Origin of the sequence: Streptomyces scopuliridis RB72, from assembly GCF_000718095.1 — a bacterium.
In the GTDB taxonomy this organism is placed as follows: domain Bacteria; phylum Actinomycetota; class Actinomycetes; order Streptomycetales; family Streptomycetaceae; genus Streptomyces; species Streptomyces scopuliridis.
In genome coordinates this window covers 115,343-346,028 of sequence record NZ_JOEI01000009.1, presented here as the reverse complement: position 1 = coordinate 346,028, position 230,686 = coordinate 115,343, and the positions used below count along the sequence as shown (strand labels likewise).

Genomic DNA, 230,686 nt, shown 5'->3' with positions numbered 1-230,686 from the left:
CTGGACAGCGAGGAGACTGCCGGACGCTAGACATATCGGTGGTAGAGCTCAGCGAATTCTCATCGTGGGGCGCGGAAGCTGGCGCGGACCTCTTCGACGAACAGCTCGGGCTGTTCCCATGCCGGGAAATGCCCGCCCTTCGGCAGCTCATTGTAGTGGACCAAGGTCGGATAGCGTTCCTCCACCCACCGTCGACTGGCCAGATGGAGATCGCTCGGGAACTGGCTGAAGCCGACGGGGACTGCGATCTCCTGCTCCCGGAAACTGCGCATGCTCTCCCAGTAGATGCGGGCGGACGAGGCGGCGGTCGCGGTAAGCCAGTACAGCGTGATGTTGTCGAGCATATCGTCGCGGCTCAGCGCCTGTTCGGGATCACCGTCATTGTCCGTCCAACGTTCGTACAGTTCGTAGAGCCACGCCGCCTGCCCCACCGGGGAGTCGGTGAGTGCATAGCCAATTGTCTGCGGGCTCTGGATCTGTTCGAGCTGATACCCCGACTTGTTCGCCTGGAAGTCGCGCAGGCGTTCCAGTCCGCGCCGCTCACCCTCGTCCTGGGCCTCCAGCGTCTCGAAAACGGGGAACATATTGAAATGGACTGCCTGCACCGTCGGCGCGCCGATGGCGCCGAGCGCGTTGGTGATGGCATAACCCCAATCGCCGCCCTGCGCGACGAACCGGTCGTACCCGAGCCGCCGCATCAACTCGACCCAGGCGCGCGAGATACGCTCCGCGCCCCAGCCGGTCTCCGTCGGCTTCCCGGAAAGGCTGAACCCGGGCATCGAAGGAACGACGACATGAAAGGCGTCCCGAGGATCGCCACCATGAGCTCGAGGGTCTGCTAGCAGCGGCACCGACTTCGCGATCTCGAACGGCGAGCCGGGCCAGCCATGCGTGATCACCAGCGGCGTTGCGTCCGGTTCCGGCGAACGCACGTGAAGGAAGTGGATGTCGAGCCCGTCTATCCGCGTCGTGGACGGGTTGAGCGCGTTCAGCCGCCCTTCGGCTGCGCGCCAGTCATAGTCATCTCGCCAATAGTCGATCAGCGCCTGCATGCGCGCCAATGGTGCGCCCTGGCTGGAATCGGCCACCGGCTCGCGCTCGGGCCAGCGGGTGCTCAAGAGCCGCCGGCGCAAATCTTCGAGCGCGGAATCGGGGAAGGCGAAGGGGTGAGGATGGATGGTCTCGCTCATGTCACAGCTCCATTGTCGGAGAATGAGGTTCAGGAATTTTCCGCAGTCTCGATGAAGCGGGCGATTTCCTCAAAGCCGTACAGAAGCGCCAGCTCCCTTGGGGTGACGCCCGTATGGCCTCGAAGATCGAGATGCGCTCCGGCCTCGACCAGCGCCTTCACGACCTCAAGATGCCCATGCCATACGCCGTCGTGAAGCGCGCAAAGCCCGTTATAGGGGCCTTGCGCATCGATCTCGGGCACCTCCTTGCCGGCGTTCTGGGAAACCTGTGTCAGCAGCCGGACGATGTCGGCGTGCCCAAAATAGGTTGCGTCGTGGAGGGCGGTGCCGCCCATCAACCCGATGATTCGGTACGGGTCCGCGCCCGCTTCGATAAGCACACGCACAATTTCGGGATGCCCGTCTCGCGCGGCGATTCCGAGCGGCGTGTAATTGTCGTCAGGGCTTCCCACCATCGGGACTTTTTCGTTGAGGGGGGCTCCCGCCGCGATCTGCCGCTCGACCTCGTCCGGGTCACCCGTCTTGACAGCTGCAACCAGCTTCAAGGCGCCGACTTGTTCCTCATTGTGCTCGATCTGCCCCTCGATCAGGCCCGCGATTGCGTCGAGGCCATCAGAACGAGCGATGTCGAGCGCGGTCTGCTGCCAAACGTTGGTAACCGTCGTCTTGGCGCCCCGCTTCAGGAGCAACTCAACGGCTTCCTCCTGCTTGTGCAAGACGGCATCCATCAACGGCGTATTGCCCAGGATCGGCGACTGCTGATCGACAAAGGCGCCATGATCCAGAAGCGACCCGATCACATCGACATTGCCCGACTGCGCCGCCTTGTGCAGCGCTGTTGCGCCCATGCGCCGCTCGACCCCGAACACGTCGGCGCCGGCCGCCAGCAGAAGATCGACCATATAGGGCTGGCCGAGGCCTGCGGCGATCATCAGCGGCGTAAGGCCGTCCGCGCCGCGAAGGTTCGGGTCCGTTCCGGCGTGAAGAAGGCTGGTCGCCACCGGAAGGTCACCGGCCCGGATCGAGGATTCAAGCGTCATTTCAGTTCTCCGTTCGTTGGCTTTTCAGCGGCAACACCCTGCGGGGTCGCGTTCCAGCTGCCGGGGTCGGTCCAGTCGAATTGGGTAGCGCTGGAGCGAGAGGCCGCGTGCACCGGCGTGCCGCGCAGCCTCAACCGGACGGCGACGCGGCGGCCGGTGGCGCCTAGGCCGAGGGTGGTGCTGTTGTTCATGACGTCGATTCTTACGACGCCCAATGGACGAATCCATAGGTGAGAAGCTGGATTGCCTGTGCGAGCGTCTACCATCGCCTCATGGATGCCTTCGGGGAAATGTTCCGCGGGGTGCGAGCCCAGGGGTCGTTGTTCGGCAGTTCGACCCTGACCGCGCCCTGGTCGTTGCTGTTCGTCGACGGCGCGCCGCTGACGCTGTGCACCGTGCTCGAAGGGTCCGGTTGGATCCTTCCTGAGGGGCACCCGCCCGAGTACCTCACCGCCGGTGAGACGCTGATCTTGCGTGGCCCCGCGCCGTTCTCCTTCGTCGACGAGATCGGCACCGCGGCCGAGCCGATCGAGTGCGGGAAGGAGTGCGCGACGCCTGATCAGGGCGGGACCCGTCATCGGCTGGGCTGGCACGACGGCCCTCACGGTGGTCCGGATGGCGCGACGACGCTGGTCACCGGCGCCTACCCGGTCCAGGGCGAGATCGGTGGGCGACTGCTGGACACGGTGCCCGACATCCTGCGCGTCGCACCCGACGGTACGGCCGACGCCGTGCGGACCCTTCTGGCCGCGGAGGTCGCCGTCGACGCCCCGGGCCAGCAGATCGTGCTCGACCGGCTGCTGGACTGGATGCTGGTGTGCTCGCTGCGCGAGTGGTTCGACCGGCCCGGCGGCGAGCCCCCGGCCTGGTACTCCGCACACCGTGACCCGGTCGTCGGCCAAGCGCTGCGGCTGCTGCACGATGACCCGGCCGCACCATGGACGGTCTCCTCCATGGCCGACCGGGCCGGGGTGTCACGCGCCACCCTCGCGAAACGCTTCGCCGACCTGGTGGGCGAACCGCCGCTGACCTACCTCACCCGCTGGCGGATGATGATCGCAGCCGACCTCATGCGGGAACGGGAGGCGGCGACCCTTGCCGAGATCGCCCGCGAGGTCGGCTACTCGGATGCCTTCGGGTTCAGCGCGGCGTTCAAACGCATCCGTGGCGTCAACCCGACGGAGTTCCGGCGTGCCCTCGTCGAACTTCCCGACGCCGACAACCTTCCTGAGCGGGTGGCAGCGAGCTCGGGCCGCTGACCTCTGGACGAACGCTGGTGCGGGCGATGGTCGGCGAAAGAGAATCCGCTTGCGACTCGTGGTCCTGGTCGAGTGTGGCACCCGCGCCGTCCTGGCCCGCGTTCGGCCCCGAGAGTAACGGCGAACTCACCTACGCGGGCCGCCTGTTGAGTGTGCTGGACCGCACGATGCTCCTGCTGGCCGATGCCGGCTTCGATGCGAACGAGTTCGCCCGGGACGTCCAGGCCACCGGCGCCCAGTTCCTGGTCCGCTCCTCCGCCCGCCGGGTACCCATCCCCTTCCGGCACCTGGGCGACGGCTCCTACCTGGCCCGGATCGGCTACGGCGTCCTGCCCGTCCTGCTGACCGTCCGCGTCATCGAGGCGTCCGTCACCGCAACCCTGGCCGATGGCACCGTCCGCACCCGAGGAGTGGCGCTTGCTCACCAGCCTCCTCGGCCCGGCCGCCCACCCAGCCGCCGGGCTCGTGGATCTCTACCCGAGCGGTGGCAGTCGGAGACGACGTACTTCTCGATCAAGGCGACCACGCTGGACGGCCACGTCCTGCGCTCCCGCAGCCTGACCGGCCTCGACCAGGAGGTCCACGCCCTGCTCACCACCTACCACGCCCTGATCCGCACCGCCGCTGACACTGCCCGCACCCGGCCCGGCCTGGACATGGACCGCATCAGCTTCACCGTCCTGCAGACCACCGCCGCCGACACCGTCACCACCGCGACCGGAATCCTGCCCCCGGCCGGACCCGCCGACCTCGCCGGCACCATCGGCCGGGCCGCCCCCGACGCTCTGGGGCGGCACAGTCGGCTTCCCGTAACGAGCCCGGAGGGCCGACGCGCTGGAGTGAACGCTTCGTCAAGTAGTCGTGCACCACGCGTCAAAGACCGCACCGGCGGCGTCGCACATCCTTGTTGCGGCAGGCGACGGTCGCGCTGTCGAGTGCCGGCCTCCGTGGCCGCCGTCCACGGGGGAGGCGGCGGCCACGCGAAAGCCGGCTACGCCGGGGAGGTGAGGGCGCGGTGGCGGTAGTCCCGGGGTGGGAGGTCGTAGGCGGCGCGGAAGGCGCGGGTGAAGGTGGCGTGGTCGGGGAAGCCCCAGCGGGCCGCGATCCGGTGGACGGGTACGGTCCGCAGCGTGCCGTCGGTGAGGTCACGGCGGGCGCGTTCGAGGCGCTGGTCGCGGATCCAGGCCGCGACGGTGCTGTCGCGCGCGCGGAAGAGGCGGTGCAGGTAACTGACGGAGATGTGGTGGGCGGCGGCGATGGCGCCGGGTGACAGCTCGGGATCGTGCAGATGCTGTTGTACGAACGCCTCGATGCGCAGCAGCAGTGCGCGCTGCCGGGAGTCGTCCGGCACCCGTGCGTCGGCGTCGAGATGGTGGGCGAGCACCGCGGTGAGCAGGTCGAGGGCGACCGTACCCAGCCGGGGGGCATCGGCCGGCCGGTAGGCGGCGGAGTCGGTGGTCAGGCTGGTGAGGAACTGCGTGAGCAGCGCCCCCACACCCGCCCGACCGGGAAGCGGCACCGCCATCAGCTCCGCGCTGCGGTCCGCGGGCAGGGGCAGCAGCGCGCGGGGTACGTGGGCGCGTACGAGCGCGGCCGTCCCCCGGTCGGTGGCGATCTTCACGTCGAAGGGGCGCGAGCTGTCGTACAGCGCGAAGTCGAACGGCCCCAACTCCGCCTCGCGGGCGTCCTGGACGACACCGAGCCCGCCGCGCAGTGCGAAGACAACCGAGTACAGCTCGGGGTCGCACAGCCGGATCAGCCGTGGGGTGCGCCGTACGTCCGAAGGCGAGCAGGTCAGCTCGACGACGTTCACGGACGCGAGGTCCAGCGCCCGCGCCGTGGCACTGAACCGCGCCGGCTCACCGCTCTCCACCCGCATCGGGTGCGGACTGTCGACCTGAAACGCGTCGAAGCGGGCCAGCCGCTCCGTCGGCGGAAGGTCATCGCTGTGAAAGACCGTCTCCATCATGGTGCTTCCTCCCCGGCGATACCGTAGCCGCCAGGACCGACAGCGGGCGCGACGAAAGAATCCCTTCCGGCCACCCACCCGCCGACCGGCTCCCCGTCATGGGCGAACCGCGGGACCTGAGCCGCTCTTTGGAGGTGCTCGATGCGATCCTCTATCCGGGGCCCGGACGGTAGCCGGTCCGGCCGAGAGGACCGTCGACGAGCAGAGACGCGGCCACGCCGGGAACGACGTCAGACAAAGTAGTCCTCCGCATCCTCCATTTCACCGCTCATCAAGCTCATCAGTGCCTCGTACTTTTCGCACCCAAGGTGATATGCCCCGGTGTGGTGCGAAAAGAAGAACCGACCGGTTTCGTCCATGAGTAAGGTCGAGCCGTCGTATGTGTCGTATCCGACCGGGAAGAGCTTCGTGCCGAGATCTCCGGCCAGGTCGGAGATCTCCTCGGCGTCTCCCCTGAAGACGAGACGCGGGGTCCCGTCGCTGAATCCCGCCGCCCGCGCCCGGCCGGTACGGATGCGACGATCCGTACCGGCCACCTCGCGTCGCGTCAGCCGAACGGGATCCGGACCACCGACTGGTTGCCGATGCCCAGCGTGCTCGCGCCGGTGCCGATGGCGTTCCAGACCTCGATCCGTACCTTCCCGTTGACCAGATCGCCGTGCGATCCGGTGGCCGACTTCAGGCCCCTGGCCTGGGTGTAGTGCTCATAGCCGGGGACGGGGTCGGTCGCGAAGTACTCGTAGGTCTCCGTACGGTCCCAGGTGCCGTCGCCCGTACGGTCGTAACTCACCCTCACCTGCTGGCCGTTGCCGACCGACGTCCCCGCGTCCACGAACAGGTCGAACTGGGTGGCGCCGCCGTTGTACGTACGGGTGATCCCGCTGGAGGTGAAGACCTGCGGGGTGTGCGGCGTGCCGTCGTAGTTGGCGCCGCCCGCCGTGGCGAGCGTGGCCGACGCGGCCGAGCCGGTGGAGTCACCGAGTCCGGCGCCCGTCCGCGCGTACAGCGTCGAGGAACCCGAGGGCGGCGGGTCGGTCGGGGGCGTGCCGCCACGGGTCCAGACGGCCACGTAGTCGACGAGCATGGAGCGGCCGGGGACGGTCGCGGCGGTCGGGGTCCGGCCACCGAGTGCGTCGGGGAACGCGCCGCCGATCGCCACGTTGAGAAGGATGAAGTACCCGGCGTGGTCGGTCATATTGGCCCAGGTGCCGGCGTCCATCTGGTTCTGCCGCACGGTGTGGAAGAGCTGGTCGTCCACGTACCAGCGCAGCTCGTTGGGGGTGACCGCGCGGTCCCACTCGAAGCGGTAGGTGTGGAACGCGGACTGGCAACTGGCCCCGGGGCAGGCGCGGCTGGCGCCGAGGCCGGTGGTCTCGTTGCAGGGGCCGCCGGGGTTCACTCCGCAGTGCAGCACGCCCCAGACGGAGTTGATCCCGTTGACGTTCTCCATGATGTCGAACTCACCGGTGCCCGGCCAGTTCCAGTAGTTGCCCCGGTACGGCGAGCCGAGGGCCCAGAAGGCGGGCCAGTAGCCGAGCGCGGCGTCGCCCGTCACGTTCGGCATCTGGATACGGCCCTCGATACGGAGGGTGCCGCCCGCCGGAGCCTTGAAGTCGGCGCGCTGGGTCTCGATCCGGGCCGAGGTCCAGTTGCCCGCGCCGTCCCTGAGCGGGGTGATACGGAGGTTTCCATTGCCGTCGAGGCTCAGATTGTCGGGGCTGGCGGTGTAGTTCTGGATCTCGCCGGTGCCCCAGTTACCCGGCCCGCCGGGGTAGCCGTGGCCGGTGTCGGTCTGCCAGTTGGCGGCGGAGGGCGGGGTGCGGTCCGCGCCGTTGAAGTCGTCGCCCCACTGGAGGTTCCAGCCGGGCGCGGGCGGTATCGCGCCCTGGGCGGTGCCGGCGCCGGTGACGCCGATGAAGCCGGCCAGTGCGACGGCCATGGCGAGGATCGCGGCGATGAGGGGCGTGCGCGGAGTGCTGCGGGGAGTGGATCTGATGCGGCTGGTTCTCAAGGAACACCTCCGGTGCGGATGGTGCCTGCGGATGGTGCCGAGGGGAGACTGAGAGCGCTCTCAGTACGTCTTGTAACGGCACCGGGGCGTACCGTCAATGCCTTGCTCCGTGCCTTGCTGCTCGCTCCTTGCCTTGACCTCGGCGTCAAGGATTACGGTCGAGACATGCGAATCGGCGAGCTTGCGGAGCGGGCGGGGACGACCACGCGGACTCTGCGTTACTACGAGTCACGCGGGCTGCTGCCCGCCCGGCGCGCGGTGAACGGCTACCGCACGTACGACGAGAGCGATCTGCGGCTCCTCCGGCAGATCAGGACCCTTCAGGACTTCGGGTTCGATCTGGAGGAGACGCGGCCGTTCGTGGAGTGCCTGCGCGCCGGGCATCCGGCCGGGGACTCCTGTCCCGCCTCGCTCGCCGTCTACCGCCGCAAGCTCGGCGAGCTGGACGGGCTGATCGGTGAGCTTCAGTCGGTACGTGCCCAGGTCGGGGCGCAGCTCGCCCAGGCCGAGGCGGCGCGCGCCGGGCTGGCGGCCGAAGCGGAGGTGCCGGGCGGTCCTGAACCGCGCTGCGAACTGACGCCGCACAAATCGACGCCGCACAAAAACTGATGTCGCACAAGGCTGATGCCGCACAAAAGCGCGCGCGAATTCGGCCGCGTCAATCGAGGAGAGACAGAGAAATGATCGCGATAGAGGGTGTCGACGCCGTGACGGACGCGGACTTCGACAATGAGGTGCTCAAGGCCGGACTCCCGGTCCTCGTGGAATTCACCGCCGACTGGTGCGGGCCCTGCCGGCAACTCGCGCCGGTGCTGAGCGCCGTGGCCGGGGAGCAGGCCGACCGGCTCAAGGTCGTCCAGCTCGATGTGGACAGCAACCCCGAGGTCACGGCGCGGTACGGGGTCCTCGCGATGCCGACGTTGATGGTGTTCCGCGCGGGCGAGCCGGTGAAGTCCATGGTCGGAGCCCGCCCGAAGCGCAAGCTGCTCCAGGAACTGGAAGAGGTGGTCTGACGCGTCGCGCGGAGCGGCGAATTCCGTACAGCCAATGGCGTGGCGATTCCCGAAAACGCCTTAAAAATCTCTCATGTCACCGACAGGTCAAGCACAGCTCATCTCCATTTCGCGCCCAAGGACAGCCACAAGGCGCAGAAGCCGGCCCCTGCGAAGAAGCAGACGTCTACATCGGCGCGGAGCGCGACACGCTCAGCGGCATCACGTTCGCCGCCCGGCCCGGGGAGTTCGTACTGATCACAGGGGCCGGCGGGGCCGGCAAGTCGACCGTGTCCAAGCTGCTGCCGCGCTTCTACGACCCGGCCGAGGGGTCCGTACGCCTCGACGGCGTACCGCTGGACGCCGTCCCCGTGACCTTCCTGCGCGAGCAGATCACCCTGCTGCCGCAGGAGACGCTGATCCTGCACGACACGATCCGCGGGAACATCGCGTGCGGGCGGCCGGGGGCCACCGACGAGGAGGTGGTGCGGGCGGCCACGGACGCCGCCGCGCACACCTTCATCTCCGCGCTGCCCGACGGCTACGACACCCCGATCGACCCGGGCACGGCCCGGCTGTCCGGCGGGCAGCTCCAGCGCGTCGCCATCGCCCGCGCGATGCTGCGCGACGCGCCCGTACTCGTCCTGGACGAGCCCACCACCGGCCTGGACGCGCTCGCCGCCAGGCGGGTCATCGGGCCGCTGTGTGGCGCCGGGTTCCCCTGAGGGGGCAAAGGCCCGGCACCACTCCGCGCAGTCTTACGGCGTCAGGAGGCGATGAGTCCACCGTCGATGACGTGTTCCATCCCGCTGACGTACGACGACTCGTCAGAGGCGAGGAAGAGCACGAGGCTGGCCACCTCGTCCGGGTCGGCCAGGCGTCGCAGCGGGACCGTGTCGGCGACGCCGCCGCCGTTCTCGTCAGTGGCCTCAATCATCATCGGAGTCTTGATGTATCCGGGGTGGACGGAGTTGACCCTGATCTGGTCAGGGCCGAACTGCACAGCCACCTGCTTCGTCATACCGCGGGAGGCGAACTTGCTGCCGACGTAGGCGATACTCGGGGCTCCCACGACGGAGACCATGCCGGCGGTGGAGCTGATGTTGACGATGGATCCGCCACCCGCCTTGCGCATGGAGGGGATGACGGTCTTCATGCCCCAGACCTGGGAGTGCTGGTTGACCGCGACAACCTTGAGGTAGTCGTCCGGCTCGATCTCCACCACATCCGCGATCGGGCCGAGGATGCCGGCGTTGTTGACGAGGATGTTCACGGGTCCGAAGACATCCTCGGTTCGCTCGACCACTGCGAGCCATTCCTCAAGAGAGGAGACGTCATGGCGGATGAACAACACATGGGGACTGAGTTCGGCGGCGATTTTCGCGCCGCGCTCCTCGTTGAGGTCGGTGAGGACGACCTTCGCGCCCTCCTTGACGAAGCGCCGGGCGTGCGCCTCGCCCATGCCTTGCGCTGCTCCGGTGATGATGGCGACTTTGCCGTCAAGCTTGCCCATCTCGGGTCCGTTCTTCTTCGCTGTCCGTGGACCGCGGCTCGCGGTTCAGGGTCGACAGTGTCTCGACGTCAAGACATCTTCGGCGCGGCCCACATTACTGGTACTCAGTACCAAAAACAATCCCTCCCCCAGGTGATTGCTCGCGCCGGCGCATCACACCTCGCCGGATGCGGCGAGCTGAACGTCCATCCACTGCTGCAACGCATCGCAGAGGGGGCGCAGCACCGCGTCGAGTTCCGGCAGCAGGTCCGCCGATGGATTGTCGACCGGTAGCCAGCGGCGCAAAACCGCGAGGAAAGCAGCTTGAACGGCTGCTCCGGCGGTCTGGGGCACGAGGTCCAGGGGTTCCAGGCCGTGCCGCCGTGCGATGTGGTCCGCGACGACCCCAGCCCAGTCGAGCCAGTGCGCCGCCGCCTCGCCACTGAGGTCCGGGGAAGAGTCGAGGATGGCGAACCTCTCCATCCAAAGAGCCGAAGCATCAATGGATCGGGCGAGGTTCGCGACCACCTGTTCGCGGACGGCAGTCATCGTCGCCGCATCGCGGTCCGCCCCCTGAAGCGACTGGGTGAGCCGGTGCGTGTGGGCATCGAACTCCGTCCAGATGATCTCCGACTTCGAACCCCAGTAGCGGAACACACTGGTGCGGCTCACCCCGCTGGCGTGAGCGATCATCGGAATCGTGGTCGCAGCGAACCCGTGTTCGCGAAACAGCCGGATCGCCTCACGCTCAATCGCTTCCCGCGAAGAAACCCGAGGTCGGCCACGCTCTCGTGAGCTGGTTGCCATCATCCGACACACTTTGACACACTCCACCGACACCCCATCCGGCCCAAGCCGAAGAAGAGCGATGGCACCTGGCGGCAGGTGGAGGGAACCCACCCACTCGCCGATCTCGGGTGTCATGACGGCGTGCGGGTCGTTGTCTTCGGAGAGGATGAAGTCGTCGAGTTCGGACTGGCCCGATGGCAGCTCGTCGACGTTGGTGTAGAGGTCGTCCTGGTGGTCCAGGTCGCGGACGGCGACCGCGCTGAACCTGGCCCCGGACGCCGACCGCGTCCTGGTCCTGGACCACGGCCGGATCGTCGAGTCCGGGACCCATCACGAGCTGCTGTCGCGCGGCGGCGCGTACGCCCGGCTGTACGGCTCGCGGAACCCCGAGCGACGGAACCCCGCGCGACCTGACACAACGGCCGGGCCGGAGGCCCCTCAGCCGATGGGCGCCGGCATCCGCACCACGTCGTAGGCCAGCTCGATCACGTCCCCCGTGGCCGGGTCGCCCAGCTCGACCCGCCAGCGGTCGGCGAACTGGTCCACGCCCTCGGCCATCGGGATCGTGCCGGAGATCAGCACCGTACCCGGCACCAGATCGCCGCGCTCCCGCAGCACCTCGGCCCAGTAGCCCGGAGTGAGCAGCTCCGCCAGCGTGCCGTCCTGGATGAGGGTCTCCTCCCCGGAGCCGGCGTCCCCGGCGTCCCCGGCGTGCCCGGCGTGCGCCACCCACGCCCGCAGCGTCAGCGCGTCCAGCCGTTCCTGTACGTCGGCCAGCCGCCAGGCGCGCCGGGCCAGCACGTCCGGGCTCGCGTTCTTGCTCCACGCCACGCCGTGCACCTCCAGCTCACGGTCGGTGTGGTCGCAGGCGGCCGTCAGCAGCAGCTCCCCGTCGGCGTCCACCACCAGGGCCCATTCCGCCTCGCCCGAGGTGCGCCCGTGCTGGACGCTGACCTGATCGGTGTGCTGGGCCAGATACGGGGAGACCGGGTAGAGGGCGGGCGTCACCGACGGCGCCGGCACCCCCAGCTCGGCGAGCTCCGCCACATGCGCGGCGACATCGTCCTGGCTGCGTCCGGCGTAGCCGGCGTTGAGCACCTGGACGACATCGACGCGCCTGGTGGTGCCGTCGGGCAGTTCGAAGGTCAGCAGCGCCATGGGTTTCTCCACATCGATCGCGGTATCGGCGAGGTTAACTTTGCGCGGAAGGCTTGCGCATACGACCTGTATACAAGAAGTATGCCGGAAGGTCGATAGCGCACCTCAGCAAGGACGGACAATCGTGAAGAACACCGCGAACATGGACACGAGCAGAGGCAAGGGCAAGGACAAGGGCATGGAAACGCAATCGTTCGGCGGGTCCGCGGTCCGCCGCGCCTTCTTCGCCAGCCTCACCGGGACCGCCCTGGAGTGGTACGACTTCGCCATCTACTCCGTGGCCGCCGCGCTGGTCTTCGGCGATGTCTTCTTCCCCTCCGAGGACCCCGCCACCGGCACGCTCCTGGCCTTCTCCACCTACGCCGTCGGCTATGTCTCCCGGCCCCTGGGCGGCTTCGTCTTCGGCCGCCTCGGCGACAAGATCGGCCGCAAGAAGGTCCTCATCGCGACCCTCGTACTCATCGGGGCGGCGACCCTCCTGATCGGTCTGCTCCCCTCCTACGCCACGATCGGCGTGGCCGCGCCCATCGCCCTCGTCATCCTCCGCTTCGCCCAGGGCGTCGGTGTCGGCGGCGAGTGGGGCGGGGCCGTACTGCTCTCCAGCGAGTTCGGCGATCCGCGCCGGCGCGGTTTCTTCGCCTCGGCCGCCCAGATCGGCCCGCCCGCGGGCAACCTGATGGCCAATGGCGTACTCGCCGCCCTCGGCGCCATGCTGACGGAGAGTCAGTTCACTTCCTGGGGCTGGCGCGTGGCCTTCCTGCTCTCCGGGGTCCTGGTCGTCTTCGGGCTGTGGATCCGCGCGAAGCTTGAGGAGACCCCGGTTTTCAAGGCGATGGAGGCCGAGCAGACGCGCCCCGAGGCGCCGATCCGTGAGGTCTTCACCACGCATCCGCGCGCGCTCGCGGCGGCGATCCTCAGCCGGGTCGCCCCGGACGTGCTGTACGCGCTGTTCACCGTCTTCGTACTGACCTACGCGACCGGCGAGCTCGGCATGTCGCGCGGCTCGGCGCTGGCCGCCGTCCTGATCGGCTCCTCGCTCCAGGTCTTCCTGATCCCGCTGGCCGGAGCCCTCTCCGACCGGGTCAACCGGCGTCTGCTGTACGGCGTCTCCGCCGTGGCCGCCGGCGTATGGCCGTTCCTGTTCTTCCCGATGACCAGTGGCGGCAACTGGCCGCTGCTCGCGCTCGGAGTCGTGGTGGCGCTGGCCATCCACTCGCTGATGTACGGGCCGCAGGCCGCCTTCATCGCCGAGCAGTTCTCCCCGCGTCTGCGCTACACCGGCTCCTCGCTCGCGTACACGCTGGCCGGGGTCATCGGCGGAGCCGTCGCGCCGCTGCTGTTCACCGCGCTGCTCGACGCGTACGACTCCTGGATCCCGCTGGCCCTCTACGTCGCGGTGACCGCGGTGGTCACGGTCACCGGCCTGTGTCTGGGCCGCGACGGGAACCCGGCCGACGACGAGGAGCTGAGCGGTACGGAACAGCCCGCCCGCGTGGGGGCGTAAGCGGTACGAAGGTACGCACGTACACCCCCCACCTCAGTCCCCACCCCGTACCCCGCACCCGCACCCGCACCCGAGAAGGGAACCACCTCATGCGCATCGCGCTGAGCCAGCTCACCACCGGCCCCGACCCCGAGCGGAACCTCGAACTCCTGAGCGCCGAGGCCCACCGCGCCGCGGCCGAGGGTGCCCGCGTCATCGTCTTCCCCGAGGCCGCGATGGCCTGCTTCGGCACCCCCCTGGCGCCGCTCGCGGAACCGCTCGACGGCCCCTGGGCGACGGCGGTGCGCCGGCTCGCCGAGGAGACCGGACTCGTCGTGGTCGCGGGCATGTTCACGCCCGCCCCGGACGGCAAGGTGGCCAACACCCTGCTCGCCACCGGCCCCGGCGTCGAGGCGGCCTACGACAAGATCCATCTCTACGACGCCTTCGGCTTCGCCGAGTCCGACACCGTGGCGGCCGGCTCCGAGGTCGTCACCATCGAGGTGGACGGTGTCCGGATCGGCCTCGCCACCTGTTACGACGTCCGCTTCCCCGAACTGTTCCGGGCGCACGCCGACGCCGGAGCCGTACTCTCGCTGCTCCCGGCCTCCTGGGGCGCCGGTCCCGGGAAGCGCGAGCAGTGGGAACTGCTCATCCGCGCACGGGCGTTGGACGCCACGCTCTGGCTCGCCGCCGTGGACCAGGCCGATCCGGCGGCGTTGGGCACGCCGGGGGACGAGGCCGCGAAGTCGCCCGCCCCGACCGGGATCGGCCACAGCGCCCTCATCGGACCCGACGGGACCGTACGCCAGAGCCTCGGCGCCGGCCCGGGGCTGCTGCTCGCGGACGTGGACCTGGACGAGGTCGCGGCGGTCCGCCGTGCCGTACCGGTGCTGGCCAACCGCAGGCTGAAGCCAACCGCAGGCTGAGCAAACCGAGTTGACCGACGCGGGTGCGCACGCATCGGCGCTTCGGTGCTCAACTCGGTTGCCGGTAGCCGCACTTCGCCGCGACTTCCCCTCGTCCCGCTTCACTTCGGCGTCCTCTGCCGTCACACTTCACTCAGCGTGTCACTCCGGTTTCCTTCGCCCCCCTCTGTATTGGCTGACCCTTCATCGCTCCGACATCCGGCGATGCTCGACGCGTCAACGAGGGCGGGCGAAGCTGAGCCGGGCATGTCAACCGGACCGCGTACCCCACATCGCGGCCGATCAGGAGGACGCAGTGAAGAAAAGCTCGCGCATCCGCAAGGTCTCGCTCATCTTCGGCAGTGCCATCGCGCTGGTCATCGCCGTGCCGGGCAGCGCGCTCGCCGATCCCCCCAAGGCCCTGCCCGCCAACGCGGACGGACTGGAGCAGACGTTCCAGCCGGCCTATGACTACGACACGGATGGCTGCTACCCCACGCCCGCCATCGGCCCCGACGGGACCATAGCCCCCGGCCTCAACACGACCGGGGCCGTCAACGGTTCGTGCCGCGACTCATGGGACCTCGACAACACCAACGGATACGCGCGGTCCAAGTGCAACAACGGCTGGTGCGCGATCATGTACGGCCTCTACTTCGAGAAGGACCAGGCCGTGGCCGGCAGCGGGCTCGGCGGGCACCGTCACGACTGGGAGCATGTCGTGGTGTGGGTGAAGGACAACGTGGCGCAGTACGTCTCCACCTCCGCCCACGGCAACTTCAACATCCACACCCGTGACCAGATCCGGTGGGACGGGACGCACCCGAAGGTCGTCTACCACAAGGACGGCATCAGCACGCACTGCTTCCGCGCCGCGAACTCGAACGACGAGCCGCCGGAGAACCACTACGGGAGCTGGCAGTTCCCCACGCTGGTCGGCTGGAACGGCTACCCCGCGGGTCTCCGCGACAAGCTGAGCCAGGCCAACTTCGGCAGTGCCGTCTTCGGCCTCAAGGACGGCAACTTCAACTACCACCTGGAGAAGGCGAAGCCGGTCGGCATCCCCTTCGACCCCAACGCCTGACGAACGAGGCCGGTCAGTACGTACGTGTCTAACCGGCGAGCAGGACCTTGAGCGTCGTCTCCAGGTGACTGTCGATCGCGCTGTGCGCGGCCGGCCGGTCACCGGAGGCGATCGCCGCCAGGATCGCGCGATGCTCGGTCAGTACGGACTCCTGCCGCCCCTGCTGGTTGTACAGCGCCACCACCCCGGCCCGGATCTGCCGGCTGCGCAGCCCGTCGTAGTGCCGGTTGAGCAGCGAGTTGCCCGCCGCGGCCACGATCGTGGCGTGGAAGAGATGGTCCACCGCGATGAACTCCCTGGCGTGCTCGGGCCCGCTCAGGGTCCGCTGCCGCTCCAGGAGCCCGGTCAGCTCGGCCACCAGCGCGTCCCGGTCTCCCGGGATGACCTGCTCCGCCGCGTACCGCTCCACGATGCCGCGCAGCTCCATCAGTTCGGTGATCTCCCGCCCCGACAGCGGTACGATCTGCGCCCCGCGCTTGGGAACCAGCCGTACGAGATCCTCGGCGGCGAGCAGTAGTAGCGCCTCGCGGATGGGGGTACGGGAGACCCCGATGCGGTTCGCCAGCTCCTGCTCGGAGAGGAACTCACCCTGTCTGTCCGGGTCGGTGAGCACGTTCTCCTTGAGGAACGCGTACGCCTTCTCCCTGCCCGACGTCATGACTTCCCCCACAGCGAAGGTTGCATACAACGAGTATACAGATGCCCTGGGGGCCCGGGACCCGCGAAAAGGGTGCGGGACGCACAAAAAAACCCCGGAACCGAATTGACGGCCGGGGTGTTCCTCTGCGTATATTAATTGTTTCCATGTCTTGAATTAGTAATGACATGGACCAGGTCACTGGAAAGCAGCGTATCGGACAGGGGCTGAATTGTCAACCGAGGAATTGCAGAATGAGCAGCAATTCGTCTCCCTCCTCTATGAGCGTCTCGATGCCTTGAGGGAGCAGGCCGAGACGGCCGTGGAGGCGTCGATCGGCCAGGTCAACACCGGGCGGCAGGCCCGCGTCGAGCGCGATATCAGCGTCGCGGAACACTCCGGCCGTGTGTCCGCGCTGAATGCGGTGGAGTCCGGTCTGTGTTTCGGCCGGATCGATCTCAGCGAGGGGACGACCCATCACATCGGACGCATCGGAATGCGCCGGGACGACCCGGAACGCACCCCGCTGCTGATCGACTGGCGGGCCCCCGTGGCACGCCCCTTTTATCTCGCCACCGGCCATTCCCCGATGGGGCTGCGCAGACGACGCCATCTCGCCACCGACGGGCGCCGCGTCACCGCGCTCCATGACGAGATCATGGACCTCACCGACACCACCCGCACCGGCTATGAGGACCCGGACGGCGACGCCGTACTGCTCTCCGCGCTGAACTCCGCGCGTACCGGGCGGATGAGCGACATCGTGCAGACCATCCAGGCCGAGCAGGACCGCATCATCCGCGCGCCGCACCGCGGTGTGCTGGTGGTCGAGGGCGGTCCCGGCACCGGTAAGACCGCCGTCGCGCTGCACCGTGCCGCGTATCTGCTCTACGCGTACCGCGAGCAACTGGCCCGCCGCGCCGTGCTGATCGTCGGCCCGAACCCCGCGTTCCTCGGCTATATCGGCGAGGTGCTGCCTTCGCTCGGTGAGACGGGTGTGCTGCTGTCGACCGTGGGGGAGCTGTTCCCGGGCGTACGGGCCACCGGTACGGACACCCCCGAGGCGGCCGAGGTCAAGGGCCGGGCGGACATGGCGCGCATACTGGCCGAGGAGTTGCGCGGCCGGCAGTCGCTGCCCCGCCCCGTCCTGGAGATCGCGCACGCCGAGTACGGCACGCTCGTGCTCGACCGCGACACGGTGTACGAGGCACGGCAGCGCGCCCGGGACACCGGACTGCCGCACAACCAGGCCCGGCCGACCTTCGCCTTCCGGATCATCGACGCGCTCACCGGACAGCTCGCGGACCGGATCGGCGCCGACCCGCTCGGCGGTGCCAACCTCCTCGACCCGGCGGACATCGCCCAGCTCGGCAAGGAGATCGCCGTCAGCCGCGAGGTACAGGCGGCGATCGACTCGCTGTGGCCGACGCTCACCCCGCAGCAGCTCGTCTCCGACTTCCTGGCGGATCCGGGCGCCCTGCTCGGCTCGCGCGACGCCGCCGCCGTACGCCGCTGCGGGCCCCGGACCGGCGCCGACGCCAGGATCGACTGGACCCCCGCCGACGTACCGCTGCTGGACGAGGCGGCCGAACTGCTCGGCGAGGACGACAGCGCGGCCCGCGCCGCCGCCGCGCTGGAGCGCCAGGAGCGGATCGCCTACGCGCAGGGTGTGCTGGAGCTGTCGTACGGCTCCCGTACGCAGGAGTTCGAGGACAGGGACGACGACGAGTCGGAGGTCCTCGCCGCGCACGACATCATCGATGCCGAACGGTTCGCGGAGCGGCACGAGGAGACCGACACCCGCAGCGCCGCCGAGCGGGCCGCCGCCGACCGCACCTGGGCCTTCGGCCATATCGTCGTGGACGAGGCGCAGGAACTCTCCGCGATGGCCTGGCGGTTGCTGATGCGCCGCTGCCCGAGCCGGTCCATGACCCTGGTCGGCGACCCGGCCCAGACCGGGGACGCGGCGGGCTGCGACTCCTGGCAGCAGATCCTGGAGCCGTACGTGCAGCAGCGCTGGGAGCTGTCCAAGCTGGGCGTCAACTACCGTACGCCCGCCGAGATCATGGAGGTCGCGGCGGAGGTACGGCGTATGGCGGACCCGCTCTTCGAGCCGCCGAGGTCCGTGCGCGCGACGGGCGAGGGGCCGCTCGTACGCTCCGCCAAGCCGGGTGATCTGGCCCGTACGGCGGCCGGACTGGCGGTCGAGCACCCGGGCGAGGGCCGGCTCGCGGTGATCGCCCCGGCCGCGCTGCTGCCCGGGCTCGCGGCCGAACTGCCCGACGCCTCCTGGGGCATCGCACCCGATCTGACCCGGCCGGTCGTGCTGCTCAACGCGCGGCAGGCGAAGGGGCTGGAGTTCGACACGGTGATCGTCGTCGACCCGGAGGCGATCATGGACGGCTCGCCGCGCGGCACCAACGATCTGTATGTGGCGCTGACCCGGGCGACCCAGCGGCTCGGGATCGTCCGCGACGCGGAGGTCCCGTCCCGGCTGAAGACGGCCACGCTGTAGGCCCGCCCGGGACGCGGGGCGGACGGCGCGTACCCCTGCGCGCGGTCCGCCCGCGCGTGGTCGTATTCACCGGAGTCCGGCTCCGGTCATCACAGTGATGGCGAGATGAACGGGCTGCTCCTAAAGTGAGCCGGATGAGCACTCGCCCCTATCGTTCGTCCGTACGGGAACAGGCCGCCGGGCTGACCCGGACGGCGATCCTCGACGCCGCCGAGCGGCTGTTCGCGGAGCACGGCTACGCGCGGATCACCATCGTCCGGGTCGCCGAGGCGGCTGACGTGGCCGCCAACACCGTGTACGCGGCCTTCGGCACCAAGGCCGGGCTCGTCGTCGCGCTGATGGAACGCGGCGCGGCCGAGCCGGCCATCGGCCGCGCGCTCGACCGCGTGAGCAAGGCGGCCGACGGCGCCGAGGCCGTGCGGCACGCCGCCAGGGGGACGGGGGAGACGGTCCGCCGCCATGTGCGGGCGATGGAGGTCCTGTACGACAACGAGAGGGCCGATCCGCTGATCGCCGAGGCGGTCCGTTGCGCGGACGACCTGCAACGCGCCCGGCTCGGTGAGATCGCGGACCGGCTGGTGGAGCTCGGCGCGCTCCGGGAAGGCATCGGCCGGGCCGGGGCCGCCGATGTCCTCTGGTACTACCTGGGCCAGTCCTCCTGGCGGCGGCTGCGCCGGATGGGCTGGAGCTGGCAGCGAGCAGAGGAGTGGCTGGCCAGCCAGGTCGCCATGGCACTGCTCCGGCCATGACACCGCTCCGGCCATGAGGGCTCCGGCCGCCCGGCGGAGCGGCCGGCTGTCCGGATTCCGCTCCCTGAATTCAGTGGAGCAATACCCTGATCAATATGCGGATACTCTTCTCAAGCACCCCCGCCCATGGTCATCTGCTCCCGCAACTCCCCCTCGCCCGCGCGTTCCGTGAGCGAGGTGACGACGTGGTGTTCCTGACCGCGGGCGCGCTCGCTCCCGTACTGGCCCGGGAAGGCTTCGACGTACTGCCGGCGGGACCGGCCATCGATGTGCTGGTGGCGGAAGCCGCCCGCAGGACCGGCAAGGACCCGGCGAGCGAACCGACCCCGGAAGTGGCCGCCGAGCTCTTCGCCGGAGCCCGGGTCGACCTCACCGCGGACGAGGCACTGCCCGCCGCCCGCGACTGGCGGCCCGAGCTGATCGTCACCGAACTGTGCGACTTCGTGGGCCCGTTGGTCGCCGCCGCGCTCGATGTGCCGGTGGCGACCCTCGCGTACGGTCCCGCCATGCTGCCCGAGTTCACCGCGGCCATGGACGCGGTGGTCAGCAGCCGCTACACCGACCGCGGTCTGACGCCCCGCCCCGCCGCCCACTACCTGGACACCTGCCCGCCCGCGATGCAGCAGGACGGCTGGCAGCCCCCGACGGGACGGCTGCCGCTGCGCCCGGAGCCCCACGGGCAGTCCGGACAGCGGCCGTCGGAGCCGGCCGCGGCGAAGGCTCCGGCCGATCCGGATCAGCGGCGTCCGCGCGTGCTGGTGACCTTCGGCACCGTCTTCTCCGCGCCCGAGGTCCTCAGCCCGATCCTGCGTGAACTGTCGGCGGGGGACATCGAGTTGCGGGTCACGCTGGGACTCACCGCGTCCGCCGGGGACTTCGACGTCGACCACGACCGGGTGACCTTCGTCGGCTTCACCCCGCTCAGCGAACTGCTGCGTGACACGGACCTGGTGGTGACCCACGGCGGCGCCGGTACCACGCTGGGCACGCTCGCCGCGGGCATCCCGATGGTGATCGCTCCGCAGGGGGCCGACCAGTTCGTCCAGGCCGACCGGGTGGCCGCCGCGGGCGCCGGACTCGGCCTCCCGCGGGGTACGGCCACCCCCGAGGGAGTCGCCAAGGCCGCGTCCGCCGTCCTGGCGGACCAGGGCTTCCGGGCCGCGGCCCGTACGGTCGCCGACCAGATCGCGGCGATGCCGACCGCCGCCGAGGTGGCCGCGACGCTGGCGGCGGAGCCGGTGCCGGCGGTCTGAGGATCAGGCGTCCCGTCCCAGCACAACGAGGTGGCGCCGCCCAGGACTTCGGGCGGCGCCACCTCGTCATGCGGCAGATCCTTCTGTCAGACCGGCCGCAGCCAGACCGTCGCCAGCGGCGGCAGCGTCAGCTGGAGGGACACCGGCCGGCCGTGCGCCGCCACCGGCTCGGGCTTCAGCGGGTCCGCGTTGAGCACATCGCCGCCGCCGTAGCGCGCCGCGTCCGTGTTGAGGACCTCCGTCCAGGCGGAGAACTCCTCGGGCACACCGAGCCGGTACTGATGGCGCACCACCGGCGAGAAGTGCGAGACCGCCAGCAACGGCGAGCCGTCCGCGTCGAACCGCAGGAACGCGAAGACGTTGTCCTCGCCCGCGTCGCCGTCCACCCACGCGAAGCCCTCCGGGACGGTGTCCCGCTGCCAGAGGGCGGGCGTCGCGCCGTACACCGTGTTGAGTTCGCGGACCAGATCGCGCACGCCCCGGTGGTCGGGCTCCGCCTCGTACGACGGATCGAGCAGCCACCAGTCCGGGCCATGGCCCTCCGACCACTCCGCCCCCTGGGCGAACTCCTGCCCCATGAAGAGGAGTTGCTTGCCGGGGTGGGCCCACATGAAGCCGAGATAGGCGCGTTCGTTGGCGCGCTGCTGCCACCAGTCACCGGGCATCTTGGAGACCAGCGCGCGCTTGCCGTGCACCACCTCGTCGTGCGAGATCGGCAGCACGTAGTTCTCGCTGTACGCGTACACCATGGAGAAGGTCATCTCGCCGTGGTGGTACTTGCGGTGGACGGGCTCCTTGGAGACATAGTCCAGGGAGTCGTGCATCCAGCCCATGTTCCACTTCAGGCCGAAACCGAGCCCGCCGAAGCCGTCCGGGCCGACATAGTGGGTGGCGCGCGTGACCCCGTTCCAGGCGGTGGACTCCTCGGCGATGGTCACCACACCCGGACAGCGCCGGTAGACGGTGGCGTTCATCTCCTGGAGGAAGGCGACGGCGTCCGGATTCTCCCGGCCCCCGTGCTCGTTCGGGGTCCACTGGCCCTCCTCGCGCGAGTAGTCGAGGTAGAGCATCGAGGCGACCGCGTCGACCCGCAGTCCGTCGACATGGAACTCCTCGCACCAGTACACGGCGTTGGCGACCAGGAAGTTACGGACCTCCGTGCGGCCGTAGTCGAACTCCAGCGTGCCCCAGTCGGGGTGCTCGGCCCGCTGCGGGTCCGCGTGCTCGTACAGCGGACGGCCGTCGAACTGGGCCAGCGCCCAGTCGTCCTTCGGGAAGTGGGCGGGCACCCAGTCGACGAGCACCCCGATGCCCGCGCGGTGCAGGGCGTCCACGAGATACCGGAAGTCGTCCGGGGTGCCCATCCGGGACGTCGGCGCGTAGAAGCCGGTGACCTGATAGCCCCAGGAGCCGCCGAAGGGATGCTCGGCGATCGGCATCAGCTCGACATGGGTGAAGCCGAGGTCCTTGACGTACGCGGGCAGCTGCGAGGCGAGCTGACGATACGTCAGACCAGGTCGCCAGGACGCCAGATGGACCTCGTACACCGAGAACGGCGCCTCGTGCACGGAACGGTCGGCGCGGTGCGCGAGCCACTCCTCGTCGTGCCAGACGTGGTGGGACTCGGTGACGACGGACGCGGTCGCGGGCGGTACTTCCGTGCGCCGCGCCATCGGGTCGGCGCGCAGGGTGTGCGAACCGTCGGGCCGTGTGATGTCGAACTTGTAGAGCGCGCCGTCACCGATCCCCGGCACGAACAGCTCCCACACCCCGGTGGAGCCGAGCGAGCGCATCGGGAGGCTCGTACCGTCCCAGTAGTTGAAGTCACCGGCGATCCGGACGCCCCGGGCGTTGGGCGCCCAGACGGTGAAGCGGGTGCCGGTGACGCCCTGGTGCGTCATGATCCGGGCGCCGAGGGCTTTCCACAGCTCCTCGTGCCTGCCCTCGCCGATCAGATGCAGATCCAGGTCCCCGAGGGCGGGCAGGAAGCCGTACGGATCGCGCACCTCCAGCTCGTCCAGCTCCTGCGTGGCGTCGCTGTACCGGACGAGGAGCGTGTACGCGGGCACCGCGCGCAGCGGCAGCACGCCCGAGAAGAAGCCGTCGCCGTCGTCGTTCAGCTCGGCTCTGACCTCCAGCCCCTCGGCGACGACGGTGACGGCGCGGGCGTACGGCCGCAGCGTCCGGAACGCGACACCGTTCGGCACGGGATGCGCCCCCAGCAGTCCGTGCGGATCGTGGTGCGCACCGGAGAGCAGCCGCTCCCGGTCGCCGCTGTCCAGCGGTCGCGCGGCCCGCACCCGACGGCCACGGCCCGGTTCCTTGCGCGGGCGGGGCGCCGTGGGAGCCGCCGGGGCCGCGGGCTTCTCAATAGCGGCGGGGGCGGCGGGGGCAGTGGCGGCGGCCGGGGCAGGCGGGGCGGGCGCGGTCTGCGGTGCCTTGCGGCGCGCGGGCTTCTTCGCCTTCTTCCCGGCGGACTTACCCGCCCCCGCACCCGCGCGCGCGGCCCCGGCGGCGGGCGCCGGGACCGGGAGCGAGGCGGTGGGAAGCTCGGGCTGGGGCGAGCTGTCGGACGAACGGTCGGACGGCGTGCGGGCGGTCACGGGGGCTGCCTCCTCGGCTGGGCTTCGCTGCTGGACGGTCGATACGGGTGGGGAGAGCGGGACCACGGGGGACGGTGACGTCAGTAAACGGTCAGAGACGGACAGGGAGGAACGGAGAGGGACGAGGGAGCGGAGGATCGTTTCGGTGGAGGCCGCCGGGCTCAGGCCGGGTGCGTCAGGCGCCCGCGGCCAGCCGGCGGATCGCCGCCATCGGGACCGGCAGCCAGTCGGGGCGGTGCCTCGCCTCGTACAGCACCTCGTAGACCGCCTTGTCGGTCTCGTACGCGCGCAGCAGCTCGGGCTCCGCGCGCGGATCGGTGCCGGCGGCCGTCGCGTACCCCTCGCAGTACGCCTCCCGGCAGCGCGCCGCCCAGTCCGGGCGCCATGGCTCGTGGGAGCGGGCCGCGTAGTCGAAGGAGCGGAGCATGCCCGCCACATCGCGGACCGGCGGCTGCGGGCGGCGGCGTTCGGCGAGCGGTCGGGCGGGCTCGCCCTCGAAGTCGATGACCGACCAGCGGCCGTCCGGCGTCCGCAGGGTCTGGCCCAGATGCAGATCGCCGTGGACGCGCTGCGCGGGCCGGCCGCGTCCGGCCTCGTCGAGCCCGGCGAGCGCGTCGAAGGCGGTCCGCAGCGCGGCGGCGTACGGCATGAGCGCGGGCACCGCGCGCGCCGCCGACTCCAGGCGCTCGGCCATCCCGTCGGCCAGCTGCGCGGTCTGTCTGCGGCCCAGCGTCACGGTTGGCAGCGCGGCGGCGAGCGCGATGTGCACCTCGGCGGTGGCCCGCCCCAGCGCGCGGGCCTCCGCGAGGAACTCCCTGCCGTGGGCGAGCGAGGAGAGCGCCAGCTGCCAGCCGTCCTGCGAGCCGCGCAGATAGGGCTGGAGCACGCCGAGCGTGAGGGAGTCCCCACTGCCCGACGGGTCGGCCGCCTCGAACCAGCCGACCGGCGCGGGCACCCGCTCGCACCCCTCGGCGGCCAGCGCGAGCGGCAGCTCCAGATCGGGGTGCGGGCCGGGGAAGACCCGGCGCAGGATCTTCAGGATGTAGGCGTCCCCGTAGACGAGGGAGGAGTTGGACTGCTCGGCGTCGAGCAGCCGGCCGCTCAGCCCGGCGGGGACGGTGCTCGCCCGGTCGAACCGCAGCGGCCCCAGCGCGCCGGGCGCGCGCAGCCGCTCCAGCAGCAGTTCGGCCAGATGGGGGTCGTGCAGGCCCTCGTAGACGGTACGGCCGGCCAGCGGCCCCTGCGTGGCATGGCCGATCAGCGCGGACGCGAGGCGCGGCGGCAGCGCCTTCCGTACCCCGAGCAGCAGCTGATAGCAGTCACCGGCCGGCGACGGGACCCCGGAGTGGGTGGAGGACGGCGACGAGGGAATCGACCGCGGCGGACCGGAGGTTCCGCGCTGCTCGACCCGTACGAGCAGATGCAGCAGACCCGGACCACCCGCGTCCATCGGCAGCAGTTCGGTGACCGTCACCGGCACGAAGCCGGTGACCGGACGGCCCTTGCCCGCGAACCAGCGCTGACGGGGCAGCCAGTCATGGAGCAGCGGAGCGAGCGAGCCGACCAGCGTTCTCGCGTCGGCGGGAGACAGGGCCGGCGACACGGGCGGTGCGACGGGCGGGGCAACGGGCGAAGCAGTTGCGGGGCGCGGCGTGATCCGGGTGGATGCAGCCTTCGACATGGCATCGCGTCCTTTCCCCGGGCACACCACAGGATGCGCAGAGTGTCCCGGATTGCGGCAATGGCTGTCCGGCTGTGCGGGACGTGTCGGGTGAGGATGATCCGTACGGATCGATTCCGTACGAACTCAATACGAATTTGATCGAATCGATCGAACTGGATGTGGAGGAGCGTGCCCCGTGCGGGGCGGTGGAAACCGCCCGGCACGGGACCGCGGTCAACACCGCGTGAACGAGTGAGCGGTGGTGTTACACCGTGGTGTCCTTGCGCAGCCGGAACCAGTAGAAGCCGTGGCCGGCCAGGGTCAGCAGATAGGGCCACTCCCCGATCGCGGGGAACCGCACCCCGCCGATCAGCTCGACCGGACAGCGCCCGCTGAACTCCTTCAGATCCAGCTCCGTCGGCTGCGCGAAGCGCGAGAAGTTGTGCACACAGAGCACCAGATCGTCGCCCTCGCCCTGCTCGGAGGGCGCCTCACGGAGAAAGGCGAGCACGGCCGGGTTCGACGACGGCAGCTCGGTGTACGAGCCGAGGCCGAAGGCCGGGTTCTGCTTGCGGATCTCGATCATCCGCCGTGTCCAGTGCAGCAGCGAGGAAGGCGACGCCATCGCCGCCTCCACATTGGTGACCTGGTAGCCATAGACCGGGTCCATGATCGTCGGCAGATAGAGTCGGCCGGGGTCGCTGGACGAGAAGCCCGCGTTCCGGTCGGGCGTCCACTGCATCGGGGTCCGTACGGCGTCCCGGTCGCCCAGCCAGATGTTGTCGCCCATCCCGATCTCGTCCCCGTAGTAGAGGATCGGGGATCCCGGCAGCGACAGCAGCAGGGCGGTGAACAGCTCGATCTGGTTGCGGTCGTTGTCCAGCAGCGGGGCGAGCCGGCGCCGGATGCCGATGTTGGCCCGCATCCGCGGATCCTTGGCGTACTCCGCGTACATGTAGTCGCGCTCTTCGTCCGTGACCATTTCGAGCGTCAGCTCGTCGTGGTTGCGCAGGAAGATGCCCCACTGGCAGCCGGTCGGGATCGCCGGGGTCTTCGCCAGGATTTCCGAGACCGGGTAGCGGGACTCGCGCCGTACGGCCATGAAGATCCGCGGCATCACCGGGAAGTGGAACGCCATATGGCATTCGTCGCCGCCCGCCGTGTAGTCGCCGAAGTAGTCGACGACATCCTCCGGCCACTGGTTCGCCTCGGCGAGGATGACCGTGTCCGGGTAGTTGGCGTCGATCTCCTTGCGTACCCGCTTGAGGAACTCGTGGGTGGCCGGGAGGTTCTCGCAGTTGGTGTTCTCCTGCTGGTACAGATACGGCACGGCGTCCAGCCGGAAGCCGTCGATGCCCAGGTCCAGCCAGAAGCGCAGCGCGGAGATGATCTCCTCCTGCACCGCAGGGTTCTCGTAGTTGAGATCCGGCTGGTGGGAGAAGAAGCGGTGCCAGTAGTACTGCTTGCGCACCGGGTCGAAGGTCCAGTTGGACGTCTCCGTGTCGACGAAGATGATCCGGGCGTCCTGGTACTGCTTGTCGTCGTCGGCCCAGACGTAGTAGTCGCCGTACGGCCCCTCGGGGTCCTTGCGGGACTCCTGGAACCAGTCGTGCTGATCACTCGTGTGGTTCATGACGAAGTCGATGATCACGCGCATACCGCGCTGGTGCGCGGCGTCGACGAACTCCACGAAGTCGGCGAGATCCCCGAACTCGGGGAGCACCGCCGTGTAGTCCGAGACGTCGTAGCCGCCGTCGCGCAGCGGCGACTTGAAGAACGGCGGCAGCCAGAGGCAGTCCACTCCGAGCCACTGGAGATAGTCCAGCTTGGCCGTGATGCCCTTGAGGTCGCCGATGCCGTCGCCGTTGCTGTCCTGGAACGAACGCACCAGGACCTCGTAGAAGACAGCACGCTTGAACCAGTCGGGATCGCGGTCCTTGGCCGGGGTGTCCTCGAACGTGTCGTGGACGGGCTCATTGACGATCATGATGTGGGTGACCCTCCGATCGGCGGGGACGGTCGCAGAACCACGACATGCGCGGGCGTGACGCCCGGCTCTAGGCGCACGTAGGTGGCTCTGCCCCAGTGATAGGTCTCGCCGGTGAGCTCGTCGCGCACCGGGACGGTCTCGTGCCGGTCGAGGCCGAGCCGCTCCATGTCCAACGAGACCGTCGCCTCCTGGGTGTGGTGAGGGTCGAGGTTGACGACCACCAGAACGATGTTCGTACCCGACCGTTTGCTGTACGCGACGACCGCGTCGTTGTCGGCGTGGTGGAAGTGGATGTCGCGCAGCTGCTGCAGGGCGGGGTGCCGCCGTCTGATCCGGTTGAGCGCGGTGATCAGCGGGGCGATGGTGCGGCCCTCGCGTTCGGCCGCTTCCCAGTCCCGGGGCCGCAGCTGGTATTTCTCCGAGTCAAGGTACTCCTCGCTGCCGGGCTTCGCGGGGGTGTTCTCGCAGAGTTCGTATCCCGCGTAGACACCCCAGGCGGGCGCCATCGTGGCGGCCAGCACGGCCCGTACCTCGAAGGCCGGCCGCCCGCCCTCCTGAAGATAGGCGTGCAGGATGTCGGGCGTGTTGACGAAGAGATTCGGCCGCATGTACGCGGCGGACTCACCCGACAGCTCCGTCAGATAGTCGGTGAGCTCCTGCTTCGTGTTCCGCCAGGTGAAGTACGTGTACGACTGCTGGAAGCCGATCGCGCCGAGCGTGTGCATCATCGCGGGCCGGGTGAACGCCTCGGCCAGGAAGATGACATCGGGGTCGGTGCGGTTGATGTTCGCGATGACCTTCTCCCAGAAGAGCACCGGCTTCGTGTGCGGATTGTCGACGCGGAAGATCCGTACGCCGTGGGCCATCCAGTAGCGCAGGATCCGGCTGGTCTCCCGGACCAGACCGCGCAGATCGCTGTCGAAGGCGATCGGATAGATGTCCTGGTACTTCTTCGGCGGATTCTCCGCGTAGGCGATGGAGCCGTCCGCGCGGTGGTGGAACCACTCGGGGTGCTTCGTGACCCAGGGGTGGTCGGGGGAGCACTGGAGCGCGAAGTCGAGCGCGACCTCCATCCGCAGCGTGCGGGCCGTCTCCACGAAGTGGTCGAAGTCCTCGATCGTGCCCAGATCGGGGTGGATCGCGTCATGGCCGCCGTCGGCCGAGCCGATCGCCCAGGGCACACCGACATCCCCGGCGGCGGGGGTGAGGGAGTTGTTGGGGCCCTTGCGGTGTGTGGTGCCGATGGGGTGGACCGGCGGGAGATACACGACGTCGAAGCCCATCGCGGCGACGGCGGGCAGCCGTTCGGCCGCCGTCCTGAACGTGCCGCTCACCGGCGGCTCGCCCTTCTTGACGACCGCGCCCTCCGAGCGCGGGAACAGCTCGTACCACGAGCCGAAGAGGGCCCGCCCGCGCTCCACCAGCAGCGGAGCGGGGCGCGAGGAGCTGACCAGATCGCGCAGCGGATGGCGGGAGAGGGCGGCGTCGACCTCGGGGGCGAGCGCGGCGTCGAGCCGGGCCCGCGCGGGCAGCGTCTCGTCACGCAGGGTGTCCGCGGCGGCGAGCACGGCCTCTCGGCCGTCACGTTTCGGTACGCCGTCGGCGGCCCGCTCGTACAGCGCGGCGCCCTCCGCGAGGACCAGGGCGATGTCGTGCTCGTCGGCGGCTGCCGGGATCTTGATGTTCGCGGCGTGGCGCCAGGTGGCGACCGGGTCGCTCCACGCCTCGACGGTGTAGGTCCAGCGGCCTTCCTCGGTGGGCGTGACCTCCGCGCCCCAGCGGTCGGTGCCGGGGGCGAGTTCACGCATTGGGGTCCAGGGGCCGGGGCGGCCACTGGGGTCCATGAGGACGACGTTGGCCGCGACGGCGTCATGACCCTCGCGGAAGACGGTCGCGGTGACCTGGAAGGACTCACCGCTCACCGCCTTCGCGGGGCGTCTGCCGCAGTCGACGAGCGGGCGTACGTCCAGGACGGGAATGCGACCAATCAGCGGTTTCACTGGATCACCTGAGGGCTGTGCGGGCGTGACAGGCAGGGCGGGTGGTGCGGGTTCGGTGGAGCTCGTTCCGTCGAAAGATCTGCTGTCTTTGCGAGGTTTTGATGTTCTTTGTAGCTGCTCGGTAGACGACTGGGAGGCTGCGGGCATGGCCGCTCCTGTCCGCGTTCACTCGAATAGCGCTGGAATCGTCCTCAATTGTGTGGGGACGCGCTCGTGTGCGGTGCGATGAGCATGCGTATGTGCCGGGTGTACCGGGGGAGCCTTCCCACTCTTTTCGGGTGGGCAATCCGGCGGATTGTTAACTACTGCGGCGTACAAGAACCACCCGGGCGCACGATCACTAACGGCAAGGTTCAGGCCATGAATTGGGGGGCAGGGCGCGGACACCCCCGGGTGAGTGCGCGTGTGCGCCGTGGTTGCGGAGGGTGAGGTGGGGCTACCGTCAAAGGGACGGCGGGTCGCACAACGTGGTGCGTCCCCTGTGGCTCGTATGTCCCCTGCGAAGGTGGAACACGTGAAGGCAATCCGTCGGTTCACCGTCCGCCCCGTCCTGCCCGAACCACTTCAACCGCTCAGCGACCTCGCCCGCAATCTGCGCTGGTCCTGGCATACCGAGACCCGTGAGCTCTTCGAATCCGTCGACCCCGCCGGCTGGCGGGCCACCGGCCGCGACCCCGTACGGCTGCTCGGGGCGGTGTCCGCCGCGCGCCTCGCCGAGCTGGCCGGGGACCGTCCCTTCCTGGACCGGCTGACCGCCGCCGCGGCCGGCCTCGACACCTATCTGCGCGGCGAGCGCTGGTACCAGGAGCGCGCGGGCCAGGGCGCCGAGCTGCCCGCGGCCATTGGCTACTTCTCGCCGGAGTTCGGGGTCACCGCGGCCCTGCCGCAGTACTCCGGCGGGCTCGGCATCCTCGCCGGTGACCATCTCAAGGCCGCCAGCGATCTCGGCGTACCGCTGATCGGCGTCGGGCTGCTCTACCGGCACGGCTACTTCCGCCAGTCGCTCTCCCGGGACGGCTGGCAGCAGGAGCAGTATCCGCTCCTCGACCCCAACGAACTCCCGGTCACCCTGCTGCGCGAGCCGGACGGCACCCCCGCGCAGATCGTCCTCACCCTCCCGGGGCAGCGCTCGCTGCGCGCCTGCGTCTGGCAGGCGCAGGTCGGACGGGTCCCGCTGCTGATGCTCGACTCGGACGTCGAGGAGAACGGTCCGGGCGAACGCGAGGTCACCGACCGGCTGTACGGCGGCGGCAGCGAACACCGCCTGCTCCAGGAGATGCTGCTCGGCATCGGCGGGGTCCGGGCGGTCCGTACGTACTGCCGGCTCACCGGCCACCCCGGTCCCGAGGTGTTCCACACCAACGAGGGACATGCCGGATTCCTCGGCCTGGAGCGCATCCGCGAGCTGGTGGCGACCGGCCTCGGATTCGAGGCGTCCCTGGAAGCCGTCCGGGCCGGCACGGTCTTCACCACCCACACCCCGGTGCCCGCCGGGATCGACCGCTTCGACCGCGAACTGGTGGCCCGCCACTTCGGGGAGGACGGCGAACTGCCCGGTGTGCCCGCCGAGCGCGTCCTCGGCCTCGGCATGGAGACCTACCCCGGCGGCGAGCCGAACCTCTTCAACATGGCCGCGATGGGGTTGCGGCTCGCCCAGCGCGCCAACGGCGTCTCCACCCTGCACGGCGCCGTCAGCCGCCAGATGTTCGCCGGGCTCTGGCCCGGCTTCGACCCGTCGGAGGTGCCCATCACCTCCGTGACCAACGGGGTGCACGCACCGACCTGGGTGGCTCCCGAGATGGCCCGTCTCGGCGACCCCGAGCACGTGCCCGACGCCGAGGTCTGGGCCGTACGGCGCGCCCTGCGCGAGCAGTTGGTGACCGAGGTACGCACGCGCCTGCACGCCTCCTGGCGCCAGCGCGGTGCCGAGGCCGCCGAGCTGGGCTGGATCGACGGCGTCCTCGACCCGGACGTCCTCACCATCGGCTTCGCCCGCCGGGTCCCCTCGTACAAACGCCTCACGCTCATGCTGCGCGACCGCGAGCGGCTGACCGAGCTGCTGCTCCACCCCGAGCGGCCGATCCAGATCGTCGTCGCGGGCAAGGCCCATCCGGCGGACGACGGCGGCAAGCGGCTGGTGCGGGAGCTGGTGCGGTTCGCCGACGATCCGCGGGTGCGGCACCGCATCGTCTTCCTGCCCGACTACGGGATGGGCATGGCCCAGAAGCTCTATCCCGGCTGCGACGTCTGGCTGAACAATCCGCTGCGGCCCCTGGAGGCGTGCGGCACCAGCGGAATGAAGGCCGCCCTCAACGGCTGTCTCAACCTGTCGGTCCTGGACGGCTGGTGGGACGAGTGGTTCGAACCGGACTTCGGCTGGGCCATCCCCACCGCCGACGGCTCGTCCGCCGACGAGAACCGCCGGGACGAACTGGAGGCGAACGCCCTCTACGAACTGATCGAGGACCGCGTCGCGCCCCGCTTCTACGACCGAGGCGGAAGCGGACTGCCGGACCGCTGGATCGAGATGGTCCGGCGCACGCTGGTGTCGCTCGGGCCGAAGGTGCTCGCGGGACGGATGGTGCGTGAGTATGTGGAGCGGCTCTACACCCCGGCCGCCGCCGCCCATCGCGCACTGGACGCCGACACCGCCGTGGAGCTGGCGTCCTGGAAGTACCGCACACGCACGCTCTGGCCGTATGTGTCGGTCGACCATGTCGAGGCGGTCGCGGCGACCGGCGTCGGCGGCGGGGCGGGCGGCGGCGCCGAGCTGGGCTCCACGCTCTCGCTGCGGGTGAGTGTCGGCCTCGGCGAACTGCGCCCGGAGGACGTGGAAGTGCAGGCGGTCGCGGGGAGGGTGGGCTCCGACGACACGATCGTGGACGCCCAGACCTTCCCGCTCAAGCCGGCCGGCGGGCCCGATCTGGACGGCCGCTGGGTGTACGAGGGCCCGCTCGCCCTGGACCGTACGGGCCCGTACGGCTATACGGTCCGGGTGCTGCCGGCCCATCCGCTGCTCGCCACCAGCGCGGATCTGGGGCTGGTCGCGCTGCCGACGGAGGCGACGGGGGAGGGCGCGGGCGTGCTGATGCGGTGAGGCAGGTGCGGATGCGCCGAGGGCCGAGCGCGAGGGGCCGGACATCTTCGGGTGTCCGGCCCTTCGCGCTGCCCGTTGGGGGGCCGCTGCCCAACCGCCTCGCACCGCCCCATGGATCCTCATTGGTCCAGACCTTGACGTGTCCATGGGATGGTTCTACGTTCCTCACTCAACAACTGGTTCACAACTCAACCCCGCGTTCATGTGGGTGAATCGAGTTGAGGAACGTCCAGCGACCGGAAGGCACCCCCACATGCGCCCCGGATCCATCCCCCGAGTCCTCGGACTCGCCACCGCCCTCGCCGGCGTACTCGCCGCCGCCTTCATGACCCCCGCCTCCGCCGAGAAGGCGCCGGACGCCGCACCGGCCAGGCCCGCCACCGCCGCGGTCGCCGCCGCGCCGGCCAACTTCACCCACCCCGGGGTGAACCTCAACACCGCCCAACTCGACTTCATCCGCGGCAAGGTGCAGGCCGGGGCGCAGCCCTGGAAGAGCGCCTACGACCAGATGATGGCCGGCAAGTACGCCAGCCTCTCGCGTACGGCCAAGCCACGCGCGATCGTCGAGTGCGGCTCGTACTCCAACCCCAACAACGGCTGTACGGACGAGCGCGAGGACGCGATCGCCGCGTATACGGACGCCCTCGCCTGGTACATCACCCGCGACGACCGCTACGCGCAGAAGGCGATCCAGCTCATGGACGCCTGGTCCGGCTCCATCCAGGACCACACCAACAGCAATGCCCCGCTCCAGACCGGATGGGCCGGATCCTCGTGGCCCAAGGCCGCCGAGATCATCAAGCATGTGTACGGGAACTGGCCGAACGCCGGCCGGTTCAGCACGATGCTGCGCACGGTCTATCTGCCCGAGATCATCAACGGCTCCAACTCCAACGGCAATTGGGAGCTGACGATGATGGAGGCGGCGGTCAGCATCTCCGTCTTCCTCGACGACGGGGCGAGCTACGACAAGGCGATCAGCAAGTACCTCGTCCGCGTGCCCGCCTACATCTATCTCGCCTCCGACGGCGCGCTGCCCAAGACCGTTCCGAGCCAGAACCTCAACACCCGCGACAAGATCGTCAGTTACTGGCAGGGCCAGGGGACCTTCATGACCGGGCTGACCCAGGAGACCTGCCGCGACTTCGTGCACACCGGCTACGGCATCTCGTCCGTCGGCCATGTCTACGAGACCGCGCGGCTCCAGGGCCAGGACCTGTTCCCGCAGGTGGGCGAGCGGCTGCGGCAGGCGCTGGGCTTCCAGGCCAAGTACGAGATCCAGGCCGAGCCCGTACCGTCCTCGCTCTGCGGCGGCAGTGTGACGCGCGGCCTCGGACCGATCACCGAGGTCGGCTACAACGCGCTCAACACGCGGCTGGGCTACGCGATGACCAACACGCAGCGGCTCACGGAGCAGCAGCGGCCGTCGGGGACGAACAATCTGTTCGTGGCCTGGGAGACACTGACGAACGCGAGCAACCCTTCCTGAAGACTGAGTGGGAGCGAGTCCTGTTGCCGGAACTCGTGCTCAGCCGTGTGTCCCGAACGGTTGTGGGCACACTGGTCTCCCGCGTTCGCTCCGCGTCCGGGCCCGTCGCATCGTGTGCGCGGTCCGGGAACGCGGGGCGGGTTCCCTCACGTCCTCGGGCACTCGGTCCGGCCTGGGCGGTCCCATGCCCGCGACGATCGCTCCGGTCGTCGTGGGGCGGTGCCGTCTGTCGCCGGACCGGGTGTCCGAGGGCACGTCGTCCGATCGGCGGGCGATGCGGGGATACGCCGGGATGCGGGCGGCAGGGGACCGCGGATAATAGACGGGTAGGGCGAAGGCAGGAGCGCGGGCGGGGGCAGCCGGGCGGGACCGCCGGTGCAGCCTCGTACTCCGGCGCCACCGCACTCTCGGACGGGAAGTGCACGCCATGACCAAGGCCGGCGGAGTCTCCGATGACAGGCGACCCTTGTCGCCGCGGGAGCGGGCGGACAGGGGCAGGGCGGCCCGCAAGCGAGCGCCGAGATCCAGCCACGCCGGGTACACCCCCGTCGAGAAGCGGCCGGACCCGGTGGACGTGATCGAGGAACAGTCGGCCATGCGCGTACCGGAGCTCATACCCATCCGCTACGGACGCATGACGGAGTCGCCGTTCCGCTTCTACCGGGGCGCTGCCGCGATCATGGCCGGCGATCTGGCTGCCACCCCCACCTCCGGCATCAGGGCGCAGCTGTGCGGAGACGCGCATCTGATGAACTTCCGGCTGCTCGGCTCGCCCGAGCGGCGCTTGGTGTTCGACATCAACGACTTCGACGAGACCCTCCCGGGCCCCTGGGAGTGGGACGTCAAACGGCTGGCCGCGAGCCTGGTGATCGCGGGACGCGAGAACGGCTACTCGGCGAAGCAGCGGGCGGAGATCGTCCGGGCCGCCGTACGGTCCTACCGCGAGCGGATGCGGCTCTACGCGGGCATGGGCAATCTTGCGGTGTGGTACGACAGCGCCGACACGGAGCAGCTCCAGAGAGTGGCGGCCCGGAGGCTGAGCGCGAGGGGCCGGGGGCGGGTGTCGAAGGCCATGGCGAAGGCGCGTACCAAGGACAGCCTCCAGGCATTCGCGAAACTCACCCGGCTCCACGACGGCGAACGCCGGTTCGTGGCCGACCCGCCGTTGGTCGTGCCGATCGACGACTTGCTGGAGAGCGCCGAGCGGGACCGGATCTCCCGTGAACTCCACGCACTCGTCGAACGGTACGGACGGAGCCTGTCCACGGAGCGGGCGCATCTGCTCAGGCAGTACCGGGTGGCCGACATCGCACGCAAGGTGGTCGGGGTGGGCAGTGTGGGAACCCGCTGCTGGATTCTGCTGCTGCTGGGCAAGGACGACGAGGACCCCCTGATCCTCCAGGCCAAGGAGGCCGACCACTCGGTGCTCGCCGCGCATGTCGGCGAGAGCGAGTACGACAACCAGGGACAGCGCGTGGTCGCGGGACAGCGGCTCATGCAGGCCGTCGGCGACGTCTTCTTGGGCTGGGACCGGGTGATGGGGGCCGACGGCCGTCAACGGGACTTCTACGTACGCCAGTTGCACGACTGGAAGGGCATCATGGTGCCGCAGATCATGGTGCCGAGGGGAATGCGGGTATTCGGCGAACTCTGCGGAGAAACCCTGGCCCGCGCCCACGCCCGCTCGGGCGACCGCATCGCCATCGCCGCGTACCTGGGCGCGGGGGAGGCGTTCGACGCCGCGCTGGCGGAGTTCGCGGAGAGCTACGCGGACCAGAACGAACGCGACCACCAGGCGCTGGTGGAGGCGGTGGGGAAGGGGAGAGTGAGGGCGGAGGGGTAGTCGGGGTGCGCCCCGCCCGTGTGCGAACGTTCCGGCCCGCCCCGACCCGACTGCCCCTCGGTCCCGACCCGACTGCCCCTCGGTCCTGCCCCGGTCAGACCTTCGGCTGCGTGAAGCGGATGCTGTTGCCGAAGGGGTCGCGGAGGCCGCAGTCGATTCCGTACGGGCGGTCGGTGGGTTCCTCGGTGAACTCGACGCCCCGCGCCAGCAGCGCCTCGTACGTCTTGCGGCAGTCGTCCGTGCTGAAGATGAGCGAGCCGCCCGTCGCGCCCTTGGTCACCAGCTCACGGACCTGCTGTGCCGTCTCCTCGGACATCGCCGGAGGGCCCGGCTTCTCCAGCAGGATCTGGCGCTCCGGGTGGCCGGGGACGCTTACGGTGAGCCAGCGCATGAAGCCCAGGTCGACATCGGCGTTGACCTCCAGGCCGAGCTTGCCGACGTAGAAGTCGAGGGCCTTGTCCTGGTCGAGTACATAGATCTGTGAGTGCGTGATCGCGTTGAACATGTGCCTCACGCTACCGAGCGAGCCCGATGAAAACTTATCCAAAACTGCTCAGCCGACGGCCGGTGCGAGTAGTGCGGACGATCAGGCGTGCGGCCGCGTCCACGCCATCGTGAAGCACGTCGGTACGTTCCGTACGTTCGTGGCCGTCGCTTCCTTGCGGTACTCCCTCGGTGACCGGCCGACGATGGCGCGGAACGTACGGCTGAAGGTTCCCGGGCTGCCGAAGCCGACCTGGAAGCAGATGTCCGTCACACTGCGGTCGGTCTCCCGCAGCAGGGACATCGCGCGCTCGACACGGCGCCGCTGCAGATAGTGGTGCGGTGTCTCGCCGAACGTGGCCCGGAAAGTGCGTGCGAAGTGCGCCTCCGACACATGGGCGATCCGGGCCAGGGCCGGGACGTCCAGCGGCTGCGCGTAGGCGCGGTCCATCGCGTCCCGTGCCCGGAGCATCCGGCGGTTGGTCTCCTCTGCGGCGCGGCTCACCGTGCCATCACACCACGCCCCTCCACCGGTCACTCACTCACGCTCGTCCGTCCCCGCCAGCGACCCCACATCCGTGTTCGCCCCGCACAGCACCACGCAGATCCGTTCACCCTCCTCGGGCCGGTACCCGTACCCCTCACCCTCCACGGTCAGCGCGGCGAGAGCCGTCGCCGCGGCGTGTTCGACCGCGAGGCGGTGGTCCGTCCACAGCGTGCGGCGGGCGCGGGTGATCTCCCGGTCCGGGACCAGGACGGAGCGCACATCGTCGTGCTGCGCGGCGCGCAGCGCGAGCGCCGAGGCGCGGGAGGCGCCGAGGGAGTCGGAGGCCACGGAGTCGACCGGGACCTCGACCACCCGGCCGGCTTCGAGCGCGGCGTTCAGGGCGCGGCAGTTCTCCGGTTCGACCGCCACCGTCCGGATGCCGTGGTGCCGCGCGGCGGTGGCCACCCCGGCGAAGAGCCCGCCGCCGCCCACCGCGACCACCACCGTGTCCAGCTCCGGGATCCGCTGGTGGATCTCCTCCAGCAACGTGCCCGCGCCCGCGGCGATCAGCGGGTTGTCGTACGCGTGCGAGGCGAGCGCGCCGGTCGTCGCGGCGAAGTCCTGGCACGCGGCCAGCGCCTCGGCGTACGACGCGCCGGTCAGCCGTACCTCGGCGCCGTACGAGCGGAGCCGGGCGACCTTCACCGGCGGCGCGGTCTCCGGGAGGAACACCGTGGCGGTCACGTTCTGCTGCCGGGCGGCCCACGCGCAGGCGAGTCCGGCGTTGCCGCCCGAGGCGATGGTCACGCCCGCGTCGGGGAGGGTGCCCTCCTCGCGATGGGCGCGCAGGAAGTTCTGGGCGCCCCGGGCCTTGAAGCTGCCGGTGTGCTGAAGGTGCTCCAGGGCCAGCCAGAGCTGGGCGGCGCCGGGATCGGCGGGCGCCACCGCCACGGGGCGTACGTGTCCCGCGATGCGGTCGGTGGCCTGCTTGATGTCGTCGTAGCTGAGTTCTCGCACCGGCTGCTCCTCGTTCGATACGGCGTATCGTACGCTGTACCGTACGCTGGCAGGCATGCCCCGGCAATCCGCTTCCCTCGACTCCGCCACCCCCGGCCGTATCGCCGCGACAGCGCTCGCGCTGGTCGACGAGGAGGGTCCGGGAGCCCTGAGTTTCCGTACGCTGGCCGCCCGCCTCGGTGTCGCCCACGCCACCGTTCAGCGCCGCTGCACGGATCTCGCCGGGCTGCTCGACCTCTGCGCCGACCACCTCGCGGCCGATCTGCCGGACATCCCGCCCGGCACCGACTGGGCCCGCGCCACCGAGGCCCGCTTCCGCCGGCTCTACGAGTCGCTGACCGCCCACCCGGGGCTGCTCGCCCTGCGCGGCGGGCGGCCGTGGCTCGGGCCGCAGCTGCTGGGGCGGCTGGTGGAGCCGCAGCTCGCCGACAGCATCCGGGCGGGCATGACGCCCGAGGAGGCGATCAGCGCGTACCGCCGGATGTATCTGCTCACCCTCGGCAGCGCGACCTTCGTCGATCACCGCGATCCGAAGTCCTCGCTGGCGATGACCCGGACCGCGCTGGCGGCGCTGGATCCGGCGGAGTTCCCCGTACTGACCGGGCATCTCGCCGCCATCCTGCCCGCCGTCGTGGACCACGAGGTCTTCTACGGCGCGCTGCGCCAGCTCGTCCGCGCCGCCGATCCAGCCGGTCACGCCCGGCAGCGGACCGAGCCGCGCGCGGACGCGTGACCGACTCCCCTGCGGCCTCATCCGGCTAGTGCCGCGACCGGCAGACGGAACCGCCCGGGGTGTCGTCACACCCCGGGCGGTTCCGCCGATCGTACGGTCTTACGGCAGTACGGCTCAGCTCGTCGGGAAGGTGAGCTTGAAGCTGTTGATACGGCCCGTGTCCTGCGCCGCGACATCCTGGACCTTCAGCTGCCAGGTGCCGTTGGCCACCTTGGACGAGGCGTTCACGGAGAACGTCTCCACGACATCGTCCGCGGAGTCGCTGCCGCTGGCGTTCTTCAGCCGGAACGCGGTGCCGTCCGGGGCGACCAGGTCGATGACCAGGTCACCGCGCCAGGTGTGCGTGATGTCCACGCCGACCAGGAGGTTGGACGGGGCGTTGCCCGTGACTCCGGTGACGGTGACCGACGAGGTCACCGCGGCGCCGTTGTCCGGGATGGCGACCGCTCCGGTGTTCTCGAAGACCGTGCCGCCCCCGCCGCCGCCACCGGGGCGGGTGCCGACCGAGATACCGGCCCAGGCGTTCGCGACGGCCGTGTACTCGGCGCTGGTGGTGCCGTACAGCTCACCGGCGACCGCGAGCGTGCCGGTACGGGCCGCCGCGTAGTTGGTCGTGGAGGTGAACTTCGTGGTGAGCGCCTTGAACCAGATCTGCTCGGCCTTCGCCCGGCCGATGCCGGTCACCGGCAGACCGTCGGAGGTCGGGGAGTCGTACGAGACACCGTTGACGACCTTGGCGCCGCTGCCCTCGGAGAGCAGGTAGAACCAGTGGTTCGCCGGGCCCGAGGAGTAGTGGACATCGACATTGCCGATACCGGAGTACCAGTAGTCCTTGGACGCGCCGTCCTTGCTCGGCTTGTCCATGTACCGCAGCGGGGTGCCGTTGCCGTTGATGTCGATCTTCTCGCCGACCAGGTAGTCACCCGGGTCCTGCGGGCTGTTGGCGTAGAACTCGACCGCCGCGGCGAAGATGTCGGAGGTGGCCTCGTTCAGACCGCCGGACTCGCCGCTGTAGATCAGGCCCGCCGTGTTGGCGGTGACGCCGTGGGACATCTCGTGGGCGGCCACGTCGATGGACGTCAGCGGCTTGGCGTTGCCCGAGCCGTCGCCGTACGTCATGCAGAAGCAGCTGTCCTGCCAGAAGGCGTTGACGTAGCCGCTGCTGTAGTGGACCCGGGAGTACGCGCCGACGCCGTCACCGCGGATGCCGGTGCGGCCGTGCACGTTCTTGAAGTAGTCCCAGGTCTCCCCGGCGCCGTAGGCGGCGTCGGCGCCCGCGGTCTCCAGGTTGGCGGGGGCGCCGTTGCCCCAGGTGTCGGTGGAGTTCGAGAACAGCGTTCCGGTCCCCGACGTACCGCGGTTCAGGTTGTACGTCTTGTGGCTGCCGCGGCCGCCGTCGGTCAGGTTGTACGTCGACCCCGACTGGGTGGAGCCGAGGGTGACCTGGCCGCTGTACTGGGTGTTGCCCACGCCGTTCTGGACGCCCTGCCACTCGTAGAGCTTCTTGCCGGTGGCGGCGTCGGTGACGACATGCAGCTCGTTCGGGGTGCCGTCGTGCTGGAGTCCGCCGACGACGGTCTCGTAGGCGAGGGTCGGGGAACCCTGCGCCATCCAGACGACCTTGCGCGGCGCGCGGTCGGCCTCGGTCTTCTTCGAACCGTCCGCGGCGGCGGCGCCCAGCGCCTGCTTCTCGGCGACGGCCGGCGCGATGTCGGCCGTGGTGGCGACGTTCTTGAGCGCCGACGTGGACGCCTTGCTGACGGACTGGGTCGCGCCCGCCTTCGTCGCCGCGACCACGAGGTCACCGCCGAGGACCGGAAGGCCCTGGTAGGTGCGCTCGTACCGGGTGTGCGTGGTGCCGTCGACGTCCTGGACGACATCGCGGACGACGAGCTTCTCCTGTGCCCCGAGGCCGAGCTCCTTGGCGGTGGCCGCCTTGGTCGCGTCGGCCTCGCGTATCAGCGCGGCGCGCTGGGCGGGGGAGAGGGTACGCGGCAGCGCTCCGGGGTCTGCCTTGCCGGCGACGGGCGCGGCGGGCGCGCTGTCCGGCTGGGCGGTGGCGGTGCCGGCCTGGACGCCGACGGTGAGGAGAGCTGCTGCGGCGATCAGAGCGCCGGTCGCGGTGGCGCGGCGGCTGAGCGTGGGTCTCACGCGAACTCCTTCTGCGAGGGGGGTTCCGGGCAGCTCGGTGGGCCGTCCGGACAGTGCACGCGGAGCAAGGTGGTGCGGAGAACGGGGGAAGAGTGGCAGGCGTGACCGCTCGCTGTCAGGAGCGCGTCAACAAGTTGGCCGGAATTCGTCCGCTGCCTGAAAGGCCTTGTTCGTTAAGCGGACGTTTCGTCGATCATTGCGGTGGTGTTTCCGGGGGTTCGCGGGGGCCGGATCCGGACAGGGTGCGGAGATCCGGCGGGCGATGCGCGACGTTGTGGATTGTGAACGGGTGGGGTGCGAGGGGCCGGTGTGCCGTGACGCGATCGCTTCGGATTGTGGCTCGTTTCGTACCACCGGCGGTACGCGGCGGACGCGATGCGTGGCGCGCCGCCCGGCCCTAGAGGCCGTGGGGCTCAGAGGCCGCGCGCGGGCCGGTACGAGTTGATCAGCCGGGCGAGATGCGTCCCCGCCGTACGCAGCGGCTCGTCGCTCCTGGACACCTGGGCCGCGAACTCGGCGCCCTCCAGCGTGCTGATCACCGTATGGCCCAGGCTCCGGGCGTCCTCGTCGGGGATCCCGGCGCGGCGGAGCGCGTCGGCCACGAGCCCGCGCCAGTTCTCGAAGGCCAGGGCGGCGGCCCGCTGGATGTCGGGTGCGCGGCCGGCCGTCCCGAGGGCGGTGGCCGTGACCGGGCAGCCGTCGATCCAGTCGGAGGCGCGCAGGCCCGTCGCGAGGCTGTCGGCACAGGCGATGACCGCCTGGGCCGGGTCCGGTTCGCCGTCCAGCACCTCGCGCAGGATCGTGGCGAACTCCCGGTCGCCGTGATCGATCGCGGCGACGGCCAACTCCTGCTTCCCGCCGGGGAAGAAGTGGTAGACGGAGCCCAGCGTGGCGTTGGCCTCCTGGGCGATCTGCTTGATCCCGGCCCCGTCGTACCCCTGCCGCTGCATCAGCCGCGAGGCCGCCCTGACGACCCGTTCGCGGGTGCCGAGCGTGGCCTGCGGGTCTCCGTCCGAGTGGTGCCGCGCGGTGGTCTTCACCAGGTCAGGGTATCGGGCAGAGCGTTTGTCCTACCCTGCGGCCGGGGTCAGGCCAGGCTGTCGCGCCAGGCTTGGTGGAGGCCCGCGAAGCGGCCCGTGCCGGCGATCAGGTCCTTCGGGGTGCCGTCCTCGACGATGCGGCCGTGTTCCATCACCAGCACCCGGTCCGCGATCTCGACCGTCGACAGGCGGTGCGCGATGATCACCGCCGTACGGCCGTGCAGGACCGTGTCCATCGCGCGCTGGACCGCGCGTTCGCCCGGGATGTCGAGGGAACTGGTCGCCTCGTCGAGGATCAGGACCGCCGGATTCGCCAGCAGCGCGCGGGCGAAGGCCACCAGTTGGCGCTGGCCCGCGGAGATCCGGCCGCCGCGTTTGCGTACGTCCGTGTCGTAGCCGTCGGGCAGGCCGCTGATGAACTCATGGGCGCCGATGGCCTTCGCGGCGCGCTCGATGTCCTCGCGGGAGGCGTCCGGGCGGCCCAGGGCGATGTTCTCGGCGACCGTGCCGGAGAACAGGAACGCCTCCTGGGTCACCATCACCACCCCGCGCCGCAGCTCGGGGGTGTCCAGCTCCCGCAGATCGACGCCGTCGAGGAGGATCCGGCCCTCCGTCGGGTCGTAGAACCGCGCGAGCAGCTTCGCCAGCGTGGATTTGCCGGCGCCCGTCGAGCCCACGACCGCGACCGTCTGGCCGGCCGGGATCGTCAGTTCGAAGCGCGGGAGGACCTCGCCGCCCGTACGGTACGCGAAGCTCACCCCGTCGAAGACGGCCTCACGGCCCGGGAACTCGCCGGTGAGCGCGGGCAGCGTCCGGGGGTCCGACGCCTCGGGCACCGAGGGCGTCTGGGCCAGCAGACCCGCGATCTTCTCCATCGAGGCCGCCGCCGACTGGTACGAGTTGAGGAACATCCCCAGCCGGTCGATCGGGTCGTACAGCCTGCGCAGATACAGCACGGCCGCGGCCAGCACCCCCAGCGCGAGCGTGCCGTCCGCCACCCGGTAGGCGGCCCACAGGACGATCGCGGCGACGGCGGTATTGGCGACGAACCGGGAGCCGATCACATACCGGGCCATCTCCAGCAGCGCATCGCCGTTGTTGCGTTCATGGCGGTGGTTGAGCGCGTGGAAGTCCGCGTCATTGGCGCGCTCGCGCCGGAACGCCTGCACCGGCCTGATGCCGTTCATCGTCTCCGCGAACTTCACGATCACGGCCGCGATCGCGGTGGAGCGCCGGCCGAAGACCACCCCCGCCCGCCGCTGGTAGACCCGCACCAGCAGATACAGAGGGACGAAGGAGAACACGGCCAACGACCCGATCCCCACATCCAGATAGAGCAGCATCGCCGAGATGTACACAAAGGCCAGCACCACCCCGATGAGTTCCTGAAGACCCTCGCCGAGCAGCTCGCGCAGCGACTCCACATCGGTGGTCGACCGGGAGATCAGCCGCCCGGAGGTATAGCGCTCATGGAAGTCCAGGCTCAGCGCCTGGGCGTGACGGAAGATCCGGCCGCGCAGATCGAGCAGTACGTCCTGGTTGACCCGGGCCGAGACCCGGATGAAGGCGTACTGGAACGCTCCCGAGCCCAGCGCGCAGATCAGATACCCCGCCCCGACGGCGTACAGCGGCCCGTTGTCGCCGTCGCGGAAGGCGGGCACACCGCGGTCGATGGCGTACGCGACGATCAGCGGGCCCGCCTGGGAGGCGGCCTGCTGGAGCAGCAGGAGCAGCGCGGCCAGCGCGACCCTCCCGCGCCGGATCTTCAGCAGGGACCGCAGCAGAGCGCCGGTCGCGCCCGGGGGCGCGGGCAGGGCGTCCTGGCCGAACGGGTCGTCGGCCGCGGTGACGTTGGGAGCGGCGGGTGACGCGAGGGACCCCTTGTCGGCGGGCTCGAACGGGCCATTCGTGTCACGGCCATTCGTGTCACGGCCGTTCGCGTCCGGGCCCGTCGCGTCCTGGCCCGTGGTGGTCGACGTCGTCATCGGATGCTCTCCTCAACAGCCCCGGAAGCGGTCTCGGAACCGGACTCGGAACCGGCCGCTGATCCGGGATCCCGCTCCGCCCCGGACATCAGCCACGCGTACTCCTCGCTGCTCCGCAGCAGCTCCTGATGGGTGCCGACAGCGGCGACCCGGCCCCCCGAGATCAGCGCCACCCGGTCGGCGAGCAGCACCGTCGACGGCCGGTGCGCCACCACCAGCGCCGTGGTCTCCCTGAGCACCTGCCGCAGCGCGGCCTCGACCAGCGCTTCCGTATGCACGTCCAGCGCGGACAGCGGATCGTCGAGCACCAGGAAGCGCGGCCGGCCGACCACCGCCCGTGCCAGCGCGAGCCGTTGGCGCTGGCCGCCGGAGAGGCTGTGCCCCTGCTCGCCGACCTCTGTCCCGGTCCCCTGCGGCAGATCCTCGACGAACCCGGCCTGAGCCACGTCCAGCGCCCTCCGTAGCGCGTCCTCGTCGGCGGCCTCCGCGCCCATCAGCACGTTCTCCCCGACGGTCGCCGAGAACAGCGTCGGCTCCTCGAACGCCACCGACACCAGCTCCCGCAGCCGCTCGCGCGGCATCAGCGCGATGTCCTCGCCGTCCAGCGTGATCCGTCCGGCGGTCACCTCGTGCAGTCGCGGTACGAGCGCGGTCAGCGTGGTCTTGCCCGAGCCGGTGGCCCCGACGACGGCCATCGTCTCGCCGGGTTCGATGTGCAGATCGATACGCTCCAGGACGGGCGTGGAGCCCGCCTCGGCGTCCGGGTACCGGAACGAGACCCCCTCGAAGCGCAGCCCGCCCCCGCCCTCGGGTTCGTGCCCCGAGGCATGCCCCGGCGCGTCCCCCTCCCGTACGTCCTTCTCCTCCTGTACGTCCATCACCTCGAAGAACCGCTCCGTCGCCGTCGCGGACTCCTGGCTCATCGCCAGCAGGAACCCGATCGACTCCACCGGCCACCGCAGCGCCAGCGCCGTCGACAGGAAGGCGACCAGCGTGCCCGTGGAGAGTCCGCCGTCCGCGACCTGGATCGTGCCGAGCACCAGCGCGGCGGCGATGGCCAGTTCGGGAATGGCCATGATCACGGCCCAGATGCCCGCCAGCAGCCGCGCCTTCTCCAGCTCCGTCTCCCGCAGCCGCCGCGTGAGCGCGCGGAAGGCGAGGGACTGGCTGCGGTGGCGGCCGAACCCCTTGATGATCCGGATGCCGAGCACACCCTCCTCGACCACCGTCGTCAGATCGCCCACCTGGTCCTGCGCCCGGCGCGCGACCAGCGCGAACCGCGACTCGAAGAATGAACAGAGGATCACCAGCGGCACCACCGGGATCATCAGCACCAGCCCCAGCGACCAGTCCTGCATCAGCAGAATCAGAAAACCCACCAGGATCGTCGTCGCGTTGACCAGCAGAAACGTCAGCGGGAACGCCAGGAACATCCGCAGCAGCATCAGATCCGTCGTGCCGCGCGAGAGCAGCTGACCCGACGGCCACCGGTCATGGAACGCCACCGGCAGCCGTTGCAGATGCCGGTAGAGATCCGCCCGCATCGCCGCCTCCACACCGGCCAGCGGCCGCGCCACCAGCCAGCGGCGGAAACCGAACAGCACGGCCTCGACGATCCCCAGCACCAGCAGGAGCAGCGCCCCGAGCCAGATGCCCCCGGTGTCCCGGTCCGCGACGGGACCGTCCACCATCCACTTCAGTACGAGGGGGAACACCAGCCCGAGACAGGAGGCGACGATCGCGACAAATGCCGCGCTGAACAGACGTACGCGCACCGGTCGTACGTACGGCCACAGCCGCAGCAGAGAGCGAACGGAGGACCGGTCCTTGGTGGCTGCATGTGTTTCGGACATCAGGGGCGAGCCTACGGTTCGCCACTGACATCGCTCATGTGGTTTTCCCGTCACACCCGCTATGACTGCCACCCGCGGGCGGAGTCCTCACCCCTGCAATCTGAACAGCAGCACCGCGCGCGGCGGGACCGTGACCGTCGTCCCTCCCTCGTACACCGTGCCCGGCGCCTCCGACTGCTCCTCCCGCGTGGTGTCGACCACCAGTTCGTACGCCTGCGCCCAGGGCGGGCCAGGCAGTGCGAATTCCACCGGACGGCCGTCCGCGTGCAGGACCGTCAGGAAGCTGTCGTCCGTGATCTTCTCGCCGCGTGCGTCCCTGCCGGGGATGTCCCGGCCGGACAGGAAGAGTCCGAGCGTCGAGGCGGGCGCGTACCAGTCCTCCTCCGTCATCTCCGCGCCCTGCGGGGTGAACCACGCCAGGTCGCGCAGCCCGTCCGGGGCCTGCGGCCGGCCGGAGAAGAACGCGCGGCGGCGCAGTACGGGATGGGCGTGGCGCAGGGCGAGCAGCCGGGCGGTCAGCGCGTGCAGCCCCTGCCCGCGGGGGCTCTCCAGCAGCGACCAGTCCAGCCAGCTGACCTCGCTGTCCTGGCAGTACGCGTTGTTGTTGCCGCGCTGCGTACGGCCCATCTCGTCGCCCGCGACCAGCATCGGCACGCCCGTCGACACCAGCAGGGTGGTGAGCAGATTGCGCGACTGCCGCCGGCGCAGCGCGTTGACCGCGGCGTCGTCCGTCTCGCCCTCCACCCCGCAGTTCCAGGCGCGGTTGTCGTGCGTCCCGTCCCTGTTGCCCTCGCCGTTGGCCTCGTTGTGCTTCCGCTCGTACGACACCAGATCGCGCAGCGTGAAGCCGTCGTGCGCGGTGACGAAGTTGACGGACGCGTACGGCCGCCGGCCGCCCCACGCGTACAGATCACTCGACCCGGACAGCCGGTAGCCGAGATCCCGCACATCGGGCAGGGCGCCGCGCCAGAAGTCCCGTACGGCGTCGCGGTAGCGGTCGTTCCACTCCGTCCACAGCGGGGGGAACGACCCGACCTGGTAGCCGCCGTTGCCCACGTCCCACGGCTCGGCGATCAGCTTCACCCGGCGCAGCACCGGGTCCTGGGCGATCACCGCGAGGAACGGCGAGAGCATGTCGACGTCATGCATCGAGCGGGCCAGGGCCGCCGCCAGATCGAAGCGGAAGCCGTCGACCCCCATTTCCGTCACCCAGTAGCGCAGCGAATCGGTGATCAGCCGCAGCACCTGGGGCTGGACCACATGGAGGGTGTTGCCGCAGCCGGTGTAGTCCGTGTACCTGCGCGCGTCGGAGGGCAGCCGGTAGTAGCCGCGGTTGTCGATACCGCGCAGGGACAGGGTCGGCCCCAGCTCCCCGCCCTCCGCCGTGTGGTTGTAGACCACATCGAGGATGACCTCTATCCCCGCGGCGTGCAGCGCCCGCACCATGCCCTTGAACTCCGCGACCTGCTGCCCCCGCGTGCCGCTCGCCGCGTAGCCGGCGTGCGGCGCGAAGTAGCCGATGGAGTTGTAGCCCCAGTAGTTGCGCAGCCCGCGCCGCAGCAGATGGTCCTCGTGCGCGAACTGGTGCACGGGCAGCAGCTCCACCGCCGTCACCCCGAGCCGCCGCAGATGGCCGATGGCCGCCGGATGCGCGAGGCCCGCGTACGTACCGCGCAGCTCCTCCGGGATCCCCGGGTGGAGTCTGGTGAAGCCCCGCACATGCAGCTCGTAGATGACCGAATCGGCCCAGGGCGTCTTGGGCCGGCGGTCGTCGGCCCACTCGTCGTCGGGCGCGCCGTCATGGACGACGACCCCCTTGGGGACGTACGGGGCGGAGTCGCGGCCGTCCCGTACGGTGTCGGCCACCTCCCGCTGCGGCCAGTCCCGCACATGGCCGTAGACCTCCGGGGGCAGCCGGCCGTAATCATGCCCCTCGGCCGCGTCGACCGCGCGGGCGTACGGGTCGAGCAGCAGCTTCGCCGGATTCCAGCGGGCGCCCGTCCAGGGGTCCCAGCGGCCGTGGACGCGGTATCCGTACCGCTGTCCGGGCCGGATGCCGGGCACGAAGCCGTGCCAGATCTCATGGGTCAGCTCGGTCAGCGGCAGCCGGGTCTCGGCGCCGCTGTCGTCGAACAGACAGACCTCGACCGCCTCGGCGCCGCCCGCCCAGAGCGCGAAATTGGTGCCCGCGACGCCGTCGGGGCCCACGCGGTAGCGCGCCCCCAGCGGGGTCGGCGCGCCCGGCCAGACCACGGGCCTCGGGGCGCCGGGCCCGGGGCGGTGACCGTTGCCGTCCCGGATCGGCCTTCCCCGGTCCTTCCCCTGCTCCGTGGCCTGCTCCTTGACCTCCTCCTTCCGCTTCTCCTGCACTGCCTTCTGCTCGGCTGCGCTCGCCACTGACCGGCCTCCCGCGGCTCATCGGCCTCGCGGATCGGGCGCACGACGTCCCGGCCGTGGCTCCCCTCGCGTGGTCCTCCCACCTGTTCTGCCCGCAAGAGGGCCCGCCCTCACGTTTCCCCCGGAGGGGCGTGGTCGTTGGGCGGGACGTGAGACACGTACTGAAGCGGACAGAGCCCAAGCGGGCAGGGACGGGCGTGGCCGCCGTCCTGACATGGGCAGGACTGATGACCGGGCTGCTGGCCGGCCTGGCGGGATGCACAGGCGCCGAATCGTTCACGGAGGGCAAGTCGCGCGCCCCCGGGGACACGATCCGGATCACCCCCGAGGACGGTACGAAGGGCATCGGCCGGTCCGACCCGATCGCGGTACGGGTGCCGGACGGCCGGCTGGAGCGCGTCAAGGTCGAACAGGTGGAGGACGCGCAACCCACCGAGCTTCGCGGACGGATCTCCGCGGACGGCCGGTCCTGGACGCCGGAGAGCGGCGCGCGGATCGCGCTGGCCGCCAAGTACAGCGTCGACGCGGTGGCCGTGGACGGCGCGGGCCGTCGCTCGGCGCGCCACACCACCTTCACGACGGCGGTCCCCACCGACCGGTTCATCGGCTACTTCTCCCCGGAGAACCGTGCCACCGTCGGCACCGGCATGATCATCTCGTTCGACTTCAACCGGAGGATCCAGGACCGCGCGGCCGTCGAGCGCGCCATCACCGTGACGGCGGATCCGCCGGCCGAGATCGCCGGGCACTGGTTCGGCCACGACCGTCTCGACTTCCGGCCGCGCGAGTACTGGGAGCCGGGCACGAAAGTCACGGTCGAGCTGGCCCTGCGTGACGTCCAGGCCGCGCCGGGGGTGCTCGGCATCCAGGAGAAGACCGTCGGCTTCACCGTCGGCCGCTCGCAGGTCTCGCTGGTCGACGCCGAGGAGCACACCATGGAGGTACGGCGCGACGGGGAGCTGGTCTCGACCGTGCCGATCACCGCGGGCGCGGCCAAGACCACCACGTACAACGGGAAGATGGTGGTCACCGAGTTGTACGACGTCACCCGCATGAACGGCAGGACGGTCGGCTTCGGCGGTGAGTACGACATCAAGGACGTGCCGCACGCGGTACGGCTCACCACGTCCGGGACGTTTCTGCACGGCAACTACTGGGCGCCCGCCGAGACGTTCGGCTCCGAGAACGTCAGCCATGGCTGTGTCGGGCTGCGAGACGTGAAGGGCGGCGGCCCCGACACCCCGGCCGGCTGGTTCTTCGACCGCACCCTGATCGGTGATGTCGTGGAGGTGGTCAACTCCCGTGACCGTACGGTCGCACCCGACAACGGTCTGGGCGGCTGGAACCTGGACTGGAAGCGGTGGAAGGCGGGTTCGGCCCTCGCCGCGGTCCCGGACTCGGCCGCCGACTGAAGCCCCCACCGGCACCGGCCGGTGCTCCGGCGGGGCCCTCCGGCACGGGCCGTCCCCTCGTACAGCCCGTATGACCTGCACCGTCCCGGCCTGTTGGGACCGAATGGTGACAGACGTGAGATCACCGCACAGCTCGCGGTGTGATTATCTGTCGCGAGCGCGTGCACTCGACGCGCGGGGAGTGCGGGCCGTGGCGGGGCCAGGCCGTGCGAGGGGAGACGACCATAGTGAATGGGCTGCCGATATCGGGGACATCGGCCGGGTCGGGCCGGACGTCGCGGGACGGGAGACCGCGACGGCGAACGGGACGACGGGGACAGAGCGGAACGGGGCTGCTGGCCCTGATACTTGGGGCACTGCTCCTGCTGGTCACGGCGTGCGGCGGGGGCGGGGGCTCCGGCGCGGGCGACGGTGACAATAACGACGGCAAGGGCGCGGGGAAGGTCGAGAACGCCGCGTCGGTCGCCGTCGTGACGATCGCCCCGAAGAACGAGGCGAAGGCGGTCGCGACCACGGGCGCCCTCAAGGTCTCGGCCGACAAGGGCAAGCTGACCACGGTCACCGTCCAGGACGACAAGGGCAACCCGGTCGAGGGCAAGCTGACCGCGGACGGCACGAGCTGGGAGCCGCTCCGGCATCTCGCCGGCGCCACCAAGTACAAGGTGCACGCGATCGCCAAGGACGCCGAGGGCCGCGAGTCCGCCAAGGACACCACCTTCACCACGCTCGTACCGAAGAACACCTTCATCGGCCACTACACGCCCGAGGACGGTTCCACGGTCGGTGTCGGAATGCCGGTCTCGATCAACTTCACCCGGGGCATCACCGAGCCCGAGGCGGTGGAGAAGGCCATCACGGTGACGGCGGAGCCGTCCGTACCGGTCGAGGGCCACTGGTTCGGCAACGACCGCCTCGACTTCCGCCCCGAGAAGTACTGGGCGGCGGGTACGAAGGTGACCGTGAAGCTCAATCTGGACGGCGTCGAGGGCCGCCCCGGGGTGTACGGCGAGCAGGCCAAGTCCGTGACGTTCACGATCGGCCGCAGCCAGGTCTCCACCGTGGACGCGAGCGCCAAGACGATGAAGGTCGTACGGGACGGCAAGCAGATCAGGAACATCCCGATCACCGCGGGCGCCCCCTCGACCACCACGTACAACGGCCAGATGGTCATCAGCGAGAAGTACGCGGTGACCAGGATGAACGGCGCGACGGTGGGCTTCGGCGGTGAGTACGACATCAAGGACGTGCCGCACGCGATGCGGCTGTCCACCTCGGGCACCTTCGTCCACGGCAACTACTGGGCGTCCTCGGGCACGTTCGGCTCCGCGAATGTCAGCCATGGCTGCGTGGGACTGCGGGACATCCGCGGTGGCGGGAACAACGGCACTCCGTCGGCGTGGTTCTACAACTCCTCGCTCATCGGCGACGTGGTGATCGTGAAGAACTCGAAGGACAAGCAGATCGCCCCGGACAACGGCCTGAACGGCTGGAACATGTCCTGGTCGGAGTGGATCAAGTAAAACCTCCGCCGATGTCCCGCACGGAGAGCGGGGATACGGGCCCGGTGCGCTGTGACCAGACGCACCGGGCCCGGCCGCGTATCCGTGCCCCGTACCCGTACCCGTGCCGGAGCCGGTTAGCGCCGGTTAACCTGCACGTATGGCATTCGTGAACCTTGAGGTCTCCGGCGGCGTCGGTACGATCCGGCTCGACCGCCCCCCGATGAACGCACTCGACGCCTCCATCCAGGACCGGCTGCGCGAGCTGGCCGAGGAGGCGGGCCGGCGCGACGACGTACGGTCCGTGATCCTGTACGGCGGCGAGAAGGTCTTCGCGGCCGGCGCCGACATCAAGGAGATGCGCGGGTGGGACCACGCGGCGATGGTCGTACGCTCCCGGGCGCTCCAGGAGTCGTTCACCGCTGTCGCCCGGATCCCCAAGCCCGTCGTCGCGGCGGTCACCGGCTACGCGCTGGGCGGCGGCTGCGAGCTGGCCCTCTGCGCGGACTTCCGCATCGCCGGGGCCAACGCCAAGCTCGGCCAGCCCGAGATCCTGCTCGGTCTGATCCCGGGCGCCGGCGGTACGCAGCGGCTCGCGCGGCTGGTCGGCCCTTCCCGGGCCAAGGACCTCATCTTCACGGGCCGTCAGGTGAAGGCCGACGAGGCGCTGGCGATCGGTCTGGTCGACCGGGTGGTCCCGCCGGAAGAGGTGTACGAGCAGGCGCACGCCTGGGCCGCGAAGCTCGCCCAGGGGCCCGCGCTCGCGCTGCGGGCCGCCAAGGAGTCGGTCGACGCGGGTCTGGAGACGGATCTGGAGACCGGTCTCACGATCGAACGCAATTGGTTCGCGGGCCTGTTCGCCACGGAGGACCGCGAGCGCGGCATGCGGTCGTTTGTGGAGGACGGTCCGGGGAAGGCCAAGTTCCTCTGAACGTACACCTGTTGGCGCCGGGGGAGCGGTGCGCGTCAACCCGGCGCCCGGCTTAGCGCAACCTTAAGAGAGCCTTAAGGTATTTACCGTGATCGCTCTTGGTGATCACTCCATTGCGGGTCGTTATCGCTGGTCAGGGAGTTGTGCAAGCCCGAGTTCTGCCCTTGGCATATGCCGTTCGCGCCCCCTGGAATGACTCATTCCGGGGGGTCGATTCACCCGGAACGGCCCCCGGGAGTGCTCTGGACGGCCATGATGGGGGGCATGGCGGGCCTGGAGGGTGTGGAGCAACCGCGGCAGCGCGGCGACGCGGCCGCAGCGCGGTGGATACCGTCCGTCGACGACGAACAGGCGCACAAGGCGCTGGAATTGTTCGGTAATCCGACGGAAGCGGAAGTCCGTCTGCCCTCCCGCCCGGAATCCGCCCTCGCCGCCCGCCGGATCACCCACTGCGTGGTGCTGGAGCAGTGGGCGCTCTCGCCGCAGACCGCCGAGTACGCCGTCCTGCTCGTCTCGGAACTCGTCGGCAACGCCGTACGGCACACCGGCGCCCGGGTCTTCGGGTTACGCATGCTGCGCCGCCGCGGCTGGATCAGGATCGAGGTACGGGACCCCTCGCGCGGACTGCCCTGCCTGATGCCGGTGCACGAGATGGACACGAGCGGGCGCGGCCTCTTCCTGGTGGACCGGCTCTCCGACCGGTGGGGGGTGGATCTGCTGCCGCGCGGCAAGACCACCTGGTTCGAGATGCGGGTCTCCGACCGTCAGCTGCCTTGAGAGTGACGACCCGTAAGTCCCCTTCAACGGGTCAATCGTCACCTTTCGCCCTCCTTCCCCCTTAAATGGGGGCGTGATCCCGATCGACCGTCGCAGTGCACTGCGCGCAGGAGCCGGCGCGGCCGTGGCGGGCGCCCTCGCCACCGGCTGTACGGACAGCGCCCCCGCCACGCCCGCCGGTTCCGTGTCCGGCCCGCCGCGCGGATCCGCCCCCGGATCGCCGGCCGGGCCGTCCGCGGGAGCCAGCCCGGGGAACGGGCGGCCCGCGGCCCGTACCGCGCCCGCGCCGCGCCGGTTCCCCGGGCAGCCCACCGAGATCGCGCACGGCCCCCGCGACCGCCCGCGCGTCGCCCTCACCTTCCACGGCCAGGGCGATCCCGCCACCGCCAACGCGGTGCTGGCGGAGGCGGAACGCGCCGGGGCCCGGATCACCGTCCTCGCCGTGGGCGGCTGGCTCGACGAGCATCCCGCCCTCGCCCGCCGGATCCTGGACGGCGGCCACGATCTCGGCAACCACACGCTGCACCACATCGACATCTCCGAACTGGACGAGGCCGCGGCGTACGCGGAGATCAACGGCTGCGCCCAGCGGCTGCGCAGGCTCACCGGCTCCATCGGCAGCTGGTTCCGCCCCTCCCGCACCCAGCACGCCACCCCGCTGGTCCAGCGGCTGGCGCGGAAGGCGGGCTATCCGCATGTCCTCTCGTACGACGTCGACTCCCTCGACTTCACCTCGCCCGGCGCCGCGGCCGTCACCCGCACCGTCACCGGACAGATCCGCAACGGCTCCGTGGTGAGCCTGCACTTCGGCTACGCGGACACGGTCGCCGCCCTGCCCGCCCTTCTCGACGCACTGGAACGCCGCGGCCTGCGCGCGGTGACGACCACGGAGCTGCTGACCTGATGCTTCCCCCCACTCCACGGACCACCGAGCGGCCCACCCCGATCACTCCGATCACCTCGCGGAGCACCGAACGGATCACCAGACGGACGATCGCCCTGCTGGGGGCCGCCGCCCTCGCCCTGCTCGCGAGCTGCGCGAGCCAGGACACCGAGCGGGCCGCGCCGAAGGCGACCAAGGCCGCCGCCCGGCCCGTCGTGCCCGAGCGGAGCATGCCGGCCGGACTGCCGGGCATGCCGCCCGTGCTGGACCCCAAGGACATTTACGCCGCCGACCGGCCCGGCATGCTCTCGCCCATCGTGAAGGGCTTCCCGTCGCGGGTGTACGTGCCCAACACGCACTCCGACACGGTCTCGGTGATCGACCCCGCGACGTACAAGGTCATCGAGACCATCGACGTCGGCAGACAGCCGCAGCACGTCGTGCCCTCCTGGGATCTGAAGACCCTCTGGGTCAACAACAACCGCGGCCATACGCTCACCCCGATCGACCCCGCCACCGGCAAGGCGGGCGAGCCGGTCGACGTACACGATCCGTACAACCTCTACTTCACGCCGAACGGCAAGTACGCGATCGTCATGGCCTCGCTCGACCGTCAGCTGGTCTTCCGCGATCCGCGCACCATGAAGGTGAAGAAGACCGAGCCGGTGACCTGCGCGGGCGTCAACCACGCCGACTTCTCGGCGGACGGCCGGTACTTCATCGTCTCGTGCGAGTTCTCCGGTGAACTCCTCAAGGTCGACACGGAGCAGATGAAGGTCATCGCCCAGCAGAAGCTGCCCTTCCAGGGCGCCATGCCGCAGGACGTGAAGATCTCGCCGGACGGCAAGACGTTCTACGTCGCCGACATGATGGCCCACGGCATGTGGGTGCTGAACGGCGAGAAGTTCACCACCCCGAAGCTGCTGCCGACGGGCGAGGGATGCCACGGCCTGTATGTCAGCCGGGATTCCAAGGAGATGTACATCTCCAACCGCGGCGAGGGCACCATCTCCGTCTTCGACTTCGCGAAGAACAAGCTGGCGAAGAAGTGGCATCTGCCGGACGGAGGCAGCCCCGACATGGGCGGTGTCTCGTCGGACGGCAAGGTGCTGTGGCTGGCGGGGCGTTACGACTCCGAGGTGTACGCGATCGACACGCGCAGCGGTAACGAGATCGCCCGGATCCCGGTCGGCGGCGGCCCGCACGGACTCGCGGTCTACCCGCAGCCCGGCCGTTACTCGCTGGGGCACACGGGAGTCTTCCGCTGACGAGAGCTGACGCGGATTTGACGCGGAGTTGACGTCGGGCTGACGTCAACTCGTATCGGCGCAGGCAAGGTTGTGAACGGACACGCCCCCGATCGGGTGACGGTCCACGGCCCGCCGCCGTACAGCGTGGAGGGTGCACCCATGATCACTCCTCGCTTGCGGCGGCGGGCCGCCGCCGTCGCCCTGTCCGTCACCGCCGTCCTGATTCCGGCCTCCGCCACCGAGGCCGCGTCCACGCACTCCCCGGCCGGCTCCGCCCCGGTCACGTCCGCCCCCGCGCAGGCGGCTTCCTTCAAGGCCGCCGAAAAGTGTCCCCGCGTCGAGGACCCGATGTTCGCCGCGGCGGACCGTAGGGTCGAGGCCGACCGGATCACCCCGACGCCCGCCTGGCGCACCGACTGCCGGCAGCTCTACCGCGCCGACAGCCGGAAGCCGGAGGTCATCTTCGAGCAGGGCTTCCACCCGAAGGCGCCGCTGGACGGGCAGTACGACGTGGAGAAGTACGTCCTGGTCAACCAGCCCTCGCCGTATGTCTCCACCAGCTATGACCACGACCTGTACAAGCAGTGGTACAAGAGCGGCTTCAACTACTACATCGACGCCCCCGGCGGTATCGACGTCAACAAGACGATCGGTGACACCCACAAGTGGGCCGACCAGGTGGAGGTCGCCTTCCCCGGCGGGATCTCCCGGGAGCGGATCGTCGGTGTCTGCCCGGTCGACAAGGTGAAGAAGACCGAGATCATGTCGGAGTGCCTGGACAATCCGCACTACCAGCCGTGGCGCGGCTGACGTAGTTGCCCGTCCGGTCCGCCGTCACCGGAACGCCCGCGCACCGCGGGCGTTCCCCCGTCCTGGGCTGCCGCCGTTCGGGTGAACGCGTACGGATAATCTGACCCCGTCAGTACGGCACCACGAAGGGGCGGAACAGTGGCGGACATCGACGAGGCGCGCAAGGCGTTCGAGCGGTTCGACGCGAACGGCGACGGGCTCATCACGGCGGCGGAGTACAAGAGCGTGATGGCGCAGCTCGGTGACTTCCATGTGACCGAGACCGTGGCACAGGCCGTGATCAACGCGCATGACGCGAACGGTGACGGGCTGCTGACGTTCGACGAGTTCCTGGCCTCGCGCAAGGCCTGATCCGGGCGCGCGGTGGTGCGGGGCGGGGGCGGGGCATCCGGGACGGCCCGGACCATCAGCCGCACGCCCCGCTCGCGTTGCCGGAGGACGCGCCGGGCAGACATGATCAAGCGGTGATATATCCGGGTCCGTCCGCTGACGAAGCCACCGGCTCGGCCGGCCGCAGGGCCGCCCTGATAGCCGGCGGCGTCCTGTTCGCCGCGCTGGTCGTCCTGCTCGGCGCGGCCATAGCCTCGCGCGGGACCGGTGAGCTGCGCATACCCGGCGCGGGAGCCACCACCGCGCTGCGGGTCGCCGTCTTCGCCGGGCTCGCCGTCCACCTCGGCGAGCTGGCCGGCGCCCGGCTCGCCCGTACCGGCCCCGCGCCACGCGGCTGGGCGCTCGCCGCCGCGCTGACCGGGGCGGGTGCCTCGGCGGGGCAGATCATCCTGCTCGCGTCCGTGAGCGGCCTCGACATCACCACGGTGTACGGCACCGTCGAGGGCCGCCTGCTGCTCTTCATGGCCAACGGCTTTCTGCTGGCGGCCGGCTGTGTCGCCCTGAACCGCCCCCTGGCGGCCCTCGCGCCCCTGGCCGTGGTCGTCGGCGCGGAGGCCCTGCGGGCGCACCCCGAGCCGTACACCCCGATGCTGGGCACCGCCCTCACCGTCGTCCATCTGACCGCGGCCTCGCTGTGGACCGGCGGGCTGCTGTACGTACTGCGCACGATGTGGCTGCGCCGGGGCGACCCGGCCGGGGCCCGCGAGGTGCTCGCCCGCTACGCCCGGCTCGCCGGCTGGCTCTTCGCCGCCCTCGTCGCCACCGGAACGCTCTCCACCCTCCGCAGGCTTCCGGCCGACGTCGTGTTCAGCACGGCGTACGGCCGGGTGCTCATCGCCAAACTGCTGCTGGTCTCGGTCGTGAGCGGCCTCGCCCTGACGGCCAGACACCGGCTGCGCCGCGGCGCGGACGCCGGGCCCCCGGCACGTGCGGAGCTGGCCGTACTGGCGGTGATCGTCCTGCTGTCGGCGATCCTGACGGTCGTCCCCGACCCGCACTGGCTCAGCACCCGGTGACGGGCTAATTGACGATCTCCAGGACCGCCATCATGCCCCCGTGCTGTACGCGAGGGTCTCCAGCTCCGTCCGTCCGGCCGGTCCTCCGGCCGTCTGTGCCGGACGGTGCGGCATTAGCCCGGTAGCGGGCATCGTTGGTGACGCGCTTGTCCGTGTACGGTCCGAGCATGATGAGGCTGGAGCGGCTCCGGGCCGACCATGCGGATGCCCTGCTGGAGTTCGAGCGGGAAAACCGGGGGTACTTCGCGCGGTCCGTGTCGGATCGCGGGGACGCGTACTTCGCCGGGTTCGCCTCCCGTCACCGTGCACTCCTCGCGGAGCAGGACGCCGGTCTGTGTCATTTCCATGTCCTCGTGGACGACCGGGGGGAGTTGGCCGGCCGCGTCAATCTTGTGGACGTCGAGGAGGGGGTCGCTGAACTCGGCTACCGGATCGGTGAGCGTGCCGCCGGCCGGGGCGTGGCGACGGCCGGGGTCGAGGAAGTGTGCCGGCTGGCTGTCTCGGCGTACCGGCTCTCCGCACTCACCGCGGTCACCACGCTCGACAATCCGGCGTCCCGGGCCGTGCTCGCGCGTAACGGGTTCACTGTGGTGGAGCACATCAGCATCGACGGGCGCCCCGGCGTGCGGCTCCAGCGCCGGCTGGTCGCTACGTGATGATCGCCTGAGCCGCGGGACGGACTCAGCAGACTGCGGCCGTTCTCAGTTCTTCCCGGTGCGCGCGGGCCATGGCCATCAGTCCGTCGAGTGCGTCCCTGGTCTGTACGAGGTCGGCGATATGCGCGGAGAGCCGGTCGCGCTCCTGCGCCATCCGCTCCAGCGCGGAGTCGGAGTTCTCCTCGCTGGGCGCGTCGACGCAGGGCAGCACTTCCGCGATGGTGCGGCTGGACAGGCCCGCCGCGTACAGCCGTTGGATGAACGCGACCCGCTCGACCTCGGCTTCCGTGTAGTGCCGCTGCCCGCTGGGGCTGCGGGTGCTGGTGAGCAGTCCCTGCTCCCCGTAGTAGCGCACGGACCGGACGCTGACCCCGGCCCGTGACGCGAGCTCCCCGATCCGCATGAAGCCTCCTGGTTGTGTCCTGCGCCACAGAGCTTGCCTCTGACGTCAGTGTGAGGTTTTAGCGTAATCGTTGTGCCCGAGGTCCGGGCGCGGCGGATCGCGAAGGAGTCCTGACGTGACGACCCTTTTCACCAGCTACCGGCTCGGCGGGCTGACGCTGCCCAACCGGGTGGTCATGGCCCCGATGACCCGGGTCCGGGCCGCCGCCGGCGGTCTGGCGACGCCGTCGATGGCGGCCTACTACGCCCAGCGGGCCACGGCCGGGCTGATCGTGAGCGAGGGGGTGCAGCCGAGCGTGATCGGGCAGTCCAACCCCGGTACGCCGGGACTGCACACCGACGAGCAGGTCGCCGCGTGGCGTCCCGTGACCGCCGCCGTCCACGCCAACGGGGGACGGATCTTCGCCCAGATCATGCACGGCGGCCGGGTCTCGCATCCCGACACCACCGGTGTGCGGCCGGTCGGGCCCTCGGCCGTCCCCGCCGTCGGCGAGGTGTTCACCCCGACCGGGCCCCAGCCCGCCCCGACGCCGCGCGCCCTGGACACCACCGAAGTGCCCGAGCACGCGCGGTCGTACGCCCTGGCCGCCCGGCGCGCCGTCGACGCGGGTTTCGACGGCGTGGAGCTGCACGGCGCCAACGGCTATCTGATCTCGCAGTTCCTCTCGTCCAACGCCAACCTCCGTACGGACCGCTACGGAGGCCCGGTCGCCCACCGGATCCGGTTCGCCGTGGAGGCCGTCTCCGCCACCGTCGAGGCCGTCGGCGCGGCCAGGACCGGCATCCGGCTCTCGCCGGGCGGGACGTTCTGGGGAGTCGAGGAGAGCGACGTCCGCGAGCTCTACACCGCGCTGCTGACCGAGCTGGCCCGCCTCGACGTGGCCTACGTGCACCTGGAGGCCACCGCGGACGAAGAGACGCTGGTCGCCCTGCGCCGGGCGTGGCCGGGCACTCTCGTCATGAATCCGGTGCTTCCGATGGGGCCGAAGCAGACCGGCCGGGACGACGCCGACCGCTGGCTCGGGATGGGCGCCGACCTCATCAGCTTCGGCCGCGCCTTCATCGCCAACCCCGACCTGGTCGAGCGGTTGCGCGGCAGCCTCCCGATCGCCCCCGTCGACGAGGCCACGTACTACCAGGGCGGTGATGCGGGCTATCTGACGTACTCGGCCCACCAGTACGCGGCTTGATTCTGATCGACGGTGAGCGGACGGGCGAGCGCGCGTGCCTGCGGGACCGGCCCGCGTGCTCGGCCCGTCAGGCGTCGAAGTGGTGGCGGGAGGCCTCGATATGACCGAGGTAGCGGCGGGTCCAGCCGCACATTCCATCGACCGTCTCCCGGAGGCCCTGGCCCGGCTCGGTGAGGGTGTACTCGACCCGCGGCGGCACGGTGGGGTGCACGGTCCGCTCGACCAGGCCGTTGCGCTCCAGCATGCGCAGGTTCTGGGTGAGCATCTTGTGGCTGATGCCCTCGATCTCGTTGCGCAACTCGCTGAAGCGCAGGGTGTGTTCACCGAGGGACTCGATGATCAACAGCGCCCACTTGTTGGCGACGTCCGAGAAGATCTCCCGCGCCAGGGAGTCCGCGCGCGTCAGGTCGGCTTCGTCGGGCGAGCCCGTGTACTGCTTGGTCACCATGAGGTTCCCCAGTCACTGAAAAGTGCGTTCTTCCATGTCAGCGGCCACTCTCTTACAGTTCTTCAGTAACCACAAGAGACCAAGAGCGGTTCGAAGTGAGCCCACAAGGAGGCAGGCAGCATGGCCATCACCCTGGTGAACCCCGGCGGATTGCCGGAAATCGACGTCTACCGGCAGGTGTCGGTCGCGACCGGCTCGAAGCTGGTCTTCATCGCCGGGCAGGTGGCCTGGGACGCCGAGGGGGTCACGGTCGGCGAAGGTGACCTCGCCGCCCAGGTCGAGCAGTGCTACCTCAATATCGGCACCGCCCTGGCCGGGGTCGGTGGCTCCTTCGAGGACGTGGCGAAACTGACCGTCTACGTCGTCGACTGGACCCCGGACAAGATGCCGCTGTTCCTGGAGGGGGTCGCCCGGGCGGCCGCGAAGCTGGGGGTCACCCCGGTACCGCCCGGCACGCTGCTGGGCGTCGCGGCACTGGACGTACCGGACCATCTGGTCGAGGTCGAAGCCACCGCGGTCCTCGACTGAACAGACGTTCCGCGCCCTGAGTCCGGCACTTCACGCGATCAGCACTCGATGATGTTGACCGCGAGCCCGCCGCGCGCCGTCTCCTTGTACTTGACCGACATGTGGACGGCTGTTGATCATGGGACTGACCTGCAGTTTTGGCGTGCCCAGGCTTGTCTTGAATCACGTCAGGGACTTTGTGGGGACTTTTTGTCGAGAGCTGATTACAACGTATCGCGTGTTGCGTGAAAAGCTTGCGGGATTGGGTAGTTGACGATCGGGCGCCACGCGATGGCTTCGGCGAGCCCGCTCTCGTTATGCGGTGCTCATGCACGAGCGCCCTCCCGGGTAGTGGAAGGGCGCTCAACGATGATCGACGTCGACACCGCCGACAGTTCAGCAGCAGGTCAAGACTTTGATCGAAGAGACGGTCGCAGGTCACGGCCGTCGTTGACGAGTTGTGGCTGTGCAGCAGTCGGATCAAAGAGCCAAGGTTCGGTACTCGGACAACAGGGAGGTCAGCCGATCCACGAGCTGCTACGCGAGGCGGAAATGAAAGAGCGCGCTGCGAGGGTGTGAGGAGTCTGAGGGAAGTTGGGAGGTGCATCAGGTTCCGGCTGGCGTCGGTCGGTTCAGCGACCGACATTTCCTGGTGTGCGGGGTGGATCAGACCAGGGTCGACGGTATCGCGCACAGTTCGAAGACTGGTGGCAAGAACTTTATAGCCGAGGCGGGGTCACGGGCGGATCGTGGTGTTGTCTCCGGTGACGGCCGTGCCGATCGTCTGTGCGGCGATAGACCGTTCACCGGACGCGGTGATCGTCACTGAGCCGACTGCGGGAAGTTGGGCGGCCAGTTCGGCAAGCAATTGTGGATTCTCCCTTAGAGTCCGCTTGATCTGCTGACGCAGCGCGGCTGCAGCATCGGTGTCCTCCGGCCCCTTGGCCGCCTCACGCACCGCCGCCTCCAGCTCCTGGCGTCCGGCCGGGCTCCGGCGCCGCCAGACCGCGTGCAAAATACTGCGCCCTGCGTTCGCCGTGGCTCCCACCGCAGCGTCCTCAGCCCGGGCCAGTACCCCCGCACCATAGGCACCCAGGGCTGCGCTTAGATACGGCCCTGCCTGCTCCAAAAACTGCACGATCTCCGCTCCCACAACCCACCCCTGAATTCCTGTCATTGACTGAGACCAGGGCATCAGACTAAGCCGCCCAGCCAGCGCGCACACGGCAATTCTGCATTCACAGATCGTCGACCGGCCTTACTCCACACGAGCTTAGCGAACACCTTCCTGCCCTGGCGCGGCCTGGCTACGCTCCTGACTGCCAGGCCGCTGACCAGGGAAGCGGAGAACTTCAATGGAGTACTAACGGTCAGACCGTGAAGTGGCGTGCTCGGCTGCGTCGATCCTTGCGCGGATCTGAGTGACGAGCGGGTTCTCCGGGCCCAGGGTGGGCTCGATCCGGTCGAGGGCAACGCGATAGACGGCGATCGCTTTTTGGTGTGCGCCGGCTTCCTGGTGGGTGTCCGCCAGGGTGAGTTGGGCGTTCAGGACATTGGGATGGTCGCCGAGGGTCTGCTGCCAATGGGCGAGGTTGGCTTCGTACAGCGGCACAGCCAAGTCGGGTTGGTCGTTGGCCCGGTAGATCTCAGCCAGGTACTGCCGTTGCTTGACTGTGTCCGGGTGGGTGACGCCGAGTTCCTTCTCGGCGAGCGCAACGCTGTGTTCCAGCAGTTCGGTCGCCGGGGGGAGGCCGCCGGACCCGCCAAGCGCACGGGCCAGCATGGCGGTGGAGTGAAGTGTTTGCGGGTGCGCGCGGCCGAGTTCGGCCTCCAACTGGGCGCGGACGTCCTCCAGGACGGTGACTGCCTGTGCCGCGTTGTCGGACTCCATGTGAGCGGCGGCCAGGTTTATCCGGCTGGTGACCGTGTGCGGGTGTGTGTCGCCGAAGATGAGGCTGGCGTTGCACACGGCGGCTTCGAGGAGCTGGACGGCGCGCGGAGCGTCGCCAACTGCGAGATGCGCGAGGGCCAGGTTGCTCCGACACACCACGGTGTGCGGGTGGTCCTCGCCGAGCGAACGGACGCACCGCTCCAGCGTTGACTCAGAGAGAGGGACGGACTGTGCCCGATTGTCCGTCTGGCGTAGTGCGTCGGCCAGGCCGATGTAGTTGGACAGGGTGTCCGGGTGGGACTCGCCGAAGACCTGCTCGCACTGGGTGACGACGGTTTCGAATAGCGGGACGGCGCGATCAGGGTCGCCCGCCGCGAGGTGTGCATTCGCGAGGCCGCTTCGGGTGGCGAGGGTATGGGGGTGGGTCTCGCCGAGCAGCGCGGCACGGTGCTTGAGGATGGTGTCGTACTGGGCGATCGCCTGTCCATCGTGGCCGGCGGCCCGGTATGCCTGCGCTAGCCCGTTCCTAGTGGTCAAGGTCTGAGGATGGCCCTCGCCGAGGAGGTGGGCGCTCTGCGCGGCCGCGGTCTCCAGCAATGGAAGCGAACGGGTGAAGTCTCCGGCGTCTCGGTAGGCGCAGCCGAGATTCGCACGGATGGCAATGGTCTCTGGGTACGCCTCGCCGTACACCTCCTCGCATCGGGCCAGGGCCGTCTTGAGGTGCTGCGCTGCCTGGTCAGGGCGTCCGGCGATCAGATAGGCGTAGGCAAGGTTGTTCCGGCTGGTGATGGTTTCGGATTCGCTGTCGCCGAACGCCTGCTGCCACTGTGTGAAGACGGCGGAGTACATCGGAATGGCGCGGGACAGGTCGCCTGAAGCGAGGTAGACCGCCGCTAGACCGTGCTGGCTGCTCAGCGTGGCAGGGTGAGTTGGTCCTAGGGATCGCTGGTGATGCGTGAGTGTGGCCTCATACAGAGAGATAGCACGACCCAAGTCGCCGGACGCATGGTAGGTGCGGGCCAGTTCCTCGCAGCTGACGAGAGTGTCGGGGTGATCGTTGCCAAGTGCGTGCCTACGCCGGGCCAACGTCTCCTCGTGGAGTGTGATGGCACGGGCCAGATCGCCGGAGTCACGGTACGAGTTGGCAAGGTTGGCGGCGACGGTGAGCGTCCCTAGATGCGAGTCGCCGAGTACCTGCGCGCACTGGTCGACCAACGGTTCGAGGATGGCGATGGACCGTTCGAAGTCCCCGGCTCCGTAGTAGGCGTCGCCCAGGTTCGAACGGACCTTCATGGTGATTTCGTGCTCGGCGCCAGCGAGCGCTTCGCAGCGGGCGAGGGCCGCCGTCAGTAGCGGAACGGCGCGGCCGTCATGGCCGAGGCCCTGGAGGTAGAGTGCAGCGCTCGCGTACCGGCCGGCGGGAAAGGTGTCAGCGTGTCCGTCAGGAGTGGTGGCCGCGAGCGCGACGAGGTGCGGAAGCAGCCGATCCCAGGTGGGGGACCGGCCAGAGTCGGGTGGTTCTCCCAGGGGGGCGACCGCAGCGCTCAGCAGCCGTTCGGCCTCCAACCTGCCGGTTGGCGCGCTGTCACCGATGGGCGACTGGTTCCGGAGTGTGGTCTGGACGAGGCGGTGGATGCTCACCGAGTCCGGAGTGAGGGAGACCATGCAGTAGACAGCAAGCACCCCTAGGGCTTCGTGAAGGTCGTCGCTGTCGTCGGCAATAGGGGTCAGCAGTCCAACTGGGATGTCATCGGGGGCTAGCCACGCCAGTGTGGACAGGACGCGGACCGCCAGGGGGTTGCGCTCCGTGAGGGTGCTAATCGTCTGGCGCCAGATCCGGGCGACCGTGCGCTCTGGGTCTACACCTTCGGGAGCCTTGTCCAACGCGCCTATCAGCCGTCGGCGGTAACGTTCAATGCTGATCGTCGGGTTCTGCGCGAGGTAGGCGCCGGCCTGCATCAGGGCGAGAGGAAGCTGCCCCAGATCGGCTGAGAGGGCCCGGGTCTCCTGTATCTGACGATGGGTCGGCGAAGTCGCGCCGAGCACCTGCCTACAGAGGAGATCACTCGCTGCAGCCAGGTCGAGTACGTCGAGGGCCAGCGTTGCGATGGAGGTCGGCCAGCTAGCTGACCGTCGGCTCGTGGCGACGACGTGACCGTTAGGCGCGCTGACGTAGGGCTGCAGATCGGGCGGATCCTCAACGTTGTCGAAGACCAGCAGCCACCCCGGATGCCACTGCAGCCACAACATCGCCCAGGCGGCGCGCTCTTCGGTAGTCGCGCTGCCGGCCCACACAGGGATCAACCGCAGAGCGAGGTCGGCCAGCGATTGCTCGATGTGGTCGGGTGATGCAGCGGCAATCCACCACATCACGGTGTAGTCGCGACGGTGTCTGTGGGCGTACGCAAGGGCGAGGGTGCTTTTGCCGACTCCGCCGAGGCCTTGGACGACGGCAGTCCCGGCGGCCGGCTGCCCGAGCGTGCCGCGCAGCCAGTCCAGCTCGTTCGTGCGGCCGAAACACAGCGGGAGCGGCGGCAGGTTGGTGAGCCCGGCAGGTGCCTGAACATCGCGCGCCGAGCTCAGCAACTCGGCCGTCAGAACGTTGACCGGGCCGGTGACCGCTGTCCCGATGTGATGGGCGGCGACGGATCCGGCCCCTATTGCCTGGAAAGTGGATTCCGTCACCGCTGGACCCGCCGACTCCCGTGGCGAACGGTGACCGTCGACCTTTCTTTGCCCGACGGCCTACTGCGTGCCCTCATCTCAGTCCCCTCTGCAGGCCGACTGGGTGTCTCGCTCCCCAGCACGGCGCGCACGCGTTTCCCATGTTGGGTCAGTATCGGCTGATAGGCGGCGAGAGTTCCATGGAATCGGGGCTTCGTTGCTGACACGATCGTTGATGTTGAGGTCGGCCACGCGCCCCCCAGGAGCCAGTGGTCTCAAGACTCCTCAGTCTCAGTTGTGGTCTCAGGTGGTGGGAAATCTGGGGTGGTCCAACTTGGTCCATGGTCGTCCGACACCAGCACTGACCAGGTGTTTCGTTCTTGTGGTGGATGCCTATGGAAGCCGGTGGATCAAGATCGGACAATTCGTCATGCGTAGGTTCCGGGGTTGCCCCGAAGGCCTGGTCGGTCGGCCAGGCCTGGTTCATGACCACGTGAGGGTCGCCGCACTCCAACTGAGTGTGACAGCCTCGCCGTTGAGGAGTGTGTCTGCGAAGGCGGTGACCTGCCGGACGACGTCCGTGAAGCGTCCGGGGTAGCTCGTTGCGGCGGTGCCTTGCCGGCGGCGCCAGGCGGTGTAGGAGGTCTGGCGGCGCTCGCCGAGGTCGGTGATGGTGGTGCTGAGGGGTTTCAGAGTGATGCCGCGGTGTGTGGCGGTGGCGGTCAGCGCTGTGGTGAGTTCTTGGCCGTCCAGGTCGTTGAGGGTGAGCAGGCGGTAGAGGTCGCCGTAGTCGCGGTCGCGGGTGTTGAGGTCGCCGAGTGAGATGGCGGTGGAGAGTTTTTCGGCGATGACGGTGGCGAGTGGGTAGCCGAGGAGCTGGAAGCTGTCCGTCGTGAGTTGCTGCGGATAGTCGATGATCCGGGGGCCGGGGGTGACGGGGTCGCCGAAGCTGATATCCAGTTGGAGCTTGAGTCGTGCTCGGGCGATGGAGGCGGCCATAGACAGGCGTAGACCGTGGTACTCGTCCTCCTCACGAATGGGGACGGTCTTGAGTGTCGTGGGATCGAGTACGACGCCGTCGTCGCTCTCGGTGGCGGCGATGGCCGCGATTCTGTGGATGATCTCTGTTTCTGTGCCTGGGAAAGATCGACCGAGGATGTCGACGTCCCGGGTCATTCGACGTGCGCCGAACTGAGCGAGCAGCAGGCCACCTTTGAGGACGAAGTGCTCCCGGCCCAGGGACGATGAGGCCAGGCGGTAGAGGAACCGTTCGAGGATGTACTCGACCATGACCTCGTCCGTGGACCGGCTGTTGCGGCGCGCCAGGTTGCGCAGGTCGTTGTAGACGCGGCCGGCGGTGGTGTCGCGGGTGGGGTTGGCCATCAGGCGAGCACCGCCTCTACGGCGGGGCGGACGACGGAGAGGGCGTCCAACTCGCGTGCGATGTGCTGGAGTTCGCCAACCCCGCCGCGCCCGCTTCGACGCAGGTAGCGGCCGAGCGCGGACAGGGCGAGGGTTTCGCCGAGGCGGCTGCGGTGGCGCATTGCGTCGACGACGCTGCGAGCTGCGTTGTACATGGGGATGGTTTCTCCCGGGGCTGCTTCGAACCGTTCGATACCGAGGTCGAAGGTCTTTGCGGCGTACTGCGCCACCACGGTCGGCGGGTAGGAAATCGTCGGGCGGCGTGAACCGCGCGGCACGGCGATGTGTACTGCTGCGGGGATGTCGTCGATCAGTTCATGCAGGGCCAGGGCGGATTCACCGCACACGACGGCGCGATGGGCCCGTGCGCACACGGCCAGCAAATCCGCGTGCGCCGTTTCCGGGGCGTCTGCCCGCCGGTACACCCCACGGGACAGTTCGTCTATCTCCCCCTCCGTGACCAAGTGCGCCAGATCGCGAGGGGAGAGCAGGGCCTGTCGCGCCTGCGCCGTCGTGAATGTGGGGGAGAGGCCGGCCAGCCGCTGCTCCAAGCGCGGGTTTTCCGCAGCGTTCATGTATCGAATGATACCCCTTGGGTGGGAGTGGGGGAACGATTTGATACATCAGCTGGTGGGTGAGCGGCACATCCGGCGTTGATCACATGCCGCGAACCCGCAGGTCAAAAGCCCCTTCCAGGGGGATATCCCAGGGACTTTTCAGGGACTTTCACGTCTGTCTCAGGGAGGTTCCGGGGACTTTCCGCCAGATAAGCAAGGAAGGCCCTGACAGCGCCGAAAGATGGAAACGCGCTGGTCAGGGCCTACAGCCTCAGCACTCGATGATGTTGACCGCGAGCCCGCCGCGCGCCGTCTCCTTGTACTTGACCGACATGTCCGCGCCCGTCTCCTTCATGGTCTTGATGACCTTGTCCAGGGAGACCTTGTGGCTGCCGTCGCCGCGCAGTGCCATCTTCGCCGCCGTGACCGCCTTCACCGCCGCCATGCCGTTCCGCTCGATGCACGGGATCTGGACCAGGCCGCCGACCGGGTCGCAGGTCAGGCCCAGGTTGTGTTCCATGCCGATCTCGGCCGCGTTCTCGACCTGTTCGGTGCTGCCGCCCAGGACCTCCGCGAGGGCGCCCGCGGCCATGGAGCAGGCCGAGCCGACCTCGCCCTGGCAGCCGACCTCGGCGCCGGAGATGGAGGCGTTCTCCTTGAAGAGCATGCCGATGGCGCCCGCGGCGAGCAGGAAGCGGACGACGTTCTCGTCCTTCTCCTCCGCCGTGGCGCCGCCGGCCGCGAAGTTCATGTAGTAGTGCAGTACGGCCGGGATGATGCCCGCGGCGCCGTTGGTGGGGGCGGTGACGACCCGGCCGCCCGCGGCGTTCTCCTCGTTCACGGCCATCGCGTAGAGCGTGATCCACTCCATGGCGTGCGCCTGCGGATCGCCCTCGGCGCGCAGCTGGCGTGCCGAATGGGCCGCGCGGCGGCGGACCTTGAGGCCGCCGGGGAGGATGCCCTCGCGGGCCATTCCGCGCGAGACGCATGCCTGCATCACCCGCCAGATCTCCAGCAGCCCGGCGCGGATCTCGTCCTCCGTGCGCCAGGCCTTCTCGTTCTCCAGCATCAGCGCGGAGATCGACAGCCCGGTGTCGGCCGACAGTCGCAGCAGCTCGTCGCCGGTGCGGAAGGGGTACTTCAGCACGGTGTCGTCGAGCTTGATCCGGTCCTCGCCGACGGCGTCCTCGTCCACGACGAAGCCGCCGCCCACCGAGTAGTACGTCTTCTCCAGGAGCACGGCGCCGGCCGCGTCGTACGCGAAGACGGTCATGCCGTTGGCGTGGTACGGCAGGGTCTTGCGGCGGTGCAGGACCAGGTCCTTGCCGGCGTCGAAGGCGATCTCGTGCATGCCGAGCACATTGAGCCGGCCACTGGCGCGGATACGTTCCGCCTGATCGTCGGCGCTCTCCACGTCGACGGTGCGCGGCGAGTTGCCCTCCAGGCCGAGGAGCACGGCCTTGGGGGTGCCATGGCCATGGCCGGTCGCGCCCAGCGATCCGTACAGCTCCGCCCGGATCGAGACGGTGTGGGCGATCAGGCCCTCGTTCTTGAGCCGGCGCGCGAACATCCGCGCCGCGCGCATCGGACCGACCGTATGGGAGCTGGACGGGCCGATTCCGATCGAGAACAGGTCGAAGACCGAGATGGCCACGGGGAACTCCTTGGTGGTTGGTAGACGCCGTTGTCTGCCGGGGTGGTGCAGAGTTGACGGTGACACGCGGGGGAACGTGGTGCGGGGCACCGCGCCGCACGGTCCAGTGTGCGCGGTGCCCCGTAACTCAGGCCGTACGGATGACTACAGGCCCGGGTACAGCGGGTGCTTCTGGGCCAGCGCGCTGACCCGGCCGGCCAGCGCCTCGCGGTCGAAGGAGGGCTTCAGAGCCGCCGCGATGATCTCGGCGACCTCGGTGAAGTCCTCGGTGGTGAAGCCGCGGGTGGCCAGCGCGGGCGTGCCGATCCGCAGGCCCGAGGTGACCATCGGGGGGCGCGGGTCGTTCGGGACGGCGTTCCGGTTGACCGTGATGCCGATCTCGTGGAGCCGGTCCTCGGCCTGCTGGCCGTCCAGCTCGGAGTCGCGCAGATCGACGAGAACGAGGTGTACGTCCGTACCGCCGGACAGCACGGAGACGCCCGCCTCGGTGACGTCCGGCTGGATCAGCCGCTCGGCGAGGATCCGGGCGCCGTCCAGGGTGCGCTGCTGGCGCTCCTTGAACTCGTCCGTGGCCGCCACCTTGAACGAGACCGCCTTGCCCGCGATGACATGCTCCAGCGGGCCGCCCTGCTGACCGGGGAAGACCGCGGAGTTGATCTTCTTCGCCAGTTCCTTGGTGGAGAGGATCACACCGCCGCGCGGGCCGCCGAGGGTCTTGTGCGTGGTGGTCGTGACGACATGGGCGTGCGGCACCGGGTTGGGGTGCAGGCCCGCGGCGACCAGACCGGCGAAGTGCGCCATGTCGACCATCAGATACGCGCCGACCTCGTCCGCGATCCGGCGGAAGGCCGCGAAGTCCAGCTGGCGGGGGTACGCCGACCAGCCGGCCACGATCAGCTTCGGACGGGACTCCTTGGCCAGCCGCTCGATCTCGGCCATGTCGACCTGGCCGGTCTTGTCGTCGACGTGGTACGCGACGACGTTGTAGAGCTTGCCGGAGAAGTTGATCTTCATGCCGTGGGTCAGATGCCCGCCGTGGGCGAGGTTCAGACCCATGATCGTGTCGCCGGGGGAGAGCAGCGCGAACATCGCCGCCGCGTTCGCCTGGGCGCCGGAGTGCGGCTGTACGTTCGCGTGCTCGGCGCCGAAGAGCGCCTTCACGCGGTCGATGGCGATCTGCTCGATCACATCGACGTGCTCACAGCCCCCGTAGTAGCGGCGGCCGGGGTAGCCCTCGGCGTACTTGTTGGTCAGCACGGAGCCCTGCGCCTCCATGACCGCGACCGGAGCGAAGTTCTCCGAGGCGATCATTTCCAGCGTGGACTGCTGACGGTGGAGCTCGGCGTCGACGGCGGCGGCGACGTCGGGGTCGAGCTCATGGAGCGAGGCGTTCAGAAGCGACTTCGAAGACATCACGGTCCCTGGGGTCTCAGTTGCCGGAAAACTCTGTGTACTCATCGGCGGTGAGCAGGTCATCGGGCTCCTGCGCGACACGTACCTTGAACAGCCAGCCGCCCTCGAACGGGGCGGAGTTCACCAGTGAGGGGTCGTCCACGACGTCCTGGTTCGTCTCGGTGACCTCACCGGTCACCGGGGCGTACAGATCGCTGACCGACTTGGTGGACTCCAGCTCTCCGCAGGTCTCGCCCGCGGTCACCGTGTCACCGACCTCAGGAAGCTGGGCGAACACGACGTCGCCGAGGGCGTTCGCCGCGAACTCCGTGATGCCGACCGTCGACACACCGTCCTCGGCGGCCGTCAGCCACTCGTGCTCCTTGCTGTAGCGCAGCTGCTGGGGGTTGCTCATGACCTGAATTCTCCTGTACGCGGGGGTGTGGTGCGGAACAGCTGTCTTACGGACCGAGACGGCGCCGGGGGGCGTGATGACGTCCGTATCACTTCTGGCGCTTGTAGAACGGCAGCGCCACGACGTCGTACGGCTCGTGGGAGCCGCGGATGTCGACCCCGACGCCCGCCGTGCCGGGCGCGGCGTGCGCGGCGTCGACGTACGCCATGGCGATCGGCCTGCCCAGGGTCGGGGAGGGGGCGCCCGAGGTGACCTCGCCCACGACGGCGCCGTCCGCGACCACCTGGTACCCGGCGCGCGGGACCCGGCGGCCCTCGGCGATCAGGCCGACGAGCTTGCGGGGCGGGGCGGACGCGGCGCGCTCGGCGGCGGCCTGAAGCGCCTCGCGGCCGACGAAGGCGCCGCCGTTCGAGGTCTTCTCGAACTTCACGACCCGGCCGAGGCCGGCGTCGAACGGGGTCAGGGCGGTGGACAGCTCGTTCCCGTACAGCGGCATGCCGGCCTCCAGACGGAGCGTGTCGCGGCAGGACAGCCCGCAGGGCACCAGACCGACGCCCTCGCCGGCCTCGGTCAGCGCCTGCCACAGCCGCTCGGCGTACCGGGGCTCGACGAACAGCTCGAAGCCGTCCTCGCCGGTGTAGCCGGTGCGCGCGATCAGCGCGGGGACACCGGCGACGGTGCCCGGCAGGCCCGCGTAGTACTTGAGCCCGTCCAGATCGGCGTCGGTCAGCGACTTCAGGATGCCCGGGGACTCGGGGCCCTGGACGGCCAGCAGCGCGTACGCGTCGCGGTCGTCGCGTACCGCCGCGTCGAACCCCTCGGCGCGGGCGGTCAGCGCGTCCAGCACGGTCTGGGCGTTGGAGGCGTTGGCGACGACCATGAAGGTGTCCTCGCCGAGGCGGTAGACGATCAGATCGTCCAGGATCCCGCCGTCCTCCCGGCAGATCATGGTGTAGCGGGCGCGGCCCACGGCGACGGCGCCGATGTTGCCGACCAGCGCGTAGTCGAGGAGATCGCCGGCGGCCGGTCCCGAGACGGTGATCTCACCCATGTGGGAGAGATCGAAGAGACCGGCACGGGTGCGGACGGCGTGGTGCTCGTCGCGCTCGCTCCCGTACCGCAGCGGCATGTCCCAGCCCGCGAAGTCGGTCATGGTCGCGCCCAGCGCGCGGTGCGTGGCGTCGAGGGCGGTGAGACGCGGGGCAGCGGGGGCAGGGGTGCCGGGCGTGCTGGTGCTGCTCGGGGGGACATGGCTCATCGGTGTGACTCCCAGGGCATGACGGCGAGGACGATCCTCCCCATCTGTCATCGGAACCTGAGAGGTTCATCACGGCCACACGTAAGAGCGGTCATGACTTGCACCTTGGGTGGAGCCGCAGAGCTGCGGCCCGCTTTTCAGATCTGCCTCATCCACGCGGTACGGGGCCTGAGAGATTCAAGGGAGGAACTTGCTCCTTCGGCGCCCGGCGCACACGGTGACCGGGACTCTCCCGCGCGGATTCAAACGGCCGGTATGCAGTTGGCGGGCACATCATCGCACGCATCGCCGCCGAGCGGGGAGCCCGGTCCACAACTCGCCGACCTCCGCAAAGAGCTTGTGGCGCATTACCATTTCTTTACACTTCTTGGGCAAGGGTCATGGGCCAGGTCGACTGAGCTGACAGGGGGACGGCGATGATGTCGCAGGGGTCCGGTACGTACGCGACGACCGCGGGGGTGCCGACACAGACGGGCACGGCCGCACAGCCCGGCGCGCCCGCCAGGGACGGCGCGGCTCGCGTCGTGCGGGTCGTCCGGGATCTGCGGAGGCGGGAGCCCGCCACCGCGGGCGGCCGGGCGCGAGGGCGCGGTACGAAGAGCCTTGTCTTCGCCGAAGGCGATCTGGTGGTCGTCTCCGGGCTGCCGGGCAGCGGCAAGTCGACCCTGATCCGGCGGGCCGCCGAGGCCACCGGTATCGACTCCCAGGACACCAGGGACCGCTGGGCGCGCCGGCTGCCGGGCGCCCTGCCGTACGCCGTCTACCGCCCGCTCGTCCGGCTGGCGCACTACGCGGGGCTGTGGCGCGCGCTCGGCTCCGGCGCGAGCGTGGTCGTCCATGACTGCGGTACGCAGACGTGGGTACGGAGCTGGCTGGCCCGTGAGGCCCGCAGGCGCGGCCGGCGGCTCCATCTCGTCCTGCTGGACGTCTCGCCCGAGGTGGCGCGCGAAGGCCAGCGGGAGCGCGGCCGGGGGGTGTCCGGCTACGCGTTCGCCCGGCACCGCCGCGCGGTCCGCCGCCTGCTCGCCGACGCCGAGACCGGCCGCCTCCCCCGGGGCTGCGCCTCGGCGGTCCTCCTGGACCGGGACGCGGCGGCGGCGCTGGAGAGGATCGCGTTCCCGGTCACCCGGGCGGATTGAGCCATGAGTGAGCCAACCGGTGGGCCGGACGGAGCCGTTCGGGGGCGGCGCCGGGGTCCGGCCTCGGTTTAAGGTGCTGGCGCGGGGGCGAGGGTGGCGAAGGAGAGCACGGTGAACACAGCATGGCCGGGCAACGAGCTGGAAGAGGTGCTCATGGCCTCGCTCGGCGCCGACGCGGCGGGCGGACGGCTGGTCGAGGTGCTGGGACGCAGTGAGGTCTGGGTGCCGCTGCCCCAGGGCGGCGGTCCCGACAGCCCCGACCTCGATCTGCCGACGATGGAGATAGAGGGCGTCCCGTATGTCCCGGTCTTCAGCTCCGAGCAGCAGTTCCTCCAGTGCGTCGGCCCCCATATGGCCTTCACCGTCGCCCCGGCCCGTGACTTCGCCCGGGGGCTGCCCCCGCAGCTCGGTATCGCGGTGAACCCGGGCGGCGTCGTCGGAATGCCGCTGCCGCCGCCGGCCGTCGCCGAGCTGTGCCGGGTGGGGCGTACGCCGCTCGACGGCCCGGCGAGCGGGGGCCGGGTGCGGCTCTTCGAGCCGGACTGGCAGGAGGATCCCGTCGAGTTCCTCTCCGCCGCCGGAGCCGAGTTCGAGGCGTCCGGCGTGGTGCTCTCCGCCCGCCGCGCGCTCGCCAGCGTCGAGGGCGAGCCCCCCGCGCTCTTCATCGGCGTCCAGCTCTCCTCCTGGGAAGCCGCCGACCGTAACGCCCCCATGGACGCGCTCGGCCGGGCGCTGGGGCGGGTGGCGGTGGGCTGGCCCGTCAATCTCGTCCTGCTGGACGTGGCCCAGGACCCGGTCGGTGACTGGCTGCTGGAGAAGGTGCGGCCGTTCTATCAGCGCGGTTAGGTCCTGTCCGGTCGATCTTCGCGGATCAGGCCGCGGCGTCTGGTGCGTGCGATCGCAAGGCGGAGGATCGCCCGTGTACTGGACGTACTCGGGCGACTCCGACAACGCGGCGAGCGTGCGTGCCAGGCGTCGCGGGCCCGCGAAGATCGGCCGGACAGGGCCTAGGTCCTGTCCGCGCATAGTCCGGGACGGAACGGGCAGTCGCGGGTACGAGCCGACAACCACGGGCAGGACAGGGAAGGAGACCGGCCACGCCCGCGCCGTCACGGCGGGCGCGCCGGTCGTCAAGTCTGTGTCAGGAAGCCCCCCTAAGCTGGTTTGATGGCTGGACCGCCGCACCGTGTGCCCGGGGGGACGCGCGGACTTCGGGGGGCTGGACGAGTGGTGGATCGAAGAGGGGCGGGACCCAGAGTGAGCGCGTCAGGCACTGCGGCGGCCGGGCAGGTCGAGCACATGCTGCGCCAGGTGACGCCAGGACGTTACGACGCGTACGAGGCGCTGCTCCAGGCGCTCGCCGACGACAGCGTCTGGATGCTGCTCTGGCACGGCCGCGCCGGAGCGCCCGACGCCCAGTACGGCAACATGGAGATCGACGGCCTGGGGTACGCCCCGTGCGTCACCTCCGCCCAGGAGCTGGCGGTCAGCGGCTGGACTCGGGCCCACGAAGTGGTCTCGGGGCGCGACATCGCCCGCGCGCTCTACCCCGACCGCTGGGGGATCTGGCTCAATCCGCACGCCCCCGGCGGCGGTGTCGGCATCCCCTGGCTCGATCTGCGCCGGATCGCCACCGGTCTCGACCGGATGCCCGCGGGACCGCTCAGGCTCTCCGAGCCCGCCATCGAACTCCCGCAGTTCTACGCCCAGCTCACCCAGAACGCGCACCGCACGCCCGCCGTGCGCTCGCTGCGCCGCGCCTGGGTGCAGCCGGCCCTCGGCGCCCCGTATCTCGCGATCGGTCTCGACCTGTACGACACGGGCCCGGCGTCCGTCGACTCCGTACGCACGATGATGGGGCAGTCGATCGCCGCGGTCCCGGACGGGCTGCCGGTCTCGACGGTCGCGATGTCCGACGAGTACGACCCGGTCACGATGTGGCTGCGCGCCAACACCCGGCCGTTCTACGACCGCGAGGCGCACGCCGCTCCCGCACCGGCTTCGGGATACGGCTACCCGCCGCCCGCCACCCGCGCATACTGAGCAGCACCGCGCGGGCGCGGTGGTGCGTCGCGGGGGACGCATGCACCAGTTCCCTCCTGCATGGGGGCAGTTGGGCGTCATGCCCGATCTGGGGGAATAGTGACCGACATGGTCCGCTGAGAAGATCACGACGTCCGGATAACGGTAACCCTCGGATCGCATCACGGTTGAGCAAACATTCCCTGGGGGGACTGGCGGGTGATCGCGAAAGGACTGAAGACTCCCTGCAGCAGGTGGACTCGGCCTAGTGTGCGAAGCGCTGACAAATGCAGTTCCCCCCACTTTTTCCGGGGGACCACCATGCGACATGTGAAGTGAAAGAGCCGCTACAGCGGCGGTCATGGGCCGGCCACCGTCGGCCGAGAGGGGTCTCCAGCGCAATGACGGCACCTATCGAGACCACCGGGTCGGCGGCGCAGGCGCAGCCGGAAGCGGTGCTGGAAGGCGCCGGGGGCAAGCAGATCGAAGGCCGTTCGCTCGGCCGGATCGCATGGACGCGTTTCAAGCGGGACAAGGTCGCCATGGCGGGCGGCGTCATCGTGATCCTGCTGGTCCTTGTCGCCGTACTCTCCAAACCGATCCAGTCGGTCTTCGGTCTTGACCCCAACGCCTTCAACCAGGACCTCGTCGACCCCACGCTGCTCGCGCCCAAGGGCAGCTTCGGCGGCATCAGCTGGGACCACCCCTTGGGTGTCGAACCCCAGACCGGCCGGGACATCCTGGCCCGCATCATCGAGGGCTCCTGGGTCTCCCTGGTCGTCGCGGCCGGGTCCACACTGCTCTCCGTCGTCATCGGCGTCGTGATGGGCGTCGTGGCCGGCTTCTACGGCGGCTGGGTCGACAGCGCCATCAGCCGCATGATGGACACCTTCCTCGCCTTCCCGCTGCTCCTCTTCGCGATCTCCATCTCCGCGTCGCTCCAGGACAGCGTGTTCGGGCTCGACGGGCTCTCGCTGCGCATCGCCGTACTGATCTTCGTCATCGGCTTCTTCAGCTGGCCGTACATCGGCCGGATCGTGCGCGCGCAGACGCTCAGCCTGCGCGAGCGGGAGTTCGTGGAGGCGGCCAGGTCGCTCGGCGCGCGCGGCCCGTTCATTCTCTTCCGGGAGCTGCTGCCCAACCTGATCGCGCCGATCCTCGTCTACTCGACGCTGCTGATCCCCACGAACATCCTCTTCGAGGCTTCTCTGAGCTTCCTCGGCGTCGGTATCGCCCCGCCGCAGTCCTCGTGGGGCGGCATGCTGTCCTCCGCGGTCGACCTGTACCAGGTCGACCCGATGTTCATGGTCATTCCCGGCATGGCGATCTTCATCACCGTGCTGGCCTTCAATCTGCTGGGGGATGGTCTGCGTGACGCACTCGACCCCCGTGGCAAGTAATCGCGGCCCGGCCGCACCATCGATCGAGGGGGCTTTCCTCAGGTGAACAGCAGAAAGACAGCATCGGCCATAGCCGTCACGCTGGCGTTGGCACTCGGTGCGACCGCCTGCGGCAGTGGCGGCGGCAAGGACAAGGGCGGCAATGGGGGCGGCAGCGCGAAGGCCGATGCCGGACTGAGCAGCATCGTCAACGCCAGCACCAAGAAGGGGGGAACGGTCACGTACGAGCACTCCAGTGGCCCGGACTCCCTGGACCCGGGTAACACGTACTACGGCTGGGTGCAGAACTTCTCCCGCCTGTACGGCCGTTCCCTGGTGACGTTCAAGCCGGCCGCCGGCAAGGAGGGCCTCACGGTCGTTCCCGACCTGGCGACCTCCCTGGGCAAGGGCAGCCCCGACGCCAAGACCTGGACGTACGAGCTCCGCAAGGGCGTCAAGTTCCAGGACGGCACGGAGATCACCTCCGCGGACGTCAAGTACGCCATCGAGCGCTCCAACTTCGCGCCCGAGGCCCTCTCCAACGGCCCGACGTACTTCAAGTCGTACCTGGAGGGTGGCGAGAAGTACAAGGGTCCGTACAAGGACAAGTCGCCCGAGGGTCTCAAGTCCATCGAGACGCCGGACAAGTACACGATCACGTTCAAGCTGAACAAGCCGTTCGCGGACATGGACTACCTGGCCGCGTTCTCGCAGACCGCTCCGGTCCCGCAGAAGGCCGACAAGGGCGCCGAGTACGTCCAGAACATCGTGTCCTCGGGCCCGTACAAGTTCGACTCGTACAGCGAGAGCCGCGGCGCGACGCTTTCCCGGAACCCCGAGTGGGACCCGGCGACGGACCCGATCCGCAAGGCGCTGCCCGACAAGATCGAGCTGAAGTTCAACGTCACCGCCTCGACGATCGACGAGCACCTGCTCAGCGACGCGATCACCGCGGACATCGGCGGCACCGGACTCCAGTCCAAGACGCAGCCGAAGGTGCTCGTCAAGGCCGCCGAGAAGGCCAAGACGGACAACCCCTACGCGGGCGCGCTCCAGTACCTGGCGATGAACGTCAAGGTGAAGCCGTTCGACAACATCGAGTGCCGCAAGGCCGTGCAGTACGCGGTGGACAAGGCCGGAGTGGTCGACGCCATCGGTGGCGCGGTCAAGGGTGAGCCCGCCTCCACGATGATCCCGCCGTCGGTCGCCGGGTACAAGAAGTTCGACCTGTACCCGACGCCGGGCAACAAGGGCGACGCCGCCAAGGCCAAGGAAGCGCTCACCGCGTGCGGTCAGCCGAAGGGCTTCAAGACCTCGCTGACGGCGCGTTCCGACCGTCCCGACGAGGTCCTGGCCGCGACGCAGATCCAGCAGAGCCTGAAGGCGATCGGTATCACCGCCGACATCAAGCAGTTCCCGGCGGACAAGTACTTCACGGACTTCGCGGGCTCCCCGAAGTGGGTCCACGACAACAACGCCGGTCTGATGATGATGGCCTGGGGTGCCGACTGGCCCACCGGGTACGGCTTCCTCGACCAGATCGTGAACGGCTCGGCCATCAAGCCGTCCGGTGGCACGAACCTGATGGAGCTGAACGACCCGAAGATCAACAAGGCGCTGACCGACGGTATCGGCACCCTCGACACCGCCGCCCGCGGTGAGAAGTGGGCCGAGGTCGACAAGCTGGTCCTGGAGAACGCCTCGGCGGTTCCGCTCTTCTACCGCAAGAACCTGCTCTACCGCCCGGATTCGGCGACCAACGTCACCGTCGCCGAGTCGTACCTCGGTATGTACGACTACGTGCTGATGAGCTCGTCCAAGTAAGTCCGCAAGACACTCAGTAACACACTCAGTAACACCTGTTACATCAAACAGCACCCCCCGAAAGGCAGGTGAAGGTGCCGGGTCGTACGGGCGCACCCCGCTCGTACGACCCGGCACCGCACGGCTGTGGCTGCGTACATCATCCGACGCGTATTCGCCGCGGTGTTGCTGCTGCTGGTGGTCAGCGCAGTCACGTTCGCGATCTTCTTCCTGGTGCCCCGGCTGGGCGGCCAGACGACCGATTCACTGGCCGCCCAGTACGTCGGCAAGGGCGCTGATCCCGCCGCCATCGCCGCCATCAAGGCGAACCTGGGGCTGGAGGACCCGCTCTACCTTCAGTACTGGCACTTCATCAAGGCCATCGTGGTCGGCGCCGAGTACAACTTCGGCCCCAACCCCTCGGTGTGCAACGCGCCGTGCTTCGGCTACTCCTTCAAGACCCATGTCGAGGTCTGGCCCGAGATCGTCCAGCGCATACCGGTCACCTTCTCGCTGGCCATCGGCGCGGCGGTCATCTGGGTCATATCCGGTGTCGCGATCGGTGTCCTCTCCGCGCTCAAGCGGGGCTCGATCTTCGACCGGCTGACCATGGGCGTCGCCCTGGCCGGCGTCTCGCTGCCGATGTTCTTCACCGGCCTGGTCTCCCTCGCCCTGTTCAGCTTCCACTGGACGATCTGGGAGAACCTGGAGTTCGTGCCCTTCTCCGAGAACCCCGGCCAATGGGCCTGGAACCTCATCCTTCCCTGGTGCACGCTCGCCTTCCTCTACTCCGCCCTCTACGCGCGGCTCACCCGCGCCGGGATGCTGGAGACCATGGGCGAGGACTACATCAGAACCGCGCGGGCGAAGGGTCTGAAGGAACGCAAGGTCGTCGTCAAGCACGGCCTGCGCGCCGCGCTGACCCCGCTGGTCACCATCTTCGGCATGGACTTCGCCCTGCTCCTGGGCGGCGCGGTCATCACCGAGCGCGTCTTCTCCTTCCAGGGGATGGGCGCGTACGCCATCCAGGGCGTGACCAAGAGCGACCTGCCCATCGTGATGGGTGTGACGCTGGTCGCCGCCTTCTTCATCGTCTTCTGCAATCTGCTGGTGGACCTCGTGTACGCCGCGATCGACCCCCGGGTGAGGCTCTCATGAGCGACGTGAGCAAGACGGACACGGACGCGGGCCCCGCCGGCGGCGAGAGCTCCGAGGGCGCCGCCCGGAAGTTCCTCTCCGTACGGGATCTCCGTATCCACTTCGACACCGACGACGGCCTCGTGAAGTCCGTCGACGGCGTCAGCTTCGACCTCGAAGCCGGCAAGACCCTCGGCATCGTCGGCGAGTCCGGCTCCGGGAAGTCCGTGACGTCCCTGGGCATCATGGGTCTGCACAGCTCCGAGCGCGCCCGTATCTCCGGCGAGATCTGGCTGGACGGCGAGGAGCTGATCGGCGCGGGCCCCGAGCGGGTGCGCCAGCTGCGCGGCCAAAAGATGTCGATGATCTTCCAGGACCCGCTGTCCGCGCTGCATCCGTACTACAGCATCGGCGCGCAGATCGTGGAGGCGTACCGCGTCCACAACAAGGTCGACAAGAAGACCGCCAAGACGCGGGCCGTCGAGATGCTCGACCGGGTCGGGATCCCCGAGCCGGCCCGGCGCTACAACGACTATCCGCACCAGTTCTCCGGCGGCATGCGCCAGCGCGCGATGATCGCGATGTCGCTGGTGAACAACCCCGAGCTGCTGATCGCCGATGAGCCGACGACCGCATTGGACGTGACCGTCCAGGCGCAGATCCTCGACCTCATCCGGGACCTCCAGAAGGAGTTCCGCTCGGCGGTCGTCATCATCACCCACGACCTCGGCGTCGTCGCCGAGATCGCGGACGACCTGCTCGTGATGTACGCCGGGCGCTGTATCGAGCGCGGCTCCTCGGAGAAGGTCTTCTACCAGCCGCAGCACCCCTACACCTGGGGCCTGCTGGGCTCGATGCCCCGCATCGACCGGGAGCAGACCGACCGGCTGGTGCCGGTCAAGGGAACCCCGCCCAGCCTGATCAACGTCCCGTCCGGCTGCGCCTTCCACCCGCGCTGCCCGTACGCCGACGTCCCGAAGGACAACCTCACCCGTACGGAACGTCCTGACCTGCGGGAGATCACCGACGGGCACTTCTCCGCCTGCCATATGTCGCGCGCGGAGCGGGAAAAGATCTGGACCGAAGAGATTGCGCCGAAGCTGTGACTGAGCTGACGAAGAAGATTCCGGAGCAGGAGTCGGGGGCCGGATCCGCGTCCGGGTCCGACAGTTCAGGACCCGAGCCGATCCTCAAGGTCACCGGCCTGGTCAAGCACTTCCCGATCACCAAGGGCGTGCTGAAGCGCAAGGTCGGAGCGGTCCAGGCGGTCGACGGGCTCTCCTTCGACGTGCGTCCTGGCGAGACCCTGGGCGTGGTCGGCGAGTCGGGCTGCGGCAAGTCGACCATGGGCCGGCTGATCACGCGACTGCTCGAACCGACCGGCGGAAAGGTCGAGTTCGAGGGCCGGGACATCACGCATCTGTCCGCCGGGGCGCTGCGGCCGATGCGTCGCGACATACAGATGATCTTCCAGGACCCGTACGGTTCGCTGAACCCGCGCCACACCATCGGCGGGATCGTCAGCACCCCCTTCAAGCTCCAGGGCATCGAGCCCGAGGGCGGCGTGAAGAAGGAGGTGCAGCGGCTGCTGGAGCTGGTGGGCCTGAGCCCCGAGCACTACAACCGCTACCCGCACGAGTTCTCCGGCGGCCAGCGCCAGCGCATCGGCATCGCCCGCGCCCTGGCGCTCAACCCGAAGCTGGTCGTCGCGGACGAGCCGGTCTCGGCGCTGGACGTGTCGATCCAGGCGCAGGTGGTGAACCTGCTGGACGACCTCCAGGACGAGCTGGGTCTGACGTACGTGATCATCGCGCATGACCTCTCGGTCATCCGCCATGTCTCGGACCGGATCGCGGTGATGTACCTCGGCAAGATCGTCGAGCTGGCCGACCGTGCCTCGCTGTACACGTCGCCGAAGCACCCGTACACGAAGGCGCTGCTCTCGGCCGTACCGGTGCCCGACCCGAGCAGGCGCGGCGGGAAGAGCGACCGGATCCTGCTCAAGGGCGATGTGCCGTCGCCGATCTCGCCGCCGGGCGGCTGCCGGTTCCACACCCGGTGCTGGAAGGCGACGGAGATCTGCGGGACGACCGAGCCGCCGCTGATCCAGCTGGCGCCGGGCCACCAGGCGGCCTGCCACCACCCGGAGAACGCTCCCGACCAGCGTCCCCAGGACACGGTGTCGGTGGCGGCGCGGGAGACGGTGGAGCTGGCGGGGGAGACGCCGGCCGAGTCCACGGAAAAGGCCGAGTCCACGGAAGAGGCCGAGTCCACGGAAAAGCCGGCCCCCGGTGACGCGGCTTCCAGTGACACGGCTTCCGATGACGTGGCTTCCGACGCGCCTTCCCAGGACGCGGAAGGCCCGGCCAAGGAGTAGCGGGTCGCCGGGCTCAAGCGCTCGGGACCGGGACCGCCGGGGCCGTCCTTCGGGGCGTGTCCCGGCGATCCCGCACAATGTCCGAGTGCTCCACGACCTCTTCACGCCCTCCGTCCAGCATGCGCTCGACCTCGCCGGGATCTTCGTCTTCGCGATATCCGGCGCACTGCTCGCCGTACGCAAGAACTTCGACGTCTTCGGTATGGCGGTACTGGCCGAGATCACCGCGCTGGGCGGGGGGCTGCTCCGTGATCTGATCATCGGGGCCGTCCCGCCTGCCGCCTTTACCGACCTCGGCTATTTCTCCATGCCGCTGGTGGCCACCGCGCTCGTGTTCTTCCTCCATCCCCAGGTGGAACGCATCCAGGGCGCGGTCAATGTCTTCGATGCCGCGGGGCTCGGCCTCTTCTGCGTCACCGGCACCACCAAGGCGTACGAGTTCGGTCTCGGTCTCACCGCCTCGGCGGCGCTCGGGCTGGCCACGGCGGTCGGCGGCGGTGTCCTCCGTGACGTCCTCGCCAATGAGGTGCCCTCGCTGCTGCGCTGGGACCGCGATCTGTACGCCGTCCCGGCCATCGTCGGGGCCGCGATGGTGGCGCTCTGTATCCGCTTCGACGCGCTCAACGGGCTGACCAGCGGGTTCGCCGTACTGACCGCGTTCGTACTGCGGCTGCTCGCGATGCGGTTCCACTGGCGGGCGCCGCGGGCCTGGAACCGGCGCTCGGCCGCTGCCGAGGAGCCCTCACCTTCGTAAGCTACCGCTTAGTACCGTCCTGTTGTACGGTTACCTGTCATGGCACAGGCATCCATCGGTGACAGCGAGTTCGACCGCGGCACCGCCATCACCCTTCGCGAACCGGGCGTCTACGACGCACAGCTCTCCCCGGGCTGGACGATCATGAACGTCGCCAACGGCGGCTATCTGCTGGCGCTGATGGGCCGTGCCCTCGGCGACGCGCTGCCGCACTCCGACCCCTTCGCCGTCTCGGCCCACTACCTCACGCCGTCCACCCCCGGCCCCGCCGTGGTGCGTACCGTCACCGTACGGACCGGCCGCACGCTCTCCACCGGACAGGCGTCCCTCTTCCAGACCGCCGAGGACGGCCGGGAGGTCGAGCGGCTCCGCGTCATAGCCTCGTACGGGGAGCTGGACGCGTTGCCCGACGACGTACGGACGGCCGCGAAGCCGCCCGCCATCCCGCCGCTGGAGCGCTGCGTCGGCACGGACGTCGGTCCGCCGCCGCCCGGCGACTTCTCCATGCTGGACCGCCTCGCCATGCGGATCGACCCGGCCACGGTCGGCTGGGCGGTGGGCGCGCCTTCCGGGCAGGGCGACATGCGCGCGTGGTTCGAGTTCGCGGACGGCCGCGACCCCGATCCGTACTCGCTGCTCCTCACCGTGGACGCCCTGCCGCCCACCTCCTTCGACCTGGGGCTGAAGGGCTGGACCCCGACCGTCGAACTGACCACGCACATCCGCTCCCGCCCGGCGCCGGGCCCCCTGCGGGTGGCGATCACCACCCGCAATCTGGCCGGCGGCTTCCTGGAGGAGGACGCGGAGGTCTGGGACAGCGCGGACCGGCTGGTGGCCCAGTCGCGCCAACTGGCCCGCGCGCCCCGGGAGTGACGCGCCCCGCGACTGACGGGGCGTGGAGCCGTACGCGGAGGGTTCCGGCGGACCGGCCGCGTGCCCGGCGGGTCCCGGCTCGTAGAATCGGGACCATCATGGCTTACCTCGACCACGCCGCGACCACTCCGATGCTGCCGGAGGCGATCGAGGCGATGACCGCCCAGTTCGGCGTCGCCGGCAACGCCTCCTCGCTCCATGCCGCCGGGCGCCGGGCCCGCCGTACCGTCGAGGAGGCCCGCGAGGCGCTCGCGGAGGCCCTCGGCGCACGGCCCAGCGAGGTGGTGTTCACCTCGGGCGGTACGGAGGCCGACAACCTCGCCGTGAAGGGCCTGTACTGGTCCCGGCGCGACGCCGACCCCACCAGGACCAGGGTGCTCGCCAGCCCCGTGGAGCACCACGCCGTCCTCGACGCGGTGGAGTGGCTCGGGGAGCACGAGGGCGCGACCGTCGAGTATCTGCCGGTCGACGCCTGCGGCCGGGTGCTTCCCGAGGCGCTGCGCGAGGCCGTCGCGCGCAATCCGCTGGATGTCGCCCTCGCCACCGTCATGTGGGCCAACAACGAGATCGGCACCATCCTGCCGGTCCGTGAACTGGCCGAGGTGGCCGCTGAGTTCGACATTCCGCTGCACTCCGACGCCGTCCAGGCCCTCGGCCAGACGGAGCTGGACTTCGGTGCCTCGGGCCTCGCCGCGATGACCGTCTCCGGGCACAAGGTCGGCGGCCCGTACGGTATCGGCGCGCTGCTGCTCGGCCGTCAGTACACCCCCGTACCCGTGCTGCACGGCGGCGGCCAGGAGCGGCATGTGCGCTCCGGGACCCTCGATGTCCCGGCGATCGCGTCCTTCGCCGTCGCGGGGAGGCTCGCCGCCGAGCGGCGCGAGGACTTCGCCCGCGACATCGGCGCCCTGCGGGACGAACTGATCGAGGCGGTACGTACGGCCGTCCCCGACGCGGTCCTCGGCGGCGACCCGGAGCACCGTCTGCCCGCCAACGCGCACTTCAGCTTCCCCGGCTGCGAAGGGGATTCGCTGCTCCTGCTGCTGGACGCCCAGGGCATCGAGTGCTCAACGGGCTCCGCGTGTACGGCGGGTGTGGCCCAGCCCAGCCATGTCCTGCTGGCCACCGGCAGCGACCCCGACCTGGCCAGGGGCACTCTGCGCTTCTCCCTCGGCCACACCTCCACGGCGGCGGATGTGGAGGCGGTGGCGAAGGCCATCGGCCCGGCCGTGGACCGCGCCAGGAGCGCGGGCCTCAGCTGATCCTGGAGGAGCCGGGGCGGGGCGGTGTGGTCAGGCCGCCGTCGCCATCGCCTCCACCGCCGGGGTACGCAGTGCCCTGCGGGCCGTACCGACACTGGTGACCAGCGTCGCCGCGGCGGCGACCGCCGTGACACCGAGCCAGATCCCCGGCCCCTGACCCGGCAGGACCTCGTCCGTACGTACCAGACTGAACGCCAGGCTCCCCGCGAGCCCCGCCACCGTGCCGAAGAACACCCCGGTCACCGTCAGCGCCAGCCCCTCGACGCCGACCATCCCCAGCACCTGTCCCGGGGTGGCCCCCACGAGACGCTGCTGCCCGAACTCGCGGCGGCGGTACGAGGTCGCCGCGTACAGGCTGTTGATCAGCGTGACGCAGGAGAAGACCACGATGATGCCGACGACCACGAGGTTCACGGTCTCCAGGTTCTTGTCCTCGACCGATCTGGTGAGACCGGACGCCGCGATCGCGTCGTTCTCCAGCGCCTGCATGGTGAGCGTGGCCGTCGCGATACCGGTGAAGAGGGTCAGCGGCATCAGCACGCCGGAGAGGCGCGTGGCGCGGTGGCGCATGGTGTGGACGGTGAGATAGCCGCTCGCCCCGGCGAGCGCGGAGAGGGGCCGCTCCAGCGCGCCCAGCAGGGCCCGCAGCAGTGCCGGTGCGAAGAGCGCGAGGCCGACGGAGAGCAGGATGGCGCCGCAGGCCGGCGCGGCCATGAGCGAGGGCGCCGTCGAGTCCATCGCGAACGTGGCGCACACCCCCGCCGTACCGGCGACGAGCGCGGCGGCCCCGGCGGCGTTACGGCCCCGGCCCCGGGGCTCGGCCGCGCCCGCCAGGGCCTTCGTCGCCCGGCGCACCGCGAGGAACGCCGCCCCCGTCGCCGCCAGCAGCGTGATGCCCAGGCCGGAACCGAGTGCTATGGGCCCGAAGGCGTACGCGACGCCGTCGGCGACCTGGCCGGTGTCCTGGAACACCGAGAGCAGCGCCCGCCCGCCGAGCATCGCCGGACCGATGGCCAGCACCGCCCCGGCCAGGGCGACCGCGGCCGATTCGCCCACGATCATCCGCGTGATCTGCGCCGGGGTGGCGCCGGTGCCGCGCAGCAGGGCGATCTCCGTACCGCGCTGCCGTACGTTCACGGTCAGGGTGGACGCGACGGCGAAGAAGACCAGCAGCGCGCCGTAACCCCCGACCACGCTCGCCACCAGCCGGAGCGTCTCCGCGCTGGCGGAGTCGATGCCCCCGGCGCCCGCGGTGTCATGCATCGAGTGGAACGCCATGATGATCGCCGCGCCCAGGAAGGCGGACAGCAGGGTGGCGAGAAAGCGCCCGGGACGCGTCGCGATGGAGCGTATGGCCAGCGAGAACATCTCTCACACCCCGGCCGTCAGGTCGTGGTGCGCCGGGGCCGCGTCGTGGTGCACCACGTCGCCCAGATGCGCGAGCCGCTCGGCGACCGCGTCCACGGTGGGCGCGGTCAGCCGCCCGGCCAGCCGGCCGTCCGCGAGGAACAGCACGGAGTCGGCGTACGAGGCGGCGACCGGGTCGTGCGTCACCATCACGACCGTCCCGCCGTGGACCCGTACGGTCTGCTGGAGCAGCCGCAGGACGTCCCGCGCGCTGCGGGTGTCCAGCGCGCCGGTCGGCTCGTCCGCGAAGATCACGGCGGGCTCGGTGACCAGCGCGCGGGCGATGGCGACGCGCTGGCGCTGACCGCCGGAGAGCTGGTCGGGCCGGTGGCTCAGCCGGTCGCCCAGGCCGACCTGGGTGAGGATCTCCCGGGCCCGTTCCCGGTCGACGCGGCGCCCGGCCAGCTTCAGGGGCAGGGTGGTGTTCCGCTCCACGGTGAGCGCGGGCAGCAGGTTGTACTGCTGGAAGACGAAGCCGATCCGGCGGCGGCGGAACCTCGTCAGCGCGGCCTCGCTGCCGCCGGTCATCTCCGCGCCGTCCACCATGACCAGCCCGCTGTCCGGCCGGTCGAGCCCCGCGGCGCACTGCAACAGGGTCGACTTGCCGGAGCCGGAGGGCCCCATGACCGCGGTGAAGCTCCCGGCGGGGAGGCTCAGCGACACCTCGTCCAGCGCGGTCACGGCGGTCCCGGCGGACCCGTAGACCTTGCGGACCTTGACCAGGCGCAGCGCCTCGGCGCTTCTGGCGCGCTCTGCCGTGCTCGTACGACGAAACATGGTGTTCCCTCCCCGTTCGGACGCTCTTCGCGCCCTTCCCTCACGCTCGTCCACGACGCTACGGACGGGGGAGGGCGGGCACACGGGGCGTAGGGCCCGAGTGCGGGGGTGGTGCTGAGTACACCGTGCCTGGGCTCTGTTGAGGGTCAGGCGTCCCGTACGAACTTCATGTACCGGTCCCAGTCCCACTTCGTCCCCGGGTCCGTGTGGTCCGTGCCCGGGACCTCGACGTGCCCGATGATGTGCTCGCGGTCGACGGGTATCGCGTACCGCCTGCATATGTCGGCGGTCAGCCGCGCAGAGGAGCGGTACATCGCGTCCGTGAAGGACGCGGCGTTGTCCACCCATCCCTCGTGCTCGATGCCGATGGAGCGCTCGTTGTACTCGCGATTGCCCGCGTGGTACGCCACGTCCAGCTCGCGGATCATCTGGGCCACATGGCCGTCCTTGCGGACCACATAGTGCGAGGCGGCGCCATGGCCGGGGTCGCGGAACACCTTCAGTGCGACCTGATAGCTGCCCTGGACGACATGGATCACCACCCGGTCGATCGTGTAGTCGTCCGGCCGGTCCGCCCGTCGCCAGTTCGCGGAGGACGCCGCCACCCACTCGGAGCCCGCGTAGTCCAGCTCACCCTCCTTGCGCGGCTTCGCTACGCCGGGGACGCGGTACCAGAGATGCCCCAGCTCTTCCCGCGCCAGCACGCCCCCGCCGAGCACGGCCGCCGCGCCGCCGATCAGCATCGCCCGGCGGCGGACCTTCGTACCGTCCGCCGGTGTGCGACGGCCCCCGCCCGCGCGACGGCTCCCGCCCGCGCCGCTGCCCGTCGTGCCTTGTGTGTTCTCGCCCATGTGATCGTCAACGCATACTCGCGCGACTGTGGTTCCCCCGGGCCGTACCCTGGTTGAGCTATGACTCAGAATTCCCAGCGCCCCCGCCCTCTTCGCGTACTCGCCGCCATGTCGGGCGGCGTGGACTCCGCCGTCGCCGCCGCCCGTGCCGCCGAGGCGGGCCATGACGTGACCGGAGTGCATCTCGCGCTCTCCGCGAATCCGCAGTCCTTCCGTACCGGCGCGCGCGGCTGCTGCACGATCGAGGACTCCCGCGACGCGCGCCGCGCCGCCGATGTCATCGGCATCCCGTTCTATGTCTGGGATCTCGCCGAGCGGTTCCGCGAGGACGTCGTCGAGGACTTCGTCGCGGAGTACGAGGCGGGCCGCACCCCCAACCCGTGTCTGCGCTGCAACGAGAAGATCAAGTTCGCGGCGCTGCTCGACAAGGCGCTCGCCCTCGGCTTCGACGCCGTGTGCACCGGCCACTACGCGACGGTCGTGATGGGCGCCGACGGCGCCCGTGAGCTGCACCGCGCGAGCGACATGGCCAAGGACCAGTCGTACGTACTGGGAGTCCTCGACGAGCGTCAGCTCGCCCACGCCATGTTCCCGCTCGGCGACACGCTCACCACCAAGGACGAGATCCGCGCGGAGGCCGAGCGCCGGGGTCTGGCGGTGGCGAAGAAGCCCGACAGCCATGACATCTGCTTTATCGCGGACGGCGACACCCAGGGCTTCCTGGCGGACCGGCTCGGCCGGGCGGAGGGCGACATCGTCGACGAGTCCGGTACGAAGGTGGGCAGCCACGACGGCGCGTTCGGCTTCACCATCGGCCAGCGCAAGGGCCTGCGCATCGGCCACCCGGCGCCCGACGGCAAGCCGCGCTATGTGCTGGACATCTCCCCGGTCGACAACACCGTGACGGTCGGCCCGGCCGCCGCGCTGGACGTCACGGCCCTGACGGCCCTCAAGCCCCGCTGGTGCGGCACCGCCCCCACCGGCCCCGGCGACTACACCGCCCAGCTGCGCGCCCATGGCGGTGAGACGGCGGTGACGGCGGAGCTGACCGACGGCACGCTCCACGTCCGCTTCGAGGAGCCCGTACGCGGCGTGGCGCCCGGCCAGGCGATCGTGCTGTATGACGGGACGCGCGTGGTCGGCTCGGCGACGATCGCGACGACGGAGCGGCGTACGGGAGCCCTGGCCGGCTGAGCGGTACGGCCGGCCGGCCAGGGCCGCCGTTCAGACGGAGGGCTCCTGGGGTGTGAGGTCGAACACGCCGTACGCGAAGCCCTGGGCCGTGATCGTGCGGCCGTCCACCGCCACGCCGGAGCCTTCGAGCGCGCGTGCGTGTGTGGTGTCAGGGGTATCGGGGGCGTCCGCCGTGCAGGTCGCCGGGGTCGCGCGGGGGTTGACGACCACGAGATACCGCCCGCCCCGGACGTACACGAACGGGTAGCCGGAGTGGAGCACGTCGACGCTGCCCGCCGCGCCGAGTTCGGGCGTCGCCCGGCGCAGGGCGATCAGGCGGCGTACGAGATGGAGCAGTGAGCTCTCGTCGGCCCGCTGGGCGGCGACCGTGGGGCGGTCCGGGCTGGGGTCGAGGGGGAGGTAGAGGCTGTCCGGGGTGGAGACGGCCGAGAAGCCCGCGTTCGGGCCGTCGTCCCACTGCATGGGGGTGCGGGAGCCCGCCCGGTTGTAGCGCGGGCCCAGCACGCTGCCCTCGGTGTCCGGCAGGCCGGGGATGAAGCGCATGCCGATCTCGTCGCCGTAGTAGATCGCGGGCAGCGTCGGCCAGGTGAGCTGGAAGGCGAAGGCGGCCGGGAGCTGTTCGGCGGTGCGCGGGCCGCAGTTGAGGCGCGCGAAGTCGTGGTTCGCGGTGGGCAGGGCGACATGCCCGCCGCCGTCACCGATGACGGCGACGGCCTCCCGCCAGGCGTCCACGAACGTGCTCGGTGAGCCCTTGCCGCCGGGGTCGAAGAAGCAGTCGACCGGGTCCCAGCCGTCATTGTCGGTGCCCTGACGGTTGTTCCACAGGGAGCGCAGGGGACGTCCCTCGGTCGGACCGCCGAACTGGAGGAAGAAGTCCGTGTGGAACCCGGCGGGGACCGATACGGCCGGGTCGCCCCATTCGGCGAGCAGCGCCGCCTCGGGATGGGCGGCGTCGAGCCAGTGGCGCAGCTCGGTCCAGAGCTTGCGGGTCTCGGTCTTGCCGGCGTCGTCCTTGACGAGCGAGGCGGCCATGTCGACGCGGAAGCCGGCGAGGCCGAGACCGAGCCAGTGGTCCATGATCTCCCGCAGGGCGGCGCGGTTGGCCAGGGGCCCCGGGGCGTCGGGGGCCTGGCGCCAGGGTTCGGCCGGATCCGTGCGCGCGTAACCGAAGTTGAGCGCGGGCTGCGAGTCGAAGAAGTTCGGCAGATAGGCGCCGGGGCGGGCGCCGGGAGAGGCCACGAACCCGGCGGGCGGGGGCGCGTCCGTCCCGGATCCGGTGTGCGTATCGGTCCAGATGTAGCGGTGGTCCTCGGGGTCGTCGGCGGAGGCCGTGAACCAGGGGTGCTCGTCGGAGGTGTGCCCGGCGACGAGGTCGAGCAGGACGCGTATGCCGCGCCGGCGGGCCTCGTCCACCAGGCGGGCGAGGTCGTCGTCGGTGCCGTAGCGGGGCGCGACGCTGAGGTAGTCGCTGACGTCGTACCCGGCGTCGCGGAAGGGCGAGGCGAAACAGGGGTTGAGCCAGACCGTGTTCACGCCCAGCCAGGCGAGATGGTCGAGGCGTCCGGTGATGCCGGCGAAGTCGCCGATGCCGTCGCCGTCGGAGTCGGCGAACGACTGCGGGTAGATCTGGTAGAAGACGGCGTCGGCCAGCCAGGAGGGGGCGGGGCGGAACGGAGTCATGGGGTCGGTACGGCCTTTCCCTTGCGGTGGAGGGCTCTTCCCGTTACGGAAGCGTAACCAGGCGGACTCTTGTGGGTGTCGAGAAGCCTGCCCCAGGGTTCTGTATGCGCATACAGGCAGCGCATACATGCTGCCATCCGCTCCGAGGAGCCGCCACCCGTTCCCCACTGGAGAGCCGCCTTCCGAAGAGCCGCCACCCGTTCTCTTCCATTGAGGAAGTACGACGCCATGACGCATGTCCCCGCACCACGCCGCCGCACCGTCCTGGGCGGCGCCGCCCTCGGCACACTCGCCGGAGCGGGCCTGTCCGCCCGGACCGCCCCGGCCGCGTACGCCGCGCAGGCCGCGCAGGGGGAGCCCGCCGACCGGGCCCCGGCCGGCTCCGTCTCGTACCGGAACAAACAGATCCTCATCGACGGCGAGCCCGCGCTCGTCCTCGCCGGCGAGATCCACTACTTCCGGCTGAAGCGGGCGGACTGGCAGTCACGGCTCGACCGGGCGAAGGCCGCCGGCCTCAACACGATCGCCTCGTACATCCCCTGGATGTGGCACGAACTCCCGGACGGCACCATCGATGTCACCGGCCGTACCCGCCCCGAGCGCGACCTCGGCGCCTTCATCGATCTCTGCCATCGCAACGGTTTCCTGTTCATCGCCCGCCCCGGCCCCTTCACCATGGCCGAACTGAAGGGCGAGGGCGTCCCCGACCGGGTGCGCGAGGACCACCCGGAGATCGTCTCCACCGGCTGGTACGACGCCCCCGCCACCACCCCCACCGTCGACTACCTCGCGCCCGCCTTCCTCCAGGAGGCGCGCCGCTGGTACGCGGCGGTGATGCCGGTGCTCGCGCAGCGGCTGCACGGCAGGGGCGGCCCCGTCGTCTCCGTACAGCTCGACAACGAGATCGGCATGCTGGCCTGGGTCAGCAACTCGCCCGATCTCACGGACCATCTGACGGCCGACTTCGACGGCTGGCTGCGCGCGGAGTACGGGGACGGGCTGGCCGGCCGCTATCCGTTCGCCGACAAGGACCTGGCCGGACGGCGCAAGGCGATCCGCAACCCCGAGGACGCGTACGGCGCGGCCCTGATGCACGATCTGGGCCGGTTCATGCGGGGCCGCTTCGCGCGGTACGTCACCGAACTGCGCCGGGCCGCCGGGGAACACGGCGTCACGGGCGTCCCGTTCGTCATCAACATCCACGGCACCTCCGACAGCCGTGCCGAGCCCTTCCCCATCGGCATCAGCCAGCTGATGGAGACCTACGCGGGGGTCGAGGGGACGATCTCGGGCGCGGACTTCTATCTGGGCGATCTGACCCTGCGCAATGTCACCGATCTGTATCTGATCAATGCGTTCATGGACGCGATCAATGACAAGGATCAACCCGTCACGGCGCTGGAGTTCGACGCGGGTCACGCCGATTACGGGCAGAACATGGACAGTCAGACCAGCCCGTCCGGAGTCGATCTGAAGACCCGCCTCTGTGTCGCACAGGGCGCGAAAATGATCAACTACTACCTGTTCGCGGGCGGGTTCAACCCGAAGCTCGACAAGCCGGCGGGCGACGGGAACGACCGCATCGGCATCACGGGCGAGCGGCACGGCTTCGCGGCGCCGGTCGATCCGGAGGGCCGGCCGGGGGTCAGCTACGCGTCGACGCGCCGGACGGTACGTGCCATGGGCGGGCTGGCCGAGGTCCTCGCGCCGATGCGGGCGACCTACGACGAGATGGCGCTCGGCTTCGTACCCGATCACTATCTGACCGAATACCACCCGCCGAAGCTCGCGTCGGTACAGCACGTGCTGGACGAAGCGGTGAACACGCGCGGCGCCGGACCCCGGGGCTCGCTGGCCCGCGCGATGCTGCTCGGCGGCTTCCGCTACCGCAGCGTGAACCTCCAGGCGGGCGACCTCGACCCGGCGCGCGTGCCGGTGCTCGCGCTGGCCACGGGCGAGCATCTGGGAGCGGAGCTCCAGCGCAGGCTGGTCCGCTATCTCGAAGCGGGCGGAAAGCTGCTGCTGTCCGGCAGGCTCCCGGTCAAGGACATGGCCGACCAGCGGTGCACGGTCCTCGCGGACGCGCTGGGGCTCACGGCCGGCGACACGCTGACCGACGCGAACCGCTTCTGGCTCTCGGTCACCGCCCACGGCTGGGCGGGGCCGCTGCCGGAAGTACGCCTCTCACGCGCCCAGTTGTGCGCGCCCGCGCGCGGGACGACGGTGCTGCGCGAGCTCTCCACGGGCAAGGGCTGCGGCTTCGACATCCCCGTCGGCCGGGGCCGGGCCGTGGTGATCACCACCGACTACCAGTGCGATCTGACCTTCTGGGGCCGCGCCTTCGCCGCGCTGGACGCCGCCCCCGCCCTCCGGCACAGCGCGACCGACCCGGGTGTCTTCCTGCTGACGACGGCGGACGACGCGCGCGGACGGCTGCTGCACGCCTTCAACGTCTCCTCCGGCTACGACCAGGACTTCACGGTCACCGAGCACGGCAAACCCCTCTTCGGCGGCGAGAAGCTGCACCTGCCGGGGCGTACGGCGGCGATGCTGCCGCTCGGACTGGCGGCGGGCGGGCTCCGGATCGCTTACGCGACGGCGGAACTGACCGGCGTCGCCGACGGCCGTGCGACGTTCCGCGCACTCGGCGGGGAAGGCGTCGAATCGGTGGTCGCCGTGGAGGGCAAGGCGGTCTGCGACGGGGCGCGCGTGTCGACGGAGGGCGGCCGGCCCGATCGGATTCGGGGGAGGGCCCGCCTACAGGTCCGTCTACCGAACCGCCTACCGGCCCGCCTGCAGGGCCGACCACGTCGCGGGACCGGCTATGCCGTCCACGGTCAGGCCACGGCCGCTCTGGTAGTCGCGGACGGCCTGCGCCGTGTTCGGCCCGAACTGGCCGTCGATGGACACGGTCCGGCCGAGGGCCGCCGTCAACGCGCGCTGGAGACGCTCCACTACGGCGCCCGTACTCCCCTCCCGCACCTCGGAGGTGGTCCCCGCGGCGAGCAGGGCCGTCCATGTGCGGGCGCCGACAACGCCGTCGGCGGGCAGCCCGCGGGCGGTCTGGAAGGACGTGACCGCGCTCGTGGTCCGCGTGCCGAACACACCGTCCGCGGTGCCGACGTTGTGCCCCTGCTGGTTCAGCAGGGTCTGAGCGGCCGTCACCTGGGCCCCGGTGGAACCGCTGCGCAGGGTGTTGTACGAGGGGAAGCTCAACTGGACGCTGCCGCCGCCTCCGCCGCTGCCTCCGACCAACTGCATGTAGTAGTTCCAGTTCCAGTTCGGTCCCGGATCGGTGTGGTCATTGCCCGGCACCTCCGCGTGGCCGACGATGTGCGCGCGGTCCTTGGGTATGCCGTACCGGTCGCACAGGTACCGGGTGAGGGCGGCCGACGACCGGTACATCGAGTCGGTGAACCAGCTCGGGTCGTTGATAAAGCCTTCGTGCTCGATCCCCAGACTGGAGGAGTTGGCCGAGCGCGCGTGGTACGCGGTGTCGCTGTCGCGGACCATCTGGGTGATCGCGCCGTCCGAGGAGCGGACCACGTAGTGAGAGCTGACCTGCGAGGACGGGTTCTGGAACCAGCTGATGGTCCCGGCGTACGAGCCCTGCGTGACATGTACGACCACGCTGCTGATCGACGCGGACCGGCCGGCCGCGTAGTTGGCCGAGTTGGCCGGGACCCACGCCGCGTCCGGGTAGTCGGGGGAGAGGGCGGCACTCCGCTGGTCCGAGCCCGTGGCCGCGTACGCGCCGCGCTCGGGCTCGACGGCGCGGGGCCGTACGGTGACGCTCTCGCCACCCGGGACGTCCGCGTCGATGCCCTGTGCGAGGAGCGTGTAGACGGTGTCGGCGTAGAGCCGCGCGGTGCGGATGTCGGCCGCCCCGCCGTACCGGGCGACCACCGGATACCACTCGTCGATGCTGCGGCGCTCCCCGCTGTCCAGGCCGAGCCCGTCCGCGTAGGCGCGGAGCACGGCCGCGCCGCCACGGATGTTCGCCGCCGTGTCCTCGCGCAGCTCGGAGCTCCGCTCGCCGGTCAGCTCGGCGGCCTTCTCCAGGGTGTGGCTCTTGGGGTTGCTCACCAGGTGCATCACCCCGTAGCCGTTGGCCTGGCTGGGTTCGCCCTGGTGCCCGTCGAGGTGGGTCTCGCCGTACCCGACGGCCACCAACAGGTCCCGGGGGACCTCGAATTCGGCCGCGGCCCGGGTGAAGGCCCGGCTCATGCCGTCCCGGTCCGACGGGGGGACGGGCGCGGGCGCGGCGCCCGCGGACTGGGCCGTGGCGAGGAGCACCGTGGTGATGAGGCCACCGAGCGCGGACAGCGCCGTTCTCTTCGACAGTCTCCTCTGCCCTGGCCTGTTCCCCGGCGTCGATCGTCGGTACATGCTTCCTCCTGGCCCGTTTCGCGGTCTCCGCCTGAGCGGATTCATGGGGGTCTACGCGAGTTGAACGCACCACTCCTATCGAGCGGTCATGCTCACGTCAAGCCCCACCCGTCGCGTACGCCACTCAAGTGACGCATCAGCCAGAAAACGCGCGTACCGGTGAAAAGCCCTACACGTACGCGCCCTTACACGTACGCGCGACGAGCCTTACGCGGCGAAGAACTCCTCCAGGACCGGTGCCAGCACATGGGGTGCCACCTCATGTGTCTGGCCCGTCAGCGTGCGGTGCCGGCCCCGGGGAAGGGCCCTGGCCACCGCGCGGGCGGCGGCGCGCAGGGGCGGCGGGCTGGCGCCGCCGTCCACCACCATCGCGCGGGTCCTGATCGTCGCCAGCCGGTCGGCCGGGATCAGTCCCGGCCCCAGTACGGCGTTGTCGTACGCCAAGGTGTGCGCCAGAGCGGCCAGATCCGGCCACATCGGGGACCGGCGCATGCGGGCGATCATCTCGGGCACCATTCCCACCAGCGAGAGGAACAGCTCCACCGCCTCGCCCCGCCGCCCCCGCGCCAGCAGGTCCGTGAGCCGCTCGCGGTAGGCCGCGTTGCCCGGCAGAGCGGCCGGATCGGTGGCGTACGGAGGCTCGTACAGGGCGAATTGGGCGATCGGCAGGCCCGCGGCCGTCGCCTCCAGGACCAGGGCCGCGCCCGAGGAGACGCCGTATACGGACGCGCTCCCGCCGGCCGCGTCGAGGAGCGCGGCCAGATCCTCGGTCTCCCGCTCCACCGCGTACGGACCGCTCTCGCCGCTCGCGCCGCGCCCGCGCCGGTCGTAGGTGATCACGTCGAAGCGCGGCGCGAGCAGCTTCGCCAGCGGGGCTTCGGATTCGGCGGTGTTGAGCGCTCCCCCCACCAGAATCACCGGCGGTCCGTCCCCCGACCGCCGGTACGCGATCGGGGTGCCGTCCCCCGATGTCACCGTGCGCACATTGTTCATAACGACTCAGACCGGCGTGCCCGGCCCAACTCATCGCTTGCGCGAGAAGTTTTTTCTCAGGCCGCGACGACCTCCGTGTCGTAGAAGCAGAAGTGGTCCTTGACCTGAGCGACTTCGGCCTTCGGCGTGGGGTACGCCCAGACGAGATCCGGCGCGCCCGCCAGCGACCAGTACGAGGCGTCGCCCTTGAACGGGCAGTGGGTGGAGGTGTCGGAGGGCGTCAGCAGTTCGGTACGTACGTCCTCGGGCGGGAGGTAGTAGCGGACCGGACAGCCCGTCTCGCGCAGCAGCAGCGGGCTGTGGCTCTCCGCGATGGTCTGCCCGTCACGTACGACACGTACATGCTCGGTGCCCTGCTCGATCGTGATGCGGTGTCCCGTGCTCATGGTGGTCTGCCCCTTCGCAGGTGCGCTCCAGGAGCGGGGTTCATTGCCCCGCTCGGTCCCTCTGTACGTTCAGCAACGAACCACGGCGTCCTCTTCCCGCCCGTACCGTTCTCCTCATGAATATCTGTGTCTTCCTCTCCGCCGCCGATCTCCCCGAGCGCTACACCCGTCCCGCCCGTGAATTCGCCGAGCTGATCGGCAAGGGCGGCCACACCCTCGTATGGGGCGGTTCCGACAGCGGGCTGATGAAGGTCGTCGCCGACGGAGTGCAGGAGACGGGCGGGCGGCTGGTCGGTGTCTCCGTGGACTTCCTCAGCGATGTGACCCGCCCGAACGCCGACGAGATGGTGATCGCCAAGGACCTCGCCGAACGCAAGGCCCTGCTGCTCGCCAAGTCCGACGCGGTCGTGATCATGGTCGGTGGTACGGGGACGCTGGACGAGGCCACCGAAATCCTGGAGCTCAAGAAGCACGCCCTGCACACCAAGCCCGTGGTGCTGCTCAACACGGCCGGTTTCTACGACGGGCTCAAGCAGCAGTTCCGGCGGATGGACGAGGACGGCTTCCTGCCGCTGCCCCTCACCGACCTGGTGTTCTTCGCCGAGGACGGGGTGAGCGCCCTCGCGTATCTGGAGGAGTCCGCCGGCGTTCAGTGATCGGGGCGCGGTGATGCGACCATGACCGCATGGCTACCCATCTGATCACCGGTGCGGGCTCCGGCATCGGCGCCGCTGTCGCGCGCCGGCTGCACGAGCGCGGCGACGACCTGATCCTGTTCGCCCGTGACGCCGGCCGCGCCAAGGAGCTCGGCTCCGCCTTCCCCGGCGCCCGTACCCTCGTCGGCGACCTCGCCAGCCCGGACCGGCTCTCCTGGGCGCTGGCCCAGCAGTCGCTTCCGGACCGGCTCGACTCGCTGCTGCACATCGCGGGCGTCGTCGACCTGGGGCCGGTCGGGGATCTGACCCCGAAGACCTGGCACCACCAGCTGAATGTGAACCTGATCGCGCCCGCCGAGCTGACCCGGCTCCTGCTGCCCCAACTCCGGGTCTCCCACGGCCAGGTGATCTTCGTCAACTCGGGCGCCGGGCTCAGCGCCCACGCCGAGTGGGGCGCGTACGCCGCGTCCAAGCACGGCCTCAAGGCGCTCGCCGACGCGCTGCGCGAGGAGGAGCGGGCGAGCGGTCTGCGGGTGACCTCCGTCTACCCAGGCCGTACGGCGAGCCCCATGCAGGCCAAGGTCCACCAGCAGGAGGGCAAGGAGTACGACGCCACCCGCTGGATCGACCCCGGGTCCGTGGCGACGACGATCCTCACGGCGCTCGACCTGCCGCGCGACGCGCGGATCGATGACGTGACCGTACGGCCGGGCCGGTGAGCGCGCCGATGGACGAGTCGCGGAACGGCTCACGGAACGAGCCGGTCACCGCATCGCCGACCGAGCCGGCCACGCGCGTCTGGGGCGCCGCCACGGGGATCGGTTCGATGCCCGGCGGCGACGCGCGGGAGACCGCCAAGGCCGTCAGCGGCAGCTTCGAGGACTTCCCGCATCTGCCCGAGCTGCCCGCCCGCGGCCCCGGCGCCGACATGATCGGCCGGACGGCGGGGCTCCTCGTCGAGGTCTACGCGCGCGTGGAGCCCAGCGGCTGGCGGATCGGCGACCGGCCGGGCCGCGACACCAAGCGGGCCTGGTCCTGGATGGGCGAGGACCTCGACGCGCTGGAGGAGTTCACCCGGGGGTACGAGGGCCCGGTCAAGGTCCAGGCCGTCGGGCCGTGGACGCTGGCCGCCTCGCTGGAGCTGCGCAACGGCGAGTCGGCGCTCAGCGACCCCGGAGCCTGCCGGGATCTGACCGGCTCGCTGGTGGAGGGGCTGACCGCGCATCTCGCGGAGGTACGGCGCCGGGTGCCCGGCGCCGTACCGGTGCTCCAGATCGACGAGCCGTCCCTCACCGCCGTACTGCGCGGACATGTCAGGTCGGCCAGCGGCTACCGCACCCACCGGGCGGTGGACCGCCAGGTCGTGGAGAGCGCGCTGCGCGAGGTGACCGCGCTGAGCGAGGGGACGGCGGTCATCCACTCCTGCGCGCCCGACGTCCCGTTCGCTCTGCTGAGGCGGGCGGGCGCGGCGGCGGTCTCGTTCGATTTCGGTCTGCTCACCGAGCGTGACGAGGACATCATCGGTGAGGCGGTCGAGGGCGGAACGAAACTCTTCGCCGGAATCGTGCCGGGCACCGACGGCCCATTGTCAGACCCTGCCGGTAGCGTCATGGGTGTCAGAACGCTGTGGCGCAGGCTGGGGCTGAATCCGGGGACTCTCGCGGAGTCCGTGGTGCTCACCCCGTCGTGCGGGCTCGCGGGGGCATCTCCCGCGTACGCGCGCGCCGCGATGGCGCACTGCGTCAGGGCCGCGAGATCCCTCGTGGACAACCCTGAGTGACGATCCGGGATGACGGGTCATGGTGAACGGGAGGACGAAACGGTGGCTGGCGAACAGCGGACGGCGGTGCCCGCCGAGGCACGGGAACGGCATGCCCAACTCGCCGAGCAGATCGAGGAGCACCGCTTCCGGTACTACGTGAAGGACCAGCCGGTCATCAGCGACGGCGAGTTCGACACACTGCTGCGGTCGCTGGAGGCGCTGGAGGAGGAGCATCCGGAGCTGCGCACGCCCGACTCGCCGACCCAGAAGGTCGCGGGGGCGTACGAGACGGACTTCACCGCGGTCCAGCACCGCGAGCGGATGCTCTCCCTGGACAACGCGTTCGACGACGCCGAGCTGGCCGCCTGGGCCGACCGGGTCGCCAAGGACGTGGGCACGCCCGACTTCCACTTCCTGTGCGAGCTGAAGGTCGACGGACTCGCGGTCAATCTCACCTATGAGCACGGCAGGCTGACCCGCGCCGCCACCCGTGGCGACGGCCGTACGGGCGAGGACATCACGCCCAACGTCCGTACGATCGCCGAGATCCCGCACCGGCTGGCGGGCGAGCGCGTCCCGGAGCTGGTGGAGATCCGCGGGGAGGTCTACTTCCCGATGGAGGCATTCCAGGAGCTGAACGCGCGTCTGGTGGCCGCCGGTGACAAGCCGTTCGCCAACCCGCGCAACGCGGCGGCGGGTTCACTGCGCCAGAAGGACCCCAAGATCACCGCGACCCGCCCGCTGCACATGGTGGTGCACGGCATCGGGGCCCGCGAGGGCTTCGACATCGACTGCCTCTCGCACGCGTACGAGCTGCTGCGCGAGTGGGGGCTGCCGACCGCCCGGCACAACAAGGTGGTCGGATCCATCGGGGAGGTACGGGAGTTCATCGCGTACTTCGGCGAGCACCGCCACTCCGTGGAGCACGAGATCGACGGTGTGGTCGTCAAGCTCGACGAGATCCCGCTCCAGGGCCGGCTGGGCTCCACCTCGCGCGCCCCGCGCTGGGCGATCGCCTGGAAGTACGCGCCCGAGGAGGTCAACACCAAGCTGGTGAACATCCGGGTGGGCGTCGGCCGCACCGGGCGCGTCACGCCGTACGCGCAGGTCGAGCCGGTCACGGTCGCCGGTTCCGAGGTCGAGTTCGCCACGCTCCACAACCAGGACGTGGTGAAGGCCAAGGGCGTCTGGATCGGTGACACGGTCGTGATCCGCAAGGCCGGCGATGTCATTCCGGAGATCCTCGGCCCGGTCATCGATCTGCGGCCCGAGGACGCGTACGAGTTCGAGATGCCGGCGGTGTGCCCCGAGTGCGGTACGGAACTGCGGGCCATGAAGGAGGGTGACATCGACCTCCGCTGCCCCAACGCCCGCACCTGCCCGGCCCAGTTGCGCGAGCGGCTGTTCTATCTCGCAGGCCGCAAGTGCCTGGACATCGAGAACTTCGGCTATGTGGCCGCCGCCGCCCTGACCAGACCACTGAAGCCGGAGACACCGCCGCTGGTGGACGAGGGCGATCTTTTCGATCTGACGGTCGAGCAGTTGCTGCCCATCATGGCGTATGTCCTCGACCAGGACAGTGGGTTGCCCAAGCGCGACCCGAAGACCGGGGAGGAAAAGGTCGTCACGGTCTTCGCCAATCAGGAGGGCGAGCCGAAGAAGAACGCCCTGGCGATGCTTCAGAACATCTCGGCGGCCAGGGAACGCCCGCTGGCCCGGATCATCGCCGGGCTCTCCATCCGCCATGTCGGGCCGGTCGCCGCCGAGGCGCTGGCCAGGGAGTTCCGTTCGATCGACCGGATCGAGCAGGCCACGGAGAAGGAGCTGGCCGATGTCGACGGCGTCGGGGCGATCATCGCCACCTCCGTCAAGGAATGGTTCGAGGTCGACTGGCACCGCGAGATCCTGCGCAAGTGGCGGGCCGCCGGGGTACGTATGGAGGAAGAGGGCACCGGCGAGGACGAGGCACCACGGCCGTTGGAGGGCCTGACGGTCGTCGTCACGGGCACGCTGGAGCGGTACACGCGGGATGGCGCGAAAGAGGCGCTTCAAACCCGTGGCGCGAAGGTGACCGGGGCCGTCTCGAAGAAGACCGGCTTCGTGGTGGTCGGGGAGAACCCCGGTTCGAAGTACGACAAAGCGATGCAGCTGAAGGTTCCGGTCCTGGACGAACAGGGGTTCACCATCCTGCTCGAACAGGGTCCGGACGCGGCCAGGGAGGCCGCGGTCAGGCCGGAAGAGGCGTCGGCCACCCCCGAGGAGTAGCGCGACAATCCCCCGGAAAGCGGAGTCCCACACCGTCGAATTCGGGCCGCAAAGCTCACCCGTTCGGCGCATACCAGATGGATACGGATGGGCAGGTCGCATTCGGGCAACAGCTGTAGAGCGCTGCCCGTCGGAGCGTTTCGCGGCCTACTGTTGGAGAGGTGCGCCTGTCGTCAACGGCTGAGTGGTGTGATTCCGGCCGTGTGTGCATGACAACGTGACATCGTGTGGCATCGGCTTCGCCGGCTGTGAGAGGGACGGGAATGAAACCGACCGAGAGCGCCGCCCCGGTCTCACCCCCGCGCGGATTCGCGCGAATTGCGGGCCTTGCGGCCAGGACGCCCGCTCTTGTGGTGGGATTCGCCGTCGTCGTCCTGGCGACGGGACTCTTCCATACGGTGCGCGACGGCCACGCGCTCTTCCCCGGTGGCACATCGGGATGGGCCCTGGCCGTGCTGACCGGCATCATCGTGGGCCATCTGGTCGCGCTCGGCCGGGACCGCTGGTGGGGAGGCACGGGCTCCGGCGCCGCCCTCACCCTGGCCGTCCTGCTGCTCTACGGCTGGGTGGCGGCCGGACTGGTCTCCCTCGCCGTTGTGGTGCTGGTCGGGGTCGCCCGCAGACACCGCTGGCGGCTGGGCGTCCTGCACGGCGCGGCGGACATGCTCGGCATAGGCGCCGCCGCGCTCGTGCTCGCCCTGTTCGGTGTGGTCCCCACCGTCGAACACCCCTGGCAGCCGCTCGACTGGGGGTTCGTCAGCGTCGTGGAAATCGCGCTGGCCGCCGCCGCCCATCTCGTGGTCACCCGGCTGCTGCTCTGGTACGCGCTCTCCCCGCAGGGCGGCGGGCTGCCGACCGTCGCCCGAACGGCCCTGTACCGGCAGGGTCTGGTCGCGGTCGCCCTGCTCGGTATCGCGCCGCTGATCTGTGTGGTCGCGGTCTCCCTGCCCGTTCTGCTGCCGCTCTTCTCGATCCCGCTGATCGCCCTCGACTCCACGCTCTGGATCGCCAGGGCGCGCGCCGAGGAGCAGCTGCGCGACCCGCTCACCAAACTGCCCAACCGGCAGTGGCTGCTGGAGCGCACCTGGTCCGCGCTGGAGGAGGCGGAGGGGCTGGGCGCCAGGGCCGGACTGGTCCTGATCGACCTCGACCGGTTCCGCTCGGTCAATGACACGCTCGGTCACCTCGCGGGAGACCGGCTGCTGTTGCAGATAGCCGACCGGCTCCGGCTGGCCCTGCCACGCGGCGCCGAGGCCGCGCGGCTCGGCGGCGACGAGTTCGCGGTGCTGCTGCCGACCTGCGACTCCACGACCAGCGCGCAGCGCGTCGCCCGCCATCTGGTGGCCGAGCTCTCCTCGCCGCTGGACCTCGACGGGCTGACGCTCGTCCTGGAGGCGAGCGCCGGAGTCGCCGTCTATCCCGAGCACGCGGTGGACGCGGAAGGGCTGCTGCGGCGCGCGGACGTCGCGATGTACCAGGCGAAGCGGGACCGTACGGGCGTCGAGGTCTACGAGTCCAAGCGGGACTCCAACACCCCGGACCGCCTCGGGCTGCTGGGCGATCTGCGCCGCGCGCTGGACGCGGGCGAGGTGGAGCTGCACTACCAGCCCAAGGTCCGCTTCGACGGCCAGGTCGCCGGGCTGGAGGCGCTGGTGCGCTGGGTGCACCCGGAGCGCGGCCGGGTCCCTCCCGACGACTTCATCGCGATCGCCGAGTCCTCCGGTCTGATGCCTCATCTCACCGAGTACGTACTGGAGATGGCTCTCGCTCAGGTCGCCCGCTGGCGGTCCCAGGGCCTGATGGTGCCGGTGGCGGTCAATGTCTCCCCGCGGGATGTGCACACCCCCGGTTTCGCGGGCGCGGTGGCGGCGAGGCTGGCCCGGCACGGCGTACCGGCGGGCTCCCTCCAGCTGGAGATAACGGAACACGTCCTGCTGGAGGACCCCCAGCGCGCGGCCGACACCCTCGCGGGCCTGACCGGGCACGGCGTGAAGATGTCCCTCGACGATTTCGGTACGGGGTACTCCTCCCTGGTGCATCTGCGGCGGCTGCCGGTCAGCGAGCTGAAGATCGACCGCTCCTTCGTGGCCAGACTCGCCGTCGACACCGAGGACGCGGAGATTGTGCGCTGCACGGTCGATCTGGCGCACTCACTGGGTCTGCTGGTCGTCGCGGAGGGCGTCGAGGACGACGAGACCTGGGAACGGCTGCGGGATCTGGGCTGCGACGCGGTACAGGGCTGGCTGGTGGCCGCCGCGATGCCGCCGCACGAGGCGACGGCCTGGCTGCTGGCCAGGGGCGAGCGCGGCTGGCAGCGCCCGGCGGAGCTGGAGGCCGCTCGCGCCCGCGAGCTCGCCGTCGAGCGCGCGAGGGAGCAGTCGGGCCAGGTGGTCCAGTGACGGCCGCCGGGCGCGCGCGGCCTGTCGGGTGACGCCTGCCGGGCCGGCCGTCCGCTGACGAGAACAGGCCGCGGTGAGGGTGTGCGGCGGCACCCGGGACGGGGTTCCGGGGCCTCCGGGACGAGGTTCCCGGGGCTTCCCGGACGGGGCGAGGGCAAACCGTTTCGTGGCCAGGGGTCCCGGCCCCATAGGATTGGGCCAAAACCAATCACACTCACCCCTGAGGATCGCTGCATGCCTGGCATTACGCGCGAGGAGGTCGCCCACCTCGCCCGGCTGGCGCGTCTGGAGCTGAAGGCCGAAGAGCTTGATCACTTCGCCGGACAGCTCGACGACATCATCGGCGCGGTCGCCCGCGTATCCGAGGTAGCCGACCAAGACGTACCGCCGACCTCCCACCCGCTGCCGCTGACCAATGTCATGCGCGCGGACGAGGTCCGTCCGTCGCTCACCCCCGAGCAGGCGCTCTCCGGCGCCCCTGCCCAGGAGCAGCAGCGTTTCAAGGTGCCGCAGATCCTGGGGGAGGACTAACAGCCATGACGGTCAACAGCAAGATCGAGAACTGCGTCAAGCTCACCGCCGCCGAGATCGCCGAGAAGATCGCCTCCGGCGAGCTCACGGCCGTCGAGGTCACCGAGGCCCATCTCGCCAGGATCGAGGCCGTCGACGAGAAGGTCCACGCCTTCCTCCATGTCGACCGCGAGGGCGCGCTGGCCCAGGCCCGCGCCGTGGACGCCAAGCGGGCGGCGGGCGAGAAGCTCGGACCGCTGGCCGGTGTCCCGCTCGCGCTCAAGGACATCTTCACCACCGAGGGCGTGCCGACCACCGTCGGTTCCAAGATCCTCGAAGGCTGGATCCCGCCCTACGACGCGACGCTCACGAAGAAGCTCAAGGCGGCCGACGTCATCATCCTGGGCAAGACCAACATGGACGAGTTCGCCATGGGGTCCTCCACGGAGAACAGCGCGTACGGCCCCACCGGCAATCCCTGGGACCTGACCCGGGTGCCCGGCGGCTCCGGCGGCGGCTCGTCCGCCTCGCTCGCCTCGTACCAGGCGCCGCTGGCCATCGGCACGGACACCGGCGGCTCCATCCGCCAGCCCGCCGCCCTGACCGGCACGGTCGGCGTCAAGCCGACGTACGGCGGGGTCTCCCGCTACGGCATGGTCGCCTTCTCGTCCTCCCTCGACCAGGGCGGTCCCTGCGCCCGTACGGTCCTGGACGCTGCCCTGCTGCACGAGGCGATCGCCGGCCACGACCCGCTCGACTCGACCTCCATCGACGCCCCGGTCCCGCCGGTCGTCGAGGCGGCCCGCAACGGCTCGGTCGCCGGGATGCGCGTCGGCGTCGTCAAGCAGTTCCGCGGCGAGGGCTACCAGGCCGGTGTCGTCCAGCGCTTCGACGAGTCCGTGGAGCTCCTCAAGGGGCTCGGCGCCGAGATCGTCGAGCTGGACTGCCCGTCCTTCGACCTCGGCCTCGCCGCGTACTACCTGATCGCGCCGTCCGAGTGCTCCTCGAACCTCGCCCGCTTCGACGCCATGCGCTACGGCCTGCGGATCGGCGACGACGGTACGAGGTCCGCCGAGGACGTCACGGCCCTGACCCGCGAGGCCGGCTTCGGCGACGAGGTCAAGCGCCGCATCATGCTCGGTACGTACGCGCTCAGCTCCGGCTACTACGACGCGTACTACGGCTCGGCGCAGAAGGTCCGCACGCTCATCACCCGGGACTTCGAGAAGGCGTTCGAGCAGGTCGATGTGATCGTCTCGCCGACGACCCCGACCACCGCCTTCCCGATCGGCGAGCGCGCCGACGACCCGATGGCGATGTATCTCGCGGATCTGTGCACCATCCCGACCAACCTGGCCGGTAACGCCGCCATGTCGCTGCCCTGCGGCCTCGCGCCGGAGGACGGCCTCCCGGTCGGACTGCAGATCATCGCCCCCGCCATGAAGGACGACCGGCTCTACAAGGTCGGTGCCGCCGTCGAGGCGGCCTTCGTGGAAAAGTGGGGCCACCCGCTGCTTGAGGAGGCTCCGTCACTATGACCAGTGCAATGAGCAAGGCCAAGGGCTTCAAGAAGTCCAAGACCGGCACGTACCTGTCGATCGGGACCACCGCGTTCGGCGCGATCAGCGTCGTCAAGCAGGCCAGGACGGCCCGCAAGGACCATGACACGCTCCGGCTGGTCGACGCGGTCGTCTCCGCCGCCGCCATCGTCACGGGCGTCGCTCTGCTCCTGCGGGAGCTGAAGCGCCTGGGCGACGACGACGTCCTGCTGGGCTGAGAGGGAAAGTTTCACCGTGACTGTCACTGAACTCGTGCCGTACGAGGACGCCCTCGCGACGTACGACCCCGTCATGGGCCTGGAGGTCCATGTCGAGCTCGGCACCAGGACCAAGATGTTCTGCGGCTGCTCGACCGAGCTGGGCGCCGAGCCCAACTCGCAGACCTGCCCCACCTGTCTGGGCATGCCGGGCTCGCTCCCGGTCGTCAACGCGATCGGCGTCGAGTCGGCCGTGAAGATCGGCCTCGCGCTCAACTGCGAGATCGCCGAGTGGTGCCGCTTCGCCCGGAAGAACTACTTCTATCCGGACATGCCGAAGAACTTCCAGACCTCCCAGTACGACGAGCCGATCGCCTTCAACGGCTATCTGGACGTCCAGCTGGAGGACGGCGAGATCTTCCGCGTCCAGATCGAGCGCGCCCACATGGAGGAGGACACCGGCAAGTCGCTGCACGTCGGCGGCGCCACCGGCCGGATCCACGGCGCGTCCCACTCCCTGCTCGACTACAACCGCGCGGGCATCCCGCTCATCGAGATCGTCACCAAGCCCATCGAGGGCGCGGGCGAGCGGGCCCCCGAGGTCGCCAAGGCGTATGTCGCCGAGCTGCGCGAGCTGATCAAGGCGCTCGACGTCTCCGAGGCCCGGATGGAGATGGGCCAGATGCGGTGCGATGTGAACCTCTCGCTGCGCCCGCACGGGCGGGAGAAGTTCGGTACGCGCTCCGAGACGAAGAACGTCAACTCGCTGCGCAGCGTGGAGCGCGCGGCCCGCTACGAGATCCAGCGCCACGCCGCGGTGCTGAACTCCGGCGGCACGATCATCCAGGAGACCCGCCACTTCCACGAGGAGGACGGCTCCACCACCTCGGGACGGGTGAAGGAGGAGGCCGAGGACTACCGGTACTTCCCGGAGCCCGACCTCGTGCCCATCGCCCCGCCCCGTGACTGGGTGGAGGAGCTCAGGCAGGGGCTGCCCGAGCTGCCGCGGGTCCGGCGCAACCGGCTCCGCGAGGAGTGGGGCGTCTCCGAGCACGACATGCAGTCGATCCTCAACGCGGGCGCGATCGAGCCGATCGTCGCCACGATCGACGCGGGCGCCCCGGCCGACCAGGCCCGTAAGTGGTGGATGGGCGAGCTGGCCCGGCACGCCAACGAGTCGGGCCGCGCGCTGGACGAACTGCCCATCACCCCGCAGCAGGTCGCGCGGGTCGCGGAGCTCGTCACCTCCGGCGATCTCAACGACAAGCTGGCCCGTCAGGTGCTGGAGGGCGTGCTCGCCGGCGAGGGCGACCCGGACACCGTCGTGGAGAAGCGCGGACTCAAGGTCGTCTCCGACGAGGGCGCGCTCGGCGCGGCCGTGGACGAGGCCATCGCGGGCAACGCGGCCATCGCCGACAAGATCCGCGCTGGCAAGGTCGCCGCGGCGGGCGCGCTGGTCGGCGCGGTCATGAAGGCCACGCGCGGCCAGGCGGACGCGGCGCGGGTGCGTGAGCTGATCCTTGAGCGGCTCGCCCCGGCTGACGCCGGTTCGTAGGCTCGAATCCACGCCACTGGGGGCGGCGCACCTGACGGGTGCGCCGCCCCCGCGCGTTCGTCGCGGCCTCGTTCCCGAAACACCGAAACGCCGAAAGCACCCGAAGCACCCGAAGCACCCGAAGCCCCGAAGCACCCGAAGCAGAGGCCCGGCTCTTCCCAGTGAATGCCCGTGAACGTGAACACCCGTGAACTCCGTCGTCGCTGAGGTCGTCTCCGTCGGGCTGCTGCTCGCCGTGCTGGCGTTCGCCGTCGTACGGCCGCGCGGACTGCCCGAGGCGGTCGCGGCCGTGCCCGCGGCGCTGCTGGTCATCGCCCTCGGCGTGGTCTCGCCCGAGGAAGCCCGGACGCAGACGTACACGCTGCTGCCCGTCGTCGTCTTCCTCGCGGCGGTGCTGGTGCTGGCTCAGCTCTGCGACGAGGAAGGGCTGTTCACGGCGGCGGGCGATCTGGTGGCGCGGTTCTGCGGCGGCCGGCCGCAGCGGCTGCTCGGCGGGGTGTTCGCCGTCGCCGCCGTCATCACCGCCGTACTGAGCCTGGACGCCACGGTGGTGCTGCTCACTCCGGTCGTCTTCGCGACCGCCGCCCGGGTCGGTGCCCGGCCCCGGCCGCATGTCTACGCCTGTACGCATCTGGCGAACTCCGCGTCCCTGCTCCTGCCGGTCTCCAACCTGACCAATCTGCTGGCGTTCACGGCGAGCGGGCTCTCCTTCACCCGGTTCGCCGCGCTGATGACGCTGCCGTGGCTGGCCGCGATCGCCGTCGAGTACGCCGTCTTCCGCCGCTTCTTCGCCGCCGATCTGGCCGCCGGGGCGCACCCGCCGAGGACGGAGGAGCGGCGTGAGGTGCCGGTGTTCACGCTGGTGGTGCTGGGGCTGACCCTGGCCGGGTTCGTGGTCACCTCGTTCGCCGGGATCGAACCGCTGTGGGCGGCCGTCGCCGGCGCGGCCGTCCTCGCGGCCCGCGCCCTGCGGCAGAAGCGGACGACCCTCACGAGGCTGGTCAGGGCCGCCTCCCCGCTGTTCTGTCTCTTCGTCCTCGCGCTCGGCGTGGTCGTCAAGGCGGTCGTCGACAACGGCCTGGACACGGGGATCAGCCGGCTGCTGCCGGACGGCTCTTCGCTCCCCTCGCTGCTGGCGATCGCGGCGATCGCCGCCGTACTGTCCAATCTGATCAACAACCTGCCGGCGATCCTGGCGCTGCTGCCGGTCGTCGCGCCCGCGGGTCCCGGTCCGGTGCTCGCCGCGCTGATCGGCGTCAACCTCGGGCCGAATCTCACGTATGTCGGTTCGCTCGCCACCCTGCTGTGGCGGCGCATCCTGCACGAGCACGACACGGCGCCCGCGCTGGGCCACTTCACCCGGCTCGGTCTGCTGACCGTCCCCGCCACTCTCGTCGCCTCGACCGTGGCGCTGTGGGGCACACTGCGATTGATCGGAGGCTGACCGCTGTGACCGTACCCCCGACCGGTCCACCGAGGACCGGCCCCGAGAGGACCGGCCCCGCGAGGACCGTTCTCGTCTGGATCACCGAATCCACCTGGCCCGCCTGTGTCGACGCGGCGCGCGAACGCGCCCCGCACGACGCTGTGGTGCTGCTCCATGTCAGCGACGACGAGATCGCCGCCGCCGCGCACCAGGCCTATACGGGGCTGCTCGGCCGCGGCCACCGTCCGGACCGCGACCCGGGCGCCCGGCTCGAAGCCCTCGCGGGTACGGCCGCGGCCGACCTGCTGGAGGCCGCCGCGCACCGGCTCGGCCGGCCCTGCGAACTGCTCGACCACCATGGGCGCGTGGAGCACGAGGTGGTACGCGCGGCGGCCGGCGCGGCGCTGCTGATCTGCGCGCGCGACGGGGAGCGCGACCACCCGGGGCCGCACAGCCTGGGCCGGGCGACCCGGTTCGTGGTCGACCACGCGGAGTGCCCGGTGCTGCTGGTGTGGCCGTACGGGGAGTAGGGCGGGCGGGACTTCTGAAGAGGGCCGGGCCCGGTCGCTTTCTCAGCTCCCTGGTCACTTCCGCAGGGTGGGAGTGCCCAGCGCGACCGTGCCCGCGTTACACGCTTCCGTGTCCGTCGCGGTGTACGAGATCACCAGCCGCAGCCCGTTCTTGACGGTGAGGGACGGCTTCCGCGGCTTGCCCAGCTCGATCTTCTCGTCGAACAGGGACGTCCCGTCGAGCGTGATACGGAGCCGGGCGGTGTACTCGACGCTGTTGTCGTCGATGCCCGTGACCAGATCGAGGGTCGACCAGGCGCGGCCGAGATTGAACTCCATGTACCCACCGCAGTCGGCCTCCGAGACAAAGGCGTCGCTGTGGCCCTGGCTGTTGATCACCGCCTCTTTGACCGAGAACGTGTCGTCGCCGTCGATCTGTTCGAAGCCGGTGAGCGACACGGCGTCGGCGCCGGCCACGCTCCCGGGGTCGGCCGACTCGCCGGGGCTGCCGCTCGCGGACGGGTCCGGGGCCGCGGGGCCGGCGGTCTCCGTCTCCGTCGCCGTGACGGTCTCGGTGACCGAGGGCGCCCCGTTGTTCTTGTCGTCGCTCCCGGCCGACATCGACTGGACGCCGATCACGGCGAGCGCGCCCGCCAGTGCCACCGCGAGCACGGCGACGGCCGGGCGGCGCTTTCTGGGCGGGGCGGGGGTGATGACGAGCGGGCCCGGCCGGAGCTCGGGGGAGACCCGGCGGGGCGGTACGGCGTCCTGCACGGAGTGGACCGGGGGAGGCGCGGGGGCGGGGGCCGGCGCGGGCTTGGCGGGCGGTGTGAGTGGTGGCGGTGGCGGTGGCGCCGGCAGGGGCGGGACCGGGGGAGCGGAGGTCACGGTCGGAGCGGAGGGTGTGGCGGAGGGTGTGGCGGAGGCGGAGGACGTGGATACCACCGCGTCCCGTACGTCCTTCAGCCATCCCGCCAGACTCTCCGGCCGCTGCTCCGGAGCCGTCGCGCAGACGGCGAGCACGCGTTCCTTGCGCTCCGGAGGGAGCGACGAGAGCTGCGGCAGCGCCCGTATCGCGTGGCGCAGTTGCTCCGGCGTGTTCGGCGGCGCCTGGCCGCTCAGCAGGAAGTACGCGATCGCCCCGAACGCGTACCGGTCCGTCGCGGGGGTACGCCTGCCGTCGAACACCTCGGGGGCGGCGTACCCGGGCGTGAACCAGACCTCCGCCGTCTCGTGGTCCGCCGTCAGCTTGCTCAGGCCGAAGTCGACGAGGGTGGCCTGACCATGGCCGTCCACCATGACATTGCCGGGCGACAGATCGCCGTGGACGACCACGCGGCCGGAGGTCGTGGCCCGGCCGGAGTGCAGCCAGTCCAGTACGTCCGCGAGCTGGGCGAGCGTCGCCATCACCTCGCGCCGCTCGGCGGGCGTCGTGAGGGTCCGCTCGAACCGCCAGTCGCGCAGATCGACGCCCTCGACATGGTTCATCACCAGCGCGAGCGCCCGGCCCGACACGGTGGAGGCACCACCGGGCCCATGGATCGGCGCGCCCTCGAAGTGCTCCCGCACCCCGACGACACCCGGCCGGTTCGCGAACCGCAGCAGCTCGGCCTGCTCGTTCCACTTCGTGCTCAGCCGGGCGAACTGCCCAGGACTGAGCGCGGCCTTGGAGTCGAGCACCTTGACGACCACCGTCTCCGGCGCCCCGTCCAGCTCGAACTCCGCCCGGTACAGCACGGCTTCGCCCCCGCGCCCGATGGAGCTGAGCAACCGGTAGCGGTCCGGCGCCGTGTCCGGTCCGATGTGGTGTGCCGCACTGTTCACCTGTCCCCCAGTCAGCGCGAGTTGCCCGGTAACCGGACGTATCCGGCGTTACGGCCGACCGCCAGTCTGTGCGGCCCCGAACACCCCGGTCAACGAAGAGCCCGCGCCCGCTCGGCTTCCGCCCGGCATTCGCCCAGATCCCGCCCTGGCGGGGTCTTTCGCCCCGCCCTGACGCCGCTGGGCGCCGCCTCTCGCCGTGCGTTGAAGGAGGTCGTCGGCGCCCGTGCTCACCGCCTCGGCTCACCGCCCTGGAAGACGCGGTCCAGATGGTGTTCCAAGACCGCGGTGGCCGACTCGGGGCTGCGCTGCCCGACGAGGATGCCGGTGCCGAGTCCCGCGGACATGGCGAGCAGTCCCGCCGCCTCCAGTCGTGGGTCCACGCCGGGCCGGAGGAGTCCGGCCTCCCGTGCCTGACGGAGGAGTGCGGTCACGGTGTCCTCGGCGGCGTCGGGGTCCTTGATGAAGGGCTGGGCGGCGAGTGCGGGGTCGTTGACGGCCAGCATGGCGTACGAGGTCAACACGGAGTGGAACGTGCGGCTCTCCTCGTCCGTGGGCAGGGCCACCATCAGCAGCGCCTCGATCGTGGCGCGAGGTCCGGGGGTGTCCCCGGTGGCCTTGAGCCGGGCGGCGACCCGCTCCCCGAACCTCTCCGTCAGATGCTGGAGCCCGAAGAGCAGCAGCTTCTCCTTCGTCTCGAAGTAGTACTGCACCAGCCGCAGTGACACACCTGCCTCGGCCGCCACATCGCGCATTCCCACGGTATGCAGCCCGTGCCTCCCGGCGACCCGGACGAGCGCCTCGGCGATCTCCGTACGGCGCTCCGCATGATCCACGCGCTTGGGCATCGGCCTGTTCTCCGCTCGTCGTTCCGCTGGTACGCCCCTGCCGGGACCCGTTGATGGTACAGCTGTACCATTTTCGTGGTACGTTCGTACCGTAAAAAATCCGGACCCGGAGGTGCCTGTGCCCGAAACCGCTGCCCGTCCTCAGGCCGACGTCGGCCGCTACGTGAGCGAGGCCTGGCGTGACCGCTACTTCGCGGCCTGCGAGGCCGTCTACGCCCTGGGGGCACCGGCGCTCGCGGAAGAGGACGTGGAGACCTCCTTCGGCACCACGCACGTCTACCGTTACGGCCCCGCAGACCCCGCCGCCCGGTCCCGCACCCCCGTCGTCCTGGTGCACGGGGCGGGCTCCTGCTCCGCCATGTGGTACCCGAACACCCCCGCGCTCAGCGCCGACCGCCCCGTCTACGCCGTCGACACCCCCGGAGACCCCGGACGCAGCGTCCAGCGCGAACCCATCCACCAGCCCGAACGGGCCGCGCAGTGGCTGGACGAGACGCTCGCCGGGCTCGGTCTTGACCGCGTCCACCTCGTCGGCATCTCGTACGGAGGCTGGCTCGCACTGAACCAAGCGCACCGCGCACCCAGCCGCCTCGCCTCGGTCACGCTGCTCGACCCCGGCGGCTTGGAGAAGGTGGGCCTGCGATTCTTCGGCTGGATTTTCCTCAGCCTGTTCGCGACCTCCGCTCCCAAGGCCCTCCGTCCACGACTGGCGGCCTGGCTGGAGCAGCCGGTCCTCGTCGTGCCGGAGCTGCGCACCATGATCAGAACAGCCGTCCGCGCCTACCGCATACGCCGTCCGGCCCCTGTCCCCCTGACCGACGACGAACTGTCCACCATCCGCACCCCGCTCTACCTCGCGCTCGGCAAGCGCAGCCTGCTCGTGCACCCGCGGCGGCAAATGGAGCGCGTACCCCGCCTGATACCGGGAACCCGGGCAGAGATCATCTCCGGCACGGGGCACGGACCGCAGATCGACCACGCGGACGAGGTCAACCACCGGATGCTGGACTTCATGGACTCCGTCGACTGACTTCGGTCGACAGAAGACGTAGTACCGGATAGGACCGAGACCGCATCCGGCCCGTCCCGAAGCCATGACCGGAGGGCTCCGCGCGGCGGGCCGGAGCGTGGTGACGCAGTCGCCCCGAAGCCGCGGCTCCCCACCGACGTTCACTCCTCGGCCGTTGCCGGGTCTTCTCGCGGACACCGGACTTCATTACCGTCCCCGGCATGTCTCCGGAGATATCGCGCAGAAAAATGCTCGCCCTCGGCACCGGCGCCCTGGGTGCGGCGGCGGTGGGGTCGGTGCTGCCTCCGTCCCTGCAGGCCGCGCTGGCCGCCGAGCCGGCTGACGGCGGGATGCGGGCGATCAAGCATGTGGTGATCCTCATGCAGGAGAACCGCTCCTTCGACCACTACTTCGGCACGCTGCGCGGGGTGCGGGGCTTCGGGGACCGTAACGCCGTCGAGCTGCCGTCCGGGAAGCCCGTCTTCGAGCAGCCGGGGCCGCTCGGGACCGTGCTGCCCTTCCCCGTCCGGGACGCGGCCGAGACGCAGAAGAAGGACCTCCAGTACATCGGGGACCTGGACCACTCCTGGAACGGCGGGGCAGCGGCCTGGAACAACGGGTGGATGGACCGGTGGGTCTCCGCCAAGACCGCCGCCACCATGGCGTACTACGACCGCCACGACCTCCCGCTGCACTACGAGCTGGCGGACACGTTCACCGTCTGCGACGCGTACCACTCCTCCGTCCATACGTCGACGAGCCCCAACCGCAACCATCTGTGGAGCGGCTGGTCGGGGTACGAGGCCGACGGGCGGCGGGCCGTCGGGAACGACGCGTACGACGAGGGCACCCACCCCGGCTATCCGTGGCCGACCTACGCCGAGCGGCTGGAGAAGGCCGGGCGGAGCTGGCAGACGTACACGGAGTGGGAGAACTTCACCGACAACAACATCGAGTTCTTCACCACCTTCAAGGACATCGCCCGCAAGGCGCTCACCGTGGCGCGTGCGCTGCCGGGCCGGCCCGGGGCGGCCGGCTTCACGTACATGGAGGCGTTCTACGCCGCCGTGCGTGACACCGAGGACGCCGCCGAGCGCGAGCGGCTGCTCGCCGCGCTGGAGGAGGGCGTCGCCGCGCTGTCCCCGTACGAGCGGTCGCTCTTCGAGCGCGGGCTGCGCCGGGTCGAGAGCGGCACCCTGGCCGAGCGGTTCCGGGCCGATGTGGCCGCCGGGACGCTGCCCGAGGTGTCCTATCTGGTGCCCTCGGCGGTCGACTCCGAGCATCCCGGATCGTCGTCGCCGATCGCCAGCGCCACGCTCGTCTACAAGGTGCTCGACGCGCTCGGCGCGCACCCCGACGTGTGGCGGCACACCGTCGTACTGATCAACTACGACGAGAACGACGGCTTCTTCGACCACGTGCCGCCGCCCGTGCCGCCCGCCGAGGGCCCCTCCGGCTCCGCCGAGCGCTGGCAGGGCCGGCCGACCGGGCTCGGTATGCGCGTGCCGCTGCTGGTCGTCTCGCCCTGGACCGTCGGCGGCTATGTCTGCTCGCAGGTCTTCGACCACACCTCCGTGATCCGCTTCCTGGAGAAGTGGACCGGGGTGGACGAGCCCAACATCACCGCGTGGCGGCGCAATGTCACCGGCGATCTGACCTCCGCCTTCGACTTCCAGCGCGGCCGCAGGCTCCCCGAGGTCGAACAGCCGGGGGCGATCCCGCCGTTCACCGGCCGCTGGCGGCCCGTACCGCCCGCCGAGCAGCGGATGCCCGTACAGGAGAAGGGCGTGCGCCCGGCCAGGCCGCTGCCGTACCAGACCGACGCGTACGGCCGGGTCGAGGACGAGCGTGCGGGGCGGGTGTTCAAGGTCGCGCTCAGCAACACCGGGCGTGCGAGCGCGCACTTCGCGCTCTATCCGTACGCCGGCGAGTTCGCGATCCCGCAGCACCGCGATGTAAGGGGCACGGCGCAATGGCGGGTACCCCTTACCGGGCTCACCGGTGACGCGTACCGCTTCACGATCACCGGGCCGAACGGTTTCCGCCGTGAGTTCGCCGGACCGGTGGCCGGACACGGCGCGGAGGTCTCCTCGACCGTCGACCACCACGACCGCGATCTCCATCTCGATCTGCGCAACAGGGGCGACCGGCCGATCACGTTCACGGTGCGGCCCCTGGGCTATGTCGACGAGGCCGATCTCGACGGCTGGACCCGGCAGATCACGGTGAAGCCGGGGCGCGGCCGGACCGTCGTGCACTCGGCGGCGGACGCGCACGGCTGGTACGACATCGAGATCACCGCCGACAGCGACAGCGAGACCGACAGCGACAACACCGGCACCGGTTTCCGTCGCCGTCTGATGGGCCACATCGAGAACGGGCGGGTCAGCGTCTCCGGCTGAGGGCCGGAACCGCCCTGAGTTCCCGGGTCCGCGCACTGTGAGTAAACCCACCAAACGGACAATCGATCACTAATCGCTGCGACAGTGGATCTCCCACCAGTGACGCAGGGAGCGATCCGTTGGCAGCCATCGCGCGGTGGTGCATCAGGCACCGTCTCCTTGCCGTTCTTCTCTGGCTGCTCGCCCTCGGCGGTGTCTCGACCGCCGCGGGCGTGCTGGGCTCCTCGTACTCCAACGACTACGAGGCGCCCGGCACCGAGTCGGGCCGCGCCGCCCAACTGCTCAACGACGGCTTCCGGGGGCTCGGCGGCGACGACAACACGATCGTCTGGCACGCGGACCGCACCGCCGGCACCGGTCCGGGCTATGGATCCGTCCGTACGCCCGAGGTCAAGCAGCGCATGGGGGAGATGCTCGACAAGGTCGGGAAGCTGCCCGGCGTCTCGTCCGTCGCCGGCCCTTACGCGCCCGACGGCGCCGCACAGATCAGCACGGACGGACGGACCGCCTACGCGCGGATCACCTTCGAGCGGCCGACCGACCAGATCCCCGTGTCGCAGGCCGAAGCGGTGGTCGACACCGCGAAGGCCGCCGCCGACAACGGGCTGGACGTACAGCTCGGCGGCAGCGCCGTCGCGCTCACCGAATCCACCTCGGCGCACATCGCCGAGATCGTGGGCGTGGCCGTCGCCGCCGTCGTCCTCTTCCTCGCCTTCGGCTCACTCGCGGCCAGCATGCTGCCCCTGGCCACCGCGCTGGTCTCGGTCGGCACCGCGTACGGGGGCATCGCGCTGCTCGGCCATGTGATGACGGTCGCGGACTTCGCGCCGATGCTCGGTCTGCTGATCGGCCTCGGAGTCGGCATCGACTACGCGCTGTTCATCGTGACCCGGCACCGTACGGGTCTCAAACGCGGTCTGAGCGTCCATGAGGCGGCGGTCAACGCGGTCGCGACCACCGGCAGAGCCGTCGTCTTCGCCGGGGCCACCGTCTGTATCGCCCTGCTCGGCATGCTGATCCTGGGGCTGAGCTTCCTCAACGGTGTCGCGATCGCCGCCTCCCTCACGGTCGTCCTGACCGTCGCCGCGTCCGTGACCCTGCTGCCCGCCCTGCTCTCGTACATCGGTACGCGGGCGCTGAGCCGGCGCGAACGGGCGCGGCTGGCCGCGCACGGACCCGAGCCGGCCCGGCCCACGACCTTCGCCGCCCGCTGGTCTCTCTTCGTCGAACGCCATCCCAAGCTGCTCGGCGCCGTGGCCGCCGCGGTGATGCTGGTCCTCGCCCTGCCCACGTTCTCGCTGCATCTGGGCACCTCCGACCAGGGCAACAACCCCGCCTCCACGACCACCCGGCAGGCGTACGACCGGCTCGCGGAAGGGTTCGGCCCCGGCGTCAACGGCCCGTTGACATTGGTCGCGCACCTGGACGGTGCCGACGACCGGCTCGCCATGGACCAGCTGCCCAGCACGCTGCGTACGACGGAGGGCGTCGCCTCCGTCGGCCCGATCACGTTCAACGGCAGCGGCGACACGGCCGCGCTCACCGTCGTACCCGATTCGTCGCCCCAGTCGCGGGACACCAGCGCACTGGTCGACCGGCTACGTACGGACGTGCTGCCCGAGGCCGCGGCCGGCACCTCCCTGGACGTGCACATCGGCGGACTCACCGCGAGCTATGACGACTTCGCGGAGATCATCATCGGCAAACTGCCGCTCTTCATCGGGGTGGTCATCACCCTCGGCTGTCTGCTTCTACTGCTCGCCTTCCGGTCCGTGGGCATCCCGGTCAAGGCAGCCCTGATGAATGTGGCCGCCGTCGCCTCGTCCTTCGGGGTCGTCGTCGCGATCTTCCAGTGGGGGTGGGGGAGCGAGCTGCTGGGGCTCGGCAGCGCGGGCCCGATCGAACCCTTCCTGCCCGTGATCATGGTCTCGGTGCTCTTCGGACTCTCCATGGACTACCAGGTCTTCCTGGTGAGCCGGATGTACGAGGAGTGGCTGGAGACGGGGGACAACCGACGGGCGGTCCGCGTCGGCCTCGCCGAGACCGGGCGGGTGATCAACTCCGCGGCGGTCATCATGATCTCGGTCTTCCTCGCGTTCGTCCTGAGCGGCGAGCGGGTCATCGCCATGTTCGGGATCGCGCTGGCGGCGGCGGTCGCGCTGGACGCCTTCGTCCTCCGTACGCTGCTGGTCCCGGCCCTGATGCATATGCTCGGCGGCGCCAACTGGTGGCTGCCGCGCCGGCTCGACCGCTGGCTGCCGCGGATCAGTATTGAAGCGCCCGAACGGCGCGGACATGCGAAGATCCCTGAGCCGCACGAGACCGAGGCCGACGGGACAGAGGCCGACGGGATAGAGGCCGGCGAGTCCGAGGCCAGTGAGACCGAGGACGGCGTGCTCGTGCGGCGAACACCCGCAAACCTGTTCACTCGTACGTAGGGGGCCCGATGTTCGCGATACCACTGGGTGACGGGGCGGAGCTGCGCCCGCTGGAACCATGGCGGGCCGAGGAGTTCCTCGCCCACATGGACCGCGCCAGGGATCTGGTCGATGAACACATCAAGCTGGCCTCCGCCGTCACCGATCCGGTGTCCGCCCGCGCGCTGCTCACCTCGTACGCGGAGAAGCAGGCAGCCGACAGCGGACGGATCTACGGGATCTGGCTCGACTCCACCCTCGTCGGCGGGGTGCTGTTCCGTATCTTCGACGCGGCGACCGGCAACTGCGAGGTCGGCTGCTGGCTGGAGCCCGCCGCGACGGGGCGCGGTCTGGTCACGCGCGCGTCCCGGGTACTGATCGACTGGGCGGTGGAGGAGCGCGGGATACACCGCGTGGAGTGGCGGGTGTCGTCCGCCAACACCGCGAGCATCAAGGTCGCGCAACGGCTCGGCATGACACGGGACGGGGTGCTGCGGGAGAGCTCTCCGCACCGCGGCGTACGGCAGAACACCGAGATCTGGTCGGTCCTGGCGTCCGAGTGGCGCGAGCGGGCGGGCACCTCCGGCTGACCTCGCGGACCCTCGGCCCGGCCCTTCGGCCCGCCCTCGAAACGGTTTTCGACGGCGAATTTCGGCGTTCTCAGGAAGTTCTCAGACGGGGCCCCTAGCGTGCGCCGTATGAACCCGACCCCCGAGACCGAGACCGCCACCCCGACCACCGACCCGGAGACGGCCGGGACCGCCGCCTCCGGAGCCGAGGCGACGGCGGAGACCAAGACCGGCCCCAAGGCCGACCTCACGAAGGGGTCCGTCGCCGAGCACACCGTCCAGGACGCCACCCCGGCCGACGCCCTGGACGGCACCGGCACAGACGCCCACACGGGCGAGGACACCGACGACACCGACGACGCCGAGGACCTGGACGACGACGAACTCGCCGCGGCGAGCCGCCCGTCCGGTCTCGGCTCCGCCGCCGCCTCCATCGTCGCCGTCTGCCTCGGCATCGTCGCCCTTACCGGCACCTGGACCAGCCGGGTCCTCGCCGAGCGCCAGGGCCTGGTGGGACAGCTCAAGACCGGCCAGTCCGGCACCGCCGAGCAGCAGATCTCCGCGATCTACGGCGACGCCTGGCATGTCACCGCCGCGATCAACGGCGCCGTGGCCCTCGTGGCGCTGCTCATCGGAGTGATCGTGCTGACCCTGCCGCAGCGCACCGGCTGGGTGCGCCCGTTCGCGCTGGCCGGAGCGGTCCTCGGCTTCTTGGGGCTGCTGGTCTCCCTCGGCATGTACTTCGACCTCTTCGCGGCCCTGCCGACCGCCACCCCCTGAGCCCGCTCGCCCCCCCCGTAGACCGTTCTCCCGTCTCCCGGACAGGTCCTGAGGCCCGCGCGGTGTCACACCGCCGGGGCCTTAGGCCGTACGTGAGTCCCCACCGCTGTTTCTAAGGCACGCGGGTCGGCCAAGATGCGGCACTCTCCCGATGTGGCCGTACCCCCTGGGAGACGAAGGTAGAGGCATCACCAGACGCCAGAAACCTTCACCAGGGGGACCCGATGTTCGAGTACGAACTCCAGAAGATCAACGCGGCCGAGTTCATCCGCAGGGCCGACCATCAGCGGCTCGTACGGGAGATCCGCACCGCCCGCCGGCAGGCGCGGCGAGCGGCCAGGAAAGACCGGAAGGGCCGGGTGAGCACCCCGCACGACCGGTTCGCGCGCGCGGCGTGACCTGATGACCCTCCACCCGATAACCAGTGCCGCGCTGTCAGACCCCTGTGCGATGCTCGGGCCCGTGGAGAACAGGTCAGTCAGCCCCGTGTTCGTCGGCAGATCCGCCGAGCTCACCGCTCTCACCGAAGCGCTCGCCCGCGCCACCGCGGGCGAGCCGCAGGCGTTGCTCATCGGCGGCGAGGCAGGGGTCGGCAAGACGCGGCTCATCGAGGAGCTGCACGCGGTGGCCTGCGCCGAGAAGGCCGTCGTGGCGGTCGGCGGCTGCGTCGAAATAGGCGCGGACGGACTGCCGTTCGCGCCCTTCTCCACCGCGCTGCGCTCCCTGCGCCGCCAACTGCCCGACGAGCTGAAGGCGGCGGCCGAGGGCCAGGAGGACGAGCTGGCCCGGATCCTGCCCGAGCTGGGCCAGTCGGACCGCGGCGCGCTCGGAGAGGACGGCACCGCCCGGCTCTTCGAGCTCACCGCGCGCCTGCTGGAGCGGCTGGCGGCCGACCGTACGGTCGTGCTCGTCCTGGAGGATCTGCACTGGGCGGACGCCTCCACCCGCCATCTCCTCGCCTATCTCTTCCGCGCGCTGCGCCGCGGCCGGCTCGTCGTGCTCGCCACGTACCGCGCGGACGACATCCACCGCCGCCACCCGCTGCGCCCGCTCCTGGCCGAGCTGGACCGGCTGCGCTCCGTGCGCCGTATCGAGCTCTCCCGCTTCAACCGCGCGGAGGTACGGAGCCAGCTCACGGGCATCCTCGCGGCAGAACCGGACCCGGCCCTGCTGGAGCAGATCTTCGAACGCTCCGACGGCAACGCGTTCTTCGTGGAGGAGCTGGCCTGCTCCATCGGGACGGGGTGCAGCACCGGTCTGAGCGACTCCCTGCGCGATCTGCTGCTCGTCAGGGTCGAGGCGCTGCCGGAGGACGCCCAGCGGGTCGCCAGGATCGTCGCCGAGGGTGGCACGACCGTCGAATACCGGCTGCTGGCGGCCGTCGGCCGGCTCGCGGAGGACGAGCTGATCGAGGCGCTGCGGGCCGCCGTCGGCGCCAACATCCTGCTGCCCACGGCGGACGGCGACGGCTACCGCTTCCGGCACTCCCTGGTGCGCGAGGCGGTCAGCGACGATCTGCTTCCGGGCGAGCGCTCCCGGATCAACCGCCGCTACGCCGAGGTGCTGGAGACCAATCCCTCGCTCGTACGGGCCGATGAGCGCACCACCCGCCTCGCCAGCCACTGGTACCACGCGCATGACGCGGCCAAGGCCCTCCCCGCGGTGCTGAGCGCCGCCGTGGAGGCGCGCCGGCGCTACGCGTACTCCGAGCAACTGAGGCTGCTCGAAAGGGCCATGGAGCTGTGGGACGACGCCCCCGAGGAGGTACGTGGCACGCTGCGGCCGCCGGACGACGTCGAGGTCTATCCGCCCTGCGGCGGCGATCCGACCTCCCCGCCGCTGCGCTATCTGGATCTGATGGCCGAGGTGACGGTCGCCGCCCGCTTCGGCGGTGAGCGCGAACGCGCCCTGGCCATCTCCAAGAAGGCCCTGCGGATCCTGGAGGGCGAGGACGGCGGGAAGGATCCGCTGCGCGCCGCCTGGTTCTGGATCCAGCGCTCCCGGCTGACGCAGGACCTCACGCGCGGCGACGGCTGGCAGGAACTGGCCACCGCCCAGGAGCTGGTGCGCGGGATGCGGCCGTCCGCCGTGCACGCGGAGGTGCTCGCCGCGGTCGCGAACTGGGGCGCCCTGCACCAGCCGGGCCCCGACAGCCTGGCCGCCGCCGACCGGGCCGTGGAGTACGCCAGGCTGGTCGGCGCCGAGCTCACCGAGCTGCACGCCCGCCTCACCCGCGGCTGGCTCACCGCCGACGCGGGCGGCGTCGAAGAGGGAATCGCCGAGATATACGAGGCCCGCGACCGGGCCGTCGAGCTGGGCGCCGCCGGGATCCTGGGCCGGGCCAGCATCAATCTGCCGTCCACGCTGGAGAGCATGGGCCGCTCCGAGGAGGCGGTGACCGCCGCCGAGCAGGGCATTGCCTTCACCCATCGGCGGGGGCTCGCCGACACGGAGGCCTGGGTGCGCCACAACCTGGCCCACTCTCTCTTCTCCCTCGGCCGCTGGACCGAGGCGGACGCCGTCCTCGACGACACGGTGGAGCTCGCCCAGTCCCACAAGCCACGCGGTCTGATCGCCGGACGCCGCGCCGAACTGGCCCTGGCCCGCGGCGACTTCGACGAGGCGCACCGCCAGGTGGAGCTGACCCGGAGCTTCTTCGGCACCCATGACTTCCAGCCACAGCACCTCATACCGCCGGCCCGGCTCGCGATGTGTATCGCCGCGCGGCGCGGCGCGCTGGCCGACGCCAGGGCCGAGTTCGAGCGGATCACCGAGCACGGCTTCCCGCCGGGGACGCGGCAGTACGCACTGCCGTTGCTGTGCGCGGCTGCCTCGATCGAGGCGGACACCAGAGGGCTGCCGGACGCGGACGCCGGACGGGCGGCGGTGCTCACGGCCATACGTCTCCACGCCAAGCGGATGCCCACGCTCGTGCCCGTCTGGCACGCGTACGGGCTCATGCTGGAGGCCGAGCTGGCGCGGGCGGAGGGCAGAATGGCGCCGGAGCTGTGGGCGCGCGCCGTCGCCGCCTTCGAGGCGACGGAGCGACCCTTTGAGCTGGCGCTCGTCCGGCAGCGCTGGGCCGCCGCTCTGCTGGACCACCACGCCGACCGCGCCGAAGCCGCCGACCTGCTCGTCCTCGCCCACACCGCGGCCCGCGGCCTGGGCGCGCGCCCGCTGACCGAGGAGATCGAACTGCTCGCCGGCCGGGCCCGGATCAGTATCGCGCCGACGCCCGCCGGTATCCGTAAGGCCCCGGGCTCCGCCCCGGACCCGGACCCGGCGCGCTCACTGGGTCTGACCCCCCGGGAACAGGACGTCCTGCGGCTGGTCGCCGCCGGTCACAGCAACCGCAGGATCGCCGAGGAGCTGTATATCTCGCCCAAGACGGCGAGCGTCCATGTCTCCAACATCCTGGCCAAGCTGGGGGTGTCGGGCCGTACGGAGGCGGCGGCCCTCGCCCACCGGCTGCGCCTCTTCCCCGACCAGGCGGCGTAGGGCCCGCGATTCCGCGGCGCAGGGCCCCGTTCCGTCACTCCTCCTGCTGGGCCGGCAGCCTTATCGTGACCTTTCCCGAGGCGAGGTCTATCGGTCCCCGGCCCGGATCGTTGTCATCGACATCGACCCGGGTCAGCTCCAGTCTCTTCCGTTCCTCGTCGGTGTGCTTGCGGCCCGGGGCGAAAAGCTCCTCGATCAGGTTGAACACGGACTGCTCACCCTCTTCACACGCGTCGGCGCGTATCGCTACGCGACCTCCAGCAGGAGGATCCTGTCGTCCCCCGGCTTCGGTGTGCCCCGGCCATCCGTATTGCTGGTCATCAGCCACACCTTGTCGCCGCCCACCGAAAGCACCGTGCGCAGGCGGCCGTACTCACCCTTCAGGAACGCCTGAGGGGCGGCCGCGGATTCCCGGCCCGCCAGGGGAATCCGCCACAGCCGCTCGCCGCGCAGCGCCGCCATCCAGATCGAGCCCTCCGCGTACGCGATACCGCTCGGCGACGCCTCGTCCGGCCTCCACTGGACGACCGGGTCGACGAAGCCCGGCTTATGGGCCTTTCCCTCCTCGTCGGGCCAGCCGTAATTCTTGCCCGGCTCGATGAGATTCAGCTCGTCCCAGGTGTCCTGGCCGAACTCCGAGGCCCACAGCCGCTTCCCGGAATCCCAGGCGAGACCCTCTACATCGCGGTGGCCCACGGAATAGACGACCGAATTCGCTTCCGGATTGCCGTACGCGGGCTCGCCGTCCGGAGTCATCCGCAGGATCTTGCCGGCCAGCGACTTCTTGTCCTGCGCGAGGCCCTTTTCACCGGTCTCGCCCGTGCCCGCGTACAGCATCTTGTCCGGGCCGAAAGCGATCCGGCCGCCGTTGTGGATATGGCCCTTCGGAATGCCACGCAGCACCGTGTCCGGCGCTCCCAACTGCTGCCCGGCCGGCTTCTTCTCGTCGTAGTACATCCGCGCGATGCGATTGTCCGACGCGGTCGTGAAATACGCGTACACCTGATGGTCCGAGGCGTACGAAGGAGAGAGCGCGATGCCCAGCAGCCCGCCCTCGCCCCCCGGGGAGACCCCGGGTACCGAGCCGATCACGGTCTTCTTCCCGGTCTCCGCGTCCACCCGGGTGATGGTCCCCTCGTCGCGCGAGGACACCAGCGGATCACCGTCCGGCAGAGCGGCCAGTCCCCAGGGGGACTTGAGCCCTTCCGTCAGGGTGGACACCACCTTCACCGAGCCCTTGGCGGGCGCGGCCGACGGGCTCGGCGCCGCGTCCCGCGATGCCGCGGCGGCCGGGGCCGTGGTCGCGCTCCGGCCGGGCACGGGAACCGTACCGTCGCCGGAGGAGCATCCCGTTAAGACGAGGAGGGAGACAGCGGCCACCATGGCCGTCACTGCTGAACGTTGCACGGTTCCATCCCTTCGAATGCTGCGATTCCCTGCGCTGATTCACCTGAGCTTCACCGCTACCGCTGTGCCTTACGGTTACCGCACCGCGGCTGTTCCTCCCCCACGGCCGCCCCGAAGCCACGGCCGCGCTCAGTCCCACGATTCCCTTACCGGCGGCAGCTCCGCGATCTCGGCCAGATCCCGCGCCGTCAGCGTCAGCTCCGCCGCCCGCGCGTTCTCCACCGCCCACCGCTCCCGCTTCGTCCCCGGCAGCGGCACCACATGCCGCCCCCGGCTCAGCACCCACGCCAGCGCCACCTGCGCCGGGGTCGCGCCGTGCCGCGCCGCGATCCGCCGCAGCCCCACCACCAGTGGCTGGTTCGCCGCCATCATCTCCGCCGTGAACCGCGGATGCCGCGCCCGTACGTCATCCGGCTCAAAACCCTGCCCCGGCGTGAGCGTGCCGGTCAGAAAGCCATTGCCCAGCGGCATCGCCGCCAGGAACCCGATACCGCGCGCCTCGCACCACGGCAGCAGCCGCTCCAGCGCCTCCGGCGACCACACCGAGAGCTCCGCCTCCACCGCGCTCACCGGAAACACCTGCTGCACCCGCTCCAGCTGGCGGATCGTCGACTCGTGCAGATGCGCCCCCGATCTGCGCCGGGACGCGCGCGCCCCCACCGCGCACAGCCCGAGCGCCCGCACCTTCCCCGCGGTCACCAGCTCCGCCATCGCGCCCCAGGTCTCCTCGACCGGTATCTCGGGATCGGCGCGGTGCAGCTGGTAGAGATCGATCACATCGGTCTGGAGCCGCCGCAACGAGGCGTCGCACGCCCGCCGCACATACCCGGGGCGGCCGTTGGCGACGATGTGCTGATCACCGACGAGCAGTCCGCACTTGGTCGAGACGAAGACATCCGCGCGCCGCTGCCCGAGCACCCGCCCCAGCAGCAGCTCATTGGTGAAGGGGCCGTACATGTCGGCCGTGTCGAGCAGGCTCGTACCGGCGTCGAGCGCCGCGTGCACCGTACGGAGCGAACGGTCGCCGTGCTGCTGCGAGCCGGTGTAGGCCCAGTGCATCGGCATACAGCCGAGGCCGATCGCGCCCACTTCGAGCGCCGCCGCACCGATTGTCCTGCGCTCCAACGCCGTACCCCTCCTCGTGCCGCCCTCAAGCTAACCTCATCGCTCCGACACGCATCGCATAGCCTCCTGACCATGACTTCAGACGTATGGCTCCCCCTGCCGGCCGACGGGATCGAGGGTCTCCCGGAGGGACCGCGCTATCTGTTCTGGGACGGCGGCGAGGAGTACCCCGCCGACCCGGCCGACTGCGCCTTCTATGTCGTCCCGTACATGAAGGGACCCGAGGTCGCGGTACGGCCGCTCGCCGCCATGACCTCCGTACGCGTCATCCAGACCCTTTCGGCGGGCATAGACCATGTGACCCCCGCGCTCGGCACGCTTCCCGCCGGCGTACGCCTGTGCAACGCCAAGGGCGTCCACGAGGCCAGCACCGCCGAACTCACCCTGGCCCTGATCCTCGCCTCCCTGCGCGGCATCCCCGGCTTCGTCACCGGCCAGCAGCGGGAGGAGTGGCGCTCCGGCTTCTACCCGGCGCTCGCCGACAAATCCGTACTGATCATCGGGTACGGATCGATCGGCGAGGCCATCGAGGACCGGCTCGCGCCCTTCGAGTGCGCGCGGGTGGTGCGCGTCGCCCGCTCCGCCCGCACGACGGAGCGCGGCGCCGTCCACGCGTTCACCGAACTGCCCCAACTGCTTCCCGACGCCGACGTGGTGATCCTCTCCACCCCGCTCACCGAGGGGACGAGGGGCCTGGCCGGAGCGGAGTTCCTGGCCCGGATGAAGGACGGCGCGCTGCTGGTCAATGTCGCGCGCGGCGCCGTCGTCGACACCAAGGCCCTGCTCGCCGAGACCGAGAGCGGACGGATCAGGGCGGCCCTGGACGTCACCGATCCGGAACCGCTCCCCGCCGGCCATCCGCTCTGGCACGCGCCGGGCGTCCTCATCAGCCCCCATGTCGGCGGCTCCACTTCGGCGTTCCTGCCGCGCGCCAAGCGGCTGCTGGCCGGCCAGCTCACCCGGTTCGCCGCCGGGGAGGAGCCGCGCAACCTCGTCCTCACCACGGGCTGATCCGAGCCGCAGCACCCCGCGTCAAGATCCGGAAGAGACTCCCTGGCCACTCTCCGCAGCCGTCCGGACACCCTCGTGGCCGACAACTCCCCTGGTCGTCACGGAGAGTAGAAGAACTATGTCCCTGAGTGACGAGACTGGTGTATCGTCCCGATCTGGGGGCTGCTGCGCGCCTGGGGCGGCGCAGCGGAGCGAGTCAGAATGCGAGGGGGGCGACGGGCGATGTACGGCCAATGGACGAACGATCCGACGCGGCAGGGACGCCGGCGGCGGCCTCCGGACATCCCGATCAACAGGCCGGTTCCTTCGGCGGTGACAGCGACACCCCCCGGGGTGTTCCGGTGAGCGCCGAGGGCGTGCTCATCGGCAGGCGGGCGGTCTCCGGCAGCGGCTCGGGGCTGGTCGCGCAGCTGCTGCTCGCCCTGATCTGCGGGGGCTACGCGGCCGGCGCGGCGCTGGGCTGGGGCTCGAACGAACTGGCCCTGTTCATGGGTGACTTCGGACTGAGCCTGGCCGCCGCGATCGCCGCGGTCTCCTGCTTCTTCTACGCACGTGGCCGCGGCAGCCGCTTCCGGCCCGCCTGGCTGCTGTTCTCGTTCTCCTCCGCGATGGCCTCCGGAGGGAACGCCGTCTGGGGCTGGTACGAGGTCATCCTCAACGAACCGGTGCCCAGCCCCTCACTCGCCGATCTCTTCTTCCTCTGCTTCGCGCCACCCGCCATCGTGGGGCTGCTCGTGCTCGCCAAGCGCCCGGCCAGCAGGGCCGGCTGGCTCTGTCTGGCGCTCGACTCCTGGCTGATCGGCGGCTCACTGCTCACCCTCTCCTGGAGCCTCGCCCTCGCGCGGACGGCGCATTTCCAGGGCGAGAGCGTGACCCAGGCGGCGCTCTCCCTCGCCTATCCGCTGCTCGACATCGTGCTGGTCAGCATGGTGCTCGCGCTGCACTTCCGGCGGGCCACGGGCAGCCGCTCGGCCGTCAACACGGCGATCGCCGCACTCGCCCTGACGGTGCTGTGCGACGCCCTGTTCACCTCCCCGCTGCTGCGGGAGACCTATCGTTCGGGGCAGTTGCTGGACGCCGGCTGGTTCGCCGGCTCGCTGCTCCTCGCGTACGCGCCGTGGGGCATGCGCCGTATCCCGGAGAGCCCGCCACAGCCACGCCAGCCCCGTACGCCCAGCCGTCCGATCGCCGGCTCGCTCGCGGCGCTCACGCCGTATCTGGCCGCCGCCGTCTGCACGCTGGGCATCCTCTACAACGTGATCGAGGGCCGCCGGGTCGACCGGGTGGTGGTCCTCACCGGCTGCGCGGTCGTGCTCGCGCTGGTCGTACGGCAGGGCATCATGCTCGTCGACAACATCGCGCTCACCCATGAACTGGCCCAGAAGGAGAACCACTTCCGGTCCCTGGTGCAGGGCTCCAGCGATGTGATCATGATCGCCGCGCCCTCCGGCATACTCCGCTACGTCAGCCCCGCCGCCACGGGCGTGTACGGCCGCGAGGCAGAGGATCTCGTCGGCGCGGAACTGGCCTCGATCATCCACCCCGACGACCTCGGCCGGGTGGTCCACGAAGTACGGCGCTTCCTGGCCGCGCCTCCCTCCGAGGAGCCGACGACCCGCATCGAGTGCCGCTTCAGATCAGGGACCGGCGACTGGCTCAATGTGGAGTCCACCGTCAACCGCCACCAGGGCGGGCTGATCTTCAACAGCCGGGACGTCACCGAACGGGTCCGCCTCCAGGCGCAGCTCCAGCACAACGCCGAGCACGACCCGCTCACCGACCTGCCCAACCGCGCCCTGTTCACCGAGCGCGTGCGGCAGGCCCTCTCCGGCCGCCGTACGACCGATCCGGGCACCGCCGTGCTCTTCATCGACCTCGACGGCTTCAAGGGCGTCAACGACCGGCTGGGCCATCAGGTCGGGGACGAGCTGCTGATCCTCGCCGCCCACCGGCTCCAGGACTCCGTACGGGCCGGGGACACCGCGGCCCGGCTCGGCGGCGACGAGTTCGCGGCCATCGTCCTCGGCGACGGGAACGACGACAGGACCGCCCGGGAGCACCAGGTCCACGAGATCGCCGACCGGCTGCGCCTGAGGCTCTCGCAGCCGTACCGCATCGACGGCAACGATGTCCGGGTCGCCGCCTCCATCGGTATCGCCTTCGCGGAACCGGGCATAACCCCCACCGAGCTCATGCGCAACGCGGACCTCGCCATGTACCGCGCCAAGGCCGCGGGCAAGAACCGCGTCGAGCTGTACGCGCCCCAGATGCAGGCCGACGTCGTCCGCAGGACGGAGCTGGCGACCCGGCTGCGCACCGCACTGCACGACGGCGAGTTCGCCCTGCTCCACCAGCCGGTGGTGCATCTCACCACCGGCCAGGTCTCCGCCGTCGCCGCCCAGGCCCGCTGGCGCTCCGCCCAGGGCATCCTGTTCACGCCCGCGGAGTTCCTGCGCGGAGCCGACGACAGCGACCGCACCGCGGAGCTCGGCCGCTGGCTGCTGGAGGAAGCCGTCTCCCACGCCGCGGAACGGGCGAGAATCGGCCATCCCGTGCCCGTCGCCGTACGGCTCCCGGCCCGCAGACTGCTCGACAAGTCCATGCCGCCCGGCTCCATCGAGGCGCTGCTCACCCGCCATGGGCTGCCCTCGGGGGCCCTGGTGATCGAGCTGTCCGACAGCGATCCGCGCGCCTCCCTCGACGAGCTGGAACACCGGCTCGTCGCGCTGCGCCGACTGGGGGTACGGATCGCCCTCGACGGCTTCGGCAGTGGCTACGCCGCGATCAGCGCCCTGCGCCGGCTCCCCGTGGACGTACTGAAACTGGACCGCGGTCTGGTGGAGGGCGTCGTGGAGTCCGCGCGGCTGCACAAGATCACGGCGGGACTGCTGCGGATCGCCGGCGATCTGGGCATGCAGTCCGTGGCCGACGGGGTCGACGTCCCCGAGCAAGTGCTCGCGCTGCGCGCCATGGGGTGTACCCACGGCCAGGGAATGGCCTTCTCCGGGCCGCTGGACGAGTACCGGCTGCGCCGCGCCCTGCTGTCCGGTACGTACCCCCTGCCGGGCGGCGCGGCCCTGCCCGTACTGACCGGAAGCGCGCTGCCCGTCCGGCCCTCCCGGGCGTCCTCGGGCGACCGGATTCCGCACCCCTCGATGCCTCTCGATCCGCTCAAATAGTGAGACTCCCGTCCCACCCACTTGACAGCCATGGCGCGCCGGAGGGAGGGTCAGTGCCATGCGCACCCGAATCCTCGTACTTGGAAAGCGCGTCGGCTGAAGCAGAGCCCGAACCGCTCTGCGAACCACACCGACGCGCTCCCCTCGCCTGCCTCACGGCACGAGGGGTTTTTTGTTGCACCGGCACACCCCAAACCATCGCAAAAACCCTCAGCCTCTTCGAGAAGAGAATGCCGATGACCGAGCAGGCCACCGGGGCCCACCATCCGCAGCCGCGGGCCCGTAACGGCGGACCGTCCACCGCCTCCGTCGAGCACGTCACGGGCGCGCAGTCCCTCATCCGCTCGCTTGAGGAAGTGGGCGCCGACACGGTATTCGGCATCCCCGGCGGCGCCATCCTCCCCGCGTACGACCCGATGATGGACTCGACCCGGGTCCGCCACATCCTCGTCCGCCACGAGCAGGGCGCGGGCCACGCCGCCGAGGGCTACGCCCAGGCCACCGGCAAGGTGGGCGTCTGCATGGCCACCTCGGGCCCCGGCGCCACCAACCTGGTCACCCCGATCGCCGACGCGCACATGGACTCCGTGCCGATGGTCGCGATCACCGGCCAGGTGGCGAGCAAGGCCATCGGGACGGACGCCTTCCAGGAGGCGGACATCTGCGGCATCACCATGCCGATCACCAAGCACAACTTCCTGGTCACCAAGGCCGAGGACATCCCGCGCACGATCGCGGAGGCCTTCCACATCGCCTCCACCGGGCGCCCGGGACCGGTCCTGGTGGACATCGCCAAGGACGCGCTCCAGGCGGAGACGACCTTCAGCTGGCCGCCCACCCAGGACCTGCCCGGCTACCGCCCGGTGACCAAGCCGCACGCCAAGCAGATCCGCGAGGCCGCCAGGCTGATCACCCAGGCCAGGCGCCCGGTGCTGTACGTCGGCGGCGGCGTCCTCAAGGCCGGCGCCACCGCCGAGCTGAAGGTCCTCGCCGAGCTGACCGGCGCCCCCGTCACCACCACCCTGATGGCGCTGGGCGCGTTCCCCGACAGCCACCCGCTGCACGTGGGAATGCCGGGCATGCACGGATCGGTCACCGCCGTCACCGCGCTGCAGAAGGCCGACCTGATCGTCGCCCTCGGAGCCCGTTTCGACGACCGCGTCACCGGCAAGCTGGACAGCTTCGCGCCGTACGCCAAGATCGTCCACGCCGATATCGACCCGGCCGAGATCGGCAAGAACCGCACCGCGGACGTGCCGATCGTCGGCGACGCCCGCGAGGTCCTGGCCGATCTGGTCCAGGCCGTGCAGGCCGAGCACACCGACGGCCACGTCGGCGACTACTCCGCCTGGTGGCAGGACCTCAACCGCTGGCGCGAGACCTACCCCCTCGGCTACGACCAGCCCGCGGACGGCACCCTCTCGCCGCAGCAGGTCATCCAGCGCATCGGCCAGCTCGCCCCCGAGGACACCATCTACGCGGCGGGCGTCGGCCAGCACCAGATGTGGGCCGCGCACTTCATCGAGTACGAGAAGCCCGCCACCTGGCTGAACTCCGGCGGCGCCGGGACCATGGGATACGCCGTGCCGGCCGCCATGGGCGCCAAGGCGGGGCAGCCGGACCGCACCGTCTGGGCGATCGACGGCGACGGCTGCTTCCAGATGACCAACCAGGAACTCACCACCTGCGCGCTCAACAACATCCCGATCAAGGTCGCGATCATCAACAACGGCGCGCTGGGCATGGTCCGCCAGTGGCAGACCCTCTTCTACAACCAGCGCTACTCCAACACCGTGCTGCACTCCGGCCAGGACGCGGCCGAAGGGCCCAGCGGCGGCACCCGCGTCCCGGACTTCGTCAAGCTCTCCGAGGCCATGGGCTGCGTCGCGCTGCGCTGCGAGTCCCCGGACGAGCTGGACGCGGTGATCGCCAAGGCCAACGCCATCAACGACCGCCCCGTCGTGGTCGACTTCATCGTCCACGAGGACGCCCAGGTGTGGCCGATGGTCGCCGCCGGCACCTCCAACGACGAGGTCATGGCCGCTCTGGGCGTCCGCCCCGACTTCGGCGACAGCGCAGACGACTGAGCCGCGGAACGAGAGCCCGAGAGACCGAGAGAAGAGACCGACACATGACCAGGCACACGCTCTCCGTTCTGGTGGAGAACACCCCCGGCATCCTCGCCAGGATCGCCGCGCTGTTCTCCCGCCGCGGCTTCAACATCGACTCGCTCGCCGTCGGTGTCACCGAGCACCCCGACATCTCCCGCATCACCATCGTGGTCAATGTCGAGGAACTGCCCCTGGAGCAGGTGACGAAGCAGCTCAATAAGCTGGTGAACGTCCTGAAGATCGTCGAACTTGAGCCCGGCGCCGCGATCCAGCGCGAGCTCGTCCTGGTGAAGGTCCGCGCCGACAACGAGACCCGCTCCCAGATCGTCGAGATCGTCCAGCTGTTCCGCGCCAAGACCGTGGACGTCTCGCCCGAGGCCGTCACGATCGAGGCCACCGGATCGAGCGACAAGCTCGACGCCATGCTGAAGATGCTGGAGCAGTACGGCATCAAGGAGCTGGTGCAGTCCGGCACGATCGCCATAGGACGTGGCGCGCGGTCCATCACGGACCGCAGCCTGCGCGCACTCGACCGCAGCGCGTAGCCCTTCCCCCCGCCAGTCAGTACGCCCACCCCATCCCGTTCCGCTCGTATGGCGAGACCGGGAGACCAGCATCAGTCGTCCCGCCGTACGGTGGGACGAGAGCTGCGACATTTTCGAAGCCGCCTGCACCCCAAGCAGCGCACACCAAGGAGAAGACCCAGTGGCCGAGCTGTTCTACGACGACGACGCCGACCTGTCCATCATCCAGAACCGCAAGGTCGCGGTCATCGGTTACGGCAGCCAGGGCCACGCCCACGCGCTGTCGCTCCGTGACTCGGGTGTCGACGTCCGGGTCGGTCTGCACGAGGGCTCCAAGTCCAAGGCCAAGGCCGAGGAGCAGGGCCTGCGCGTGGTGACGCCCGCCGAGGCCGCCGCCGAGGCCGACGTCATCATGATCCTGGTGCCGGACCCGATCCAGGGCCAGGTCTACGAGGAGTCCATCAAGGACAACCTGAAGGACGGCGACGCGCTGTTCTTCGGCCACGGCCTCAACATCCGCTACGGCTTCATCAAGCCGCCGGCCAATGTCGATGTCGCGATGGTCGCCCCCAAGGGCCCCGGCCACCTGGTCCGCCGCCAGTACGAGGAGGGCCGCGGCGTGCCGTGCATCGCGGCCGTCGAGCAGGACTTCTCCGGCAGCGCCTTCGCGCTGGCGCTCTCGTACGCGAAGGGCATCGGCGGCACCCGCGCCGGCGTCATCAAGACGACCTTCACCGAGGAGACCGAGACCGACCTGTTCGGTGAGCAGGCCGTGCTCTGCGGCGGCACCGCCGCGCTGGTCAAGGCGGGCTTCGAGACGCTGACCGAGGCCGGCTACCAGCCGGAGATCGCGTACTTCGAGTGCCTCCACGAGCTGAAGCTGATCGTGGACCTGATGTACGAGGGCGGCCTGGAGAAGATGCGCTGGTCGGTCTCCGAGACCGCCGAGTGGGGCGACTACGTCAGCGGCCCGCGCGTCATCACCGACCAGACCAAGGTCGAGATGAAGAAGATCCTGGCCGAGATCCAGGACGGCACCTTCGCCAAGAACTGGATGGAGGAGTACCACGGCGGTCTGAAGAAGTACAACGAGTACAAGAAGGCCGACAGCGACAGCCTGCTCGCGACCACCGGCGCCGAGCTGCGCAAGCTCATGAGCTGGGTCGACAACGAGGACGCGTAACACCGCGCGCGGGCGGCCCCGGCCAGGGATGAGCCGGGGCCGTCCGTACGGAACGCCGACGCGGGACCGCACGTACGGGTGATCCTGCCGCCGGGGCGGAAAACGGCCCGGTGACAGCACTACACTGCTCAACACATACGCGTCAGGCCCACAGCGTCGTGCGTCTTCCACGCGGCCAGAACCCTCCACCGCATGCGGCCGTCGGGACGGCCGTCCGCAATGGGACTTGTGAGGACTCACGTGAGCTCGAAACCTGTCGTACTCATCGCTGAAGAGCTTTCGCCCGCCACCGTCGACGCGCTCGGTCCGGACTTCGAGATCCGGCACTGCAACGGCGCCGACCGCGCGGAGCTGCTGCCCGCCATCGCCGGCGTGGACGCGATCCTGGTCCGCTCCGCGACCAAGGTCGACGCGGAGGCCATCGCCGCCGCGGGCAAGCTGAGGGTGGTCGCCCGCGCGGGCGTCGGCCTCGACAACGTGGACGTGTCCGCCGCCACGAAGGCCGGCGTGATGGTCGTGAACGCGCCGACCTCGAACATCGTCACCGCCGCCGAGCTGGCCTGCGGTCTGCTGGTCGCCACCGCGCGCCATATCCCGCAGGCCAATACCGCCCTCAAGAACGGCGAGTGGAAGCGCTCCAAGTACACGGGCGTCGAGCTGAGCGAGAAGACGCTCGGCGTCGTCGGCCTCGGCCGCATCGGCGTGCTGGTCGCCCAGCGTATGTCCGCCTTCGGCATGAAGATCGTCGCGTACGACCCCTACGTGCAGCCGGCCCGCGCCGCGCAGATGGGCGTCAAGCTGCTGACGCTCGACGAGCTGCTGGAGGTGTCGGACTTCATCACCGTGCACCTGCCGAAGACCCCCGAGACGCTGGGTCTGATCGGCGACGAGGCGCTGCACAAGGTCAAGCCGACGGTGCGGATCGTCAACGCCGCGCGCGGCGGGATCGTGGACGAGGAGGCGCTCGCCTCCGCGCTCAAGGAGGGCCGGGTCGCCGGCGCCGGTCTGGACGTGTACTCCAAGGAGCCCTGCACGGACTCCCCGCTGTTCCAGTTCGACCAGGTCGTCTGCACCCCGCACCTCGGCGCGTCCACCGACGAGGCGCAGGAGAAGGCGGGCATCGCGGTCGCCAGGTCCGTACGGCTCGCGCTCGCGGGCGAGCTGGTGCCGGACGCGGTCAACGTCCAGGGCGGGGTCATCGCCGAGGACGTACGTCCGGGCCTGCCACTCGCCGAGAAGCTCGGCCGGATCTTCACCGCCCTCGCGGGCGAGGTCGCGGTCCGGCTCGATGTCGAGGTGTACGGCGAGATCACCCAGCACGATGTGAAGGTGCTCGAACTCTCCGCGCTCAAGGGCGTGTTCGAGGATGTCGTCGCCGAGACCGTGTCGTATGTCAACGCCCCGCTGTTCGCGCAGGAGCGTGGCGTCGAGGTCCGGCTGACCACCTCCAGCGAGTCCCCGAACCACCGCAATGTGGTGACCGTCCGCGGCACGCTCTCCGGTGGCGAGGAGGTCTCGGTCTCCGGCACGCTGGCCGGGCCCAAGCACCTCCAGAAGATCGTCGGGATCGGTGAGTACGACGTGGAGCTGGCGCTGGCCGAGCACATGATCGTGCTGCGCTACGAGGACCGCCCCGGTGTGGTCGGCACGGTCGGCCGGATCCTCGGCGAGGCCGGGCTCAATATCGCGGGGATGCAGGTCTCGCGGGCGGAGGAGGGCGGCGAGGCGCTGGTCGTGCTCACCGTCGACGACAACGTACCGCCGGCCGTGCTGGCGGAGATCTCGGCGGAGATCGGCGCGGCCTCGGCGCGTTCGGTGGACCTGACCGACTAGTGCCGCGACCGGCAAGCTTTGCCCCGTCACGCCGCCCATCACGCACGCTCGGGGCAAACATTGCCGGTCGCGGCACTAGGTCCCGTTCGGCGGACCTGAAGGCGGCCCGGTTGTCAGAGCCGGGTCGCCTTCAGGGCCATATGGAGAAGCAGCCGGTCCTCGCCGTCGTCCAGCTCCAGACCCGTCAGCTGCTCGATCCGGGAGAGCCGGTAGTAGAGCGTCTGACGGTGGACGCCGAGAGCCGAGGCCGTCCGTCCCGCCTGGCCCGCATGGTCGAGGAACACCTCGGCGGTGTGGGCCAGTTCGGCGTGTACGGGGTCCAGCAGCGGCCGGATCACGGGGTCGGGCTCGGTGGGGAGCGCGGTCAGCAGACGGTACGGGCCGATCGACGTCCACCGCGCCACCGGGCCGAAGCGGGGCTGGGCGACCGAGGCGCGGGCCGCCGACACCGCCTCGTGCCAGGCCGCGGTCAGCTCGGCCAGACCGCGGCGCGGCGCGGAGGAGCCGGCGGCGGCCCCCGGGACCGCGTCCTCGCGCAGCCGGGCCACGGCCGTGAGGACGGGCGCGAGCGCGTCCGGCGAGCGGAGCCGTACGAGCAGCGCCAGCGTGTCCGTCTCGCCCGAGCCGTTCACCGAGCCCGTCATCGCGCCTGCCGATGAGCCGTTAAGACGCCCGGCCGCCTGGCCGGCCGCCGGGCCCGCCCCGTACGGCAGTACGCACAGCGCCGCCGTCCCCGGCACCGCCCGTACCCGTGGTTCCTCACCGCGCCAGGGCGCCACGCAGAGCACCACATGCGATCCGTCCGCGCTCGGCCCCAGCGCCGCGCGCAGCGCCGCCAGCGCCATGTCCCGCTGCCAGCCCGGCTCCGCCGTCAGTACGGCGCGCAGCTCGCGGGCCAGATCCGCGCCCGCCCGCACCTCGTCGGCGAGCAGATCGCCGATCCGCGAGGTCACCTCCATGGCCGCCGCGAGCCGGGAGGCGCTCGGTCCCGGGTCGGAGTCGTCGAGCAGCCAGACGTAGCCGAGCACCGTGCCCCGGTGCCGTACGGGCAGACAGATCCGGCCACGGAAGACGCCCGCGTCCGGGGCGGCGGGGATCCGGACCGGTTCCGTCGCGCGGGTGATGCCGAAGCCCTCGAACCAGGCGCGGACCGCCGGGGTGGACTTCCTGGTCAGGATCGAGCGCGTCCTGACCGGGTCCATGGCCGTGTCGTCCTCGCTGTCGTGCGCGCCGAAGGCGATCAGCCCGAAGTCCCGGTTCTCCAGCGTCGCGGGGACACCGAGCAGCGCCGAGATCTCGTCGACCAGCTCCTGATAATCGTCCTTCACTCGGACATTCTCCCACTGCTTTCAGACAGATGTCTGAGATCCGGACCACGGATGCGTGACAGCTGTCGATGGCAGAGGATCGGGCCGATCCTTAGGTTTCACAGTGGTTCGCCTTGCCGTACTGAACTGATCGCTTCTGTTTCGCGGATGTTCGGTCGCGGCTCTCTCGATCTCACCGTGGAGGTGCCCCGTGCTGGGTCCCGTGATCCTTGCCGCGTCGCGGAGCGACAGAATGCGCCGTGTCGTCTCGGCCGCCCCGGTCACCAAGCCCGTGGTGAACCGTTTCATCGCCGGTGAGTCGGTCGAGGAGACGGTCCCGGTGATCGAGAGCATGGCCGGCCGTGGTCTGGAGGTCACCCTCGACGTCCTCGGCGAGGACATCACCGACCCGACCGAGGCGCTGGCCGCCCGTGACGCGTATCTGCGGCTGATCGAGGCCCTCGCCCCGCTGGAGCTGGGCGTCCGCGCCGAGATGTCGGTCAAGCTCTCCTCCTTCGGGCAGGCGCTGCCCGGCGGACACGATCTCGCGCTGAAGAACGTCACCGCCGTTGTCGAGGCCGCCGCCGAGATCGGCACCACGGTCACCCTCGACATGGAGGACCACACCACCATCGACTCGACACTCGCCATCCACGGCGAGCTGCGCGAGCGCTTCCCGCAGACCGGGGCCGTCGTCCAGTCGTACCTCTTCCGCACCGAGGAGGACTGCCGGGCGCTCGCCGAGGCCGGCTCGCGCGTGCGGCTCGTCAAGGGCGCCTACAAGGAGCCCGCCTCCGTCGCGTACCAGGACAAGAGGGAGGTCGACCGGGCGTATGTCCGCTGCCTCAGGATCCTGATGAACGGCGGCGGCTACCCGATGGTCGGCTCCCACGACCCACGCCTCATCGCGATCACCCAGAACCTCGCCCTCCGCGCCGGACGTAAGCTCGATGAGTACGAGTTCCAGATGCTGTACGGCATCCGGGAGGCCGAGCAGGACCGGCTGGCCGCCGAGGGACACCGGATGCGTGTCTACATCGCGTACGGCACCGACTGGTACGGATATTTCATGCGCCGCCTCGCCGAGCGCCCCGCGAACCTCGCGTTCTTCCTGCGTTCGCTGGTCAGCCGCGGCTGAGCCGCCGGCACCGAAACCGACCGTCCCTGACCTACTGATGAAGGAGATTCGGCACCCATGGACGCTGTGACCCAGGTTCCCGCGCCGGTCAACGAGCCGGTGCACGGCTACGCCCCGGGTTCCCCGGAGCTGGCCCGTCTTGAGGTCAAGCTCAAGGAGCTGGCCGAGAACCCCGTCGATCTGCCGATGACGATCGGTGGCGAGAAGCGGATGGGCGGGGGCGAGCGCGTCGAGGTCGTACAGCCGCACAACCACCGGGCCGTGCTCGGTACGTTCGCCGGCGCCACCCAGCAGGACGCGCGCGACGCGATCGACGCCGCCCTGGCCGCCGCCCCCGGCTGGCGCGCGATGTCCTTCGACGACCGCGCCGCGATCATCCTGCGCGCCGCCGAACTGCTCGCGGGACCGTGGCGCGAGACGCTGGCCGCCGCGACCATGCTCGGCCAGTCGAAGACCGCCCAGCAGGCCGAGATCGACACCCCCTGCGAGCTGGTCGACTTCTGGCGCTTCAACGTCAAGTACGCCCGTGATTTGCTCGCCGAGCAGCCGCCGGCCAACTCGCCCGGCGTCTGGAACCGGCTGGACCACCGGCCGCTCGAAGGCTTCGTCTACGCGATCACGCCGTTCAACTTCACGGCGATCGCGGGCAACCTGCCGACCGCGCCCGCGCTCATGGGCAATGTCGTGGTCTGGAAGCCGTCGCCGACGCAGACCCTCGCGGCCGTGCTGCTGATGGAGCTGCTGGAGGAGGCCGGCCTGCCCAAGGGCGTCATCAACCTGGTGACGGGCGACGGCATCGCCGTCTCCGAGGTGGCCCTGAACCACCGCGAGCTGGCGGGCATCCACTTCACCGGTTCGACCCGGACCTTCCAGCACCTGTGGAAGACCGTCGGCACCAACATCGAGAAGTACCGCTCCTACCCGCGGATCGTCGGCGAGACCGGCGGCAAGGACTTCGTCGTCGCCCACCCGAGCGCCGACCGCGCGGTCCTCAGGACAGCGCTGACCCGGGGCTCCTTCGAGTACCAGGGCCAGAAGTGCTCCGCCTCCTCGCGCGCCTATGTCCCGGCGTCGATCTGGAACGACGGGTTCAAGGAGGAGTTCGCGGCCGAGGTCGACGGGATCGCCATGGGCGATGTCACCGATCTGTCGAACTTCATCGGCGCCGTCATCGACGAGCGCGCCTTCGCCAAGAACAAGGCCGCCATCGACCGCGCCGCCGCCGACCCGACGTGCACGATCGTCGCGGGCGGTACATACGACGACTCCGTCGGTTACTTCGTCCGGCCGACCGTCATCGTCTGCACCGACCCGGAGAACGAGGTCTTCACGACCGAGTACTTCGGCCCGATCCTCGCGGTGCATGTCTACGACGACGCCGACTACGAGACGGTGCTCGCCCAGATGGAGTCCGTGTCGGCGTACGCCCTGACCGGCTCGATCATCGCCGGTGACCGCGCCGCCGCGGCCGACGCGATGGAGAAGCTGCGCTACGCGGCGGGCAACTTCTACATCAACGACAAGTCGACCGGCGCCGTCGTCGGCCAGCAGCCCTTCGGCGGCGGCCGCGCGTCCGGCACCAACGACAAGGCGGGCGCCCCGCAGAACCTGATGCGCTGGACGCTGACCCGCGCCATCAAGGAGACGCTCGTCCCGCCGACGGACTACCGCTACCCGCACATGGGCTGACGGTCCGTCAACTCCACCAGACTCCGCCCCCGTACCGGCCGCCCCCCTTCGCCGGCCCGGGGGCGGCTCCATGCCCGGGGGCACCGGCCTCCTGGCAGAGTGGCGCCCATGACGGAGATCCTGCGCACCGCCCACACCTTCGAGCTCTCCCCGGCCGAACTCGCCGAGATCCGGGCCCTGTTGGACGCCGCCTTCGAGGGCGACTTCGCCGACGAGGACTGGGACCACGGGCTCGGCGGTGTGCACGCCCTCGTACAGGACACGGACGGCGCGATTCTCGCCCACGGCAGTGTGGTCCAGCGCCGGGTGCTGCACGACGGCCGCTCCTACCGCATCGGCTATGTCGAGGCCGTGGGCGTACGGCCCGACCGGCGCAGGCGGGGGCTGGGCGGCCGGGTGATGGCGGCGCTGGAGCGGGTGATCGACGGCGCGTACGCCGCCGGGGCGCTGTCCGCCTCGGCCGACGGGGCGCTGCTCTACCGGGCGCGCGGCTGGCAGCCCTGGCCGCACCGGATCGAGACGCTGGGGCCTGCGGGAGTGGTACGGCTGCCGGACGAGGAGGGCTCCACGTATCTGCGTCCGGCGGCGGGGCGGCCCCTGCCGGGATCCGCGTCCCCCGGCGGCGACGCCCCGCTGATCTTCGACTGGCGCGACGGCGATGTCCTGTGACCCACGGCGCGTTTCCGCAGGTCGGAGTGATCACCGTCTCAGATAGTAGGAAGTCCGAGTAATCGTGGAGACAGAGCGGTGATCCTCGCTTAGCTTGGAATGAGCCGAACGTCTCGCTCCATCGAGCGAATGGCGGTCGTTGGCACGCGCCCCCACGCAGGCAACCCCTGTCGCGTATGCCCCCGCCCCTTCCGGCCGTGCCCCTCCCGGCAGTGCGCCACGCCGCCACGCCGCGTGGCTCAGCTATCTCAAGGAGTCGATCACCATGGCCGAGACGACTGTCCGCCGCCGTGTCCGTCACACCCCCCGCACCAGCGAATCCGACCGCAAGAACGCCGCCGCCGCCCTGCAGCGCGCTCTCGACCGCAGGGACAACGGCGGCTCGACCGGTCACTGAACCGCGCCGGCCGCTGACCGGCCGGCGCGGGCGTCAGCGCGTGATGGTGAAGTGGTCCACGCGCTCGCCGCTCTCGGCGAGCGCGGAGACCTTGAGCGCCGGGCGGTGCCCCGTCGTCACCTCGACGGCGAGGAAGGAGAACCCGGTGTAGCGCACGCGCGACCACTCCACGGTCTCGGTGGCCTTGGCGCCGCCCTGCTCCCAGTGGTACGAGGGCACGCTCTCGACCTCGGCGACATGGCCCTCGTAACTGTCCGGCACCGGGAAGTTGTACAGCGCCTTGCCCGCACCGCCCGCCGTGACGTACACGATGCCGTCGCGCACCGAACTGACCGACTCGCCGACCGGCACCCGGCGCGTGACACCGCCGGCGCGCAGCGCGTCGGTCCGCTCGTACACATGGTTGTGGCCGTTGACGACCAGATCGACGCGGTGCTTGTCGAAGAGCGGCACCCACGCGTCGCGCACCCCGCCGTCCGAGGCGTGCGCGTTCGTGGTGGAGAAGGCGCAGTGGTGGAAGAACACCACGATGAAGTCGATGTCCTTGTGCGCGCGCAGCTCGCCGAGCCGCCGGTCCAGCCAGCGGGTCTGGGCGCCGTCGGTGTAACCGGTGTTGGCGCGGATCTCGTGGGAGACATCGTTCGCGTCGAGGGCGACGACGCCGACATTGCCGTACGTGAACGAGTAGACGCCCGGCGACTTCACGGGATCGAGTCCGCCGCCCGGCAGGGACCAGCGCGCGTTCTGGCCGCCGTAGCCGTCGGGGGAGTACCACGCCTCCATGTCGTGGTTGCCGGTGGTCACCATCCACGGCACCCGCGAGGCCACCGACTCGGTCTGCGCCAGGAACTGGTCCCAGACCCGCGCGTCATAGGTGTCCGCGGGCAGCCCCTGGCCGCTGCTGTCGGCGTAGCAGATGTCCCCCGCGTGCAGATGGAAGACCGGGTTCTGGCCCAGGATCACCTGGTCGTTGGCGAGGGCGTCGTACGAGACGCCCTGGTCGCCGAAGGCGGTGAAGACGAACGACTCGGCGCGCGCGGGAGCGGTACGGAAGGTGCCGACCGTGCCCAGATTGCGCGCGTCCGCCGGGTCGAAGCCGTCGTGTCCCACGCCGTAGTAGTACGTGGTCCCGGGGCGCAGGCGCTCCAGCGAGACATGCAGGTAGTACTGGTCGACCGCGGGCAGCTTGGCCGACAGCGACGGGGTGTGCAGCGACCGCACCTCCGCCTTGATCCGCTGGCTCAGGTCCCAGGGCTTCAGACCGACCCGGACGTAGGGGTTCTTCACCGCGAACGGCACCTGCCAGGAGACCGACATCATGGTCTTCGGGTCGGCGCCGAAGGCCAGATGCCGGCCGAACGGGGCCACCAGCGAGCCGTCGACCCGGACGGCGGCCGACGAGGGCAGGAAGGCGGGGGCGGTGGCCGTGGTGGCCCCCGCGGTGGCGGAGCTGGAGCCGAGCAGACCGGCGCCCGCCACCGTCCCGGCGGCGAGCGTGCCCGCGCGCAGGAGGCCGCGTCGGCCGATCTTTTCGCGCAGATACGCGTGCTGCTCCGGCATGGTCATACGGGAGGCGAGATGGTCGGGAATCCCGACGCGGGGAGTTTCCATGTGCCGACCGTGGCACCGGTGGGTGTCACATGCATGTATCGCGGGCGTCCAATCGACGACTGATTCGCAATGTGTCCACAGAATGGACACGCGATGTCATGCACTGGGACGGAGGATAGGGTGCCTCCATGTCTCGCAGCCTCAATCTCGCAGTGATCCCCGGTGACGGCATCGGCCAGGAGGTCGTGGCCCAGGGCCTGAAGGTCCTGAGCGCCGTCCTTCCCCAGGATGTGAAGCTGGAGACCAAGGAGTACGACCTCGGCGCGAGCCGCTGGCACCGCACCGGGGAGACCCTCCCGGACGCGGAGCTGGAAGCCCTCAAGGGGCATGACGCGATCCTGCTCGGCGCGATCGGCGACCCGACCGTACCGTCCGGCGTCCTGGAGCGCGGGCTGCTGCTCAAGCTGCGCTTCGCCTTCGACCACTATGTGAACCTGCGGCCGTCGAAGCTCTTCCCCAGCACGGCCACGCCGCTGGCGGGCCGCCCGGACATCGACTTCGTCGTCGTCCGCGAGGGCACCGAGGGTCCGTACACCGGCAACGGAGGTTCGCTGCGTACGGGCACGCCCGCCGAGGTGGCCACCGAAGTGAGCCTCAATACGGCGTACGGCGTGGAGCGGGTCGTCCGTGACGCGTACGAGCGCGCCAACTCCCGTCCGCGCAAGAAGCTGACGCTGGTCCACAAGAACAACGTCCTCGTCTACGCCGGCCACATGTGGAAGAACATCTTCGACCGCGTGGGCCAGGAGTACCCCGACGTCGCCACCGACTATCTGCATGTCGACGCCGCGACGATCTTCTTCGTCACCCAGCCCGACCGCTTCGACGTGATCGTCACCGACAACCTCTTCGGTGACATCCTCACCGACCTGGCCGCCGCCGTGACCGGCGGAATCGGCCTGGCCGCGTCCGCGAACATCAATCCGGACCGTACGTTCCCGTCCATGTTCGAGCCGGTCCACGGGTCGGCGCCGGACATCGCGGGCCAGGGGAAGGCCGACCCCACGGCCACGATCCTCTCCGTCGCCCTGCTGCTGCGACACCTCGGCTTCGACGCCGAGGCCGTCCGGGTGGAAGAGGCCGTCGCGGCCGATCTCGCCGGGCGTGACGGTACGGCGGCCACCGCGCGCACGACCGACCAGATCGGTGACGCGCTCGCCGTACGAGTAGCGAGCTGACCCGTCGACTCCTCACAGCCGCCGGGTCTTCGAGCCCGGCGGCTGTTCTTTTGCGGCCACCGGGTGCCACCATCATCCAAGGGCCGCTTTCACCCCGTTTCATGCGCCCGTCCCACCCGCGCGATAATCGGCGTGGGCCGCGGTATGCGGGAATGCTCGGACGTCCTAGTAGCAGTAGCGGCGTGAACGCGGTCCGTCACATCAACCGGTGAAGGACGAGTATTCATGACCACGCCCACGATCGAACTCAAGCCCTCCTCGAACCCGCTGTCCGACGCGGAGCGCGAGGCGATCCTGGCCAACCCGGGGTTCGGCCGCCACTTCACCGACAACATGGTGACGATCCGGTGGACGGAGGGACGCGGCTGGCACGACGCTCAGCTCGTGCCGTACGGGCCCCTCTCACTCGACCCGGCGAACATGACCCTGCACTACGCGCAGGAGATCTTCGAGGGGCTCAAGGCCTACCGCCGCCCGGACGGCTCGGTCGCCACCTTCCGTCCCGAGTCCAACGCCGAGCGCTTCCGGTCCTCGGCCCGCCGGCTCGCCATGCCGGAGCTGCCCGTCGAGACCTTCATCGCCGCGTGCGACGCGCTGGTCCAGCAGGACAAGGCATGGGTGCCCGCGCACGGCGGGGAGGCGTCCCTCTATCTGCGGCCGTTCATGATCGCGGCCGAGGTCGGTCTCGGGGTGCGGCCGGCGAACGAGTATCTGTTCCTGGTCATCGCCTCGCCCGCGGGCGCGTACTTCCCCGGCGGGGTGAAGCCGGTCTCGGTCTGGCTCTCGGAGAACTACGTCCGCGCGGTGCCGGGCGGCATCGGCTTCGCCAAGACCGGCGGCAACTACGCGGCGTCCCTGCTCGCCCAGGCCGAGGCGGCCGAGAAGGGCTGCGACCAGGTCGTCTACCTGGACGCGCTGGAGCACCGCTGGGTCGAGGAACTGGGCGGGATGAACCTGTACTTCGTGTACGGCGACCGCATCGTCACCCCCGAGCTGACCGGCTCCCTGCTGGCGGGCGTCACCCGTGACTCGCTGCTGAGCCTGGCGGCCGACCTCGGCTACCGCTCGGAGGAGGGCCGGATCTCCAAGGAGGACTGGCGCCGCGACACCGAGAACGGCACGCTCACCGAGGTCTTCGCCTGCGGTACGGCCGCGGTGATCACCCCGGTCGGTGTGGTCAAGTCGACAAGCGGCGAGTGGACCCAGTCGGGTGGTGAGCCGGGTGAGGTCACGCTGAAGCTGCGCGAGGCCCTGCTGGACATCCAGACGGGCCGGACGGCCGACACCCACGGCTGGATGCACGAGCTGGGCTGACGGCGCCTGACCTGAGGACGACCGCGGAGGCCCGCGCCCGGGCGTGGGCCTCCGCCGGGCCTCCGGCGGGCCCCTTTTCGTACGTTCCATGGCGCGCTTTCGTCACGCACCGCACATGCGTCCCGACCGCATCGTGAGACGGGCCTTCCCCGGAACGCCAGACATGCGAAAATCGCCGTGTGCTCTCGTTCGCCATGATTATCGGCAGCAAGCGCGCCGGTCCGCAGTGACCGCCTCGTACCACCACGTACGGCGCGGCCACCGTGCCCCAGACCCGCGCGCAGACCTCTCGCACCCGCGAGGGGTTTTTTCGTTTTCCGGCCCCACCCTCGCCGGAGACGAGGCGCGAGCGATGATGGGGGCAAGTGGAGCCAGTCCTTCCACTCGACAGGAGCTACACACCATGACCACTGAGTCCACAGGGCCCACGGCGAAAGACGACAGCTTTCATGTCTTCGACACCACGCTGCGCGATGGCGCCCAGCGCGAAGGCATCAATCTGACCGTCGCCGACAAGCTGGCCATCGCCCGGTACCTGGACGACTTCGGCGTGGGCTTCATCGAGGGCGGCTGGCCCGGCGCCAACCCGCGCGACACCGAGTTCTTCGCCCGCGCCCAGCAAGAGATCGACTTCAAGAACGCCCAGCTCGTCGCCTTCGGCTCCACCCGCAGGCCGGGGGCCAAGGCGGCGGAGGACCCCCAGGTCAGGGCGCTGGTCGAGTCCGGCGCGCCGGTGGTCACGCTGGTCGCCAAGTCGCATGACCGCCATGTCGAGCTGGCGCTGCGCACCACCCTCGACGAGAACGTCGAGATGGTCCGCGACACCGTCTCCTACCTGCGCGAACAGGGCCGTCGCGTGTTCGTGGACTGCGAGCACTTCTTCGACGGCTACCGCGCGAACCCCGAGTACGCCAAGTCCGTCGTACGGGCCGCCACCGAAGCGGGCGCCGATGTCGTCATCCTCTGCGACACCAATGGCGGCATGCTGCCCGCGCAGATCCAGGCCGTCGTCACCACCGTGCTCGCCGACACCGGCGCCCGGCTCGGCATCCACGCCCAGGACGACACCGGCTGCGCCGTCGCCAACACCCTCGCCGCCGTCGACGCCGGCGCCACCCATGTCCAGTGCACGGCCAACGGCTACGGCGAGCGCGTCGGCAACGCCAACCTCTTCCCGGTCGTCGCCGCGCTGGAGCTGAAGTACGACAAGCGCGTCCTGCCCGAGGGCGCGCTCGCCGAGATGACCCGGATCTCGCACGCCATCGCCGAGATCGTCAATCTCGCGCCCTCCACCCACCAGCCGTACGTCGGTGTCTCCGCCTTCGCGCACAAGGGCGGACTCCACGCCTCCGCGATCAAGGTCGATCCCGATCTGTACCAGCACATCGACCCCCAGCAGGTCGGCAACACCATGCGGATGCTCGTCTCCGACATGGCCGGCCGCGCCTCCATCGAACTCAAGGGCCGGGAGCTGGGCATCGACCTCAGCGGCGACCGCGATCTGGTCGGCCGCGTCGTCGGCCGGGTCAAGGAGCGCGAGCTCAAGGGGTACACGTACGAGGCGGCCGACGCGTCCTTCGAGCTGATGCTGCGCGAAGAGGTCGAGGGCCGGCCCCGCAGCTACTTCCGTACGGAGTCCTGGCGCGCGATCGTCGAGGACCGGCCCGACGGTACGCACGCCAACGAGGCCACCGTGAAGCTGTGGGCCAAGGGCGAGCGGATCGTCGCCACCGCCGAGGGAAACGGCCCGGTCAACGCCCTGGACCGGGCCATGCGGGTCGGTCTGGAGCGGATCTATCCGCAGCTCGCCAAGCTGGAGCTGGTGGACTACAAGGTCCGCATCCTGGAAGGCAGGCACGGTACGGAGTCCACCACCCGCGTGCTGATCACCACCGGGGACGGGGTCGGCGACTGGTCCACGGTCGGGGTCGCCGAGAATGTGATCGCGGCCTCCTGGCAGGCGCTGGAGGACGCGTACACCTATGGACTGCTGCGGGCCGGGGTCGAACCGGCGGAGTAGTCACCCCCTCCGCGCGGTCCGCCCCGGCCGCTCGGGCTCCCTGGACTCAGCTCTGGAGCCGCCACTTCTGGTTGGCGGCTCCGGTGCAGGTCCAGATCTGGGCGCGGGCGCCGTTGACCGGGGAATTGTTCGTCACATCAAGGCACTTGTCCGCCGGGGTGTTGACGATGTCACCGGTCCCGGCGTTGTACGTCCACTGCTGGGCACCGCTCCCGTTGCAGTCGTACAACTGCACCTGGGCGCCGTTCGCCGTCGACGCCGACGTCACGTCCAGGCACTTGCCGAGGGACCTGATCGTCGAGTCCGTGCCGACCGTCCAGCGCTGGGCCGTCGAGCCGTTGCAGTCGTAGAGCTGGACGGCCGTCCCGTTGGCGCTCGCGCCGCCCGCCACGTCCAGGCACTTGCCGCCGAGCCCGGTGAAGGTGCCCGAGGTGCCGGTGCCGCCACCGCCGGACTGGGTGCCCGACCAGGTGAAGGTCGCCGAGGTCTTGCCGGGCAGGGAGTAACTGAAGTTCTGCCCGCCCCAGTTGACCCGCAGCTCACGGGCGGCCGACGCGTCGTTGTACGCGATCAGCGCCTTGGAGCCGTCCGGGTTGCGCCAGGCCACATTGGACACCGCGGTGCCGGCGGTGGAGGCGATGCGCTCCGCGCCCGGCTTCACGAACTTCGTGAGATGACCCATCGTGTAGTACTCGATGGTGTAGTCGACCTGGCCGTGCCTGCCGTCCCCGTTGTGGACCGTGATCAGCCCGTCGCAGGTGCCGCAGCCGCCGTTGTGCGGGCCGCGGTTCTGGTCCACCGCCAGCGACCACTTCGTCACCGACTTCGCCCAGTTGCGGGTGTAGTCGATGATGTTCGCCATGTCCTCGCGCTGCTGGTTGGCGATCCAGGTGCCGCCCGAGTGCTCGGTCTGGAAAGCGTTCAGCTGCGGGTACTGATTGTGGACGTCCGTCTGCTTCTGGACATTGCCGCCGTAGCCGTGCCAGGCGACGCCGCCGAAGTTGGGGTGGTTACGGACGGCCGCGTCGTTCACGGTCTCGGCCGCGTACGCGTCGTACGTGTCCCAGTTCCAGTCGTGTGCCAGCACCTTGGAGGACAGCCCCGCGCCCTGGAGCTTGGGCAGCAGTTCGTTCTTGGTGAAGTACGCGAGACCCGAGCCGTTCCAGCTCATCGACGGGTATCCGGCGCAGCAGGTCGGCTCGTTCTGCACCGAGACATAGTCGACCGGGACGCCCTGGTCGCGATAGGCCTGGAGATACTTCACGAAGTAGTCGGCGTATGTGCCGTAGTCCTCCGCCTTCAGCCAGCCGCCGTTGAGCTGGCCGTTGTCCTTCATCCAGGCCGGCGCCGTCCACGGCGAGGCCATGGTCGTCAGCGCCGGGTTGAGCTGCTTGGCCTGCTTGGTCAGCGGCAGCACATCGGCCAGATCGTGCGCGATGGAGAACCGCGCGAGGCCGGGATCGGTCTGGCCCGCCGGAATGTCGTCGTACGTGTAGCCGAAGCGGGCGAGGTCGGAACCGCCCATGGGGTTGCGGATGAAGGAGAGCCCGATGCCCTCGGTGGGGGAGAAGAGCTTCTTCATCGTGTCGTCACGGGTCGCCTGGGAGAGCGCCCCGCTGCCCTTCATCAGCCAGGCCGCGGTGTCCGTGAAGGAGGCGCCGCCGCCGGTGAAGGTCTGATAGCGCGTGCCTTCGTCGACGCTGACGTTCGTACCGCTGCCGCCGTTGCCCGGCTGGAAGGTGACGGGGGTCTGCTGCTGGAGACCGCGGGTGACATGGCGTCCTCCGCTGTCGTCGGTGGTCGTCAGCCAGATGTTGACCTGCTCGCCTGCGGCCTGCGCCGTACCGGCGGAGAGGCCGGTGAGTCCGGCGGTGGCCAGGGCGCCCGCGAGGAGCACCCTCGTCAGTCGCCGCCCGGTGCCAGTCGATCTCGACATAAGTCTGCTGCCCTTCATCGGCAGTGCTGTGGGGGGTGAAGCCGTGCGGCGTGAGTGAACTGCCGTTACGAACTCCCGTCAAGAGGTCGCGTATTCAGAAACTGAACGCACAACACCCCCGCGTCGCCCCTGACCTGGGGCCGGCCAGGTACGTAACAGAGGTGCGGACCAATCTCGGCGTGAAGTGTTGACGGCGGTCCGGCGCGCCGGTTAACTCACCGCCGAGCACCGGTACCGGTTCCGGGACCGGTACCGGCCTGTGGGGGCGTGACTGGTTCCCCACCTCTTCGGGGAGGCCACGATGCGTGTCACCATCGCCGATGTGGCCCGTGAGGCCGGCGTCAGCAAGACGACCGTGTCGCGGGTGATCAATACCAAAGGTGAAGTCGACCGGGGCACGGCCGCCCGGGTCCGGGCCGTGATCACCCGGCTCGGGTACGTACCCAGCTCGGGCGCGGTCGGACTGGCCCGGGGCAGCAGTCATACGATCGGCATGCTGGTGCCCGCGCTGAGCTGGCCATGGATGGGCGAGGTCCTCCAGGGGGTCGTGGACACCGTCGAGGCGGCCGGCTACGGCCTGCTGCTCTTCACCTGCAACCGCGGCCCCGAATCGGTGGAGCACTTCGTCACGCAGGTCTCGGCCCGCGCCTTCGACGGACTGCTCGTCGTGGAGCCGGAGAACACCCTCGACACCATCATCGGACTGCACCGCAAGGGGCTGCCCGTCGTACTGATCGACGACCGGGGCAGCCGCCCGGAGGGCTTTCCGTCCGTGGTGACCACCAACCACGAGGGCGGCGCCGCCGCGGCCCGGCATCTGCTGGCCGGCGGACGGAGCAGACCGCTGGTGATCACCGGGCCCGCGCACTTCGGCTGCGTACGCGACCGGCTCAAGGGCTTCCGTGAGGTCCTGCCCACCGATCTCGTCATGGTGGGGGACTTCACCGAACTGTCGGGGCGGCTCGCGGTGGAGAAACTCCTGAACAACAGGGTCCGTTTCGACTCCGTGTTCGCGCACAACGACCTCAGCGCGGCCGGCGCGCTGCGGGCCCTGCGGGCGGCGGGGCGCAAGGTCCCCGACGATGTCGCGGTGGTCGGATTCGACAACGTTCCGCTGGCCCGGCACACGGAGCCACCGCTGACCACCGTCCGCCAGCCCACCCAGCAGATGGGCGAGACGGCGGCGCGGCTGCTGCTCGGACATCTCGCCGGGACGTCGTCCGGTTCCGACGAGCCGGTCGTCCTGCCCACCGAGATCATCGTCCGCGAGTCGGCGCCGTAAGCCCTCGTTGGCCCTCGCTCCCGTTTCCCGCCGTCCTCGCCCGTCCGGTTTGGCCGTACTTCGGGTAGCGTCAATGTGTATGAGGACGAGGCTGATTTCCCTACTGTCCGGGCTGCTTCTCGCCTTCCTCGCCACGGCCTTCCTGGTGGCGCCGGGCGCGCGGGCGGCCACCGACGCGCCGGCGGCCACCGGCCCCCAGGCGGTGGCCGAGGGCCTCAAGAAGAGTCCGGTCTATGTGGACCCGCGGGCCGCGGGGCAGCTCTCGGCGTCCGAGGCCGGGGCCCTGGCGAAGAAGATCAAGGACGCGGACAAACCTGTCTTCGTGGCGGTCCTGCCGGCCACCGCCGAGTTCCCCGCCTCGTCCGTGCTGAGGACCGTACGGGCCGAGACCGGCGTGACGGGGCTGTACGCCATCCGTCTCGGTGACCGGTTCAACGCGGGCGCCGACGCCGCGGTGATGCCCGGCCAGGCCGTCCGTAATCTCACGGACGCGGTGAAGGCGGGCGGTCCGGTCGACGCCGCGACCGAGCTGAACAACTTCGTCGACCAGGCCCTTCCGCAGGCCCGCGGACAGGCCCCGGCCTCCTGGGACACGGGGTCGGGATCGGGTGGCGTCGGCAGCTCGTCCACCGGGCTGATCGTGCTCGGCTCCGTGGTCGTGGTGGGCGGCGCGGGCGCGTACGCCGTGGCGCGCGTGAACCGGCGCAAGCGCGACGAGCGCGCCCGTGAGGCGCTGGAGAAGCTGCGGGTCGTCGTGGACGAGGACATCACCGCGTTCGGCGAGGAACTGGACCGGCTGGACTTCCACCCCGGCGAGCCCGGCGCCGATGACGCGATGCGCACGGACTACGAACGTTCCCTGGACTCGTACGAGAAGGCCAAGTCCCTGATGGGCGCGGCGCAACGGCCCGAGGACGTACGGGGGGTGACCGAGGCGCTGGAGGACGGCCGGTTCGCGCTCGCCACACTGGGCGCGCGCCGCACGGGCGCCCCGTTGCCGGAGCGCCGTTCGCCGTGCTTCTTCGACCCGCGGCACGGCCCTTCGACGACCAACGCGGAGTGGGCCCCGCCCGCCGGTGCCCGGCGTACGGTCCCGGTCTGCGCGGCCGACGCCGCCCGGCTGGCGGACGGCACGGACCCGCAGACCCGTACGGTCCAGACCGAGCACGGTCCCCGCCCCTACTGGGAGGCCGGACCGGCGTACGGACCCTGGGCCGGCGGCTACTTCGGCGGCGGGCTGCTGCCGGGGCTGCTGGTGGGCACGATGCTCGGTTCGATGATGTCGACCCCCGCCTACGCCGCGGACTTCGGCGGCGGTGACCCGTCCGGCTTCAGCGGCGGCGACTACTCGGGCTCGGACTTCGACCCGGGCGACTTCGGCGGCGGAGGCTTCGGCGGGGGAGGGGACTTCGGCGGAGGCGGCGGGTTCGACGGGGGCGGCGGGTTCTAGGGTCTCTCGTGACGAAAATTCCTAGGCCTTCTTGATCGCGGAGATGTCGAAGTTCAGCTTGACCTTGTCGCTGACCATCACGCCGCCCGTCTCCAGCGCGGCGTTCCAGGTCAGGCCCCAGTCGGAGCGCAGGATCGTGGCGCTGCCCTCGAATCCGACGCGCTCGTTGCCGTACACATCGGTGGCCGAGCCGTTGAACTCCAGGTCGATGGTGAGCGGCCGGGTGACGTCCTTGATGGAGAGATCACCGGTGAGGCGGTAGGTCTCCGCGTCCAGCTGCTCGACCGAGGTGGAGTGGAAGGACATCTTCGGGAAGGTCTCGGCGTCGAAGAAGTCGGCGCTGCGCAGATGACCGTCGCGGTCGGCGATCCCGGTGTCGACACTGGCGATGGAGACCTCGATCGACGCCGAGGAGCCCGCCGGGTTCGTACCGTCCAGGCTCAGCGAACCCTCGTGCTCGGTGAACGTGCCCCGGACGTTGGTGACCATCGCGTGCCGGACGGTGAAGCTGATCGTGCTGTGCGCCGGGTCGATGGTGTATTCGCCGGTCAGCGCGGCGAGCGCCGGGGCCACCGTGGCGGTGGCGGTGCCGGCGGAGGTCGCGGTCTGAGCCGAGTCGTTCTTGCGGCCGAAGAGTCCCATGGTTGCTCCTGAGGAAGTGGTGCGCGAGGTGATGGTTTAACCTTCAACGACCATCACCTTAGACCTACCTGGTTCGGATTTCAACAATGTCACCCGATCGAGCCCGAATGAATCCGACGCCCTCTGGCGGACGCGCGTAGACATCGGGCACGATCTCCCTGTTCCACCTGCCCCACCGCCCCATTGGCCCCATCGCCCATCGGCACCAATCGGCCCCACGGTCTTCAGCAGGAGAGGGAATCCCCCCAATGAGAATCCGCTCGGTCATCAGCGCGCTCGCCCTCGTGCTCGGCGCGCTCTTCGCCCCCGGCTTCGGTGTCCTGAGCACGGCCACCGACGCCCAGGCCGCCACCAAGATCACCCACGCCACCGCCACCTCGATGTTCCGGTCGTCCGGGATCACGTGGTCCTCGTCCGGCGGCTGCTCCGACCGCAACAACCCGACCTGTACGTCGTTCGACCAGCTCAACCTGGACACGGCCAAGGGCGCGCAGACCTTGAGGAGCGCCAGCGGCTGTGCCCTCAACATCACCGGTGGTACGGAGACCGGCCACGCGAGCGGCACGTACTCGCACTGGAACGGCTACAAGCTCGACTTCGGCAAGGCCACCTGCGTCACCAACTACGTCAAGAACACCTTCACGTACATCGGGGTGCGCGGTGACGGCGCTCCGCAGTGGCAGTCCGGCGCCGGCAACGTCTACGCCGACGAGGGCAACCACTGGGACGTGACGTTCTACAACTGCGGCGGCTGCTGAGGCCGTTGGCGGTCCAACGTAAGCAGGACGGTGCCCCGCCTTCCCGGTCATGGGAGGGCGGGGCACCGTCCTGTGTGCGTACCGGTCAGGAACCGACCGACACCGTCCAGCGGCGCGGATTGCCGTCGTGCGCCGCGCCCGAGACATCCGGCTGGCCGTCCGGCTGCACGTCGTCGTACGGGAAGGCGTAGCCGATCGGGGTGTTGGCGTGCACCACCCGGGCGAAGTGGTTGGTGACCGGGTCCTTGTAGTAGTCCGCCGCCGTGGCGCCGTTCGGCTGGTCCGCGTGGCTGAGCACCGTCGAGCGGTTGAAGGCGGCCCCGAGCCGGGCGAGCAGGCCCTTCTTGTCGTCCGGGTCGGCGGGGTTGTTGGCGAACGGGCCGCTGTTGCAGGTGAAGATGTCCATCGAGGTCGGCTTGGCGAAGGTGTGTCCTCCGTTGAAGGTGAGCGTGTCGCCGCTGACCCGGCCGGTGAACACGCCCCGGCCGCCCTGGAGATCGATCCGCAGATCCGTGGAGCGGTACTTCTCCCAGACCTGGTCGACATAGCTGTCGAAGACATGCGCGAACGGCGTCTGGCCGGCCAGGTTCTGCGGCGAGATGACCCGCAGGACCCGCCCGTCCCCGCCGCGCAGGACCAGCTGGTCCCAGGGGTGTCCGTCCACGCCCGCCTGGGCGGTGAGCCCGTCCGCGATCCGCTCCAGCGCGCCTTCGGGCAGCGGGGCGACCGTATGGGTGGCATCGCCCTCCAGCGTGATGCCGATGGGCAGGGCCGTCACCAGGTCGACATAGCTGATGTTGGAGAACAGCTGGTCCTGGTTGAAGGTGAACTCGCAGAACGACCAGGTACGGCCGTAGTTGGGGTCGGCCGAGGTCGCGAAGGCCGGCTCGACCAGGGCGGGGCCCGGGTTGAGGAAGAAGTCCAGCTTGTCGTCGCGTACGAAGTAGACGCGGGCGCCGAACATCCGGGGCAGCGTCAGGACGACCGGCGCGCCGCCGGCCGGGTTCAGCGGGATCGCGCAGTCGACCGGCAGCGGGGTCTGGGGCGCCCCGGGCGACTCCGGCCGGTAGACGCTGCCGTCGGCGCGCAGCAGTACCCAGCTGTTGGTGGCCTGGTCGTGGCCGGTGACATACGCGTTGACCGCGCCCGGCAGCGACTTGTTCTGGAGGGCGAGCTCACAGGTCTCCGGGGCGGCCGACGCGTGGGGGCTGAGGGCGCTTCCCCAGGCGGGGTAGGTGAGTGCTGTCGCGGCTGCGGCCGTACCGGTGAGGAACAGTCGGCGGGATATCACGAATGATCTCCTGGAATGTGGGGGAACGCAGGGGAACGCGCGGTATGTGGGGGCCCGCGCCTGCGTGGGCACCCACTCTTGCGACGCGTGGGGAACGCGTCAAGAGTTGAGCCTGAGAGCGCTCTCAAAAGTTTGTGGTCTTCACAACATGGCGGACACGGGCCGCTGTTGGGCGGTGCCGGGCCGAGTCCGCGGGTGTCCGTACCGTTGAAAGCGGCACGAGGCGGTGCTAGACCAACGGGCAGCCGGTCTACACCACTTCCGATCGCGGAGGTTTCTGTGTCGCTGTCCGCCTGGTCCCGTCGTGCCTTTCTGACCGTCACCGGAGCGGGCGCCCTCTCGCTCCCCCTGCCGCTCTCCCGCCCGGCCGCCGCCGGACAGCGCGCCGCCGCCGACGAGTTCGAGGAGCTGCGGCGGCGCTGGGTGGATCTCCAGCTCGGCACCGGCTACGACCCGGCCGTCGAGCCGTACGCCTCCCGGCTGGCGCGGACCGGTGAACTCGCCGCGCGTTTCCGGCAGTCGATGGCCCCGGCCGCCGCCTCCCTCTGGCCGGACCGTCCCTTCGATCCGCCGTCCGGAATCACCCAGAGCTACAGCAGGCTGTGGACCATGGCTCAGGCTCACACCCAGCCGGGCACGGGCCTCACCGGCGACGCGGCGCTCCTCGCCGAGGTCGTCCGCGGCCTCGGCCATCTCTCCGCCACCGTCTACCGCCCCGCGACCACTCCGTACGGCAACTGGTGGGAGTGGCAGATCGGCTCCCCCCGGCTGCTCATGGATCTCGTGGCCGTCCTGTACGACCACCTCACCGAGGAGCAGCGGGCCGCGGCCTGCGCCGCCGTCGACCACTTCATCCCCGACGCGCTGCTCGCCGACTACTCCGGCACCAGTACCGGCGCCAACCGGGTCGACCTCTGCCGCTCCGTCGCCCTGCGCGGGGTGCTCGGCCGGGCCCCCGCCAAGCTCGCCCTCGCCCGCGACGCCCTCTCGCCCGTCTTCCCGTACGTCACGAAGGGCGACGGCCTCTACGCCGACGGCTCCTTCGTCCAGCACACCTGGGTCGCCTACTCCGGTACGTACGGGCAGGTCATGCTGGACGGCCTCGGCCGGCTGTTCACCCTGCTCGCCGGCTCCGCCTGGGCCGTCACCGATCCTCGGCGGCAGATCATCCTCGACAGCGTGGAACGCGCCTACGCCCCGCTGATCTACAACGGGCTGATGATGGACGGCGTCAACGGCCGGGCCATCAGCCGCGGTCACCTCACGAGCGACGACCAGGGGGTGATGCGGAGCGATCACTTCCATGGCCAGGGGCTGATCGCGGCCATCCCGCTGCTCGCCGGCGGCGCCGCCCCGGCCGAGCGGGACCGCTGGACCGCCCTGGTCAAGGGGTGGATCGAGCGGGACACCGTCTCACCGATCCTCACCGCCCGCCAGTTCGACGTCGCCGATCTCGCCCGGCTGCACGCCGTCTCCGCCTCGGCCGTCCCCGCCGCCCCCGAGCCGGTCGGCCACACGCTCTTCACCGCGATGGACCGCGCCGTGCACCGGCGGCCCGGCTGGGCCGCCGCGCTCTCCATGGCCTCGGACCGGATCACGCACTACGAGTGCGGCAACGGCGAGAATCCGCGCGGCTGGCACACCGGCGCAGGAATGCTCTACTGGTGGGGCGCCGACCGGGGCAATGACCAGTACACCGACTGGTTCTGGCCCACTGTCGACCCGTACCGGCTGCCGGGCACGACGGTCTCCACCAAGCGGCTCGCGGACCGGGCCGGCGGCGAGTGGGGCGCCCCCAAACCGGACGTACGGTGGGTCGGCGGCGCCACCGACGGGGAGTTCGCCGCCGTCGGCCAGCATCTCAAGGGCCTCGGCTCCACCCTCGAAGCCCGCAAGTCCTGGTTCTTCGCGGCCGACGCCGTCGTCTGTCTGGGCGCGGGGATCAGTGCCACGGACGGCGTGCCGGCCGAGACGGTCGTGGACAACCGCAATCTGGGCGAGAACGGCGCCGACGCGTTCACGCTCGACGACGGGCCGCGCCCCCGCTGGGCCCATCTGGAAGGCCATGGCGGCTGGGTCTTCCCCGGCGGCGCCGGCGTACGCACCCTCGCGGAGGCGCGCACCGGCGCCTGGAGCGATATCAACACCACCAGTTCCACCGAACGGCGTACCCGCCGCTACCGGACTCTCTGGCTGGACCACGGCACCGATCCGGTCGACGCCTCGTACACCTATCTGCTGCTGCCCGGCGCCTCGCGGCGTACCGTGGCGGGCCGCGCCGCCGACCGCCACTGGCTCGGGATCCTCGCCAATACGGCGGCCCTCCAGGCGGTCGAGATCCGCTCACTCGGCTGTACCGCCGCGAACTTCTGGCAGCCGGGGAGCGCGGGGCCACTCACCGCGTCCGCCCCGGCGAGCGTGCTCGTCGTGGTGCGCGGCCGTACGGCGGTGCTCGTCGCGAGCGCGCCCACCCGCACGGGGGAGCCGCTGGAGATCGTCTGGGACCGGCCGGTACGGCGGGTCACCGGCCGGGACCCGGCCGTCGAGGTCCTCGCGGCGGGCCGTACCGTACGGCTGAGGATCACCCCGGGAACTGCGGGCGCGAGCCATCGCTGTGAGTTTGCCGTGCGCTGACATCTAGGGGAATCCCACAAGAGCCGGGGGTACCTTCCTGTTCAGGAACCCCGCATCGGGCCGGGTTCTGTCCAGGCCCACCAGGAATACCGCCACGAGACTGTGTGGAGTCGACGGCGCGATTCCTTGGTGCTCTTCGTAGGGTTGGGACATGACCGTAGTGGACGAGACGCCGGGCGAGCCCGCAGACGCCCGGGGCCGTGTGGCCGAATTGCACGCCCTGCGCGAGCAGGCCCGCCGAGGGCCCAGCGACCGCGCGACCGAGGCCCAGCGCGCGAAGGGCAAGCTGACCGCCCGCGAGCGCATCGAGCTGCTGCTCGACGAGGGGTCGTTCAAGGAGGTCGAGCAGCTGCGCAGGCACCGCGCCAGCGGCTTCGGCCTGGAGGCCAAGAAGCCGTACACCGACGGTGTCATCACCGGCTGGGGCACGGTCGAGGGCCGTACCGTCTTCGTGTACGCGCACGACTTCCGGATCTTCGGCGGCGCCCTGGGCGAGGCCCACGCCACCAAGATCCACAAGATCATGGACATGGCCATCTCGGCCGGCGCGCCCCTGGTCTCGCTGAACGACGGCGCGGGCGCCCGGATCCAGGAGGGCGTCTCCGCGCTCGCCGGCTACGGCGGGATCTTCCAGCGCAACACCCGCGCCTCCGGGGTCATCCCGCAGATCAGCGTGATGCTCGGGCCGTGCGCGGGCGGCGCCGCCTACAGCCCGGCGCTCACCGACTTCGTCTTCATGGTCCGTGAGACCTCGCAGATGTTCATCACGGGCCCCGATGTGGTCAAGGCCGTCACCGGCGAGGAGATCACCCAGAACGGCCTCGGCGGCGCCGATGTGCACGCCGAGACCTCGGGCGTCGCGCACTTCGCGTACGACGACGAGGAGACCTGCATCGCCGAGGTGCGCTACCTCCTGTCGATGCTTCCGCAGAACAACCGCGAGAACCCGCCCACGATCGTCTCCGAGGACCCGGCGGACCGCCGCTCCGACGTGCTGCTCGATCTGGTGCCCGCGGACGGCAACCGCCCGTACGACATGCACAAGGTCATCGAGGAACTCGTCGACGAGGGCGACTTCCTGGAGATCCACGAGCGCTGGGCCCGTAACATCATCTGCGCCCTGGCGCGACTCGACGGTCAGGTCATCGGCATCGTCGCCAACCAGCCGCAGTCGCTCGCCGGGGTTCTGGACATCGAGGCATCGGAGAAAGCTGCGCGCTTTGTCCAGATGTGCGACGCTTTCAATATCCCCATCGTCACGCTGCTGGATGTCCCTGGCTTCCTGCCGGGCGTCGACCAGGAGCATGGCGGGATCATCCGGCACGGTGCCAAGCTCCTGTACGCCTACTGCAACGCCACCGTGCCGAGGATCTCCCTGATCCTGCGCAAGGCGTATGGCGGGGCCTACATCGTGATGGACTCCCAGTCCATCGGAGCCGACCTCACTTACGCCTGGCCGACCAACGAGATCGCGGTGATGGGCGCCGAAGGTGCCGCCAATGTCATCTTCCGCAAGCAGATCGCCGAGGCCGAGGACTCCGAGGCCATGCGAGCCCGCATGGTCAAGGAGTACAAGGCCGAGCTGATGCATCCCTACTACGCGGCGGAGCGCGGACTGGTCGACGACGTCATCGACCCCGCGGAGACCCGTGAGGTGCTCGCGAGCGCGCTCGCGATGCTTCGCACCAAGCACGCCGACCTGCCGTCCCGCAAGCACGGCAACCCCCCGCAGTAGACCTGCGGCCCGCGCCCTCCCGCCGAGAAGACGGAGACACGACTCCATGAGCGATCACACGAACGAATCACTGCTGCGCGTCGAAAAGGGCCAGGCCGGCCCCGAGGAGCTGGCCGCCATCACGGCGGTGCTGATGGCCCGTGCCGCCGCACAGCCCGAGGCCCCCGCCCACCGGGGCCGCTCCACCGCCGGCTGGCGCCGGCTGGAGCGCACTCCCGGCTTCCGCGCCCCGCACAGCTGGCAGGGCTGAGCACACGCCCTAGCACCCGGCACGACGAAGGCCCCCGCACTCCTTACGAGTGCGGGGGCCTTCGTATGAGTGCCACGGTTACCGGAGTCGGGCCATGAGGGCGTGTTCGACGAGGGTGATGAGTCCGCTTTTGGCACGAGGTCGTCCCACATGAACCAGAAGCGGTCCTGTCCGGGGGTGCCGAAGAGGTAGAGGATGAGGTCTTGGTCGAGGGTGATGCGGCCGAAGGGCTTCGGTACGCAGCGGGTTGATCTCCGAGACGGCGCCGACGAACGTGGTCTTGCCCACGCCGAAGCCGCCCGCCACCACGATCTTCGCGCTGGTGGTTGAGCGGGCTGCACCGCCGCTAGAGCTTGCGAAGTCCACTGAGCACCCTTTCGAGCAGTGTCACGTCTGGCTGGCCCCCGACGGCCTCGTCGCCGCCGGGCTGATGGATGGCGACAAGTCCCGCCTCCGCCAGGTCGGCTACGAGGATCCGGGCCACGCCGAGGGGGATGGAGAGGAGCGCCGAAATCTCGGCGACCGATTTGATCTCGAAACACAGCCGGCAGATCCGCTGATGCTCGGGCAACTGCCCGTGCAGCTGGGACGGATCGGCCGTCGTACTGACCAGCGCCTCGATGGCGAGCTGGTATCGCGGCCGGGTCCGGCCGCCGGTCATGGCGTATGGGCGCACCAACGGGTTGTGCGTGCCCATGGGTTCGGGCTCGGGCGAGTGCCGCGGCTGCACCGGCTGGATGCGGGGCCGCTGCGGCTGCTCGTACGGTTGTTGCGGTTGTTGTGGTTGCCGCTGCCGCGGTGGGGGATGGGGCTGCTGCCGTGGTGCGCGCTGTGGTGGGCGCGTACCGTCCTGGCTCCCCTGGCCGACCTGACTGCTCGGCGTGGAGGGAAAGTTGAAGCGGTTCCGGGCATGCTCACCCGGGGACCGCGCGCCATCGTCATAAGGATGTCCGCCTGGGGGTGTAGCCACGTTTCCTCCTCCGACTGCCGGTCGCCGGGCCCTATGTTGACGGACCTGTGGAATCCGCGCCACCGAACCTTAATGGTGCGGCGGCGGGCAGCGCACTGTCTGTCAGTTGAGCAGACTTCCCTGGAGCTCGGCGCGGAGGTCCGGGGTGAGGACCGTGCCCGCGCGGTCGACCAGCAGGGCCATCTCGTAGCCCACCAGGCCGATATCGGCCTCCGGGTGGGCGAGGACGGCCAGTGAGGAACCGTCCGAGATGGACATCAGGAAGAGGAAGCCGCGCTCCATCTCGACCACGGTCTGGTTGACGGCGCCCCCCTCGAAGATCCGGGAAGCCCCCGCGGTGAGCGAGGTCAGACCGGACGCCACGGCCGCGAGCTGATCGGCGCGGTCGCGGGGGAAACCTTCGGACATGGCCAGCAGGAGTCCGTCGGCGGAGACCACCACGGTGTGGGACACCCCAGGGGTGTTGTCCACAAAGTTGGTGATCAACCAGTTCAGATTCTGCGCCGCCTGGCTCATCGGGCTCACACTAACGCTCCTGGTTGTAGGTACTGCCCGAGCCGTAGCCCGGTCCGTTCGTGTCCGCTCCCGCGTTGCGTCCCCGCTGGACACCGCGTCGCAGGTTGCTCAACCTGCCACGAATGTCCTCCGGGGCGCGGGAAACCTGGGTACCGCCCTGCGGGGTCTGCTCCGCCGCTCCCTCGACCAGGTTGGCCTTGGGTACGCGGCGGGGGAGCCCGGACGAGGTGACTCCGCCGGCTTTGGGCTCGCGCAGTTTCTCGGCCCGCTGCCAGCGGTCGTCGTTCGTGGAACGCCAGTCCTCGGAGTCGGCCGCCTCGCTCCGGCCGCCGCTGCTGCCGCTGCCGTCGCCGCTCCCGCCACCGCTGACGGCGCTGTTGCCATCGCCGTGCCCGTTGCTCAGCGCGTTGCCCTGGCCACCGCCCCCGCCGAGCAGCGGGGTCTGCACCGCCTGGCCGGTCTGGCCGTTCTGGCTGGTCTGTCCTTCGTCCTGACCGGTGGGCTGCCACTCCTGCGGTTGCTGGCTGCTCCCCCGGCGCGGCAGGCCCGCGTCCGTCAGCGCGTGGCTCGCGCTCGGAGAAGGGCCGGGACGGTCGAAGCCTACGCGTTCCCGGGCCGTGTCGGGAGTGCCCCCGGCAGATTCCGCTTCGGTCCGCGACTCGGGTTCGTACGCACCCTGGTAGCCGCTCTGAGCGGGCCACTCTTCCTGGTGGGGCTGGGCGCCGAAGGCGTTCTCATATGTTCCCTCGGAGCTCTGCGGAGGCTGGTACGACACCTCCGTATAAGCCTGCTGCCCCTGGTACGCGCCGGGCGCGCGGTAGTCCTCGTAACCGCCGTTCTGATACGCCGTCCCGCTCTCCTCCGGCCGCGCCGCGTAGCCGGGGTCGTACGACGCCTGCTGAGGCGCGTACTGGCCGTCGACCTCCTCGCGGTACTGGCCGTCGACCTGGTCGCTGAAGAGCGGCTGCGGGGCGTCCTGGGCGCCGCCCAGCGCGGCCCGCCGCTCCTCGCGCCGCAGTGTGCGGTTGACGGGGTCCAGCGTGCGCGGGGAGTCGCCCGCGGGCTGCTGCTCGTCGTAGCGGGAGTCGTCGAAGCCCAGTTCGGCGGCGGTCAGCATCGGAGCGGTCGGGAAGGCCTGCTCCTCCAGCGGCGCCGCCGGCTGGTCGGGGATGATCTGCGAGACGGTGAAGTCGTCGGCCGCGGCCGGTTCGCCGCCGCCACCGCCACCGTGGGTGATCGCGTCGGGAAGCATGACCAGCGAGGTCGTCCCCGCCTGCTCGCCCGAGGGGCGCAACTGCACGCGGATACCGTGCCGGTCGGCGAGCCGGCCGACCACGAAGAGCCCCATGCGCTGGGAGACGGCGGCGTCCACGGTCGGCGGGTTGGCCAGCTTGTGGTTGATGTCCGCGAAGTCCTCGGCGGTCAGGCCGATGCCCTTGTCGTGGATCTCGATCATCACACGGCCGTCGGGCAGCCGGGTCGCGGTGACCCGCACCTTGGTCTGCGGCGAGGAGAACGTGGTGGCGTTCTCCAGCAACTCCGCCAGCAGATGCACGAGGTCGGTCACGGACTGGCCGTGGATCTCGGTCTCGGGTACGCCGGACAGCTCGATGCGCTCGTACGACTCCACCTCGGAGGAGGCGGCGCGGAGCACGTCCACCAGCGGCACCGGCTGGTTCCAGCGGCGGCCCGGTTCCTCGCCCGCGAGGACGAGCAGGTTCTCGCCGTTGCGCCGCATCCGGGTCGCCAGATGGTCCAGCTTGAAGAGGTTCTCCAGCTGGTCCGGGTCGCCCTCGTTGTTCTCCAGATCGGAGATCAGGGACAACTGGCCCTCGATCAGCGACTGGTTGCGGCGCGAGAGGTTCGTGAAGATCGCGTTGACGTTGCCGCGGAGCATGGCCTGCTCGGCTGCGAGCCTGACCGCCTCGCGGTGGACCTGGTCGAAGGCGCGGGCGACCTCGCCGATCTCGTCGCGCGAATCGATCGGGATGGGCTGGACCCGGGTGTCGACCCGGCCGGGCTCGGCCCGGGAGAGCTGGTCGACCAGCATCGGCAGCCGCTGCTCGGCGATCCCGAACGCGGCCGTACGCAGCGACTGCATCGAGCGGCTCATCTGCCGGGCCATCATGCCCGCCAGGATGAACGCGGCCAGCAGCGCGATGACCACGATGGCGCCGTTGATGATGGCGTCGTTCCTGGCGTTGTCCGAGATCTGCGCGGCTTCGGTGACGGCCTTGTCGACAAGATCCTTCTCGATCACCGCATAGCCGTCGAACTTGGCGGTGGAGGCGGCCATCCAGGTCTCCGGCGTGACCCCGCGCGCGGCGAGCTGCTCGGGGCTGTCCCCGGTGGCGATGGCCGCGACCATGCCGTCCAGGACCGAACCGTCCTTGCTCGGCGGCGCCTTGAAGTCCTGGCCGGCGGCCATGGCCTGCTGCTGCGCGGTGGCGAGCTTCCTCGCCCCGGCCGCCGCCTGCTCCTTCATCACTTCCTGGAGCTTGACGGTGTCCTCGGCGGTGCCGCCGGAGACGTACTCGCCGACGGCGATGTCCTCCAGGTACGCGTACGAGGAGAACGCGATCGACTGGCCGTTCCTGACGTCGTCCTTCTGGCTCGGCCTGACCAGCAGATGTATCCCGATGGAGCGCTGGAGCGACTCGGCGGCCTTGGCGAGCTGGATCGCGTAGACGGTACGGCCGTAGCTGGTGATGTTGCCGGTGCCGAGCCCCAGCTCGTTGGCGAACTCCATGAGGGAGTGCTGCACCAGCACATAGCCCTCCTCGGTCGCCACGGGACCGCCGTTGTCGCCGTTCTTGTCCGGGGTCTCGACGCCCGCGGTGTACGCGGTCTTGCGGATGTTCTCCAGCTTGGGCTCTTCACCGCGGAACAGGCTGAGACGGCGTTCCAGGCCCTGCTTCGCGGGCATGTCCCGCACCGCCACGTCGAACTTCTTCTTCGCCGTGTCCGTGGCCGCGCGGGCCCGGACGACGCTCTGGGCGTCGCGCTTGTTGGTCAGCAGCGGCTGCGCGGTCAGGTCGCGCTCATTGAGCAGCGCCTGGCCGTACTCCGAGGCGGCCCGTACGACGAGCGCCGTCTTCTCGGCGTCCTGCGCCTCCTGCCAGGTGTCGATGGACCCCTTGACCTGGAAGCCGCCCATCACGAGGCCGACCAGTACGGGGACGAGCAGAATGGCGTTCAGCCGGGTGGTGACGCGCCAGTTGCGCGGCGAGAACCGGCTGGAGCTGCCCGTCACCGGCGGAGAGCCGGTCGCGACCGCAGGCGGCACCGCTGCGCGCGGCGGCGGGGTGAAGTTGCCCCGCGCCTGCTGCTCCGCGGAGCTCGTCTTGCTTCGCCTCACTCGACCAACAACCTCTCGGCGTCGGCACCTACGTTTGTGCCGTGTTCTGTTCAGGGCCGTACTACTCGGGAGTTGTCGAATTCCAGCACGGGGAAGGGTCCCATTCCAAACAGCAGGAATCAGCCATTCCGAGTGGTACAAGCCTCACATAAAACGGGCATAAAGAACGAGCCCCGTCAAAAGGCGGGGCTGATGTGAGCGCAGCGGCACCGGATGAGTGCGTCGGGTGTCCGGGGGCCGTGAATTCTCTGTCGAAATGTTATGAACACGGAGGCGGGCCGGAGTCGGGCCATGAGGGCGTGTTCGACGAGGGTGATGAGTCCGCTTTTGGCGTCGGCGCGGTGGCGGGCGTCGGTGGTGATGATGGGGGTGTCGGGGCCGATCTGGAGTGCTTCGCGTACTTCGTCGGGGGTGTAGGGCTGGTGTCCGTCGAAGCGGCTTCGGTACGCAGCGGGTTGATCTCCGAGACGGCGCCGACGAACGTGGTCTTGCCCACGCCGAAGCCGCCCGCCACCACGATCTTCGCGCTGGTGGTCGACCGTGCCGCTCCGCCGCTAGAGCTTGCGAAGTCCACTGAGCACCCTTTCGAGCAGTGTCACATCCGGCGTGCCGCCGGCCTCTCCGTTACCCGGCTGGTGGATCGCCACCATGCCCGCTTCCGCCAGGTCGGCCACGAGAATGCGCGCGACGCCCAGCGGCATCGTCAGCAGCGCCGAGACCTCGGCCACCGACTTGACCTCACGGCACAGGTGGCAGATCCGCTGGTGCTCGGGGAGCAGGGTGGCGAGATGCGCCGGGTCTGCTGTCGTACTGACCAGCGCCTCGATGGCGAGCTGGTACCGCGGCCTGGTCCGGCCGCCGGTCATGGCGTACGGACGTACCAGCGGCTGATCGCCTTCAGGACCGTACGACGCGTCGACCGAGGCGCCGTACGGATCGTGAGAGGCGGGTGGCGGGGTCATGAATCCTCCGGGCGTGACAGCAGGATGTCTGCGTGCCGTCTGACTTGGCCGGTGGGGGGCCGGTTGGGCGGCCTGACGGTGATGGTACTGGGGGCAGTCCTCGGGAGCCTCAGTGCAACAGACTTCCCTGGAGCTCGGCGCGCAGGTCCGGGGTGAGGACCGTACCGGCGCGATCGACCAGGAGGGCCATCTCGTACCCCACCAGACCGATGTCGCACTCGGGGTGCGCGAGCACGGCCAGGGAGGAACCGTCGGAGACGGACATGAGGAAGAGGAAGCCGCGCTCCATCTCCACCACGGTCTGGTTGACCGGGCCGCCTTCGAAGATCCGGGAAGCCCCCGCGGTGAGCGAGGTCAGACCGGACGCCACGGCCGCGAGCTGATCGGCGCGGTCGCGGGGGAAGCCCTCGGACATGGCCAGCAGAAGTCCGTCGGCGGAGACCACGACCGTGTGGGACACCCCAGGGGTGTTGTCCACGAAGTTGGTGATCAACCAGTTCAGATTCTGCGCAGCCTGACTCATCGGACTCAACTAACGCTCCTGCTGGTGAGAGGTGCCGAGGTTGAAGCCGCTGTTCGTCGGGCCGGTGTTGCCCGCCTGACGACCCTGCTGGATACCCCGACGGAGATTGGTCAGCCGGCCGCGTACGTCAGCCGGCGCACGCGAGACCTGCGGACCGGCCTGGTTGTTCTGTTCCTGCGCGGTCCCCGGCACCAGATTGGCGCGCGGGACCCGGCGGGGCAGACCGGAGGTGGTGATGCCGCCGGCCTGGGGCTTTTTGACCCGCTCGGCCTGGCGTACCAGCTCGTCGTTGGGCGACGTACGCCAGGAGGAAGTGACGCCGACGCCGTTGGTGCCGGAGCCGTTCGTCCCCGAGCCGCCGAAACCGGAACCGCTCGTACCGGACGGCTGGAAACCGGAGCCGTTGGTGCCCTGACCGCCCGGCCCCGAACCGTTGGCGGGCTCGCGCCGCGGCATCGGCTCGCGCTGCTGCGCGGGCGGTACGGGAGACTGCGCGGCCGGACCGCGGTCCTGCGACTGCTGGCCGCCGCCCTGCTGCGAGCCATGGAACCAGTTGGTCTCCAGGGTGTCGTACAGCGGGGTACGGCCATCGCCGGGACCGGCCGGGGGCAGCGCCTCGGGCTGCGGCTGCGGCGGCAGGCCCGGCGGGCGGTAGCCGCCCTCGGAACCGGGAGCCGGAGCCGGCGCCGGGGGCCGCGGGGCGTTGAAGGCCTGCTGGCCGCTGTACTCCGACGTCGGGTACTCCGCCGGCGGCCGGAAGTCGGACTGCGCGTTCTGGCCCTGCGGGACGCCGTACTCGCCGGAGCCGTAGCCCGCCGGAGCCGGTGCGTTGAAGTCCGGACGGGGGAACGCGGCCGTGGACGCCACGTCCTGCGGGCCACCGCGCTGCGCCGGACTCTGGTCGGGCCGGGGCCCGTTGAAGTCCGGGCGCTCGAACTCCGACGTGGAACCGGGGCCCTGCTGCTCGGCCGTCGGCCCGGTGAACTGGCCGGTGGACTCGTGCTCCTCGTGACCGCGCGGGGCGTCCAGCGAGGGACGCGGCGGGACGGCCGGCTGCTCGCTGCCCCAGCTCGTCGTCTGCGGGCGCTGGGGCTGCGGGTTGCCGCCGGGCAGTTCGGCGCGCGGTCCGCCGGGCGGCGGAAGCTGCCGGCCGCGGTCGGGGGCGCCGCCCTGCTGGCCCTGCTGGAAGGCGTTCTGGGCGTGGCCGCTGAAGCCGTTCTGACCGCCCTGGCCGGCCCGGACACCCTGGTCCTGCCTGCTGTTCGGTCCGCTCTGCGCGCCGGGACGGTCCGTACGGCCCTGCCCCTGGCCCTGACCGCCCTGGCCGGGCCCGCTCTGGGGCGGCGCACCGAAGGCGTTCTGGCTGAAGACACTGGGCTGACCGGAACCCTGACGCTGCGGATCGCGCGATCCACCGCCCTGGGAGCCGCCCGGCGCTCCGCCCTGTGTGCCGTCGCGGGACGGCAGCGCGGCGCGCGGGCCCGTACCGGCGCCCACCTGACCGCGCGGCGCACCCGAGCCGAGCAGACCGCCGCCCGTTCCCGCACTTCCGGCACTGACACCGGGGCGGCCGCCACCGGCCGTACCGGGAGCACCGGTCAACTGGCCGCCCGTACCGGCGGGAGCCTGGCCCGCGCCGTTCTGGCCGCCGGGACCGACGCCCGCGCCCGGCCGGCCCACCGGGCCCTTCTTGCCGCCGTGGGCGACATCGACGGGCAGCATGACCAGCGCGGTCGTACCGCCCGAGTCGGAGGGGCGCAGCTGGATCCGGATGCCGTGTCGCAGCGAGAGCCGGCCGACCACGAACAGACCCATGCGGCGCGAGACCGAGACATCCACGGTGGGCGGCGAGGCGAGCCGCTCGTTGATCGCCGCGAGGTCCTCGGGCGAGAGGCCGATACCGGTGTCGTGGATCTCGACGAGCACCCGCCCGTCGGGCAGCGCGTGACCGGTGACCCGGACCTTCGTCTGCGGGCTGGAGAACGACGTGGCGTTCTCCAGCAGCTCGGCGAGGAGGTGAACGAGGTCGTTGACGACCCGGCCCGCGACCTCGGTCGTGGGCACCGAGGCGAGTTCGATGCGCTCGTACTGCTCCACCTCGGAGGCGGCGGCACGGAGCACGTCGACCAGCGGGACGGGACGGGTCCAGCGGCGGCCCGGCTCCTCGCCCGCGAGGACGAGGAGGTTCTCACCGTTACGGCGCATACGGGTCGCGAGGTGGTCGAGCTTGAAGAGCGAGGAGAGCTGGTCCGGGTCGGCCTCGCGGGACTCCAGCTCGGAGATGAGGGACAGCTGGCGCTGGATGAGGCCCTGGCTGCGGCGCGAGAGGTTGGTGAACATCGCGTTGACGTTGCCTCGCAGGAGGGCCTGCTCGGCCGCGAGCCTGACCGCCTCGCGGTGCACGTCGTCGAAGGCCGCGGCGACCTTTCCGATCTCGTCCTTGGAGTGCACACCGACCGACTCGACCGAGGTGTCGACATCCTGCGGGTCCGAGTCCGAGAGCTGCTTGACCAGCTCGGGCAGCCGGTCCTGGGCGACCCGCGTCGCGGTGTCCTGGAGCCGGCGCAGCGAGCGGATCATGGAGCGGGCCACCACGAAGGCGCCGACCAGCGAGACCCCGAGCACGAGCAGGATCACGGCGGCGTTGATGATCGCGTCCTGCTGCGAACTGGTGCGCAGCTCGCGGGCCTTGCCCTCCATCTCGCCCAGCAGCGTGGCCTCGATGGTCTTCATCGCGTCGATCCGCGTAGACGCCTGGTCGGTCCAGTCCAGATACGAGCGGTTGGGCTGCGTCTGGAGCCCGTCGGTGGTGGCGAGGACGCGGTCCGCGTACTTCTCGGACGCCTGGATCTCCGGGTTGCCCTGGCCGTTGAGCGGAGCCATCAGCTCCTCGGCGTTGCCGCCCATCGACTCGTACAGCCGGCTGAAGGAGGTGAGGGCGTTCTTCTCCTTGGTGGCAGCGGCCAGACCGTAGAGGCGGTCGTTCTCGGTGAGCTTGCCCTTGGTCTTCGGGTCGGCCGGCAGCGCGGCGGCGATGATCGCCCGCTGGATCGACGCGTACTCCTTGGCGGACGAGAACGCGGCCAGCGCACGGGTCCGCTTGATCATGTCCGGGTTGCTGGTCGCCTGCGCCATGTCCTGCGAGAGGCTGAGCAGCGAGTCGATCAGTCCGCTGTACGCGTCGACCGTCAGCGAGTCCGCGTCCGAGGTGTAGGCGCCCTTGCGGATTTCGCTGATCTTGTTGACCTGGGTGGCGATCTGGTTGACGTTCGAGCGGATGCTCTCCAGCGCCTGGTCGCCGTCGGTATTGCCGATGTCGACCGTGGCGTCGAGGAACGCCCTCTTCGCGCGGTCGGTCGACGTACGGCGGTCCTGGACCTTGAAGTCCTTCGGATTGACACCGTTGTTGAGCGGACCCGCCGACTCGTCACGCTCCAGCTGGAGCGCGGCGGCCAGGCTGGTCGCCTCCTTGGTCATCTTGGTGAGCAGCTGCATGTGCTCCAGCTGCTGCATGTCATTCATCGACTCGTTGATCCGGAGTCCACCCAGGGTGGTGGCCGCGACCACGGGGAGGGTGAGCAGCGCCACCAGGCGCGTGCTGATGCGCCAGTTGCGCAGCGCTATTCGTGACCCGGCGTCAGTCGGCGCCGCTGCCTTGGGCGCTGACTGGGGCGTGGCCGGGGACCCGGCGCCACCAGGAGCCGCCCCGGGGCGTCCCGCACGGCCGCCGGTCTCGCCCGACGGTGCCGGGCCCGGGTTCTGGGTGTGCTGGGGCGAGGAGCCGCGGTCGGTTCCGCCACGGGACTCCTGCTCCGCCGCAGCGCTGCTATCCCTCTTGAAACGTCCCTGCACTAGCGTCGCAACCTCTGGACCAGGCGTCCCCCCGCGAACGGCGGGACGGTGTCGGCGTCGTGGGGCGCTGAGCGCTCCCCATGGTGGTCGTGAGTGACCGGCGCTTGCTCCCCTTCCCCACCGCCACTCGGCGCTGCGTTGCGCCCCTGCGCGCCGGTACTTGAAACCCGCGGCGGTGGGGGGAATTCCAGCACAGTGCAGGATCTCCAACAAGGGCAGGCGGCAGCCGTGTGACCTGAATGACACGGTGTGAGCGGCGCATCACAAGCCGTAGAAAGGGTTCGCGGAGGAAAGGGACTTTTATTGACGAGCCACTTACGGGTGGGGGGTGTCCCAGTCCTCATGATCAGGAGCGGAATGTAACGTTCAGTAGCGCATTGTCCGTTTCCTTGACTGTCGGGCCCCGTCCGTAATGTGAGAAATGCCCGGCGAGTCGTGAGCAAACTCACACGGTGATCGCCGATCGATGCCCGCTCCGCCGGGGAATTGGGTGTTTAGCCTGACGCTTTACAGGGATGGCATATCCGACAAGCGGCGCCCCGGCGCCCGTACACCGACAGGGTCTGACAGCAGAGATGAAGACGACGACGATCTTCCGCACCACCGCCAACCCCCGGCGCACCACGCTGGCGCATCTGAAGGACGCCGAGGAACTGGTCCCCGTGGAGCACCCGGAGCACTCTGTCGAGCTGCCGAACCGCACCGCCAACCCCCGCCGTACGACCCTCATGGACGCGCCCGTCGCCCCGTAGGTTCCCGCCGGCCCCGAATCCGGGTGATCCGCTTCCGCCCTTCCCTCGCCGGGACGGCCGCTCCGTCCCGCGCGAGGGCGGCACCGCGTGCCGCCGCGCTAGCCTGGAGCGTCAGTCTCCAGACCAGCGAGCAAGAGTGAGGGGCGACAGCATCCCGTGCGCATCGCCAGATTCTCCATCGACGGCAATGTCGCCTTCGGCGCGGTCGAGGGCGACGGCAGCGGCGACCCCGCCGGCCTCGTCCTCGACATCATCAAGGGCATTCCGTACGCCGACTTCGAGCTCTCCGGCACCAAGGTCCCGCTGAGCAAGGTCCGCCTCCTGCCGCCCGTGATCGGCAACAAGATCCTCGGCATCGGCCGCAACTACGCCGATCACGCGGCCGAACTGGGCAACGCCGTACCGGAAGTCCCCGTCGTCTTCCTCAAGCCGACCACCGCGCTGATCGGCACCGGCGACGCCATCGAGTACCCCTCCTTCTCGCAGGAGGTCCACTACGAGGCCGAACTCGCCGTCGTCATCGGCCGGATGTGCCGCGAGGTCCCGCGCGAGCGCGTGAAGGACGTCATCTTCGGCTACACCTGCGCCAACGACGTCACGGCCCGAGACACCCAGCGCAGCGAGAACCAGTGGTCCCGCGCCAAGGGCTTCGACACCTCGTGCCCGCTCGGCCCCTGGGTGGAGACCGACCTCGACCCCTCCGACCTCACCCTCCAGTGCACGGTCAACGGCGAGCAACGCCAACTGGGCCGGACGAGCGAGATGATCCGCTCCATCGAGGACGTGATCGTCCACATCACCGAGGCCATGACGCTGCTCCCGGGCGACGTCATCCTCACGGGCACCCCCGCCGGGGTCGGCCCCCTCAGCGTCGGCGACGAGGTCGCCGTCACCATCGAAGGCATCGGCACTCTCACCAACAAGGTGATCAAGCGTGGCTAACGGACCCGTCCGTGTACGTTTCTGTCCCTCGCCGACCGGCAACCCCCATGTGGGACTGGTCCGCACCGCCCTGTTCAACTGGGCGTTCGCCCGGCACAGCGGCGGCACCATGGTCTTCCGTATCGAGGACACCGACGCGGCGCGCGACTCCGAGGAGTCGTACGCGCAGCTGCTCGACTCGATGCGCTGGCTGGGGCTCGACTGGGACGAGGGCCCCGAGATCGGCGGGCCGCACGCACCGTACCGCCAGTCGCAGCGGATGGACCTCTACCGCGACGCCGCCGAGAAGCTGCTCGCCGCGGGCCACGCGTACCACTGCTACTGCACCACCGAGGAGCTGGACGCGCGCCGCGAGGCGGCCCGCGCGGCCGGCCGGCCCTCGGGGTACGACGGCCAGTGCCGCGATCTGACCGCGGAGCAGAAGGCGGCGTACGAGGCCGAGGGCCGGACCTCCATCGTCCGCTTCCGGATGCCCGACGAGCCGATCACCTTCACGGACCTGGTCCGCGGCGAGCTGACCTTCACCCCGGAGAACGTCCCGGACTACGGCATCGTGCGCGCCAACGGCGCCCCGCTCTACACGCTCGTCAACCCGGTCGACGACGCGCTGATGGAGATCACCCACGTACTGCGCGGCGAGGACCTGCTCTCCTCCACCCCGCGCCAGGTCGCGCTCTACAAAGCGCTGATCGAGCTGGGCATCGCGAAGGAGATCCCGGCGTTCGGACACCTCCCGTACGTCATGGGCGAGGGCAACAAGAAGCTCTCCAAGCGCGATCCGCAGGCGTCCCTCAACCTCTACCGCGAGCGCGGCTTCCTGCCCGAGGGACTGCTCAACTACCTCTCGCTGCTGGGCTGGTCGCTCGCCGCGGACCGCGACATCTTCTCGATGGAGGAGATGGTCGCCGCGTTCGACATCGCGGACGTCAACGCCAATCCGGCCCGCTTCGACCTGAAGAAGGCCGAGGCGATCAACGCCGACCACATCCGGCAGCTGGATGTGAAGACGTTCATCGAGGCGTGCGGCCCCTGGCTGAAGGCCCCGCACGCGCCCTGGGCGCCGGAGTCCTTCGACGCCACGGCCTTCGAGGCGCTGGCCCCGCTGGCCCAGACCCGGGTCACGGTGCTCTCGGACATCACCGCCAATGTCGACTTCCTCTTCCTCGACGCGCCCGTGGAGGACGAGGCGTCCTGGACGAAGGCGATGAAGCCGGGCGCCGACGCGCTGCTGGCCACGGCCCGTACGAAGATCGCCGAGGCGGAGTGGAACGCCGAAGCGCTCAAGAACGCGGTGCTCGCGGCCGGCGAGGAGCACGGCCTCAAGCTGGGCAAGGCCCAGGCCCCGGTCCGCGTCGCGGTCACGGGCCGCACGGTGGGCCTGCCGCTCTTCGAGTCCCTGGAGATCCTGGGCCGCGAGCGCACCCTGTCCCGGATCGACGCGGCCCTGGCGAAGCTGACGTCCTGAGAACCGTCGCGGGGTACCGTCGGTGTTATGCGGATACGCGCCGTGCTGTGGGACATCGACGACACCCTCTTCGACGCTGCGTACATCGGGGGATGACCCCCGAACCCCCAGCCGTGGGGGCGTAGCGGGGTACCGTCGTGTCATGGCGATTCGGGCCGTCCTCTGGGACATCGACGACACTCTCTTCGACTACACCAGCGCGGACCGCGCCGGCATGCGGGGTCATCTCGCCGCCGAGGGCCTGGCCGACCGATTTCCCACGGTCGACCGGGCCCTCGGGCGTTGGCGGGAGATCACCGATCTGAACTGGGACCGGTTCGCCGCGGGGGAGACCGACTTCCAGGGGCAGCGGCGCGACCGCGTGCGGATGTTCCTCGGGGCCGAACTGAGCGACGCGGAGGCGGACGCCTGGTTCGAGCGGTACATCGTTCACTTCGAGTCCGCCTGGTCGCTGTTTCCCGACAGCCTCGCCGTGCTGGACGGGCTCGCCGCCGACTACCGGCAGGCCGTCCTGTCGAATTCCAGCATCCGCAACCAGGACCGCAAGCTGCGCGTCCTGGGGGTACGGGACCACTTCGAAGCGGTGCTGTGCGCGGCCGAGCTGGGGGTCGCGAAGCCCGACGCCGCCGCCTTCCACGCCGCCTGCGACGCGCTGGCGCTGGACCCCGGGGAGGTGGCGTACGTGGGCAACGAGCCGGACACCGACGCCGGCGGGGCGGTGGCCGCGGGACTCGCCGGGGTCTGGCTGGACCGGGGCGGGATCGGCGGGCGCCCCGAGCTGGTACGGATCACCGATCTCGGCCAGCTTCCCGGCCTGCTGCGCGGCGATACCCGTTTTGGAGCGCTGTCCGCGATCGGGTAATGTTCTTCCTGCGCCGCCCAAGAAGACCGAAAGGTCCGACCGGGAGACGTAAGCCAGACAAACCCCCGCATGGGGGTTCAGTTTTGGTGGGCTATGGTGTAATTGGCAGCACGACGGTTTCTGGTTCCGTTAGTCTAGGTTCGAGTCCTGGTAGCCCAGCGCAGATGTTCTCTGCAACGCCCCCGTTGTGTAGCGGCCTAGCACGCTGCCCTCTCACGGCAGTAGCGCCGGTTCGAATCCGGTCGGGGGTACAGATCCTTCTCTCCGATGCCTTCGGGTCGCACCCGGATACGTCGATGCAGGATCGCTAGGGCCCCCGTTGTGTAGCGGCCTAGCACGCCGCCCTCTCAAGGCGGTAGCGCCGGTTCGAATCCGGTCGGGGGTACTGGTCTAAACCACTATGGGCTATGGTGTAATTGGCAACACGACGGTTTCTGGTTCCGTTGTTCTAGGTTCGAGTCCTGGTAGCCCAGCTGGACTTCGGTCCATGCCCCCGTTGTGTAGCGGCCTAGCACGCTGCCCTCTCACGGCAGTAGCGCCGGTTCGAATCCGGTCGGGGGTACATCAAGTAGTACGAGAAGGCCCTTCCGTTCGCGGGAGGGCCTTTCCGCTGTCCACGGCCGCCGCCACCGCGCTGTCAACCGCCGCTGCCTGAGCGCCTGTTGGACTCCTCCGCCGGCCTGTGCGGTCCGGCGGTACCGGCCCGGCCGCTGCGGCGCTGGAGCGGCCTGCCGGTGTGAGCGGGCAGTGGAACGTACGTAACGGGGAGTGCGGCGGGGGAGCGTGAGACGACAGGCCCTGGGGGTCTGGCGGCGGCGGATCAGCCGCTGCGGCGCAGGGCCTCGCTCAGCCGGCCCGCCGCGTCTATCACGGCCTGCGCGTGCATCCGGCCCGGGTGCCGGGTGAGCCGCTCGATCGGTCCGGATACCGAGACCGCCGCGACCACGCGGTTGGAGGGCCCCCGTACCGGCGCGGAGACCGAGGCCACCCCCGGCTCGCGCTCGCCGATCGACTGGGCCCAGCCCCTGCGCCGTACGCCCGAGAGCGCCGTCGCCGTGAACCTGGCCCCCTGGAGACCGCGGTGCAGCCGCTCGGGCTCCTCCCAGGCCATCAGGATCTGGGCCGAGGAGCCCGCCTTCATCGTGAGCGTGGAGCCGACCGGGACCGTGTCCCGCAGTCCGGAGAGCCGCTCCGCCGCCGCCACGCATATCCGCATATCACCCTGGCGTCGGTAGAGCTGCGCGCTCTCGCCGGTCATGTCCCGCAGATGTGTGAGTACGGGTCCGGCCGTGGCCAGCAGACGGTCCTCGCCGGCCGCGGCGGCCAGCTCGGCCAGCCGCGGGCCGAGAATGAACCGGCCCTGCATGTCCCTCGCCACCAGCCGGTGATGTTCCAGTGCCACGGCCAGTCTGTGGGCCGTGGGCCGTGCGAGCCCGGTCGCCGCGACCAGTCCGGCGAGGGTGGCCGGACCGGACTCCAGGGCGCTCAATACCAGAGCAGCCTTGTCGAGAACGCCGACGCCGCTAGAGTTGTCCATGAAACGATACTCGCGTCTCACTCTGTGAAACGCAAGTTCAATTTCCCAGGGAACTTGCCAACCTGTATGTACGGGCCCGCGGACCGACGGGTCTCCAGGCGACGTCCGGTACGTGGGGAACGGACGTGGGCCCACATATCTCTAGGAGCGCCGGCTGTGAGAGCCGGTCGGAGGGAAAGCGATGGGTAGGACACTCGCGGAGAAGGTCTGGGACGATCATGTCGTCCGGCGCGCAGAGGGCGAGCCCGACCTCCTCTTCATCGATCTGCACCTGCTGCACGAGGTGACCAGCCCCCAGGCCTTCGACGGCCTGCGGATGAGCGACCGGAAGGTCCGGCGGCTCGACCTCACCATCGCGACCGAGGACCACAACACCCCCACCCTCGACATCGACAAGCCCATCGCGGACCCCGTCTCCCGTGTCCAGTTGGAGACGCTCCGTAAGAACTGCGCCGACTTCGGCGTACGGCTGCATCCGCTCGGCGATGTCGAGCAGGGCGTCGTCCATGTCGTGGGCCCGCAGCTGGGGCTGACCCAGCCCGGCACCACCGTGGTCTGCGGCGACAGTCACACCTCCACCCACGGCGCCTTCGGCGCGCTGGCGTTCGGCATCGGCACCAGCCAGGTCGAGCATGTCCTGGCCACCCAGACGCTGCCGCTGGCCCGCCCCAGGACCATGGCGATCACGGTCGAGGGCGAACTGCCCGCCGAGGTCACCGCGAAGGACCTGATCCTCGCGATCATCGCGAGGATCGGCACCGGCGGCGGCCAGGGCTACATCCTCGAATACCGGGGCTCCGCCATCGAGAAGCTCTCGATGGAAGCGCGGATGACCATCTGCAACATGTCCATCGAAGCCGGGGCCAGGGCGGGCATGATCGCCCCCGACGAGACCACCTTCACCTACCTCAAGGGCCGCGACCACGCCCCCGAGGGCGCGGACTGGGACGCGGCGGTCGCCTACTGGCGGACGCTGCGCACCGACGACGACGCGGTCTTCGACGCCGAGGTCTTCATCGACGCCGCGGAACTGGCCCCGTTCGTCACCTGGGGCACCAACCCCGGCCAGGGAGCGCCGCTCTCCGCGAACGTCCCCGACCCGGCTTCGTACGAGGACGCCTCGGAGCGCCACGCCGCCGAAAGGGCCCTGGAATACATGGGGTTGACCGCCGGGCAGGCGCTGCGCGACATCAGGGTCGACACCGTCTTCGTAGGCTCCTGCACCAACGGCCGTATCGAGGACCTGCGCTCGGCGGCCTCGCTGCTCGACGGCCGCAAAGTCGCGGACGGTGTACGGATGCTGGTGGTCCCCGGTTCGGTACGGGTCGCCCTCCAGGCCGTCGAAGAGGGCCTGGACAAGGTCTTCACCGCCGCGGGAGCGGAGTGGCGCCACGCGGGCTGCTCGATGTGTCTGGGCATGAACCCCGACCAACTCGCGCCCGGCGAGCGCTCCGCGTCCACCTCCAACCGCAACTTCGAGGGCCGGCAGGGCAAGGGCGGCCGTACCCACCTGGTCTCCCCCCAGGTCGCCGCCGCCACCGCCGTGCTGGGTCACCTGGCCTCGCCCGCCGATCTGTCCGACACCGATGCCGGCGCCCGTACGCCCGCTGGAGCGCGATAACCATGGAAGCCTTCACCACCCACACCGGCCGGGCCGTACCGCTGCGCCGCAGCAACGTGGACACCGACCAGATCATCCCGGCGCACTGGCTCAAGAAGGTCACCCGCGACGGTTTCGAGGACGGGCTCTTCGAGGCCTGGCGCAAGGACCCCGAGTTCGTCCTCAACCGCCCCGAGTACGCGGGGGCCACCGTGCTGGTCGCGGGACCGGACTTCGGCACCGGATCGTCCCGTGAACACGCCGTCTGGGCCCTGCAGAACTTCGGTTTCAAGGCCGTCATCTCCTCCCGGTTCGCCGATATCTTCCGCGGCAACTCGCTCAAGAACGGTCTGCTGACCGTGGTTCTGGAGCAGCCGGTCGTGGACGCCCTCTGGGCGATCGCGGAGAGCGACCCCACGGCGGAGATCGCCGTGGACCTGGAGCAGCGCCAGGTGCGGGCGACCTCCCCCGACGGAGCAACGCTGACGGCTGATTTCGAGCTTGACGAGAACGCCCGCTGGCGGTTGCTGAACGGGCTCGACGACATCAGTCTCACCCTTCAGAACGAAGCGGACATCGCCGCGTACGAGGCCGCCAGGCCGTCCTTCAAACCGCGCACAATTACCGCCTGAGCAGCGCTTTTCCCCTACTGCACCCCCTGCCTCCCGGCAGGGGGTGCAGTTGCTTGTTGAGCCCCCGCCGGGCGACAACTCGCCCCAGATGGCACAATCGGTGCATGGAACGCGACAGCCAACTCAAGCTCTACGGGTTAGTCGCCGAACAACTCAAAGAAGCGCACGCGAAGGTGCGTGCACTGCAAGTCCCGGATGGCGTACGGATGGCGCTCTCCCGGAAGCTGCTGGTCATCACGGCCGCGGCGAAACACGATCTCCCGGATGCGGCGCGACGTCTGGACCGCTTGATGAAGGACCTGGACGAGGGTCGATTTCCGGAAGGCGACTGACCTCCGCGGATCTCCGCCAGGTCGACTTCGTTGCGGCACTAGGGTGATTAGCCCGTTTCGTGTTTGATTTGCGGTATATATCTGCCTAACGTGCGAAAAAGCTTGAACACTTTCGTTCTGGCAATGTCTCCGAAGGGGAAGACGTGAACAAGGCGCAGCTCGTAGAAGCGATTGCGGACAAGGTCGGCGGCCGCCAGCAGGCCGCGGACGCGGTCGACGCGGTACTCGACGCGATCGTCCGCGCGGTGGTCGCCGGAGACCGGGTCTCGGTCACCGGATTCGGCTCGTTCGAGAAGGTCGACCGCCCGGCCCGTTACGCCCGTAACCCGCAGACCGGTGAGCGCGTCCGGGTCAAGAAGACCTCGGTGCCCCGCTTCCGCGCGGGACAGGGCTTCAAGGACCTGGTCAGCGGCTCGAAGAAGCTCCCCAGGGGCGGCGAGGTGGCCGTCAAGAAGGCTCCCAAGGGCAGCCTCTCGGGCGGCGTTTCCGCCCGTACGACCGTGAAGGCCGCGGCCAAGAAGGCCACCGCCAAGACCGCGGCGGCCCGCAAGACCGCGGTCAAGAAGGCCACGGCCGCCAAGAAGACCGCGGTCAAGAAGACCGCCGCCGCCAAGAAGGCCACCGCGAAGAAGGCCACGCCGGCGAAGAAGACCGCCAAGACGGCCGCGGCCAAGAAGGCCACCGCGAAGAAGACCGCGCCGGCCAAGAAGGCGACGGCCAAGAAGGCCCCCGCGCGAAAGGCCACCGCGCGCACCACCACCGCGAAGAAGACCGCCGCCAGGAAGAAGTAGGCAGGAAGCGGCACAGGGCCACACGCGCCGGGCCGGGCTCCCCTCGGGGAGCCCGGCCCGCGGCGTTGTACGGGGTACGGGAAGGCCCTGGACGGGACGCGTCAGAGCGTCTGGAGCGTCACCAGCGTGATCCTCAGGGACGCGCCCTCGCCCTCGGTCTCGATCCGTACGCGCTGTCCTTGCCGGAGCAGCAGCAGCCCGCCGGCGTCGAAGGCGGCCGCGTCGAACTCCACCGGGGTGCCGTCGTCCAACAGCACACTTCCGGCGCGGGTCTCGGAATCGTATGTGTACGAGGTCGCCTGCATAACCGCAGCGTAGCGGTCCTCCGCCGGCCCGTGGTGGCCGCCGTGGGGGCCGCGCTCAGCTCCCCGGCCGCGGCGCGGGCAGCGGGCCGCACGGCGCGTACCGGCGGGCCGTGTACGGGCCCAGCCCCAGCGCCGCCGCCGCCCGCAGATCATCGCCCGTGTCGACGTCCTGTCGTACGGAATCGACCCCGGTCAGGACAATTTCCACCGCTCCCGAGGACAAATGCCGATGCCGGGAGGGGCCGCCGAAAGCCGGATTCAATTCGGCACCGGGCGCGGCCGTCAGCAATGTCGTACCGATTTCGGCGGCGTCCGCGAGAAAGGCGCGTGGAAATGCGTCCGCGGCGGAGAGCACCCGGGCCAGTTCGGCGGGCCGCAGCGCCGGCAGATCCGCGTTGAGCGCGGCCACGGCCGCCCGTGGCCTGACCGCCCTGACGGCCCGCGCGCCATGCGCCAGCGCCGCGTTGAGACCGTTCGCCGGGGAGTCGGGCACGATACGCGCCCCCAGCTCGGCCAGTTCCGCGCTCGCCGTCGGGTCGTCCGTGACGACCACCACATCCCGGACCACGGGGCTGGCCAGCGCGGCTGCCACGGTGTCCTGCGCGAACGCGAGGGCGAGCCGCGGGCGCAGGGCGTCGCCCGCCGTCCCGGCGAGCCTGCTCTTGGCCAGCCGGAGCGGTTTGAGGGGGACGACCAGAGACCAGCGGGCGGTCGGGTCGGTGTTCGTGGCGAACTCTCCGTCCATGCTGTAGCGGCCCAGGTGTATCCGCCCTCTATTGTGGCCCGGCACCGTCCCGGCCCACAGAGGTGGTCCCGGAGGCGAGGCGTACGGTGTTCTCGACAGAGCAGGGGCCCGGGGCCACACTTGACCCCCGGCAGCCGGGCAGTGAGCCGGGCGAGAAGAGGAAGGTGTCCGAGTGTCCCGCCGCAGAATCGGCTTCTGGTACCGCCTTGCGGCGGCCATCGCGAAACCGCCGCTGATCGTTCTGCTCAAGCGGGACTGGAAGGGTGCGGAGCACATTCCGGCCGACGGTGGATTCATCACCGCGGTGAACCACAATTCGCATCTCGACCCGTTCGCCTACGCGCACTTCCAGTACAACACCGGCCGTGTTCCGCGCTTCCTCGCCAAGCACGGCCTATTCACCAAGGGATTCATCGGGGCCGTGATGCGCGGCACCGGCCAGATTCCCGTCTACCGCGAGACCAGCGACGCGCTGAGCGCCTTCCGCGCCGCCATCGAGGCCGTCGAGCGCGGCGAGTGCGTGGCCTTCTACCCCGAGGGCACCCTCACCCGCGACCCCGGCCTGTGGCCCATGACCGCCAAGACCGGGGTCGCCAGGGTCGCCCTGCAGACCAAGTGCCCGGTCATCCCCGTCGCGCAGTGGGGCGCCAACCTGCTGCTGCCGCCGTACGCGAAGAAGCCGAACCTCTTCCCGCGCAAGACGCACCACGTGCTTGTCGGACCGCCCGTGGACCTGGCGCGCTACTACGGCCTGGACATCACCCCCGAATTGCTGCGCGAGGTCACCGAGGTCATCATGGCCGCGATCACGGAACTGCTCTCCGAACTGCGCGGGGAGCCGGTGCCCACGGCCGCGTACGACCATCGCAAGGCCAGGGCGGAACAGCGGCGCAAGGCCGCGGAAGAGGGGTCGAAGTGACGCGGGTCGCCGTCTTCGGAGCGGGTTCGTGGGGCACGGCGTTCGCCATGGTCCTCGCCGACGCGGGGTGCGACGTGACGGTCTGGGGCCGCCGCGCGGAGGTCGTCGAGGCGATCAACACCTCGCGCACCAACCCGGACTATCTGCCCGGCTTCGAACTGCCCGCGGGCGTACGGGCCACCACCGACCCCGCGGAGGCCGCCCGCGGCGCCGAGTTCACGGTGCTCACCGTGCCCTCGCAGACACTGCGAGGCAATCTCGCCGAGTGGGCGCCCGTACTGCCCGCCGACACCGTGCTCGTCTCGCTGATGAAAGGCGTCGAACTCGGCACGGCCAAGCGGATGAGCGAGGTGATCGAGGAGGTCGCCAAGGCACCGGCCGAGCGGGTCGCCGTGATCACCGGCCCCAACCTCGCCAAGGAGATCGCCGGACGGATGCCGGCCGCCGCCGTCGTCGCGTGCCGGGACGAGGCCGTCGCGCGCCGCCTCCAGTCCGCCTGCCACAACCCGTACTTCCGCCCGTACACCAACACCGACGTCGTCGGCTGCGAACTCGGCGGCGCGGTCAAGAACGTCATCGGTCTCGCCGTCGGCATCGCGGACGGCATGGGTCTCGGCGACAACACCAAAGCCTCCCTGATGACCCGCGGTCTGGCGGAGACCACCCGGCTCGGCCTCGCCATGGGCGCCGACCCGCACACCTTCTCCGGCCTCGCCGGCATGGGCGATCTGATCGCCACCTGCTCCTCGCCGCTCTCCCGCAACCACACCTTCGGCACCAACCTCGGCCGCGGGATGACCCTCCAGGAGACCATCGCGGTCACCAAGCAGACCGCGGAAGGCGTCAAATCCTGTGAGTCCGTGCTCGATCTCGCCCGCCGCCACGGCGTCGACATGCCGCTCACGGAGACGGTCGTGGACATCGTGCACAACGGCAAGCCGCCGCTCGTCGCGCTCAAGGAACTGATGTCGCGCAGCGCCAAGCCCGAGCGAAGCTGACTCCGCGCGACCGGCGCCGACCCGGCCGCGACCAACGCTGACTCGGGCGCTACCAACAGGTACGCTCATCGCGATATGAGCAGCGAGAACTCCCCCCAGAGCCCTGAGCAGCAGCTCCGCAAGCCGCGCGTGGCCGTCGTCTTCGGCGGCCGGAGCTCCGAGCACGCCATTTCCGTGGTCACGGCCGGGGCCGTACTGCGGTCCATCGACCGGACGAAGTACGACGTCCTGCCCATCGGCATCACCACCGACGGCCGCTGGGCGCTCACCGCCGACGATCCCGAGCGGATGGCCATCGCCGACCGCGCGCTGCCGAGCGTCGACCAGATCGCCGAGTCCACCGACGGCGCCGTCGTACTCTCCATCGACCCGGGCAACCGCGAGGTCGTCTACAGCGAGCCGGGTTCCGTACCCAAGGTGCTGGGCGAGGTCGATGTCGTCTTCCCCGTCCTGCACGGCCCGTACGGAGAGGACGGCACGCTCCAGGGCCTGCTGGAGCTCTCCGGAGTCCCGTACGTCGGCGCGGGCGTCCTCGCCTCCGCCGTCGGGCAGGACAAGGAGTACATGAAGCGGGTGTTCACCTCCTTCGGGCTGCCCGTCGGCCCGTATCTGGTGATCCGCCCCCGCGAATGGGAGCAGGGCCCCGAAGGAGCCAAGGGCGCCGCCGCCCGTAAGAAGATCACCGACTTCGCGGCCGAGCACGGCTGGCCGCTCTTCGTGAAGCCCGCCCGCGCCGGATCCTCCATGGGGATCACCAAGGTCGAGGACGCCTCGGGGCTCGACGAGGCGATCGCCGAGGCCCAGCGCCACGACCCCAAGATCCTGGTGGAGTCGCTGCTGCGGGGCCGCGAGATCGAGTGCGGAGTGCTGGAGTTCGAGGACGGCCCCCGCGCGAGCGTGCCCGCCGAGATCCCGCCGGTCACGGCGCACGACTTCTACGACTTCGAGGCCAAGTACATCGACTCGGCCACGGGTCTGGTGCCCGCGCCCCTCACCGAGGAGCAGACGGCCGAGGTACAGCGGCTGGCCGTCGAGGCGTTCGAGGCCGCCTCCTGCGAGGGCCTGGTCCGCGCGGACTTCTTCCTCACCGAGGACGGCGAGTTCGTCATCAACGAGATCAATACGCTGCCGGGCTTCACGCCCATCTCGATGTTCCCGAGGATGTGGCAGGAGAGCGGCGTCGGTTACCCGGAGCTGATCGACCGGCTGATCCAGGCGGCGCTGCGCCGGCCGACCGGGCTGCGCTGACGCCCGTACCGGGCCCTCATCAGTGGCCGCACCGTCCGCGTCCGGCTACAGGCTGGACGGGATCGTCTTCTTGACCGGCGCGGCCAGCTCGGCGAGCGGGGTGGAGTCATGGGTGAACCGCTTGTCCATGGTGACCTCCACATAGGTCTCGCGGTACGTGGTGGTGAAGCGGGGCCCCGAGTCCCGTTCCTCCAGCATCCAGTTGACGCCGTTCGCCTCCACCGCGTCCGACCGGGCATCGCTCATCCCCTCGGGACGGGGGACACCGCAGCGCAGTACGATCGCGGCGTCACCCCACCCGGCGGTCAGTTCGGAAGACGGCTCGGGATCAGCCCGGCCGAGGTCGGAGACGGTCTTCGGCAGCTCCTTGTGGAGAGCCCGGCACAGCGCGGCCTCGTCCGCGGACGGACTGGGAACCGCGACCGGCGCCGACGCGTCGGTGGAGGAGCAGCCCGCCACCGCCGCCAGCAGAAGGACGGCGGGCAGGCGGACGAGCGGACGGCCGGATAGCCTGCGGCGGAACGGCCGGTGGCGGGAAATGGTCACCGGCCAAGGGTAGACGGGGGCTACAAGTGCACGACCGGGCAGGTCAGGGTGCGGGTGATGCCTTCCACTTGCTGGATTTTCGCGACGACCATGCGACCCAGCTCATCGACGGTGTCCGCCTGAGCGCGCACGATCACGTCATAGGGACCGGTGACGTCCTCGGCCTGGATAACTCCCGGAATCTTGGCGATGGTCTCGGCGACGGTCGTCGCCTTGCCCACCTCGGTCTGGATAAGGATGTACGCCTGTACCACGGAACCTCCAGGGCGGCCACGAGGATCATGTGGGGGAAAGAGACGCCACGGTATCGCGTCGCCGAGTTCCGCGGGGAGACCCGGGTCCCGGGTGGCGCCCGCGGGGTGGCGTACGGAAGACGAAGTTGACGCGACTCACGACGGTACCGACAGCAGTGCAGGACCGCGACCGCGCGTGCGGCCCGGTAAGTGACAGAGAGGGGAGACTCGGTGAAGGGAACCGTGGGCGAGTTGGGGGAGTTCGGTCTCATCAGAGAACTCACCTCCCGGCTCACCACCACCCCGGCGGTCCGGCTCGGGCCGGGCGACGACGCCGCGGTCGTGGCCGCGCCCGACCGCAGGGTCGTGGCGAGTACGGACCTGTTGCTGGAGGGGCGGCACTTCCGCCGTGACTGGTCGACGGCGTACGACGTCGGCCGGAAGGCGGCCGCGCAGAACCTCGCCGATATCGCGGCGATGGGCGCGGTCCCCACCGCGCTGCTCCTCGGGCTCGTCGTCCCGGCCGAACTCCCGGTCACCTGGCCCACCGAGCTGATGGACGGCATCCGTGACGAGTGCCAGGTCGCGGGGGCGGCCGTGGTCGGCGGCGATGTCGTACGCGGCGACACGATCACCATCGCCATCACGGCGCTCGGTGATCTCCGTAACCACGAGCCGGTCACCCGCTCCGGTGCCCGGCCGGGCGATGTCATCGCCTACACCGGCTGGTTGGGGTGGTCGGCGGCCGGGCACGCGGTGCTCTCACGCGGCTTCCGCTCGCCCCGCGCCTTCGTCGAGGCGCACCGCAGACCGGAGCCGCCGTACCACGCGGGTCCCGCCGCCGCCGGGCTCGGAGCCACGGCCATGACCGACGTCAGCGACGGACTCGTCGCGGATCTCGGCCATATCGCGGAGGCCAGCAAGGTCCGTATCGATCTGCGCTCCGGTCTGATCGACATCCCCTCGCAGATGAACGACATCGGCCAAGCGGTCGGGATCGATCCGCTCCAGTGGGTGCTGACGGGAGGCGAGGATCACGCGATCGTCGCCACGTTCCCGCAGGACGTGAAGCTGCCGGCCCGCTGGAAGGTGATCGGTGAGGTGCTCAACCCGTCCGCGCTGCCGCAGGTGACGGTCGACGGGGCGCCATGGACCAGCAAGGGCGGCTGGGACCACTTCGGGGACATCGAGGACGCCCAGTAGATTCGGCACCATGCCGATACCTGAGCGTGTGACGCCACCGTCCGTGCCTCCGCGCGTGCTCACCGTCGCCGGATCGGACTCCGGCGGCGGTGCGGGCATCCAGGCGGATCTGAAGACCATGCTGGCGTTCGGTGTGCACGGCATGAGCGTGCTCACGGCGGTGACGGCACAGAACTCCCTGGGCGTACACGGCGCCTGGGAGCTGCCGGTGGAGGCCGTACGGGCCCAGTACCGCGCCGTCGTCGACGACATCGGCGTCCAGGCGGTGAAGACCGGCATGCTCTCCTCCGCCGAACTGGTCGCGGCCGTCGCGGAACTGCTCGCCGGGACCGACGCCCCCGTGGTCGTCGATCCGGTCGGGGTCTCCAAGCACGGAGATCCGCTGCTGGCCGCCTCGGCGCTGGACGGCGTACGGACGAGGCTGCTGCCGGCCGCGACCGTCGCCACCCCCAATCTGGACGAGGTGGCCCAGCTCACCGGGGTACAGGTGGAGGACGAGACGGGGCTGCGGCGCGCGGCCGGCGCCGTACTCGAATTCGGGCCCCGCTGGGCGCTGATCAAGGGCGGGCATCTGCCGGGGGACGCGGTGGATCTGCTGACCGACGGCGCCGAGGAGCACTGGCTGCGGGCACCGCGCCACGACAACCGGCATACGCACGGGACCGGCTGCACCTACGCGTCGGCGATCGCCTCGGGCCTGGCCCGGGGGCAGTGCGTCGTGGAGGCCGTCCGGGCGGCCAAGGAGTATGTGACGGGCGCGATCGCGCACGGCTTCCCACTGGGAGCGGGGATCGGGCCGGTGGATCACGGGTGGCGCTTCAGCTGATCGCGCTTGACGGCGCTGTTTCGACGGCACGCCTCAGCACGGCAAAAAGCCGGTCCACCGAGGTGGACCGGCTTTTCAAGGCAACCGCAGGGGCTGCGCTACGACGCAGGCGTCAGCGCGAGACCTTGCCGGCCTTGATGCACGATGTGCAGACGTTGAGCCGCTTCGGCGTCCGACCGACCACGGCACGCACGCGCTGGATGTTCGGGTTCCAGCGACGGGACGTACGGCGGTGCGAGTGCGAAATGTTGTTGCCGAAGCCCGGCCCCTTGCCGCAGACGTCGCAGTTGGCAGCCACGGGTCACTCCAAAGACTTCAGATGCTCGTACAGAGAAATCCGGCGTGCCGGAATCAGTGACTGATGTGGCGTTGCCGGGGGATTGGCCCGACTCTCATCGGGCAACCGCAGCAGCATACAACGCCTGCCTCGGTACAAGAAAACTACCATGACGCGCAGCGGCTCCGTTCCGCCAGGTTGGCCCGCTGTTCGCCTCCCGTCCCCGGGCTACCCTGCGTGCAGCCCGCATCCAGGCCGCTCAAGGAGGACCCTCAGGTGCCGCAGACCCTCGACGCAGCAGCGGTACGGAGCTGGTGCTCGCTGGCGCTGGAGGCGCTCGGCCGGGAGCGCGAGGAGATCGACGCGATCAATGTCTATCCGGTCGCGGACGGGGACACGGGCACCAATCTCTATCTGACCGTGGAGTCCGCGGCGCAGGCGGTCGAGGCCGTCTTCGCGGCCCATGAGACCGGCGCTTCCGTGCCCGCGCCGGGCGATGCCGTACGGGCCATGGCGCATGGCGCGCTGATCGGCGCCCGGGGGAATTCCGGGACGATCCTGGCGCAGCTGCTGCGCGGGATGGCGGAGGCACTGGCGGACGCGGCGCCGGCGGATCCCCAGGGGGACGGCGGGGGCGGCGCGGACCGGCTCGCACCGGCGCTGCGGCGGGCCGCCGCGCTGGCCCGCGAGGCTGTCGCGCACCCCGTCGAGGGCACGATCCTCAGCGTGGCCTCCGCCGCGGCGGACGCGGCGGAACGGAACGCGGCGGAACGGAGCGGGGCGGTGGACGCGGGCGCCACCGTACGCGCGGCGTACGCGGGCGCACGCGCCGCGCTCGCGGCCACCCCCGACCAGCTGCCCGTGCTCGGACGCGCGGGTGTCGTCGACGCCGGCGGGCGCGGGCTGCTGGCCGTCCTGGGCGCGCTGGTGCGGTCCCTCACGGGCGAGACACCGGCCGCCTTCCCGATGGGCCACCGCCGGTACGAGGATCCGGCCGCGGTCGCGTCGGCGGTCGAGTCCTGCGCCCCCGAGGGCGGACCCGCCTTCGAGGTGATCTATCTCCTGGAGGCGGACGACACCTCCGTGGCCCGGCTCCGGGCCCGGCTCGACGGGCTGGGGGACTCCCTGGTCGTCGTCGGCGGCGACGGACTGTGGAACGTACACATCCATGTCGACGACGCGGGCGCCGCCGTGGAGGCCGGGGTCGAGGCGGGACGCCCGTACCGCATCCGCATCACCCACTTCGGCGCCGCCGCCGAGGAGCCGCCCGAGCGGGTCCAGCGGGCCGTCGTCGCGGTGGTCCCCGGCGAGGGGCTCGCGGGGCTGTGCGCCGAGGCCGGCGCGACGACCGTGCTCGCGCGCCCCGGGGAGCCGCCCGCCAGCGGGGAGCTGGTCGAGGCGATCCGGCGGGCCCACGCGCGCGAGGTGGTGCTCCTGCCGAACGACGCGGCGCTGCGGCACACCGCCGCGGCCGCCGCCGAACAGGCCCGCACCGAGGGCGTACGGGTCGCCCTCATCCCGACCAGGGCCGCCGTCCAGGGCATCGCCGCGCTCGCCGTGCACCAGCCGGACCGCCGCTTCGACGAGGACGTGGTCGCCATGACCACCGCGGCCGGCGCCACCCGCTACGCCGAACTGGCCGTCGCCGAACGGCAGTCCTGGACCATGGCGGGTATCTGCCAGGCCGGGGACGTCCTCGGCCTGATCGACGGGGACGTGGCGGTGATCGGCGCCGATCTCGCCGCCACCGCCGAGGCGGTGCTCTCCCGGATGCTGGCGGCCGGCGGCGAACTGGTGACGCTGGTGCTCGGCGACGACGTGCCGGACGCGCTGGCCGACCGCCTGGAGATCTACGTACGGGACGGCCATCTGGCCGTCGACACCGTGGTCTACCGGGGCGGCAGGCAGTCCGTTCCGCTGCTCATCGGCGTGGAGTAGCAGCCTGTCAGTGGCGTGGTGTGCAATGGATCGCGTGTCCGCGCTGGATGAATCCCTCAAGAAGACGCTCGGCCCCGCCACCGCGAAGGTGATGGCCGAACACCTCGACCTGCACACGGTCGGCGATCTGCTGCACCACTACCCGAGGCGGTACGAGGAGCGCGGCCAGCTCACCAAGCTGGCCGATCTGCCGCTGGACGAGGACGTCACGGTCGTCGCGCAGGTCGCCGACTCCCGGATCATGACGTTCAACCACGGCCGGGGCCAGCGTCTGGAGATCACGCTCACCGATGGCAGCGGCCGGCTCCAACTGGTCTTCTTCGGCAGGGGAATCCACAAGCCGCACAAGGAGCTGCCGCCCGGCAGCCGCGGCATGTTCGCGGGCAAGGTGTCCGTCTTCAACCGCAAGCTCCAGCTCGCGCACCCCACCTATGTGCCGCTGGGCAGGGCCTCTGGCGACGACGAGTCCACGGAGGACACCGCGCAGGCCGTGGACGCCTTCGCGGGCAAGCTGATCCCGATCTATCCGGCCTGCAAGGGGCTGGAGTCCTGGAAGATCACCAAAGCGGTCGACGCGGTCCTGCCCAGAGCCGCGGAGGCCGTCGATCCGCTGCCGCCCGCGCTGCGCGAGGGCCGCGGATTCGCCTCCCTGCCCGAGGCGCTGCTCAAGGTCCACCGGCCCGAGAGCCGGGCGGACATCGAGTCCGCCCGACAGCGGCTGAAGTGGGACGAGGCGTTCGTCCTCCAGGTCGCGCTGGCCCGGCGGCGGTACGCGGACGCCCAGCTGCCCGCCGTGGCGCGCAGGCCCGTGCCGGACGGGCTGCTGGACGCGTTCGACGCCGACCTGCCCTTCACCCTCACCGACGGCCAGCAGAAGGTCACCGGCGAGATCTTCGCGGACCTCGCCACCGAACACCCCATGCACCGGCTGCTCCAGGGCGAGGTCGGCTCGGGCAAGACGCTGGTCGCGCTCCGGGCGATGCTCGCGGTCGTCGACGCCGGCGGGCAGGCCGCCATGCTGGCGCCCACGGAGGTGCTCGCCCAGCAGCACCACCGTTCGATCACGGAGATGATGGGCGAGCTGGCCCAGGGAGGGATGCTCGGCGGCGCCGAGGAGGGCACCAAGGTCGTGCTGCTCACCGGCTCCATGGGCATGGCCGCGCGGCGTCAGGCACTGCTCGATCTGGTCACCGGCGAGGCGGGGATCGTGATCGGTACGCATGCGCTGATCGAGGACAAGGTGCGGTTCCACGACCTCGGACTGGTCGTGGTGGACGAGCAGCACCGCTTCGGTGTGGAGCAGCGCGACGCGCTCCGCTCCAAGGGCAAGCAGCCCCCGCATCTGCTGGTCATGACGGCCACGCCCATTCCCCGTACGGTCGCGATGACCGTCTTCGGCGATCTGGAGACCTCCGTCCTGGACCAGCTCCCGGCGGGCCGCTCGCCGATCGCCAGCCATGTCGTCCCGGCCCAGGACAAGCCGCACTTCCTGGCCCGCGCCTGGGAACGGGTGCGGGAGGAGGTCGGGAAGGGACATCAGGCGTATGTCGTCTGCCCCCGGATCGGCGACGACGAGGACGACGAGAAGACGAAGCGGAAGTCCAAACCGTCCAAGGAGGACGAGGCCGAGAAGCGGCCCCCGCTCGCGGTCGTGGAGGTCGCCGGGAAGCTCACCGCGGGACCGCTCCAGGGGCTGCGCGTCGAGATCCTGCACGGACGGATGCAGCCGGACGACAAGGACGCCGTGATGCGCCGCTTCGCCGCGGGCGAGGTGGATGTGCTCGTCGCGACCACGGTCATCGAGGTCGGCGTGAACGTCCCCAACGCCACTGCCATGGTGATCATGGACGCGGACCGGTTCGGTGTCTCGCAGCTGCACCAGCTGCGCGGCCGCGTCGGCCGCGGCTCGGCCCCCGGCCTCTGTCTGCTGGTCACGGACATGCCCGAGGCGAGCCCGGCCAGGGCCCGGCTCGGCGCGGTCGCCGCCACGCTCGACGGCTTCGAGCTGTCCCGTATCGACCTCGAACAGCGCCGCGAGGGCGATGTCCTCGGCCAGGCCCAGTCCGGGGTGCGCTCCTCGCTGCGGATGCTCGCGGTCATCGAGGACGAGGAGATCATCGCCGCCGCCCGCGAGGAGGCCGCCGCGGTGGTCGCGGAGGACCCGGAGCTGACGGGCTCCCCGGAGCTGCGTACGGCGCTGGACGCCCTGCTGGACACGGAACGCGAGCAGTACCTCGACAAGGGCTGACCCGGACAGGGCCTGGGGACACCGGCCGGGCCCGCTCTGGACGTACGCCATATCGTGGGGTCAGAGCCATTCTCCGAGCCCCTCACGACCCCGCGCCCACGACCGAGCGCCCCTGACCGACCTCATACGACCGCACCGAACCGAGGACCCGACTCCCATGACCCGCGTGATCGCCGGTGCCGCCGGCGGACGCCGTCTCGCCGTACCGCCAGGCACCGGCACCCGCCCCACCTCCGACCGGGCGCGTGAGGGCCTCTTCTCCAGCTGGGAGTCGCTCCTCGGCACCCTCGACGGCATCCGGATCGCCGATCTGTACGCGGGATCCGGCGCCGTGGGCCTGGAGGCGCTCTCCCGCGGCGCCGCGCACGCGCTGCTCGTCGAGGCCGACAGCCGCGCCGCCCGCATCGTCCGCGCGAACGTGACGACGCTCGGTCTTCCCGGCGCGGAGGTCCGTACCGGCAAGGCGGAGCAGATCATCACGGGACCGGCCCCGGACACCCCCTACGACCTGGTCTTCCTCGATCCTCCGTACGCCGTCACCGACGACGATCTTCGGGAGATACTCCTCACACTCCGCACAAGGGGGTGGCTCAGCGGCGATGCCGTCGCCACCGTGGAACGCAGCACCAGGGGCGGGGAATTCGACTGGCCGGAGGGTTTCGACCCCTTGCGGTCGCGTCGCTACGGCGAAGGGACGCTTTGGTACGGTCGCGCCGCCTCTACGAGTGAAGACGCACCATGACCGGACCGGAGAGCGAGGGAATCAAGTTGCGCCGCGCCGTCTGTCCGGGGTCCTTCGACCCCATCACCAATGGACATCTCGACATCATCGCCCGCGCCTCCAAGCTGTACGACGTCGTACATGTCGCGGTGATGATCAACCAGTCCAAAAAGGGGCTGTTCACGATCGAGGAGCGGATCGCTCTGATCCGCGAGGTCACCGCCGAATTCGGCAATGTGGAAGTCGAGGCCTTCCACGGGCTGCTCGTCGACTTCTGCAAGCAGCGCGACATCCCGGCCATCGTCAAGGGCCTGCGCGCCGTCAGCGACTTCGACTACGAGCTGCAGATGGCCCAGATGAACAACGGGCTCTCCGGCGTCGAGACCCTGTTCGTCCCCACCAACCCCACCTACAGCTTCCTCTCCTCCTCGCTGGTCAAAGAGGTCGCGACCTGGGGCGGAGACGTCTCCCACCTGCTGCCCGCGGCCGTCCACTCGGCCCTGATGGCACGCCTCGGCGAGCGCTGAGAAACTGACGGCCCGTCATCCGGTGACGGACGGGCTCGAACTGGCCGTACAGTCGTTGCGTCCGTCTCCAAACCAGCTGAGAGAGTGGCGAGCACACGGTGGACGTACAGAAGAAGCTCGACGAGATCGTCGACACGGTGGGCAGCGCCCGCTCCATGCCCATGTCGGCGTCCTGCGTGGTGAACCGCGCCGAGCTGCTCGCGATGCTGGAAGAGGTACGGGAAGCGCTCCCGGGCTCGCTGGCCCAGGCCCAGGAGCTGATCGGCGGCCGGGAGCAGCTGGCCGAGCAGGCCCGCCAGGAGGCCGAGCGCATCATCGAGGCGGCGCACGCCCAGCGCTCCGGGCTGATCTCCGACACCGCGGTCGCCCGGCAGTCCCAGGAGGAGGCGGACCGCATCCTCGCGGAGGCCCGCAGGGACGCCGAGGAGATCCGCGCCGAGGCCGACGACTACGTCGACTCCAAGCTCGCCAACTTCGAGGTCGTCCTCACCAAGACCATCGGCTCCGTCGACCGGGGCCGCGAGAAGCTGCTCGGCCGCGCCCCCGGCGGTGACGACGATGACGCCCCCGAGTACAGCGACGACCCCGGCACGCTGATCCGGCGGGCCGACGAGTACATCGACGCCAAGTTCGGCGCCTTTGAGGCCGTCCTGTCCAAGACCCTGGAAGCGGTCGGCCGCGGCAGGCAGAAACTCCACGGCCGCACCGACTCGGACGATCTGGGCGCGCACATGGCCGCCCAGGACGCGGCGGGCCCGCAGGGGCGCACCAGTGACGCGGACTATCTGGCGGACCTCGCGGGAAGCCCCCGCGAAGGCGTCCAGGAGCCCGTAGCGGCGCAGCAGCCACCGGTGCCGGTCCAGCAGCCCTTCGCCGAGCCTCCGTACCCGCAGACGCCACCCCAGGCCCAGCCGGGGCCCCAGTACGCCGAGGCCGGCTACCAGGACCCCGCGTACGCCACGGAGGCCGACTACGGCGGCTACCAGCAGCAGGACGCGTACGGCTACCAGCAGGACCCGTACGCGTACCAGCAGCAGGGATACGGCCAGGACCAGAGCCAGGGCCAGGCGCAGGGGTACGACCCGAACTACGGCTGGCAGCAGCAGCCCGAGGTCCAGCCCCAGCAGCACGCGCTGCCCCCGGCCCACGAGCCGCAGAGCGCACTCGACGAGACCAGCCTCTTCGACACCAGCATGATCGACATCGAGCAGCTGCGCCGGTACGAGCAAGGACGCTGAGACCGCGCGGCCGGGGCGCCGGGACCGCGCGCCCCGGCCGGTACGCCCGGTCCGGTACCCCCGAGGGGCCGGATTGGGCCTACGGCGGCCGGTCCAGTACCCTGGCTCTTCGGTCGCGTGTATGTCCGCGACCCATGCCGCCCGCTCGCTTCCGCGACGGTGGCGGCCCCCCTCACGATCCGAAAGCGGGAAAAACCCTGAACGCGCGCCTCGACCACCGCAACCCCCTCGTGTTCGACACACACGAGCTGGGGCGGCGTCCTGGTGCGCTGCAGAAGCTGACCCGCTCGGTACCCGCCCCCAAGGACCTCGGTATCGCGGGGGTGATCGGGACGCCCGAGGGCGTGCCCGTGGAGCTGGCCCTCCGCCTCGAATCCGTCATGGAGGGGGTGCTCATCACGGGCACCGCCCGTGCGGCGGCCGAGGGGGAGTGCGTAAGGTGTCTGGAGCCGCTCAGCCAGGAAGTGGCGGCGGACTTCCAGGAGATGTTCTCGTACCACGACGCCGACGACCGGGGCCGCACCCGTGCGGAGCCGGCCGCTGACGCCGAGTACAGCGAGGACGACGACAGACTCTTCATCGAAGATGGCCTGTTCGACCTCGAACCGGTGCTGCGTGATGCGGTGGTGCTCGCACTGCCGATGCAGCCGGTGTGCCGGGAGACCTGTGCCGGTCTGTGTTCCACATGTGGGATCAGGCTGGACGAGAACCCGGACCACCACCACGACGCCGTCGACATCCGTTGGGCGGCACTGCAGGGACTCGCCGAGACCGTCAAGGACGGCGAGAAGGACAACATGGGCGGCGCCGAAGCGGGCGTCGACGAGAAGCAGGAGAAGTAGCCGTGGCTGTTCCGAAGCGGAAGATGTCGCGCAGCAACACGCGCCACCGCCGGTCGCAGTGGAAGGCTGCGGTCCCCACCCTGGTTTCGTGCGAGCGTTGCCAGGAGCCGAAGCTGCAGCACATCGCGTGCCCGAGCTGCGGCACCTATAACAAGCGCCAGGTCCTCGAGGTCTGAGCGGCTGGTGAGAGGCTCAATGTCTGAACTGTCCCATGCCAAGAAGCAGACAGACAATGTCAGCACAGCCTCGTCCCACACGCTTCTGGAAGGGCGGCTCGGGTATCAGCTCGAGACCGCCCTTCTGGTGCGTGCGCTGACCCATCGTTCGTACGCGTACGAGAACGGCGGTCTGCCCACCAACGAGCGGCTCGAATTCCTCGGGGATTCGGTGCTCGGTCTGGTGGTCACGGACACGCTGTACCGCACCCACCCCGATCTGCCTGAAGGCCAGCTGGCCAAATTGCGGGCCGCAGTGGTCAACTCGCGTGCGCTTGCGGAAGTGGGCCGCGGCCTCGAACTCGGCTCCTTCATCCGGCTCGGCCGGGGCGAAGAGGGCACGGGCGGCCGGGACAAGGCGTCCATTCTCGCCGACACCCTTGAAGCGGTGATCGGCGCTGTCTATCTCGACAAGGGCCTCGACGCGGCGTCCGAGCTGGTGCACCGGCTCTTCGACCCGCTGATCGAGAAGTCCTCGAATCTCGGGGCCGGCCTGGACTGGAAGACCAGTCTCCAGGAGCTGACCGCGGCGGAGAGTCTCGGTGTGCCCGAGTATCTCGTCACGGAAACGGGCCCGGACCACGAGAAGACCTTCACTGCTGCCGCCCGCGTCGGTGGTGTCTCGTACGGCACCGGCACCGGCCGCAGCAAGAAGGAAGCGGAGCAGCAGGCGGCGGAGTCCGCCTGGCGGTCCATCCGGACCGCGGCGGACGAGCGGGAGGCGGCGGGGAAGACCGACGCCGACGGCGACGTTGACGTGGAAGACAACGCCGACGCCGCCGACGCCACGGCTGAAGAGGCCGCCGACACCTCTTCGGCCCCGACGGAGCCGACTTCCGCGGACACGGCCAACGCCTGAGCGTCCGTGCTCTCTCCTTCCGGGTGCGCCCCTCGCGTCGTACGGCGTGAGGGGCGCACCCGTTCCGTCCCGTTCACCCCCAGGAGCGTTCCGTGCCCGAGCTGCCCGAGGTCGAAGTCGTCCGGCGTGGACTCGAACGCTGGGTCAGCGGCCGGACCGTCGCCGAGACCGAGGTGCTGCATCCGCGCGCGGTACGGCGGCACACCGCCGGCGGCGAGGACTTCGCGGCCCAGCTCAAGGGGCACACCATCGGTACGGCACGCCGGCGCGGCAAGTACCTCTGGCTGCCCCTCGCCGACACGGACGCCTCGATCCTCGGCCACCTCGGGATGAGCGGCCAGCTGCTGGTCCAGCCGGAGAGCGCGCCCGACGAGAAGCATCTGCGCATCCGGATCCGGTTCGCCGACACCCTCGCGACCGAGCTGCGCTTCGTCGACCAGCGCACCTTCGGCGGGCTCTCGCTCCACGAGAACACCCCCGACGGACTGCCCGATGTCATCGCGCATATCGCCAGGGACCCGCTGGACCCGGCCTTCGACGACGCCGCCTTCCTCACCGCGCTGAAGCTGCGCCGTACGACGGTCAAGCGCGCCCTGCTCGACCAGTCGCTGATCAGCGGCGTCGGCAACATCTACGCGGACGAGGCGCTCTGGCGCAGCCGCCTCCACTACGAACGCCCCACGGCCACCCTGCCCCGGCCGCGCGCCATCGAACTGCTCGGCCATGTACGGGACGTGATGAACGCGGCCCTCGATGTCGGCGGCACCAGCTTCGACAGCCTGTACGTCAATGTGAACGGCGAATCGGGGTACTTCGACCGGTCGCTGGACGCGTACGGACGCGAGGACGAGCCGTGCCGGCGCTGCGGGACACCGATACGCCGACGGCCCTGGATGAACCGGTCCAGCTACTTCTGCCCGCGCTGTCAGAGGGCTCCGCGCGTCGTGTCGTAACGCTCCCGCGCCGAGATCACCTCGGGCATCCGCCCCTCCACCAGCTGGATCAGCCCGAGCAGCCGCTCGGCGACCTCCCGGCCCAGCGGGGTCAGCTCGTAATCGACCCACGGCGGATTGACCGGCCGCGCCTCGCGCAGCACCAGTCCGTCACGCTCCAGCGCGTGCAGGGTCTGGGAGAGCATTTTCTCGCTCACGCCGTCGACGCGCCGCCGCAGTTCGTTGAAGCGGAGGCGGCTCTCGTACAGGGCGCCGAGCGTCAGGCTGCCCCAGCGGCCCGTCACATGCTCCAGCGTGGTGCGCGAGGGGCACTGCCGGGAGAAGACATCGAAGGCGTCCATAGCGGTGACTTTACAACCGAAAGCGGCACCCGACAGATGGCGCTTTCGTCTGGTAAGTGGGCCGGGGCTGGACTCAGAAGCCGAAGTCCTGTGTCCACCACGGGCCGCCGGAGCCGGTGTGGACACCGACACCCAGCCGGGTGTAATCGCAGTTCAGTATGTTCGCGCGATGGCCCTCGCTGTTCATCCACGAGTCCATCACGGCCTGGGCAGTGGCCTGCCCCCTGGCTATGTTCTCGCCGCCCAGATCCTTGACGCCCGCCTTGTCGGCGCGCTCCCAGGGTGACTTGCCGTCCGGGTCCGTGTGGTCGAAGAACCCGCGCTCCGCCATGTCGTCACTGAAGTTCTGCGCCAGCCTGCCGAGCGAGGCATCGGCCCGCAGTGGGCTGCACCCCACCTTCGCGCGCTCCTTGTTGACCAGGGAGAGCACGGCCGACTCGGAGGAACTGGAGCCGGGAGCCGCGGGCGCCTCCACGGCGCGCTCGGTGGTCTGCTCGGGCGCCGGGGCCTGACTGGAGCGGGTCGGTATCTCGGCCTTCGGCTTCGGCGGGGCCGCGGCGGGCTTCGTCTTCTTCTCCGGCTGCGCCGCCGGAGACTCCGGCGTGTCCTTCGAAGGAGTGACGGACGGCTTGTGCGGAGTGGGCGAGGCGGACGCCGACGGCGGCTGGGTCCGCTCGGCGGAACGGCTCGGCGAGGCCGAGGTCTCCCGCGTCGGCCCGGCGGACGAGCCGCCCTGCTGCTGAAGCTCCGGAGCGCCCTCGGTACGTATCTGCCCGCCGTTGGCGCTGCCGCCGACCGTGAAGTGGTCGCCGCCGCCGGGCAGCAGGCCCGAAGCGACGGCTACGGCTCCGACCGCCATGGCGGCGGAGGCGCCCAGCAGGCCGGTACGTACAGGGGTGGCGATCCGCCTCTTCCGGCGCGCACCGTCCACGTGGTCCTCGACGGGCGGGGCGGCGGCTGAGCGGCGGTGGCGTCCCATGTGCCTTCCTCATGCTCTCGACGGCAACGTGTCCAGGTCTCACCCGTACGAGTGAGGCTATTGCGACGGGACTGTACGGCATGGTCTGCGGGGGCGCCGGGTGCGGGAAGCAATTGGCCGGTTAGCTTGCGTGCATGAAAGAAGACGTTCGGCTTACGGCCTGGGTACGCGGCAGAGTGCAGGGAGTGGGCTTCCGCTGGTTCACCAGGGCAAACGCTCTGGAGATCGGGGGCCTCACCGGATTCGCCCTCAATCTGGACGACGGCAGGGTGCAGGTCGTCGCGGAGGGTCCACGTGAGAATTGCCACCGTCTGCTGGAATGGCTGCGCTCCGCCGACACACCCGGGCGTGTGGACGGAGTCACTGAGATCTGGGACACCCCGCGCGGTGGTTACGAGACCTTCGCGGTCCGCTGAGATCGCGCCGTCCGGGGCGGCGCCGGGGGGTCCGGGAATGCCGATGGCACATGCTCAGGTCGGCGATGACCTGGTGGTTGCCAAGAACGGCCAGTCGTGCCAGGCTGCCCGGAGAGGGATGATCTCCACGCCCCAGGGGCCCCGTGGAAGAGCCGGCGCCGCACCCCGCACGGGCGCCCGCCGCCGGGCTGCCCGCCGGTACGGGCTGTGATCGTGTTGACCGTCAAACTTTTTGGTGAGACGCTGGAATCCCCGCGCACCTTAGCTGTTTGGCAGTAAGAACCGCAGTGATGAACAAGCACTGCCAAGCACCGCGGGTGCGATTTCCCTCACGACCCACACCGCATCCGGTCGGTCACTCAGTGTGGAGGACCATTCATCATGGCAAAGGCGCTTCTCGGTTATGTCGGCGGTTCCGACCCGCGACTCCTCGCCGAGATGCGACGGCTCCAGCAGCGCGTCCAGGACCTCGAATCCGAACTCGTACGGATCCAGTCCGAGAACGACGTGCTGAACGCCGCCGTCGCACAGCACCCCGGAGAGTCGCTGCTCAATGGCATCGACATTGATGTACCCCAGGCGGAGCCCGCGCTCACCTGACAACAGCCCCCCTCGGGGTCGGGTGAGAAACACTCTCGCAAGATATGCAAGGGACGCCTCGGCGTCCCTTCTTTCTTTCCATCTTCCGCTGTACGAAGCATTGTTGGCGCTGCCACGCCTTTCTTAACGTCTGATGTGCCCTGCGCGTTCGGCGGTGAAACCGGCGAGGGACGATCGGAGCCGGGTAGAGTCCGGCGGCGTGCATCTCAAGGCCATGACCCTGCGCGGGTTCAAATCCTTCGCCTCCGCCACGACGCTGCGCTTCGAGCCGGGTATCACCTGTGTCGTGGGCCCGAACGGCTCGGGTAAGTCCAATGTCGTGGACGCGCTCTCCTGGGTCATGGGGGAGCAGGGGGCGAAGTCACTGCGCGGCGGCAAGATGGAAGACGTGATCTTCGCCGGGACGACCGGGCGCCCGCCGCTCGGCCGCGCCGAGGTCTCGCTGACCATCGACAACTCCGACGGTGCGCTGCCCATCGACTACGCGGAAGTCACCATTACGCGGATCATGTTCCGCAACGGCGGCAGCGAATACCAGCTCAATGGCGATATCTGCCGCCTTCTCGATATCCAGGAACTGCTGTCCGACAGCGGTATCGGCCGCGAGATGCATGTCATCGTCGGCCAGGGCCAGCTCGACTCCGTACTGCACGCCGACCCGATGGGGCGCCGGGCGTTCATCGAGGAGGCCGCCGGCGTACTCAAACACCGCAAGCGCAAGGAGAAGGCGCTGCGGAAGCTGGACTCGATGCAGGCGAACCTGGCCCGCGTCCAGGACCTCACCGACGAGCTGCGCCGTCAGCTCAAACCCCTCGGACGGCAGGCCGCGGTCGCCCGGCGGGCCGCCGTCATACAGGCCGATCTGCGCGACGCGCGGCTGCGGCTGCTCGCCGACGATCTGGTCAGGCTGCGCGACGCGCTCCGTACGGAGATCGCGGACGAGGCGGAACTGAAGCAGCGCAAGGAGGACGCCGAGAGCCGGCTGAAGGCCGCGCTGACCCGGGAAGCCGAGCTGGAGGACGAGGTACGGCGGCTGGCGCCGCGCCTCCAGCGGGCCCAGCAGACCTGGTACGAGCTGTCCCAGCTGGCCGAGCGGGTACGGGGCACGGTCTCGCTGGCCGACGCGCGGGTGAAGAGCGCGACCGCGGCCCCCACGGACGAGCGTCGCGGCCGGGACCCGGAGGACATGGAGCGCGAGGCCGCGCGGATCCGGGAGCAGGAGGCGGAGCTGGAGGCCGCGCTGGAGGCGGCCGAGCACGCCCGCGACGACACCGTCGCGCACCGCGCCGAGCTGGAACGGCAACTGGCCGCCGAGGAACGCCGGCTCAAGGACGCCGCCCGCGCGATCGCCGACCGCCGCGAGGGCCTCGCCCGGCTGCATGGCCAGGTCAACGCGGCGCGCGGCCGGGCGGCGTCGGCCCAGGCGGAGATCGGCCGCCTCGCCGCGTCCCGTGACGAGGCGCGCGAGCGCGCGGTCGCCGCCCAGGAGGAGTACGAACAGCTCAAGGCCGAGGTGGACGGCCTGGACGCCGAGGACCATGAACTGGGCGAGCGGTACGACAGCGCCCGCTCCGCCCTGTCGGCCGCGGAGGCCGCGCTGACGGCGGCACGCGAGGCCGCCACCACGGCCGAACGCGAACGCGCCGCCCTCGCGGCCCGCCATGACGCGCTCGCCCTCGGCCTGCGCCGCAAGGACGGCACCGGCGCGCTGCTCGCCGCCCGCGACAGTCTCTCGGGCCTGCTCGGTCCGGCCGCCGAACTGCTCACCGTCACCCCCGGATATGAGATCCCGGTGGCCGCGGCGCTCGGCGCCGCCGCGGACGCGATCGCCGTCGCCGATCCGACGACGGCGGCCGAGGCCATCCGGCTGCTGCGCAAACAGGACGCCGGCCGCGCGGCCCTGCTGCTGGCCGGCCCTCCCGGAGAGGACGAGCCCGGCCCGCAGGCCCGCTCCGGGACGGCCCCCGGAGTGCCCGGCCAGGCGGCGGCGGAGGGACGCGGTACGGACGCGGCCGACCGTTCCGTACGTACCGCGGTCTCCGTCGGTGCCGTGCCGCACGTCATCGATCTGGTGAGCGGACCCGCCGGGCTGCTGGGCGCCGTACGGCGGCTCGTACGGGACACGGTGGTCGTCGGGACGCTGGAGGACGCCGAGGACCTGGTCGCCGCGCGGCCGGCGCTCACCGCCGTGACCGCCGAGGGCGATGTGCTCGGGGCGCACTTCGCGCACGGCGGGTCGGCGGGCGCGCCGAGCCTGCTGGAGGTACAGGCCTCCGTCGACGAGGCCGCCGCCGACCTCGCGGAGCTGGCCGTACGGTGCGAGGAACTGACCGGGGCACAGCGCCTGGCCACCGAGCGGCGGGCCGAGTGCGCCGCGCTGGTGGAGGAATTGGGGGAGCGGCGCCGGGCCGCCGACCGGGAGAAGTCCGCCGTGTCCGGACGGCTGGGACGGCTCTCCGGGCAGGCGCGCGCGGCCGCCGGCGAGGCCGAGCGTACGACCGCGGCCGCCGCCAAGGCCCAGGAGGCGCTGGAGCGCGCCACCGCCGAGGCGGAGGAACTCGCGGAACGGCTGCTGGTCGCGGAGGAGGCCCCGGTCCAGGAGGAGCCGGACACCTCCGTACGGGACCGGCTCGCCGCCGACGGCGCCAACGCCCGGCAGACCGAAATGGAGGCCCGGCTCCAGGTCCGAACCCACGAGGAGCGGGTGAAGGGGCTCGCAGGCCGGGCCGACGCGCTCGACCGGGGAGCGCGCGCCGAGCGCGAGGCGCGGGCGCGCGCGGAACAGCGCCGCGCGCGGCTGCGCCACGAGGCCCACGTCGCCGGCGCCGTCGCGGCCGGCGCCCGGCAGCTGCTGGCGCATGTGGAGGTGTCGGTCGTACGGGCCGAGGCCGAGCGCGTCGCCGCCGAGGCGGCCAAGGCCGAGCGCGAACGGGAGCTGGCCGCCGAGCGCAACCAGGGCCGCGACCTCAAGGCCGAGCTGGACAAGCTCACCGACTCCGTGCACCGCGGCGAGGTGCTCGGTGCCGAGAAGCGGATGCGGATCGAGCAACTGGAGGCCAAGGCCCTGGAGGAGCTGGGGGTCGAGCCGGCCGGGCTGATCGCCGAGTACGGGCCCGATCAGCTCGTACCGCCGTCCCCGCCCGCGGAGGGCGAGACGCTGCCCGAGGACCCGGCGGATCCGCGCAACCAGCCGAAGCCGTATGTGCGGGCCGAGCAGGAGAAGCGGCTCAAGGCGGCCGAACGGGCGCATCAGCAGCTCGGAAAGGTGAATCCGCTCGCTCTGGAGGAGTTCGCGGCGCTGGAGGAACGCCACAAGTTCCTCTCCGAGCAGCTCGAAGACCTGAAGAAGACCCGGGCGGATCTGCTGCTCGTGGTGAAGGAGGTCGACGAACGCGTCGAGCAGGTCTTCACCGAGGCGTACCGGGACACGGCGGAACAGTTCGAGGGGGTCTTCTCGCGGCTCTTCCCGGGCGGCGAGGGACGGCTCATCCTCACCGACCCCGAGAACATGCTCACCACGGGGGTGGACGTGGAGGCCAGGCCGCCGGGCAAGAAGGTCAAGCGGCTGTCGCTGCTCTCCGGCGGCGAACGGTCCCTGACGGCGGTGGCGTTGCTGGTGTCGATCTTCAAGGCGCGGCCGAGCCCGTTCTATGTGATGGACGAGGTCGAGGCGGCGCTCGACGACACCAACCTCCAGCGGCTGATCCGCATCATGCAGGAGCTCCAGGAGAGCTCCCAGCTGATCGTGATCACGCATCAGAAGCGGACGATGGAGGTCGCGGACGCGCTGTACGGGGTCTCCATGCAGGGCGACGGGGTCTCCAAGGTCATCAGCCAGCGGCTGCGCTGACCCCGTATCAACTCCCGTTCGCGCCGGGCACGCGTACAAGTGGTGGCCGGGGGCAAGTTGTGACCCACTGGAAGGGCTCGCCCACCCCACGTCCGGCAACGGCAGCCGGGCGGCACCAGGAGTACACGTGACCGACACAGCGCAGGTGCCGCCCTCCGGAGGCCGCGCGGCCCCGCCGGAGCACCTCAGCCATGTCATCTTCATCACGGCCGCGGCCGCGATGGGCGGCTTCCTCTTCGGCTACGACAGCTCGGTGATCAACGGGGCCGTCGAAGCCATCAGGAGCAGATACGACATCGGCTCGGCGGCCCTCGCGCAGGTCATCGCCATCGCCCTGATCGGCTGTGCGATCGGTGCCGCCACGGCGGGCCGGATCGCCGACCGGATCGGCCGTATCCGCTGTATGCGGATCTCCGCGGCCCTCTTCACCGTCAGCGCCGTCGGCTCCGCGCTGCCGTTCGACATCTACGACCTGGCGGTCTGGCGGATCATCGGCGGCTTCGCCATCGGCATGGCGTCGGTGATCGGCCCCGCGTACATCGCCGAGGTCTCCCCGGCCGCCTACCGGGGCCGGCTCGGCTCCTTCCAGCAGGCCGCGATCGTCATCGGCATCGCCATCTCCCAGCTGGTGAACTTCGGCATCCTCCAGCTCGCCAACGGCGACCAGCGCGGCAAGCTGCTGGGCCTGGAGGCATGGCAGTGGATGCTCGGAGTGATGGTCGTACCGGCCCTCCTGTACGGTCTGCTCTCCTTCGCGATCCCCGAGTCGCCGCGCTATCTGCTCTCCGTGGGCAAGGTGGACCGCGCCAGGGAGGTGCTCGCCGAGGTCGAGAGCAAGGATGTCGATCTGGACGCCCGGGTCGCCGAGATCGAGCACGCCATGCGCCGCGAGCACAAGTCGACCTTCAAGGACCTCAAGGGGAGCCGCTTCTACTTCCTGCCCATCGTGTGGGTCGGCATCGGGCTGTCGATGTTCCAGCAACTCGTCGGCATCAATGTCGCCTTCTACTACTCGGCGACGCTCTGGCAGTCGGTCGGCATCAACCCGTCCAGCTCGTTCTTCTACTCGTTCACCACATCGATCGTGAACATCATCGGCACCGTGATCGCGATGGTCCTGGTGGACAAGGTCGGCCGGAAGCCCCTCGCGCTCGTCGGCTCGTCGGGCATGGCCATCGCGCTCGCCTTCGAGGCATGGGCGTTCTCCGCGCCCCTGGTGAACGGCAAACTGCCGAGTACGGAGGGGACGGTCGCCCTGGTCGCGGCCCATGTGTTCGTGCTCTTCTTCGCGCTGTCCTGGGGCGTCATCGTCTGGGTCTTCCTCGGCGAGATGTTCCCGAACAAGATTCGCGCCGCCGCGCTCGGAGTGGCGGCCTCGGCGCAGTGGATCGCCAACTGGGTCATCACCGCGAGCTTCCCGAGCCTCGCCGAATGGAACCTCTCGGGCACGTACATCATCTACACCTTCTTCGCCGTGCTCTCCATCCCGTTCGTGCTGCTGTTCGTGAAGGAGACGAAGGGCAAGACCCTGGAGGAGATGGGTTAGACGGACAGCTTCTCTTCCTCCGCCGGCGTGGCGGCCGGGGCCGTGGTCCGTTCGCGAGGCAGGACCGCGTAGAGAGCCGCCGCCACGACGGTCGTGATGACCCAGCCCAGACCGTTCTCACCGGCCCAGGTCCCGGCGAACGGGCCCGAGAACCAGTCCACCCGCGTGAACAGCAGCCCCACCACCAGCGCCGTACCCCAGGCGGCCATCGCCGACCACGCGAAGCCGCCCCGGTACCAGTAGGCGCTGGTCCGCGTGGTGTCCATCAGCGCCGCGCCGTCGTACGTACGCCGCCGCAGCATGTCCACCCCGAAGACGCCGATCCACGCCGAGAACGCCACCGCGAGCAGCGTCAGGAACGAGATGAACGAGCCGATGAAGCTGGTGGCCACCACCATCAGCAGGAAGCCCAGGACCAGACTGATCACCGCGTTCACGCTCACCGCCCAGGCGCGCGGCACCTTGATGCCCAGGGTCTGCGCGGTGAAGCCCGCCGAATACATCGACATCGAGTTGATCAGCAACATCCCGACGAGCGCGATCAGCAGATACGGCACCGAGAGCCAGGCGGGCAGCAGCTCACCGATGAACGACACCGGGTCCTGCGCCTTGGCGAGATCCGGGGTGCCGACCGCCATCACCGCGCCCATCAGCACCATCGGCAGCACCACGATCCCCGCGCCGCCGACGGTCGAGCCGACCATCGCCCGGCCGGAGGCGGACCGGGGCAGATAGCGGGTGAAGTCCGGGCCCGAGGGCACCCAGCTGATCCCGCCCGCCGCGACGGTCCCGATCCCCGCGACCATCATCGCCGTCGAACCCGCGGGCCGGTCGAAGACCGCCGACCAGTCCGTATGGGCCACCAGATACACCAGCACCAGCACGCTGAAGGCACCGAAGAGATACGTCGACCAGGTACTGCACACCCGCAGCGCGCCGATGCCGAGGCCCGAGACCAGGAAGGTGCAGGCCACGAAGAGCAGCAGCGTGATCACGATCAGCGGAGTGTTGCGCTTGACGCCGAAGACCAAGTCGAGAACCGTCAGCACGGCATAGGCGCCGGTGACCGCGTTGATCGTCTCCCAGCCCCAGCGGGCGACCCAGATCAGCGTGCCGGGGAAGAGGTTCCCCCGCTGGCCGAAGACAGCCCGGGAGAGCGCCATACCCGGGGAGCCGCCGCGCTTCCCGGCGAGGGAGACCAGCCCCACGATGCCGTACGACACGACGGGCGCCGCGACGGCGACGGTCAGCACCTGCCAGAAGTTCAGACCGTTGAAGACGATCAGACCGGCGCCCATCGTGAGCAGCAGCACGCTGATGTTCGCGGCCACCCAGGTGGGGAAGAGTCGGCGGACATGGCCGGTGCGTTCGTCCTCGGGGACGGGTTCCAGACCGCGGGTCTCTATCGCGCCTTCGGAGGCGTGGGGCATGAAGAGGCTCCGTACAGAGGTGGGGGCTCCAGAGGGGGGAGTCCGGGCGAACCCAGAACCCCCAGCATCGTATGTTCGGCGCAAAAGGTCCAAATCGTAACGAGGATCTTCGTGTGATCCTCTGAAGCCAGGGCCGGTACCGGCCGTGGCTGATACTGGGAGCGTTATGGAAATCGTCATCCTTGTTGTAGTCATCGCCCTGGTCGCGGTCGGCCTGATCAGCGGGCTCGTGGTCGGCAGCCGCAAGAAGAAGAAGCTGCCGCCCGAGGCGCCGTCGAGCACGCCGACCCTCACAGCTCCCCCTGCCGAGCCACATGTCGGCGACGAGGCGGAGGCACCGCGCGACGAGCCGCGCCGCACGATCGAGGAGGTCGGCCTCCCGGACGGCACGGAGACGCCGGTCGCCGTCGAGGCCGCGCCGCCCGCGCCCGCGATCGAGATCCCCGAGCCGTCAGCCGGCCGGCTGATCCGGCTGCGCGCCAGGCTCGCCCGCTCGCAGAACTCCCTCGGCAAGGGACTGCTCACGCTGCTCTCGCGCGAGCACCTCGACGAGGAGACCTGGGAGGAGATCGAGGAGACCCTCCTCATCGCGGACGTCGGTGTCGCCCCGACCCAGGAACTGGTCGAGCGGCTGCGCGAGCGGGTACGGGTACTGGGCACGCGGACACCGGAGGAACTGCGCGCGCTGCTCAAGGAGGAGCTCGTCCACCTCCTCGGCACGGACTTCGACCGCGCGGTGAAGACCGAGAGCGGCCTCGACACCCCGGCCGTCGTGATGGTCGTCGGCGTCAACGGCACCGGCAAGACCACGACCACCGGCAAGCTGGCACGCGTACTGATCGCGGACGGCCGCTCGGTCGTACTCGGCGCGGCGGACACGTTCCGCGCCGCCGCCGCGGATCAGCTCCAGACGTGGGGCGAGCGGGTCGGCGCGCGTACGGTACGAGGCCCCGAGGGCGGCGACCCGGCGTCGATCGCCTTCGACGCGGTCAAGGAGGGCATCGCGGAGGGCGCGGACGTCGTCCTCATCGACACGGCGGGCCGGCTGCACACCAAGACCGGGCTGATGGACGAGCTGGGCAAGGTCAAGCGGGTCGTGGAGAAGCACGGTCCGCTGGACGAGGTGCTGCTGGTCCTGGACGCGACGACGGGGCAGAACGGGCTGGTGCAGGCGCGGGTGTTCGCGGAGGTCGTGGACATCACGGGCATCGTCCTCACGAAGCTGGACGGCACGGCCAAGGGGGGCATCGTGATCGCGGTGCAGCGGGAGCTGGGGGTACCGGTGAAGCTGGTGGGCCTGGGCGAGGGAGCGGACGATTTGGCCCCGTTCGAACCCGAAGCGTTCGTCACCGCGCTGATCGGCGACTAGGGGTTTCTGTGGCCGGGGGCGGGTGTCCGGGCCGGTTTGCGGGTGCGGGTGCGGTGGTCTCGGGCTGAGGCGGCTTTCCGGGTGCGGGTGCTCGTGGGTGCCGGGTGCCGGGGTCTCCGGAGGTGCGTGTCCGGACTGCTTTCCTCACCGCGCTTCGCGCGAGCTGCGACGCTTTACGTCCGGACACGCACCTCCTGGGCGGCGGCTGGGGGCGACCACCGGGGGGAGGGGGTCGGGGTGGTCGTAGGAGGTGCGTGCCCGGACACTAAAGCGTGATGTGTGGCGCGTGAACGCCCGCATCCTGACTGTGGCCGGAGTCGCGACGTACGGGGGTCCGGGGGTGTCCCCCGGGAAAACACAGCATGCCGTCCGGACATGTACCTCCGGAGGCCCCGGGCCCCGGCACCAGCCGTACGAGACAGTAACCGCAACCCGCAACCCGCAACCCGCAGCCCGCAACCGCAACCCGCAACGCGGCCGGCCTCAGGCCAGGCGGTGGCAGATGTACGCCAGCGTGCCCAGCAGCAGCCTCGCCGGCGGCGGCTCCGCCGCCGTGTCCAGCGACGGCGGGCGCAGCCACCGCACCGGCCCCAGACCCGCCACCTCCGACGGCGGCGCCAGCACATACGCTCCCGGCCCCAGACCGTGCAGGTCCAGGTCCGCGTCGTCCCAGCCCATCCGGTACAGCAGCTCCGGCAGCTCCGCCGCCGCGCCCGGCGCCACGAAGAAGTGGGCGCGGCCCGTCGGCGTCACCAGCACCGGGCCCAGCGGGAGCCCCATCCGTTCGAGCCGTACGAGGGCCCGGCTCCCCGCCGGTTCCGCCACGTCGATGATGTCGAAGCCGCGGCCCACCGGCAGCAGCACGGCCGCGCCCGGCACCTCCGACCACGCCTTGGTGACGTCGTCGAGGGTGGCGCCCGCCGACACCTCGGGGCTGAACGCCAGCGGATGGGCGCCCGGCGACGCGCAGTCGGGCTCGCCGCAGGAGCACTGCCTGCCCGAGTCCCGCGCCGCGGGAACCGCGCCGGGAACCACGTCCCAGCCCCACAGGCCCGTGTACTCCGCCACCGCGGTGCACTCAGTGGTGCGGCCGCGGCGGCGCGAGCCGGACCGCATCTCCCGGATGCCGCCGATCGTGAAGCCCATGCCCCCTCCAACGGGTCGAACTCGCCGGTGGTTACGTCTCGCAGTGTGCCCGTGACACTCCGTCGCCATCGGGGCGGTCGAGGCGGCGCGAAGTGGCATTGGGGGTAGCGGGGCCGGATTCGCGCGCCCCGGCGTGCGGCGCTTCGGCCCGCTCTGATCGGAGTGCGTCAAGTCAATCGCGCCTCGCCGTGGGCGAGTTCATTCGAAGGGGTGGCGAATGGTGGCGTTTGTGGAATCACCCTCGCTGGGGCAGTGATCGTAGGATTACTTTCGGTACACGAACCCGGGATAAGACACTCCCGTGGGTATGCCAAGGGCAACTCGGTTTCCTGTTCGAAGGGGTGCAACCGGCGGACAGGCACCCCGTGCTCACGGCATTCTGATAGCGGTTCGCGCGACAAGTGGCTTCAGCGGATGGGGGCGTTCCAGTGGGCGGCAGCGGCGCAGGCGGTACGAATACCGGCAAGCGCCCGAATGGGCAACTCGGCTCGTGGTTCCTGCGCAGTGGCTGGTCGAAGGGCGAACTGGCGCGCCAGGTCAACCGCAGGGCACGCCAGATGGGCGCGCACCACATCAGCACGGACACCTCGCGGGTGCGCCGCTGGCTCGACGGCGAGCAGCCGCGCGAGCCGATCCCGCGCATCCTCTCCGAGCTGTTCTCCGAGCGCCTCGGCGCCGTCGTGGCCGTCGAGGAGCTCGGGCTGCGCTCCGCGCATCAGTCGCCCTCGGTGTCCGGGGTCGATCTGCCCTGGGCGGGCCCCCAGACCGTGGCGCTGATCAGCGAGTTCTCCCGCAGCGATCTGATGCTGGCGCGGCGCGGCTTCCTCGGCACCTCGCTGGCGCTGGCCGCGGGGCCCGCCTTGGTGGAGCCCATGCAGCGCTGGCTGGTGCCCACATCGGCGGGCGGCCAGGAGCAGCCCGAGGACGAGCCCGTCGCCACCCCGTCCCGCGCCTCGCGGCTCTCCGGGCCCGAGCTGGATCTGCTGGAGTCGACCACCGCGATGTTCCGGCTCTGGGACGCGCAGTGCGGCGGCGGCCTGCGGCGCAAGGCGGTCGTCGGCCAACTCCACGAGGTCACCGACCTGCTCCAGGAGCCTCAGCCCGAGGCCACCTCGCGGCGGCTCTTCCGGTGCGCGGCCGAGCTGGCCGAGCTGGCCGGCTGGATGAGTTACGACGTCGGCCTCCAGCCCAACGCCCAGAAGTACTTCGTCCTCGCCCTGCACGCCGCGAAGGAGGCCGGGGACAAGCCGCTCGGCTCGTACATCCTCTCGTCCATGAGCCGCCAGATGATCCATCTCGGCCGGCCCGACGACGCGCTGGAGCTGATCCATCTCGCGCAGTACGGCAGCCGGGACTGCGCCACCCCCCGGACCCAGGCCATGCTGTATGCGATGGAGGCGCGCGCGTACGCCAATATGGGCCAGCCGAGCAAGACGAAGCGGGCCGTCAGGATGGCCGAGGACACCTTCTCCGACGCCGGGGTCGACGGCGAGGTGGAGCCCGACTGGATCCGCTTCTTCTCCGAGGCCGAACTCAACGGCGAGAACGCCCACTCGTACCGCGACCTCGCGTATGTCGCCGGCCGCAGTCCCAGCTACGCCTCCCTCGCCGAACCCGTCATGCGGCGCGCCGTCGATCTCTTCGCCGAGGACGCCGACCACCAGCGGTCGTATGCGCTGAACCTGATCGGCCTGGCCACCGTCCATCTCCTCAAGCGGGAGCCCGAGCAGTCCACGGCCCTTGCGGAGAAGGCCCTGAAGGTGGCGGAGAGCGTGCGTTCCGAGCGGGTCAACACCCGGCTCCGCAAGACGCTCGACACCGCCGCCAGGGACTTCGGTGATGTCGCCGGCGTGGTCGATCTCACCGAGCGGCTCACCGCCCAGCTGCCCGAGTCCGCGGAGGCCGTCTGAGCGGCGGACGCACCCGGCCGCGGGCCGGACCCGTACACCGCCCCGCCGAAAGCTCCGGCCGCGGCAGTCACCCCGTACAGCCCGACACGGCTCCCCCGCCGCCAGGACACAGGGTGACCGCCGCGGCCGGTTTCCGATGTCCGCAGAGGGTATCCGCGGCCGGCCGCCGGGATCCGCCGGTTCATCGGCACGTAACACACAGGACGTCTTCGTCACTGCGGTGAAACATCGAGCGGCATTGGCCGAAACCGCGCTGCGCCAATCTCCTCAGCACAGTCGGCCCACACCTAGCTTGAGCATCCGCACGGGCCGTTCCGACCCACGAGGAGACGCTGGCCTTGAATGGCGCAGATACCGCATTCGTATTGATCAGTGCCGCGCTCGTCATGCTGATGACGCCCGGCCTGGCATTCTTCTACGGCGGCATGGTGCGGGTGAAGAGCGCCCTCAACATGCTCATGATGTCCTTGATCTCGCTCGGGATCGTCAGCGTGCTGTGGGTGCTTTACGGGTACTCCCTGACCTTCGGTGACGACATCGGCGCCGGTCTGCTGGGCAACTTCGACCACATCGGCCTCAAGGGCATCACGGTCGACACCCTGACCGGAGGCACGGAAGGCATTCCGGTCTTCGCCTTCGCCCTCTTCCAGCTGATGTTCGCCGTCCTCACCCCCGCCCTGATGAGCGGGGCGCTGGCGGACCGCGTGAAATTCAGCGCCTGGGCGCTGTTCATCACGCTCTGGGTCTCCGTCGTGTACTTCCCGATCGCGCACTGGGTCTGGCAGTCCGACGGCTGGCTCTTCAAGCTCGGCGTGATCGACTTCGCCGGTGGTACGGCGGTCCACATCAACGCGGGTGTCGGAGCGCTCGCCGCGGTCCTCGTCGTCGGCAAGCGGATCGGATTCAAGAAGGACCCGATGCGGCCGCACAACCTGCCGCTCGTCGTCCTCGGCGCCGGACTGCTGTGGTTCGGCTGGTTTGGCTTCAACGCCGGATCGGCGCTGGCCGCCAACGGCACCGCCGCCCTCATGGCCTTCAACACGCAGATCGCCACCGGCGCCGCGATGCTCGGCTGGCTGATCTACGAGCGCATCCGGCACGGCGCGTTCACCACGCTGGGCGCCGCCTCCGGCGCCGTCGCGGGCCTTGTCGCGATCACCCCGTCCGGTGCGGCCGTCAACCCCTTCGGCGCCCTGCTCATCGGTGTCGTCGCCGGCGCGGTCTGCTCCTGGGCGGTCAGCCTCAAGTTCAAGCTGGGCTACGACGACTCCCTCGACGTGGTCGGCGTCCACCTCGTCGGCGGTGTCATCGGCACCCTGCTCGTGGGTGTCCTCGCCACCGGTGGCGTCGGCGGACTCTCGCAGCTGGGCAAGCAGGCCGTCGGAGCCTTCTCGGTGATGGCCTACTCCTTCGTGGTCTCCTGGATCCTCGCCAAGATCGTCGATGCCACGATCGGCTTCCGCGCCTCCGAGGACGACGAGACGAGCGGCGTCGACATGGCGTACCACGCCGAGTCCGCCTACGACTACAGCGCGGTCGGGGGTTCGCCCTCGGGCCGTAGTAGCGTCGCCGCCGCCAGCCAGGACGAGACCGCCGCCGTCGCGGCGAAGATCAAGAAGGTGGACGCATGAAGCTCATCACCGCAGTCGTGAAGCCACACCGGCTGGACGAGATCAAGGAGGCCCTCCAGGCCTTCGGCGTCCAGGGGCTCACGGTCACGGAGGCCAGTGGCTACGGCCGCCAGCGCGGCCACACCGAGGTCTACCGCGGTGCGGAGTACACCGTCGACCTCGTACCGAAGATCCGTATCGAGGTGCTGGTCGAGGACGGCGACGCCGAACAGCTCATCGATGTGGTGGTCAAAGCCGCCCGTACCGGCAAGATCGGTGACGGGAAGGTATGGAGCGTGCCGGTCGACACGGCGGTCCGGGTACGGACCGGCGAGCGCGGCCCGGACGCACTTTAGAGACGGGAACGACTGGGTGACGAGCCTCGAAGAGACGACCGAACAGGCAGACTCGGGACCCAGCGGCTACGCGGCGGCCCGGCTGCGCCTCCTCCAGGAGAAGGCGCGGTCCGGGCCGCCGCGCCGTGCCGCCCTGGCCGGACTGACCGACGACTGGCTGAACGCGCTGTTCACCACCGCCGCCCTGGAGGCCGGGGTACGCGGCGCCGCGCTCGTCGCCGTCGGCGGCTACGGCCGCGGAGAACTGTCACCGCGCAGCGACCTCGATCTGCTGCTCCTGCACGACGGCAAGTCCGGTCCCGCCGCGATCGCCGCACTCGCCGACCGCGTCTGGTACCCGGTGTGGGACCTCGGGCTCGCCCTCGACCACTCCGTACGCACCCCCGCCGAGGCGCGCAAGACCGCCGCCGAGGACCTCAAGGCGCAGCTCGGACTCCTCGACGCCCGGCATGTCGCCGGGGATCTCGGCCTGGTCAGCGGCGTACGGACCGCGATCCTGGCCGACTGGCGCAACAGCGCCCCCAAGCGCCTCCCCGAACTAGACGAACTCTGCCGGGAGCGCGCCGAGCGCCAGGGCGAGCTCCAGTTCCTGCTGGAACCCGACCTCAAGGAGGCCAGGGGCGGACTGCGCGACGCCACCGCGCTGCGCGCCGTCGCCGCCTCCTGGGTCGCCGACGCGCCCCGCGAAGGGCTCTACGACGCCCGGCGCCGGCTCCTCGACGCCCGCGACGCCCTGCATCTGACCACCGGCCGCGCCACCGACCGGCTCGCCCTCCAGGAACAGGACCCGGTCGCGGCGGAACTCGGCCTGCTCGACGCCGACGCGCTGCTGCGCCAGGTGTACGAGGCGGCGCGCACCGTCTCGTACGCCTCCGACGTCACCTGGCGCGAGGTCAACCGGGTGCTGCGCTCCCGGGCCGTACGCCCCCGGCTGCGGGCCATGCTCGGCGCCAAGCCCGCCCCGGACCGCAGCCCGCTCGCCGAAGGCGTGGTCGAGCAGGACGGCGAGGTCGTCCTCGCCCGTACCGCCCGCCCGGAGCGCGACCTCGTCCTGCCCCTGCGGGCCGCCGCTGCCGCCGCCCAGGCCGGTCTGCCGATCTCGCTGCACGCCGTGCGCCGGCTGGCCGCCGCCGCGAAGCCGCTGCCGGTGCCCTGGCCCGCCGAGGCCCGTCAGGAGCTGGTCACCCTGCTCGGCGCCGGCGAGTCCACCGTGCCCGTCTGGGAGGCGCTGGAGGCCGAGGGCCTGATCACCCAGTTCCTGCCCGACTGGGAGCGGGTCCGCTGCCGGCCCCAGCGCAACCCCGTACACACCTGGACCGTCGACCGCCATCTCGTGGAGACCGCCGTCCAGGCGTCCTCGCTGACCCGCCGCGTGGGCCGTCCCGACCTGCTGCTGATCTGCGCCCTGCTGCACGACATCGGCAAGGGCTGGCCCGGCGACCACTCCGTGGCCGGTGAGGTCATCGCCCGCGATGTCGCCTCCCGGATCGGCTTCGACCGCGAGGACATGGCCGTCATCGCCACGGTCGTACGCCACCATCTGCTGCTCATCGACACCGCGACCCGGCGCGACCTGGACGACCCCGCGACCGTCAGCGCGGTGGCCTCCCGGGTCGGCTCGCTCGCCACCCTGGAGCTGCTGCACGCGCTCACCGAGGCCGACGCGCTGGCCACCGGGCCGGCGGCCTGGTCGTCCTGGCGCGCCTCGCTCGTCAACGAACTCGTCGCGCGCGTGGCCGCCGTCCTCGCGGGCGACGCCGTCGCCGAGCCGGAACCGGCCGCGCCCAGCGCCGAACAGGAACGGCTGGCCGTCGAGGCGCTGCGCACCGGCGGTCCCGTACTGGCCCTGCACGCCCAGACCGAGGCCCCGCAGGACGACGGCGAACCGGAACCCGTCGGCGTCGAGCTGCTCATCGCCCTGCCCGACCAGCCGGGCGTGCTGCCCGCCGCGGCCGGGGTGCTCGCCCTGCACCGGCTGACCGTACGCGCGGCCGATCTGCGCGCCGTCGAGCTGCCCGCGGAGCTCGGCAAGGACACCGGACAGGGGACGAAGACCACCGAGGTGCTGCTGCTCAGCTGGCGGGTGGCCGCGGAGTACGGCTCCCTGCCGCAGGCCGCCCGGCTGCGCGCCGATCTCGTACGGGCCCTCGACGGCTCGCTCGACATCCCGTCCAGGCTCGCCGAGCGGGAGGCCGCGTACCCGCGCCGCCGGGGTGTCACGGCCCCACCGCCCCGCGTGACCGTCGCGCCGACCGCCTCCCAGCTCGCGACGGTCATCGAGGTACGCGCCCAGGACGCACCGGGGCTGCTGCACCGCATCGGCCGCGCCCTGGAGGAGGCGAAGGTACGGGTGCGCAGCGCGCATGTGTCCACGCTGGGCGCGAACGCGGTCGACGCGTTCTATGTGACGAACGACCGGGGCCGGCCCCTGCCCGAGAGGGCCGCCGCCGAGCTGGCCCGCGCGGTGGAGGCGGCGCTGCGCTGACGGACTGCCCCGTCCGCGCTCCGTACGCCTCGGTTATCCACAGGGCAGACCGCACCGGGCGCGGCCGGATACCCTGGGGGACGGTCTGTCCTAAGCGGCGCGCAGCTGCGCGGGACGGCCCCCTCATCCGCTCCCGACCTGAGGATCCGCGACCACCGTGTTCGACACTCTCTCCGACCGCCTCGCAGCCACATTCAAGAGCCTCCGGGGCAAAGGGCGCCTCAGCCCGGAGGACATCGACGCCACGGCCCGCGAGATCCGTATCGCCCTGCTCGAAGCCGACGTCGCGCTGCCCGTCGTCCGCGCCTTCATCGCCAAGGTCAAGGAGCGCGCGGCGGGCGTCGAGGTCTCCCAGGCGCTGAACCCGGCGCAGCAGGTCATCAAGATCGTCAACGAGGAGCTCATCGGCATCCTCGGCGGCGAGACCCGCGTCCTGCGCTTCGCCAAGCAGCCGCCCACCGTGATCATGCTCGCGGGTCTCCAGGGCGCCGGTAAGACCACCCTCGCCGGAAAGCTCGGCCTCTGGCTCAAGGGCCAGGGCCACACGCCCCTGCTCGTCGCCTGTGACCTCCAGCGCCCCAACGCCGTCACGCAGCTTTCCGTGGTCGCCGACCGCGCGGGCGTCTCGGTGTACGCGCCCGAGCCGGGCAACGGGGTCGGCGACCCGGTCAAGGTCGCCAAGGACTCCATCGAGTACGCGAAGACCAAGCAGCACGACGTGGTCATCGTCGACACCGCGGGCCGCCTCGGTATCGACGAGGAGCTGATGAAGCAGGCCGCGGACATCCGCGACGCCGTCAGCCCGGACGAGGTCCTCTTCGTCGTCGACGCGATGATCGGCCAGGACGCGGTCAACACCGCGGAGGCCTTCCGCGACGGCGTCGGCTTCGACGGCGTGGTCCTCTCCAAGCTCGACGGCGACGCCCGCGGCGGCGCGGCGCTCTCCATCGCGCATGTCACCGGCAAGCAGATCATGTTCGCCTCGAACGGCGAGAAGCTGGACGAGTTCGACGCGTTCCACCCGGACCGCATGGCGTCCCGCATCCTCGACATGGGTGACCTGCTCACCCTCATCGAGCAGGCGGAGAAGACGTTCAGCCAGGCCGAGGCCGAGAAGATGGCCTCCAAGCTGGCGAGCAGCAAGGGCAAGGACTTCACGCTCGACGACTTCCTGGCGCAGATGGAGCAGGTCAGGAAGATGGGCAGCATCAGCAAGCTGCTCGGCATGCTCCCGGGCATGGGGCAGATCAAGGACCAGATCAACAACATCGACGAGAAGGACGTGGACCGCACCGCCGCGATCATCAAGTCGATGACCCCGGGGGAGCGTCAGGACCCGGTCATCATCAACGGCTCACGCCGGGCCCGGATCGCGCGGGGTTCCGGCGTCGAGGTCAGTGCGGTGAAGAACCTGGTGGAGCGGTTCTTCGACGCCCGCAAGATGATGTCGAAGATGGCGCAGGGCGGCGGGATGCCGGGGATGCCGGGCATTCCGGGGATGGGCGGCGGGCCCGGCCGTACGAAGAAGAAGACGAAGCAGGCGAAGGGCAAGCAGCGGTCGGGCAACCCGATGAAGCGCAAGGCGGAGGAGCAGGCGGCGCTGGCGCGGCGGGAGGGGTTGCCGGCCGGGGGCCAGGACGAGCCGTTCGAACTCCCGGACGAGTTCAAGAAGTTCATGGGCTAGTCCGCGGTGCGCCTCCCGGCGGGGGGTCGTGGTGCGGGTTGCGGTTTCGTACGGCTGGTGCCGGGGTCCGGGGCCTCCGGAGGTACATGTCCGGACGGCATGCTGTGTTTTCCCGGGGGACACCCCCGGACCCCCGTACGTCGCGACTCCGGCCACAGTCAGAAGACCGGGCGTTCGCGCGCCACACATCACGCTTTAGTGTCCGGACACGCACCTCCTCCGACCCCGCCCCCCTCCCGCCGGTGGTCGCCCGCAACCCGGCGACCTTGTGGGGGGTGCGGGGGTGGGTGCGGCCCGGTGGTCCCGGCTACTCGCCGTCCCGGCGGGCGTGAGTGGGCGGGTGCGGGACGATTTCGTCCGCCTCGTGCACGGCCGCGTGGGTCGGTGGCGGGAGGGGGTCGGGGTCGGAGGAGGTGCGTGTCCGGACGTAAAGCGTCGCAGCTCGCGCGAAGCGCGGTGAGGAAAGCAGTCCCGGAAAGACGGCTCAGCCCGAGACCACCTGGCCCCCGCGCATGCGAAGCCACGCATCCGCGCCCACCTCCGCCAGCGTCCCCGCGTCCGGCCGTAGTTCAGGCCCCGCCCCGTCCGGGCTGTACGTCAGAACCGGGACGTACTCGCGCGTGTGGTACGCGTGGCCGATCGTCGGGTCGTTGCCGTGGTCGCCCGTCACCGTCAGCCTGTCGCCCGCCCCGGACAGCAGCCCGAGCAGCGCCGACAGCCCCGCGTCGGTCTGCTCCAGGATCCGCCCGTAGCGGTCGGTGTCCTGCTGGTGTCCGGCGAGGTCCGTCTCCTGGACGTTGGTGACGATGAGCCCGTCGCCGGGGGCGCGGACCGCCTCCAGCGTGTGGGCGAGAACCTCCGCCGTGCCGACAGCCGGCCGCCGTACGGCGGCATCGCACGCCAGGATGTCCGCGGCCTTGCCGACCAGCGTCACCGGGATGCCCGCACGGGCCGCCAGGGCCGGGAGTTGGCGGGTGTGGTCGATGTCCGCGCCCAGGTGCCGCACTTCGAGCCCGCCGTTGCGGTAGAAGCCGCTCGCCGGGGTGTCCAGGCCGACCGTGCCGCCGTCCCCGTCGCGTACGTACGCGCTGAGGGGCCCGTCCGCGTGGCCGCCGACCGCGATGACGCGGGCGACGGGCGCCACGGTCCGTACCGTACGGGCGATCGCGAGGATCCGGTCGAAGGGCAGGTCGTCCAGGCGGCCCGAGGCATTCCAGTTGATGCCCGGGTCGGCCTCCAGGTTGTCGTGGACGAGTACCGCGTCGTCGACGAGGAGCAGGGGCCGGCCGTCGAGCGGTTCGGCGCGGTGGCCGGCCGCGGACAGGGCCGAGATCACCTCGGGGAGATGGTCGGCCAGCCGGGCCACCGTGACGCGGCTGAAGTCCGCGCCCATCATGGTCTGGTGGCCCGCGTACGTGTCCGCGCCCGGGTAGCCGAGCGCCGCGCGGCCCGCCGTCACCGGCAGCCGGGTGGACCGGGCCAGGTCGGGGTGCGGATGGACCAGGCCGAGGCCGAGTTGTCCCAGCGCGGGCAGCCGCAGCGGGCGGCCCAGGGACGCGCGGCAGTGGTCCAGTACGTGCCCACAGGTGTCGGCCGCGATATCGCCCGGCCGCAGCGCCCCCGCGTCCGGCATCGCGCCGATCCCGAATCCGTCGATGACGAGGATGACGGTCTTGCTCATGGCGGTGGCTCCTTACAGGGCCCGGCCCCGCGCGTCGTACAGACCGGTCAGCCGGGGTTTCCCGGTCGAGAGGCCGGTGACGACCGCGACGGTCGAGCGGGTGACGAAGATCTGCGTACGGAAGGCGAGTACGGCGGTGTCGCCGGCCCGCACCTCGCCGGAGGGGGGCGCGTCCAGCAGCCGGTAGTAGTCGATGTTCTCGGCGGGGGCGCCCTGGACCGGAAGGCGCAGACCCGTGCGCGGCAGCAGGGCGGTGCCGATGCCCGCGCGGCCGTAGAACCCGCCGCCGTGGAGCGCGGGCCGGCCGTCCGCGAGGGTGTGGGCGACCTCGCTGACGTACACGTAGGCGGGGCGCTCCGGCTGGTGCGGGTCGACCGCGTGGAGCGGGGTGGTGCCGGTGAGGGCGTGGCCCGGCTCGCCGTGCGTGGCGCCCAGTTCGGCCAGCAGCGGCAGCGTCGCCATGGAGGTGGCGCTCGGGGCGCTGAGCGCGACCGGGTGGTGGCCGCGGGCGGTGAGCAGTTCCCGCGCCTTGAGGGCGAGTTCGAAGTTGGGGGTGGGGGCGGGGAGGCCGGTGACCGGGTCGCACAGGACGCAGGGGAACGCGGTGACCCCCGCGATACGGATCGACGGCAGCTGTTCGGCGGCGGACGCGAACTCGTCCAGCGCGTCCAGTGGCACGCCCCCTTCCTGGCCCGGGTAGACGGAGCCGGGGACGCCTTCGAGGCGTACGAACACGTCCTGTACGTAGCCCAGTTCAGCGGCGGCCTCCGAGACGGCCCGCGCGTTGGCGAGGTCGAAGACGGTCACCGCCTCGGGCCGCCAGGCGAGCATCTCGGGCAGGTCGCGGCGGGGAATCTGCACGAGATGGCCGAGGTTGCCGGCCCGCGCCCCGGCGGCGTGCAGGGTGCGGGCCTCGGAGGGGTCGATCGCGGCGAACCGGGGGATGTGCCGGGCGACCGCCCGGATCAGCGCGGGGTTGCGGCCGAACTGTTTGACCACGAACCACAGCGAGAGCCCGAGCCGCTCGGCCTCGGCCGCCAGCAGCGCGGCGTTGCCCTCGACGGCGTCCGCGTCCATGACGTAGGTGTCGGGCGGGATGGCACCGGAGCGGTGCAGCGCGGTCGCCGTGTCGACGAGCGCGGGGTTGCGGGTGAGGACGGTGTCCAGGAACACGATCAGCCCTTCAGGTCGTGCAGCGAACGGCGGAGGATCTCGATCACGAGATCGGCTCCGGCCCGCATCGGGTTGATCCGTACGGTCCAGTCGGCGAGTCCGGGGTCGTCGTCGAGCGATGAGCCGGACATCCGGTAGACCAGCGGCGCGATCTCGTAGCGGGAGTTGGAGCCCACGGGATAGGGCGCGGCGCCGTGCCGCGCGGCGACGGCGGGCAGCTCACGGGCGACCGGGCGGTCGAGCCGTACCAGCAGACAGCGGTCCTGGGCGTTGGCGATCCGTACCTCGGCGACGCCCGGTACCTCACCGGCGGTCAGCCGCTCCGCGATCTCCGCGCCCACCCGGGACTGGAGCGCCCACAGGACGGGGACGCGGGTGAGGGCGCGTAGCGCGTCGAGCGCCTGGTGGCCCTGGACCTGGCCGCCGCCCGAGTAGTTGTCGGCGCGGATGTGTGCGATGAGATCGCGGGCGCCGACGACCACGCCGACGCCTTCGGGGCCGTGCAGTTTGAAGAGGGAGAAGCAGGAGGCGTCCGCGCCCAGTTCCACCCCGGAGGCGGGGACGCGCATCACCGCGTAGTTGTCGTCGACGACCGTACGGACCCCGGCGGCCCGGCAGGCCGCGAGGACCTCGCCCGGATCGTAGGAGTCGGCGAGCCGCTGCCGGCTGTGCTGGACGTACGCCCACGAGAAGGCGCCGGACTCCAGGGCCCGCCGGAGCGCCGTACGGTCGTTGAAGTCGGCCTCGGTGGTACGGACCCCGAGGCCGCGCAGAGTGACGGCGGTCGTCCGGTAGACCGGGGCCCGGTGGATCAGCAGCGGGTCGCCGGGGGAGACGGCCGCGCCGAGTGCGGCGCGGATCGCGCCCGTACCGGCGCCCTGCACGAGCGCCGCGTCCTCGGCGCCGAAGTAATCGGCGAGTACGGCCTCGACGCGCGCGGTCGTACGGGGGCGGCCGAGACCCGGTACGACACCGGCGTCCGCCTCGAAGAGCTGCGGTCCCTCGAAGTGCGCGGCGGTGCACTCCAGGAGCCGGAACTGCCGCTGGGCCGCATCCTCCAGGGTGACGGTCGCCAGCGGGAAGGTCCGCGGGAGCACGGGCATCTCAGATCTCCTCGGTGTCGGACTCGGTGTCGGTGTTGGCGTTGGTGGCCGGGGCGTCGTCGTCCGTGTCGGCGCCGGTCAGGAAGCGCAGCGGATTGCGCCGGGTCATCAGGTCGATCAGTTCGTCGTCCACGCCCGCCGCGCGCGCCTTGGGCAGGAAGGACCGGAAGAGATGCCCGTACCCCTGGCCGCCCTCCGACTCCAGATAGCCGTGGCGCGAGATGTCGCAGCTGAGCAGGACACGGTCCCCGTGACCGGCCTCCAGCAGGGCGAGCAGCAGCCGCAGCCGGGTGTCGTCGCTCTGGTAGGACTCCTTGCCGACGGTGTCGAAGGCGACATACGCGCCGCTCGCGGCCAGTTCGCGGTGGACGGCGGGGTCGTCCAGCAGGTCCTGGTGGCCGAGGCAGATCCGGTGCGGTGCCAGGCCCGTACCGGTGAGCAGTTCGAGCTGGGCGAGTCCGCCGCGGCCGAGCTGGGCGTGGGTGGCGACCGACAGACCGGTGGCGACGGCGGCGTGCGCCGAGGCGAGCAGCGCGCGGCTCTCCGGCTCGCTGGGCCGCTCGCCGTGGCTGCCGATCTCGCCGAGGACGCCGGGGCGGATCCCGGTGGAGTCGAGCCCGTCGGTGATCTCCTGGACGAGGGTCGCGGTGAGCTGTTCGACGGGCGTGCCGCCGATCTCGTCCGGATGGAACGGCTCGTAGTACCAGCCGGTCGACGCGACCACCGCGACCCCGGACTCCGCGGAGATACGGGCCAGGGCGAGCGGATCGCGGCCCATGCCCCGGCAGGTCAGCTCGATGACCAGGGAGAGCCCGAACTCGGCGCGCAGGGAGGCCAGCTCGGAGGTGACCGTGTCCAGATGGCGCCCGGCGTCGAGGACGGCGGCGCCGTCGCCCGTACGGTCGAGATCGAGGACGAGATGTTCATGGGGGAGTGCCGGGCCGCGCACGGCGGAGACGGGCAGCGGCCCGGCGACGGTGGTGAGATGAGGCATGGGGTGCGGGTGCCTTCCTGGCGCGCCTGTCCCGGGTCAGCCCTTGACGGGGGTGAACAGGTCCAGCCAGTAGAGGATGTTGAGGAGAACGCCGCCGACGATGACCGCCGCGGGCGCCGCCGCCATCCGCACCACGGGCCTGCCCATCGCCTCGTTGAGGAGATAGAGCCCGCCGACGATGAGGATCGCGATTCCGCCGCCCATGACATTGGCCGCCAGCAGTGAGCCGAAGAGGATGGCCAGTTGCAGGGTGTCGCTGATGGCGCTCCGCAGATGCTCGGAGGAGTCGCGCACGCTCGGCAGCTTGCCCAGGACCCGGCCGATGGAGGACAGGGCCAGCACTTCGAGGGCGAAGACCACGGCGCCGACGACGGCCGCCAGGACCGGGTTCGGCAGCAGATAGCCGATGGGGTAGACGAGCGTGAAACCGGCGATGCCGTACGCGCCCGAGGCGAGCGCGGTCGTCGCGATCAGCGGGATGAAGCCGAAGACCCGGTAGAAGTCGACCTGGGCCGCCTCGCTGTACTGGCCCTTGGCGATCAGGAAGCTGGTCGCCTCGCCGCCGCCGAAGATATGCATCTGCGCCAGCACACAGACTCCGGCGCCCAGCACCATGAACAGCGGCAGATACCGGCGCAGCCGTAGTGCGCTGGCGCTGAAGAGCGAGGCCATCGGATCGTCTCCGGCCGCCCCCTGTTGCCCCGTCCCCGAGGTCTCCTCGCCGGCCGCCAGCGCGGCGGCCCGGTCCGCGTTGCGCTGGAGCAGGTCCTTCCGGACGGCGAAGCCGATGAGCAGCAGCACACCGGCCGCCATCGCCAGTGAGCCGGCGAAGACGTTGGGCCAGAGCTTCATCGTCATGATCACGAGCGCCAGTTCCAGTACGGCGGCGAGGCCGCCGCGCAGCCGCCCGAACTGCTTGGTGATGGCGAGCACCGGGAAGAGCGTGAACAGGAAGAGGATCGGTGTCGACATCTGCTGCATCGCCGTCAGGAAGTCGACGGGCAGATCGTGCGCCACATCATTGGCCCCGTTGAGGCCGAAGACGACCACCGCGCCCCAGGCGCCGCCGAGCAGCGGCGCGAGCCACTTCCTCGGCGCGAGGATGCCCAGGATGTCGGTGGGGAGGAAGAGCAGCCAGGGGTTGAGCACACCGCTGGACAGCGCCATCGGGGCGCCGAGGCCGAAGATGAAGCCCGCCGAGAGGCCGAAGGAGACCGCGGTTGTGGCGGTCCTCTTGGAGCGTCCCTGGATGAAGTCGAGCATGAAGGGGCGTACGCCGTCGTTGAACACGGCCAGCGCCATGTGCGAGATGAAGGCGGTCAGCGCGCACAGGGCTATGACAAAAAGCTTCTGCGTCAGCGAGAAGTCCAGACTGGTACTCGCTGCGAGGACGGTGCTGCTCACGGGGTCTCTCCTCCGGTCCCTGGCAGGTCTTCGGTCAGCCGCGCGCGGCGATCGCGCGGGCCATGAGCGGGGCGATCACATCGATCTGGTCGATGGCGAAACCGAAGACCTTCTTGCCGTCCGCCAGCAGGGCGGTGACCTCGTCCTCGGCGGGGACATGGCGGCCGAAGGTGTGGCAGAGCGGCCGGCCGAGCAGGCCGACCAGGATGCCGAGGGAGGCACCGGCGCCGGTGTGACAGGTGCCGAGGTAGTAGTCGGCCTGTCCGGCGCGGAGCTTCATCGCGGCGTCCATGTCGTTGGAGACCGTGATCTCCAGGCCGTCGAGGGCGAGTCCGGAGACGGTGTGCGCGACCTCGGTCTTGCCGACGCCGCCGGTGAGGATCTTCGTCATGGCTGGGTCCTTCGCGCTACGAGTGGGATGAGACCTACGAGTGGTGTGAGGCGGGGGAGTTCTGGGCCAGTACGGCGAGATGCAGGCCCAGGAAGTTGATCTCGGAGTCGGGGAGCGGAGCGCCCAACTCCCGTTCGGCGCGTACGGAGACCGCGCGGGCCCGGGCCACGGCCTCGGGATGTCCGGCGAGTTCGGCCGCCACCTGCTCGTCGGTCCTGAACTCCTCGATCGGCGCGCCGTCGAGCAGCCGGTCGAGGGCCATCATCAGATGGCTGGTGAGCATGCCCGCCGTGGCTTCGGTGACGGTATGGCCCTCGGCGGCAAGGGAGTCAAGCTCCTCGGTCACGAACGCGGCGACCTCCGGCCGGACCTGACCGCTCTCGCGGAACAACTGGACGCGGAGGGCGAGCTGGTCGTCCATGGTCCTCCTTTCGACAGTAACCAGGATTTTGTATTTTGAGCCGACGCGTCGACTCCGGGGTGTCCTTTCGCGCGGGCCGGCGGGGCGGTCAGTACGAGGGTGTGCGCTCACCGCGCAACACCTCGGCCTGGAGGGTGGTGACGACCGACAGATCGAGGGACTCCCGTACGGCGCCGAGCGCCTTCGCCCCCTCCGTCCTGCCGATGATCGCCGCGCTGGAGTTGCGCAGCGACAGATCGCGGGTGACCTCGTCGCCGAGCGGCAGGACGTCCACGCTCATCCCGAGCAGCCCCTGCACCTCATCGAGGTTCCAGACGGTGGCGTCGGCCAGATTGTGTTCGAACAGCTCGCGCAGCTGCATGTACGACGCCTCGATCCACTCGATGTCCGAGCGCCCGGCGAACGCGCGCTCGGCGAGCATCCGCTGATCCTCGGAGGCGTGGTCGACGGCGACGCGCAGCCCCGGGGTCTCCGGGTCCGAGCCGCGCCGCAGCAGCAGACCGTGCGCCCCGACATAGGTGGCCGGGCCCAGATCCGCGACCAGCTCGACCGGATGGTCCTCGATCAGCCGGTCGGCAGCGAAACGCGAGAGGACGACGAGATCGACCTTGCCTTCGAGGAGCGCGGTCGTACGGGCGCCGGCGCCCCGCATGAAGGTGATCGCGAAGGGCGCGCCCGCCTCCTCGAAGGCGGCGCGCAGCCCGGTCGCCAGCCCCTCGTACCGGCGGGAGTACGGCAGCGGCATCGCGGCGAGGAGCGTGCCGAGCCCGGAGAGCCGCCACAGTATCGAGCGGTCCGAGCGGACGAGGAAGGTGCCGAGATGGCCCCGGGCCGTCGTCTCGATCGCCTCGGCGTTCTCCAGCAGCTGGAGCGCCGCCTGGACGGTGCCGTTCCCGACGCCCAGCTCCACGGCGAAGTCCCGGACGCGCGGCAGCCGGGTCTCCGGCTCGTGGTTCAGCAGGAGGACCGCCAGCTGCCGGGCCGCGAGGCCGTTGCGGGTCAGGAAACGCTCGTCGAAGCCAGTCACGGATGAGACAGTAAACAGAATTCTGGATACTGTCCAGGGTTTCGTAACGGTCCGTTTCCGATCCGTTTCCGGGCGGGCGACCGACCGGTTGGCCGGGGGCCACGCGGATCAGGACCGCGGGTCTCAGGGCGTACGGGCGATCAGATACCGGAAGACATTCGGCATCCAGACCGTGCCGTCACGGCGCAGATGCGGATGGAGCGCCTCGCCGATCTCCTTCTCCACCAGCCGGCGGTTCGTCGTCCGGATCGCACCGTCGAACACCCCCGTCGACAGCAGTCCGCGGACCGCGCTCTCCTGGTCCGCGTATCCGAACGGGCAGGCCACCCGCCCCGAACCGTCCGGCTTCAGACCGGCCCGCGCCGCGACCTCCTCCAGATCGTCGCGGTGCCCCGGCCGCCGGGCGCCCTTGCGCGGACGGTCGCTCAGCCGGCCCGCGATCCGCAGCACCCCGTCCGTGGCGCAGCGCTCCGGCGGGCCCCAGCCCGCGAGCACCACGGGCGTGCCGCGCCGGGCCAGTGGTATCGCCTCGTCGAGCGCCGGTCCGAGTCCCTTCGCGTCGCCCGCCACGGAGCCGATCGGCTGGAAGGCGGTGATCAGGTCGTACGGTGAACGGCCGGGCCCCGGCGCGGCGTCGGCCATCCGGTCCACCGGCAGCAGCGTGCCCGTATCGGCAGCCCGGTCCGCCCGGCCGTCCCGCTCCAGATCGGCGCGGAGCCGTTCGCGGGCCAGCGCCAGCCGCTCGCGATCGGAGTCGACACCGGTCACCCGCGCACCCCGCGCGGCCGCGAGCAGCAGGGCCAGCCCCGAGCCGCAGCCGAGACCGAGCACCCGGGTCCCGTTGCGGACCTCCAGGCGCTCGTACACCGCTTCGTAGAGCGGCACCAGCATCCGTTCCTGGATCTCGGCCCAGTCGCGGGCCCGCGCGCCCGCGTCGGCGGAAACCGCCGGTGCCGTGCCCGCGTGCGCGAGCCGCTGGTGATGCCCGCCGAGCGTACGTGTCATGGATAGCGCCCCAATCCGCCGAGAGGTCGGTCGTGCCCTGAAGGACAGCCCCCCGTGTACGTGCGCGCGTTCTTCCCCCGTTAAGCCAGAGAACTCCGCATCCGTGCCCGCGTCCAGTGGGCGGCGGGCAAAGCGTGTATGCCCCGGGCGTGCGCCCCCGCGCGCATGGCCGGTTCCTTTTGTCCGAGCCCGTACGATGCCCGCCATGGCGAAGGCACCTGTTCTCACGCCCCGGGCGGACGACTTCCCCCGTTGGTACCAGGATCTGATCAACAAGGCCGAACTGGCCGACAACGGGCCGGTGCGCGGCACGATGGTGATTAGGCCATATGGGTACGGTCTGTGGGAGCGGATGCAGCAGGAGCTGGATACCCGCATCAAGGCCGCCGGCGCCTCGAACGCGTACTTCCCGCTCTTCATCCCGCAGTCGTATCTGACCCGGGAGGCGGCGCACGTCGAGGGTTTCGCGCCCGAACTGGCGGTCGTCACGCACGGCGGCGGCAAGGACCTGGAGGAGCCGGTCGTCGTACGGCCCACCTCCGAGACGATCGTCAACGAGTACTTCGCCAAGTGGGTGCGCAGCTACCGCGATCTGCCGCTGCTGATCAACCAGTGGGCGAATGTCGTCCGCTGGGAGATGCGCCCCCGCGTCTTCCTGCGCACCACCGAATTCCTCTGGCAGGAGGGCCACACCGCCCATGCCACCTACGAGGACGCCAGGGACTACGCCGCGCACATCCACCGGAACGTCTACGCGGACTTCATGACCGAGGTCCTCGGGATCGATGTCGTCCTGGGCCGCAAGACCGCGCGCGAGCGCTTCGCCGGGGCCGTCAACACCCTGACGCTGGAAGGGATGATGGGCGACGGCAAGGCCCTCCAACTGGGCACGAGCCATGAGCTGGGGCAGAACTTCGCGAGGGCCTTCCACACCCGGTACCTGTCGAAGGAGGGCACCGAGGAGCTGGTCTGGCAGACCTCCTGGGGCGCCTCGACCCGGATGGTCGGCGGACTGATCATGTCGCACGGCGACGACGACGGACTGCGCGTCCCGCCGCGCCTCGCCGCCGTCCAGGCCGTCGTGCTGGCCATCAAGGGCGACGAGCCGGTCCTGGCAGCCGTCCGCGAGACCGCCGACCGCCTCCGGCTCGCCGGTGTCCGCGTCCAGGTCGACGACCGCACGGACATCCCCTTCGGCCGCCGGGCCGTCGACTGGGAGCTGAAGGGTGTGCCCGTACGGATCGAGATCGGCCCCCGCGACCTGGAGAACGGCACCGCGATGCTCGTACGCCGGATCCCGGGCGGCAAGGAGCCGGTGGCCGTCGGGGACCTCGCCGGGCTGCTGCCCACGGTCCTGGAGGACGACCAGGCGCTGCTGCTGACGGAGTCCAGGGCGCGCCGCGAGGCCCGTACCGCCGATGTCTCCACCGTCGAGGAGGCCGCCGAGGCCGCCGCGGCGGGCGGTTGGGCACGCATCCCCTGGGCGACGCTGGGTACCCGGGGAGAGGCGGCTCTCGCTGAGCGCGGAGTCTCCGTACGGTGTCTGGTCGCCGAGGACGGGGCGGTGCCGGAAACGGATGATGAGGCGGGTAGTGTCGCCATTGTGGCCCGCGCGTATTGAGCGCATCCGTCACCAGGAGTCCATCGAGTCCCCTGTCGGAGCCACCAGCGCGGCGGAGCCACTCTTCAAGAGGCGACGCCCCTCTTCTTCAAGAGGAAGCGCAGGTGTACGTAGATCGTCTACGCGTCGAAGCGTACGAGGCGCTACGTACCACCTTGGTAGGAGCTGTGAGACTTCTCCGCAGATCAGCGCACCCGCCCTCGTCCGGACGCATCAATGGCAACTGACGGGTACGTGCAAATTATTTGGGATGCCCCGTAATGGAACCCGGGAGGGTTCCGGCTCGTTGTTCACGACGTGAGCACGACACCACCTGTTCTCGCCGCAGAGCTGGCGCAGGCGTGGGCCGATATTCAGCGGTCCCACCCCGAGCTGCCGGATCTTGCCGCGCCAGAGTCCCTGATCGGAGAGTCGTCGTCCGCCTGTGGCGCCGAGCTCTCTTTCGAACGACTGCTTCACGAAGCGGTCCATGGCATCGCCGCGGCCAGAGGTGTCCGCGACACCTCGCGGGCGGGCCGCTACCACAACCGCCGATTCCTGGCGATCGCGGAGGAGATGGGCCTCGACCATCCCGAGGAGCCGCATCCCAGCAGCGGTTTCTCCCTGGTCTCGCTCAGCCCCGAGGCGAAGCGGCGGTACCGCCCCACCATCGAGCGATTGCAGCGCGCCCTCAAGGCGCACACGGTCGCGACGGCCGCCGATACCAAGCGCAGCTTCCGCGGTCCGGCCGCCAGACACGGTTCGTCCGGCGGCGGGGTACGCGTCAAGGCGGTGTGTGACTGCGGGCGGAACGTACGGGTCGTACCGTCGGTCCTCGCCCAGGCCCCGATCGTCTGCGGCGGCTGCGGCAAGCCCTTCCGTATCCCCGAAGTGGTCGGCGCCGCGGGCTGAGCGACCGGCCGCCCCGGCCGCTGCCGGACCCTGCCCGCCGCCGGGTCATGGCCGGTCGCGGGCGTATGGCAGAATGGCCAGCTGTACTCGACAGTCGCACAGGACCCCTCTCTCCTCCGGCTGACGCGTCCATCGGGCGGATCGGGTACCGCAACCCCACGCGGCATCCCGTTGTGCCCAACCACGTCAAGACCAGGAGACACCACTCCAGTGGCAGTCAAGATCAAGCTGAAGCGTCTGGGCAAGATCCGTTCGCCTCACTACCGCATCATCGTCGCCGACTCCCGTACCCGCCGTGACGGCCGGGCCATCGAGGAGATCGGTCTGTACCACCCGGTGCAGAACCCCTCGCGCATCGAGGTCGACTCGGAGCGCGCGCGTTACTGGCTGTCCGTCGGCGCCCAGCCGACCGAGCCGGTTCTCGCGATCCTCAAGCTCACCGGTGACTGGCAGGCGCACAAGGGCCTGCCGGCCCCCGCGCCGCTGCTCCAGCCGGAGCCGAAGGCCGACAAGCGCGCCCTCTTCGAGGCCGCCGCGAAGGACGCCGGCGACGAGCCCAAGGGTGAGGCGATCACTCAGAAGGCGAAGAAGTCCGACAAGAAGGCCGACGAAGCCGGGACCGGGTCCTCGGCCGCCGCCGAGTCGACCGAGGCCTGAGCATGCTCGAGGAGGCTCTCGAGCACCTCGTGAAGGGCATCGTCGACAACCCGGACGAAGTGCAGGTGGCCTCGCGCAACCTGCGCCGCGGCCGTGTCCTGGAGGTCCGGGTGCACCCGGACGACCTCGGCAAGGTGATCGGCCGCAACGGCCGCACCGCACGTGCTCTGCGGACTGTCGTGGGCGCCATCGGCGGCCGTGGCATCCGCGTCGATCTCATCGACGTGGACCAGGTTCGCTGAGACAGCAGAACACCGGCAGGGGCCGGGAGGGCCACGGCCTTCCCGGCCTTCGCTGTTTCCGGTGCGTGATCGTGACAAGAAGGTGGAGTGTCAGTGCAGTTGGTGGTCGGGCGGGTGGGCCGCGCCCATGGGATCAAGGGTGAGGTCACCGTCGAGGTACGTACGGACGAGCCCGAACTGCGGCTCGGCCCCGGCGCCGTACTCGCCACGGAACCGGCCCAGGCCGGACCGCTGAGGATCGAGACGGGCCGGGTGCACAGCGGCAGGCTGCTGCTGCGCTTCGAGGGCGTACGCGACCGTACGGGCGCCGAGGCGCTGCGCAATGTCCTGCTGATCGCGGAGGTCGACCCCGAGGAACTCCCGGAGGACCCCGAGGAGTTCTACGACCATCAGCTGATGGACCTGGATGTGGTGCTGGCCGACGGCACGGAGGTCGGGCGGATCACCGAGATCTCGCATCTGCCCTCGCAGGACCTGTTCATCGTCGAACGGCCGGACGGCAGCGAGGTGATGATCCCCTTCGTGGAGGAGATCGTCACCGAGATCGACCTGGAGGAGCAGCGGGCCGTCATCGACCCGCCGCCGGGTCTGATCGACGACAGGGCGGAGATCGCCTCCAGCCGGGACGACGACTCCGGCGGGGACGACGCGTCCGGTAAGGACGGCGGCTGATGCGACTCGATGTGGTCACGATCTTCCCGGAGTATCTGGAGCCGCTGAACGTCTCGCTCGTCGGCAAGGCCCGCGCGCGCGGCCGGCTCGACGTCCACGTACACGACCTCCGGCGGTGGACGTACGACCGGCACAACACGGTGGACGACACCCCGTACGGCGGCGGCCCCGGCATGGTCATGAAGACCGAGCCCTGGGGCGACGCGCTGGACGACGTCCTGGCGAGCGGCTACGAGTCGGGCGCCCATGGCCCGGTCCTGGTCGTCCCCACCCCCAGCGGCCGTCCCTTCACCCAGGAACTGGCCGTCGAGCTGTCCGAACGGCCCTGGCTGGTCTTCACCCCCGCGCGCTACGAGGGCATCGACCGCCGGGTCATCGACGAGTACGCGACCCGGATACCGGTGGTCGAGGTCTCCATCGGTGACTATGTGCTCGCCGGCGGCGAGGCCGCCGTACTGGTGATCACCGAGGCCGTGGCCCGGCTGCTGCCCGGTGTGCTCGGCAACGCGGAGTCGCACCGCGACGACTCCTTCGCCCCCGGCGCGATGGCGAATCTGCTGGAGGGCCCCGTCTACACGAAGCCGCCGGAGTGGCGCGGGCGCGGGATTCCGGACGTGCTGCTCAGCGGCCACCACGGCAAGATCGCGCGCTGGCGGCGGGACGAGGCGTTCCGGCGCACGGCCCTCAACCGGCCCGATCTGATCGAGCGTTGCGACCCCGCGTCCTTCGACAAGAAGGACCGCGAGATGCTCTCCATCCTGGGCTGGGCGCCGGAGCCCGGTGGCCGATTTTGGCGCAGGCCCGAGGCCATGGAAGAATAGGCCGCTGCTGTACGTCCGGTGTGCGCCCCTGCCACAGGGGGAACGACGCCCGCCCGACGCGAACGGCACATCAGACTCTCTCTCGATATCCGCTGATGACCTGTGGCATCAGCGAGGAAGCAGACCTTCATGGCCAGCCTGCTCGACGTCGTCGACGCATCGTCGCTCCGCAGCGACCTCCCCGCTTTCCGCCCCGGCGACACCGTGAACGTTCACGTACGTGTCATCGAGGGCAACCGCTCCCGTATCCAGCAGTTCAAGGGCGTGGTCATCCGCCGCCAGGGCTCCGGTGTCCGTGAGACCTTCACGGTCCGCAAGGTCTCCTTCTCCGTCGGCGTCGAGCGCACCTTCCCGTTGCACAGCCCGATCTTCGAGAAGATCGAGCTCGTCAGCCGCGGTGACGTCCGTCGCGCGAAGCTGTACTACCTCCGTGAGCTGCGCGGCAAGGCCGCGAAGATCAAGGAGAAGCGCGACAGGTAGGCCCCGCGTCGTCCGGGGTCCACCCGGACACGCACCCGGGTCCACAGGGCCGCCGGATAAGATCTGGCCCCGATGGACACCGAAGCAGTGCAGACGGAGCGCGATCGCTCTTCCGCATCCCACGACGGGACGGAGGAGGGGTCGCGCTCCGCGCGTTCCTCCCGGCGGCTCCCGGGGCTGCCCGAGGTCTCCTGGGGCAGGGCGGGGCTGCTCGGGCTCGTCTGCGCCGTCTTCGCGCTGCTCCTCAGCAGCTTCGTGGTGCAGCCGTTCCTGATCCCCAGCGGCTCGATGGAGCCCACTCTCCAGATCGGGGACCGGGTGCTCGTCAACAAGTTGGCGTACCGTTTCGGTACCGCGCCGGAGCGCGGTGATGTGGTGGTTTTCGACGGCACCGGATCCTTCGTCCAGGAGCCGCCGCGGGAGAACCCCGTCACCGGGCTGCTGCACGGGGCGGCCGCCGCCCTGGGGCTCGCCGAGCCCGCCGAGACCGACTTCGTCAAGCGCGTGGTCGGTGTGGGGGGTGACCGCGTGGTGTGCTGCGACAAGGGGGGCAGGGTCGAGGTGAACGGCCGAGCCGTGGACGAGCGGTATCTGTACGAGGGTGACGTGGCCTCCAGCGTCCCCTTCGACATCGTCGTACCCCAGGGCACCCTCTGGGTGATGGGCGACCACCGCAGCAATTCCCGCGACTCCCGCGACCATCTCGGCGACCCCGGGGGCGGCATGGTGCCCGTGGACAAGGTCATCGGACGGGCGGACTGGATCGGCTGGCCGCTGGGCCGCTGGGCCGTCCTGGAGCCGACAGAGGCCTTCCACGACGTACGTACGCCGGGTGACGCGGCGGCCTCGGACGGTATAGCGGCCTCGGGCGGTGCCCATGGGTAAGCGGGGACGCCGCCGCCCCAGCCATGGATCCGACACCCGGCTGCCGACCGGCTCCCGGCCCACCACCGGCCGGACGCTGCCGGGGCGCGCGGAGCGCCGTAAGCTCGCCCGCCGGGTCAAACAGCGCCGTCGCAGGTCCGCGGCGAAGGAGATACCGCTGCTCATCACCGTGGCGGTGCTGATCGCGCTGGTCCTCAAGACGTTTCTGGTGCAGGCCTTCGTGATCCCTTCGGGATCGATGGAGCAGACGATCAGGGTCAGCGACCGGGTGCTGGTGGACAAGCTGACGCCGTGGTTCGGCTCGAAGCCGGAGCGCGGCGATGTCGTGGTCTTCAAGGACCCCGGCAACTGGCTCCGGGACGAGAAGCCGCCGCCGGACAACTCGCCCGTCGTGATCAAGCAGGTCAAGCAGGGGCTGACCTTCATCGGACTGCTGCCGTCCGCCGACGAGCAGGATCTGATCAAGCGTGTCGTCGCGACCGGCGGGGACACCGTCAAGTGCTGCGACCGGGACGGCAAGGTGACCGTCAACGGCACCCCGCTCACCGAGCCGTATCTGAACCCCGGGAACGCGCCCTCCACGATCCCCTTCGAGGTGAAGGTGCCGGCCGGACGCATCTTCGTGATGGGGGACCACCGGTCCAATTCGGCCGACTCCCGCTTCCACCTCCAGGAGGCGGACAAGGGGACCGTCTCGGAGGACGAGGTCGTGGGCCGCGCGGTCGTCATCGCCTGGCCGCTCGGTCACTGGCGGCGACTGGAGGAGCGGGAGACCTACGCTTCGGTCCCGGACCCGCGCGCCGCGCCGACGACGGCACTGGGGCCGTCCCATAGTGTGTCTTCCCAGGATCTGAACGGATTGATCCGGCTCCCGAGCCCTGCGGAACTCCCGCTCGTTATGGGAGTGGTGGGCCTGTCCCGTCTCCGGGGCAGGCGATCGCACGGAGTAATCGCACGGAGTAAGGAGTGGATGTGGGGGATGTGGCGGTCGGCGCACGATCCGGACACGATGATCCCGAGGAGGGACACGAGCAGCTCGCCGAGTCGCCCGAAAACGTGACGGACCGGTCGGCGGAACGCGGGAGCGGGTCCGGTGGGATCCATGACGGCGACAAGGACGGCGAGAGCGAGACAGACGGATCGGGCGCGAGGAAACCGCGCTCCTTCTGGAAGGAGCTGCCCCTTCTCATCGGGATCGCGCTTCTGCTGGCGCTTCTGATCAAGACTTTCCTGGTACAGGCGTTCTCGATCCCTTCGGACTCGATGCAGGACACCCTGCAACGGGGCGACCGGGTGCTGGTGGACAAGCTCACCCCCTGGTTCGGCTCCGAGCCTGAGCGGGGTGAGGTCGTCGTCTTCCATGACCCGGGCGGCTGGCTGGACGACACCCAGGCACCCGAGCCGAATGTGGCGCAGCGGTTCCTGAGCTTCATCGGGCTGATGCCGTCGTCCGAGGAGAAGGATCTGATCAAGCGGGTCATCGCGGTCGGCGGTGACACGGTGGAGTGCAAGAAGGGGGAAAAGGTCCAGGTCAACGGGGTTCCGTTGAACGAGACGGACTACATCTACCCGGGCAATACTCCCTGTGACGACAAGCCGTTCGGGCCGATCGACGTGCCCAAGGGCAGCATCTGGGTGATGGGTGACCACCGGCAGAACTCGCTGGACTCCCGCTACCACCAGGAGCTGACCGGAAACGGCACGGTCTCCAACGACGAGGTCGTCGGGCGCGCGTTCGTGGTGGCCTGGCCGGTCAACCGCTGGTCGCTGCTTCCGGTGCCCGGCACGTTCGACCAGTCCGGGCTGAGCGCGGCGGCGTCGGTGGCCTCGGCCGCGGCTCCGGGGGCGCTGGGCCTGGCCGGAGCGGTGCCGTTCGTACTGTGGCGCCGAAGGAGGCTGACCCGGGCCCGTACCGCCGGGTAGGGTGCCGTCCCGGATCGTCGATCTCCGAGGATCATTCTCCGGAACGGTGGAGTGATCGTTCTCCGGAACGGGGGGAGTGCTGGGATGAGCGGAACAGGACGAGCGGAACGTTCGAACGGCGGCCACGGCCGCCTCGGCAGTGTGCTGTCGGGGCTGGCCGTGGCCGTCGGCTGTGTGCTCTTTCTCGGCGGGTTCGTCTGGGGAGCCGTCGAGTACCGGCCGTACACCGTCCCGACCAACTCGATGGACCCGACCGTGAAGGCGGGTGACCGGGTGCTGGCGCAGCGGATATCCGGCGACGAGGTACGCCGCGGCGATGTGGTGGTCTTCAAGGACGCGGACTGGGCCAATATGCCGATGCTGAAGCGGGTGGTCGCGGTCGGTGGCGACAAGATCGCCTGCTGTGACGCGGAGGGCCGGCTCACCGTCAATGGCACGGCGGTCGAGGAGCCGTATGTACGGGGAATGATCGGCGGGCGGGCGTCCACGACCGACTTCGACGCGACCGTGCCCGAGGGGAAGCTGTTCCTGCTCGGTGATGAACGCAGTGGTTCGCTGGACTCCCGGGTCCATCT

At 70.2% G+C, this 230,686-nt stretch carries 191 protein-coding genes, 5 tRNA genes, 7 pseudogenes and 1 riboswitch (1 of these 204 only partly in view); of the genes and pseudogenes, 126 read left to right on the top strand and 77 right to left on the bottom strand.

Annotated features, from left to right (window positions below; translation table 11 throughout):
* Positions 1–59 precede the first annotated feature (59 nt).
* Genes IF11_RS0114150 through IF11_RS40115 form a run of 3 tightly spaced genes read right to left on the bottom strand, consistent with a single transcriptional unit; the run spans position 60 to position 2,421 of the window.
* Complete coding sequence (locus IF11_RS0114150) at positions 60–1,190, bottom strand: epoxide hydrolase family protein (RefSeq protein ID WP_030351915.1); 1,131 nt, start codon at positions 1,188–1,190, stop codon at positions 60–62.
* 29 nt (positions 1,191–1,219) lie between these two features.
* On the bottom strand, positions 1,220–2,230 hold the full coding sequence (locus IF11_RS0114145) for an ankyrin repeat domain-containing protein (protein ID WP_030351914.1): 1,011 nt from the start codon (positions 2,228–2,230) through the stop codon (positions 1,220–1,222).
* Entirely contained in the window at positions 2,227–2,421 is a 195-nt protein-coding gene (locus IF11_RS40115) for a hypothetical protein (protein WP_206300693.1), read from the bottom strand. Before IF11_RS40115 ends, IF11_RS0114145 begins: the two co-directional genes overlap by 4 nt.
* Positions 2,422–2,502: 81 nt before the next feature.
* Between IF11_RS40115 and IF11_RS0114140 the strand changes: the two genes are divergently transcribed.
* Positions 2,503–3,489 carry an AraC family transcriptional regulator gene (locus IF11_RS0114140; protein ID WP_030351913.1) on the top strand — a complete coding sequence of 329 codons (987 nt, stop codon included), beginning with the start codon at positions 2,503–2,505 and terminating at the stop codon, positions 3,487–3,489.
* Positions 3,490–3,563: 74 nt separating this feature from the next.
* A complete protein-coding gene (locus tag IF11_RS36600; protein WP_051745880.1) occupies positions 3,564–4,514 on the top strand; it encodes a hypothetical protein in 951 nt (316 codons plus the stop codon).
* On the opposite strand, the gene IF11_RS0114130 is transcribed toward IF11_RS36600, so the two are convergent.
* The 3 genes from IF11_RS0114130 to IF11_RS0114120 form a co-directional block, all read right to left on the bottom strand.
* Entirely contained in the window at positions 4,481–5,458 is a 978-nt protein-coding gene (locus tag IF11_RS0114130) for an AraC-like ligand-binding domain-containing protein (RefSeq protein ID WP_030351912.1), read from the bottom strand. The genes IF11_RS36600 and IF11_RS0114130 overlap by 34 nt on opposite strands.
* 230 nt (positions 5,459–5,688) lie before the next feature.
* Positions 5,689–5,994 (bottom strand): SUKH-3 domain-containing protein, encoded by a 306-nt coding sequence (locus tag IF11_RS40110; protein ID WP_240627769.1) that lies wholly within the window; start codon positions 5,992–5,994, stop codon positions 5,689–5,691.
* An 11-nt stretch (positions 5,995–6,005) separates the two neighbouring features.
* Positions 6,006–7,469, bottom strand: coding sequence for a glycoside hydrolase family 16 protein (locus IF11_RS0114120; RefSeq protein ID WP_420894612.1), 1,464 nt, complete (start codon positions 7,467–7,469; stop codon positions 6,006–6,008).
* Positions 7,470–7,634: 165 nt separating this feature from the next.
* Here IF11_RS0114120 and IF11_RS0114115 point away from each other — a divergent pair, with 165 nt between their 5' ends.
* The 3 genes and pseudogenes from IF11_RS0114115 to IF11_RS0114105 all read left to right on the top strand — a co-directional run.
* Positions 7,635–8,078, top strand: a complete 444-nt coding sequence (locus IF11_RS0114115; protein WP_030351909.1) for a MerR family transcriptional regulator — start codon at positions 7,635–7,637, stop codon at positions 8,076–8,078.
* Positions 8,079–8,149: 71 nt separating this feature from the next.
* Positions 8,150–8,482 carry a thioredoxin gene (trxA, locus tag IF11_RS0114110; RefSeq protein WP_030351908.1) on the top strand — a complete coding sequence of 111 codons (333 nt, stop codon included), beginning with the start codon at positions 8,150–8,152 and terminating at the stop codon, positions 8,480–8,482.
* Between the two features lie 167 nt (positions 8,483–8,649).
* Positions 8,650–9,165 (top strand): annotated as a pseudogene (locus IF11_RS0114105) (ATP-binding cassette domain-containing protein); the annotation flags it as partial.
* Between the two features lie 62 nt (positions 9,166–9,227).
* On the opposite strand, the gene IF11_RS0114100 reads toward IF11_RS0114105, so the two are convergent.
* Together IF11_RS0114100 and IF11_RS0114095 are read right to left on the bottom strand one after the other, a co-directional pair.
* The gene (locus IF11_RS0114100) at positions 9,228–9,974 is read right to left on the bottom strand and encodes an SDR family NAD(P)-dependent oxidoreductase (protein WP_030351906.1); all 747 of its coding nucleotides are present in this window, start codon (positions 9,972–9,974) and stop codon (positions 9,228–9,230) included.
* Between the two features lie 153 nt (positions 9,975–10,127).
* The gene (locus IF11_RS0114095; protein ID WP_030351905.1) at positions 10,128–10,763 is read right to left on the bottom strand and encodes an acyl-CoA-like ligand-binding transcription factor; all 636 of its coding nucleotides are present in this window, start codon (positions 10,761–10,763) and stop codon (positions 10,128–10,130) included.
* Positions 10,764–11,001: 238 nt separating this feature from the next.
* On the opposite strand from IF11_RS0114095, the pseudogene IF11_RS42050 reads away from it, so the two are divergent.
* Positions 11,002–11,217: pseudogene (locus IF11_RS42050) on the top strand (hypothetical protein); the annotation flags it as partial.
* On the opposite strand, the gene IF11_RS0114090 reads toward IF11_RS42050, so the two are convergent.
* Positions 11,181–11,900: a DUF2848 domain-containing protein gene (locus tag IF11_RS0114090; RefSeq protein ID WP_030351904.1), complete on the bottom strand. Its 720-nt coding sequence runs from the start codon at positions 11,898–11,900 to the stop codon at positions 11,181–11,183. The pseudogene IF11_RS42050 and the gene IF11_RS0114090 sit on opposite strands and share 37 nt — an antisense overlap.
* A gap of 178 nt (positions 11,901–12,078) precedes the next feature.
* On the opposite strand from IF11_RS0114090, the gene IF11_RS0114085 reads away from it, so the two are divergent.
* From IF11_RS0114085 to IF11_RS0114075, 3 genes are all read left to right on the top strand, one after another.
* Positions 12,079–13,404, top strand: a complete 1,326-nt coding sequence (locus IF11_RS0114085; RefSeq protein WP_030351903.1) for an MFS transporter — start codon at positions 12,079–12,081, stop codon at positions 13,402–13,404.
* 89 nt (positions 13,405–13,493) lie between these two features.
* Positions 13,494–14,312 (top strand): carbon-nitrogen hydrolase family protein, encoded by an 819-nt coding sequence (locus IF11_RS0114080; RefSeq protein ID WP_030351902.1) that lies wholly within the window; start codon positions 13,494–13,496, stop codon positions 14,310–14,312.
* Positions 14,313–14,607: 295 nt separating this feature from the next.
* On the top strand, positions 14,608–15,375 hold the full coding sequence (locus IF11_RS0114075; RefSeq protein ID WP_030351901.1) for an NPP1 family protein: 768 nt from the start codon (positions 14,608–14,610) through the stop codon (positions 15,373–15,375).
* Between the two features lie 28 nt (positions 15,376–15,403).
* Here the strand turns inward: IF11_RS0114075 and IF11_RS0114070 are convergent, their stop codons facing one another.
* A complete protein-coding gene (locus tag IF11_RS0114070; protein ID WP_030351900.1) occupies positions 15,404–16,033 on the bottom strand; it encodes a GntR family transcriptional regulator in 630 nt (209 codons plus the stop codon).
* A gap of 226 nt (positions 16,034–16,259) precedes the next feature.
* Between IF11_RS0114070 and IF11_RS0114065 the strand changes: the two genes are divergently transcribed.
* The 3 genes from IF11_RS0114065 to IF11_RS0114055 all read left to right on the top strand — a co-directional run bounded on the left by IF11_RS0114065 (position 16,260) and on the right by IF11_RS0114055 (position 20,529).
* A complete protein-coding gene (locus IF11_RS0114065) occupies positions 16,260–18,527 on the top strand; it encodes a HelD family protein (RefSeq protein ID WP_030351899.1) in 2,268 nt (755 codons plus the stop codon).
* A 134-nt stretch (positions 18,528–18,661) separates the two neighbouring features.
* Positions 18,662–19,276, top strand: a complete 615-nt coding sequence (locus IF11_RS0114060; RefSeq protein WP_030351898.1) for a TetR/AcrR family transcriptional regulator — start codon at positions 18,662–18,664, stop codon at positions 19,274–19,276.
* Positions 19,277–19,371: 95 nt separating this feature from the next.
* Positions 19,372–20,529 carry a glycosyltransferase gene (locus tag IF11_RS0114055; protein WP_030351897.1) on the top strand — a complete coding sequence of 386 codons (1,158 nt, stop codon included), beginning with the start codon at positions 19,372–19,374 and terminating at the stop codon, positions 20,527–20,529.
* Positions 20,530–20,615: 86 nt separating this feature from the next.
* Here IF11_RS0114055 and glgB read toward each other — a convergent pair whose 3' ends face one another.
* The 4 genes from glgB to IF11_RS0114030 all read right to left on the bottom strand — a co-directional run bounded on the left by glgB (position 20,616) and on the right by IF11_RS0114030 (position 28,776).
* Positions 20,616–23,132, bottom strand: coding sequence for a 1,4-alpha-glucan branching enzyme (gene glgB / locus IF11_RS0114050; RefSeq protein ID WP_206300694.1), 2,517 nt, complete (start codon positions 23,130–23,132; stop codon positions 20,616–20,618).
* A 175-nt stretch (positions 23,133–23,307) separates the two neighbouring features.
* On the bottom strand, positions 23,308–24,813 hold the full coding sequence (locus IF11_RS0114045; protein ID WP_037727696.1) for a maltokinase N-terminal cap-like domain-containing protein: 1,506 nt from the start codon (positions 24,811–24,813) through the stop codon (positions 23,308–23,310).
* Positions 24,814–25,060: 247 nt separating this feature from the next.
* On the bottom strand, positions 25,061–26,782 hold the full coding sequence (gene treS, locus IF11_RS0114035) for a maltose alpha-D-glucosyltransferase (protein WP_030351894.1): 1,722 nt from the start codon (positions 26,780–26,782) through the stop codon (positions 25,061–25,063).
* Positions 26,779–28,776, bottom strand: a complete 1,998-nt coding sequence (locus tag IF11_RS0114030; protein ID WP_030351893.1) for an alpha-1,4-glucan--maltose-1-phosphate maltosyltransferase — start codon at positions 28,774–28,776, stop codon at positions 26,779–26,781. The genes treS and IF11_RS0114030 overlap by 4 nt, the downstream gene beginning before the upstream one ends.
* Positions 28,777–29,299: 523 nt before the next feature.
* Here IF11_RS0114030 and glgP point away from each other — a divergent pair.
* Positions 29,300–31,882: an alpha-glucan family phosphorylase gene (glgP, locus tag IF11_RS0114025; RefSeq protein WP_030351892.1), complete on the top strand. Its 2,583-nt coding sequence runs from the start codon at positions 29,300–29,302 to the stop codon at positions 31,880–31,882.
* A gap of 253 nt (positions 31,883–32,135) precedes the next feature.
* Complete coding sequence (locus IF11_RS0114020) at positions 32,136–33,371, top strand: alginate lyase family protein (RefSeq protein ID WP_030351891.1); 1,236 nt, start codon at positions 32,136–32,138, stop codon at positions 33,369–33,371.
* Positions 33,372–33,414: 43 nt separating this feature from the next.
* Here the strand turns inward: IF11_RS0114020 and IF11_RS42045 are convergent.
* Positions 33,415–33,636 (bottom strand): annotated as a pseudogene (locus IF11_RS42045) (IS200/IS605 family accessory protein TnpB-related protein); the annotation flags it as partial.
* A gap of 162 nt (positions 33,637–33,798) precedes the next feature.
* Between IF11_RS42045 and IF11_RS0114015 the strand changes: the two are divergent.
* A complete protein-coding gene (locus tag IF11_RS0114015) occupies positions 33,799–35,214 on the top strand; it encodes a DUF2252 domain-containing protein (protein ID WP_030351890.1) in 1,416 nt (471 codons plus the stop codon).
* Positions 35,215–35,308: 94 nt separating this feature from the next.
* Here the strand turns inward: IF11_RS0114015 and IF11_RS0114010 are convergent, their stop codons facing one another.
* From IF11_RS0114010 to IF11_RS0114000, 3 genes are all read right to left on the bottom strand, one after another.
* Positions 35,309–35,719, bottom strand: coding sequence for a VOC family protein (locus tag IF11_RS0114010; protein ID WP_030351889.1), 411 nt, complete (start codon positions 35,717–35,719; stop codon positions 35,309–35,311).
* 81 nt (positions 35,720–35,800) lie between these two features.
* Positions 35,801–36,202, bottom strand: coding sequence for a helix-turn-helix domain-containing protein (locus IF11_RS0114005; protein WP_206300695.1), 402 nt, complete (start codon positions 36,200–36,202; stop codon positions 35,801–35,803).
* Positions 36,203–36,235: 33 nt separating this feature from the next.
* Positions 36,236–37,201 (bottom strand): threonine/serine dehydratase, encoded by a 966-nt coding sequence (locus tag IF11_RS0114000; protein WP_030351887.1) that lies wholly within the window; start codon positions 37,199–37,201, stop codon positions 36,236–36,238.
* A 55-nt stretch (positions 37,202–37,256) separates the two neighbouring features.
* Between IF11_RS0114000 and IF11_RS0113995 the strand changes: the two genes are divergently transcribed.
* Positions 37,257–37,934 carry a TetR/AcrR family transcriptional regulator gene (locus IF11_RS0113995; protein ID WP_030351886.1) on the top strand — a complete coding sequence of 226 codons (678 nt, stop codon included), beginning with the start codon at positions 37,257–37,259 and terminating at the stop codon, positions 37,932–37,934.
* A 114-nt stretch (positions 37,935–38,048) separates the two neighbouring features.
* Here IF11_RS0113995 and IF11_RS0113990 read toward each other — a convergent pair whose 3' ends face one another.
* The 5 genes from IF11_RS0113990 to glgX all read right to left on the bottom strand — a co-directional run bounded on the left by IF11_RS0113990 (position 38,049) and on the right by glgX (position 47,264).
* The gene (locus IF11_RS0113990; protein WP_030351885.1) at positions 38,049–40,085 is read right to left on the bottom strand and encodes a M4 family metallopeptidase; all 2,037 of its coding nucleotides are present in this window, start codon (positions 40,083–40,085) and stop codon (positions 38,049–38,051) included.
* Between the two features lie 413 nt (positions 40,086–40,498).
* Positions 40,499–41,125, bottom strand: coding sequence for a TetR/AcrR family transcriptional regulator (locus IF11_RS0113985; protein ID WP_030351884.1), 627 nt, complete (start codon positions 41,123–41,125; stop codon positions 40,499–40,501).
* Positions 41,126–41,172: 47 nt separating this feature from the next.
* Positions 41,173–43,110 carry an ABC transporter ATP-binding protein gene (locus tag IF11_RS0113980; RefSeq protein ID WP_078490666.1) on the bottom strand — a complete coding sequence of 646 codons (1,938 nt, stop codon included), beginning with the start codon at positions 43,108–43,110 and terminating at the stop codon, positions 41,173–41,175.
* On the bottom strand, positions 43,107–44,963 hold the full coding sequence (locus tag IF11_RS0113975; protein WP_051745872.1) for an ABC transporter ATP-binding protein: 1,857 nt from the start codon (positions 44,961–44,963) through the stop codon (positions 43,107–43,109). Before IF11_RS0113975 ends, IF11_RS0113980 begins: the two co-directional genes overlap by 4 nt.
* 87 nt (positions 44,964–45,050) lie before the next feature.
* Positions 45,051–47,264, bottom strand: coding sequence for a glycogen debranching protein GlgX (glgX, locus tag IF11_RS0113970; RefSeq protein WP_420894613.1), 2,214 nt, complete (start codon positions 47,262–47,264; stop codon positions 45,051–45,053).
* A 323-nt stretch (positions 47,265–47,587) separates the two neighbouring features.
* Here glgX and IF11_RS0113965 point away from each other — a divergent pair, with 323 nt between their 5' ends.
* The 10 genes from IF11_RS0113965 (at position 47,588) to IF11_RS0113920 (ending at position 56,984) form a co-directional block, all read left to right on the top strand.
* Positions 47,588–48,772, top strand: coding sequence for a L,D-transpeptidase (locus tag IF11_RS0113965; protein ID WP_078490665.1), 1,185 nt, complete (start codon positions 47,588–47,590; stop codon positions 48,770–48,772).
* Positions 48,773–48,999: 227 nt separating this feature from the next.
* On the top strand, positions 49,000–50,292 hold the full coding sequence (locus IF11_RS0113960; RefSeq protein ID WP_030351879.1) for a L,D-transpeptidase: 1,293 nt from the start codon (positions 49,000–49,002) through the stop codon (positions 50,290–50,292).
* A 139-nt stretch (positions 50,293–50,431) separates the two neighbouring features.
* Positions 50,432–51,202, top strand: coding sequence for an enoyl-CoA hydratase/isomerase family protein (locus IF11_RS0113955; RefSeq protein ID WP_030351878.1), 771 nt, complete (start codon positions 50,432–50,434; stop codon positions 51,200–51,202).
* A 252-nt stretch (positions 51,203–51,454) separates the two neighbouring features.
* Positions 51,455–51,979, top strand: coding sequence for an ATP-binding protein (locus tag IF11_RS0113950; protein WP_030351877.1), 525 nt, complete (start codon positions 51,455–51,457; stop codon positions 51,977–51,979).
* Between the two features lie 73 nt (positions 51,980–52,052).
* Positions 52,053–52,883: a polysaccharide deacetylase family protein gene (locus tag IF11_RS0113945; protein WP_030351876.1), complete on the top strand. Its 831-nt coding sequence runs from the start codon at positions 52,053–52,055 to the stop codon at positions 52,881–52,883.
* Complete coding sequence (locus IF11_RS0113940; RefSeq protein WP_078490664.1) at positions 52,883–54,130, top strand: YncE family protein; 1,248 nt, start codon at positions 52,883–52,885, stop codon at positions 54,128–54,130. Before IF11_RS0113945 ends, IF11_RS0113940 begins: the two co-directional genes overlap by 1 nt.
* 141 nt (positions 54,131–54,271) lie before the next feature.
* The gene (locus tag IF11_RS0113935; protein WP_030351874.1) at positions 54,272–54,922 is read left to right on the top strand and encodes an ADP-ribosyltransferase; all 651 of its coding nucleotides are present in this window, start codon (positions 54,272–54,274) and stop codon (positions 54,920–54,922) included.
* A gap of 138 nt (positions 54,923–55,060) precedes the next feature.
* The gene (locus IF11_RS0113930) at positions 55,061–55,273 is read left to right on the top strand and encodes an EF-hand domain-containing protein (RefSeq protein ID WP_030351873.1); all 213 of its coding nucleotides are present in this window, start codon (positions 55,061–55,063) and stop codon (positions 55,271–55,273) included.
* 35 nt (positions 55,274–55,308) lie between these two features.
* Positions 55,309–56,328: a copper resistance D family protein gene (locus IF11_RS0113925; RefSeq protein ID WP_078490663.1), complete on the top strand. Its 1,020-nt coding sequence runs from the start codon at positions 55,309–55,311 to the stop codon at positions 56,326–56,328.
* 167 nt (positions 56,329–56,495) lie between these two features.
* Positions 56,496–56,984, top strand: coding sequence for a GNAT family N-acetyltransferase (locus tag IF11_RS0113920; RefSeq protein WP_030351871.1), 489 nt, complete (start codon positions 56,496–56,498; stop codon positions 56,982–56,984).
* Positions 56,985–57,009: 25 nt separating this feature from the next.
* On the opposite strand, the gene IF11_RS0113915 is transcribed toward IF11_RS0113920, so the two are convergent.
* Positions 57,010–57,387 (bottom strand): MerR family transcriptional regulator, encoded by a 378-nt coding sequence (locus IF11_RS0113915; RefSeq protein ID WP_030351870.1) that lies wholly within the window; start codon positions 57,385–57,387, stop codon positions 57,010–57,012.
* 115 nt (positions 57,388–57,502) lie between these two features.
* On the opposite strand from IF11_RS0113915, the gene IF11_RS0113910 reads away from it, so the two are divergent.
* Positions 57,503–58,576 (top strand): alkene reductase, encoded by a 1,074-nt coding sequence (locus tag IF11_RS0113910; RefSeq protein WP_030351869.1) that lies wholly within the window; start codon positions 57,503–57,505, stop codon positions 58,574–58,576.
* 67 nt (positions 58,577–58,643) lie between these two features.
* Here IF11_RS0113910 and IF11_RS0113905 read toward each other — a convergent pair whose 3' ends face one another.
* Positions 58,644–59,024: a winged helix-turn-helix transcriptional regulator gene (locus IF11_RS0113905; RefSeq protein WP_030351868.1), complete on the bottom strand. Its 381-nt coding sequence runs from the start codon at positions 59,022–59,024 to the stop codon at positions 58,644–58,646.
* Between the two features lie 120 nt (positions 59,025–59,144).
* Between IF11_RS0113905 and IF11_RS0113900 the strand changes: the two genes are divergently transcribed.
* Positions 59,145–59,552, top strand: coding sequence for a RidA family protein (locus tag IF11_RS0113900; protein ID WP_030351867.1), 408 nt, complete (start codon positions 59,145–59,147; stop codon positions 59,550–59,552).
* 715 nt (positions 59,553–60,267) lie between these two features.
* Here the strand turns inward: IF11_RS0113900 and IF11_RS0113895 are convergent.
* From IF11_RS0113895 to gcvT, 8 genes are all read right to left on the bottom strand, one after another.
* Positions 60,268–60,684, bottom strand: a complete 417-nt coding sequence (locus tag IF11_RS0113895) for a hypothetical protein (RefSeq protein ID WP_030351866.1) — start codon at positions 60,682–60,684, stop codon at positions 60,268–60,270.
* 210 nt (positions 60,685–60,894) lie between these two features.
* Positions 60,895–64,107 (bottom strand): tetratricopeptide repeat protein, encoded by a 3,213-nt coding sequence (locus tag IF11_RS36595; RefSeq protein ID WP_037727692.1) that lies wholly within the window; start codon positions 64,105–64,107, stop codon positions 60,895–60,897.
* A gap of 462 nt (positions 64,108–64,569) precedes the next feature.
* Positions 64,570–65,469: a nucleotidyl transferase AbiEii/AbiGii toxin family protein gene (locus IF11_RS0113885; protein ID WP_030351864.1), complete on the bottom strand. Its 900-nt coding sequence runs from the start codon at positions 65,467–65,469 to the stop codon at positions 64,570–64,572.
* Positions 65,469–66,083, bottom strand: a complete 615-nt coding sequence (locus IF11_RS0113880) for a type IV toxin-antitoxin system AbiEi family antitoxin domain-containing protein (protein WP_030351863.1) — start codon at positions 66,081–66,083, stop codon at positions 65,469–65,471. Before IF11_RS0113880 ends, IF11_RS0113885 begins: the two co-directional genes overlap by 1 nt.
* Before the next feature lie 253 nt (positions 66,084–66,336).
* A complete protein-coding gene (locus tag IF11_RS0113875; protein ID WP_030351862.1) occupies positions 66,337–67,719 on the bottom strand; it encodes an L-serine ammonia-lyase in 1,383 nt (460 codons plus the stop codon).
* A gap of 144 nt (positions 67,720–67,863) precedes the next feature.
* Entirely contained in the window at positions 67,864–69,132 is a 1,269-nt protein-coding gene (gene glyA / locus IF11_RS0113870) for a serine hydroxymethyltransferase (protein WP_030351861.1), read from the bottom strand.
* A 16-nt stretch (positions 69,133–69,148) separates the two neighbouring features.
* A complete protein-coding gene (gene gcvH / locus IF11_RS0113865; RefSeq protein ID WP_030351860.1) occupies positions 69,149–69,526 on the bottom strand; it encodes a glycine cleavage system protein GcvH in 378 nt (125 codons plus the stop codon).
* An 88-nt stretch (positions 69,527–69,614) separates the two neighbouring features.
* Complete coding sequence (gcvT, locus tag IF11_RS0113860; protein ID WP_030351859.1) at positions 69,615–70,784, bottom strand: glycine cleavage system aminomethyltransferase GcvT; 1,170 nt, start codon at positions 70,782–70,784, stop codon at positions 69,615–69,617.
* A 147-nt stretch (positions 70,785–70,931) separates the two neighbouring features.
* Positions 70,932–71,029: riboswitch (glycine riboswitch) on the bottom strand.
* A 171-nt stretch (positions 71,030–71,200) separates the two neighbouring features.
* Here gcvT and IF11_RS0113855 point away from each other — a divergent pair.
* From IF11_RS0113855 to IF11_RS0113805, 11 genes are all read left to right on the top strand, one after another.
* The gene (locus IF11_RS0113855) at positions 71,201–71,923 is read left to right on the top strand and encodes an AAA family ATPase (RefSeq protein WP_030351858.1); all 723 of its coding nucleotides are present in this window, start codon (positions 71,201–71,203) and stop codon (positions 71,921–71,923) included.
* Between the two features lie 111 nt (positions 71,924–72,034).
* On the top strand, positions 72,035–72,769 hold the full coding sequence (locus IF11_RS0113850) for an enhanced serine sensitivity protein SseB (protein ID WP_030351857.1): 735 nt from the start codon (positions 72,035–72,037) through the stop codon (positions 72,767–72,769).
* Between the two features lie 411 nt (positions 72,770–73,180).
* Complete coding sequence (locus IF11_RS0113845) at positions 73,181–73,966, top strand: enhanced serine sensitivity protein SseB C-terminal domain-containing protein (protein WP_030351856.1); 786 nt, start codon at positions 73,181–73,183, stop codon at positions 73,964–73,966.
* A gap of 380 nt (positions 73,967–74,346) precedes the next feature.
* Positions 74,347–75,345, top strand: coding sequence for an ABC transporter permease (locus tag IF11_RS0113840; RefSeq protein ID WP_030351855.1), 999 nt, complete (start codon positions 74,347–74,349; stop codon positions 75,343–75,345).
* 42 nt (positions 75,346–75,387) lie between these two features.
* A complete protein-coding gene (locus IF11_RS0113835) occupies positions 75,388–77,148 on the top strand; it encodes an ABC transporter substrate-binding protein (protein WP_030351854.1) in 1,761 nt (586 codons plus the stop codon).
* A gap of 126 nt (positions 77,149–77,274) precedes the next feature.
* On the top strand, positions 77,275–78,285 hold the full coding sequence (locus tag IF11_RS0113830; RefSeq protein ID WP_030351853.1) for an ABC transporter permease: 1,011 nt from the start codon (positions 77,275–77,277) through the stop codon (positions 78,283–78,285).
* Positions 78,282–79,370 (top strand): ABC transporter ATP-binding protein, encoded by a 1,089-nt coding sequence (locus IF11_RS0113825; RefSeq protein ID WP_030351852.1) that lies wholly within the window; start codon positions 78,282–78,284, stop codon positions 79,368–79,370. The genes IF11_RS0113830 and IF11_RS0113825 overlap by 4 nt, the downstream gene beginning before the upstream one ends.
* The gene (locus IF11_RS0113820) at positions 79,367–80,641 is read left to right on the top strand and encodes an ABC transporter ATP-binding protein (RefSeq protein ID WP_051745868.1); all 1,275 of its coding nucleotides are present in this window, start codon (positions 79,367–79,369) and stop codon (positions 80,639–80,641) included. Before IF11_RS0113825 ends, IF11_RS0113820 begins: the two co-directional genes overlap by 4 nt.
* 85 nt (positions 80,642–80,726) lie before the next feature.
* A complete protein-coding gene (locus IF11_RS0113815) occupies positions 80,727–81,395 on the top strand; it encodes a trimeric intracellular cation channel family protein (protein WP_030351850.1) in 669 nt (222 codons plus the stop codon).
* 39 nt (positions 81,396–81,434) lie between these two features.
* Entirely contained in the window at positions 81,435–82,268 is an 834-nt protein-coding gene (locus tag IF11_RS0113810) for a thioesterase family protein (protein WP_030351849.1), read from the top strand.
* 98 nt (positions 82,269–82,366) lie between these two features.
* Positions 82,367–83,530, top strand: a complete 1,164-nt coding sequence (locus IF11_RS0113805) for a cysteine desulfurase family protein (RefSeq protein ID WP_030351848.1) — start codon at positions 82,367–82,369, stop codon at positions 83,528–83,530.
* Between the two features lie 30 nt (positions 83,531–83,560).
* Here IF11_RS0113805 and IF11_RS0113800 read toward each other — a convergent pair whose 3' ends face one another.
* The 3 genes from IF11_RS0113800 to IF11_RS0113790 all read right to left on the bottom strand — a co-directional run bounded on the left by IF11_RS0113800 (position 83,561) and on the right by IF11_RS0113790 (position 86,565).
* Complete coding sequence (locus IF11_RS0113800; RefSeq protein ID WP_030351847.1) at positions 83,561–84,898, bottom strand: FtsX-like permease family protein; 1,338 nt, start codon at positions 84,896–84,898, stop codon at positions 83,561–83,563.
* A gap of 3 nt (positions 84,899–84,901) precedes the next feature.
* Positions 84,902–85,714, bottom strand: coding sequence for an ABC transporter ATP-binding protein (locus IF11_RS0113795; protein ID WP_030351846.1), 813 nt, complete (start codon positions 85,712–85,714; stop codon positions 84,902–84,904).
* A 146-nt stretch (positions 85,715–85,860) separates the two neighbouring features.
* Positions 85,861–86,565, bottom strand: a complete 705-nt coding sequence (locus IF11_RS0113790; RefSeq protein WP_078490662.1) for an N-acetylmuramoyl-L-alanine amidase — start codon at positions 86,563–86,565, stop codon at positions 85,861–85,863.
* A 60-nt stretch (positions 86,566–86,625) separates the two neighbouring features.
* Here IF11_RS0113790 and mnmA point away from each other — a divergent pair, with 60 nt between their 5' ends.
* A complete protein-coding gene (gene mnmA, locus IF11_RS0113785; protein WP_030351845.1) occupies positions 86,626–87,759 on the top strand; it encodes a tRNA 2-thiouridine(34) synthase MnmA in 1,134 nt (377 codons plus the stop codon).
* A 30-nt stretch (positions 87,760–87,789) separates the two neighbouring features.
* Here the strand turns inward: mnmA and IF11_RS0113780 are convergent, their stop codons facing one another.
* Positions 87,790–89,439: an alpha-amylase family glycosyl hydrolase gene (locus IF11_RS0113780; RefSeq protein ID WP_030351844.1), complete on the bottom strand. Its 1,650-nt coding sequence runs from the start codon at positions 89,437–89,439 to the stop codon at positions 87,790–87,792.
* Between the two features lie 228 nt (positions 89,440–89,667).
* On the opposite strand from IF11_RS0113780, the pseudogene IF11_RS43185 reads away from it, so the two are divergent.
* A pseudogene (locus IF11_RS43185) lies at positions 89,668–91,536 on the top strand (beta-galactosidase); the annotation flags it as partial.
* Positions 91,537–92,220: 684 nt separating this feature from the next.
* Here IF11_RS43185 and IF11_RS41295 read toward each other — a convergent pair.
* The 3 genes from IF11_RS41295 to IF11_RS0113765 form a co-directional block, all read right to left on the bottom strand.
* Positions 92,221–93,828: a peptidoglycan recognition protein family protein gene (locus tag IF11_RS41295; RefSeq protein ID WP_116641108.1), complete on the bottom strand. Its 1,608-nt coding sequence runs from the start codon at positions 93,826–93,828 to the stop codon at positions 92,221–92,223.
* Positions 93,829–94,035: 207 nt separating this feature from the next.
* Positions 94,036–94,812 (bottom strand): alpha/beta fold hydrolase, encoded by a 777-nt coding sequence (locus IF11_RS0113770; protein ID WP_106979175.1) that lies wholly within the window; start codon positions 94,810–94,812, stop codon positions 94,036–94,038.
* Positions 94,813–94,877: 65 nt separating this feature from the next.
* Positions 94,878–95,207 (bottom strand): DUF427 domain-containing protein, encoded by a 330-nt coding sequence (locus IF11_RS0113765; RefSeq protein ID WP_030351841.1) that lies wholly within the window; start codon positions 95,205–95,207, stop codon positions 94,878–94,880.
* A 116-nt stretch (positions 95,208–95,323) separates the two neighbouring features.
* Here IF11_RS0113765 and IF11_RS0113760 point away from each other — a divergent pair, with 116 nt between their 5' ends.
* From IF11_RS0113760 to IF11_RS0113710, 11 genes are all read left to right on the top strand, one after another.
* Positions 95,324–95,863: an LOG family protein gene (locus tag IF11_RS0113760; protein WP_030351840.1), complete on the top strand. Its 540-nt coding sequence runs from the start codon at positions 95,324–95,326 to the stop codon at positions 95,861–95,863.
* A gap of 29 nt (positions 95,864–95,892) precedes the next feature.
* The gene (locus tag IF11_RS0113755; RefSeq protein WP_030351839.1) at positions 95,893–96,582 is read left to right on the top strand and encodes an SDR family oxidoreductase; all 690 of its coding nucleotides are present in this window, start codon (positions 95,893–95,895) and stop codon (positions 96,580–96,582) included.
* On the top strand, positions 96,579–97,643 hold the full coding sequence (locus IF11_RS0113750) for a methionine synthase (protein WP_276311301.1): 1,065 nt from the start codon (positions 96,579–96,581) through the stop codon (positions 97,641–97,643). The genes IF11_RS0113755 and IF11_RS0113750 overlap by 4 nt, the downstream gene beginning before the upstream one ends.
* Before the next feature lie 9 nt (positions 97,644–97,652).
* A complete protein-coding gene (ligA, locus tag IF11_RS0113745) occupies positions 97,653–99,890 on the top strand; it encodes an NAD-dependent DNA ligase LigA (protein ID WP_420894603.1) in 2,238 nt (745 codons plus the stop codon).
* A gap of 263 nt (positions 99,891–100,153) precedes the next feature.
* The gene (locus IF11_RS0113740) at positions 100,154–102,289 is read left to right on the top strand and encodes a putative bifunctional diguanylate cyclase/phosphodiesterase (protein ID WP_030351836.1); all 2,136 of its coding nucleotides are present in this window, start codon (positions 100,154–100,156) and stop codon (positions 102,287–102,289) included.
* Between the two features lie 234 nt (positions 102,290–102,523).
* Positions 102,524–102,820, top strand: a complete 297-nt coding sequence (gatC, locus tag IF11_RS0113735) for an Asp-tRNA(Asn)/Glu-tRNA(Gln) amidotransferase subunit GatC (RefSeq protein WP_010984178.1) — start codon at positions 102,524–102,526, stop codon at positions 102,818–102,820.
* A 5-nt stretch (positions 102,821–102,825) separates the two neighbouring features.
* Positions 102,826–104,337 (top strand): Asp-tRNA(Asn)/Glu-tRNA(Gln) amidotransferase subunit GatA, encoded by a 1,512-nt coding sequence (gene gatA, locus IF11_RS0113730; RefSeq protein ID WP_030351835.1) that lies wholly within the window; start codon positions 102,826–102,828, stop codon positions 104,335–104,337.
* Entirely contained in the window at positions 104,334–104,576 is a 243-nt protein-coding gene (locus IF11_RS0113725; RefSeq protein WP_030351834.1) for a hypothetical protein, read from the top strand. Before gatA ends, IF11_RS0113725 begins: the two co-directional genes overlap by 4 nt.
* A 16-nt stretch (positions 104,577–104,592) precedes the next feature.
* A complete protein-coding gene (gene gatB, locus IF11_RS0113720) occupies positions 104,593–106,110 on the top strand; it encodes an Asp-tRNA(Asn)/Glu-tRNA(Gln) amidotransferase subunit GatB (protein ID WP_030351833.1) in 1,518 nt (505 codons plus the stop codon).
* A gap of 187 nt (positions 106,111–106,297) precedes the next feature.
* On the top strand, positions 106,298–107,554 hold the full coding sequence (locus IF11_RS0113715; RefSeq protein WP_037727687.1) for an SLC13 family permease: 1,257 nt from the start codon (positions 106,298–106,300) through the stop codon (positions 107,552–107,554).
* Between the two features lie 80 nt (positions 107,555–107,634).
* Positions 107,635–108,066 (top strand): universal stress protein, encoded by a 432-nt coding sequence (locus tag IF11_RS0113710; RefSeq protein WP_030351831.1) that lies wholly within the window; start codon positions 107,635–107,637, stop codon positions 108,064–108,066.
* 54 nt (positions 108,067–108,120) lie between these two features.
* Here the strand turns inward: IF11_RS0113710 and IF11_RS41585 are convergent, their stop codons facing one another.
* Positions 108,121–109,869, bottom strand: a complete 1,749-nt coding sequence (locus IF11_RS41585) for a serine/threonine protein kinase (protein WP_030351830.1) — start codon at positions 109,867–109,869, stop codon at positions 108,121–108,123.
* A 227-nt stretch (positions 109,870–110,096) separates the two neighbouring features.
* Positions 110,097–110,714, bottom strand: a complete 618-nt coding sequence (locus IF11_RS0113700; protein WP_030351829.1) for a TetR/AcrR family transcriptional regulator — start codon at positions 110,712–110,714, stop codon at positions 110,097–110,099.
* A gap of 118 nt (positions 110,715–110,832) precedes the next feature.
* Here IF11_RS0113700 and IF11_RS0113695 point away from each other — a divergent pair, with 118 nt between their 5' ends.
* From IF11_RS0113695 to IF11_RS0113665, 7 genes are all read left to right on the top strand, one after another.
* The gene (locus IF11_RS0113695) at positions 110,833–111,744 is read left to right on the top strand and encodes an alpha/beta fold hydrolase (protein WP_030351828.1); all 912 of its coding nucleotides are present in this window, start codon (positions 110,833–110,835) and stop codon (positions 111,742–111,744) included.
* Between the two features lie 200 nt (positions 111,745–111,944).
* Positions 111,945–114,125 carry a phosphocholine-specific phospholipase C gene (locus tag IF11_RS0113690; protein ID WP_030351827.1) on the top strand — a complete coding sequence of 727 codons (2,181 nt, stop codon included), beginning with the start codon at positions 111,945–111,947 and terminating at the stop codon, positions 114,123–114,125.
* 119 nt (positions 114,126–114,244) lie between these two features.
* Positions 114,245–116,563 (top strand): MMPL family transporter, encoded by a 2,319-nt coding sequence (locus IF11_RS0113685; RefSeq protein WP_051745865.1) that lies wholly within the window; start codon positions 114,245–114,247, stop codon positions 116,561–116,563.
* 8 nt (positions 116,564–116,571) lie between these two features.
* Positions 116,572–117,132, top strand: coding sequence for a GNAT family N-acetyltransferase (locus IF11_RS0113680; protein WP_030351825.1), 561 nt, complete (start codon positions 116,572–116,574; stop codon positions 117,130–117,132).
* A gap of 108 nt (positions 117,133–117,240) precedes the next feature.
* Complete coding sequence (locus IF11_RS0113675) at positions 117,241–117,891, top strand: hypothetical protein (RefSeq protein WP_051745864.1); 651 nt, start codon at positions 117,241–117,243, stop codon at positions 117,889–117,891.
* Between the two features lie 224 nt (positions 117,892–118,115).
* Positions 118,116–118,289 (top strand): hypothetical protein, encoded by a 174-nt coding sequence (locus IF11_RS41285; protein ID WP_165840658.1) that lies wholly within the window; start codon positions 118,116–118,118, stop codon positions 118,287–118,289.
* A gap of 52 nt (positions 118,290–118,341) precedes the next feature.
* On the top strand, positions 118,342–121,389 hold the full coding sequence (locus tag IF11_RS0113665) for an AAA family ATPase (RefSeq protein WP_078490660.1): 3,048 nt from the start codon (positions 118,342–118,344) through the stop codon (positions 121,387–121,389).
* Between the two features lie 34 nt (positions 121,390–121,423).
* Here IF11_RS0113665 and IF11_RS41280 read toward each other — a convergent pair whose 3' ends face one another.
* The 3 genes from IF11_RS41280 to IF11_RS0113650 form a co-directional block, all read right to left on the bottom strand.
* Entirely contained in the window at positions 121,424–121,597 is a 174-nt protein-coding gene (locus tag IF11_RS41280) for a DUF6191 domain-containing protein (RefSeq protein WP_165840657.1), read from the bottom strand.
* Between the two features lie 38 nt (positions 121,598–121,635).
* Positions 121,636–122,772, bottom strand: a complete 1,137-nt coding sequence (locus tag IF11_RS0113655; RefSeq protein ID WP_030351822.1) for a PQQ-dependent sugar dehydrogenase — start codon at positions 122,770–122,772, stop codon at positions 121,636–121,638.
* Between the two features lie 153 nt (positions 122,773–122,925).
* Positions 122,926–123,921, bottom strand: coding sequence for an aldo/keto reductase (locus tag IF11_RS0113650; protein ID WP_030351821.1), 996 nt, complete (start codon positions 123,919–123,921; stop codon positions 122,926–122,928).
* A gap of 72 nt (positions 123,922–123,993) precedes the next feature.
* Between IF11_RS0113650 and IF11_RS0113645 the strand changes: the two genes are divergently transcribed.
* The 6 genes from IF11_RS0113645 (at position 123,994) to serA (ending at position 133,762) form a co-directional block, all read left to right on the top strand.
* On the top strand, positions 123,994–124,932 hold the full coding sequence (locus tag IF11_RS0113645; RefSeq protein ID WP_030351820.1) for a 2-hydroxyacid dehydrogenase: 939 nt from the start codon (positions 123,994–123,996) through the stop codon (positions 124,930–124,932).
* 341 nt (positions 124,933–125,273) lie between these two features.
* Positions 125,274–128,111 carry a putative bifunctional diguanylate cyclase/phosphodiesterase gene (locus IF11_RS0113640; protein WP_030351819.1) on the top strand — a complete coding sequence of 946 codons (2,838 nt, stop codon included), beginning with the start codon at positions 125,274–125,276 and terminating at the stop codon, positions 128,109–128,111.
* Positions 128,112–128,347: 236 nt separating this feature from the next.
* Positions 128,348–130,198: an acetolactate synthase large subunit gene (locus IF11_RS0113635; RefSeq protein WP_030351818.1), complete on the top strand. Its 1,851-nt coding sequence runs from the start codon at positions 128,348–128,350 to the stop codon at positions 130,196–130,198.
* A gap of 44 nt (positions 130,199–130,242) precedes the next feature.
* Complete coding sequence (gene ilvN / locus IF11_RS0113630; RefSeq protein WP_030351817.1) at positions 130,243–130,767, top strand: acetolactate synthase small subunit; 525 nt, start codon at positions 130,243–130,245, stop codon at positions 130,765–130,767.
* Positions 130,768–130,927: 160 nt separating this feature from the next.
* A complete protein-coding gene (gene ilvC, locus IF11_RS0113625; RefSeq protein ID WP_030351816.1) occupies positions 130,928–131,929 on the top strand; it encodes a ketol-acid reductoisomerase in 1,002 nt (333 codons plus the stop codon).
* A 240-nt stretch (positions 131,930–132,169) separates the two neighbouring features.
* Entirely contained in the window at positions 132,170–133,762 is a 1,593-nt protein-coding gene (gene serA / locus IF11_RS0113620) for a phosphoglycerate dehydrogenase (protein WP_030351815.1), read from the top strand.
* Between the two features lie 113 nt (positions 133,763–133,875).
* Here the strand turns inward: serA and IF11_RS0113615 are convergent, their stop codons facing one another.
* Positions 133,876–135,090: a PucR family transcriptional regulator gene (locus tag IF11_RS0113615; RefSeq protein ID WP_030351814.1), complete on the bottom strand. Its 1,215-nt coding sequence runs from the start codon at positions 135,088–135,090 to the stop codon at positions 133,876–133,878.
* A gap of 190 nt (positions 135,091–135,280) precedes the next feature.
* Here IF11_RS0113615 and IF11_RS0113610 point away from each other — a divergent pair, with 190 nt between their 5' ends.
* The 4 genes from IF11_RS0113610 to IF11_RS42705 all read left to right on the top strand — a co-directional run bounded on the left by IF11_RS0113610 (position 135,281) and on the right by IF11_RS42705 (position 138,962).
* Positions 135,281–136,207 (top strand): proline dehydrogenase family protein, encoded by a 927-nt coding sequence (locus IF11_RS0113610; RefSeq protein ID WP_030351813.1) that lies wholly within the window; start codon positions 135,281–135,283, stop codon positions 136,205–136,207.
* 57 nt (positions 136,208–136,264) lie between these two features.
* Positions 136,265–137,896, top strand: coding sequence for an L-glutamate gamma-semialdehyde dehydrogenase (pruA, locus tag IF11_RS0113605; protein WP_030351812.1), 1,632 nt, complete (start codon positions 136,265–136,267; stop codon positions 137,894–137,896).
* A 108-nt stretch (positions 137,897–138,004) separates the two neighbouring features.
* Entirely contained in the window at positions 138,005–138,565 is a 561-nt protein-coding gene (locus IF11_RS0113600; RefSeq protein ID WP_030351811.1) for a GNAT family N-acetyltransferase, read from the top strand.
* Positions 138,566–138,830: 265 nt separating this feature from the next.
* Positions 138,831–138,962, top strand: a complete 132-nt coding sequence (locus IF11_RS42705) for a hypothetical protein (RefSeq protein WP_106979167.1) — start codon at positions 138,831–138,833, stop codon at positions 138,960–138,962.
* 33 nt (positions 138,963–138,995) lie between these two features.
* On the opposite strand, the gene IF11_RS0113590 is transcribed toward IF11_RS42705, so the two are convergent.
* Positions 138,996–140,573, bottom strand: coding sequence for a purple acid phosphatase family protein (locus tag IF11_RS0113590; RefSeq protein ID WP_030351810.1), 1,578 nt, complete (start codon positions 140,571–140,573; stop codon positions 138,996–138,998).
* A 128-nt stretch (positions 140,574–140,701) separates the two neighbouring features.
* On the opposite strand from IF11_RS0113590, the gene IF11_RS0113585 reads away from it, so the two are divergent.
* The 3 genes from IF11_RS0113585 to cimA all read left to right on the top strand — a co-directional run bounded on the left by IF11_RS0113585 (position 140,702) and on the right by cimA (position 145,085).
* Complete coding sequence (locus IF11_RS0113585) at positions 140,702–141,751, top strand: 3-isopropylmalate dehydrogenase (RefSeq protein ID WP_030351809.1); 1,050 nt, start codon at positions 140,702–140,704, stop codon at positions 141,749–141,751.
* 225 nt (positions 141,752–141,976) lie between these two features.
* Positions 141,977–143,065: a branched-chain amino acid aminotransferase gene (locus tag IF11_RS0113580; RefSeq protein ID WP_030351808.1), complete on the top strand. Its 1,089-nt coding sequence runs from the start codon at positions 141,977–141,979 to the stop codon at positions 143,063–143,065.
* A gap of 403 nt (positions 143,066–143,468) precedes the next feature.
* Positions 143,469–145,085 (top strand): citramalate synthase, encoded by a 1,617-nt coding sequence (cimA, locus tag IF11_RS0113575; RefSeq protein ID WP_030351807.1) that lies wholly within the window; start codon positions 143,469–143,471, stop codon positions 145,083–145,085.
* Between the two features lie 46 nt (positions 145,086–145,131).
* Here the strand turns inward: cimA and IF11_RS0113570 are convergent, their stop codons facing one another.
* Positions 145,132–147,021, bottom strand: coding sequence for a ricin-type beta-trefoil lectin domain protein (locus IF11_RS0113570; protein ID WP_030351806.1), 1,890 nt, complete (start codon positions 147,019–147,021; stop codon positions 145,132–145,134).
* A 301-nt stretch (positions 147,022–147,322) separates the two neighbouring features.
* Here IF11_RS0113570 and IF11_RS0113565 point away from each other — a divergent pair, with 301 nt between their 5' ends.
* Both IF11_RS0113565 and IF11_RS0113560 read left to right on the top strand, forming a co-directional pair.
* Entirely contained in the window at positions 147,323–148,303 is a 981-nt protein-coding gene (locus IF11_RS0113565) for a LacI family DNA-binding transcriptional regulator (protein ID WP_030351805.1), read from the top strand.
* Positions 148,304–148,382: 79 nt separating this feature from the next.
* Positions 148,383–149,753 (top strand): hypothetical protein, encoded by a 1,371-nt coding sequence (locus IF11_RS0113560; protein ID WP_030351804.1) that lies wholly within the window; start codon positions 148,383–148,385, stop codon positions 149,751–149,753.
* A 21-nt stretch (positions 149,754–149,774) separates the two neighbouring features.
* Here IF11_RS0113560 and IF11_RS0113555 read toward each other — a convergent pair whose 3' ends face one another.
* Positions 149,775–150,395, bottom strand: a complete 621-nt coding sequence (locus IF11_RS0113555) for a YceI family protein (RefSeq protein ID WP_030351803.1) — start codon at positions 150,393–150,395, stop codon at positions 149,775–149,777.
* Between the two features lie 248 nt (positions 150,396–150,643).
* Between IF11_RS0113555 and IF11_RS0113550 the strand changes: the two genes are divergently transcribed.
* Positions 150,644–151,153: a hypothetical protein gene (locus IF11_RS0113550; protein WP_030351802.1), complete on the top strand. Its 510-nt coding sequence runs from the start codon at positions 150,644–150,646 to the stop codon at positions 151,151–151,153.
* 85 nt (positions 151,154–151,238) lie between these two features.
* Here IF11_RS0113550 and IF11_RS0113545 read toward each other — a convergent pair whose 3' ends face one another.
* Positions 151,239–152,444 (bottom strand): glycoside hydrolase family 64 protein, encoded by a 1,206-nt coding sequence (locus tag IF11_RS0113545; protein WP_030351801.1) that lies wholly within the window; start codon positions 152,442–152,444, stop codon positions 151,239–151,241.
* Positions 152,445–152,729: 285 nt separating this feature from the next.
* Between IF11_RS0113545 and IF11_RS0113540 the strand changes: the two genes are divergently transcribed.
* The 3 genes from IF11_RS0113540 to IF11_RS0113530 all read left to right on the top strand — a co-directional run bounded on the left by IF11_RS0113540 (position 152,730) and on the right by IF11_RS0113530 (position 157,063).
* On the top strand, positions 152,730–155,078 hold the full coding sequence (locus IF11_RS0113540; RefSeq protein ID WP_030351800.1) for a polysaccharide lyase 8 family protein: 2,349 nt from the start codon (positions 152,730–152,732) through the stop codon (positions 155,076–155,078).
* A gap of 151 nt (positions 155,079–155,229) precedes the next feature.
* A complete protein-coding gene (locus IF11_RS0113535; RefSeq protein ID WP_030351799.1) occupies positions 155,230–156,813 on the top strand; it encodes an acyl-CoA carboxylase subunit beta in 1,584 nt (527 codons plus the stop codon).
* A gap of 46 nt (positions 156,814–156,859) precedes the next feature.
* Positions 156,860–157,063 (top strand): acyl-CoA carboxylase subunit epsilon, encoded by a 204-nt coding sequence (locus IF11_RS0113530; protein ID WP_030351798.1) that lies wholly within the window; start codon positions 156,860–156,862, stop codon positions 157,061–157,063.
* Between the two features lie 134 nt (positions 157,064–157,197).
* Here IF11_RS0113530 and IF11_RS38855 read toward each other — a convergent pair.
* The 8 genes and pseudogenes from IF11_RS38855 to IF11_RS0113500 form a co-directional block, all read right to left on the bottom strand.
* Positions 157,198–157,429: pseudogene (locus IF11_RS38855) on the bottom strand (GTP-binding protein); the annotation flags it as partial.
* Positions 157,410–158,033 (bottom strand): DUF742 domain-containing protein, encoded by a 624-nt coding sequence (locus IF11_RS38225; protein ID WP_030351797.1) that lies wholly within the window; start codon positions 158,031–158,033, stop codon positions 157,410–157,412. The pseudogene IF11_RS38855 and the gene IF11_RS38225, both read right to left, overlap by 20 nt.
* 102 nt (positions 158,034–158,135) lie before the next feature.
* Complete coding sequence (locus tag IF11_RS0113520) at positions 158,136–158,549, bottom strand: roadblock/LC7 domain-containing protein (RefSeq protein WP_010984131.1); 414 nt, start codon at positions 158,547–158,549, stop codon at positions 158,136–158,138.
* Between the two features lie 10 nt (positions 158,550–158,559).
* A complete protein-coding gene (locus IF11_RS0113515) occupies positions 158,560–161,907 on the bottom strand; it encodes a sensor histidine kinase (RefSeq protein WP_030351796.1) in 3,348 nt (1,115 codons plus the stop codon).
* Positions 161,908–162,185: 278 nt separating this feature from the next.
* Positions 162,186–162,481 (bottom strand): annotated as a pseudogene (locus IF11_RS38850) (hypothetical protein); the annotation flags it as partial.
* Entirely contained in the window at positions 162,462–162,869 is a 408-nt protein-coding gene (locus IF11_RS0113510; protein ID WP_030351795.1) for a DUF742 domain-containing protein, read from the bottom strand. The gene IF11_RS0113510 and the pseudogene IF11_RS38850, both read right to left, overlap by 20 nt.
* A gap of 109 nt (positions 162,870–162,978) precedes the next feature.
* Entirely contained in the window at positions 162,979–163,392 is a 414-nt protein-coding gene (locus IF11_RS0113505; RefSeq protein ID WP_030351794.1) for a roadblock/LC7 domain-containing protein, read from the bottom strand.
* Between the two features lie 9 nt (positions 163,393–163,401).
* On the bottom strand, positions 163,402–167,244 hold the full coding sequence (locus IF11_RS0113500) for a nitrate- and nitrite sensing domain-containing protein (protein WP_030351793.1): 3,843 nt from the start codon (positions 167,242–167,244) through the stop codon (positions 163,402–163,404).
* 515 nt (positions 167,245–167,759) lie between these two features.
* Here IF11_RS0113500 and IF11_RS40860 point away from each other — a divergent pair.
* The 9 genes from IF11_RS40860 (at position 167,760) to IF11_RS0113455 (ending at position 171,827) form a co-directional block, all read left to right on the top strand.
* Entirely contained in the window at positions 167,760–167,996 is a 237-nt protein-coding gene (locus IF11_RS40860) for a hypothetical protein (protein WP_133243254.1), read from the top strand.
* 156 nt (positions 167,997–168,152) lie between these two features.
* Positions 168,153–168,938: a fumarylacetoacetate hydrolase family protein gene (locus IF11_RS0113490; RefSeq protein WP_030351792.1), complete on the top strand. Its 786-nt coding sequence runs from the start codon at positions 168,153–168,155 to the stop codon at positions 168,936–168,938.
* A complete protein-coding gene (gene gltX, locus IF11_RS0113485; protein WP_030351791.1) occupies positions 168,931–170,403 on the top strand; it encodes a glutamate--tRNA ligase in 1,473 nt (490 codons plus the stop codon). Before IF11_RS0113490 ends, gltX begins: the two co-directional genes overlap by 8 nt.
* A 142-nt stretch (positions 170,404–170,545) precedes the next feature.
* Positions 170,546–171,265 carry an HAD family hydrolase gene (locus IF11_RS0113480; protein ID WP_030351790.1) on the top strand — a complete coding sequence of 240 codons (720 nt, stop codon included), beginning with the start codon at positions 170,546–170,548 and terminating at the stop codon, positions 171,263–171,265.
* Positions 171,266–171,352: 87 nt separating this feature from the next.
* Positions 171,353–171,424 (top strand) — tRNA-Gln (locus tag IF11_RS0113475).
* A gap of 19 nt (positions 171,425–171,443) precedes the next feature.
* Positions 171,444–171,516, top strand: a tRNA-Glu gene (locus IF11_RS0113470).
* Between the two features lie 61 nt (positions 171,517–171,577).
* Positions 171,578–171,650 (top strand) — tRNA-Glu (locus IF11_RS0113465).
* A gap of 16 nt (positions 171,651–171,666) precedes the next feature.
* Positions 171,667–171,738, top strand: a tRNA-Gln gene (locus IF11_RS0113460).
* 16 nt (positions 171,739–171,754) lie between these two features.
* Positions 171,755–171,827 (top strand) — tRNA-Glu (locus IF11_RS0113455).
* Between the two features lie 258 nt (positions 171,828–172,085).
* Here the strand turns inward: IF11_RS0113455 and ndgR are convergent.
* Positions 172,086–172,802: an IclR family transcriptional regulator NdgR gene (ndgR, locus tag IF11_RS0113450; RefSeq protein ID WP_030351789.1), complete on the bottom strand. Its 717-nt coding sequence runs from the start codon at positions 172,800–172,802 to the stop codon at positions 172,086–172,088.
* Between the two features lie 181 nt (positions 172,803–172,983).
* Between ndgR and leuC the strand changes: the two genes are divergently transcribed.
* From leuC to IF11_RS0113430, 4 genes are all read left to right on the top strand, one after another.
* A complete protein-coding gene (gene leuC / locus IF11_RS0113445; RefSeq protein ID WP_030351788.1) occupies positions 172,984–174,423 on the top strand; it encodes a 3-isopropylmalate dehydratase large subunit in 1,440 nt (479 codons plus the stop codon).
* Between the two features lie 2 nt (positions 174,424–174,425).
* A complete protein-coding gene (gene leuD / locus IF11_RS0113440) occupies positions 174,426–175,034 on the top strand; it encodes a 3-isopropylmalate dehydratase small subunit (RefSeq protein WP_030351787.1) in 609 nt (202 codons plus the stop codon).
* A gap of 104 nt (positions 175,035–175,138) precedes the next feature.
* Positions 175,139–175,366 carry an SCO5555 family protein gene (locus IF11_RS0113435; protein ID WP_030351786.1) on the top strand — a complete coding sequence of 76 codons (228 nt, stop codon included), beginning with the start codon at positions 175,139–175,141 and terminating at the stop codon, positions 175,364–175,366.
* A 143-nt stretch (positions 175,367–175,509) separates the two neighbouring features.
* Positions 175,510–176,157: an HU family DNA-binding protein gene (locus IF11_RS0113430; protein ID WP_030351785.1), complete on the top strand. Its 648-nt coding sequence runs from the start codon at positions 175,510–175,512 to the stop codon at positions 176,155–176,157.
* A 101-nt stretch (positions 176,158–176,258) separates the two neighbouring features.
* On the opposite strand, the gene IF11_RS0113425 is transcribed toward IF11_RS0113430, so the two are convergent.
* Both IF11_RS0113425 and cofC read right to left on the bottom strand, forming a co-directional pair.
* Entirely contained in the window at positions 176,259–176,462 is a 204-nt protein-coding gene (locus tag IF11_RS0113425) for a hypothetical protein (RefSeq protein WP_030351784.1), read from the bottom strand.
* A gap of 55 nt (positions 176,463–176,517) precedes the next feature.
* Positions 176,518–177,207 carry a 2-phospho-L-lactate guanylyltransferase gene (cofC, locus tag IF11_RS0113420; protein ID WP_030351783.1) on the bottom strand — a complete coding sequence of 230 codons (690 nt, stop codon included), beginning with the start codon at positions 177,205–177,207 and terminating at the stop codon, positions 176,518–176,520.
* Between the two features lie 172 nt (positions 177,208–177,379).
* Here cofC and IF11_RS0113415 point away from each other — a divergent pair, with 172 nt between their 5' ends.
* From IF11_RS0113415 to IF11_RS0113405, 3 genes are all read left to right on the top strand, one after another.
* On the top strand, positions 177,380–178,126 hold the full coding sequence (locus IF11_RS0113415; protein WP_030351782.1) for a lysophospholipid acyltransferase family protein: 747 nt from the start codon (positions 177,380–177,382) through the stop codon (positions 178,124–178,126).
* Positions 178,123–179,124 carry an NAD(P)H-dependent glycerol-3-phosphate dehydrogenase gene (locus tag IF11_RS0113410; RefSeq protein ID WP_030351781.1) on the top strand — a complete coding sequence of 334 codons (1,002 nt, stop codon included), beginning with the start codon at positions 178,123–178,125 and terminating at the stop codon, positions 179,122–179,124. The genes IF11_RS0113415 and IF11_RS0113410 overlap by 4 nt, the downstream gene beginning before the upstream one ends.
* A gap of 75 nt (positions 179,125–179,199) precedes the next feature.
* The gene (locus tag IF11_RS0113405; RefSeq protein WP_030351780.1) at positions 179,200–180,372 is read left to right on the top strand and encodes a D-alanine--D-alanine ligase family protein; all 1,173 of its coding nucleotides are present in this window, start codon (positions 179,200–179,202) and stop codon (positions 180,370–180,372) included.
* A gap of 45 nt (positions 180,373–180,417) precedes the next feature.
* Here the strand turns inward: IF11_RS0113405 and IF11_RS0113400 are convergent, their stop codons facing one another.
* Together IF11_RS0113400 and IF11_RS0113395 are read right to left on the bottom strand one after the other, a co-directional pair.
* The gene (locus tag IF11_RS0113400) at positions 180,418–180,912 is read right to left on the bottom strand and encodes a DUF3515 domain-containing protein (protein ID WP_030351779.1); all 495 of its coding nucleotides are present in this window, start codon (positions 180,910–180,912) and stop codon (positions 180,418–180,420) included.
* Between the two features lie 26 nt (positions 180,913–180,938).
* Entirely contained in the window at positions 180,939–181,172 is a 234-nt protein-coding gene (locus IF11_RS0113395; RefSeq protein WP_030351778.1) for an Lrp/AsnC family transcriptional regulator, read from the bottom strand.
* A gap of 210 nt (positions 181,173–181,382) precedes the next feature.
* Between IF11_RS0113395 and IF11_RS0113390 the strand changes: the two genes are divergently transcribed.
* The gene (locus IF11_RS0113390; protein ID WP_030351777.1) at positions 181,383–182,354 is read left to right on the top strand and encodes a thiamine-phosphate kinase; all 972 of its coding nucleotides are present in this window, start codon (positions 181,383–181,385) and stop codon (positions 182,352–182,354) included.
* 10 nt (positions 182,355–182,364) lie between these two features.
* Positions 182,365–183,180 carry a bifunctional hydroxymethylpyrimidine kinase/phosphomethylpyrimidine kinase gene (gene thiD, locus IF11_RS0113385; protein ID WP_030351776.1) on the top strand — a complete coding sequence of 272 codons (816 nt, stop codon included), beginning with the start codon at positions 182,365–182,367 and terminating at the stop codon, positions 183,178–183,180.
* Between the two features lie 112 nt (positions 183,181–183,292).
* On the opposite strand, the gene rpmB is transcribed toward thiD, so the two are convergent.
* Positions 183,293–183,478: a 50S ribosomal protein L28 gene (gene rpmB, locus IF11_RS0113380; protein ID WP_003957616.1), complete on the bottom strand. Its 186-nt coding sequence runs from the start codon at positions 183,476–183,478 to the stop codon at positions 183,293–183,295.
* A 255-nt stretch (positions 183,479–183,733) separates the two neighbouring features.
* Here rpmB and IF11_RS0113375 point away from each other — a divergent pair, with 255 nt between their 5' ends.
* From IF11_RS0113375 to mutM, 9 genes are all read left to right on the top strand, one after another.
* A complete protein-coding gene (locus IF11_RS0113375; protein ID WP_030351775.1) occupies positions 183,734–185,395 on the top strand; it encodes a DAK2 domain-containing protein in 1,662 nt (553 codons plus the stop codon).
* 25 nt (positions 185,396–185,420) lie between these two features.
* Complete coding sequence (gene recG / locus IF11_RS0113370; protein ID WP_030351774.1) at positions 185,421–187,643, top strand: ATP-dependent DNA helicase RecG; 2,223 nt, start codon at positions 185,421–185,423, stop codon at positions 187,641–187,643.
* Positions 187,644–187,800: 157 nt separating this feature from the next.
* Positions 187,801–188,385, top strand: a complete 585-nt coding sequence (rsmD, locus tag IF11_RS0113365) for a 16S rRNA (guanine(966)-N(2))-methyltransferase RsmD (protein ID WP_030351773.1) — start codon at positions 187,801–187,803, stop codon at positions 188,383–188,385.
* Between the two features lie 26 nt (positions 188,386–188,411).
* A complete protein-coding gene (gene coaD / locus IF11_RS0113360) occupies positions 188,412–188,891 on the top strand; it encodes a pantetheine-phosphate adenylyltransferase (RefSeq protein WP_206300599.1) in 480 nt (159 codons plus the stop codon).
* 98 nt (positions 188,892–188,989) lie between these two features.
* Positions 188,990–190,129 (top strand): F0F1 ATP synthase subunit B, encoded by a 1,140-nt coding sequence (locus IF11_RS0113355; RefSeq protein WP_030351771.1) that lies wholly within the window; start codon positions 188,990–188,992, stop codon positions 190,127–190,129.
* Positions 190,130–190,263: 134 nt separating this feature from the next.
* Positions 190,264–190,971 carry a YceD family protein gene (locus tag IF11_RS0113350; protein WP_078490656.1) on the top strand — a complete coding sequence of 236 codons (708 nt, stop codon included), beginning with the start codon at positions 190,264–190,266 and terminating at the stop codon, positions 190,969–190,971.
* Positions 190,972–190,973: 2 nt separating this feature from the next.
* Positions 190,974–191,147, top strand: coding sequence for a 50S ribosomal protein L32 (rpmF, locus tag IF11_RS0113345; protein WP_003965982.1), 174 nt, complete (start codon positions 190,974–190,976; stop codon positions 191,145–191,147).
* A 19-nt stretch (positions 191,148–191,166) separates the two neighbouring features.
* Positions 191,167–192,045 (top strand): ribonuclease III, encoded by an 879-nt coding sequence (gene rnc, locus IF11_RS0113340; protein WP_030351769.1) that lies wholly within the window; start codon positions 191,167–191,169, stop codon positions 192,043–192,045.
* Between the two features lie 92 nt (positions 192,046–192,137).
* Complete coding sequence (gene mutM, locus IF11_RS0113335; RefSeq protein WP_030351768.1) at positions 192,138–192,998, top strand: bifunctional DNA-formamidopyrimidine glycosylase/DNA-(apurinic or apyrimidinic site) lyase; 861 nt, start codon at positions 192,138–192,140, stop codon at positions 192,996–192,998.
* On the opposite strand, the gene IF11_RS0113330 is transcribed toward mutM, so the two are convergent.
* Both IF11_RS0113330 and IF11_RS0113325 read right to left on the bottom strand, forming a co-directional pair.
* Positions 192,971–193,339 carry a winged helix-turn-helix transcriptional regulator gene (locus tag IF11_RS0113330; RefSeq protein ID WP_030351767.1) on the bottom strand — a complete coding sequence of 123 codons (369 nt, stop codon included), beginning with the start codon at positions 193,337–193,339 and terminating at the stop codon, positions 192,971–192,973. The genes mutM and IF11_RS0113330 overlap by 28 nt on opposite strands.
* Before the next feature lie 73 nt (positions 193,340–193,412).
* Positions 193,413–194,318 carry a CAP domain-containing protein gene (locus IF11_RS0113325; protein ID WP_030351766.1) on the bottom strand — a complete coding sequence of 302 codons (906 nt, stop codon included), beginning with the start codon at positions 194,316–194,318 and terminating at the stop codon, positions 193,413–193,415.
* Between the two features lie 134 nt (positions 194,319–194,452).
* Here IF11_RS0113325 and IF11_RS0113320 point away from each other — a divergent pair, with 134 nt between their 5' ends.
* The 4 genes from IF11_RS0113320 (at position 194,453) to IF11_RS0113305 (ending at position 200,730) form a co-directional block, all read left to right on the top strand.
* Entirely contained in the window at positions 194,453–194,734 is a 282-nt protein-coding gene (locus tag IF11_RS0113320; protein ID WP_030351765.1) for an acylphosphatase, read from the top strand.
* A 381-nt stretch (positions 194,735–195,115) separates the two neighbouring features.
* Positions 195,116–195,334, top strand: coding sequence for a hypothetical protein (locus IF11_RS0113315; protein ID WP_030351764.1), 219 nt, complete (start codon positions 195,116–195,118; stop codon positions 195,332–195,334).
* A gap of 199 nt (positions 195,335–195,533) precedes the next feature.
* Positions 195,534–199,184 (top strand): chromosome segregation protein SMC, encoded by a 3,651-nt coding sequence (gene smc / locus IF11_RS0113310; RefSeq protein WP_030351763.1) that lies wholly within the window; start codon positions 195,534–195,536, stop codon positions 199,182–199,184.
* 127 nt (positions 199,185–199,311) lie between these two features.
* On the top strand, positions 199,312–200,730 hold the full coding sequence (locus tag IF11_RS0113305; RefSeq protein WP_030351762.1) for a sugar porter family MFS transporter: 1,419 nt from the start codon (positions 199,312–199,314) through the stop codon (positions 200,728–200,730).
* Here the strand turns inward: IF11_RS0113305 and IF11_RS0113300 are convergent.
* Positions 200,727–202,160 carry a purine-cytosine permease family protein gene (locus IF11_RS0113300; RefSeq protein ID WP_030351761.1) on the bottom strand — a complete coding sequence of 478 codons (1,434 nt, stop codon included), beginning with the start codon at positions 202,158–202,160 and terminating at the stop codon, positions 200,727–200,729. The genes IF11_RS0113305 and IF11_RS0113300 overlap by 4 nt on opposite strands.
* A gap of 166 nt (positions 202,161–202,326) precedes the next feature.
* Here IF11_RS0113300 and ftsY point away from each other — a divergent pair, with 166 nt between their 5' ends.
* On the top strand, positions 202,327–203,529 hold the full coding sequence (gene ftsY, locus IF11_RS0113295) for a signal recognition particle-docking protein FtsY (RefSeq protein WP_030351760.1): 1,203 nt from the start codon (positions 202,327–202,329) through the stop codon (positions 203,527–203,529).
* 483 nt (positions 203,530–204,012) lie between these two features.
* Here ftsY and IF11_RS0113290 read toward each other — a convergent pair whose 3' ends face one another.
* Positions 204,013–204,675: a bifunctional DNA primase/polymerase gene (locus tag IF11_RS0113290; RefSeq protein WP_030351759.1), complete on the bottom strand. Its 663-nt coding sequence runs from the start codon at positions 204,673–204,675 to the stop codon at positions 204,013–204,015.
* Between the two features lie 428 nt (positions 204,676–205,103).
* Here IF11_RS0113290 and nsdA point away from each other — a divergent pair, with 428 nt between their 5' ends.
* The 5 genes from nsdA (at position 205,104) to ffh (ending at position 212,720) form a co-directional block, all read left to right on the top strand.
* Positions 205,104–206,585 (top strand): transcriptional repressor NsdA, encoded by a 1,482-nt coding sequence (gene nsdA, locus IF11_RS0113285; protein ID WP_030351758.1) that lies wholly within the window; start codon positions 205,104–205,106, stop codon positions 206,583–206,585.
* Positions 206,586–206,923: 338 nt separating this feature from the next.
* Positions 206,924–208,216, top strand: coding sequence for an ammonium transporter (locus IF11_RS0113280; RefSeq protein ID WP_030351757.1), 1,293 nt, complete (start codon positions 206,924–206,926; stop codon positions 208,214–208,216).
* Positions 208,213–208,551 (top strand): P-II family nitrogen regulator, encoded by a 339-nt coding sequence (locus tag IF11_RS0113275; protein ID WP_030351756.1) that lies wholly within the window; start codon positions 208,213–208,215, stop codon positions 208,549–208,551. Before IF11_RS0113280 ends, IF11_RS0113275 begins: the two co-directional genes overlap by 4 nt.
* Before the next feature lie 16 nt (positions 208,552–208,567).
* Positions 208,568–211,036, top strand: coding sequence for a [protein-PII] uridylyltransferase (locus IF11_RS0113270; protein WP_030351755.1), 2,469 nt, complete (start codon positions 208,568–208,570; stop codon positions 211,034–211,036).
* 157 nt (positions 211,037–211,193) lie between these two features.
* Positions 211,194–212,720, top strand: coding sequence for a signal recognition particle protein (gene ffh / locus IF11_RS0113265; protein ID WP_030351754.1), 1,527 nt, complete (start codon positions 211,194–211,196; stop codon positions 212,718–212,720).
* A gap of 484 nt (positions 212,721–213,204) precedes the next feature.
* On the opposite strand, the gene IF11_RS0113260 is transcribed toward ffh, so the two are convergent.
* From IF11_RS0113260 to IF11_RS0113220, 9 genes are all read right to left on the bottom strand, one after another.
* Entirely contained in the window at positions 213,205–214,401 is a 1,197-nt protein-coding gene (locus IF11_RS0113260; protein WP_030351753.1) for a phosphopentomutase, read from the bottom strand.
* Positions 214,402–214,413: 12 nt separating this feature from the next.
* Complete coding sequence (locus IF11_RS0113255) at positions 214,414–215,574, bottom strand: alanine racemase (protein ID WP_030351752.1); 1,161 nt, start codon at positions 215,572–215,574, stop codon at positions 214,414–214,416.
* Positions 215,575–215,576: 2 nt separating this feature from the next.
* The gene (locus IF11_RS0113250) at positions 215,577–216,677 is read right to left on the bottom strand and encodes an aminotransferase class V-fold PLP-dependent enzyme (RefSeq protein WP_030351751.1); all 1,101 of its coding nucleotides are present in this window, start codon (positions 216,675–216,677) and stop codon (positions 215,577–215,579) included.
* Between the two features lies 1 nt (position 216,678).
* Positions 216,679–217,671: a phosphotriesterase family protein gene (locus IF11_RS0113245; RefSeq protein ID WP_051745860.1), complete on the bottom strand. Its 993-nt coding sequence runs from the start codon at positions 217,669–217,671 to the stop codon at positions 216,679–216,681.
* Between the two features lie 36 nt (positions 217,672–217,707).
* A complete protein-coding gene (locus IF11_RS0113240; RefSeq protein ID WP_030351749.1) occupies positions 217,708–219,075 on the bottom strand; it encodes a YhfT family protein in 1,368 nt (455 codons plus the stop codon).
* A 34-nt stretch (positions 219,076–219,109) separates the two neighbouring features.
* On the bottom strand, positions 219,110–219,466 hold the full coding sequence (locus tag IF11_RS0113235) for a DUF2620 domain-containing protein (RefSeq protein ID WP_030351748.1): 357 nt from the start codon (positions 219,464–219,466) through the stop codon (positions 219,110–219,112).
* 34 nt (positions 219,467–219,500) lie between these two features.
* A complete protein-coding gene (locus tag IF11_RS0113230) occupies positions 219,501–219,887 on the bottom strand; it encodes a PRD domain-containing protein (protein ID WP_030351747.1) in 387 nt (128 codons plus the stop codon).
* An 88-nt stretch (positions 219,888–219,975) separates the two neighbouring features.
* The gene (gene yhfZ / locus IF11_RS0113225; RefSeq protein ID WP_030351746.1) at positions 219,976–220,914 is read right to left on the bottom strand and encodes a GntR family transcriptional regulator YhfZ; all 939 of its coding nucleotides are present in this window, start codon (positions 220,912–220,914) and stop codon (positions 219,976–219,978) included.
* Positions 220,915–221,037: 123 nt separating this feature from the next.
* Positions 221,038–221,919 carry a class I SAM-dependent methyltransferase gene (locus tag IF11_RS0113220; RefSeq protein WP_030351745.1) on the bottom strand — a complete coding sequence of 294 codons (882 nt, stop codon included), beginning with the start codon at positions 221,917–221,919 and terminating at the stop codon, positions 221,038–221,040.
* Positions 221,920–222,124: 205 nt separating this feature from the next.
* Here IF11_RS0113220 and proS point away from each other — a divergent pair, with 205 nt between their 5' ends.
* From proS to lepB (IF11_RS0113165), 11 genes and pseudogenes are all read left to right on the top strand, one after another.
* Positions 222,125–223,540 carry a proline--tRNA ligase gene (gene proS / locus IF11_RS0113215; protein ID WP_030351744.1) on the top strand — a complete coding sequence of 472 codons (1,416 nt, stop codon included), beginning with the start codon at positions 222,125–222,127 and terminating at the stop codon, positions 223,538–223,540.
* A 297-nt stretch (positions 223,541–223,837) separates the two neighbouring features.
* The gene (locus IF11_RS0113210) at positions 223,838–224,431 is read left to right on the top strand and encodes a hypothetical protein (protein ID WP_030351743.1); all 594 of its coding nucleotides are present in this window, start codon (positions 223,838–223,840) and stop codon (positions 224,429–224,431) included.
* 210 nt (positions 224,432–224,641) lie between these two features.
* A complete protein-coding gene (gene rpsP, locus IF11_RS0113205) occupies positions 224,642–225,088 on the top strand; it encodes a 30S ribosomal protein S16 (protein ID WP_030351742.1) in 447 nt (148 codons plus the stop codon).
* A 2-nt stretch (positions 225,089–225,090) separates the two neighbouring features.
* A complete protein-coding gene (locus IF11_RS0113200; RefSeq protein ID WP_030351741.1) occupies positions 225,091–225,330 on the top strand; it encodes an RNA-binding protein in 240 nt (79 codons plus the stop codon).
* Between the two features lie 93 nt (positions 225,331–225,423).
* Positions 225,424–226,002, top strand: a complete 579-nt coding sequence (rimM, locus tag IF11_RS0113195) for a ribosome maturation factor RimM (protein WP_030351740.1) — start codon at positions 225,424–225,426, stop codon at positions 226,000–226,002.
* Positions 226,002–226,823: a tRNA (guanosine(37)-N1)-methyltransferase TrmD gene (trmD, locus tag IF11_RS0113190; protein WP_030351739.1), complete on the top strand. Its 822-nt coding sequence runs from the start codon at positions 226,002–226,004 to the stop codon at positions 226,821–226,823. The genes rimM and trmD overlap by 1 nt, the downstream gene beginning before the upstream one ends.
* Before the next feature lie 129 nt (positions 226,824–226,952).
* On the top strand, positions 226,953–227,303 hold the full coding sequence (gene rplS / locus IF11_RS0113185; RefSeq protein WP_030351738.1) for a 50S ribosomal protein L19: 351 nt from the start codon (positions 226,953–226,955) through the stop codon (positions 227,301–227,303).
* A 72-nt stretch (positions 227,304–227,375) separates the two neighbouring features.
* The gene (gene lepB, locus IF11_RS0113180) at positions 227,376–228,188 is read left to right on the top strand and encodes a signal peptidase I (protein WP_051745858.1); all 813 of its coding nucleotides are present in this window, start codon (positions 227,376–227,378) and stop codon (positions 228,186–228,188) included.
* Positions 228,181–229,294 (top strand): annotated as a pseudogene (gene lepB, locus IF11_RS36585) (signal peptidase I). The gene lepB (IF11_RS0113180) and the pseudogene lepB (IF11_RS36585) overlap by 8 nt, the downstream one beginning before the upstream one ends.
* Positions 229,287–230,111, top strand: a complete 825-nt coding sequence (gene lepB, locus IF11_RS0113170) for a signal peptidase I (protein WP_051745900.1) — start codon at positions 229,287–229,289, stop codon at positions 230,109–230,111. Before lepB (IF11_RS36585) ends, lepB (IF11_RS0113170) begins: the two are co-directional and overlap by 8 nt.
* Before the next feature lie 84 nt (positions 230,112–230,195).
* Positions 230,196–230,686: the 5' portion of a signal peptidase I gene (gene lepB, locus IF11_RS0113165; protein ID WP_030351735.1), read on the top strand. 280 nt of this gene lie beyond the right edge of the window; 491 of the gene's 771 nt are visible here — the first part of the coding sequence; it begins with the start codon at positions 230,196–230,198; its stop codon lies off the right edge, out of view.

Excerpts from the sequence above, each read along its gene's own strand:
- IF11_RS0114150 (WP_030351915.1), bottom strand. The coding sequence starts at position 1,190 with ATGAGCGAGACCATCCATCCTCACCCCTTCGCCTTCCCCGATTCCGCG.
- IF11_RS0114145 (WP_030351914.1), bottom strand. The coding sequence starts at position 2,230 with ATGACGCTTGAATCCTCGATCCGGGCCGGTGACCTTCCGGTGGCGACC.
- IF11_RS40115 (WP_206300693.1), bottom strand. The coding sequence starts at position 2,421 with ATGAACAACAGCACCACCCTCGGCCTAGGCGCCACCGGCCGCCGCGTC.
- IF11_RS0114140 (WP_030351913.1), top strand. The coding sequence starts at position 2,503 with ATGGATGCCTTCGGGGAAATGTTCCGCGGGGTGCGAGCCCAGGGGTCG.
- IF11_RS0114130 (WP_030351912.1), bottom strand. The coding sequence starts at position 5,458 with ATGATGGAGACGGTCTTTCACAGCGATGACCTTCCGCCGACGGAGCGG.
- IF11_RS0114115 (WP_030351909.1), top strand. The coding sequence starts at position 7,635 with ATGCGAATCGGCGAGCTTGCGGAGCGGGCGGGGACGACCACGCGGACT.
- trxA (WP_030351908.1), top strand. The coding sequence starts at position 8,150 with ATGATCGCGATAGAGGGTGTCGACGCCGTGACGGACGCGGACTTCGAC.
- IF11_RS0114100 (WP_030351906.1), bottom strand. The coding sequence starts at position 9,974 with ATGGGCAAGCTTGACGGCAAAGTCGCCATCATCACCGGAGCAGCGCAA.
- IF11_RS0114095 (WP_030351905.1), bottom strand. The coding sequence starts at position 10,763 with ATGATGGCAACCAGCTCACGAGAGCGTGGCCGACCTCGGGTTTCTTCG.
- IF11_RS0114090 (WP_030351904.1), bottom strand. The coding sequence starts at position 11,900 with ATGGCGCTGCTGACCTTCGAACTGCCCGACGGCACCACCAGGCGCGTC.
- IF11_RS0114085 (WP_030351903.1), top strand. The coding sequence starts at position 12,079 with ATGGAAACGCAATCGTTCGGCGGGTCCGCGGTCCGCCGCGCCTTCTTC.
- IF11_RS0114080 (WP_030351902.1), top strand. The coding sequence starts at position 13,494 with ATGCGCATCGCGCTGAGCCAGCTCACCACCGGCCCCGACCCCGAGCGG.
- IF11_RS0114070 (WP_030351900.1), bottom strand. The coding sequence starts at position 16,033 with ATGACGTCGGGCAGGGAGAAGGCGTACGCGTTCCTCAAGGAGAACGTG.
- IF11_RS0114060 (WP_030351898.1), top strand. The coding sequence starts at position 18,662 with ATGAGCACTCGCCCCTATCGTTCGTCCGTACGGGAACAGGCCGCCGGG.
- IF11_RS0114055 (WP_030351897.1), top strand. The coding sequence starts at position 19,372 with ATGCGGATACTCTTCTCAAGCACCCCCGCCCATGGTCATCTGCTCCCG.
- IF11_RS0114045 (WP_037727696.1), bottom strand. The coding sequence starts at position 24,813 with ATGTCGAAGGCTGCATCCACCCGGATCACGCCGCGCCCCGCAACTGCT.
- treS (WP_030351894.1), bottom strand. The coding sequence starts at position 26,782 with ATGATCGTCAATGAGCCCGTCCACGACACGTTCGAGGACACCCCGGCC.
- IF11_RS0114020 (WP_030351891.1), top strand. The coding sequence starts at position 32,136 with ATGCGCCCCGGATCCATCCCCCGAGTCCTCGGACTCGCCACCGCCCTC.
- IF11_RS0114015 (WP_030351890.1), top strand. The coding sequence starts at position 33,799 with ATGACCAAGGCCGGCGGAGTCTCCGATGACAGGCGACCCTTGTCGCCG.
- IF11_RS0114010 (WP_030351889.1), bottom strand. The coding sequence starts at position 35,719 with ATGTTCAACGCGATCACGCACTCACAGATCTATGTACTCGACCAGGAC.
- IF11_RS0113995 (WP_030351886.1), top strand. The coding sequence starts at position 37,257 with ATGCCCCGGCAATCCGCTTCCCTCGACTCCGCCACCCCCGGCCGTATC.
- IF11_RS0113980 (WP_078490666.1), bottom strand. The coding sequence starts at position 43,110 with ATGACGACGTCGACCACCACGGGCCAGGACGCGACGGGCCCGGACGCG.
- IF11_RS0113975 (WP_051745872.1), bottom strand. The coding sequence starts at position 44,963 with ATGTCCGAAACACATGCAGCCACCAAGGACCGGTCCTCCGTTCGCTCT.
- IF11_RS0113965 (WP_078490665.1), top strand. The coding sequence starts at position 47,588 with ATGACCGGGCTGCTGGCCGGCCTGGCGGGATGCACAGGCGCCGAATCG.
- IF11_RS0113955 (WP_030351878.1), top strand. The coding sequence starts at position 50,432 with ATGGCATTCGTGAACCTTGAGGTCTCCGGCGGCGTCGGTACGATCCGG.
- IF11_RS0113950 (WP_030351877.1), top strand. The coding sequence starts at position 51,455 with ATGATGGGGGGCATGGCGGGCCTGGAGGGTGTGGAGCAACCGCGGCAG.
- IF11_RS0113940 (WP_078490664.1), top strand. The coding sequence starts at position 52,883 with ATGCTTCCCCCCACTCCACGGACCACCGAGCGGCCCACCCCGATCACT.
- IF11_RS0113935 (WP_030351874.1), top strand. The coding sequence starts at position 54,272 with ATGATCACTCCTCGCTTGCGGCGGCGGGCCGCCGCCGTCGCCCTGTCC.
- IF11_RS0113920 (WP_030351871.1), top strand. The coding sequence starts at position 56,496 with ATGATGAGGCTGGAGCGGCTCCGGGCCGACCATGCGGATGCCCTGCTG.
- IF11_RS0113915 (WP_030351870.1), bottom strand. The coding sequence starts at position 57,387 with ATGCGGATCGGGGAGCTCGCGTCACGGGCCGGGGTCAGCGTCCGGTCC.
- IF11_RS0113905 (WP_030351868.1), bottom strand. The coding sequence starts at position 59,024 with ATGGTGACCAAGCAGTACACGGGCTCGCCCGACGAAGCCGACCTGACG.
- IF11_RS0113900 (WP_030351867.1), top strand. The coding sequence starts at position 59,145 with ATGGCCATCACCCTGGTGAACCCCGGCGGATTGCCGGAAATCGACGTC.
- IF11_RS0113885 (WP_030351864.1), bottom strand. The coding sequence starts at position 65,469 with ATGGCCAACCCCACCCGCGACACCACCGCCGGCCGCGTCTACAACGAC.
- IF11_RS0113880 (WP_030351863.1), bottom strand. The coding sequence starts at position 66,083 with ATGAACGCTGCGGAAAACCCGCGCTTGGAGCAGCGGCTGGCCGGCCTC.
- glyA (WP_030351861.1), bottom strand. The coding sequence starts at position 69,132 with ATGTCTTCGAAGTCGCTTCTGAACGCCTCGCTCCATGAGCTCGACCCC.
- gcvH (WP_030351860.1), bottom strand. The coding sequence starts at position 69,526 with ATGAGCAACCCCCAGCAGCTGCGCTACAGCAAGGAGCACGAGTGGCTG.
- gcvT (WP_030351859.1), bottom strand. The coding sequence starts at position 70,784 with ATGAGCCATGTCCCCCCGAGCAGCACCAGCACGCCCGGCACCCCTGCC.
- IF11_RS0113855 (WP_030351858.1), top strand. The coding sequence starts at position 71,201 with ATGATGTCGCAGGGGTCCGGTACGTACGCGACGACCGCGGGGGTGCCG.
- IF11_RS0113840 (WP_030351855.1), top strand. The coding sequence starts at position 74,347 with ATGACGGCACCTATCGAGACCACCGGGTCGGCGGCGCAGGCGCAGCCG.
- IF11_RS0113825 (WP_030351852.1), top strand. The coding sequence starts at position 78,282 with ATGAGCGACGTGAGCAAGACGGACACGGACGCGGGCCCCGCCGGCGGC.
- IF11_RS0113810 (WP_030351849.1), top strand. The coding sequence starts at position 81,435 with ATGGCACAGGCATCCATCGGTGACAGCGAGTTCGACCGCGGCACCGCC.
- IF11_RS0113805 (WP_030351848.1), top strand. The coding sequence starts at position 82,367 with ATGGCTTACCTCGACCACGCCGCGACCACTCCGATGCTGCCGGAGGCG.
- IF11_RS0113800 (WP_030351847.1), bottom strand. The coding sequence starts at position 84,898 with ATGTTCTCGCTGGCCATACGCTCCATCGCGACGCGTCCCGGGCGCTTT.
- IF11_RS0113795 (WP_030351846.1), bottom strand. The coding sequence starts at position 85,714 with ATGTTTCGTCGTACGAGCACGGCAGAGCGCGCCAGAAGCGCCGAGGCG.
- IF11_RS0113790 (WP_078490662.1), bottom strand. The coding sequence starts at position 86,565 with ATGGGCGAGAACACACAAGGCACGACGGGCAGCGGCGCGGGCGGGAGC.
- mnmA (WP_030351845.1), top strand. The coding sequence starts at position 86,626 with ATGACTCAGAATTCCCAGCGCCCCCGCCCTCTTCGCGTACTCGCCGCC.
- IF11_RS0113780 (WP_030351844.1), bottom strand. The coding sequence starts at position 89,439 with ATGACTCCGTTCCGCCCCGCCCCCTCCTGGCTGGCCGACGCCGTCTTC.
- IF11_RS41295 (WP_116641108.1), bottom strand. The coding sequence starts at position 93,828 with ATGTACCGACGATCGACGCCGGGGAACAGGCCAGGGCAGAGGAGACTG.
- IF11_RS0113765 (WP_030351841.1), bottom strand. The coding sequence starts at position 95,207 with ATGAGCACGGGACACCGCATCACGATCGAGCAGGGCACCGAGCATGTA.
- IF11_RS0113760 (WP_030351840.1), top strand. The coding sequence starts at position 95,324 with ATGAATATCTGTGTCTTCCTCTCCGCCGCCGATCTCCCCGAGCGCTAC.
- IF11_RS0113755 (WP_030351839.1), top strand. The coding sequence starts at position 95,893 with ATGGCTACCCATCTGATCACCGGTGCGGGCTCCGGCATCGGCGCCGCT.
- ligA (WP_420894603.1), top strand. The coding sequence starts at position 97,653 with ATGACGGGTCATGGTGAACGGGAGGACGAAACGGTGGCTGGCGAACAG.
- IF11_RS0113740 (WP_030351836.1), top strand. The coding sequence starts at position 100,154 with ATGAAACCGACCGAGAGCGCCGCCCCGGTCTCACCCCCGCGCGGATTC.
- gatC (WP_010984178.1), top strand. The coding sequence starts at position 102,524 with ATGCCTGGCATTACGCGCGAGGAGGTCGCCCACCTCGCCCGGCTGGCG.
- gatA (WP_030351835.1), top strand. The coding sequence starts at position 102,826 with ATGACGGTCAACAGCAAGATCGAGAACTGCGTCAAGCTCACCGCCGCC.
- IF11_RS0113725 (WP_030351834.1), top strand. The coding sequence starts at position 104,334 with ATGACCAGTGCAATGAGCAAGGCCAAGGGCTTCAAGAAGTCCAAGACC.
- IF11_RS0113700 (WP_030351829.1), bottom strand. The coding sequence starts at position 110,714 with ATGCCCAAGCGCGTGGATCATGCGGAGCGCCGTACGGAGATCGCCGAG.
- IF11_RS0113690 (WP_030351827.1), top strand. The coding sequence starts at position 111,945 with ATGTCTCCGGAGATATCGCGCAGAAAAATGCTCGCCCTCGGCACCGGC.
- IF11_RS0113680 (WP_030351825.1), top strand. The coding sequence starts at position 116,572 with ATGTTCGCGATACCACTGGGTGACGGGGCGGAGCTGCGCCCGCTGGAA.
- IF11_RS0113675 (WP_051745864.1), top strand. The coding sequence starts at position 117,241 with ATGAACCCGACCCCCGAGACCGAGACCGCCACCCCGACCACCGACCCG.
- IF11_RS41285 (WP_165840658.1), top strand. The coding sequence starts at position 118,116 with ATGTTCGAGTACGAACTCCAGAAGATCAACGCGGCCGAGTTCATCCGC.
- IF11_RS0113665 (WP_078490660.1), top strand. The coding sequence starts at position 118,342 with ATGCTCGGGCCCGTGGAGAACAGGTCAGTCAGCCCCGTGTTCGTCGGC.
- IF11_RS0113655 (WP_030351822.1), bottom strand. The coding sequence starts at position 122,772 with ATGGTGGCCGCTGTCTCCCTCCTCGTCTTAACGGGATGCTCCTCCGGC.
- IF11_RS0113645 (WP_030351820.1), top strand. The coding sequence starts at position 123,994 with ATGACTTCAGACGTATGGCTCCCCCTGCCGGCCGACGGGATCGAGGGT.
- IF11_RS0113635 (WP_030351818.1), top strand. The coding sequence starts at position 128,348 with ATGACCGAGCAGGCCACCGGGGCCCACCATCCGCAGCCGCGGGCCCGT.
- ilvN (WP_030351817.1), top strand. The coding sequence starts at position 130,243 with ATGACCAGGCACACGCTCTCCGTTCTGGTGGAGAACACCCCCGGCATC.
- pruA (WP_030351812.1), top strand. The coding sequence starts at position 136,265 with ATGGACGCTGTGACCCAGGTTCCCGCGCCGGTCAACGAGCCGGTGCAC.
- IF11_RS0113600 (WP_030351811.1), top strand. The coding sequence starts at position 138,005 with ATGACGGAGATCCTGCGCACCGCCCACACCTTCGAGCTCTCCCCGGCC.
- IF11_RS42705 (WP_106979167.1), top strand. The coding sequence starts at position 138,831 with ATGGCCGAGACGACTGTCCGCCGCCGTGTCCGTCACACCCCCCGCACC.
- IF11_RS0113590 (WP_030351810.1), bottom strand. The coding sequence starts at position 140,573 with ATGGAAACTCCCCGCGTCGGGATTCCCGACCATCTCGCCTCCCGTATG.
- IF11_RS0113585 (WP_030351809.1), top strand. The coding sequence starts at position 140,702 with ATGTCTCGCAGCCTCAATCTCGCAGTGATCCCCGGTGACGGCATCGGC.
- IF11_RS0113580 (WP_030351808.1), top strand. The coding sequence starts at position 141,977 with ATGACCACGCCCACGATCGAACTCAAGCCCTCCTCGAACCCGCTGTCC.
- cimA (WP_030351807.1), top strand. The coding sequence starts at position 143,469 with ATGACCACTGAGTCCACAGGGCCCACGGCGAAAGACGACAGCTTTCAT.
- IF11_RS0113570 (WP_030351806.1), bottom strand. The coding sequence starts at position 147,021 with ATGTCGAGATCGACTGGCACCGGGCGGCGACTGACGAGGGTGCTCCTC.
- IF11_RS0113565 (WP_030351805.1), top strand. The coding sequence starts at position 147,323 with ATGCGTGTCACCATCGCCGATGTGGCCCGTGAGGCCGGCGTCAGCAAG.
- IF11_RS0113560 (WP_030351804.1), top strand. The coding sequence starts at position 148,383 with ATGAGGACGAGGCTGATTTCCCTACTGTCCGGGCTGCTTCTCGCCTTC.
- IF11_RS0113555 (WP_030351803.1), bottom strand. The coding sequence starts at position 150,395 with ATGGGACTCTTCGGCCGCAAGAACGACTCGGCTCAGACCGCGACCTCC.
- IF11_RS0113550 (WP_030351802.1), top strand. The coding sequence starts at position 150,644 with ATGAGAATCCGCTCGGTCATCAGCGCGCTCGCCCTCGTGCTCGGCGCG.
- IF11_RS0113535 (WP_030351799.1), top strand. The coding sequence starts at position 155,230 with ATGACCGTAGTGGACGAGACGCCGGGCGAGCCCGCAGACGCCCGGGGC.
- IF11_RS0113530 (WP_030351798.1), top strand. The coding sequence starts at position 156,860 with ATGAGCGATCACACGAACGAATCACTGCTGCGCGTCGAAAAGGGCCAG.
- IF11_RS0113520 (WP_010984131.1), bottom strand. The coding sequence starts at position 158,549 with ATGAGCCAGGCGGCGCAGAATCTGAACTGGTTGATCACCAACTTTGTG.
- IF11_RS0113510 (WP_030351795.1), bottom strand. The coding sequence starts at position 162,869 with ATGACCCCGCCACCCGCCTCTCACGATCCGTACGGCGCCTCGGTCGAC.
- IF11_RS0113505 (WP_030351794.1), bottom strand. The coding sequence starts at position 163,392 with ATGAGTCAGGCTGCGCAGAATCTGAACTGGTTGATCACCAACTTCGTG.
- IF11_RS40860 (WP_133243254.1), top strand. The coding sequence starts at position 167,760 with ATGGCATATCCGACAAGCGGCGCCCCGGCGCCCGTACACCGACAGGGT.
- IF11_RS0113480 (WP_030351790.1), top strand. The coding sequence starts at position 170,546 with ATGGCGATTCGGGCCGTCCTCTGGGACATCGACGACACTCTCTTCGAC.
- ndgR (WP_030351789.1), bottom strand. The coding sequence starts at position 172,802 with ATGGACAACTCTAGCGGCGTCGGCGTTCTCGACAAGGCTGCTCTGGTA.
- leuC (WP_030351788.1), top strand. The coding sequence starts at position 172,984 with ATGGGTAGGACACTCGCGGAGAAGGTCTGGGACGATCATGTCGTCCGG.
- leuD (WP_030351787.1), top strand. The coding sequence starts at position 174,426 with ATGGAAGCCTTCACCACCCACACCGGCCGGGCCGTACCGCTGCGCCGC.
- IF11_RS0113435 (WP_030351786.1), top strand. The coding sequence starts at position 175,139 with ATGGAACGCGACAGCCAACTCAAGCTCTACGGGTTAGTCGCCGAACAA.
- IF11_RS0113425 (WP_030351784.1), bottom strand. The coding sequence starts at position 176,462 with ATGCAGGCGACCTCGTACACATACGATTCCGAGACCCGCGCCGGAAGT.
- cofC (WP_030351783.1), bottom strand. The coding sequence starts at position 177,207 with ATGGACGGAGAGTTCGCCACGAACACCGACCCGACCGCCCGCTGGTCT.
- IF11_RS0113405 (WP_030351780.1), top strand. The coding sequence starts at position 179,200 with ATGAGCAGCGAGAACTCCCCCCAGAGCCCTGAGCAGCAGCTCCGCAAG.
- thiD (WP_030351776.1), top strand. The coding sequence starts at position 182,365 with ATGCCGATACCTGAGCGTGTGACGCCACCGTCCGTGCCTCCGCGCGTG.
- recG (WP_030351774.1), top strand. The coding sequence starts at position 185,421 with ATGGATCGCGTGTCCGCGCTGGATGAATCCCTCAAGAAGACGCTCGGC.
- rsmD (WP_030351773.1), top strand. The coding sequence starts at position 187,801 with ATGACCCGCGTGATCGCCGGTGCCGCCGGCGGACGCCGTCTCGCCGTA.
- IF11_RS0113350 (WP_078490656.1), top strand. The coding sequence starts at position 190,264 with ATGCCGCCCGCTCGCTTCCGCGACGGTGGCGGCCCCCCTCACGATCCG.
- rnc (WP_030351769.1), top strand. The coding sequence starts at position 191,167 with ATGTCTGAACTGTCCCATGCCAAGAAGCAGACAGACAATGTCAGCACA.
- IF11_RS0113330 (WP_030351767.1), bottom strand. The coding sequence starts at position 193,339 with ATGGACGCCTTCGATGTCTTCTCCCGGCAGTGCCCCTCGCGCACCACG.
- IF11_RS0113325 (WP_030351766.1), bottom strand. The coding sequence starts at position 194,318 with ATGGGACGCCACCGCCGCTCAGCCGCCGCCCCGCCCGTCGAGGACCAC.
- IF11_RS0113320 (WP_030351765.1), top strand. The coding sequence starts at position 194,453 with ATGAAAGAAGACGTTCGGCTTACGGCCTGGGTACGCGGCAGAGTGCAG.
- IF11_RS0113315 (WP_030351764.1), top strand. The coding sequence starts at position 195,116 with ATGGCAAAGGCGCTTCTCGGTTATGTCGGCGGTTCCGACCCGCGACTC.
- IF11_RS0113300 (WP_030351761.1), bottom strand. The coding sequence starts at position 202,160 with ATGCCCCACGCCTCCGAAGGCGCGATAGAGACCCGCGGTCTGGAACCC.
- ftsY (WP_030351760.1), top strand. The coding sequence starts at position 202,327 with ATGGAAATCGTCATCCTTGTTGTAGTCATCGCCCTGGTCGCGGTCGGC.
- IF11_RS0113290 (WP_030351759.1), bottom strand. The coding sequence starts at position 204,675 with ATGGGCTTCACGATCGGCGGCATCCGGGAGATGCGGTCCGGCTCGCGC.
- IF11_RS0113275 (WP_030351756.1), top strand. The coding sequence starts at position 208,213 with ATGAAGCTCATCACCGCAGTCGTGAAGCCACACCGGCTGGACGAGATC.
- IF11_RS0113260 (WP_030351753.1), bottom strand. The coding sequence starts at position 214,401 with ATGAGCAAGACCGTCATCCTCGTCATCGACGGATTCGGGATCGGCGCG.
- IF11_RS0113250 (WP_030351751.1), bottom strand. The coding sequence starts at position 216,677 with ATGCCCGTGCTCCCGCGGACCTTCCCGCTGGCGACCGTCACCCTGGAG.
- IF11_RS0113245 (WP_051745860.1), bottom strand. The coding sequence starts at position 217,671 with ATGCCTCATCTCACCACCGTCGCCGGGCCGCTGCCCGTCTCCGCCGTG.
- IF11_RS0113235 (WP_030351748.1), bottom strand. The coding sequence starts at position 219,466 with ATGACGAAGATCCTCACCGGCGGCGTCGGCAAGACCGAGGTCGCGCAC.
- IF11_RS0113230 (WP_030351747.1), bottom strand. The coding sequence starts at position 219,887 with ATGGACGACCAGCTCGCCCTCCGCGTCCAGTTGTTCCGCGAGAGCGGT.
- IF11_RS0113220 (WP_030351745.1), bottom strand. The coding sequence starts at position 221,919 with ATGACACGTACGCTCGGCGGGCATCACCAGCGGCTCGCGCACGCGGGC.
- proS (WP_030351744.1), top strand. The coding sequence starts at position 222,125 with ATGGCGAAGGCACCTGTTCTCACGCCCCGGGCGGACGACTTCCCCCGT.
- IF11_RS0113200 (WP_030351741.1), top strand. The coding sequence starts at position 225,091 with ATGCTCGAGGAGGCTCTCGAGCACCTCGTGAAGGGCATCGTCGACAAC.
- trmD (WP_030351739.1), top strand. The coding sequence starts at position 226,002 with ATGCGACTCGATGTGGTCACGATCTTCCCGGAGTATCTGGAGCCGCTG.
- rplS (WP_030351738.1), top strand. The coding sequence starts at position 226,953 with ATGGCCAGCCTGCTCGACGTCGTCGACGCATCGTCGCTCCGCAGCGAC.
- lepB (WP_051745858.1), top strand. The coding sequence starts at position 227,376 with ATGGACACCGAAGCAGTGCAGACGGAGCGCGATCGCTCTTCCGCATCC.